Origin of the sequence: Streptomyces sp. NBC_01320, from assembly GCF_035974375.1 — a bacterium.
Lineage (GTDB): Bacteria > Actinomycetota > Actinomycetes > Streptomycetales > Streptomycetaceae > Streptomyces > Streptomyces yanii.
In genome coordinates this window covers 4,232,501-4,463,186 of record NZ_CP108390.1, presented here as the reverse complement: position 1 = coordinate 4,463,186, position 230,686 = coordinate 4,232,501, and the positions used below count along the sequence as shown (strand labels likewise).

191 protein-coding genes, 5 tRNA genes and 8 pseudogenes (2 of these 204 cut by a window edge) are annotated in these 230,686 nt (G+C 69.6%); 141 read left to right on the top strand and 63 right to left on the bottom strand.

Annotated elements, in window-relative coordinates; translation table 11 throughout:
* The 6 genes from OG395_RS20105 to cimA all read left to right on the top strand — a co-directional run.
* A protein-coding gene (locus OG395_RS20105) for an urease subunit alpha (protein ID WP_327244193.1) crosses the window boundary here: on the top strand, window positions 1-1,519 show its 3' portion. The gene continues 164 nt to the left of window position 1, outside the view; the window shows 1,519 of its 1,683 coding nt (coding positions 165-1,683); the start codon falls outside the window, past its left edge; it ends in the stop codon at window positions 1,517-1,519.
* Window positions 1,520-1,611: 92 nt separating this feature from the next.
* Window positions 1,612-2,631 carry an agmatine deiminase family protein gene (locus OG395_RS20100; RefSeq protein ID WP_327244192.1) on the top strand — a complete coding sequence of 340 codons (1,020 nt, stop codon included), beginning with the start codon at window positions 1,612-1,614 and terminating at the stop codon, window positions 2,629-2,631.
* Between the two features lie 3 nt (window positions 2,632-2,634).
* Window positions 2,635-3,177, top strand: coding sequence for a hypothetical protein (locus tag OG395_RS20095; protein WP_327244191.1), 543 nt, complete (start codon window positions 2,635-2,637; stop codon window positions 3,175-3,177).
* Window positions 3,174-3,776, top strand: a complete 603-nt coding sequence (locus OG395_RS20090) for a TetR/AcrR family transcriptional regulator (protein WP_327244190.1) — start codon at window positions 3,174-3,176, stop codon at window positions 3,774-3,776. The genes OG395_RS20095 and OG395_RS20090 overlap by 4 nt, the downstream gene beginning before the upstream one ends.
* 201 nt (window positions 3,777-3,977) lie before the next feature.
* Window positions 3,978-5,312 (top strand): MFS transporter, encoded by a 1,335-nt coding sequence (locus OG395_RS20085; RefSeq protein ID WP_327244189.1) that lies wholly within the window; start codon window positions 3,978-3,980, stop codon window positions 5,310-5,312.
* 279 nt (window positions 5,313-5,591) lie between these two features.
* Window positions 5,592-7,199, top strand: coding sequence for a citramalate synthase (gene cimA / locus OG395_RS20080; RefSeq protein ID WP_327244188.1), 1,608 nt, complete (start codon window positions 5,592-5,594; stop codon window positions 7,197-7,199).
* A 96-nt stretch (window positions 7,200-7,295) separates the two neighbouring features.
* Here cimA and OG395_RS20075 read toward each other — a convergent pair whose 3' ends face one another.
* The gene (locus OG395_RS20075) at window positions 7,296-9,164 is read right to left on the bottom strand and encodes a lectin (protein ID WP_327244187.1); all 1,869 of its coding nucleotides are present in this window, start codon (window positions 9,162-9,164) and stop codon (window positions 7,296-7,298) included.
* Between the two features lie 280 nt (window positions 9,165-9,444).
* On the opposite strand from OG395_RS20075, the gene OG395_RS20070 reads away from it, so the two are divergent.
* The 8 genes from OG395_RS20070 (at window position 9,445) to OG395_RS20035 (ending at window position 20,938) form a co-directional block, all read left to right on the top strand.
* Window positions 9,445-10,419: a LacI family DNA-binding transcriptional regulator gene (locus tag OG395_RS20070; protein ID WP_327244186.1), complete on the top strand. Its 975-nt coding sequence runs from the start codon at window positions 9,445-9,447 to the stop codon at window positions 10,417-10,419.
* 220 nt (window positions 10,420-10,639) lie between these two features.
* Complete coding sequence (locus tag OG395_RS20065; RefSeq protein WP_327244185.1) at window positions 10,640-12,319, top strand: ABC transporter substrate-binding protein; 1,680 nt, start codon at window positions 10,640-10,642, stop codon at window positions 12,317-12,319.
* A 21-nt stretch (window positions 12,320-12,340) separates the two neighbouring features.
* Window positions 12,341-13,387 (top strand): ABC transporter ATP-binding protein, encoded by a 1,047-nt coding sequence (locus OG395_RS20060; protein ID WP_327244184.1) that lies wholly within the window; start codon window positions 12,341-12,343, stop codon window positions 13,385-13,387.
* On the top strand, window positions 13,384-14,364 hold the full coding sequence (locus OG395_RS20055; protein ID WP_327244183.1) for an ABC transporter permease: 981 nt from the start codon (window positions 13,384-13,386) through the stop codon (window positions 14,362-14,364). Before OG395_RS20060 ends, OG395_RS20055 begins: the two co-directional genes overlap by 4 nt.
* A 3-nt stretch (window positions 14,365-14,367) precedes the next feature.
* Window positions 14,368-15,345: an ABC transporter permease gene (locus OG395_RS20050; RefSeq protein WP_327244182.1), complete on the top strand. Its 978-nt coding sequence runs from the start codon at window positions 14,368-14,370 to the stop codon at window positions 15,343-15,345.
* Window positions 15,342-16,355 (top strand): ABC transporter ATP-binding protein, encoded by a 1,014-nt coding sequence (locus OG395_RS20045; RefSeq protein ID WP_327244181.1) that lies wholly within the window; start codon window positions 15,342-15,344, stop codon window positions 16,353-16,355. Before OG395_RS20050 ends, OG395_RS20045 begins: the two co-directional genes overlap by 4 nt.
* Before the next feature lie 27 nt (window positions 16,356-16,382).
* Entirely contained in the window at window positions 16,383-17,801 is a 1,419-nt protein-coding gene (locus OG395_RS20040) for a GH1 family beta-glucosidase (protein ID WP_327244180.1), read from the top strand.
* Window positions 17,802-17,848: 47 nt separating this feature from the next.
* Complete coding sequence (locus tag OG395_RS20035; RefSeq protein ID WP_327244179.1) at window positions 17,849-20,938, top strand: glycoside hydrolase family 3 protein; 3,090 nt, start codon at window positions 17,849-17,851, stop codon at window positions 20,936-20,938.
* A 110-nt stretch (window positions 20,939-21,048) separates the two neighbouring features.
* Here the strand turns inward: OG395_RS20035 and OG395_RS20030 are convergent, their stop codons facing one another.
* Together OG395_RS20030 and OG395_RS20025 are read right to left on the bottom strand one after the other, a co-directional pair.
* A complete protein-coding gene (locus OG395_RS20030) occupies window positions 21,049-21,570 on the bottom strand; it encodes an SRPBCC family protein (protein ID WP_327244178.1) in 522 nt (173 codons plus the stop codon).
* A gap of 53 nt (window positions 21,571-21,623) precedes the next feature.
* Window positions 21,624-22,658 (bottom strand): medium chain dehydrogenase/reductase family protein, encoded by a 1,035-nt coding sequence (locus tag OG395_RS20025; RefSeq protein WP_376339850.1) that lies wholly within the window; start codon window positions 22,656-22,658, stop codon window positions 21,624-21,626.
* Between the two features lie 177 nt (window positions 22,659-22,835).
* On the opposite strand from OG395_RS20025, the gene OG395_RS20020 reads away from it, so the two are divergent.
* On the top strand, window positions 22,836-23,489 hold the full coding sequence (locus OG395_RS20020) for a TetR/AcrR family transcriptional regulator (RefSeq protein WP_327244176.1): 654 nt from the start codon (window positions 22,836-22,838) through the stop codon (window positions 23,487-23,489).
* A gap of 176 nt (window positions 23,490-23,665) precedes the next feature.
* On the top strand, window positions 23,666-25,018 hold the full coding sequence (locus tag OG395_RS20015; RefSeq protein WP_327244175.1) for a hypothetical protein: 1,353 nt from the start codon (window positions 23,666-23,668) through the stop codon (window positions 25,016-25,018).
* A 167-nt stretch (window positions 25,019-25,185) separates the two neighbouring features.
* Here OG395_RS20015 and OG395_RS20010 read toward each other — a convergent pair whose 3' ends face one another.
* The 4 genes from OG395_RS20010 to OG395_RS19995 form a co-directional block, all read right to left on the bottom strand.
* Window positions 25,186-25,359 carry a hypothetical protein gene (locus OG395_RS20010; protein WP_327244174.1) on the bottom strand — a complete coding sequence of 58 codons (174 nt, stop codon included), beginning with the start codon at window positions 25,357-25,359 and terminating at the stop codon, window positions 25,186-25,188.
* 261 nt (window positions 25,360-25,620) lie between these two features.
* Window positions 25,621-26,982, bottom strand: coding sequence for an SGNH/GDSL hydrolase family protein (locus OG395_RS20005; protein ID WP_327244173.1), 1,362 nt, complete (start codon window positions 26,980-26,982; stop codon window positions 25,621-25,623).
* A gap of 411 nt (window positions 26,983-27,393) precedes the next feature.
* Window positions 27,394-28,047, bottom strand: a complete 654-nt coding sequence (locus OG395_RS20000; protein WP_327244172.1) for a class I SAM-dependent DNA methyltransferase — start codon at window positions 28,045-28,047, stop codon at window positions 27,394-27,396.
* Window positions 28,048-28,176: 129 nt separating this feature from the next.
* Entirely contained in the window at window positions 28,177-28,788 is a 612-nt protein-coding gene (locus OG395_RS19995; RefSeq protein ID WP_327244171.1) for a YceI family protein, read from the bottom strand.
* Window positions 28,789-29,013: 225 nt separating this feature from the next.
* Between OG395_RS19995 and OG395_RS19990 the strand changes: the two genes are divergently transcribed.
* Entirely contained in the window at window positions 29,014-29,538 is a 525-nt protein-coding gene (locus tag OG395_RS19990; RefSeq protein WP_327244170.1) for a hypothetical protein, read from the top strand.
* Window positions 29,539-29,606: 68 nt separating this feature from the next.
* On the opposite strand, the gene OG395_RS19985 is transcribed toward OG395_RS19990, so the two are convergent.
* On the bottom strand, window positions 29,607-30,833 hold the full coding sequence (locus OG395_RS19985) for a glycoside hydrolase family 64 protein (protein ID WP_327244169.1): 1,227 nt from the start codon (window positions 30,831-30,833) through the stop codon (window positions 29,607-29,609).
* A gap of 349 nt (window positions 30,834-31,182) precedes the next feature.
* On the opposite strand from OG395_RS19985, the gene OG395_RS19980 reads away from it, so the two are divergent.
* The 4 genes from OG395_RS19980 (at window position 31,183) to OG395_RS19965 (ending at window position 39,712) form a co-directional block, all read left to right on the top strand.
* Entirely contained in the window at window positions 31,183-35,055 is a 3,873-nt protein-coding gene (locus tag OG395_RS19980; protein WP_327244168.1) for an endo-alpha-N-acetylgalactosaminidase family protein, read from the top strand.
* Between the two features lie 148 nt (window positions 35,056-35,203).
* Window positions 35,204-37,576 (top strand): polysaccharide lyase 8 family protein, encoded by a 2,373-nt coding sequence (locus OG395_RS19975; protein WP_442818577.1) that lies wholly within the window; start codon window positions 35,204-35,206, stop codon window positions 37,574-37,576.
* 285 nt (window positions 37,577-37,861) lie between these two features.
* Window positions 37,862-39,445, top strand: a complete 1,584-nt coding sequence (locus tag OG395_RS19970) for an acyl-CoA carboxylase subunit beta (RefSeq protein ID WP_327244167.1) — start codon at window positions 37,862-37,864, stop codon at window positions 39,443-39,445.
* A gap of 63 nt (window positions 39,446-39,508) precedes the next feature.
* On the top strand, window positions 39,509-39,712 hold the full coding sequence (locus OG395_RS19965; protein ID WP_266981129.1) for an acyl-CoA carboxylase subunit epsilon: 204 nt from the start codon (window positions 39,509-39,511) through the stop codon (window positions 39,710-39,712).
* A 162-nt stretch (window positions 39,713-39,874) separates the two neighbouring features.
* Here the strand turns inward: OG395_RS19965 and OG395_RS19960 are convergent, their stop codons facing one another.
* The 8 genes from OG395_RS19960 to OG395_RS19925 all read right to left on the bottom strand — a co-directional run bounded on the left by OG395_RS19960 (window position 39,875) and on the right by OG395_RS19925 (window position 50,418).
* Window positions 39,875-40,456 carry a GTP-binding protein gene (locus tag OG395_RS19960; protein ID WP_014048542.1) on the bottom strand — a complete coding sequence of 194 codons (582 nt, stop codon included), beginning with the start codon at window positions 40,454-40,456 and terminating at the stop codon, window positions 39,875-39,877.
* On the bottom strand, window positions 40,437-41,084 hold the full coding sequence (locus OG395_RS19955) for a DUF742 domain-containing protein (RefSeq protein WP_266981127.1): 648 nt from the start codon (window positions 41,082-41,084) through the stop codon (window positions 40,437-40,439). The genes OG395_RS19960 and OG395_RS19955 overlap by 20 nt, the downstream gene beginning before the upstream one ends.
* A gap of 89 nt (window positions 41,085-41,173) precedes the next feature.
* On the bottom strand, window positions 41,174-41,587 hold the full coding sequence (locus tag OG395_RS19950) for a roadblock/LC7 domain-containing protein (RefSeq protein WP_030980891.1): 414 nt from the start codon (window positions 41,585-41,587) through the stop codon (window positions 41,174-41,176).
* Window positions 41,588-41,597: 10 nt separating this feature from the next.
* Window positions 41,598-44,795: a sensor histidine kinase gene (locus tag OG395_RS19945; RefSeq protein WP_327244166.1), complete on the bottom strand. Its 3,198-nt coding sequence runs from the start codon at window positions 44,793-44,795 to the stop codon at window positions 41,598-41,600.
* Window positions 44,796-45,154: 359 nt separating this feature from the next.
* A complete protein-coding gene (locus tag OG395_RS19940; protein WP_073738725.1) occupies window positions 45,155-45,736 on the bottom strand; it encodes a GTP-binding protein in 582 nt (193 codons plus the stop codon).
* The gene (locus OG395_RS19935) at window positions 45,717-46,124 is read right to left on the bottom strand and encodes a DUF742 domain-containing protein (RefSeq protein ID WP_266981123.1); all 408 of its coding nucleotides are present in this window, start codon (window positions 46,122-46,124) and stop codon (window positions 45,717-45,719) included. Before OG395_RS19935 ends, OG395_RS19940 begins: the two co-directional genes overlap by 20 nt.
* Before the next feature lie 133 nt (window positions 46,125-46,257).
* Window positions 46,258-46,671, bottom strand: coding sequence for a roadblock/LC7 domain-containing protein (locus tag OG395_RS19930; RefSeq protein ID WP_006127850.1), 414 nt, complete (start codon window positions 46,669-46,671; stop codon window positions 46,258-46,260).
* A gap of 9 nt (window positions 46,672-46,680) precedes the next feature.
* Window positions 46,681-50,418 (bottom strand): sensor histidine kinase, encoded by a 3,738-nt coding sequence (locus OG395_RS19925; RefSeq protein ID WP_327244165.1) that lies wholly within the window; start codon window positions 50,416-50,418, stop codon window positions 46,681-46,683.
* Between the two features lie 579 nt (window positions 50,419-50,997).
* Here OG395_RS19925 and OG395_RS19920 point away from each other — a divergent pair.
* The 3 genes from OG395_RS19920 to gltX all read left to right on the top strand — a co-directional run bounded on the left by OG395_RS19920 (window position 50,998) and on the right by gltX (window position 53,564).
* Window positions 50,998-51,192: a hypothetical protein gene (locus OG395_RS19920; protein ID WP_327244164.1), complete on the top strand. Its 195-nt coding sequence runs from the start codon at window positions 50,998-51,000 to the stop codon at window positions 51,190-51,192.
* An 82-nt stretch (window positions 51,193-51,274) separates the two neighbouring features.
* Window positions 51,275-52,060: a fumarylacetoacetate hydrolase family protein gene (locus OG395_RS19915; protein WP_266981119.1), complete on the top strand. Its 786-nt coding sequence runs from the start codon at window positions 51,275-51,277 to the stop codon at window positions 52,058-52,060.
* Window positions 52,053-53,564 (top strand): glutamate--tRNA ligase, encoded by a 1,512-nt coding sequence (gene gltX / locus OG395_RS19910; RefSeq protein ID WP_327244163.1) that lies wholly within the window; start codon window positions 52,053-52,055, stop codon window positions 53,562-53,564. Before OG395_RS19915 ends, gltX begins: the two co-directional genes overlap by 8 nt.
* Window positions 53,565-53,630: 66 nt before the next feature.
* Here the strand turns inward: gltX and OG395_RS19905 are convergent, their stop codons facing one another.
* Window positions 53,631-54,131, bottom strand: a complete 501-nt coding sequence (locus tag OG395_RS19905; RefSeq protein ID WP_327244162.1) for a tetratricopeptide repeat protein — start codon at window positions 54,129-54,131, stop codon at window positions 53,631-53,633.
* A 71-nt stretch (window positions 54,132-54,202) separates the two neighbouring features.
* Between OG395_RS19905 and OG395_RS19900 the strand changes: the two genes are divergently transcribed.
* From OG395_RS19900 to OG395_RS19875, 6 genes are all read left to right on the top strand, one after another.
* Window positions 54,203-54,922 (top strand): HAD family hydrolase, encoded by a 720-nt coding sequence (locus OG395_RS19900; protein WP_327244161.1) that lies wholly within the window; start codon window positions 54,203-54,205, stop codon window positions 54,920-54,922.
* Window positions 54,923-55,009: 87 nt separating this feature from the next.
* Window positions 55,010-55,081, top strand: a tRNA-Gln gene (locus OG395_RS19895).
* A gap of 24 nt (window positions 55,082-55,105) precedes the next feature.
* Window positions 55,106-55,178 (top strand) — tRNA-Glu (locus tag OG395_RS19890).
* A 60-nt stretch (window positions 55,179-55,238) separates the two neighbouring features.
* A tRNA-Glu gene (locus OG395_RS19885) sits at window positions 55,239-55,311 on the top strand.
* Between the two features lie 12 nt (window positions 55,312-55,323).
* Window positions 55,324-55,395: transfer RNA gene (locus tag OG395_RS19880), tRNA-Gln, on the top strand.
* Window positions 55,396-55,415: 20 nt separating this feature from the next.
* A tRNA-Glu gene (locus tag OG395_RS19875) sits at window positions 55,416-55,488 on the top strand.
* A gap of 88 nt (window positions 55,489-55,576) precedes the next feature.
* Here the strand turns inward: OG395_RS19875 and OG395_RS19870 are convergent.
* Window positions 55,577-56,218, bottom strand: coding sequence for a MerR family transcriptional regulator (locus tag OG395_RS19870; RefSeq protein WP_327244160.1), 642 nt, complete (start codon window positions 56,216-56,218; stop codon window positions 55,577-55,579).
* 91 nt (window positions 56,219-56,309) lie between these two features.
* On the opposite strand from OG395_RS19870, the gene OG395_RS19865 reads away from it, so the two are divergent.
* Entirely contained in the window at window positions 56,310-56,816 is a 507-nt protein-coding gene (locus OG395_RS19865) for a DUF4188 domain-containing protein (RefSeq protein WP_327244159.1), read from the top strand.
* A 118-nt stretch (window positions 56,817-56,934) separates the two neighbouring features.
* Here OG395_RS19865 and ndgR read toward each other — a convergent pair whose 3' ends face one another.
* Complete coding sequence (gene ndgR, locus OG395_RS19860; RefSeq protein ID WP_030928691.1) at window positions 56,935-57,651, bottom strand: IclR family transcriptional regulator NdgR; 717 nt, start codon at window positions 57,649-57,651, stop codon at window positions 56,935-56,937.
* 175 nt (window positions 57,652-57,826) lie between these two features.
* Here ndgR and leuC point away from each other — a divergent pair, with 175 nt between their 5' ends.
* From leuC to OG395_RS19840, 4 genes are all read left to right on the top strand, one after another.
* Entirely contained in the window at window positions 57,827-59,251 is a 1,425-nt protein-coding gene (leuC, locus tag OG395_RS19855) for a 3-isopropylmalate dehydratase large subunit (RefSeq protein ID WP_327244158.1), read from the top strand.
* A 5-nt stretch (window positions 59,252-59,256) separates the two neighbouring features.
* The gene (gene leuD / locus OG395_RS19850; protein ID WP_327244157.1) at window positions 59,257-59,850 is read left to right on the top strand and encodes a 3-isopropylmalate dehydratase small subunit; all 594 of its coding nucleotides are present in this window, start codon (window positions 59,257-59,259) and stop codon (window positions 59,848-59,850) included.
* A gap of 104 nt (window positions 59,851-59,954) precedes the next feature.
* Complete coding sequence (locus tag OG395_RS19845; protein WP_072487271.1) at window positions 59,955-60,182, top strand: hypothetical protein; 228 nt, start codon at window positions 59,955-59,957, stop codon at window positions 60,180-60,182.
* A 143-nt stretch (window positions 60,183-60,325) separates the two neighbouring features.
* Complete coding sequence (locus tag OG395_RS19840; protein WP_327244156.1) at window positions 60,326-60,988, top strand: HU family DNA-binding protein; 663 nt, start codon at window positions 60,326-60,328, stop codon at window positions 60,986-60,988.
* 110 nt (window positions 60,989-61,098) lie between these two features.
* On the opposite strand, the gene OG395_RS19835 is transcribed toward OG395_RS19840, so the two are convergent.
* Together OG395_RS19835 and cofC are read right to left on the bottom strand one after the other, a co-directional pair.
* On the bottom strand, window positions 61,099-61,302 hold the full coding sequence (locus OG395_RS19835; RefSeq protein ID WP_037689929.1) for a hypothetical protein: 204 nt from the start codon (window positions 61,300-61,302) through the stop codon (window positions 61,099-61,101).
* A 10-nt stretch (window positions 61,303-61,312) separates the two neighbouring features.
* Window positions 61,313-61,996: a 2-phospho-L-lactate guanylyltransferase gene (gene cofC / locus OG395_RS19830; RefSeq protein WP_327244155.1), complete on the bottom strand. Its 684-nt coding sequence runs from the start codon at window positions 61,994-61,996 to the stop codon at window positions 61,313-61,315.
* Between the two features lie 163 nt (window positions 61,997-62,159).
* On the opposite strand from cofC, the gene OG395_RS19825 reads away from it, so the two are divergent.
* The 3 genes from OG395_RS19825 to OG395_RS19815 are packed head-to-tail and all read left to right on the top strand — an operon-like array spanning window position 62,160 to window position 65,137.
* On the top strand, window positions 62,160-62,912 hold the full coding sequence (locus tag OG395_RS19825; protein ID WP_327244154.1) for a lysophospholipid acyltransferase family protein: 753 nt from the start codon (window positions 62,160-62,162) through the stop codon (window positions 62,910-62,912).
* On the top strand, window positions 62,909-63,919 hold the full coding sequence (locus tag OG395_RS19820; RefSeq protein WP_266981094.1) for an NAD(P)H-dependent glycerol-3-phosphate dehydrogenase: 1,011 nt from the start codon (window positions 62,909-62,911) through the stop codon (window positions 63,917-63,919). The genes OG395_RS19825 and OG395_RS19820 overlap by 4 nt, the downstream gene beginning before the upstream one ends.
* A gap of 60 nt (window positions 63,920-63,979) precedes the next feature.
* The gene (locus OG395_RS19815; RefSeq protein ID WP_327244153.1) at window positions 63,980-65,137 is read left to right on the top strand and encodes a D-alanine--D-alanine ligase family protein; all 1,158 of its coding nucleotides are present in this window, start codon (window positions 63,980-63,982) and stop codon (window positions 65,135-65,137) included.
* A gap of 7 nt (window positions 65,138-65,144) precedes the next feature.
* On the opposite strand, the gene OG395_RS19810 is transcribed toward OG395_RS19815, so the two are convergent.
* Together OG395_RS19810 and OG395_RS19805 are read right to left on the bottom strand one after the other, a co-directional pair.
* The gene (locus tag OG395_RS19810; RefSeq protein WP_327244152.1) at window positions 65,145-65,633 is read right to left on the bottom strand and encodes a DUF3515 domain-containing protein; all 489 of its coding nucleotides are present in this window, start codon (window positions 65,631-65,633) and stop codon (window positions 65,145-65,147) included.
* 20 nt (window positions 65,634-65,653) lie between these two features.
* On the bottom strand, window positions 65,654-65,887 hold the full coding sequence (locus OG395_RS19805) for an Lrp/AsnC family transcriptional regulator (RefSeq protein ID WP_064070330.1): 234 nt from the start codon (window positions 65,885-65,887) through the stop codon (window positions 65,654-65,656).
* 320 nt (window positions 65,888-66,207) lie between these two features.
* On the opposite strand from OG395_RS19805, the gene OG395_RS19800 reads away from it, so the two are divergent.
* On the top strand, window positions 66,208-67,179 hold the full coding sequence (locus OG395_RS19800; RefSeq protein ID WP_327244151.1) for a thiamine-phosphate kinase: 972 nt from the start codon (window positions 66,208-66,210) through the stop codon (window positions 67,177-67,179).
* A gap of 13 nt (window positions 67,180-67,192) precedes the next feature.
* Here OG395_RS19800 and OG395_RS19795 read toward each other — a convergent pair whose 3' ends face one another.
* Window positions 67,193-68,332, bottom strand: coding sequence for an IS630 family transposase (locus OG395_RS19795; protein ID WP_327244150.1), 1,140 nt, complete (start codon window positions 68,330-68,332; stop codon window positions 67,193-67,195).
* Window positions 68,333-68,434: 102 nt separating this feature from the next.
* Between OG395_RS19795 and thiD the strand changes: the two genes are divergently transcribed.
* The gene (gene thiD, locus OG395_RS19790) at window positions 68,435-69,250 is read left to right on the top strand and encodes a bifunctional hydroxymethylpyrimidine kinase/phosphomethylpyrimidine kinase (protein WP_327244149.1); all 816 of its coding nucleotides are present in this window, start codon (window positions 68,435-68,437) and stop codon (window positions 69,248-69,250) included.
* 106 nt (window positions 69,251-69,356) lie between these two features.
* On the opposite strand, the gene rpmB is transcribed toward thiD, so the two are convergent.
* Window positions 69,357-69,542 carry a 50S ribosomal protein L28 gene (gene rpmB, locus OG395_RS19785; protein WP_030928661.1) on the bottom strand — a complete coding sequence of 62 codons (186 nt, stop codon included), beginning with the start codon at window positions 69,540-69,542 and terminating at the stop codon, window positions 69,357-69,359.
* A gap of 257 nt (window positions 69,543-69,799) precedes the next feature.
* On the opposite strand from rpmB, the gene OG395_RS19780 reads away from it, so the two are divergent.
* Entirely contained in the window at window positions 69,800-71,431 is a 1,632-nt protein-coding gene (locus OG395_RS19780; protein WP_327244148.1) for a DAK2 domain-containing protein, read from the top strand.
* A 902-nt stretch (window positions 71,432-72,333) separates the two neighbouring features.
* Here the strand turns inward: OG395_RS19780 and OG395_RS19775 are convergent.
* Window positions 72,334-72,951 (bottom strand): annotated as a pseudogene (locus OG395_RS19775) (HSP90 family protein); the annotation flags it as partial.
* 100 nt (window positions 72,952-73,051) lie between these two features.
* On the opposite strand from OG395_RS19775, the gene recG reads away from it, so the two are divergent.
* The 8 genes from recG to mutM all read left to right on the top strand — a co-directional run bounded on the left by recG (window position 73,052) and on the right by mutM (window position 80,525).
* Window positions 73,052-75,271 (top strand): ATP-dependent DNA helicase RecG, encoded by a 2,220-nt coding sequence (recG, locus tag OG395_RS19770; protein WP_327244147.1) that lies wholly within the window; start codon window positions 73,052-73,054, stop codon window positions 75,269-75,271.
* Between the two features lie 115 nt (window positions 75,272-75,386).
* Window positions 75,387-75,971, top strand: coding sequence for a 16S rRNA (guanine(966)-N(2))-methyltransferase RsmD (gene rsmD / locus OG395_RS19765; RefSeq protein WP_327244146.1), 585 nt, complete (start codon window positions 75,387-75,389; stop codon window positions 75,969-75,971).
* Window positions 75,972-75,997: 26 nt separating this feature from the next.
* Window positions 75,998-76,477 carry a pantetheine-phosphate adenylyltransferase gene (gene coaD, locus OG395_RS19760; RefSeq protein WP_327249390.1) on the top strand — a complete coding sequence of 160 codons (480 nt, stop codon included), beginning with the start codon at window positions 75,998-76,000 and terminating at the stop codon, window positions 76,475-76,477.
* Between the two features lie 98 nt (window positions 76,478-76,575).
* On the top strand, window positions 76,576-77,637 hold the full coding sequence (locus tag OG395_RS19755; protein WP_327244145.1) for a cell division initiation protein: 1,062 nt from the start codon (window positions 76,576-76,578) through the stop codon (window positions 77,635-77,637).
* A gap of 186 nt (window positions 77,638-77,823) precedes the next feature.
* Complete coding sequence (locus OG395_RS19750; protein WP_327244144.1) at window positions 77,824-78,492, top strand: YceD family protein; 669 nt, start codon at window positions 77,824-77,826, stop codon at window positions 78,490-78,492.
* A 2-nt stretch (window positions 78,493-78,494) separates the two neighbouring features.
* On the top strand, window positions 78,495-78,668 hold the full coding sequence (rpmF, locus tag OG395_RS19745; RefSeq protein ID WP_003965982.1) for a 50S ribosomal protein L32: 174 nt from the start codon (window positions 78,495-78,497) through the stop codon (window positions 78,666-78,668).
* Window positions 78,669-78,687: 19 nt separating this feature from the next.
* Complete coding sequence (rnc, locus tag OG395_RS19740) at window positions 78,688-79,512, top strand: ribonuclease III (RefSeq protein WP_266981073.1); 825 nt, start codon at window positions 78,688-78,690, stop codon at window positions 79,510-79,512.
* A 143-nt stretch (window positions 79,513-79,655) separates the two neighbouring features.
* Window positions 79,656-80,525, top strand: coding sequence for a bifunctional DNA-formamidopyrimidine glycosylase/DNA-(apurinic or apyrimidinic site) lyase (gene mutM, locus OG395_RS19735; RefSeq protein ID WP_327244143.1), 870 nt, complete (start codon window positions 79,656-79,658; stop codon window positions 80,523-80,525).
* Here the strand turns inward: mutM and OG395_RS19730 are convergent.
* Both OG395_RS19730 and OG395_RS19725 read right to left on the bottom strand, forming a co-directional pair.
* Window positions 80,515-80,919, bottom strand: coding sequence for a winged helix-turn-helix transcriptional regulator (locus tag OG395_RS19730; protein ID WP_327244142.1), 405 nt, complete (start codon window positions 80,917-80,919; stop codon window positions 80,515-80,517). The two genes, mutM and OG395_RS19730, sit on opposite strands and share 11 nt — an antisense overlap.
* 114 nt (window positions 80,920-81,033) lie before the next feature.
* Entirely contained in the window at window positions 81,034-81,969 is a 936-nt protein-coding gene (locus OG395_RS19725) for a CAP domain-containing protein (protein WP_327244141.1), read from the bottom strand.
* Window positions 81,970-82,117: 148 nt separating this feature from the next.
* On the opposite strand from OG395_RS19725, the gene OG395_RS19720 reads away from it, so the two are divergent.
* The 4 genes from OG395_RS19720 (at window position 82,118) to OG395_RS19705 (ending at window position 88,827) form a co-directional block, all read left to right on the top strand.
* The gene (locus OG395_RS19720; protein ID WP_327244140.1) at window positions 82,118-82,399 is read left to right on the top strand and encodes an acylphosphatase; all 282 of its coding nucleotides are present in this window, start codon (window positions 82,118-82,120) and stop codon (window positions 82,397-82,399) included.
* Between the two features lie 439 nt (window positions 82,400-82,838).
* Window positions 82,839-83,051, top strand: coding sequence for a hypothetical protein (locus OG395_RS19715; RefSeq protein WP_018551753.1), 213 nt, complete (start codon window positions 82,839-82,841; stop codon window positions 83,049-83,051).
* 294 nt (window positions 83,052-83,345) lie between these two features.
* The gene (locus OG395_RS19710; protein WP_327244139.1) at window positions 83,346-87,191 is read left to right on the top strand and encodes an AAA family ATPase; all 3,846 of its coding nucleotides are present in this window, start codon (window positions 83,346-83,348) and stop codon (window positions 87,189-87,191) included.
* A 217-nt stretch (window positions 87,192-87,408) separates the two neighbouring features.
* Window positions 87,409-88,827, top strand: a complete 1,419-nt coding sequence (locus OG395_RS19705) for a sugar porter family MFS transporter (protein ID WP_327244138.1) — start codon at window positions 87,409-87,411, stop codon at window positions 88,825-88,827.
* Window positions 88,828-88,906: 79 nt separating this feature from the next.
* Here OG395_RS19705 and OG395_RS19700 read toward each other — a convergent pair whose 3' ends face one another.
* Window positions 88,907-89,866, bottom strand: a complete 960-nt coding sequence (locus OG395_RS19700; RefSeq protein WP_327244137.1) for an LLM class flavin-dependent oxidoreductase — start codon at window positions 89,864-89,866, stop codon at window positions 88,907-88,909.
* Between the two features lie 58 nt (window positions 89,867-89,924).
* On the bottom strand, window positions 89,925-91,316 hold the full coding sequence (locus OG395_RS19695) for a purine-cytosine permease family protein (protein WP_327244136.1): 1,392 nt from the start codon (window positions 91,314-91,316) through the stop codon (window positions 89,925-89,927).
* Window positions 91,317-91,425: 109 nt separating this feature from the next.
* Here OG395_RS19695 and ftsY point away from each other — a divergent pair, with 109 nt between their 5' ends.
* Window positions 91,426-92,637 (top strand): signal recognition particle-docking protein FtsY, encoded by a 1,212-nt coding sequence (ftsY, locus tag OG395_RS19690; RefSeq protein WP_327244135.1) that lies wholly within the window; start codon window positions 91,426-91,428, stop codon window positions 92,635-92,637.
* Window positions 92,638-92,716: 79 nt separating this feature from the next.
* On the opposite strand, the gene OG395_RS19685 is transcribed toward ftsY, so the two are convergent.
* The gene (locus OG395_RS19685) at window positions 92,717-93,364 is read right to left on the bottom strand and encodes a bifunctional DNA primase/polymerase (RefSeq protein ID WP_327244134.1); all 648 of its coding nucleotides are present in this window, start codon (window positions 93,362-93,364) and stop codon (window positions 92,717-92,719) included.
* Between the two features lie 420 nt (window positions 93,365-93,784).
* Between OG395_RS19685 and nsdA the strand changes: the two genes are divergently transcribed.
* The 6 genes from nsdA to ftsH all read left to right on the top strand — a co-directional run bounded on the left by nsdA (window position 93,785) and on the right by ftsH (window position 103,586).
* The gene (gene nsdA / locus OG395_RS19680; protein WP_327244133.1) at window positions 93,785-95,260 is read left to right on the top strand and encodes a transcriptional repressor NsdA; all 1,476 of its coding nucleotides are present in this window, start codon (window positions 93,785-93,787) and stop codon (window positions 95,258-95,260) included.
* 356 nt (window positions 95,261-95,616) lie between these two features.
* The gene (locus OG395_RS19675; RefSeq protein ID WP_266981048.1) at window positions 95,617-96,972 is read left to right on the top strand and encodes an ammonium transporter; all 1,356 of its coding nucleotides are present in this window, start codon (window positions 95,617-95,619) and stop codon (window positions 96,970-96,972) included.
* Window positions 96,969-97,307: a P-II family nitrogen regulator gene (locus tag OG395_RS19670; RefSeq protein ID WP_069170469.1), complete on the top strand. Its 339-nt coding sequence runs from the start codon at window positions 96,969-96,971 to the stop codon at window positions 97,305-97,307. The genes OG395_RS19675 and OG395_RS19670 overlap by 4 nt, the downstream gene beginning before the upstream one ends.
* A 31-nt stretch (window positions 97,308-97,338) precedes the next feature.
* Entirely contained in the window at window positions 97,339-99,795 is a 2,457-nt protein-coding gene (locus tag OG395_RS19665) for a [protein-PII] uridylyltransferase (RefSeq protein ID WP_327244132.1), read from the top strand.
* Window positions 99,796-99,927: 132 nt separating this feature from the next.
* Window positions 99,928-101,481 carry a signal recognition particle protein gene (ffh, locus tag OG395_RS19660; protein WP_327244131.1) on the top strand — a complete coding sequence of 518 codons (1,554 nt, stop codon included), beginning with the start codon at window positions 99,928-99,930 and terminating at the stop codon, window positions 101,479-101,481.
* Between the two features lie 191 nt (window positions 101,482-101,672).
* On the top strand, window positions 101,673-103,586 hold the full coding sequence (ftsH, locus tag OG395_RS19655; protein ID WP_327244130.1) for an ATP-dependent zinc metalloprotease FtsH: 1,914 nt from the start codon (window positions 101,673-101,675) through the stop codon (window positions 103,584-103,586).
* A gap of 27 nt (window positions 103,587-103,613) precedes the next feature.
* Here ftsH and OG395_RS19650 read toward each other — a convergent pair whose 3' ends face one another.
* Complete coding sequence (locus tag OG395_RS19650; RefSeq protein ID WP_327244129.1) at window positions 103,614-104,483, bottom strand: methyltransferase domain-containing protein; 870 nt, start codon at window positions 104,481-104,483, stop codon at window positions 103,614-103,616.
* Between the two features lie 228 nt (window positions 104,484-104,711).
* On the opposite strand from OG395_RS19650, the gene proS reads away from it, so the two are divergent.
* From proS to OG395_RS19560, 18 genes are all read left to right on the top strand, one after another.
* The gene (gene proS / locus OG395_RS19645; protein ID WP_327244128.1) at window positions 104,712-106,127 is read left to right on the top strand and encodes a proline--tRNA ligase; all 1,416 of its coding nucleotides are present in this window, start codon (window positions 104,712-104,714) and stop codon (window positions 106,125-106,127) included.
* A gap of 227 nt (window positions 106,128-106,354) precedes the next feature.
* The gene (locus OG395_RS19640; protein ID WP_030928573.1) at window positions 106,355-106,948 is read left to right on the top strand and encodes a hypothetical protein; all 594 of its coding nucleotides are present in this window, start codon (window positions 106,355-106,357) and stop codon (window positions 106,946-106,948) included.
* A 157-nt stretch (window positions 106,949-107,105) separates the two neighbouring features.
* Window positions 107,106-107,549, top strand: a complete 444-nt coding sequence (rpsP, locus tag OG395_RS19635; protein ID WP_037689851.1) for a 30S ribosomal protein S16 — start codon at window positions 107,106-107,108, stop codon at window positions 107,547-107,549.
* Window positions 107,550-107,551: 2 nt separating this feature from the next.
* Window positions 107,552-107,791, top strand: coding sequence for an RNA-binding protein (locus OG395_RS19630; protein WP_005311361.1), 240 nt, complete (start codon window positions 107,552-107,554; stop codon window positions 107,789-107,791).
* Window positions 107,792-107,870: 79 nt separating this feature from the next.
* A complete protein-coding gene (gene rimM / locus OG395_RS19625) occupies window positions 107,871-108,440 on the top strand; it encodes a ribosome maturation factor RimM (RefSeq protein ID WP_327244127.1) in 570 nt (189 codons plus the stop codon).
* Entirely contained in the window at window positions 108,440-109,261 is an 822-nt protein-coding gene (gene trmD, locus OG395_RS19620; protein WP_327244126.1) for a tRNA (guanosine(37)-N1)-methyltransferase TrmD, read from the top strand. The genes rimM and trmD overlap by 1 nt, the downstream gene beginning before the upstream one ends.
* Before the next feature lie 128 nt (window positions 109,262-109,389).
* Window positions 109,390-109,740 carry a 50S ribosomal protein L19 gene (gene rplS, locus OG395_RS19615; protein ID WP_093899094.1) on the top strand — a complete coding sequence of 117 codons (351 nt, stop codon included), beginning with the start codon at window positions 109,390-109,392 and terminating at the stop codon, window positions 109,738-109,740.
* Window positions 109,741-109,785: 45 nt separating this feature from the next.
* Entirely contained in the window at window positions 109,786-110,553 is a 768-nt protein-coding gene (gene lepB / locus OG395_RS19610) for a signal peptidase I (protein ID WP_327244125.1), read from the top strand.
* Entirely contained in the window at window positions 110,546-111,616 is a 1,071-nt protein-coding gene (gene lepB / locus OG395_RS19605; RefSeq protein ID WP_327244124.1) for a signal peptidase I, read from the top strand. The genes lepB (OG395_RS19610) and lepB (OG395_RS19605) overlap by 8 nt, the downstream gene beginning before the upstream one ends.
* Entirely contained in the window at window positions 111,522-112,415 is an 894-nt protein-coding gene (lepB, locus tag OG395_RS19600) for a signal peptidase I (RefSeq protein ID WP_327249389.1), read from the top strand. Before lepB (OG395_RS19605) ends, lepB (OG395_RS19600) begins: the two co-directional genes overlap by 95 nt.
* Window positions 112,416-112,466: 51 nt before the next feature.
* Window positions 112,467-113,216 (top strand): signal peptidase I, encoded by a 750-nt coding sequence (gene lepB / locus OG395_RS19595; RefSeq protein WP_327244123.1) that lies wholly within the window; start codon window positions 112,467-112,469, stop codon window positions 113,214-113,216.
* Entirely contained in the window at window positions 113,206-113,694 is a 489-nt protein-coding gene (locus OG395_RS19590; protein ID WP_327244122.1) for an NUDIX hydrolase, read from the top strand. Before lepB (OG395_RS19595) ends, OG395_RS19590 begins: the two co-directional genes overlap by 11 nt.
* Before the next feature lie 64 nt (window positions 113,695-113,758).
* Window positions 113,759-114,067 carry a DUF2469 domain-containing protein gene (locus OG395_RS19585; protein WP_003965949.1) on the top strand — a complete coding sequence of 103 codons (309 nt, stop codon included), beginning with the start codon at window positions 113,759-113,761 and terminating at the stop codon, window positions 114,065-114,067.
* 120 nt (window positions 114,068-114,187) lie between these two features.
* Complete coding sequence (locus OG395_RS19580; RefSeq protein WP_327244121.1) at window positions 114,188-114,547, top strand: YraN family protein; 360 nt, start codon at window positions 114,188-114,190, stop codon at window positions 114,545-114,547.
* A complete protein-coding gene (locus tag OG395_RS19575; RefSeq protein WP_327244120.1) occupies window positions 114,547-116,172 on the top strand; it encodes a YifB family Mg chelatase-like AAA ATPase in 1,626 nt (541 codons plus the stop codon). Before OG395_RS19580 ends, OG395_RS19575 begins: the two co-directional genes overlap by 1 nt.
* Before the next feature lie 31 nt (window positions 116,173-116,203).
* Window positions 116,204-117,445 (top strand): DNA-processing protein DprA, encoded by a 1,242-nt coding sequence (gene dprA, locus OG395_RS19570; RefSeq protein WP_327244119.1) that lies wholly within the window; start codon window positions 116,204-116,206, stop codon window positions 117,443-117,445.
* A 241-nt stretch (window positions 117,446-117,686) separates the two neighbouring features.
* A complete protein-coding gene (gene whiG / locus OG395_RS19565) occupies window positions 117,687-118,523 on the top strand; it encodes an RNA polymerase sigma factor WhiG (RefSeq protein ID WP_266981018.1) in 837 nt (278 codons plus the stop codon).
* 95 nt (window positions 118,524-118,618) lie between these two features.
* A complete protein-coding gene (locus OG395_RS19560) occupies window positions 118,619-119,176 on the top strand; it encodes a TetR/AcrR family transcriptional regulator (RefSeq protein WP_327249388.1) in 558 nt (185 codons plus the stop codon).
* 206 nt (window positions 119,177-119,382) lie between these two features.
* On the opposite strand, the pseudogene OG395_RS19555 reads toward OG395_RS19560, so the two are convergent.
* Window positions 119,383-119,745: pseudogene (locus tag OG395_RS19555) on the bottom strand (murein hydrolase activator EnvC family protein); the annotation flags it as partial.
* 365 nt (window positions 119,746-120,110) lie between these two features.
* Here OG395_RS19555 and rpsB point away from each other — a divergent pair.
* The 6 genes from rpsB to OG395_RS19525 all read left to right on the top strand — a co-directional run bounded on the left by rpsB (window position 120,111) and on the right by OG395_RS19525 (window position 126,549).
* Window positions 120,111-121,052: a 30S ribosomal protein S2 gene (rpsB, locus tag OG395_RS19550; protein WP_327244118.1), complete on the top strand. Its 942-nt coding sequence runs from the start codon at window positions 120,111-120,113 to the stop codon at window positions 121,050-121,052.
* 102 nt (window positions 121,053-121,154) lie between these two features.
* Window positions 121,155-121,991: a translation elongation factor Ts gene (gene tsf, locus OG395_RS19545; RefSeq protein ID WP_327244117.1), complete on the top strand. Its 837-nt coding sequence runs from the start codon at window positions 121,155-121,157 to the stop codon at window positions 121,989-121,991.
* A 160-nt stretch (window positions 121,992-122,151) separates the two neighbouring features.
* On the top strand, window positions 122,152-122,928 hold the full coding sequence (pyrH, locus tag OG395_RS19540; protein WP_266981013.1) for a UMP kinase: 777 nt from the start codon (window positions 122,152-122,154) through the stop codon (window positions 122,926-122,928).
* Window positions 122,929-123,111: 183 nt separating this feature from the next.
* Window positions 123,112-123,669, top strand: a complete 558-nt coding sequence (frr, locus tag OG395_RS19535) for a ribosome recycling factor (RefSeq protein WP_266783436.1) — start codon at window positions 123,112-123,114, stop codon at window positions 123,667-123,669.
* On the top strand, window positions 123,669-124,754 hold the full coding sequence (locus OG395_RS19530) for a phosphatidate cytidylyltransferase (protein ID WP_327244116.1): 1,086 nt from the start codon (window positions 123,669-123,671) through the stop codon (window positions 124,752-124,754). The genes frr and OG395_RS19530 overlap by 1 nt, the downstream gene beginning before the upstream one ends.
* Window positions 124,755-125,271: 517 nt before the next feature.
* Complete coding sequence (locus OG395_RS19525) at window positions 125,272-126,549, top strand: cation:proton antiporter (RefSeq protein WP_327244115.1); 1,278 nt, start codon at window positions 125,272-125,274, stop codon at window positions 126,547-126,549.
* A 217-nt stretch (window positions 126,550-126,766) separates the two neighbouring features.
* Here the strand turns inward: OG395_RS19525 and OG395_RS19520 are convergent, their stop codons facing one another.
* Window positions 126,767-127,009, bottom strand: a complete 243-nt coding sequence (locus tag OG395_RS19520) for a hypothetical protein (RefSeq protein ID WP_327244114.1) — start codon at window positions 127,007-127,009, stop codon at window positions 126,767-126,769.
* 314 nt (window positions 127,010-127,323) lie between these two features.
* Between OG395_RS19520 and rlmN the strand changes: the two genes are divergently transcribed.
* The 6 genes from rlmN (at window position 127,324) to OG395_RS19490 (ending at window position 133,703) form a co-directional block, all read left to right on the top strand.
* Window positions 127,324-128,430, top strand: a complete 1,107-nt coding sequence (gene rlmN, locus OG395_RS19515) for a 23S rRNA (adenine(2503)-C(2))-methyltransferase RlmN (protein ID WP_266981004.1) — start codon at window positions 127,324-127,326, stop codon at window positions 128,428-128,430.
* A gap of 231 nt (window positions 128,431-128,661) precedes the next feature.
* A complete protein-coding gene (locus tag OG395_RS19510) occupies window positions 128,662-129,783 on the top strand; it encodes a thiamine ABC transporter substrate-binding protein (protein WP_327244113.1) in 1,122 nt (373 codons plus the stop codon).
* A 116-nt stretch (window positions 129,784-129,899) separates the two neighbouring features.
* On the top strand, window positions 129,900-131,549 hold the full coding sequence (locus tag OG395_RS19505) for an ABC transporter permease (RefSeq protein ID WP_327249387.1): 1,650 nt from the start codon (window positions 129,900-129,902) through the stop codon (window positions 131,547-131,549).
* A gap of 22 nt (window positions 131,550-131,571) precedes the next feature.
* Complete coding sequence (locus tag OG395_RS19500) at window positions 131,572-132,597, top strand: ABC transporter ATP-binding protein (protein WP_327244112.1); 1,026 nt, start codon at window positions 131,572-131,574, stop codon at window positions 132,595-132,597.
* A gap of 298 nt (window positions 132,598-132,895) precedes the next feature.
* Window positions 132,896-133,258, top strand: a complete 363-nt coding sequence (locus OG395_RS19495; protein WP_327244111.1) for an ArsR/SmtB family transcription factor — start codon at window positions 132,896-132,898, stop codon at window positions 133,256-133,258.
* A complete protein-coding gene (locus OG395_RS19490) occupies window positions 133,251-133,703 on the top strand; it encodes an SRPBCC family protein (protein ID WP_327244110.1) in 453 nt (150 codons plus the stop codon). The genes OG395_RS19495 and OG395_RS19490 overlap by 8 nt, the downstream gene beginning before the upstream one ends.
* A 22-nt stretch (window positions 133,704-133,725) precedes the next feature.
* Here the strand turns inward: OG395_RS19490 and OG395_RS19485 are convergent.
* Window positions 133,726-134,843 (bottom strand): annotated as a pseudogene (locus OG395_RS19485) (LOG family protein).
* A gap of 274 nt (window positions 134,844-135,117) precedes the next feature.
* On the opposite strand from OG395_RS19485, the pseudogene OG395_RS19480 reads away from it, so the two are divergent.
* Window positions 135,118-136,236 (top strand): annotated as a pseudogene (locus tag OG395_RS19480) (IS701 family transposase); the annotation flags it as partial.
* A complete protein-coding gene (locus OG395_RS19475) occupies window positions 136,210-137,853 on the top strand; it encodes a glycosyltransferase family 39 protein (RefSeq protein WP_442818761.1) in 1,644 nt (547 codons plus the stop codon). The pseudogene OG395_RS19480 and the gene OG395_RS19475, both read left to right, overlap by 27 nt.
* A gap of 34 nt (window positions 137,854-137,887) precedes the next feature.
* Here the strand turns inward: OG395_RS19475 and OG395_RS19470 are convergent, their stop codons facing one another.
* The 4 genes from OG395_RS19470 to OG395_RS19455 all read right to left on the bottom strand — a co-directional run bounded on the left by OG395_RS19470 (window position 137,888) and on the right by OG395_RS19455 (window position 141,926).
* Window positions 137,888-139,072: a hypothetical protein gene (locus OG395_RS19470; RefSeq protein WP_327244109.1), complete on the bottom strand. Its 1,185-nt coding sequence runs from the start codon at window positions 139,070-139,072 to the stop codon at window positions 137,888-137,890.
* The gene (locus tag OG395_RS19465) at window positions 139,054-139,791 is read right to left on the bottom strand and encodes an ABC transporter ATP-binding protein (protein WP_327244108.1); all 738 of its coding nucleotides are present in this window, start codon (window positions 139,789-139,791) and stop codon (window positions 139,054-139,056) included. Before OG395_RS19465 ends, OG395_RS19470 begins: the two co-directional genes overlap by 19 nt.
* Window positions 139,792-140,070: 279 nt before the next feature.
* A complete protein-coding gene (locus OG395_RS19460) occupies window positions 140,071-141,450 on the bottom strand; it encodes an aspartate aminotransferase family protein (protein WP_327244107.1) in 1,380 nt (459 codons plus the stop codon).
* Window positions 141,435-141,926, bottom strand: a complete 492-nt coding sequence (locus tag OG395_RS19455) for an Lrp/AsnC family transcriptional regulator (RefSeq protein ID WP_327244106.1) — start codon at window positions 141,924-141,926, stop codon at window positions 141,435-141,437. Before OG395_RS19455 ends, OG395_RS19460 begins: the two co-directional genes overlap by 16 nt.
* A gap of 178 nt (window positions 141,927-142,104) precedes the next feature.
* On the opposite strand from OG395_RS19455, the gene OG395_RS19450 reads away from it, so the two are divergent.
* From OG395_RS19450 to OG395_RS19440, 3 genes are all read left to right on the top strand, one after another.
* A complete protein-coding gene (locus OG395_RS19450) occupies window positions 142,105-143,544 on the top strand; it encodes a gamma-aminobutyraldehyde dehydrogenase (RefSeq protein WP_327244105.1) in 1,440 nt (479 codons plus the stop codon).
* A gap of 387 nt (window positions 143,545-143,931) precedes the next feature.
* Window positions 143,932-145,095, top strand: a complete 1,164-nt coding sequence (locus OG395_RS19445) for an ABC transporter substrate-binding protein (RefSeq protein WP_327249385.1) — start codon at window positions 143,932-143,934, stop codon at window positions 145,093-145,095.
* Between the two features lie 53 nt (window positions 145,096-145,148).
* Entirely contained in the window at window positions 145,149-145,694 is a 546-nt protein-coding gene (locus tag OG395_RS19440) for a hypothetical protein (RefSeq protein ID WP_327244104.1), read from the top strand.
* 1 nt (window position 145,695) lies between these two features.
* On the opposite strand, the pseudogene OG395_RS58385 reads toward OG395_RS19440, so the two are convergent.
* The 4 genes and pseudogenes from OG395_RS58385 to OG395_RS19425 all read right to left on the bottom strand — a co-directional run.
* Window positions 145,696-145,824 (bottom strand): annotated as a pseudogene (locus OG395_RS58385) (peptidase); the annotation flags it as partial.
* Between the two features lie 64 nt (window positions 145,825-145,888).
* Window positions 145,889-146,737 (bottom strand): SAM-dependent methyltransferase, encoded by an 849-nt coding sequence (locus OG395_RS19435; protein ID WP_442818576.1) that lies wholly within the window; start codon window positions 146,735-146,737, stop codon window positions 145,889-145,891.
* 13 nt (window positions 146,738-146,750) lie between these two features.
* Entirely contained in the window at window positions 146,751-147,455 is a 705-nt protein-coding gene (locus OG395_RS19430; RefSeq protein WP_327244102.1) for a glycerophosphodiester phosphodiesterase, read from the bottom strand.
* Window positions 147,456-147,478: 23 nt separating this feature from the next.
* A complete protein-coding gene (locus OG395_RS19425; protein WP_327244101.1) occupies window positions 147,479-148,531 on the bottom strand; it encodes an adenosine deaminase in 1,053 nt (350 codons plus the stop codon).
* 115 nt (window positions 148,532-148,646) lie between these two features.
* On the opposite strand from OG395_RS19425, the gene OG395_RS19420 reads away from it, so the two are divergent.
* Window positions 148,647-149,357 carry a DUF4190 domain-containing protein gene (locus tag OG395_RS19420; protein ID WP_327244100.1) on the top strand — a complete coding sequence of 237 codons (711 nt, stop codon included), beginning with the start codon at window positions 148,647-148,649 and terminating at the stop codon, window positions 149,355-149,357.
* A 73-nt stretch (window positions 149,358-149,430) separates the two neighbouring features.
* Here OG395_RS19420 and OG395_RS19415 read toward each other — a convergent pair whose 3' ends face one another.
* Window positions 149,431-149,991: an NADAR family protein gene (locus tag OG395_RS19415; RefSeq protein ID WP_327244099.1), complete on the bottom strand. Its 561-nt coding sequence runs from the start codon at window positions 149,989-149,991 to the stop codon at window positions 149,431-149,433.
* Window positions 149,992-150,197: 206 nt separating this feature from the next.
* On the opposite strand from OG395_RS19415, the gene OG395_RS19410 reads away from it, so the two are divergent.
* The 8 genes and pseudogenes from OG395_RS19410 to OG395_RS19375 all read left to right on the top strand — a co-directional run bounded on the left by OG395_RS19410 (window position 150,198) and on the right by OG395_RS19375 (window position 159,838).
* Window positions 150,198-151,712, top strand: coding sequence for a gamma-aminobutyraldehyde dehydrogenase (locus OG395_RS19410; protein ID WP_327244098.1), 1,515 nt, complete (start codon window positions 150,198-150,200; stop codon window positions 151,710-151,712).
* A gap of 43 nt (window positions 151,713-151,755) precedes the next feature.
* Complete coding sequence (locus OG395_RS19405) at window positions 151,756-153,006, top strand: ABC transporter substrate-binding protein (protein ID WP_327244097.1); 1,251 nt, start codon at window positions 151,756-151,758, stop codon at window positions 153,004-153,006.
* A 55-nt stretch (window positions 153,007-153,061) separates the two neighbouring features.
* Window positions 153,062-154,213, top strand: a complete 1,152-nt coding sequence (locus OG395_RS19400; protein WP_327244096.1) for an ABC transporter ATP-binding protein — start codon at window positions 153,062-153,064, stop codon at window positions 154,211-154,213.
* Window positions 154,210-155,142, top strand: coding sequence for an ABC transporter permease (locus OG395_RS19395; RefSeq protein ID WP_327244095.1), 933 nt, complete (start codon window positions 154,210-154,212; stop codon window positions 155,140-155,142). Before OG395_RS19400 ends, OG395_RS19395 begins: the two co-directional genes overlap by 4 nt.
* Complete coding sequence (locus tag OG395_RS19390) at window positions 155,142-155,945, top strand: ABC transporter permease (RefSeq protein ID WP_327244094.1); 804 nt, start codon at window positions 155,142-155,144, stop codon at window positions 155,943-155,945. Before OG395_RS19395 ends, OG395_RS19390 begins: the two co-directional genes overlap by 1 nt.
* A gap of 22 nt (window positions 155,946-155,967) precedes the next feature.
* Window positions 155,968-157,383, top strand: coding sequence for an NAD(P)/FAD-dependent oxidoreductase (locus OG395_RS19385; RefSeq protein ID WP_327244093.1), 1,416 nt, complete (start codon window positions 155,968-155,970; stop codon window positions 157,381-157,383).
* A gap of 96 nt (window positions 157,384-157,479) precedes the next feature.
* Window positions 157,480-157,947: pseudogene (locus OG395_RS19380) on the top strand (hypothetical protein); the annotation flags it as partial.
* A gap of 79 nt (window positions 157,948-158,026) precedes the next feature.
* Window positions 158,027-159,838: a chitinase gene (locus OG395_RS19375; protein ID WP_327244092.1), complete on the top strand. Its 1,812-nt coding sequence runs from the start codon at window positions 158,027-158,029 to the stop codon at window positions 159,836-159,838.
* On the opposite strand, the gene OG395_RS19370 is transcribed toward OG395_RS19375, so the two are convergent.
* Together OG395_RS19370 and gabT are read right to left on the bottom strand one after the other, a co-directional pair.
* On the bottom strand, window positions 159,823-160,413 hold the full coding sequence (locus OG395_RS19370; RefSeq protein ID WP_327244091.1) for a phosphatase PAP2 family protein: 591 nt from the start codon (window positions 160,411-160,413) through the stop codon (window positions 159,823-159,825). The genes OG395_RS19375 and OG395_RS19370 overlap by 16 nt on opposite strands.
* 358 nt (window positions 160,414-160,771) lie before the next feature.
* Window positions 160,772-162,112 (bottom strand): 4-aminobutyrate--2-oxoglutarate transaminase, encoded by a 1,341-nt coding sequence (gene gabT, locus OG395_RS19365; protein ID WP_327244090.1) that lies wholly within the window; start codon window positions 162,110-162,112, stop codon window positions 160,772-160,774.
* 268 nt (window positions 162,113-162,380) lie between these two features.
* Between gabT and OG395_RS19360 the strand changes: the two genes are divergently transcribed.
* From OG395_RS19360 to OG395_RS19350, 3 genes are all read left to right on the top strand, one after another.
* The gene (locus OG395_RS19360) at window positions 162,381-164,810 is read left to right on the top strand and encodes an ATP/GTP-binding protein (protein WP_327244089.1); all 2,430 of its coding nucleotides are present in this window, start codon (window positions 162,381-162,383) and stop codon (window positions 164,808-164,810) included.
* A gap of 174 nt (window positions 164,811-164,984) precedes the next feature.
* Window positions 164,985-166,556, top strand: coding sequence for a PucR family transcriptional regulator (locus OG395_RS19355; RefSeq protein ID WP_327244088.1), 1,572 nt, complete (start codon window positions 164,985-164,987; stop codon window positions 166,554-166,556).
* Window positions 166,557-166,749: 193 nt separating this feature from the next.
* Window positions 166,750-168,195, top strand: a complete 1,446-nt coding sequence (locus tag OG395_RS19350; protein ID WP_327244087.1) for an aldehyde dehydrogenase family protein — start codon at window positions 166,750-166,752, stop codon at window positions 168,193-168,195.
* A gap of 283 nt (window positions 168,196-168,478) precedes the next feature.
* On the opposite strand, the gene OG395_RS19345 is transcribed toward OG395_RS19350, so the two are convergent.
* Both OG395_RS19345 and OG395_RS19340 read right to left on the bottom strand, forming a co-directional pair.
* On the bottom strand, window positions 168,479-168,688 hold the full coding sequence (locus OG395_RS19345) for a hypothetical protein (RefSeq protein ID WP_327244086.1): 210 nt from the start codon (window positions 168,686-168,688) through the stop codon (window positions 168,479-168,481).
* 46 nt (window positions 168,689-168,734) lie between these two features.
* Entirely contained in the window at window positions 168,735-168,959 is a 225-nt protein-coding gene (locus OG395_RS19340) for a hypothetical protein (RefSeq protein ID WP_266980942.1), read from the bottom strand.
* 686 nt (window positions 168,960-169,645) lie between these two features.
* Between OG395_RS19340 and OG395_RS19335 the strand changes: the two genes are divergently transcribed.
* From OG395_RS19335 to OG395_RS19285, 11 genes are all read left to right on the top strand, one after another.
* Window positions 169,646-170,494: a class I SAM-dependent methyltransferase gene (locus tag OG395_RS19335; protein WP_327244085.1), complete on the top strand. Its 849-nt coding sequence runs from the start codon at window positions 169,646-169,648 to the stop codon at window positions 170,492-170,494.
* Between the two features lie 229 nt (window positions 170,495-170,723).
* Entirely contained in the window at window positions 170,724-171,011 is a 288-nt protein-coding gene (locus OG395_RS19330; RefSeq protein ID WP_327244084.1) for a hypothetical protein, read from the top strand.
* A gap of 393 nt (window positions 171,012-171,404) precedes the next feature.
* Complete coding sequence (locus tag OG395_RS19325) at window positions 171,405-173,351, top strand: acyl-CoA dehydrogenase family protein (RefSeq protein WP_327244083.1); 1,947 nt, start codon at window positions 171,405-171,407, stop codon at window positions 173,349-173,351.
* Between the two features lie 99 nt (window positions 173,352-173,450).
* Window positions 173,451-174,698 carry a 3-phosphoshikimate 1-carboxyvinyltransferase gene (gene aroA, locus OG395_RS19320; RefSeq protein WP_327244082.1) on the top strand — a complete coding sequence of 416 codons (1,248 nt, stop codon included), beginning with the start codon at window positions 173,451-173,453 and terminating at the stop codon, window positions 174,696-174,698.
* Window positions 174,699-175,265: 567 nt separating this feature from the next.
* Complete coding sequence (locus tag OG395_RS19315; protein ID WP_327244081.1) at window positions 175,266-175,970, top strand: hypothetical protein; 705 nt, start codon at window positions 175,266-175,268, stop codon at window positions 175,968-175,970.
* A 1,169-nt stretch (window positions 175,971-177,139) separates the two neighbouring features.
* On the top strand, window positions 177,140-178,402 hold the full coding sequence (dxr, locus tag OG395_RS19310) for a 1-deoxy-D-xylulose-5-phosphate reductoisomerase (RefSeq protein ID WP_327249384.1): 1,263 nt from the start codon (window positions 177,140-177,142) through the stop codon (window positions 178,400-178,402).
* Entirely contained in the window at window positions 178,399-179,709 is a 1,311-nt protein-coding gene (locus OG395_RS19305) for a M50 family metallopeptidase (RefSeq protein ID WP_327244080.1), read from the top strand. Before dxr ends, OG395_RS19305 begins: the two co-directional genes overlap by 4 nt.
* A gap of 287 nt (window positions 179,710-179,996) precedes the next feature.
* Window positions 179,997-181,151 (top strand): flavodoxin-dependent (E)-4-hydroxy-3-methylbut-2-enyl-diphosphate synthase, encoded by a 1,155-nt coding sequence (gene ispG, locus OG395_RS19300; protein ID WP_327249383.1) that lies wholly within the window; start codon window positions 179,997-179,999, stop codon window positions 181,149-181,151.
* Between the two features lie 174 nt (window positions 181,152-181,325).
* A complete protein-coding gene (locus OG395_RS19295) occupies window positions 181,326-182,171 on the top strand; it encodes a GNAT family N-acetyltransferase (RefSeq protein WP_327244079.1) in 846 nt (281 codons plus the stop codon).
* A 133-nt stretch (window positions 182,172-182,304) separates the two neighbouring features.
* Entirely contained in the window at window positions 182,305-182,880 is a 576-nt protein-coding gene (locus OG395_RS19290) for a GNAT family N-acetyltransferase (protein ID WP_327244078.1), read from the top strand.
* Window positions 182,881-182,953: 73 nt separating this feature from the next.
* Entirely contained in the window at window positions 182,954-184,654 is a 1,701-nt protein-coding gene (locus tag OG395_RS19285) for a proline--tRNA ligase (protein WP_327244077.1), read from the top strand.
* Window positions 184,655-184,733: 79 nt separating this feature from the next.
* Here OG395_RS19285 and OG395_RS19280 read toward each other — a convergent pair whose 3' ends face one another.
* The 3 genes from OG395_RS19280 to OG395_RS19270 form a co-directional block, all read right to left on the bottom strand.
* Window positions 184,734-185,639, bottom strand: coding sequence for an aminoglycoside phosphotransferase family protein (locus OG395_RS19280; protein WP_327244076.1), 906 nt, complete (start codon window positions 185,637-185,639; stop codon window positions 184,734-184,736).
* 118 nt (window positions 185,640-185,757) lie between these two features.
* Entirely contained in the window at window positions 185,758-186,195 is a 438-nt protein-coding gene (locus OG395_RS19275; protein WP_266980917.1) for a ferritin-like domain-containing protein, read from the bottom strand.
* Window positions 186,192-186,806 carry a hypothetical protein gene (locus OG395_RS19270; protein WP_327244075.1) on the bottom strand — a complete coding sequence of 205 codons (615 nt, stop codon included), beginning with the start codon at window positions 186,804-186,806 and terminating at the stop codon, window positions 186,192-186,194. The genes OG395_RS19275 and OG395_RS19270 overlap by 4 nt, the downstream gene beginning before the upstream one ends.
* A gap of 177 nt (window positions 186,807-186,983) precedes the next feature.
* Between OG395_RS19270 and rimP the strand changes: the two genes are divergently transcribed.
* The 9 genes and pseudogenes from rimP to OG395_RS19225 all read left to right on the top strand — a co-directional run bounded on the left by rimP (window position 186,984) and on the right by OG395_RS19225 (window position 199,123).
* Window positions 186,984-187,481: a ribosome maturation factor RimP gene (gene rimP, locus OG395_RS19265; protein ID WP_266980914.1), complete on the top strand. Its 498-nt coding sequence runs from the start codon at window positions 186,984-186,986 to the stop codon at window positions 187,479-187,481.
* A gap of 2 nt (window positions 187,482-187,483) precedes the next feature.
* Window positions 187,484-188,524, top strand: coding sequence for a transcription termination factor NusA (gene nusA, locus OG395_RS19260; protein ID WP_327244074.1), 1,041 nt, complete (start codon window positions 187,484-187,486; stop codon window positions 188,522-188,524).
* A gap of 215 nt (window positions 188,525-188,739) precedes the next feature.
* On the top strand, window positions 188,740-189,018 hold the full coding sequence (locus OG395_RS19255) for a YlxR family protein (RefSeq protein WP_327244073.1): 279 nt from the start codon (window positions 188,740-188,742) through the stop codon (window positions 189,016-189,018).
* A gap of 150 nt (window positions 189,019-189,168) precedes the next feature.
* A complete protein-coding gene (gene infB / locus OG395_RS19250; protein ID WP_327244072.1) occupies window positions 189,169-192,270 on the top strand; it encodes a translation initiation factor IF-2 in 3,102 nt (1,033 codons plus the stop codon).
* Window positions 192,271-192,407: 137 nt separating this feature from the next.
* Window positions 192,408-192,701, top strand: coding sequence for a DUF503 domain-containing protein (locus OG395_RS19245; protein WP_030933278.1), 294 nt, complete (start codon window positions 192,408-192,410; stop codon window positions 192,699-192,701).
* A 102-nt stretch (window positions 192,702-192,803) separates the two neighbouring features.
* Window positions 192,804-193,268 carry a 30S ribosome-binding factor RbfA gene (gene rbfA, locus OG395_RS19240; protein ID WP_266980906.1) on the top strand — a complete coding sequence of 155 codons (465 nt, stop codon included), beginning with the start codon at window positions 192,804-192,806 and terminating at the stop codon, window positions 193,266-193,268.
* On the top strand, window positions 193,265-194,221 hold the full coding sequence (gene truB / locus OG395_RS19235) for a tRNA pseudouridine(55) synthase TruB (RefSeq protein ID WP_327244071.1): 957 nt from the start codon (window positions 193,265-193,267) through the stop codon (window positions 194,219-194,221). Before rbfA ends, truB begins: the two co-directional genes overlap by 4 nt.
* A 211-nt stretch (window positions 194,222-194,432) precedes the next feature.
* Window positions 194,433-198,126, top strand: a pseudogene (locus tag OG395_RS19230) (trypsin-like peptidase domain-containing protein).
* A gap of 43 nt (window positions 198,127-198,169) precedes the next feature.
* Complete coding sequence (locus tag OG395_RS19225; RefSeq protein ID WP_327244070.1) at window positions 198,170-199,123, top strand: bifunctional riboflavin kinase/FAD synthetase; 954 nt, start codon at window positions 198,170-198,172, stop codon at window positions 199,121-199,123.
* 74 nt (window positions 199,124-199,197) lie between these two features.
* Here OG395_RS19225 and OG395_RS19220 read toward each other — a convergent pair whose 3' ends face one another.
* The 8 genes from OG395_RS19220 to eccE form a co-directional block, all read right to left on the bottom strand.
* Window positions 199,198-200,193, bottom strand: a complete 996-nt coding sequence (locus tag OG395_RS19220; RefSeq protein ID WP_327244069.1) for an ABC transporter ATP-binding protein — start codon at window positions 200,191-200,193, stop codon at window positions 199,198-199,200.
* Window positions 200,190-201,218, bottom strand: coding sequence for an ABC transporter ATP-binding protein (locus tag OG395_RS19215; RefSeq protein ID WP_327244068.1), 1,029 nt, complete (start codon window positions 201,216-201,218; stop codon window positions 200,190-200,192). Before OG395_RS19215 ends, OG395_RS19220 begins: the two co-directional genes overlap by 4 nt.
* On the bottom strand, window positions 201,215-202,150 hold the full coding sequence (locus OG395_RS19210) for an ABC transporter permease (RefSeq protein ID WP_327244067.1): 936 nt from the start codon (window positions 202,148-202,150) through the stop codon (window positions 201,215-201,217). Before OG395_RS19210 ends, OG395_RS19215 begins: the two co-directional genes overlap by 4 nt.
* The gene (locus OG395_RS19205; RefSeq protein WP_327244066.1) at window positions 202,147-203,229 is read right to left on the bottom strand and encodes an ABC transporter permease; all 1,083 of its coding nucleotides are present in this window, start codon (window positions 203,227-203,229) and stop codon (window positions 202,147-202,149) included. Before OG395_RS19205 ends, OG395_RS19210 begins: the two co-directional genes overlap by 4 nt.
* Before the next feature lie 94 nt (window positions 203,230-203,323).
* Entirely contained in the window at window positions 203,324-205,201 is a 1,878-nt protein-coding gene (locus OG395_RS19200; protein WP_327244065.1) for an ABC transporter substrate-binding protein, read from the bottom strand.
* 197 nt (window positions 205,202-205,398) lie between these two features.
* A complete protein-coding gene (locus OG395_RS19195) occupies window positions 205,399-207,969 on the bottom strand; it encodes an SCO5717 family growth-regulating ATPase (protein WP_327244064.1) in 2,571 nt (856 codons plus the stop codon).
* Window positions 207,970-208,265: 296 nt separating this feature from the next.
* Window positions 208,266-208,988: a hypothetical protein gene (locus tag OG395_RS19190; RefSeq protein ID WP_327244063.1), complete on the bottom strand. Its 723-nt coding sequence runs from the start codon at window positions 208,986-208,988 to the stop codon at window positions 208,266-208,268.
* On the bottom strand, window positions 208,988-210,352 hold the full coding sequence (gene eccE, locus OG395_RS19185; protein ID WP_327244062.1) for a type VII secretion protein EccE: 1,365 nt from the start codon (window positions 210,350-210,352) through the stop codon (window positions 208,988-208,990). Before eccE ends, OG395_RS19190 begins: the two co-directional genes overlap by 1 nt.
* Window positions 210,353-210,577: 225 nt before the next feature.
* Here eccE and eccB point away from each other — a divergent pair, with 225 nt between their 5' ends.
* The 4 genes from eccB to OG395_RS19165 all read left to right on the top strand — a co-directional run bounded on the left by eccB (window position 210,578) and on the right by OG395_RS19165 (window position 214,388).
* Window positions 210,578-212,128: a type VII secretion protein EccB gene (gene eccB, locus OG395_RS19180; protein ID WP_327244061.1), complete on the top strand. Its 1,551-nt coding sequence runs from the start codon at window positions 210,578-210,580 to the stop codon at window positions 212,126-212,128.
* A gap of 46 nt (window positions 212,129-212,174) precedes the next feature.
* Window positions 212,175-213,398 (top strand): type VII secretion-associated serine protease mycosin, encoded by a 1,224-nt coding sequence (mycP, locus tag OG395_RS19175; protein ID WP_327244060.1) that lies wholly within the window; start codon window positions 212,175-212,177, stop codon window positions 213,396-213,398.
* A 267-nt stretch (window positions 213,399-213,665) separates the two neighbouring features.
* Window positions 213,666-214,016: a WXG100 family type VII secretion target gene (locus tag OG395_RS19170; protein WP_327244059.1), complete on the top strand. Its 351-nt coding sequence runs from the start codon at window positions 213,666-213,668 to the stop codon at window positions 214,014-214,016.
* A gap of 63 nt (window positions 214,017-214,079) precedes the next feature.
* Window positions 214,080-214,388 carry a WXG100 family type VII secretion target gene (locus tag OG395_RS19165; protein WP_327244058.1) on the top strand — a complete coding sequence of 103 codons (309 nt, stop codon included), beginning with the start codon at window positions 214,080-214,082 and terminating at the stop codon, window positions 214,386-214,388.
* Window positions 214,389-214,550: 162 nt separating this feature from the next.
* Here OG395_RS19165 and OG395_RS19160 read toward each other — a convergent pair whose 3' ends face one another.
* Together OG395_RS19160 and eccCa are read right to left on the bottom strand one after the other, a co-directional pair.
* The gene (locus tag OG395_RS19160; protein ID WP_266980877.1) at window positions 214,551-214,784 is read right to left on the bottom strand and encodes a DUF397 domain-containing protein; all 234 of its coding nucleotides are present in this window, start codon (window positions 214,782-214,784) and stop codon (window positions 214,551-214,553) included.
* Window positions 214,785-214,976: 192 nt separating this feature from the next.
* Window positions 214,977-218,936, bottom strand: a complete 3,960-nt coding sequence (eccCa, locus tag OG395_RS19155) for a type VII secretion protein EccCa (RefSeq protein ID WP_327244057.1) — start codon at window positions 218,934-218,936, stop codon at window positions 214,977-214,979.
* 187 nt (window positions 218,937-219,123) lie between these two features.
* Between eccCa and eccD the strand changes: the two genes are divergently transcribed.
* The 7 genes and pseudogenes from eccD to OG395_RS19120 all read left to right on the top strand — a co-directional run.
* On the top strand, window positions 219,124-220,599 hold the full coding sequence (gene eccD, locus OG395_RS19150; protein ID WP_327244056.1) for a type VII secretion integral membrane protein EccD: 1,476 nt from the start codon (window positions 219,124-219,126) through the stop codon (window positions 220,597-220,599).
* 441 nt (window positions 220,600-221,040) lie between these two features.
* Window positions 221,041-221,331, top strand: coding sequence for a 30S ribosomal protein S15 (gene rpsO, locus OG395_RS19145; protein ID WP_266980871.1), 291 nt, complete (start codon window positions 221,041-221,043; stop codon window positions 221,329-221,331).
* A gap of 308 nt (window positions 221,332-221,639) precedes the next feature.
* Window positions 221,640-223,853 carry a polyribonucleotide nucleotidyltransferase gene (locus OG395_RS19140; protein ID WP_030933195.1) on the top strand — a complete coding sequence of 738 codons (2,214 nt, stop codon included), beginning with the start codon at window positions 221,640-221,642 and terminating at the stop codon, window positions 223,851-223,853.
* Window positions 223,850-225,229 carry a M16 family metallopeptidase gene (locus tag OG395_RS19135; protein ID WP_327244055.1) on the top strand — a complete coding sequence of 460 codons (1,380 nt, stop codon included), beginning with the start codon at window positions 223,850-223,852 and terminating at the stop codon, window positions 225,227-225,229. Before OG395_RS19140 ends, OG395_RS19135 begins: the two co-directional genes overlap by 4 nt.
* A gap of 24 nt (window positions 225,230-225,253) precedes the next feature.
* Window positions 225,254-226,006, top strand: coding sequence for a 4-hydroxy-tetrahydrodipicolinate reductase (gene dapB, locus OG395_RS19130; RefSeq protein WP_327244054.1), 753 nt, complete (start codon window positions 225,254-225,256; stop codon window positions 226,004-226,006).
* 14 nt (window positions 226,007-226,020) lie between these two features.
* The gene (locus tag OG395_RS19125; RefSeq protein WP_327244053.1) at window positions 226,021-226,512 is read left to right on the top strand and encodes a tetratricopeptide repeat protein; all 492 of its coding nucleotides are present in this window, start codon (window positions 226,021-226,023) and stop codon (window positions 226,510-226,512) included.
* Window positions 226,513-226,591: 79 nt separating this feature from the next.
* Window positions 226,592-226,702, top strand: a pseudogene (locus OG395_RS19120) (IS481 family transposase); the annotation flags it as partial.
* 159 nt (window positions 226,703-226,861) lie between these two features.
* Here the strand turns inward: OG395_RS19120 and OG395_RS19115 are convergent.
* Together OG395_RS19115 and OG395_RS19110 are read right to left on the bottom strand one after the other, a co-directional pair.
* Window positions 226,862-227,413 carry a hypothetical protein gene (locus tag OG395_RS19115; protein ID WP_327244052.1) on the bottom strand — a complete coding sequence of 184 codons (552 nt, stop codon included), beginning with the start codon at window positions 227,411-227,413 and terminating at the stop codon, window positions 226,862-226,864.
* Between the two features lie 93 nt (window positions 227,414-227,506).
* A complete protein-coding gene (locus OG395_RS19110) occupies window positions 227,507-227,743 on the bottom strand; it encodes a hypothetical protein (RefSeq protein WP_327244051.1) in 237 nt (78 codons plus the stop codon).
* A 186-nt stretch (window positions 227,744-227,929) separates the two neighbouring features.
* Between OG395_RS19110 and thyX the strand changes: the two genes are divergently transcribed.
* The 3 genes from thyX to OG395_RS19095 form a co-directional block, all read left to right on the top strand.
* A complete protein-coding gene (thyX, locus tag OG395_RS19105) occupies window positions 227,930-228,667 on the top strand; it encodes an FAD-dependent thymidylate synthase (RefSeq protein ID WP_266980857.1) in 738 nt (245 codons plus the stop codon).
* A 152-nt stretch (window positions 228,668-228,819) separates the two neighbouring features.
* Entirely contained in the window at window positions 228,820-229,719 is a 900-nt protein-coding gene (gene dapA, locus OG395_RS19100; RefSeq protein WP_327244050.1) for a 4-hydroxy-tetrahydrodipicolinate synthase, read from the top strand.
* Between the two features lie 127 nt (window positions 229,720-229,846).
* Window positions 229,847-230,686: the start of a ribonuclease J gene (locus OG395_RS19095; protein WP_327244049.1), read on the top strand. Its footprint extends 846 nt past the window's final position; 840 of the gene's 1,686 nt are visible here — the first part of the coding sequence; the start codon lies at window positions 229,847-229,849; its stop codon lies off the right edge, out of view.

Genomic DNA, 230,686 nt, shown 5'->3' with positions numbered 1-230,686 from the left:
GGCCGCGGCCGTACGCGACACCTGCGACGTCGTCATCAGCAACGTGCTGGTCATCGACGCTGTTCAAGGCATCCGCAAGGTCTCCATCGGCATCCGCGAAGGCCGGATCCACTCCATCGGACGGGCCGGCAACCCGGACACGCTCGACGGCGTGGACGTCGTCGTCGGCACGGGCACCACGATCGTGTCCGGCGAGGGCTTGATCGCGACGGCCGGTGCCGTGGACACCCACGTCCATCTGCTCTCGCCGCGCATCATGGAGGCCTCGCTCGCCTCCGGCGTCACCACCGTCATCGGCCAGGAGTTCGGCCCGGTGTGGGGCGTCGGCGTCAACTCGCCGTGGGCGTTGCGCCACGCCTTCAACGCCTTCGACGCCTGGCCGGTCAACATCGGCTTCCTGGCCCGCGGCTCGTCCTCCGACGACGCGCCCCTGGTGGAGGCGCTCGCCGAGGGCGGTGCATCCGGCTTCAAGGTGCACGAGGACATGGGCGCGCACACCCGTGCGCTCGACACCGCGCTGCGCGTCGCCGAGGAACACGACGTGCAGGTCGCCCTGCACAGCGACGGGCTGAACGAGTGTCTGTCCGTCGAGGACACCCTGCGTGTCCTCGACGGCCGGACGATCCACGCCTTCCACATCGAGGGCTGCGGCGGTGGACACGTACCGAACGTCCTGAAGATGGCGGGTGTGCCGAACGTCATCGGCTCGTCCACCAATCCGACCCTGCCGTTCGGCCGGGACGCGGTGGCCGAGCACTACGGGATGATCGTCTCGGTACACGACCTCAAGACCGACCTGCCCGGGGACGCCGCCATGGCGCGGGACCGGATCAGGGCCGGGACGATGGGCGCCGAGGACGTGCTGCACGACCTCGGCGCGATCGGCATCACCTCGTCGGACGCGCAGGGGATGGGGCGCGCGGGCGAGACCGTACGCCGCACCTTCGCCATGGCCGGGAAGATGAAGGCCGAGCTGGGCCCGATGGAGGGCGACGGCGCGCACGACGACAACGCCCGGGTGCTGCGCTATATGGCGAAGCTGACGATCAACCCGGCCATCGCGCACGGTCTCGCGCACGAGATCGGTTCGATCGAGGTGGGCAAGCTCGCCGACATCGTGCTGTGGAAGCCGCAGTACTTCGGGGCGAAGCCGCAGATGGTCCTGAAGGCGGGCTTCCCGGCGTGGGGCGTGACGGGCGACCCCAACGCGGCGACCGACACCTGTGAACCGCTGGTCCTGGGACCGCTGTTCGGGGGGCACGGCGCGACCCCCGCCGATATCTCGGTGGCCTTCGTGGCGAAGGCTGCGGCCGAGCTGGGCTCCGACCTGATGCCGACGCGACGGCGCAGGGTGGCCGTGCGCGGCACCCGCGGGATCGGCCCGGCGGATCTCCGCCTCAACTCCCGCATCGGGGAAGTGGCGGTGGACGGGCGCAGTGGGCTGGTCACGCTGGACGGTGCCCCGATGCGCTCGGAACCCGCCGAATCGGTGTCCCTCAACCGCCTCTATTTCCTGTAGGAGTGCCCGGCCGTAGGCGACGCCGCGAAGCCTGCTGCCGGGCACTCCAAGAACACAACCTTCCAGCACACAGCCTTGAGGAGTCCAACGACATGACCTTCCGTATGCCGCCCGAGTGGGCCCCGCACGAGCGCACCTGGATGGCGTGGCCGGGCCCCAACGTCACGTTCACCGGTGACGACCTTGCCGAGTCCCGCGAGGCGTGGGCCTCGGTGGCCCGGGCCGTACGCCGTTTCGAGCCGGTGACCATGGTCGTCGGGCCGGGCCAGTCGGAGGGCGCCCGTGCCCTCCTCGGCCCGGACATCGACCTGGTCGAGCGCGAGCTGGACGACGCCTGGATGCGCGACATCGGTCCGACCTTCGTCACGGACGGCACCCGATTGGCCGCCGTGGACTGGGTGTTCAACGGCTGGGGCGCACAGGACTGGGCGACCTGGGAACACGACGCGAAGATCGCCCGCCATGTCGCGGATCTCGCGGGGGTCCCCGTGCACAGCTCGTCTCTCGTCAACGAGGGCGGCGGCATCCACGTGGACGGCGAAGGCACCGTCCTCCTCACCGAGACCGTCCAGCTCGGTTCCGAGCGCAACCCGGGCTGGACCAAGGAGGAGGTCGAGGCCGAGATCCACGCCAAGCTCGGCACCACGAAAGCGATCTGGCTGAAGCGCGGCCTGACCGGTGACTACCCGCCCCACGGCTTCGGCACGCTCGGCCATGTCGACATCGTCGCCGCGTTCGCCGGCCCCGGAGTCGTCGTCGTCCACACCCAGCCGGACCCGTCCCACCCCGACCACGAGCTCTGCAAGGAGAATGTGGCCATGCTCAGGGCCCAGACCGACGCTCAGGGGCGTCCCCTGGAGGTCGTCGAGGTCCCTGCCCCGACCGTGGTGCAGGGCGAGGACGGTCACTGGGTCGACTACTCGTACATCAACCACTACGTCTGCAACGGTGGCGTGGTGCTGTGTGGCTTCGACGACCCCCGTGACGAGATCGCGGCAGGCATTTTCCGCCGTCTCCACCCCGAACGGACCGTGACCCTGGTCGACGCCCGTACGATCTTTGCCGGTGGTGGAGGCATCCACTGCATCACACAGCAGCAACCTAAGGTCTGATCCATGCCGAGCACCTTCCAGCACGCCGGACAGGGTTATGCGATCGAGCGCTTCTACTCGGTGCCGGACGACGCGTGGTATCTGGAGCTCGCCGAGACGGACCCTCCCGGCCGCACCTTCCTCACCGCGATCGTCCCGGACGAGGACCCGGACCGCACGCCCACGGTCTGCTTCGACGAGCAGACCGGGCACCGGGACATTCCGTACGCTGTCATGACCTGGTTCATGGAAGAGGCGGCCGAAGAGGTGCGCAGCAGCCGGGGCTGGATGGAGATCGCGCCCGAACTTCTGGGCATGACCAGGCAGTTGCGTCTGCTTCTGCCTGGTCTGACGGCCGAGGACGAGCAGTACCTCCCGCTGCTGGCGATCCTCGCGGAGCTGCTTACCGACGACGATCTCGGCACGGTGCTGTCCGCGGCCTACGACATGGACCCGCGGACGGTCCGGAGCGACGTGGCCGCGGCCCGCACACCTCCGCCTGGCGCCGTCGCCGAGTTGCGGGCGCTGCTCGCGTCGGACGGATGGACCCAGGGAGCCGCCCGATGACCCCCACCCCGCGCCGCCGCCGCAGCACCGCCCCGCCCCGCGAGGAGGTGCTGGCCGCCGCCATGGCCACCATCGCGGAGCGTGGGCTCGACGGGCTCACCATGGCCGGGCTCGGCCGTGACGTCTCCATGAGCAGCGGTCATCTCCTCTACTACTTCCGCACCAAGGACGAGCTGCTCCTGCAGACCCTGGAGTGGAGCGAGGGTCGGCTCGGCGCCGAGCGGCGGGAGTTGCTGGCCCGGCAGACACCCGTCCGCGAGCGGCTCGACGCGTACGTCGATCTCTACATCCCCGACGGCCACCGCGACCCGCACTGGACGCTCTGGCTGGAGGTCTGGAACCGCTCGCAGAACGCCGACGCCGACGCGCGCACCCGGCAGGTCGCGATCGAGGGGGCCTGGCACCGGGACCTCGTGGCGCTGCTGGCGGAGGGCGTATCGCGCGGGGAGTTCCGGGCCGTGGACGCGGATCGGTTCGCGACCCGGCTGCGCGCCCTGCTCGACGGGTTCAGCATCCATGTGGCGATCGGCCTGCCCGGCACCGACCGGGGCGGGATCCTCACTCACGTACGGGAGTTCCTGGACGAGGCGCTCGGCTGAGACCACCGATCGCCACCCCGGCGGCAGCCGGTTCCGCATCGGCGCGAGCCCGGCCGCACGCCGCCGCCGATCGGGTGCGGCGGACTGCCCGTACCGAAGCCTCCGTTCCCCCGGCCGTGAACGAAACGCACGTAAGTACGCGCGATCGTTGCCCCCTGCACGGTTGTTACGTTCCCGGCCGGTGCGGCACGGTGACGGACCATGGGACGAGAGCAATGGAAGAAAATCTGGGTCGGCTCCGCCGGCAACATGGTCGAGTGGTTCGACTGGTTCGTGTACGCGACCTTCGCGGTGTATTTCGCGGACTCGTTCTTCCCCGAAGGCAATGAGACCGCCAATCTCATGAACACCATGGGCATCTTCGCCGTCGGCTTCTTCATGCGGCCGGTCGGCGGCTGGATGCTCGGCCGGATCGGTGACCGCAGAGGGCGCAAGGCCGCGCTGACGCTCACCGTCACCCTCATGTCGGCCTCGGCGATCCTCATCGCCGTCGCACCGACGTACGCCGTGGCGGGCTACGGCGGCGTCGCCGTCCTGCTCGTGGCCCGGCTGCTCCAGGGCCTCTCCGTCGGCGGCGAGTACGCCGCCAGCGCCACGTACCTCACCGAGGCGTCCGCACCCCGCCGGCGCGGCTTCGCCTCCAGCTTCCAGTACGTGTCCATGACCGCCGGGCAGCTCGTCGGCCTCGGTCTCCAGATCGTCCTGCAGCGCACGATGTCCGACGCCGCCCTGCACAGTTGGGGCTGGCGCATCCCGTTCATCGTCGGGGCGTTCGGCGCGGCCGTCGTCTTCTATCTGCGCCGCTCCATGCTGGAGACCGAGGTGTACGCGGAGTCGGGCGCCGCCGACCAGGAGGACCGCGGCACGCTCAAGGCGCTGTGGCAGCACAAGCGCGAGGCGTTCCTGGTGATGGCGCTGACCATGGGCGGGACCGTCGCGTACTACACGTACACGACCTACCTCACCAAGTTCCTCTCGAAGAGCGCGGGCATGGAGAAGTCCACGGCCTCGCTCGTCAGCTTCTGCGCCCTGTTCGTCTTCATGTGCATCCAGCCGCTCGCGGGCATGCTGTCCGACCGGATCGGCCGCCGCCCGCTGCTGATCACATTCGCGGTCGGCTCGACCTTCCTGACCGTGCCGATCATGACCATGCTGAAGGACGCGGGCACCTTCTGGCCCGCGTTCGGCCTGGCGCTGCTCGCCCTGGTCGTGGTCACGGGCTACACCTCGATCAACGCCTGCGTGAAGGCCGAGCTCTTCCCGACCGGCATCCGCGCGCTGGGCGTCGCCCTCCCGTACGCCCTCGCCAACGCCCTCTTCGGCGGCACCGCCGAATACGTGGCGCTCTGGTTCAAGAAGGCCGGCATGGAGTCCGGCTTCTACTGGTACGTGGCGGGCTGCGCCGCGGTCTCCCTGGTCGTCTACCTGACGATGCGCGAGACCCGCGACATCGACCTGGGCCGGGTCGGCACGGTGGCTCCCCGGGACGGGCGGACGGAGCCGGCCGGAGCGACGAGCGTCACGCCCGCATCCTGAGACGGCCGACGGCACGGGGGCAGTGCTGTGCGAGACTGCCTCCGTGTCCTCGTTCGTCATGATTATTGGCAACAGGCGCGCCGGTCCGCAGTGACCGTTTCGTACCACCACGTACGGAGCGGCACCGTGCCCCAGACCCGCGCGCAGACCTCTCGCACCCGCGAGGGGTTTTTTCGTTTTCCGGCCCTCACCTCGGCCGGGGCGATGCGCGCGCGGGATGATGGGGGCAAGTGGAGCCCATTCGTCCGGATCCACTCATCCGACAGGAGTCAGACCAGCATGACCACCAAGGCCAAGCCCACCGACGACAGCTTCCATGTCTTCGACACCACACTGCGCGACGGTGCACAGCGTGAAGGCATCAACCTGACGGTCGCGGACAAGCTGACCATTGCCCGGCACCTGGACGACTTCGGCGTGGGCTTCATCGAGGGCGGCTGGCCCGGCGCCAACCCCCGCGACACGGAGTTCTTCGCCCGGGCCCAGCAGGAGATCGAGTTCAAGAACGCCGAGCTGGTCGCCTTCGGCGCGACCCGCAGGGCCGGAGCCAAGGCGTCGGAGGACCCCCAGGTCAAGGCGCTGCTGGAGTCCGGAGCCCCGGTGATCACACTGGTCGCCAAGTCGCACGACCGGCATGTGGAACTCGCCCTGCGCACCACCCTCGAAGAGAACCTGGAGATGGTCCGCGACACCGTCTCCTACCTGCGCGAACAGGGCCGCCGGGTCTTCGTCGACTGTGAGCACTTCTTCGACGGCTACCGCGCCGACCCCGAGTACGCCAAGGATGTCGTCCGGGCCGCCCACGGGGCCGGCGCCGACGTCGTCATCCTCTGCGACACCAACGGCGGGATGCTCCCCGCCCAGGTCCAGGCCGTCGTCTCCACCGTCCTCGCGGACACCGGCGCCCGGCTCGGCATCCACGCCCAGGACGACACCGGCTGCGCCGTCGCCAACACCCTGGCCGCCGTCGACGCCGGCGCCACGCACGTCCAGTGCACCGCCAACGGGTACGGCGAGCGCGTCGGCAACGCCAACCTCTTCCCCGTCGTCGCCGCCCTGGAACTCAAGTACGGCAAGAGCGTCCTCCCCGAGGGCGCACTCGCCGAGATGACCCGTATCTCGCACGCCATCGCCGAGGTCGTCAACCTCACACCCTCCACCCACCAGCCCTATGTGGGTGTTTCCGCCTTCGCCCACAAGGCCGGACTGCACGCCTCCGCCATCAAGGTCGACCCCGACCTCTACCAGCACATCGATCCGGCGCTCGTCGGCAACACCATGCGGATGCTCGTCTCCGACATGGCGGGCCGCGCCTCCATCGAGCTCAAGGGCAAGGAGCTCGGCATCGACCTCGGGGGCGACCGCGAGCTCGTCGGCCGGGTCGTGGAGCGGGTCAAGGAGCGTGAGCTCAGGGGCTACACGTACGAAGCCGCGGACGCCTCCTTCGAGCTGCTGCTGCGCGCCGAGGCCGAGGGCCGGGTACGCCGCTACTTCCGTACGGAGTCCTGGCGAGCGATCGTCGAGGACCGACCCGACGGCACGCACGCCAACGAGGCGACCGTGAAGCTCTGGGCGAAGGGCGAGCGGATCGTCGCCACCGCCGAGGGCAACGGCCCGGTCAACGCCCTCGACCGGGCGCTGCGCGTCGGCCTGGAGCGGATCTACCCACAGCTCGCCAAGCTGGAGCTGGTCGACTACAAGGTCCGCATCCTGGAAGGCCGCACGGGCACCGAGTCCACCACCCGCGTGCTGATCACCACGGGCGACGGCACCGGTGACTGGGCGACCGTCGGCGTCGCGGAGAACGTCATCGCCGCGTCCTGGCAGGCGCTGGAGGACGCGTACACCTACGGTCTGCTGCGGGCCGGGGTCGAGCCCACGGAGTAGTTCCCGGGCCCGGGGCGGTCCCACCGGGCTGCACGGCGGTCCGGGGCGGGCCCACGGCGTGGTCGCCGTGGGCCCGCCCCGGACCGGTTCGTTCACTTACTGGAGATGCCACTTCTGATTGGCCGCTCCGGTGCACGTCCAGATCTGGGCGCGCGCCCCGTTCGCCGTCGACTGGTCGGTGATGTCCAGGCACTTGTCCGCCGCCGTGTTGACGACGTCACCCGTCGAGGAGTTGTACGTCCAGCGCTGCGCCGACGAACCGTTGCAGGTGTACAGCTGGACCTTCGCTCCATTGGCCGTCGACGCAGACGTCACATCCAGGCAGGAACCCAACGCCTGGATGGAACCGTCCGCTGCGACCGTCCAGCGCTGGGCCGCCGAGCCATTGCAGTCATAGAGCTGGACGGCCGTCCCGTCGGTGCTGCTGCCGCCCGCGACGTCCAGGCACTTGCCCGCGGGGCCCGAGAAGACGCCGGAGGTACCGGTGGAGCCGGACGGGTTGCCGGACCAGGTGAACGTCGCCGAGGTGCGGCCCGGCAGCGAGTAGGTGAACTTCTGGCCGCCCCAGTTGACGGTCACCTGCTGCGCCGACGTGCCGCCGTTGTAGGCGATCAGCGCCTTCGAACCGTCCGGGTTGCGCCAGGCCACATTCGGCACCGTGGAGCTGGCGGTCGAGGCGACCCGCTGGGCGCCGGGCCGGACGAACTTCGTCAGATGACCCATCGTGTAGTACTCGATGGTGTAGTCGACCTGCCCGCTCCTGCTGTCCCCGTTGTGCACGGTGATCAGCCCGTCGCAGGTGCCGCAGCCGCCGTTGTGCGGGCCGCGGTTCTGGTCCACGGCCAGGGACCACTTGGTCACCGACTTCGCCCAGTTGCGGGTGTAGTCGACGATGTTGAGCATGTCCTCGCGCTGCTGGTCGGCGATCGAGGTGCCGCCCGAATGCTCGGTCTGGAAGGCGTCCATCGTCGGGTACCGGTTGTGCACGGTGGTCTGCTTGGTGACGTCACCGCCGTAGCCGTGCCACGCGACCCCGCCGAAGTTCGGGTGGTTGCGCACCGTCGGGTCGTCCACCGTGGCCGCCGCGTAGGCGTCGTAGGTGTCCCAGTTCCAATCGTGGGCGAGGGCCTTGGTGGCGAGCCCCGCGGACTGAAGTTTGGGCAGCAGCTCGCTCTTGGTGAAGTAGGCGAGCCCCGAGCCGTTCCAGCTCATCGACGGATAGCCGGAACAGCAGGTCGGTTCGTTCTGCACGGTGACGTAGTCGACCGGAATGCCCTGGTCCCTGTACGCCTGGAGGTACTTCACGAAGTAGTTGGCGTAGGCGCCGTAGTTCTCCGCCTTCAGCCAGCCGCCGTTCAGCTGGCCGCTGTCCTTCATCCAGGCCGGCGCGGTCCACGGCGACGCGACCGTCGTCAGCGCCGGGTTGAGCTGTTTGGCCTGCTTGGTCAGCGGGAGCACGTCCTCCAGATCGTGTGCGATCGAGAATTTCGCCAGCGAGGGGTCGGTCTGGCCGGACGGTACGTCGTCGTACGTGTAGCCGGTTCTGGCGAGGTCCGATCCGCCCATCGGATTGCGTACGAACGAGAGCCCGATGCCCTCGGTGGGGGAGAAGAGCTTCCTCATCGTCGCGTCGCGGGTCGCCTGGCTGAGCGCCCCGCTGCTCTTCATCAAGTACGCGGCCGTGTCGGTGAACGAGGCGCCGCCGCCCGTGAACGTCTGGTAGCGGGTGTTCTCGTCGACCGTGATGTTCGTACCGCTGCCACCGTTACCGGAGCCGAAGGCGACCGGGGTCTGTGCCTCCAGTCCGCGGGTGACATGCCGGCCACCGGCGTCGTCCGTCGTGGTCAGCGCGATGTTCACGGTCTCACCGGCGGCCTGCGCCGTACCGGACGAGAGCCCGCTGAGACCCGCGGTCGCGAGCACTGCGGCGACCAGCGCCCGAGCCGCTCTGCTTGATCTGATCATGGGCTGCTGCCTTTCTCGGCAGGGACTGTGGGGGAGTTGCCGTCGATCGAGGCGTGAGTGAACTGCTGTTATCGACTTGCGTCAAGGGGGCGTGCGTTCACAACTTGAACGCACAACACGTCCTGCCTGCTGGGGAGATGGGTACGGACCAATGTCGACGTGAAGTATTGACGGCACTGTTCCAGCGGGGTTAACTCACGCCGCAACGCCGGTACCGGTTCCGGAACCGGTTGCGGTACCGGTTTCAGTTCCCTGTCATGCCTTGCCCTGGAGGCCCCCGATGCGAGTCACCATCGCCGATGTCGCCCGCGAGGCCGGCGTCAGCAAGACGACCGTGTCCCGGGTCATCAACACCAAGGGCGAAGTGGACGGTTCCACGGCCGCCCGCGTTCGTGAAGTGATCGCACAGCTGGGTTACGTACCCAGCTCGGGCGCCGTCGGACTGGCCCGCGGAAGCAGCCGTACGGTCGGCATGCTGGTGCCCTCGCTCACCTGGCCGTGGATGGGCGAAGTGCTCCAGGGTGTCGTCGACACCGTCGAAGCGGCCGACTACGGGCTGCTGCTCTTCACCTGCAACCGGGGTGCGGAATCGGTGGAGCGCTTCACCAGTCAGGTGTCGGCGCGCGCCTTCGACGGACTCGTCGTCGTCGAACCCGAGAACACCCTCGATCACCTCACCGCACTGCACCGCGGTGGTCTGCCGATCGTGCTGATCGACGACCGCGGCCACCACCCCGAGTTCGCCTCCGTCGTGACCACCAACCGCGAAGGAGGCGCGTCCGCTGCCCGCCATCTGCTGGCCGCGGGACGCACCAGGCCCCTGGTCCTCACAGGCCCCCAGCACTTCGGCTGCGTGCGCGACCGGCTGGACGGATTCCGTACGGTTCTGCCCACCGATCTCGTCGTCCAGGGGGACTTCACCGAACGGTGCGGCCGCCAGGCCGTGGAGCAACTCCTGGCAGACGGCGTGGAGTTCGACTCGGTCTTCGCGCACAACGACATCAGTGCGGCAGGCGTGCTGCGGGCGTTGCGCGCGGCCGGACGGTCCGTGCCCGACGACATCGCGGTGGTCGGCTTCGACGACATCCCGATGGCCGAGCACACCGAACCGCCGCTGACCACCGTGCGCCAGCCCACTCGGCAGATGGGTGAGACGGCGGCGCGGTTGCTCCTCTCCCATCTGGGTGGCACCGCCGTTCCGGACGAACCGGTCGTGCTGCCCACCGAACTGGTCGTGCGCCACTCGGCGCCGTAGCGGTCCGGCCGGGATCCCTTTCCGGCCGCCCGCACCCCCGTATCGCCTCCGCGCCTCCCCGCGCGCCTCCGCACCACCGAGCACCGCACCGCGTCACCAGCACCACCGCGCGCCGCACAGCACCGCACCACTCCGCACTGCCCGTACCCGCGGCGTGCCGAGCGCTGCCCACCCGCCGTATCCCGGATCTCCCAGACCCGCAGTCCCTTCTGGAGTCGCCATGTCCGTACGCCGTCGTCACACACTGAGAGCGCTCTCACTCGCCACCGTCGTGGTCGCTCTCGCCGCCGGTTGTTCGTCCGCCAACTCGGGTGCCAACAAAGGGGGTGGCGCCGCCTCCGGCGTGCTGACCCTGGGCAAGCCGGACGGACCGCAGACGAACAACAGCAACCCGTTCCTCAACACCTCGGCGGGTGCCACGCTCGGCTACCGCTACATGATCTACGAGCCGCTGGCGATGACGAACCAGATCAAGCCTGCGGACAAGGCGGAGCCGTGGCTGGCGACCGACTGGACGTGGGAGAACAACTTCACCAAGGTCACCTTCAGCCTCGACCCCAAGGCGAAGTGGGCCGACGGCAAGCCGCTGACCGCCGATGACGTCGCCTACACCTTCAACCTGCTGAAGACGCACTCGGCGCTCAACTGGAACGGCATCCCCTTCGACGGGGTGGCCGTCGAGGGCAAGAAGGTCGTCCTGACCTTCAAGAACTCCCAGTACGTCAACCAGAACAAGATCATCCAGACCTTCATCGTTCCCAAGCACATCTGGGAAGGCGTCAAGGACCCGGAGACCTGGCCCAACCGGAACCCGATCGGCTCCGGCCCGTACAAGCTCAAGACGTTCACCCCGCAGACCACCACGCTGACCGCCACGCCCACGTACTGGAAGGGCGCGACGAAGGTCAAGGAGCTGCGGTACAGCGCGTACAACGACAACAGCGCGGCGACCACGGCGCTGGCGAGCGGCAAGCTCGAGTGGTCGTTCGTCTTCATGCCGAACTACAAGCAGCTGTTCATCAACAAGGACCCCAAGAACCACAAGCTGTGGTTCCCCTCCGGGCTCGGCATCCACGGACTGTGGTTCAACACCGCCCGCAAGCCGTTCGACAACCCGGCCCTGCGCAAGGCCATGGCGATGGTCGTCGACCGCAAGGCGATCTACACCCAGGCCGAGGCGACGCTCTACCCGGAGATCACCAACCCGACCGGCATCCCGCTGCCCGCCGGTGACTCGTTCCTGGCGCCCGAGTACAAGAGCGCCACGACCGCGCCCGATGTGGCCGGTGCCAAGAAGGTCCTCGACGACGCCGGGTTCAAGCTCGCCGGCGGCGTGCTGAAGGACCCGAGCGGCAAGCCGGTGAAGCTCACGCTCACCGACCCGGCCGGCTGGAACGACTACATCACCGGGCTCTCCATCATCAAGGACAACATCAAGGAGCTCGGCATCGAGGCGAAGGTCAAGACGCAGACCGCCGAGGCCTGGGGCGCGGACGTCGCCAACGGCAACTTCGACGCCACCCTGCACTGGACCAACAGCGGTGCGACCCCGTACGACATGTACCAGAACATCATGGACGGCGCGATTCTCCAGCCCATCGGCAAGGCCTCCCAGACGGGCAACTTCGGCCGCTTCAAGAGCCCCGAGGCGACCCAGGCGCTCAAGGACTTCGCCAACGCGACCGATGAGGCCACCCGTACCGAGGCCATGAACAAGCTCCAGAAGATCATGGTCGAACAGGCGCCGATGATTCCGACGGCCGCCGCCCCCATCGGAGCCGAGTACTCCACGAAGAACTGGGTGGGCTGGCCCACCGAGGCCGACCCGTACGCCCCGCCGCAGCACACCCAGCCCTCCGTGCTGCAGATCGTGCTGAAGCTCAAGCCCGCCAAGAAGTAAGTACGGGGAAACGGACCGGCCATGACCACCACCACCGATCAGACCGACGACATCGTGCTCGAAGCACGCGGAGTCACCAAGCACTTCCCCGTCCGCCGCACCGGCCGCGATCTCGTCGCACGCCATCGCCGCACCGTTCACGCCGTCGACGATGTCTCGCTGCAACTGCGGCGCTCCACCGTCACGGCGCTGGTGGGGGAGTCGGGCTCCGGTAAATCCACCGTCGCCCGGCTGCTCTCCCAGCTGTATCCGCTCACCGACGGTGAGATCCAGCTGGAGGGCAAGGCGGTGAAGGCAGGCCGTGGCCGGTCCTTCCGCAGTTACGTTCGCCAGGTCCAGCTGATCTTCCAGGACCCGTTCGCCTCGCTCAACCCGGTGCACACCGTGCGCTACCACCTCACCCGGTCACTGAAGATCCACGGGCGGGAGGCGACCGGGACCGAACTCGCCGCGCTGCTGGAGCGGGTGCAGCTGACACCTGCCGCGCAGTATCTGGACAAGTTCCCGCACGAGCTCTCCGGCGGCCAGCGCCAGCGCGTCGCCATCGCCCGTGCGCTCGGTGCCGACCCGAAGGTCCTCCTCGCCGACGAGCCCGTCTCGATGCTCGACGTCTCCATCCGGCTCGGCGTCCTCAATCTCCTGCGCGACCTCAAGGAACGCCTCCATCTGGCGATCCTCTACATCACCCACGACATCGCGTCCGCCCGGTACTTCGCGGACACCACGCTCGTGATGTACGCGGGCCGGATTGTCGAGGGCGGCGACAGCGAGACCGTCACCCAACGCCCCGCCCACCCCTATACGCAGCTGCTCATCGCTTCGGCGCCCGACCCGGACCGGGTGGTCGCCGAGGAGGAGCAGGAAGAGGCAGGCAGCGGCGAACCGCCTTCGCTGATCGCCCCGTCGGCCGGCTGCCGCTTCCACCCGCGCTGCCCCAAGGCGCTGGAGCGCTGCCGCACCGAACTGCCGCCGCGTTTCGACCTGGCGGACGGCCAGTGGGCGGCCTGCTGGCTGTACGCCGACGCCGCGGAAGCCGCCGACGACCACCAGAAGGAGGCTGCGAAGTGAAATACCTGCTGCAACGGCTCGCCTTCTACCTGGTCACCGCGTGGGCTGCGATCACCATCAACTTTCTGATCCCGCGCCTGATGCCGGGCGACCCGGTCCAGGCCCTCCTCTCCCGCTTCCAGGGCCAGCTCGACACCAGCGCCATCAACTCGCTCACGGCGCTCTTCGGCCTGAACAAGCACCAGTCGCTCTGGGAGCAGTACACCGATTACTGGTCGCATCTGCTCGACGGCGACCTCGGGCTCTCCTTCACCTTCTTCCCGACGCCGGTCAGCGAGGTGATCGGCCAGTCGCTGCCGTGGACGCTCGCGCTCGTCGGTGTCACCACCCTGATCAGCTTCGCGCTCGGTACCGGCATCGGCGTCTTCACTGGCTGGCGGCGCGGTTCCTGGATGGACAGCCTGCTGCCCGTCACCACGTTCATCTCCGCCATTCCGTACTTCTGGCTGGGGCTGATCGCCATCGCGCTGTTCGCCAACAAGTGGTCGCTCTTCCCGGAAGCGTTCGGGTACGACAACGCCCTGGTGCCGGCCTTCGACTGGCCGTTCATCTCCAGCGCGCTCTACCACGCCGTGCTGCCCGGCCTGACGATCGTGCTCAGCGCGGTGGCCGGCTGGATCCTCGGCATGCGGAACATGATGGTGACGGTGTCCAGCGAGGACTACGTCATGGTCGCCCAGGCCAAGGGGCTCTCCGAGCGCCGGGTGATGTTCGGTTACGCGGCACGCAACGCGATCCTGCCCAACATCTCCGGCTTCGCCCTCTCCCTCGGCTTCATCGTCAGTGGCACGCTGCTGGTGGAGATGGTCTTTACCTACCCGGGCATCGGCTACCAGCTCTTCCAGGGCGTGGCTGCCAAGGACTACCCCTTGATGCAGGGCATCTTCCTGATCATCACTCTCTCCGTCCTCGCGGCGAATCTCCTCGCCGACGTGATCTACATGGTCCTCGACCCCCGTACCCGAAGGGAGGCCTAGGACATGGCTGTCACCGCTGCCGAGGTCGCCGTACTCGACGCGACCGAGCCCCCGACGCCCAGCAAGCGCAGCTTCCGCTTCCTGCGCGGCCGCAAGACTGTCATCGGCCTCGGGATCCTGCTGTTCTTCGTCGTGATCGCCGTCATCGGGCCGTGGATCGCCCCCTACGACCCCGACACCATGAGCAACGAACTGCTCCAACCGCCGTCCGGCGAACACTGGTTCGGCACCACGCAGACCGGTCAGGACGTGCTCTCGCAGATCCTCGTCGGCACCCGCGGCGTCCTGGTCGTCGGCTTCGTCGCCGGTATCTTCGCGACGATCCTGTCCGTACTGATCGGCGTCAGCGCCGGCTTCCTCGGCGGCACCGCCGACGAGCTGCTCTCGGTGCTCTCCAACGTCTTCCTGGTCATCCCGGGACTACCGCTGATCATCATCATCGCCAGTCTCGTCTCCGACGCCGGTGACCTCCTGATCGCCAGCGTCATCGCGCTCACCTCGTGGGCCTGGGGCGCACGTGTCCTGCGCGCCCAGACGCTGTCGCTGCGGCGCCGGGACTACGTCGAAGCGGCCCGCGCCACCGGCGAGTCCACCTGGCGGATCATCCTCTTCGAGGTCCTGCCGAACCTGACGGCCGTCATCGCCTCCGGCTTCGTGGGCACGGTGATCTTCGCGATCCTTTCCGAGATCACCCTCGCCTTCATCGGCGTTGCCGACATCTCCGACTGGAACTGGGGGACCGTCCTGTTCTGGGCGCAGTCCAACCAGGCGCTGGCGCAGGGCGCGTGGTGGTGGTTCGTCCCGGCGGGGCTCTGCATCGCCCTGCTCGGCATGTCGCTGGGCCTGATCAACTTCGGCATCGACGAGTTCGTCAACCCCCGCCTGCGTACGGAGACCGGCGCGTCCAGGAAGGTCCGGATGCGGGTCGGTTTCACCCCCGTGGCACGCACCGGCACCACGGAGAAGGAGACCCGCTCATGAGCGAGCCCGTCCTCACCATCAGCGGCCTGAACGTGGACTACGGGACCGGGGACGCCGCCGTGCACGCGCTGCGCGACATCGACCTCACCCTGCACCGCGGCGAAGTCCTCGGCCTGGCGGGCGAGTCGGGCTCCGGCAAGTCCACCCTGGCGTACGCCGTCACCCGGCTGCTCTCCCCGCCCGGTGTGATCACCGGCGGCGAGGTCCACTACCACCGGCGCGACGGCGAAGCGCTCGACCTGCTGACCCTGTCGGCGCCCGAACTCCGTGCCTTCCGCTGGCAGGAACTGTCGATCGTCTTCCAGGGCGCGATGAACTCGCTCAACCCGGTGCACACGGTCCACAGCCAGCTCACCGACGTACTCAAGGCGCACCGCCCGGAGATGAAGCGGCCCGAACGCACCGCCCGCGCCAAGGAGTTGCTGGCCCTCGTCGGCATCTCCGCGGACCGGCTAGCCGCCTACCCGCACCAGCTCTCCGGTGGCATGCGCCAGCGCGTGATGATCGCGATGGCGCTTGCCCTGGAGCCCGAGATCGTCATCATGGACGAGCCCACGACGGCCCTGGACGTCGTCATGCAGCGCCAGATCCTGCGCCAACTGGTCAAGCTCCGCGAGGAGCTGGGCTTCTCCGTCGTCTTCATCACCCACGACATCTCGCTGCTGATCGAGTTCTCGGACCGGATCGCCATCATGTACGGCGGCCGGATCGTCGAGGCGGCCGGTGCCTCCGACATCTACCGCGACCCCCGCCACCCCTACAGCGACGGACTGCTGCACTCCTTCCCGGCGCTGCACGGCCCCCGCCGCGAACTCACCGGCATCCCCGGCTCGCCCCCGCATCTGTCCGCGATGCCGGAGGGCTGCGCCTTCCACCCCCGCTGCGGCAAGGCGCTCGACCCGTGCGCCACCCAGGTGCCGGTCCTGGCCCGACCGGACGGGGACGGCTCCCGCACGGTGGCCTGCTGGCTCCATCAGCCCACGCCGGCCACCGCCGCCCCCCGCTCGTAGCGACCCCACGCACACCACAGGAGAACCATGAACCTCGTCATCCCCCAGGGATACGCTCGCGAGATTGCAGCCGAGCCCGTTACCGGTCTGCCCGCCGACTTCCGCTGGGGCGTTGCCACCGCCGCGTACCAGATCGAGGGAGGGGCCGCCGAGGACGGCAGAACCCCGTCGATCTGGGACACGTACTGCAGGGTGCCGGGCATGGTCGTCCGCGGTGAGAACGGCGATGTGGCCTGCGACCACTACCACCGGATGCCCGAGGACGTGCAGCTGATCGCGGACCTGGGCGTCGACACGTACCGCTTCTCGCTCGCCTGGCCGCGCATCCAGCCCGGCGGCCGCGGCCCGGCCAACGCAAAGGGACTCGACTTCTACAAGCGCCTGGTCGACGAGCTGGAGTCGAAGGGCATCACTCCCTGGATCACGCTCTACCACTGGGACCTGCCGCAGGAGCTGGAGGACGCGGGCGGCTGGCCGGCCCGGGACACCGCCTACCGCTTCGCCGAGTATTCCGCCCTCGCCTACGACGCGCTCGGCGACCGGGTCAGGCACTGGACCACGCTGAACGAGCCCTGGTGCTCCGCGATGCTCGGATACGCGTACGGAAGCCAGGCCCCCGGCCGTACGAACTTCGGCGAGGCGATCCACGCCGTCCACCACCTCCTCCTCGGCCACGGGCTCGCCTCCCAGTACATCCGCGAGACCGCCGCCGCCCGGGGCAACGAGCTCGAACTGGGCATCACACTCAACCTCGGCACCGCCACACCCGAGACCGACAGCCACGAGGACGCCGAGGCCTGCCGCCGCGCCGACGGGCTCGGCCGTCGCCTCTACCTGGACCCGCTGGTCAAGGGCGCCTACCCCGAGGACGTCGTCGCCGACCTCGCCCTGCGCGGCGTCGAACTCCCTGCCCAGGGCGGCGACCTGGAGGTCATCTCCACCCCGATCGACATCCTCGGCGTCAACTTCTACCGCGGCACGCTCTTCTCCGGCGTCACCGAGGACGGCTCCCCGCTGGACGCCGACGGCCTGCCCGTCACCCGCGGCGTGGAGCGCGATCTGCCGCGTACGGCCATGGACTGGGAGATCACCCCCACTGCCCTCACCGACCTGCTGGTGGGGCTGGAGAAGGACTACGGCATCCCGACCGTCATCACCGAGAACGGCGCCGCCTTCGACGACACCGTCTCCGAGGACGGCCGGATCCACGACGCCGACCGCACCACCTACCTCGCCGACCACATCGCCGCCGTGGCCGCCGCCCGCGCCGAAGGAGCCGATGTCCGGGGCTACTTCGCCTGGTCGCTGCTGGACAACTTCGAGTGGTCCTACGGCTACGACAAGCGGTTCGGCATCGTCCGCGTCGACTACGACACGCAGGAGCGGACGCTCAAGGACAGCGCCGAGTGGTACCGCGACACCATCCGTCTCACCCGGGACGCATAAGCCCCCCGCACCGCTGCGACAGAAGATTCGTGTCCGAAGGAGCCGCAATGCCATCACGCACCCGCCGGCACAGCCGGTACCGGGCCAGACCGACGACAGCGGCGCTCGCCGCCGTCACCGTCCTGGCCGGCCTGCTCGCCGGAGCCGTCCCGAGCGCCACCGCGGCGACGGCGGACGACCCGGCACCTGTCCTCGTCGACCGCTTCGAGGGCGAGGTCCCGTTCGCCAACCAGCCCGCCGACGGCATCTTCACCTGGGGCGGCGACTCCGACGACCCGCCCACCCTGGCCCTCAAGGACCGCGCCGACGCCCCCGAGGGCGCCAAGGTCCTCGAAGGCACCTACGACATCAGCGGTTACGGCGGACTCAGCCACGACTTCGCCGCCGACCAGCCCGCCCACGACTGGTCGGCCCACAAGGGCATCCGCTTCTGGTGGTACGGGCAGAACACCGCGCCGCTGCCGCCCGGTTCGGGCAAGAGGATCAACTTCGAGATCAAGGACGGCGGCGCCAACGGCGAGGCCTCCGAGCTGTGGACCACGTCGTTCACCGACGACTGGGAGGGCTGGCACCAGGTCGAGATCCCGTTCACCGACTTCGTGTACCGCACCGACTACCAGCCCGTCGGCGGCATCGACCAGGTCCTCGGCCTGGACCAGATGTGGGGCTACGCCGTCACACTGCCGACCGGCGCCCCCGGCTCGTTCGCCATGGACGGCGTGGAGCTGTACGGGAAGGCGGACGCCGCACTGAAGGCGAGCGTCGTCACGGACGCGGCCGTCCACACGGTGAAGGAGGGCGGCACCGCTGACATCGATGTCTCGGTCGCCACCACCGGCTCCGTACCGATCGAGGAACCCGTCACCGTCGCGTACGAGACGAAGGGCGGCAGCGCCGAGGCCGGCACGGACTACACGCCGGTCAGCGGCACGTACACCTTCCCGGCCGGCACCGCGTCCGGGACCTCGCACCGGATCTCGGTCGCCACCAAGAAGGACGGCCTCGCCGAGTCCGCCGAGACGATCCCGCTCGAACTCACCGTGACCGGAGCCAAGCCGCCGAAGGAGAACCCGCAGGTCGTCATCGACGCCCACGGCCTCCCGTACCTCGACCCGAAGCTCCCGGTGAAGAAGCGCGTCGCCGACCTCCTGTCCCGGATGTCGCCCGCCGAGAAGGCCGGCCAGATGACCCAGGCCGAGCGCAACGCGCTGAAGTCGCAGGGGGACATCGCCACGTACGACCTCGGCTCGCTGCTCTCCGGCGGCGGCTCCGTCCCCACGCCGAACACGTCCGAGGCCTGGGCGAAGATGGTCGACTCCTACCAACTCCGGGCGCAGGCGACCCGCTTCCAGATCCCGCTGATCTACGGCGTGGACGCGGTGCACGGGCACAACAACGTCATCGGCTCGACGATCATGCCGCACAACATCGGCATCGGCGCCGGCCGCGACCCGAAGCTCGCCGAGGCGACCGGCGCGGTCACCGCGAGCGAGGTCCGCGCGACCGGCATCCCGTGGGACTTCGCGCCCTGTCTCTGTGTGACCCGCGACGAGCGCTGGGGCCGTTCCTACGAGTCGTACGGTGAGGACCCGGCACTCGTCGAGTCCATGGAGACGGTCATCCAGGGCATGCAGGGCAGCGCGTCCGGCAAGGACCTGAAGCGCAACGACAAGGTCCTGGCCACCGCCAAGCACTACGTCGGCGACGGCGGTACGGAATTCGGGTCGTCCACCACCGGTTCGTACACCATCGACCAGGGCGTCACGAAGGTCACCCGGAAGGAGCTCGAAGCGGTCCACCTCGCCCCGTTCGACGAGGCGGTCAAGCGCGGTGTCGGCACGGTCATGCCGTCGTACTCCTCGCTGGACATCCTCGGCGACGACGAGGGCCCGGTGAAGATGCACGCCAACGCCGAGATGATCAACGGCGTGCTCAAGGACCGGATGGGCTTCAAGGGCTTCGTCATCAGCGACTGGCAGGCCATCGACCAGATCCCCGGCGACTACGCGAGCGACGTCCGTACGTCGATCAACGCCGGACTCGACATGATCATGGTCCCTACGGCGTACCGGGACTTCACCAAGACGCTTCAGGACGAGGTCACCGCGGGCCGGATCAGCCGGGCCCGGATCGACGACGCGGTGACCCGCATCCTGACCCAGAAGTTCCAGCTCGGTCTCTTCGAGAAGCCGTACGCGGACACCACGAACATCGGCCGGGTCGGCTCGGCCGCCCATCGTGCGGTGGCCCGTGAGGCGGTGGCCAAGTCGCAGGTCCTGCTGAAGAACGACGGTGCGGTGCTGCCGCTCAAGGCCTCCCAGAAGGTGTACGTCGCCGGATCCAACGCCGACGACATCGGCAACCAGGCCGGCGGCTGGACCGTCAGCTGGCAGGGCTCGTCCGGAAAGATCACCACGGGCACGACGATTCTGGACGGCATCAAGAAGGACGCAGCCTCGGCCACGTACTCCAAGGACGCCTCCGCCTCCACGGACGGCTACGACGTCGGAGTCGTGGTCGTCGGCGAGACCCCGTACGCCGAAGGCATCGGCGACGTCGGCAACGGCAACGACCTGGAGCTCACCGCCGCCGACAAGGCCGCGATCGACAAGGTCTGCGCCGCGATGAAGTGCGCGGTCCTGGTCGTGTCCGGCCGCCCGCAGCTCATCGGCGACCGGCTCGGCGACATCGACGCACTCGTCGCGTCGTGGCTGCCCGGCACCGAGGGCGACGGGGTGGCGGACGTGCTGTACGGGAAGCGCGCCTTCACCGGACAGCTGCCGGTCACCTGGCCGAAGTCCGAGTCGCAGCTGCCGATCAACGTCGGCGACGCGACGTACGACCCGCAGTTCCCCTACGGCTGGGGACTGACCACGCTGAAGAAGGCTCCGACCGGCGGCGAACTGACTCTCACCGCGCTCACGGTCGCCGCGCAGGTCGCGGAGAAGGCCGGGCTGGGCAGGACCGCGGCGGGGAAGGCGATCGTCGACCAGGCCAGGCTGCTGGTGCAGCAGAGGACCGGCGGGAAGCCGACCGCGGCGATGTCCAAGCCGTTCGCCGACGCGGACCATCTGCTGCTCACCGGAGATCTGACCGGGGCGCTGGCCAAGCTGAAGGCGGCGTACCGGGCCGCCTGAGGCGCACAGGAGTTGGGCGGGCCTTTCAGGGTCACAGAGACCCTGAAAGGCCCGCCCTTGCCCGTGGACTCACGCCGGTGCCCGGGCGGTCGGGACCCCGCTCCGCGCGGTCAGTTCTCGGCCTCTGCCTTCAGGTTGTGGAGCCAGGCGTCCAGTGAGGCATCCAATGCCGCCTGGAGTGCGGGGACATCGGCCTCGACCGGCGCTCCGGCCCAGGACTCCTCGGTGTGGACGTGCACGCCGTCCGGGCGCGGGGTGAAGGTCCACACGTGGACCGCGGTGATGCCCTGTGCCGGCCCGCCCCACGCGATACGGCGTTGCGGTGAGACCTGCTTGACGGTCGAGTCGATGTCGCTCAGGCCGTGCACCGACCAGCGGAAGACGGAGCCGGCCCGCAGCGGGCCGGGGGTCAGCTCGACCGCCTCGGTGACATCGGGCTGCCAGGTCGGCCAGGCCTCGACGTCGGTCTGGATCTTCCAGATCCTGTTCAGCGGCGCGTGGATGACGATGTCGTCACGGGTGATGACGGGGGCCCGGTGGTCGATCTCCACGGGGAGGTGGGAGCCGCCCGACATGCCGATCGTGAATGCGACGGGCAGGGCAACGGCCTTGGCGAGAAGGGGGACGAGCATGGTGGTACTCCTTGTGCGCGGTGAGGGGGTGGTCGGGTGGTGGCGGACAGGGGTTACGGGACGAGGACGACCTTCCCGGCGACCGTGCCCGACTCGGCCAGGCGCAGCGCTTCGCCGGCGCGGGCCAGGGGGAGTTCGGCGGCGACCCGGGCGGTGATCTCGCCGCGCTGCAGAGCCGTGAACACCTGGGTGAGGTCGGTGCGCAGCCGGGACCGGAAGCGGTTCTTGGAGAAGGCGCGGCCGGCCCAGACGTTGAAGAAATATGCGCGGCGGCCGTTGGGCAGCCAGTTCCACAGCCACACCCGGCCCAGGAGCTTGAGTACGGGCCATTGCCCCGATCCCTCGTCGTCGCGGGTGGCGGCGCTGCCGTAGGAGACGAGGGTGCCGCCGGGGGCGAGCAGCTGCCAGGAGTCGATGACGCTGCGGCCGCCGACGTGGTCGAACACGGCGTCCACTCCTTCGGGGGCGAGCTCCCGGACACGAGCAGGGACGTCGCCGCCCCGGTAGTCGACGGGGGACACACCGAGAGCGCGCAGCGCGGGGTGGTGGCGGGCGGAGGCGGTGCCGATGACCCGGACGCCGGCGCCGAGCGCCAGCTGGATGAGTATCGACCCGACTCCGCCGTTGGCCCCGTGGACGAGGACGGTCTGTCCGGCGCGTACGCGCGCCTTGCGGTGGAGCATCTGCCAGGCGGTGATGCCGTTGACGACCGCGGTCTCGGCCTCCGCGGCGCCCAGACCGGCAGGCACCTCGACCACGTCGGCGGCGTCGAGCACCACGTGGCTGGCCCAGCTGCCGGTCTTGGTCAGGGCGGCCACCTGCTTGCCGAGCAGGTCCGGGCCGACGCCTTCGCCGACGGCGAGCACGCTGCCTACCAGGTCGTATCCGGGGACGAAGGGGAACGGCGGCTGGTCGTAGTACCGGCCGCGGCGCATCTGCTGCTCGGCGAAGGACACTCCGGTCGCCTGCATGCGGATCAGGACCTGTCCCGCGGCCGGGGTGGGTACCGGCTGCCCGTAGCGGATCTCCAGCCCCTCCGGCTCGACCTTGCCCGGCAGGACGACCTCGACGCGCTCGACGGTGCTCATCACGACCTCCATTGTGTTTTAACTTCTCGCTTCTGTTAGGACCTATAACTAGAGTGAGTTCTTCTCTGGTCCGTGTCAAGCGTGTGGTTCGTTCGATCGTGATGAGGTGTGCCGTAAGTGATAACTTCTAACCATCTGGGTGATGCGGTGACGAGAAGGAAGTGAGAGGTGGCGCTCATGACCGGGAGTACGGCGACCCCCCGAGAGCGGTATCGGCAGCAGGTACGCGCGGAGGTCAAGGAGCGGGCCTGGGAGCAGATCGCCGGCGTGGGCGCGTCAGCGCTCTCCCTGAACGCGATCGCCAAGCAGATGGGCATGAGCGGACCGGCTCTGTACCGGTACTTCGCCGGCCGGGACGAGCTGATCACCGAACTCATCAAGGACGCGTACCGCAGCCTCGCCGACACGTTCCGAGGCGCTGCCGGCCTCGACCTCTCCGGCCTGGCGCAGGTACTGCGCCGCTGGGCCCTGGAGGACCCACACCGCTACTTCCTCATCTACGGCACCCCGGCGCCCGGTTACGAGGCACCGCAGGACGTCACCGCGATCGCGTCGGAGATCATGTCGACGCTGCTCGACGCCTGCATCGCTGCCGGTCCGGAGGAATCCCCGACAGGCGAGCAAGCCGCCTTGGACGCGTATTTGGAGGGCCACCGCGCCTGGGCCGCCGGCCACCCGACCGCTCAACCCGCGACCCTGCGCCGCGCCCTGGCCTTCTGGAGTCGCCTCCATGGCCTGCTCTCCCTGGAGCTGGCCGGCCACTTCGCCGGAATGGACCTGGACCCGGAGTTGCTCTTCGAGGCCGAGGTGGGCACTCTGTTGCCCCGCTGAACGGTCCTGGGCCCTGTCGGTACGAGGTGGCGGACGACCGCACGATCGCTGCGGCGGGGGGATTCGCGAGGGCCGCGGCCGACGCTCGCGCCCATGCGCCCTTGGGGAGTTCAGCGGAAACCGGGCCCACCCGGGCGGGCGGAGCAATTGTCGCCCACCTGGGTTAGCTTCGATATATGCGGAACAGGATGTTCCTCACCCTGCTGGCCGGCCTGCTGCTGATTCTGTCGGCAGCCGTGCCGGCCATGGCCCTGAGCGCGCAGAACGCCACGACGATCAACGACGTGGCCCAGGCCCTCCGTCAGGGACCGGTGTACGTCGATCCGGCAGCTGCGGACCAGCTGTCCGCCGGCCAGGCCGACGCCCTGGCCAAGAAGATCAAGGACGCCGACAAGCCGGTCTTCGTGGCGGTGCTGCCGCGGACCTCAGCGTTCCCCGAGGCCACGGTGTTGCGGACACTGCGCAACGACACCGGGATCACCGGCGTCTACGGAATCCGCCTCGGCGACACGTTCAAGCTGGGCGCGGACCGGTCGGTCATGTCCGTCGCGGCCCGCCAGAATCTCTCCGCGGCGCTGCAGGCCCCCGGCACGAATGCCGACGCCGCGACCCAGCTCACCGCCTTCGTCGACCAGGCCGTCGCCCAGGCGCGCGGCCACGCCCCCGCCTCCTGGAGCGGTGGTTCGACCGGGACGGGCTCCGGCGTGACGGCACTGATCGCCGTCGGCGCGATCGCCGTGATCGGCGGCGGGGCCGCGTACACGATGGTCCGCCGCAACCGCCGCCGCAAGGCGGAGGAGGAACGGGCGGCGCTCGACAAGCTCCGGATCGTCGTGGACGAGGACATCACCGCATACGGCGAGACCCTCGACCGCCTCGACTTCCACCCGGCGGAGGCGGGCGCCGACGACGCGATGCGCGCGGACTACGAGCGGGCACTCGACTCGTACGAGAGCGCCAAGTCGGCCATGGAGAAAGCCCAGCACCCCTCCGACGTGCGCGGGGTCACCCGGGCTCTGGAGGACGGCCGCTTCTCCCTGGCCGTCCTGGAGGCCCGACGCACCGGCCGCCCTCTCCCGGACCGCCGCCCCCCGTGCTTCTTCGACCCCCGCCACGGCCCTTCGGTGGCCGACGCGATGTGGACCCCGTCCGGCGGCGCGCCCCGTGAGGTCCCGGTCTGCGGCGCGGACGAGATCCGGCTGCGCGACGGCGAGGACCCGCTGAGCCGCACGGTCGACACCGGCGACGGCCGCCGCCGCCCGTACTGGGAGGCGGGCCCGGCATACGGCCCCTGGGCAGGCGGCTACTTCGGCGGCGGCATCCTTCCCGGCCTGCTGGTCGGCACCCTGCTCGGCTCGATGCTCTCGTCCCCGGCCTACGCGGCGGACTACGGCGGCGGCGACTTCGGCGGTGGCGACTATGCGGGCGGCGACTACTCCGGCTCCGACTTCGACGCGTCCGATTTCGGCGGCGGGGGAGACGGCGGAGGGTTCGGTGGGGGTGGTGATTTCGGCGGTGGCGGCTTCTGAGAGTCACTGCCGCCCACCGGCCGGCTCCGTCGGCCACCGCGCAGCAGAGGGCGCCCGCACTGCCGCTTTGCCGCGGTTGCGGGCGCCCTTGCATTCGCTGGAGTCAGCGTCCTGCCCGAGCCCGGCCTTCGGGGCTCAGGGACAGCGCATCAGCGTGGGAGCCGTTGCTACAGGTTCTGGTCGATCTGCATCTCCCGGACCCTGTCGTCACGGTGCGTCTTGTCATTCTTGATGGTGTACGTCGTCGCCGGGCCGGTGCCGCTGACCTTGGTGATCTCGCCCTGGCACTTCTTGTTGTCCTCGTCCCGGTACTCCACGCGCTGACCCTCGTTGTGCTGCATTGACTTCTCCACTTCTCGGTGTCGATCGGCAAGGGCCGCCCGGCTCTTCAGCCCGGGGCCTGCCCGTCCGGCGCCCGCCTCTCGTTGCGGTGCGCTATGCCAGATCACACCGAGTGCGGGCAGCCAGCGACTCCAGAGAGCCCAATGGGGTCATCTTCCGGGCGAATCCTGTGTCGTCCCCCGTGTCCCCTTGCGAGAGGGACGGCAGACGGTTCGGCGGGCGGTGGTGACTCGGGTGGCGGCTTCGAGGGAACCTCACCTTCAGTTGAAGCCGAAGTCCCGCGGCAGCGGCTCCTGCCGGAACAGCCAGGACGGGACGGCGTCCGCCAGTGCCTGGTAACCGGACGGATTCAGGTGCAGATGGTCGCCGTCGTCGTAGGCCGCCAAAATCTGTCCCGGCTTCTGCGGGTCACACGCCACCCGGTCGAAGTCGATCACGCTGACGAACCGGCCGCTGGTGCGGATCCACTCGTTGACCGTCTGCCGGGCCTTTTCGCGGTACCCCGCCGGATCGTCGTACGCGGTGTTGCCGCCGAAGGGGGTCAGCGTCGCCCCGTACACCCGGATGCCCTGGGTGTGCGCCCGGACGACGATCTGGTCGTAAGCCGCGATCAGATCGTCCGCCACCTGCTTCTGGGCGGCTTCCGAGGCATCGGCCGTGCCGATGTCGTTGACGCCCTCGAAGACGAGCAGCCACTCGACGCCGCTCTGCGCCAGCACGTCACGGTCCACCCGTGACAGGGCGTTGGGGCCCAGACCGTCGTTCAGCACCCGGTTGCCGCCGGCCGCCTGATTGAGGACCGCGGTGCCGGCCGTATCCGGGTGCGAGCGCAGTCTCTCCTGCAGCAGGTCGGGCCAGCGGTTGTTCAAGTTGGTGGTGGAGCCCCGGCCGTCGGTCAGCGAGTCGCCCAGCATGACAGCCGCCGCAGTGGTGGTCCCGGACCATACTTCGACGCCGCTCAGGAAGTACCAGTGGGCGGTCGAGGCCGCCCCGGCCAGGTCCTCCTCCCCGACATGGTTACCGGTCCGCAGGTACGACGTGGTCCGCGAACCGGGGTGCGAGGTGATGTTGTCGGACGCCTGGCCCTCGGCCAGGTACATCGTCACGGAAAGGTTGGAACCGGGCTCCAGCTCGAAGTCCAACGGGTCGGAGACGATCTCCGACCCGACCGGAACGACCGCTGACGGCCGGCCGTGGAAGGTGACCGTCCTGGAGGTCCCCGGCTGGATGGCACTGTCGCCCGCTCGCCCGCCGGCCGGAAGCGCAACCGAGACCGCGGTGATGGGCAGTGCCGCACCTCCGAAGGCGTTGGAAAAGCGCAGTCGCATCTGCCTTCCGCCGACCGACATATGAACGGTCTGCCGCAGAGTGCTGTCGGCGAGGACCAGATTGTCCTGTGTGAACGGCGCAGGCGGCATATTGCCGGGCTCGGTCAACTGCGGCATCGACGTCCAGGTATTCACCCAATGCTTTTTCAGCTGCCGCGCATGTGCGTCAACGGTCGATGCGGGCGCCTTGCGGGCGCCCTCCGCGTCCACGGCTCCCACCGCAGAGGCCGTCGCCACGGTGGCTGCGAGAGCCACTGTCACAGCCAGACCGACGATCGAAAACTTTCGAGCCATGGACTCTGTTCCCTCCATCGAAATGATCCACGAACGCTGTGGCGGTGACGGTAAGCGGGCTGATTATTGGGTGTCAAGAAGCCATACGCGATCCGACTTGAGTCGATGGGGAGGCGAAACTTTCGAAGGGTGGGAAAGAGGGTGATAGGGCACAAGGCGACTGCGCCTCGAACTGAGCAGCCATCAGGAGGCCTGCGGCGGGTGCGTTTTGGGCGTGCGGTGCCGGGGGTGTCCGCACGGCGAGCGGCGCGGCGATGGCCGCGCATTTCCCATGGCTCCCCGGGGTGTCTCAGAACAATGCTGGAACACCATGGAATGGATGCCGTGACGCGCGACTCGTCCGGTTTTTACGAACTGTCACGGCCGATGTGCCGCAGGCCTGGAAAATCCGATGCCGCTGCCGTTCGACGGTTACGAATTCCTCGGCTTGCGCACCAGGAGGCAGGCCCCAGGAGCCCGCCCGCTTTCCAGGTCACGAACCAGTGTGGCGTGCACCACGAGCCCGGCGCGGGTCGCCAACTCGGCGATGCGGTCGGGCGGCAACAGGTAGACGTCGAGGGTCATGGCGTGGCCGCCGTACCCCTCCTCCTTGCGCCGTCGTTCGTCGCCGACATGGAAGCCGAGCAGCAGGTGGCCTCCGGGGGCCAGCACCCGGTGGAACTCCTCGAACACCGTCGGCAGCACCTCCGGTGGCGTGTGGATGATCGAGTACCAGGCGACGACGCCGTCGAGTTCGCCGTCCGCCAGCTCCAGGGCCGTCATCGTCCCGACGTCGAACCGCAGGCCCGGGTGGTCCCGCCGGGCCACGTCGACCATCCCCGGCGACAGCTCCACGCCGAATGCCGGCAGGCCGAGGGAGTGAAGATGTGCTGTCACGTGGCCGGGTCCGCATCCCACATCGGCGACCGGGCCGCCGCCGGCGGCCCGCACGAGTTCGGCGAATGCGCCCAGCATCGCGCGCCCGAGCAGATCGCCCTCGAACGCGGGGCGTACGAGCTCGGCATAGTCGACAGCAACGGTGTCGTACGACGCCCGGGTTTCGCGCAGATGGGACGGCTCGGTCACGCCGCAGATGCTATTGCACCCGGCCCGGACGGCGTCAGAGCCGCGGAGGAAGGAAATGCCGAGCGCCCGCCTTCCTCCCCGGCGGGGGAATGGAGGGCGGGCGCGCTCGGGCCGGAGGACTTCCGGGGATCAGGCCTGCGGAGCGGCCTTGATCGCGGAGATGTCGAAGTTCAGCTTGACCTTGTCGCTGACCATCACGCCGCCGGTCTCCAGCGCCGCGTTCCAGGTCAGGCCCCAGTCGGAGCGGAGGATGTCCGCGCTGCCCTCGAAGCCGACGCGCTCGTTGCCGTAGACATCGGTGGCCGAGCCGTTGAACTCCAGGTCGATGGCGAGCGGACGCGTGACGTCCTTGATGGTGAGGTCGCCGGTGATCCGGTACTTGTCGCCGCCGAGCTGCTCGGCCTGCGTGGAGCGGAACGTCATGAGGGGGAACTTCTCGGCGTCGAAGAAGTCGCCGCTGACCAGGTGGCCGTCACGGTCGGCGATGCCGGTGTCGACGCTGGCGATCTTGACGTCGATGGAGGCGGCCGAGTTCTTCGGGTCCGCGCCGTCCAGCGTCAGGCTGCCCTCGTGCTCCCCGAAGGAGCCACGCACGTTGGTGACCATGGCGTGACGCACGGTGAAGCCGATGCTGCTGTGGGCCGGGTCGATGGCGTACTCGCCGGTCAGGGCAGTCAGGGCCGGGTCCACGGCGACGGGGGCGGACGGGGTGGCGGTGGACTTGCGGTTGAACAGAGCCATGGCTCCTCCTCGGGGGACGTGATCGAGCGGCAGTCGAAGTGGATGTTTAACCTTCAACGAGATTGACTGTAGACGCATCTTGTTCAAAGTTCAACATCAAGGAGCCGATTCGTTTCCGGAAGGGCGACGTTCACCTCACGGTCACGCGAGGCCCTCTGGCGGACGCGCGTAGAACTCGGGCACTATCTCCCTGCCCCCAGTTGTCATGAGCAGGAGGAGTTCCTCATGGTGTCCCGTATGACCCTGCGCCCCGTCCTGACCGCCCTCGCCCTCGTCCTCGGCGCCCTCTTCGCCCCCGGAGTCGGGGCCCTCGGCAGCGGCGCCACCGAGGCGCACGCCGTCACCAAGCTCACGCACGCGCAGGCGACGTCGATGTTCCGCGCGTCGGGCATCACCTGGTCGTCCTCGGGCGGCTGCTCCGACCGGAACAACTCCACCTGCACCTCGTTCGACCAGTTGAACCAGGCCACCGCCCAGGGCGCCCAGACCCTCAAGGGCGCCACGGGCTGCGCCCTCAACATCACCGGTGGCACCGAGACCGGGCACGCCAGCGGTACGTATTCGCACTGGAACGGCTACAAGCTCGACTTCGGCAAGTCCACCTGTCTCACCAACTACGTCCACAATGCCTTCAGCTACATAGGGCTTCGCGGTGACGGGGCCCCCCAGTACAAGTCCGGCTCCGGGAACATCTACGCGGACGAGGGCAACCACTGGGACGTGACGTACTACAACTGCGGCGGCTGCTGAGCCCGTACGCGAGGGTGCCCCCTGTCCGGCGACCGGACGGGGGGCACCCGCAGTTCTCCGCCGGGACCTCAGGACCCCACGCTCACCGTGAACCGCCGCGGGTTGCCGTCGTTCGCCGCGCCCGAGACGTCCGGCTGCCCGTCGGGACGGACATCGTCGTACGGGAAGGCGTACCCGATCGGGGTATTCGCGTGCACCACGCGCGACCAGTGGTTCGTCACCGCACCCCGGTAGTAGTCCGCCACCGTCGTGCCGTTCGGCTGGTCCGGGTGGGAGAGCATGATCGACCGGTTGAAGCCCGCGGCCAGCCGCGCCAGCAGCGCCTTCTTGTCGTCCGAGTCGCCCGGGTTGTTGGTGAACGGCCCGTGGTTGCAGGTGAAGATGTCCCTCGACGCCGGCTTGGTGAACGTGTGGCCGCCGTCGAAGGTCAGGGTGTCGCCGCTGACCCGGCCGGTCCGCACGCCCCGCCCGCCCTGGAGATCGATCCGCAGATCCGTACTCCGGTACTTCTCCCAGACCTGGTCGATCTGCGCGGTGAACAGGTCCCGGAAGGGCATCTGGTCCGGCCGGTCGAAGTAGGGCGCCATCAGGTTCTGCGGCGAGATCACCCGCAGCACGCTTCCGTCCGTGCCGCGGGTCACCAGCTTGTCCCATGGCTGCCCGTCGGCCGCCGCCCGCAGGATCAGACCGTCGGCGATCCGCTGCACGGCGCCGTTCGGCAGCGGTGCGACCGTGTGCGTCGAGTCGCCTTCCAGCGTCAGGCCGATCGGGAGCGCGGTGACCAGGTCGACATAACTGATGTTCGCGTACAGCTGCTGCGGATTGAAGGTGAACTCGCAGAACGACCAGGTGCGCCCGTAGTTCGCGTCGGTGGATGTCGCGAACGCCGGCTCGACCAGGGCGGGACCGGGGTTCAGGAAGAAATCCAGCGTGTCGTCGCGTACGAAATAGACACGGGCGCCGTACATCTGAGGAAGTGTCAGTGCGACGGGTCCGGTGCCCGCCGCCTTCAGTGGGATGGCGCAATCGACCGGGAGCGGCGTCTGCGGGGCGGCGGGGGAGTCGGGGCGGTAGACGCTGCCGTCGGCCCGCAGCAGTATCCAGCGGTCGGTGCCCTGCTCGTGTCCGGTGACATAGGCATGGACCGTGCCCGGCAACGATCGGTTCTCCAGGGCCAGTTCGCAGGTCGCGGCCGCGGTCGACGCGTGGGGGCCGAGGGTGCTTCCCCAGGTGGGGCAGGTGAGCGCGGTCGCGGTGGTGGCAGCGCCCGTCAGGAACAGTCTGCGCGAGATCACGGGGGGACTCCTGAGGTGTGGGGGGCCGCGGACGGGGCGATCGTGCGGTCAGGTGGTGCCGGGGGCGTCCGCGGTGCGCACCACTCTTGCGACGGCCGCGACAAGCGTCAAGACTTGTGACTGAGAGCGCTCTCAGAAAGGAGAAGTCTTCACAACTCGGCGTAACGGAGGGGTGGTTGGCGGATCGCTCCGGTGCAGATGCCGGTGTGGCGGTCAGGAAGTGAACGCCGCACCCGCCCCCGCCCGCGCACTGCCCACTTGGACTTACGCATCGCGGTTGTTGGACTGGAGGGCCCCGCGGGGCCGTACGTCGTTGACGGTGCGCCGACACGGGGACTACTCAGAGCACATGTCGCGAAGATTCACTTCGGCGGGCGCTGCAGCCGCCGCCTCAGCCGCAGTCCTGGCGCTCGTGGGGACCGCACTCCCCGCCGCAGCCGCCCCCCTGTCACCCGCCGCAGTCGGCACGGCCGTCCCCGCGGACGCCGCCGTCATCGGATCGCCGCAGCTCTCGGTCGCTGTCGCCGACGACTTCCCGCGCGTCCTGTCGTACACCGACCGGGCCAGCGGCAACCAGCTGTCCGGATCCACGAAGCCGGTCACCGAGGTCACCCTCAACGGCACCGCGCACGCCGTGCAGCTCAAGACCGCGCCCGAGGTCACCGACACGACCGCCCGGTACACGCTGACCTTCCCCGATCTGCCCGGCATCGAGATCGACGCCTCGCTCTCGGTCTCCGGGCGCGCCACCACCTTCAAGGTGACGGCCGTCCGCGACACCGAGGCGTTCCGGGTCGGCACCATCGACATCCCCGGCCACGACCTGGTCTCCGTCGGCTCCACCGACACCGGCGGCGCCACCGCCTTCACCCGGCTCGACCCGGATTCCACGCGGACCGCCGACGTCTTCGCCAAGGTCACCGCGGACACCGCCGCGGACAAGGCGCCGGTCGGTGCCTCGTACGCGATCGTCAACACCGGCTCGCTCGCGGCGGCCATCGAGTCCAACTCTTCGTACGACAAGCCGTCCGGTGCCACCGGCGGCGACGACGCCCGGTTCTGGCACCAGGCGCGCAAGGCCGACGACGGCAGCGTCCGGGTCGGCGTCTGGTCCGGGCAGTGGACCTACCGCGGCGCCGGAGCACCGGAGCCGGAGAGCGGCGCGGACCTCCCCTGGGCGAAGGTCGTCGTCACACCCGACGCCAACGGTGACAAGACCGTCGACTGGCAGGACGGCGCCGTCGCGTTCCGCACCATCGGCGTGATCGCACCCGGCAGCGACGACACCGCGGACCGGGTCGTCACCCACATCCCGTTCAACTTCGCCAGCCAGGCCACCCACCCCTTCCTGCGGACCCTCGACGACGTCAAGCGGGTCTCGCTGTCCACGGACGGCCTCGGGCAGATGGCGATCCTCAAGGGCTACGCCTCCGAGGGGCACGACTCCGCCCACCCCGACTACGGCGGCAACTACAACAAGCGCGCCGGCGGGCTGAAGGACCTCAACACCCTGCTGAAGGACGGCAAGAAGTGGGGCGCCGCCTTCGGCGTCCACGTCAACGCCACCGAGGCGTACGCGGAGGCCAACGCCTTCGACGAGAAGCTCGTCGACAAGACGAGGCCCGGCTGGAACTGGCTCGGCCAGAGCTACTACATCGACCAGCGGAGCGACATCAACAGCGGCAACCTGGCCCGCCGCTTCCAGCAACTGCGCAACGAGACCGATCCCAACCTCAGCATGCTCTACATCGACGTCTACTACTCGCACGGCTGGGTCGCCGACAAGACCCTCCAGTCCGTGCAGAAGCAGGGCTGGAACGTCGCCACCGAGTGGGCCGACAAGTTCGAGCGCGGCTCGCTCTGGTCGCACTGGGCCAATGACCTCGACTACGGCGGCGCCACCAACAAGGGGCTCAACTCGCAGATCATCCGGTTCATCCGGAACAGCGAGAAGGACGTCTGGAACAACAACCCGGTCCTCGGTCAGACCGCCATCGACGAATTCGAGGGCTGGACCGGCGAGACCGACTGGAACGCCTTCTACGACAACATCTGGCAGCGCAACCTGCCCGCCAAATACCTCCAGCACCAGAAGATCACCCGCTGGGACGGCAACGACATCACCTTCACCGGCGGTGTCCGTGGCACCGTCGAGGACGGCAGGCGGACCTTCTACGACCACGGCCGCAAGGTGCTGAGCGGCACCGACTATCTGCTGCCGTGGGACGGCGGGAAGAAGCTCTACCACTACAGCAAGTCCGGTGGTACGAGCAGTTGGGCCGTGCCCTCCGCAGGGAAGTACACCGTCTACAAGCTCACCGACAACGGCCGGGTCAGGACCGGAACGGTCAAGCCCGTCGACGGGCGGATCACGCTGACGGCCACCGCCGGACAGCCGTACGTCCTCTACCCGGACCACGCACCCGTCGCCGCCGACCCGAAGTGGGGCGAGGGCACCCCGGTCGACGACCCCGGCTTCAACGACAACGGGCTCGACGCCTGGTCGAAGACCGGCATCGCCGCCCGCGACACCGACGGCCGGGGACGCAACAGCGCCAAGCTCTCCGGCACCGGCACGGCGGCTCTCTCGCAGAGCATAACCGGCCTCGAGCCCGGCAAGCGCTACACCGCCTCCGCACTGATCGAGGTCGAGCCCGGCAAGACCCGGCACACGACGCTCACGGCCGGCGGGAAGTCCGTCGCCGTGGACCGCTCGACCATCGAGGACAACGTCGCCGCGTCGGACTGGCACGGCACGTACTTCCAGCGGGCCAAGGTGAATTTCACCGCCCCCGCGAGCGGCCGCACCACCTTCCGCATCGAAGCGGCCGAGGGAAGCGCCGCCACCGTGCGTGCCGATGACGTACGCATCGTCGCGGACGCCCCGGCGACGAAGAAGAACACCGTCGTGTACGAGGACTTCGAGGACGTCGACCAGGGCTGGGGCCCCTTCCTCAAGGGCGACGCGGGCGGTTCCACCGACCCCCGCACCGTCATCTCCCAACTGCACGCCCCGTACACCCAGGCCGGCTGGAACGGGAAGCTCGTCGACGACGTGATCGGCGGTAAGGAGTCCCTCAAGGCCCACGAGGAGAACGGCGGGCTCGTCTACCGGACCGCGCCCTGGACCGTACCGATGGCCGACGGCCACCGCTACAAGGTGGAGTACGACTACCAGTCCAGCCACGCCGGCGCCTACGAGTGGGTCGACGGATACGACCGGATCACGGCCGACGGCACCCCCGACTCGGTCGAGACCCGCACCACGGCGATCGGTCAGCAGCGCACCACGGGACACTTCTCCGAGACCGTCACGGCGGGCTGCGGTGACACCTGGGCCGGACTGCGCAAGCGTGACGACGCACCCGACGGTGCCGACTTCGTCCTCGACGGGTTCACCGTGACCGACCTCGGCGCCGCCCCGGCCGGTGAGATGGCCGCCTGCGGGACGCTCAGCGTCGACCCGGCCGCGGAGACCCTGGAGCCGGGCGTCGCAGGTGTCGTCGAGGCGAGTTTCACCAACTACGAGGCGACGCCGGTCACCGGCGTCTCGGTGAGCCTCACCGTCCCGGACGGCTGGAAGGCGGAGCCCGTGGGTGCGGTCGCCTTCGACTCGGTCGCGGCGGGCGCCAAGGTCACCGCCGGCTGGCGGGTCACCCCGCCGGTGGACGCCACGTACCGGACGTACCAGCTGAGTTCCGAGGTGTCGTACACGGTCGGCGGCGCGAAGCGGACTCTCGGCGCGCAGACGTCCGTGCGGACGCTGCCGCCGCCGCCCACCACGGACAGCTGGGCCAGCGACCTGGACTGGACCGCCGCCAGCAACGGCTGGGGACCGGTCGAGCGTGACCTCTCCAACGGTGAGACGGGTGCCGGCGACGGCTCCCCGCTGACGATCGGCGGCACCGTCTACGCCAAGGGCCTGGGCAGCCACGCCCCCGCGAAGATCCGCTACTACCTGGGCGGCAAGTGCACCTCGTTCACCGCCGAGGTCGGCGTGGACGATGTCCAGAAGAGCGCGGGCAGCGTGCAGTTCGGCGTCACGGCCGACGGCGCGGAAAAGGTGAAGTCACCGGTGCTGAGGGCGGCCGACACCGCCTGGTCGCTCACGGCGGACGTCACCGGCGCGAAGTACGTCGAGCTGGTCGTCGGGGACGGCGGCGACGGCAACGGCAACGACCACGCGGACTGGGGCAACGCGCGGTTCCACTGCGGGAGCTGACCGAGCGATCGGTGAGCAATGAGCAATGAGCAATGAGCGGTGAAAGGGGGTGGGGCCGGTCTCGGCCCCACCCCCTTCCCGTTCCCACGGGCGCGTGCTGAACCGGCGGGCGCCCGGTCCACACCACTGAGGTTCCGGAGGTCTTGTTGTGTCACTCCTGCCCGCCTGGTCCCGCCGTGTCTTTCTGGCCACCAGTACCGCCACCGCACTCGGCCTGGCCCTCCCCGGACAGGCCCACGCCGCCGCACCCGCCGGCGAGTTCGACACCCTCCGGCTGCGCTGGGTCGACCTCGCGCTCGGCACCGGATACGACGCCGCCGCCGAGCCCTACGCCTCTCGGCTCGCCGAGACCGGTGGACTCGCCGCGGGGTTCCGCGCCACCATGGCCCCCGCCGCAGCCTCCCTCTGGGCCGACCGTCCCTTCGACCCGCCGTCCGGCATCACCGCGAGCTACAGCCGCTTGTGGACGATGACCCAGGCGTACGCCCAGCAGGGCACCGGCCACACCGGTGACACCGCACTCCTCGCCGATATCGTCCGAGGCCTCGACCACCTCGCCGCGACGATCTACAACCCCGCCACCACCCGGTACGGCAACTGGTGGGAATGGCAGATCGGCAGCCCACGCCTCCTCATGGACATCGTCGCCGTCCTCCACGACCACCTCACCGAGGAACAGCGGCAGGCCGCCTGCGCCGCGGTGGACCACTTCATCCCCGACGCCATGCTCGGCGACTACAGCGGCACGTCCACCGGCGCCAACCGCGTCGACCTCTGCCGTTCCGTCGCCCTGCGCGGCATCCTCGGCCGCGACTCCGTGAAGACCGCCCTGGCCCGCGACGCCCTCTCGCCCGTCTTCCCGTACGTGACGAAGGGGGACGGCCTCTACGCCGACGGGTCGTTCGTCCAGCACACCTGGGTCGCCTACTCGGGAACGTACGGGCAGGTCATGCTCGACGGCCTCGGCCGGCTCTTCGCGCTGCTCGCCGGGTCCAGCTGGGCCGTCACCGACCCCAACCGGCAGATCATCCTCGACAGTGTCGAGCACGCCTACGCGCCGCTCATCCACGACGGTCTGATGATGGACAGCGTCAACGGCCGGGCCATCAGCCGGGGGCTGCTCAAGAGCGACGAGCGCAAGGTCATGCGGAGCGACCATTTCCACGGGCAGGGGCTGATCGCCGCCATCGCGCTCCTCGCCGGTGGCGCCTCGGCTGCCGAGCGCGACCGGTGGAACGCCATGGTGAAGGGGTGGATCGAACGGGACACCGTCACCCCGATCCTCACCGCGCCGCAGTTCGGCGTCGCCGATCTGTCCCGGCTGGCAGCCGTCGCCGCCGACACCGTCCCCGCCGCCCCCGAACCCGTCGGGCACACGCTCTTCACCGCCATGGACCGGGCCGTGCACCGCCGTCCGGGCTGGGTCGCCAACCTCTCCATGGCGTCGGAGCGGATCAGCTCGTACGAATGCGGCAACGGGGAGAACCCGCGCGGCTGGCACACCGGGGCCGGGATGCTCTACTGGTGGCAGGGGCGTTCGGGAGGCGACCAGTACACCGACTGGTTCTGGCCGACCGTCGACTGGTACCGCCTGCCCGGTACCACCGTCTCGACCAAGCGCCTCGCCGACCGCGCGGGCGGCGAATGGGGCGAACCACGGCCCGCCGTCCAGTGGGTCGGCGGCACGCACGACGGTGAGTTCGCCGCCGTCGGACAGCACGTCAAGGGCCTGGGATCCACCCTGCAGGCCCGCAAGTCCTGGTTCTGCGCCGCCGATACGGTCATCTGTCTCGGCGCGGGCATCAGCGCCGCCGACGGGGTCCCAGTCGAGACGATCGTCGACAACCGCAACCTCGGTCCGGAACCCTCCGCCGCGTTCACCCTCGAAGGCGGGGACCGTCCGCGCTGGGCGCACCTCGACGGCCACGGCGGATGGGTGCTGCCCGGCGGCGCCGCCCTGCGGACGCTGCGGGAGGCCAGGACCGGAGCCTGGTCCGACATCAACACCACCAGTTCCACCGAGCAGCGGACCCGCCACTGGCAGACCCTCTGGCTCGACCACGGCACCGACCCCACCGACGCCACGTACCTCTATCTGCTGATGCCGGGCGCCTCCCGCCGCACGCTCGCCGCCCGTGCGGCGGACCGGCAGTGGCTGACCGTCCTGGCCAACACCGCGGACCGGCAGGGTGTCGCCGTCCGTTCACTGGGGCTGACCGCGGCCAACTTCTGGCAGCCGGGCACGGCGGGCCCGCTCTCCGTCACGGCCCCGGCGAGCGTGCTCGTACGGGAGCGGCGTCACTCGACGACGGTGTGCGTGAGCGGACCCGACCGGAGTGGGACGCCCGTGGACGTGGTGTGGGAGCGTCCGGTGCGCGAGGTCGTCTTCGCCGACCCGGGGATCGAGGTGCGCGCCACCGGCCGCCGCCTGGTCCTGCGGGTCACACCGGGTACGGCAGGCGCCAGCCTGCGCTGTGAGGTCAGCCAGGGCCTTTCCTCCGGATCCCTCCGGGCTCCCTGATCCGGCCCGATCCGAAGGAGGAACGGCCCGAAAGGCCCTGGGCCGACGGGTCCGGACCACCGCTCCTGCGTGCGGTACGCACAAACGGCCCACACGCCCGGGGTGACGGGCTTGTGCCGTGCACCACAGTCCCGCTTTGTGGAGCTCCCACAAAGCGGGACCGCATTCCCCTGGTGGTTCGCCTGCATGGGGCAGGGGTTCTGTCCAGCTCCACCAGGAAACGGGTCAGGAGACTGTACGGAGTCGACGGCAGGATTTTCTTGGTCGGGTTCGTAGGGTCGATACATGACCGTTGTGGACGAAACCCCGGGCGAGCCGAGTGACACCCGTGGCCGGGTGGCCGAACTGCTGGCGCTGCGCGAGCAGGCCCGGCGCGGACCGAGCGACCGGGCGACCGAGGCCCAGCACGCCAAGGGCAAGCTGACGGCGCGTGAGCGCATCGAGCTGCTCCTGGACCCGGATTCGTTCAAGGAGGTCGAGCAGCTGCGCCGGCACCGGGCGACGGGGTTCGGCCTGGAGGAGAAGAAGCCGTACACCGACGGTGTCATCACCGGCTGGGGCACGGTCGAGGGCCGCACGGTCTTCGTCTACGCACACGACTTCCGGATCTTCGGCGGCGCACTGGGCGAGGCCCACGCCACCAAGATCCACAAGATCATGGACATGGCGATCTCGGCGGGCGCCCCGCTGGTCTCGCTGAACGACGGCGCCGGCGCCCGCATCCAGGAGGGCGTCAGCGCGCTCGCCGGATACGGCGGCATCTTCCAGCGCAACACGCGCGCCTCCGGCGTCATCCCGCAGATCTCCGTGATGCTCGGCCCGTGCGCGGGCGGCGCGGCCTACAGCCCCGCCCTCACCGACTTCGTCTTCATGGTCCGCGAGACCTCCCAGATGTTCATCACCGGACCGGACGTCGTGAAGGCGGTCACCGGTGAGGAGATCTCGCAGAACGGCCTCGGCGGCGCCGATGTGCACGCCGAGACCTCGGGCGTCGCGCACTTCGCGTACGACGACGAGGAGACCTGCATCGCCGAGGTGCGGTACCTGCTGTCGATGCTCCCGTCCAACAACCGGGAGAACCCGCCCATCGTGGCGAGCGACGACCCGGCCGACCGGCGCGGCGACGTCCTGCTCGACCTCGTGCCGGCCGACGGCAACCGCCCGTACGACATGCACAAGGTCATCGAGGAGCTCGTCGACGACGGCGACTACCTGGAGATCCACGAGCGCTGGGCCCGCAACATCATCTGCGCCCTGGCCCGGCTCGACGGCCAGGTCGTCGGCATCGTGGCCAACCAGCCGCAGTCCCTCGCCGGTGTCCTGGACATCGAGGCGTCGGAGAAGGCGGCCCGCTTCGTTCAGATGTGTGATGCATTCAACATTCCCATCGTCACTCTTTTGGACGTACCCGGCTTCCTGCCCGGCGTCGATCAGGAGCACGGTGGAATCATTCGGCACGGTGCGAAGCTGCTCTACGCGTACTGCAACGCCACGGTGCCGAGGATCTCGCTGATCCTGCGCAAGGCCTACGGCGGTGCGTACATCGTGATGGACAGCCAGTCCATCGGGGCGGACCTGACCTACGCCTGGCCCACCAACGAGATCGCCGTGATGGGCGCCGAAGGTGCCGCCAACGTCATCTTCCGTCGGCAGATCGCCGACGCCGAGGACCCGGAGGCCATGCGGATCCGCATGGTCAAGGAATACAAGTCCGAACTGATGCATCCGTACTACGCCGCCGAGCGCGGCCTGGTCGACGACGTCATCGACCCTGCCGAGACCCGCGAGGTACTGATCGCCTCGCTCGCGATGCTCCGGTCCAAGCACGCCGATCTGCCGTCCCGCAAGCACGGGAACCCCCCGCAGTAACCGCGGCTGCCGCACCATCCCGCACAGTCCGCCAGATACTGCCGAAAAGACGGAGACACATCCATGAGCGCTGTTCCTGCCGAGTCCGTGCTGCGCGTCGAGAAGGGTCTTGCCGACCCCGAGGAGCTGGCCGCCATAACCGCGGTCCTGCTCGCCCGCGCCGCAGCCACGTCCGCCGCCCCGGCCCACAGGGGCCGTACCTCCGCGGGCTGGCGCCGTCTGGAGCGCACCCCGGGCTTCCGCGCCCCGCACTCCTGGCAGGGCTGAGACCCCCTGTCCTCGATCGCCGGACGGGCTTGGAATCAAGCCCGTCCGGCGATTCGTTTCAGCCCGTCCGGCGATCGAGGACACGGCGCGGTCGAACCCCCGCAACGCGGAAGGCCCCGCACTCCCGAAGGAGTGCGGGGCCTTCCGCATGGCTGCCGGAGACTACCGCAGGCGGGCCATCAGCGCATGCTCGACCAGAGTGATGAGCGCGCTCTTGGCATCCGCGCGGTGGCGGGCGTCCGTGGTCAGGATCGGGGTGTCGGGGCCGATCTGCAGGGCCTCGCGCACCTCGTCCGGTGTGTACGGCTGGTGTCCGTCGAAGCCGTTGAGGGCGATGACGAAGGGCAGGCCGCTGTTCTCGAAGTAGTCGACGGCCGGGAAGCAGTCGGCGAGACGCCGGGTGTCCACCAGGACGACGGCGCCGATCGCGCCGCGGACCAGGTCGTCCCACATGAACCAGAACCGGTCCTGACCGGGGGTACCGAAGAGGTACAGGATCAGGTCCTGGTCCAGGGTGATACGGCCGAAGTCCATGGCCACCGTCGTGGTGGTCTTGTCCCCGGTGTGTGTCAGATCGTCGATGCCCGCGGACGCGGACGTCATCACGGCTTCGGTGCGCAGCGGGTTGATCTCCGAAACGGCACCGACGAACGTGGTCTTACCCACGCCGAAGCCCCCTGCCACCACGATCTTCGCGGAGGTAGTGGAGCGGGCTGCTCCGCCGCTAGAGCTTGCGAAGTCCACTGAGCACCCTTTCGAGCAGTGTCACATCTGGCTGGCCGCCGGCGGACTCGTCGCCGCCGGGCTGATGGATAGCGACGAGTCCGGCCTCGGCCAGGTCGGCTACGAGGATCCGGGCAACGCCGAGGGGGATCGAGAGAAGCGCCGAGATCTCGGCGACCGACTTGATCTCGAAGCACAGCCGGCAGATCCGCTGGTGCTCGGGCAACTGCCCTTGCAGCCGGGACGGATCGGCCGTGGTACTGACCAACGCCTCAATGGCGAGCTGGTAGCGCGGTCGGGTCCGGCCGCCGGTCATGGCGTACGGACGGACCAGCGGGTTGTGCGCCTCCGGCGCGGCGGGCTCGGCGGCCCGCCGCGGCTGCACCGGCTGAATCCGGGGCTGCTGGGGCGCGCCCAACCGGTGCGGCCGCTGAGGGTGCTGCGGCTGCTGGGGCCACCCACCGTCCTGGGCCTGCGGCCACCCGCCGCCCTGTGCCTGTCGGGGCGGATACGGCTGCTGAGGCGGCTGATAGGGCTGCTGCGAGCCCTGTCTGCTGGGCGTGGAGGGGAAGTTGAAACGATTGTCCCCGTGCTCACCCGGTACCTGCTGACCACCGTCGTACTGGTGTCCGCTTGGGGGTGTTGCCACGTTTCCTCCTCCGACTGCCGGTCCCGGTCCCAGTGGGGCCGCGCCAACGCACCCTATGGCGCGGTGGCGCGAAACGCACCGTCTGTCTATTAGTTAAGAAGACTTCCCTGCAGTTCGGCACGGAGGTCGGGTGTGAGGACAGTGCCCGCACGGTCGACGAGAAGTGCCATTTCGTACCCAACCAGACCGATATCGGCGTCCGGATGTGCAAGAACTGCCAGCGAAGATCCGTCAGAGATGGACATGATGAAGAGGAATCCGCGCTCCATCTCCACAACGGTCTGGTTCACGGCGCCGCCCTCGAAGATCCGCGAGGCGCCCGCGGTCAGCGAGGTCAGACCGGAAGCAACGGCCGCCAGCTGGTCGGCACGGTCGCGTGGGAATCCCTCGGACATGGCCAGCAGGAGTCCGTCGGCGGAGACCACCACCGTGTGCGACACCCCGGGGGTGTTGTCCACGAAGTTGGTGATCAACCAGTTGAGATTCTGCGCCGCCTGGCTCATCGGGCTCACACTAACGCTCCTGGTTGTAGGTATTACTTGCGTCCGAACCAGCGTTACGTCCCCGCTGAATGCCCCGGCGCAGGTTGCTCAACCTGCCCCGGACGTCCTCAGGGGCGCGGGAGACCTGAGGGCCACCCTGCTGGGTCTGCTCCGCCGTGCCCTCGACCAGATTGGCCTTGGGCACCCGCCGGGGAAGTCCGGACGGGGTGACCCCGCCCGCCTTCGGCTCCCGGAGCTTCTCGGCCCGCTCCCAGCGCTCGTCGTTCTTCGAGCGCCAGTCGTCGGAGCCGTTCCCGTCCTGCTGCGCGGGCGACGGCCGCTGCGGCAACTCCTGCTGCTGCGGCGGCTGCTGCTCGGCTGAGACGGGCTGCTCGTTTCCGCGGCCGGTGGGCTGCCAGTGCTGCTGACCGCCCCGGCGCGGCAGACCGGCATCGGTCAGCTCGTGGCCGGCGTTCGGGGTGGGACCCGGACGGTCGAAGCCTACGCGCTCCTGCGGCTCCGCGGGAGCGCTGGGGACAGATTCCGGTTCAGCCTGCGGTGTGGGCTCGTACGCGTCTTGGTACGTACCCTGATCTGCCCACTCTTCCTGGTGGGGCTGGGCTGCGAACTTTTCGTCGTAACCCTGCTGAGCGCTCTCCGGGGTGGCATATGTCGCCTCCGGATAGCCGTTCTGCGGTGCGTAGTCGGAGTGCTCCGGATAGCCGGTGTCGCCGCGGTACGGGTCGTAGGAACTGTCGTACGCGGCCTGCGCGTACTGCTCCTGCTCCTGACCCTGTTGCGGCTCCTGTGCGTACGGCTCCTGTGCGTACGCGTCCTCGGTGTATGCGGTGTCCGAGAAGGAGGCGTCCGCGAACTGCGGGTGCTCATCGCCCGTCTGGGCCTCCAGCGCCGCCCGGCGCTCCTCACGCATGAGCGAGCGGCCCACCGGGTCCAGCTGCGCGGCGTCGCCCGGCTGGTCGTACCGGGAGTCGTCGAAGCCGAGCTCGGCCGCCGTGCGCAGCCGGGGCTGCTGCGGCTCCGGCTCGAACGAGGGCTGCTGCGGGATGATCGAGGAGACGGTGAAGTCGTCCTGAGGGCCGACGGAGCCGAGGCCCTCGCCCCCGCCGCCGTGGGTGATCGCGTCCGGCAGCATGACCAGCGAGGTGGTTCCGGCCTGTTCGCCCGAGGGGCGCAGCTGGACCCGGATACCGTGCCGGTCGGCGAGCCGGCCGACCACGAAGAGCCCCATCCGCTGGGAGACCGCGGCGTCCACGGTCGGCGGGTTGGCCAGCTTGTGGTTGATGTCCGCGAAGTCCTCGGCGGTGAGGCCGATGCCCTTGTCGTGGATCTCGACCATCACGCGGCTGTCCGGCAACCGGGTCGCGGTGACGCGGACCTTGGTCTGCGGCGAGGAGAACGTGGTGGCGTTCTCCAGCAGCTCGGCAAGCAGGTGCACGAGGTCGGTGACGGCTTGACCGTGGATCTCGGTCTCCGGGACACCGGAGAGCTCGATGCGCTCGTACGACTCCACCTCGGAGGAGGCGGCCCGCAGGACGTCGACCAGCGGAACCGGCTGGTTCCAGCGGCGGCCCGGCTCCTCGCCGGCGAGAACGAGGAGGTTCTCACCGTTGCGGCGCATACGGGTGGCCAGGTGGTCGAGCCGGAAGAGGCTCTCCAGCTGGTCCGGGTCGGCCTCGTTGTTCTCCAGGTCGGTGATGAGGGTCAACTGGCCCTCGATCAGCGACTGGTTGCGGCGCGACAGGTTGGTGAAGATCGCGTTGACGTTGCCCCGCAGCATGGCCTGCTCGGCCGCGAGCCGCACCGCCTCGCGGTGCACCTGGTCGAAGGCGCGGGCGACCTCGCCGATCTCGTCCTGGCTGGTGATCGGAATCGGCTGGACCCGGGTGTCGACCCGGCCCGGCTCGGTCCGCGACAGCTGGTCGACCAGCATCGGCAGCCGCTGCTCGGCGATCGCGAAGGCGGCGGTACGCAGCTGGCGCATCGAGCGGCTCATCTGGCGGGCCATGAGCCCGGCCAGGACGAACGCGGCCAGCAGGGCGACCAGCACGATCGCGGCGTTGACGATGGCGTCGGTCTTGGCGCTGGAAGAAATGTCCGCGGCCTCGGTCACCGCCTTGCCGACGAGCTCTTCCTCGACCGTGGTGTAGCCGTCGAACTTGGCGGTCGCGGCGGCCATCCAGGTCTCGGGCGTGATGCCCTTGGCGGCCAGCTTCTCGGGCGACTTGCCCTGGCCGATCTGCTGGGCCATCCCGTCGAAGACCGAGCCGTCGATGCTGGGCGGCGCGACGAACGGCACACCGGCCGCGTCGGCCTGCTCCTTGGCGGTCTTCAGCTTCTTCGCACCCTCGGCCGCCTTGGCGGCCATGACCTGCTTCAGTCGCGCGGAGTCGGCCTCCGTACCACCGGAGACGAACTCGCCGAGGGCGATCTGCTCCAGGTAGTTGTACGAGCCGAACGCCTTGACCTGGGCGTCGAACTTGGGGCCCTCCTGGCTCGGGCGTACCAGCAGGTGCATACCGATGGAGCGCTGAAGCGATTCTGCTGCCTTGGCCAGCTCGAGCGCGTAGACCGTACGGCCGTAGCTGGTGATGTTGCCGGTGCCGAGGCCGAGCTCGTTGCAGAACTCCATCAGGGAGTGCTGAACCTTGACGTAGCCCTCTTCCGTCTTCACCGGGTCCATGGCCTCGGCGTAGGCGGCCTTGCGCAGATCGGGGAGCTTGGGCTCCTCCTGCTTGAACAGCTGGAGACGGCGCTCCAAGCCCTGCTTCTTCGGCATGTCCTGCACGGCGTCGTCGAACTTGGCGGCGGCGGCGTCGGTGGTGGCACGCACCTGGGAGACGACCGCGGCGTCACGCTTGTTCGACAACAGGGGCTGCGCGGAGAGGTCACGCTCGTTGAGTAGTGCCTGCCCGTACTCCGAGGCCGCGCGGACGATCAGCGCGGTCTTCTCGGCGTCCTGGGCCTCATTCCACGTGTCGATCGACCCCTTCACCTGGAAGCCGCCCATGACGAGGCCGACCAGTACAGGGATCAGAAGGATCGCGTTCAGCCGGGTGGGCACCCGCCAGTTGCGGGGGGACAGCCGGCTGGTGCTGCCACCGGCCGGTGCCTGTTCGGACACATCGGCGGGTGACGCCGCGGTGCGCGGTGGCGGGGTGAAATTGCCCCGCTCCGACTGAACTGCGGAGCCCTCGTTGCTACGCCTCACTCGACCAACAACCTCTCGGCGTCGGCACCTACGCTGTGCCGTTTTTCGTTCAGGGCCGTACTACTCGGGAGTTTCGTCGAATTGCAGCACGGGGACCGGCCGCGTTCCAAACACTCGGAATGAGCCATTCCGAGTGGTCCAAGCCGCAGATAAAACGGGCATAAAGAGCGAGCCCCGTCAAAAGGCGGGGCTCATGTGAGCACAGTGATACCGGCCGAACGCATCGGGTGTCGAAGCCGGGTCAATTCTCTGTCGAAACGTTATGAACACGGGGGTGGATCGTGTCAAAGGACACAGTCCACCCCCGTGTGACTACGGCAACTGCCGTATGCCCATACCGACTTGCGGCGAGCTTTCGGCTACTTCAGCCGGGCCATCAGCGCGTGCTCCACGAGCGTGATCAGACCGCTCTTCGCGTCGCCGCGGTGGCGGGCATCCGTCGTGATGATCGGGGTGTCGGGGCCGATCTGCAGGGCCTCGCGCACCTCGTCCGGTGTGTACGGCTGGTGTCCGTCGAAGCCGTTGAGGGCGATGACGAAGGGCAGGCCGCTGTTCTCGAAGTAGTCGACGGCCGGGAAGCAGTCGGCGAGTCGCCGGGTGTCCACCAGGACGACGGCGCCGATCGCGCCGCGGACCAGGTCGTCCCACATGAACCAGAACCGGTCCTGACCGGGGGTACCGAAGAGGTACAGGATCAGGTCCTGGTCCAGGGTGATACGGCCGAAGTCCATGGCCACCGTCGTGGTGGTCTTGCCGCCGGTGTGCGTCAGATCGTCGATGCCCGCGGACGCGGACGTCATCACGGCTTCCGTACGCAGCGGGTTGATCTCCGAAACGGCACCGACGAACGTGGTCTTACCCACGCCGAAACCGCCCGCCACCACGATCTTCGCCGAGGTGGTGGCCCGGGCCGCACCGCCGCTAGAGCTTGCGAAGTCCACTGAGCACCCTTTCGAGCAGTGTCACATCCGGCGCGCCGCCGGCCTCTCCGTTGCCCGGCTGGTGGATGGCCACCATGCCGGCTTCCGCCAGGTCCGCGACGAGAATCCGGGCCACACCGAGCGGCATCGACAGCAGCGCCGATACCTCGGCCACCGACTTGACCTCACGGCAGAGGTGGCAGATCCGCTGGTGCTCCGGGAGCAGCGTCGCCAGATGCGCCGGGTCGGCCGTGGTGGATACCAGGGCCTCTATGGCGAGCTGGTAGCGCGGCCGGGTCCGGCCGCCGGTCATGGCATACGGACGGACCAGCGGCTGGTCGCCTTCACCTTCGTACGACGCGTGGTGCAGTGCGCCGTACGGATCGGGTGAGGCGGGTGGCGGGGTCATGAATCCTCCGGGCGTGACAGCAAGGGGTCGGCTTGCCGTCTGAAGGGGCCGGTGGGGGGCTGAAACGGCCGGACGGGCGAGGGTGGGAGTGCGGTACCTGGGTCAATCGTGTCGGTCACCGGTTCATCGCCGCCTAGTGGAGCAGGCTGCCCTGGAGTTCGGCGCGGAGGTCCGGGGTGAGGACCGTTCCCGCGCGGTCGACCAGTAGGGCCATCTCGTACCCGACCAGACCGATGTCGGCGTCCGGGTGGGCGAGCACGGCCAGTGAGGAGCCGTCCGAGATGGACATCAGGAAGAGGAACCCGCGTTCCATCTCGACCACGGTCTGGCTGACAGCGCCGCCCTCGAAGATCCGGGAGGCGCCCGCGGTCAGCGAGGTGAGCCCGGAGGCGACCGCCGCCAGTTGGTCGGCGCGGTCGCGCGGGAATCCTTCGGACATCGCCAGCAGCAGGCCGTCTGCGGAGACCACCACCGTGTGGGACACCCCAGGGGTGTTGTCCACGAAGTTGGTGATCAACCAGTTCAGATTCTGCGCGGCCTGACTCATCGGGCTCAACTAACGCTCCTGCTGGTGAGTGGGGCCGAGTGGGAAACTGCCGGTCGACGGGCCGTTGTTGGCCTGCCGACCCTGCTGGACACCCCGGCGGAGATTGGTCAGGCGCCCGCGCACGTCATCGGGCGCACGCGAAACCTGAGGACCGGACTGGTGGTTCTGCTGCTGGGCAGTGCCCGGCACCAGATTGGCACGCGGCACCCGGCGAGGCAGTCCGGAAGTGGTGATTCCGCCTGCTGCGGGCTTCTTGGCCCGCTCCGCCTGCCGTACGAGTTCGTCGTTCGGCGAGGCACGCCAGGAGCTGGTGGTGCCGGTGTCGCTCGCGCCGCGGCGCGGCATGGGGGGAGCGGAACGCTCAGGGGAGGACTGCTGAGGGGCGCCCGGCGCCTGCGGCTCGGCGGGCGGCTGGTGGCCGCCCTGGTGCGGGCCGTGGAACCAGTTCGTCTCCAGCGTGTCGTACAGCGGCGTACGACCGTCCCCGGGACCAGCCGGAGGCAGAGCCTCGGGCTGGGGCTGGGGCGGCAGCACCGGGCGGTACTGCGCCTCGGGGGCGGGAGCGGCGGCCGGACGCGGCGCGCCGAAGTCCTCGGCGTCCCGGCCGCGCTGACGCGGCCCGGGGATCCCCTGGTCCTGGAAGGACTGCGGGACACCGAAATCCGGGCGGTCGAACTGCGCCGTGCTCGCGGGGTCCTGGTGCTGCGGGGCCGGGGCCGAGAAGTCCGGCCGGGCGAACTCGGCGGTGGAGCCGGGCCCCTGCCGGGCGTCCATCGGCGGGCGTCGGTCCATGGACGGATTCATCGGCCGCTGGAACTGGCCGGTGGACTCGGGCTCCTCGTGACCGCGCGGGGCGTCGAGCGGAGTACGCCGCGGGACCGACGGGTCCTCGGTGCCCCAACTGGTGGTCTGCGGGCGCTGCGGCTGCGGGTTGCCACCGGGCAGCTCGGCACGCGGACCGCCGACCGGCGGCAGCTGACGGCCGGGGTTGCCCGGACTGCCGGGCCGCTGGAAGCCGTCCTGGCCGTCGGGAGCGTCGTACCGCGGCTGCTGCGGGGCCTGCCGGGCACCCGGACCGTTCTGCTGACCGGGCTGCCCCGGCCGGTTCTGACCGAACAGGTTGGCCTGACCCGACTCCGTACGACCGGAATCGCCCTGGTCGCCGCGGGCGCCGAGCCGGGCACCGCCGCCGAAGGCGCCGGACAGTCCGCCGCCCTGACGCGGCGGCTCCTGCCGCGAAGCGTCCTGCGGGCCGGTGTTCGCCAGCCCGGTGTTCTGGAAACCGGTGTTCTGGAAACCGGCGTTGTGCTGGCCCTGTTGGTTCGGCTGGCCTTGCTGAGGCTGCTGGTTCGACTGGCGGGGACCGTTGTCGCGCGCCGGCAGCGCGGCCCGCGGACCCGAGCCCGCACCGACCTGCCCGCGCTGCCCACCGGGAGCCGCGCCGAGACCGCGCGCCGGGGCGCCCGGAGCGCCGCCGAGACCCGGACGGTTGCCGTTGCCATTGCCCGCGCCCGCACCGTTGCCGCCGGCGAGCAGACCGCCCTGGGCGGACGGCTGCTGGCCCGGTACCTGCTTCGGGCCCGGCTGCTTGCCGCCGTGCGCGACATCGACGGGGAGCATGACCAGTGCGGTCGTGCCACCGGAGTCGGACGGCCGCAGCTGGATCCGGATGCCGTGACGCAGGGACAGCCGGCCGACCACGAACAGACCCATGCGGCGGGAGACGGAGACGTCCACGGTGGGCGGCGACGCGAGCCGCTCGTTGATCGCCGCGAGGTCCTCGGGGGAGAGGCCGATACCGGTGTCGTGGATCTCCACGAGCACCCGGCCGTCGGGCAGTGCGTGACCGGTGACCCGGACCTTCGTCTGCGGCGAGGAGAACGACGTGGCGTTCTCCAGCAGCTCGGCGAGCAGGTGCACGAGGTCGTTGACCACGCGGCCGGCCACCTCGGTGGCGGGCACCGCGGCCAGTTCGATGCGCTCGTACTGCTCCACCTCGGAGGCGGCGGCACGGAGCACGTCGACCAGTGGGACGGGGCGGGTCCACCGACGGCCCGGCTCCTCGCCCGCGAGGACGAGGAGGTTCTCGCCGTTACGGCGCATACGGGTCGCGAGGTGGTCGAGCTTGAAGAGCGAGGACAGCTGGTCCGGGTCGGCCTCGCGCGACTCCAGCTCGGAGATGAGCGAGAGCTGACGCTGGATGAGGCCCTGCGAACGCCGCGAGAGGTTGGTGAACATCGCGTTGACGTTGCCCCGCAGGAGGGCCTGCTCGGCGGCGAGGCGGACCGCCTCGCGGTGCACGTCGTCGAAGGCCGCGGCCACCTGGCCGATCTCGTCCCGGGAGTGCACACCGACGGACTCGACCGAGGTGTCGACGTCCTGCGGGTCCGACTCGGAGAGCTGCTTGACGAGTTCCGGCAGCCGGTCCTGGGCGACCCGGGTCGCGGTGTCCTGCAGCCGTCGCAGCGAGCGGATCATGGACCGGGCGACGACGAAGGCGCCGACCAGGGAGACACCGAGCACGAGGAGGATGAGCGCACCGCTGATGATGGCTTCGCGCTTGGACGCGTCGCGGAGATCGCGGGCCTTGCCCTCCATCTGGCTGAGGAGGGTCGCCTCGATGGTCTTCATCGCCTGGATCTTGGTGGAGCTCTGTTCGTACCAGTCCAGGTACGAACGCGCAGGCTGCCCCGTCGTGCCGTTTTGGGTGTTAAGCACCTTCTCGGCGTAGGTGTCGGCGGCCTTGATCTCCGGGTTGCCGTTCTCCAGCGACGCCGTCAGCTGTTCGGCGTTCTGACCGGTGGCCGCGTAGGTCGACTTGAACGACTCCATGGCCGAGTTCTCCTTGCGGAGGGCGGCCCTGCCGAACTGCTGGTCGTTCTCGTCGAGATGCGATCCCTTGAGGCTGCCGCCCCCGCCCGGCAGCGCCGCGGCGATGATCGCCCGCTGGACCGACGCGTACTCCTTGGCGGAGGAGAAGGCCGCCAGGGCACGGGTCCGCTTGATCATCTCCGGGTTGCTGGTGGCCTGCGCCATGTCCTGCGAGAGGCTCAGCAGCGAGGTGATCAGCTGGCTGTACTGGTCGACGGTCTGGAGGCTCGGGCTGCCGTCCGCGTACGCCTCGTTGCGGATGTCGCGGATATGGCCGATCTGGTTGGCGATCTGGTTCACGCTCGCGTGGATGGACTCCAGGGCGTCGTCACCCGTGGTGTCGCCGATCGCGTTCGTCGCCTGCAGGAAGGCGGTCTTCGCTCGGTCGGTCCTCTTGCGTGGCTCGGTGACCTTGAAGTCGTCGGCCTTCACGCCGTTGGACAGCGGACCCGCCGACCGGTCGCGCTCGTCCTGGAGCGCAATGGCGAGCGCGGTCGCCTGCTTGGTCATCTGGGTGAGCAGCTGCATATGGTCCAGCTGCTGCATGTCGTTCATGGAGTCGTTGATGCGCAGACCACCCAGGGTGGTCGCGGCGACTACCGGAAGAGCGAGCAGAGAGACCAGACGCGTACTGATGCGCCAGTTGCGAAGAGCTACTCGCGAACCCGTGTTGACGGGGCCCCGGGGCTGGAGTGGAGCGACCGGGTCGGCGCCGCTGTTGGCTGTGGCACCTGAGCGCGGTGCGTGGTCGCTGCTGTCGCCGGCCGCGGCCGGTCCGGGGTTCTGGGCGTGCTGGGGCGAGGAACCGCGGTCGTTCCCGCCGTGCGGCTCCTGTTCCGCCGCAGCGCTGCCATCCCTCTTGAAACGTCCCTGCACTAGCGTCGCAACCTCTGGACCAGGCGTCCCTCCGCCTGGACGGGCGGGACGGTGTCGGCGTCGTGGGGCGTTGTACCCGCCCCATGGTGGTCGTGAGTGACCGGCGCTCTTCCCCTTCCCGCCGCCACTCGGCGCTGCGTTGCGCCCCCTGCGCGCCGGCCTGAAACCCGCGGCGGTGCGTGGAATTCCAGCACAGTGCCGGATCTCCAACAAGGCCCGCGTACCGGGCTGTGACCTGGGTGACGCGTTGTGATGGATGCGTCACGAACCGTGGAGAGTGTTCAGGGTCAAAGCGGGCGTTAGGGGGCGAAACAGGTGGGAGTAGGGAGTGTCCCAGTCGAGATGATCGGGAGCGGAATGATTCATTCAGTGGTGCAATGTCCGTTTCGCTGGCCCCGGTCGACCGCCCGAAATGAGGTAATTGTCAACGCGTTCGTGAGCAAACTCACATGATGATCGCCATCTCTTCCGGGGGTCCGGAGGGAATTGGATGTTTAGCCTGACGCTTTACAGGGATGGCAAATCCGACAACCGGCGCCCCTCCGGGCGGCGCCCGTACCGACAGGGTCCGAACGGCAGATGAAGACGACGATGATGTTCCGCAACATTGCCAACCCCCGGCGCACCACGCTGGCGCACCTCAAGGACGCCGAAGCGCTGCAGACGCCGGAGCAGCCGGAGCACGCCGTCGACCTGCCGACACAGACGGCCAACCCGCGTCGCACCGTCCTCATGGTGGCCCCGGCGGCAGCAGCCGCCTCGACCGCCGGGTAATGGGCGCGGTTGTCCCCCTCACCCGCGTTAGCCTGGAGCGTCAGTCTTCAGCCAGCCAGCAAGTGAGGGGCGACAGCATCCCGTGCGCATCGCCAGGTTCTCCATCGACGGCAATGTCGCCTTCGGCGCGGTCGAGGGCGACGGCACCGTCGGCTCCGGTGACCTCGTCCTCGACATCATCAAGGGCATTCCGTACGCCGACTTCGAGCTCTCCGGCACCAAGGTCCCGCTGAGCAAGGTCCGGCTGCTGCCGCCCGTGCTCCCCAACAAGGTCGTGGCCATCGGCCGCAACTACGCGGAGCACGCCGCCGAGCTCGGCAACGAGGTCCCGGACGTACCGGTCGCCTTCTTCAAGCCCACCACCTCGGTGATCGGCTCCGGGGACGCCATCGAGTACCCTTCCTTCTCCAACGAAGTGCACTACGAGGCCGAGCTGGCCGTCGTCATCGGCCGTATGTGCCGCGAAGTGCCGCGTGAGCGAGTCAAGGACGTCATCTTCGGCTACACCTGTGCCAACGACGTCACCGCCCGCGATGCCCAGAAGCGTGAGAAGCAGTGGGCCCGGGCCAAGGGCTTCGACACGTCCTGCCCGCTCGGCCCCTGGGTGGAGACCGACCTCGACCCCAGCGACCTCGCCATCCAGACCACGGTCAACGGCGAGCAACGCCAACTGGGCCGTACGAGCGAAATGATCCGCTCCATCGAGGACCTGGTCGTCCACATCACGGAGGCGATGACGCTGCTCCCGGGCGACGTGATCCTCACCGGCACCCCGGCAGGGGTCGGGCCCCTGCACGTCGGCGACGAGGTCGCCGTCACCATCGAAGGCATCGGCACTCTCACCAACAAGGTGATCAAGCGTGGCTAACACGAACTCCCCCAAGCCCTCGGCTTCGTTCGAGCAGGGGGTACCCCCCCGCGTACGTTTCTGTCCCTCCCCGACCGGCAACCCCCACGTGGGCCTGGTCCGCACCGCCCTGTTCAACTGGGCGTTCGCCCGGCACCACGGCGGCACCCTGGTCTTCCGCATCGAGGACACGGATGCGGCGCGCGACTCCGAGGAGTCGTACAACCAGCTGCTCGACTCCATGCGCTGGCTCGGCTTCGACTGGGACGAGGGTCCCGAGGTCGGCGGCCCGCACGCCCCGTACCGGCAGTCGCAGCGCATGGACATCTACAAGGATGTCGCCCAGAAGCTCCTGGCCGGCGGTTACGCGTACCACTGCTACTGCACCACCGAGGAGCTCGACGCCCGCCGCGACGCCGCCCGCGCCGCCGGCAGGCCGTCCGGCTACGACGGTCACTGCCGCGACCTGAGCGCCGAGCAGATCGCCGCGTACGAGGCCGAGGGCCGGACGTCCATCGTCCGCTTCCGGATGCCCGACGAGGCGCTCACCTTCACGGACCTGGTCCGCGGCGAGCTGACCTTCCAGCCGGAGAACGTGCCGGACTACGGCATCGTCCGGGCCAACGGCGCGCCGCTCTACACGCTCGTCAACCCGGTCGACGACGCGCTGATGGAGATCACCCACGTCCTGCGCGGCGAGGACCTGCTCTCCTCCACTCCGCGCCAGCTCGCGCTCTACAAGGCGCTGATCGAGCTCGGCATCGCCAAGGGCACCCCCGCGTTCGGCCACCTCCCGTACGTCATGGGCGAGGGCAACAAGAAGCTCTCCAAGCGTGACCCGCAGGCCTCGCTCAACCTCTACCGTGAGCGCGGCTTCCTCCCCGAGGGGCTGCTCAACTACCTCTCGCTGCTCGGCTGGTCGATCGCCGAGGACCGCGACATCTTCTCCATCGAGGAGATGGTGGCCGCGTTCGACATCAAGGACGTGAACGCCAACCCGGCGCGCTTCGACCTGAAGAAGTGCGAGCACATCAACGCCGAGCACATCCGCATGCTCGACGTGAAGACGTTCACCGAGGCGTGCGGCCCCTGGCTGAAGGCGCCGTTCGCCCCGTGGGCCCCGGAGGCCTTCGACGCCGCGCAGTTCGAGGCCATCGCCCCGTATGCCCAGACCCGCGTCACCGTCCTCGCGGACATCACGGCCAACGTCGACTTCCTCTTCCTCGACGAGCCGGTCGAGGACGAGGCGTCCTGGAGCAAGGCGATGAAGGAGGGCTCCGACGCCCTCCTCACCACCGCCCGCGCCAAGCTGGCCGACGCCGAGTGGAACGCCGAGGCCCTGAAGAACGCGATTCTCGCCGCGGGCGAGGAGCACGGCCTGAAGCTCGGCAAGGCCCAGGCCCCGGTCCGCGTCGCCGTCACCGGCCGCACGATCGGTCTGCCGCTCTTCGAGTCCCTGGAGATCCTGGGCCGCGAGAAGACCCTGGCCCGGATCGACGCGGCAAGGGTGAAGCTGGCCGCGTAAGCGTCTCCTGTGCGCCCGGAGGGGCGGTCCACCGGTCCGTGCCGGTGACCGCCCCTTCTGCATGCCTCAGACGGTCTCGTCGAGGTCCTGCGCGTAATGCTCGATGGCCCGCCGGTACCGCTGTACATACGCGTCCTGGCTGGTCGTGGCCAGGAGCCTCAGCAGGATCTGCATGGCCTCGTGATGCTGCTCGGTGTTGAACAGGGCCATCGCGAGGAAGGACTGCAGGGCGCCGTCCCCGGGGAACTCCGCGACGCCAAGTCGCAGCGTCTCGACGGCCTTTGCGTACTGCCCCAGTACCCGATAGGTGCTGCCGAGCCCGAGCAGCGCACCGTGGCGGTCCTCCTCCGACAGCCCGGCGCCCCGCAAGCTGCGTTCGTAGAAGGGGACGGCTTCGGCCTCCAGCCCCAGCACGTCGTGGACCCAGGCGGTCTGGTAGGCCACTTCCGCGTCCTCGGGATGCCCGGCGGCAAGCATCAGCAACCGCTCCCTGGCCTCTTCCGCCTGCCCCTGCTCGCGCAGCCCGACGGCCTCGGCCAGCAGACTGTCCCTGTCATGCTCACTCATGCACGCATTGTCACAGGTCAAGCGTCGCGGACGGGGTTCAGGGCACACCGGGTGCGCGGTAGCGTGGCCGTATGCCGATCCGAGCCGTGCTCTGGGACATCGACGACACGATCTTCGACTACACGGGCGCCGACCGCGTCGGCCTGCAGAGACATCTGGAGAGCGAGGGCGTGCCCGGCGGATACGGTTCCGCCACGCAGGCCCTCGATGCCTGGCGGACGATCACCGACGTCCACTGGGCGCGTTTCGCCGCCGGGGAGACCGACTTCCAGGGGCAGCGCCGGGACCGGGTCCGTTCGTTCCTCGGACGGCCGCTCACGGACGCGGAGGCCGACGACTGGTTTGCTCGGCACCTCGCCCACTACGAGGCCGCCTGGTCGCTCTTTCCGGACGCCCTGCCGGTCCTGGACGTGCTGGCCGGCAGCTACCGGCAGGCCGTCCTGTCGAACTCCAGCATCGCCAATCAGGACCGCAAGCTGCGCACCCTCGGGGTGCGGGACCGTTTCGAGGCCGTGGTGTGTGCCGTGGAGCTCGGCATCTCCAAGCCCGAGGCCGCCGCGTTCCATGCCGCCTGTGAAGCGCTCGGGCTGGAGCCGCAGGACGTCGTGTACGTCGGAGATCACCCGGACATCGACGCGGCCGGGGCGGTGGCGGCAGGGTTGAAGGGGATCTGGCTGGACCGGGGCGGGCGCGGCGGACGGCCCGAACTGGAGCGCATCACCGGTCTCGATCAGCTCCCCGGACTGCTGGCGGGCGATACCCGTTTTGGAGCGCCGGACACCTTCGGGTAATGTTCTTCCTGCGCCGCCCGAGCGGGCCGGAAGATCCGGTCGGGAAGCGCAAGCCGAACAAAACCCCCTCTGGGGGTTGAGTTTTGGTGGGCTATGGTGTAATTGGCAACACTACGGTTTCTGGTACCGTCATTCTAGGTTCGAGTCCTGGTAGCCCAGCGCAGAGCTTCATCTGTAAAACACGCCCCCGTTGTGTAGCGGCCTAGCACGCTGCCCTCTCACGGCAGTAGCGCCGGTTCGAATCCGGTCGGGGGTACAGATCCTTCCCGCGAGATCATCTGGGTCGCACCCACGATTTCGATGCAGGATCGCTAGGGCCCCCGTTGTGTAGCGGCCTAGCACGCTGCCCTCTCACGGCAGTAGCGCCGGTTCGAATCCGGTCGGGGGTACGGGTTTCACCATGGGCTATGGTGTAATTGGCAACACTACGGTTTCTGGTACCGTCATTCTAGGTTCGAGTCCTGGTAGCCCAGCGCAAGATGCAGTACAATACGCCCCCGTTGTGTAGCGGCCTAGCACGCTGCCCTCTCACGGCAGTAGCGCCGGTTCGAATCCGGTCGGGGGTACAACAGAGCAAGTATTCAAGGGTCCTTCACTTCGGTGAGGGGCCCTTGCTCGTGTGCCCGGGGCCCGTCGCGCACGGGCCCGTCGCACTCAGAGTCCGTACCGCCGGTTCGACTCCTCCTCCTGGGCCAGCCGGCGCAGCGACAGCAACAGCGGTTCGTGGAGCACGACCGAGGCCACCGCCATCTCCACCTGCTCCGCTCCTGCCGGATAGGACTCCATCATGTCCAGGTCGCGGACCGCGACTTGCTCCATGAGGTGGGCCTGCTCGGTCAAGTACTCGATGTCGCAGGCGTAGCCGAGCCGGATGAGTGTGGCCATCGAGGCGACCAACGAGCGGTACGTGGGGTCCAGGAAGCCGAGTTCCTGCACGAACGCCCAGCCGAGCCGGTCGAGAAGCCGGTCGACCTCGCGGCGCGCCGATTCCGTCTCCGGGGCGTCCTCGTCCGGCTCGGGGCCGTGCGGCAGCGACCAGAGGGCGGCGCCCAGCCGGATCGTGCGGCCGAGGGATTCGTCGTCGACATGGGCCAGTACCTCGCGGGCCGTTGCCACCGGGAGGCGGCCCACCTGAATCAGCGCCCGCACCAGACGCAGTCGGCGCAGATGGCTCTCGTCGTACTCGGCCTGGGTCGCGCTGATGCGTTCACCGGGCGGCAACAGCCCCTCGCGCAGGTAGTACTTGATCGTCGCCGTCGAGACGCCGCTCTGCTTGCTCAGTTCCGCGAGTCGCATGTTCTGTGCCTTCCCTTGCGCCACCCCTTGGGCAGTGCCACTATCCAACCATTGGATAGCTGCACTCTCCAACGTGATCAGGGGGCAAGGCATGCGTGCGAAGCCGATACCGGGGCGGACGACCGCGGCAGCCGAGGGGGACGTGGTCGTCCTGCTCATCGGGATGCGCATCAATCACTTCTGGGGCGTGCACCACTGGCTGCCGGTCTTCGTGGCAATGCCGCGCATGCTGCGGGAGTTGAGCCGGGACAGGAGCCGCGGGCTGCTCGGCTACACCCTGCTGTCCGGATCGCCGAGGACGTACTACGTCGTCCAGTACTGGGAGTCCAGGGAGAAGCTCTACGCGTACGCCGCCGCGCCCGACATGTTCCACCGCAAGGCCTGGGCCATGATGAACCGCAAGGAGAAGAAGTCCCGGCAGCACGTGGGGCTGTGGCACGAGACATACGTCGCGCCCGAGGGGTCGTACGAATCGATCTACGCCGACATGCCGCCGTACGGACTGGCTGCGGCGACGGGCGTGCTGCCGATCGAGGAGCGGGGACGGAGGGCGGCGGACCGTTTCGCGCACCGTTCGTCCACGGATCGGAAGGGCTGAGAGGGGGCCGCCACGACGCTGGGACGGCCGGGAAACGATTTCTTGCTGTGCCGGGCCTGCGTGCCGGGCCTGTGCGGCAGGCGGCTCCGAGGCCGCGCCTGTGTACGTGATCCGGACGTCAGCCGTTACGGCGCAGGGCCTCGCTCAGCCGGGCCGCCGAGTCGATGACCGCCTGGGCGTGCATCCGGCCCGGGTGGCGGGTCAGCCGCTCGATCGGTCCGGAGACCGAGACCGCGGCGACCACCCGGTTCGACGGCCCGCGCACCGGCGCCGAGACCGAGGCGACGCCCGGCTCCCGCTCGCCGATCGACTGGGCCCAGCCCCGGCGGCGCACGCCCGAGAGCGCCGTCGCCGTGAAGCGGGCGCCCTGGAGACCGCGGTGCAGGCGCTCCGGCTCCTCCCAGGCCATCAGGATCTGGGCCGATGAGCCCGCCTTCATGGTCAGGGTGGAGCCCACCGGCACGGTGTCCCGCAGTCCGGACAGCCGCTCCGCCGCGGCCACGCAGATCCGCATGTCGCCCTGCCGGCGGTAGAGCTGTGCGCTCTCGCCGGTGATGTCCCGCAGATGTGTGAGTACCGGGCCCGCCGTCGCCAGCAGGCGGTCCTCGCCTGCTGCGGCCGCGAGCTCCGCCAGTCGGGGGCCGAGGATGAATCGGCCCTGCATGTCCCTCGCCACCATCCGGTGGTGTTCCAGTGCCACAGCCAGTCGATGAGCCGTGGGTCGTGCAAGCCCGGTCGCCGCGACCAGCCCGGCGAGGGTGGCCGGGCCGGACTCCAGGGCGCTCAATACCAGAGCCGCCTTGTCGAGCACGCCGACGCCGCTAGAGTTGTCCATACGACGATACTCGCGTCTCACTCTGTGAAACGCAAGTTCAATTTCCGGCGGAAGTTGCGAACCTGTAGGGGCGGCCGCACAACGGCCAGTAGCCACCGCCCCGCACGGGGATCCGGACGGCGGCGCACCGAAATCTCTAGTTGGGCCGGCGAAGACGCCGGCCGGAGGGAAAGCGATGGGTAGGACACTCGCGGAGAAGGTCTGGGACGACCACGTCGTCCGGCGCGCGGACGGCGAGCCCGATCTTCTCTTCATCGATCTGCACCTGCTGCACGAGGTGACCAGCCCCCAGGCCTTCGACGGCCTCCGGCAGGCCGGACGCCGGGTGCGGCGCCTCGACCTCACCATCGCCACCGAGGATCACAACACCCCGACCCTCGACATCGACAAGCCGATCGCCGACCCGGTCTCCCGCGCCCAGTTGGAGACCCTGCGCAAGAACTGCGCGGAGTTCGGCGTACGGCTGCACCCGCTGGGCGACGTCGAGCAGGGCGTCGTGCACGTGGTCGGCCCGCAGCTGGGTCTGACCCAGCCCGGCACCACCGTCGTCTGCGGCGACTCCCACACCTCCACGCACGGCGCTTTCGGCGCGCTGGCGTTCGGTATCGGCACCAGCCAGGTCGAGCACGTCCTGGCCACGCAGACGCTGCCGCTGGCCCGCCCGAAGACCATGGCGATCACCATCGACGGCGAACTGCCCGACGGTGTCACCGCCAAGGACCTGATCCTCGCGATCATCGCCCGGATCGGCACCGGCGGCGGCCAGGGCTACATCCTCGAATACCGCGGCGCCGCCATCGAGAAGCTCTCGATGGAAGCCCGGATGACCATCTGCAACATGTCGATCGAGGCGGGCGCCCGGGCCGGCATGATCGCCCCGGACGAGACCACGTTCGACTACCTGAAGGGCCGCGACCACGCCCCGCAGGGCGAGGACTGGGACGCCGCCGTCGCGTACTGGAAGACGCTGCGCACGGACGACGACGCGGTCTTCGACGCCGAGGTCGTCATCGACGCCGCCGAACTGGCGCCGTTCGTCACCTGGGGCACCAACCCCGGCCAGGGCGCGCCCCTGTCGGCCAACGTCCCCGACCCGGCTTCGTACGAGGACGCCTCGGAGCGGAACGCCGCCGAAAAGGCCCTGGAATACATGGGGTTGACCGCCGGACAGCCGCTGCGCGAGATCAACGTCGACACCGTTTTCGTAGGCTCCTGCACCAACGGCCGGATCGAGGACCTGCGCAACGCGGCCGCGATCCTGGACGGCCGCAAAGTCGCCGACGGTGTACGGATGCTGGTTGTCCCGGGCTCGGTCCGGGTCGCCCTGCAGGCCGTCGAGGAGGGCCTGGACAAGGTCTTCACCGCGGCCGGTGCGGAATGGCGGCACGCGGGCTGCTCGATGTGTCTCGGCATGAACCCCGACCAGCTGGCCCCCGGCGAGCGCTCCGCGTCGACCTCGAACCGGAACTTCGAGGGCCGGCAGGGCAAGGGCGGCCGTACCCACCTGGTCTCCCCGCAGGTCGCCGCCGCCACCGCCGTGCTGGGCCATCTGGCCTCGCCGGCCGACCTGTCCGACGCCCTTACGTCCGCCGGAGTCTGAGAACCATGGAAGCTTTCACCGCACACACCGGCCGGGCCGTCCCGCTGCGCCGCAGCAACGTCGACACCGACCAGATCATCCCCGCCCACTGGCTGAAGAAGGTCACCCGCGACGGCTTCGAGGACGGGCTCTTCGAGGCATGGCGCAAGGACCCCGAGTTCGTCCTCAACCGGCCCGAGCGGGACGGCGCAACGGTCCTGGTGGCCGGTCCCGACTTCGGTACCGGGTCCTCCCGTGAACACGCCGTCTGGGCCCTGCAGAACTACGGCTTCAAGGCCGTCATCTCCTCCCGGTTCGCCGACATCTTCCGCGGCAACTCGCTGAAGAACGGGCTGCTGACCGTGGTCCTCGACCAGAAGGTCGTCGACGCGCTGTGGGAGCTGACCGAGGCCGACCCGGCTGCCGAGGTCACCGTCGACCTGGAGGCGCGCCAGGTCCGGGCCGAGGGCATCACCGCCGACTTCGAGCTCGACGAGAACGCCCGCTGGCGACTGCTGAACGGGCTGGACGACATCAGCCTCACCCTTCAGAACGAAGCGGACATCGCGACTTATGAGGCGGCAAGGCCGACCTTCAAGCCGCGTACAATTAACGCCTGAGCAGCGCGTTTCCAGTACTGCGCCCCCTGCCTTCTGGTAGGGGGCGCAGTCGCTTGTTGAGACCCCGTCGGGCGACAACTCGCCCCAGATGGCACAATCGGTGCATGGAACGCGACAGCCAACTCAAGCTTTACGGCCAAGTCGCCGACCGATTGAAGGAAGCGCACACAAGAGTGCGCGCACTGCAAGTCCCGGAGGGCGTACGGATGGCGCTGTCCCGGAAGCTGTTGGTCATCACGGCTGCGGCGAAGCACGATCTCCCGGATGCGGCAAGGCGTCTGGACCGGTTGATGAAGGACCTCGATGAGGGCCGATTCCCCGAAGGTGACTGACTCTGCGGAACTGCGCGGCGGTCGACTTCGTTGCGGCACTAGGGTGATTAGCCCGTTTCGTGTTTGATTTGCGGTATATATCTGCCTAACGTGCGAAAACGCTTGAACACTTACGTTCTGGCAATGTCTCCGAAGGGGAAGACGTGAACAAGGCACAGCTCGTAGAAGCGATTGCCGACAAGGTCGGCGGCCGTCAGCAGGCCGCGGACGCTGTCGACGCGGTACTCGACGCGATCGTCCGTGCAGTTGTCGCGGGGGACCGGGTCTCGGTCACCGGTTTCGGCTCGTTCGAGAAGGTCGACCGCCCGGCCCGCTACGCCCGCAACCCGCAGACGGGTGAGCGCGTACGGGTCAAGAAGACCTCGGTGCCCCGTTTCCGTGCGGGACAGGGCTTCAAGGACCTGGTCAGCGGCTCGAAGAAGCTCCCCAAGCACGATGTGGCCGTGAAGAAGGCGCCCAAGGGCAGCCTCTCGGGCGGTGTTTCCGCCCGTGCGATCACCAAGGCCGCCGCCAAGAAGGCCACCGCCAAGAAGGCCGCGGCGAAGAAGGTCGCCGCCAAGAAGACCGTGACGGCAGCGAAGACCGCCGCGGCCAAGAAGACCGCCGCGAAGAAGACCACCGCGGCGGCCAAGAAGACCACGGCAGCCGCGAAGACCACCGCAGCGGCGAAGAAGACGACGGCTGCCAAGAAGACCGTCGCCGCCAAGACCGCGCCCGCCAAGAAGGCCGCGGCGAAGAAGGCGCCCGCGAAGAAGGCCACGGCGCGCAAGACCACGGCCAAGAAGGCCGTCGCACGGAAGAAGTGAGACCGAGCAGCGCAGGGCTCCTCACACGCGCCGGGCCGGGCTCCCCTCGGGGAGCCCGGCCCGCGGGCTGTCCGGGGTCGTTCAGCGGCCCCGTGGGCCGGACGCGCCCTTCAGAACGTCTGCAGCGTCACCAGGGTGATCCGCAGGGTCGCTCCCTCGCCCTCCACCTCGATCCGCACCCGCTGCCCCGGGCGCAGCAGCCGCAGGCCGCCCGCGTCGAAGGCCGGGGCGTCGAATTCCACCGGGGTGCCGTCGTCGAGCAGCACACTGCCGGTGCGGGTCTCGGGGTCGTACGTGTACGAGGTCGCCTGCATGAACGGCAGCCTATCGGTCCCTCGAGGGCACTTCCGCGGCCAAGCTGCCCGCCGTGTGCGGACCCACCCCGAGGGCCAGCGCGGCCCGCAGATCGGCCCCGGTGTCCACGTCCTGGCGGACCGAGTCGATGCCGGACGGGACTATTTCCACCGCGCCGGAGGCAAGATGCCGGGCCCGGGACGGACCCCCGAAAGCCGGACGCAATTCCACCCCCACCGAAGCCGACAGAAAAGTCGTGCCGATTCCCGCCGCATCCGTGACAAATGCGCGCGGAAATTCAGCGGCGAATTCGAGCACCCGGGACAATTCCGCGGGACGCAGCGCGGGCAGATCCGCGTTGAGCGCGGCGACTGCGGCCGCGGGCCTTCGGTCGCGTATCGCCCGCTCGCCATGGGCCAGCGCGGCGTTGAGTCCGGCGGCCGGTCGGTCGGGAACGATGCGCGCGCCGAGCGCCGAGAGCGCGGCCCCGGCCATCGGGTCGTCCGTGACGACCACCACATCCCGTACGGCCCGGCAGGCCAGCGCGGCGGCCACGGTGTCCTGGGCGAAGGCCAGAGCGAGCCGGGGGCGCAGCAGCGGGCCCGTTGCCTGCGTCAGCCTGCTCTTGGCCCGTGCCAGCGGCTTCAACGGGACGACCAGGGACCACACCCCGGTCCGGTCGGTGTTCGTGGCGATCTCCCCCTCGGTGCGCATCGCCGCTTATTCTCGCCTGCCGGTACGACAACCCGGTGCGAGAACCCGGAGGGGCGGCCCCGGGGGTGGGGCGTACGGTGTTCTCGACAGAGCAGGGGCCTGGGGCGAGACTTGACCGCCACAGGCAGGCAAACATGTCAGGTCCGTAGAGGAAGGTGTCCGAGTGTCCGGCCGCAGAATCGGCTTCTGGTACCGCCTGGCGGCGGTCATCGCAAAACCGCCGCTGGTGGTTCTGTTCAAGCGTGACTGGCGGGGAATGGAGCACATTCCGGCCGAAGGCGGATTCATCACTGCGGTCAATCACAACTCGTATCTGGACCCGCTCTCCTACGGTCATTTCCAGTACAACACCGGCCGGGTGCCGCGGCTCCTCGCCAAGGCGGGGCTCTTCAAGACCCCCTTCGTCGGAATGATGCTGCGTGGCACCGGACAGATCCCCGTGTACCGCGAGACGACCAACGCGCTGGACGCCTTCCGGGCCGCCGTCGACGCCATCGAGCGCGGCGAATGCGTCGCCTTCTATCCGGAGGGCACCCTCACCCGCGACCCCGACATGTGGCCCATGGCCGGCAAGACCGGCGCCGCCCGCGTCGCGTTGATGACGAAGGCCCCGGTCATCCCCGTTGCCCAGTGGGGCGCGAACCTGGTGATGCCGCCGTACGCCAAGGAGAACAAGCTCCAACTCTTCCCGCGCAAGACCCTCCAGGTGCAGGCCGGTCCGCCCGTCGACCTCTCCCGGTTCTACGACATGGAGCCGACGCCCGACGTCCTGCGCGAGGCGACCGAGGTCATCATGGCCGCGGTCACCGCCCAGCTCGAAGTCGTACGCGGCGAGAAGGCCCCCGCCGAGCTCTACGACCACCGCAAGGCACGTGCCGAACAGCGGCGCAAGGCCGAAGGAGAGGCACCCAAGTGACGCACCCCGTAAAAGCAGCCGTCTTCGGAACCGGCTCATGGGGTACGGCCTTCGGCATGATTCTCGCCGACGCCGGCTGCGAGGTCACCCTCTGGGGCCGTCGCGCCGAGCTCGCCGAGGCGGTCAACACGACCCGTACCAACCCCGACTACCTGCCGGGAATTGAGCTCCCCGAATCCATCAGGGCCACCACCGACGCCGCCGAGGCGCTGCGCGGCGCCGACTTCGCCGTGCTCGTCGTGCCGTCGCAGACGCTGCGCGCCAACCTCGCCGACTGGGCCCCGCACCTCGAACCGGACACCGTCCTCGTCTCGCTGATGAAGGGCGTCGAACTCGGCACCGCGAAGCGGATGAGTGAGGTCATCGAGGACGTCACCAAGGTCCCCGCGGACCGCATCGCCGTCATCAGCGGCCCCAATCTGGCCAAGGAGATCGCCGAACGCCGCCCCGCCGCGGCCGTCGTCGCCTGCCAGGACGAGTCGGTGGCCCGCCGCCTCCAGGCCGCCTGCCACACCCCGTACTTCCGCCCCTACACCATCACCGATGTGGTCGGCTGCGAACTCGGCGGCGCGGTGAAGAACGTCATCGGTCTCGCCGTCGGCATCGCCGACGGGATGGGCCTCGGTGACAACGCCAAGGGCTCGCTCATCACCCGCGGCCTCGCCGAGACCACCCGGCTCGGCCTCGCCATGGGCGCCGACCCGCTGACGTTCTCCGGACTCGCGGGCCTCGGCGACCTCGTGGCGACGTGCTCCTCGCCGCTGTCGCGCAACCACACCTTCGGCACCAACCTCGGCCGCGGCATGACGCTGGAAGAGACCATCGCCGTCACCAAGCAGACCGCCGAGGGCGTCAAGTCCTGTGAATCGGTGCTCGATCTGGCGCGCCGGCACGGCGTCGACATGCCCATCACGGAGACGGTCGTCTCCATCGTCCACGAGGGCAAGCCGCCGATGGTCGCTCTGGGCGAGCTGATGTCGCGCAGCGCGAAGGCCGAGCGGCACTGACGTCCGACCGGCCCCGGTGACGCTGACGCGACCCGTACCAGCAGGTACGCTCATCGCGATATGAGCAGCGAGAACCTCCCCCAGAGCCCGAAGCAGCAGCTCCGCAAGCCGCGTGTGGCCGTCGTGTTCGGCGGCCGCAGCTCCGAACACGGTATTTCGGTCGTCACGGCAGGTGCCGTCCTGAACGCCATCGACCGGACGAAGTACGACGTCCTGCCGATCGGCATCACGACGGACGGCCGCTGGGCGCTCACCGCCGACGAGCCCGAACGCATGGCCATCACGGACCGGAAGATGCCGGACGTGGCCCAACTGGCCGAGTCCTCCGAGGGCGGCGTGGTGCTCTCCGTCGACCCCGGCAGCCGCGAAGTGGTCTACAGCGAGCCCGGCTCGGTGCCCAAGGCGCTCGGCGAGGTCGACGTCGTCTTCCCCGTCCTGCACGGCCCGTACGGCGAGGACGGCACCCTTCAGGGGCTCCTGGAGCTGTCCGGCGTGCCGTACGTGGGTGCCGGTGTGCTCGCCTCGGCGGTCGGCCAGGACAAGGAATACATGAAGCGGGTTTTCACCTCGTTCGGGCTGCCCGTCGGCCCGTACGTCGTCGTCCGCCCCCGCGAATGGGACAACGACCGCCTCGCCGCCCGCAAGCGCATCGTGGACTTCGCCGGGGAACACGGCTGGCCGCTCTTCGTGAAGCCCGCGCGGGCCGGCTCGTCCATCGGCATCACCAAGGTCGACGACCTCTCCGGACTCGACGAGGCGATCGAGGAAGCCCGCCGCCACGACCCCAAGTTCCTCGTCGAGTCGCTGCTGCGCGGCCGCGAGATCGAGTGCGGGGTGCTGGAGTTCGAGGACGGACCGCGTGCCAGCGTGCCCGCCGAGATCCCGCCGGTCACCTCGCACGACTTCTACGACTTCGAGGCCAAGTACATCGACTCGGCGTCCGGGATCGTGCCCGCCCCGCTCACCGAGGAGCAGACCGCCGAGGTCCAGCGGCTCGCGATCGACGCGTTCGAGGCCGCGTCCTGCGAAGGCCTGGTGCGCGCCGACTTCTTCCTCACCGAGGACGGCACTTTCGTCATCAACGAGATCAACACGCTGCCGGGCTTCACCCCGATCTCCATGTACCCGCGGATGTGGCAGGAGAGCGGTGTGAGCTACCAGGAGCTGGTCGACCGACTGATCCAGGCGGCGTTGACCCGGCCCACCGGCCTGCGCTGACCCAGCACTACACGCTGCTGGGGACCGTCTTCCTGACGGCCGGGGCGAACGCCGCCAGCGGGCTGGCGTCATGGGCGTACGCCGTCGAGAGCGTCACCTCGACATACGCCTTGCGATAGGTCGTGGTGAAGCGCGGACCGGCGTCCTCCGGCTGCTCCAGCAGCCAGTTGACGCCGTCCGCGTCGGTCCCCTTGGCCATGGGATCGTCCATCTTCGCGGGCCGGTCGACACCGCAGCGCAGTACGATCGCCCCGTCCCCCCATGAGGCGGTCAGCACGGACCTCGGCCCGGAGTCGTCACGGTTCTGTCCGGCAACGGTCTCCGGCAGCTCCTTGTGCAGGGCACCGCAGTAGGCTGCGACTTCCGGCACCGGGGTGGGGACCGCGATCGACGCCGGGGAGCCCGTTGTGGAGCAGCCCGCCGCGGCCAGCACCAGAACGGCAGCGGACGGACCGAGAAACACGGGGCGGCGGAGCCGGCGGCGGAAGGACGTCACCGGCCCAGCGTAGACGGGGGCTACAGGTGGACGACCGGGCAGGTCAGGGTTCTGGTGATGCCGTCCACCTGCTGGACCTTGGCGACCACCATGCGGCCGAGTTCATCGACTGTGTCGGCCTGCGCGCGCACGATCACGTCGTAGGGGCCGGTGACGTCCTCTGCCTGGATCACTCCCGGGATTTTCGCGATGGTCTCGGCGACGGTCGACGCCTTGCCCACCTCGGTCTGAATAAGGATGTACGCCTGTACCACGGAACCTCCAGGGCGGCCACGAGGATCATGTGGGGGAAAGAGACGCCACGGTATCGCGTTGCCGAGGGCGGCGGGGAGACCTGTGGAACGGATGACGTCCACAGCGTGGCGCACGGATGCCATCGGTTGACGTATGCCTTGACAGTACCGACAGCACTGAAGGCCCGCGACCGCAAGCGCAGCGGTGCGGACGGGGGACGGGCATGCCGGTGACAACGGGGGCAGACTGCTCCCGGCGGCGGCCGGGCCACGGCCCGGACCACCGGCCGCCGACCCAGACCGGACGTCCGTCCGGCGCGACAGATGAGAGGTGGGACTAGGTGAAGGGAACCGTGGGCGAGTTGGGGGAGTTCGGGCTCATCAAGGAGCTCACGTCCCGGCTCACCAGCACTCCGGCGGTACGGCTCGGACCTGGCGACGACGCCGCGGTCGTGGCCGCTCCCGACCGCAGGGTCGTGGCCAGTACGGACATCCTGTTGGAGGGACGGCACTTCCGCCGCGACTGGTCGACGGCGTACGACGTCGGACGCAAGGCCGCCGCACAGAACCTCGCCGACATCGCGGCCATGGGCGCCGTCCCCACCGCGCTGCTGCTCGGCCTGGTCGTCCCGGCCGAACTCCCGGTCACGTGGGCGGGCGAGTTGATGGACGGCATCCGTGACGAGTGCCAGGTCGCGGGGGCGGCCGTGGTCGGCGGTGACGTCGTCGGCGGGGAGACCATCACCGTCGCGATCACCGCCCTCGGCGATCTGCGCAACCACGAACCCGTCACCCGGGCCGGCGCCCGACCCGGCGATGTCGTCGCCGTCACCGGCTGGCTCGGCTGGTCCGCCGCCGGGTACGCGGTCCTCTCCCGCGGCTTCCGCTCGCCGCGCGCCTTCGTCGAGGCACACCGGCGCCCCGAACCGCCGTACCACGCGGGCCCCGCGGCCGCCGGACTCGGCGCCACCGCCATGACCGACGTCAGTGACGGACTCGTCGCCGACCTCGGACACATCGCCGAGGCCAGCCAGGTCCGGATCGATCTGCGGTCCGGGCTGATCGACATCCCCTCGCAGATGTCCGACATCGGCCAGGCGGTCGGCGTGGACCCGCTCCAGTGGGTGCTCACCGGGGGAGAGGACCACGCGATCGTCGCGACCTTCCCCCCGGACGTGAAGCTGCCCGCCCGCTGGAAGGTGATCGGCGAGGTCCTCAACCCGTCCGCACTGCCCCAGGTGACGGTCGACGGGGCCCCTTGGACCAGCAAGGGTGGCTGGGACCACTTCGGCGGCATCGAGGACGCCCACTAGTAGACCGTCGCGGCTAATTTTTGGGATAGAGGTGGCGCAGTTTGATGCGTGCGTCGTGGGTGGTGAACTGCCAGTCGACCTGACGTTGGTCGGTGTTGGTGGCGTTCTGCCAGGCTGAGAGTTCGGTGTTGAGGTTGTCGAGGTTGCTGATCCGGCGGTCGAGGCATTGCCGGGTCAGCGCGGAGAGTTCGATCTCGGCGATGTTGAGCCATGACCCGTGTTTGGGCGTGTGGTGGATCTCGAGGCGTTGGGCCAGTGCGAAGGCCTCTTCTGGTTCGAATGCCTCGTACAGTGAGGCGATGCCGTGGGTGTTGAGGTTGTCCATCACCAGCACCACGGCCTTGGCGTCGGGGTAGTCCACGCTCAGTAACTGTTTGACCTGGCCGGCCCAGTCGATCCGGGTCCGCTGGGACAGTGCCTGGACTCGACGCCATCCGCGCAGGGGTTCGGCCCACACGAAGATTGAGCACGTGCCGCGGCGGATGTACTCGCTGTCCTGGCAGGCGTCGTGACCAGGGCGGGCCGGGAGCGGGTCGCGGGCATGGTCGAGGAGTTGGTAGGGCTTCTCGTCCATGCACACCACCGGACGTGCCGGATCGTAGGGCCGGGCATAGACGGCCAGCACGTCTTCCATCCGGGCCGCGAACTCCGCGTTCGCTCGTGGCGGGATGGTCCAGCACTTTCTCAGGTGAGGACGCAGTTCCGTTTTTAAGACCCGCCCGATGGTGGAGTGGTCCAGGTCGGGGATGTCCTCGACCAGCGCGACGTGCTTCTCCAGCAGCCGCAGGGACCACCGGGTATAGCCCTGGGGTGGCTGTGAGCACGCCATCGCGATCAGCCGGGCTTCGACCTCACCGGTCACCGGCGAGGGCACCGGCGGGAGGTCGCGCCTCTTCCGCGCGATCGTGGCGTGCACATCGCCACCGGTCTCGGTGAAACGCTTGGCGACCAGCCGCAACGTCTCACCGGAGACGCCGAGCCGGGCCGCGATCACCTCCTTGGTGTCCACCTCACCCACCGAGCTGTCCAGCGCAAGCAGCACCCGCGCACGCATGATCATCGAGGCTCCACGAACACCTGTCGTGGTCACCCGGACCAGATCCTCACGATCCTGCGCGGTCAAACTGACCGGCCGCTTCTTCTGCGAACCCATGACAACAGTCCTATCTGGCAAAGGGGAAGGAACCTGCCAGACACCAACCTCCCAGTCAGGTGCACCATAACTAAGCGGCGACACACTACTAGATTGAGGCGTATGCCCATATCTTCTGCCGCACCGCAGGTCCCGCTCGCTCCACCCCGTGTGCTCACCGTCGCCGGATCCGATTCCGGCGGCGGTGCGGGCATTCAGGCCGACCTCAAGACGATGTTGGCGCTCGGCGTGCACGGCATGAGCGTGATCACGGCGGTGACCGCGCAGAACTCGCTGGGCGTCCAGGGCGCATGGGAGCTGCCCGTGGAGGCGGTACGCGCCCAGTACCGCAGCGTCGTCGACGACATCGGCGTCCAGGCGGTGAAGACCGGCATGCTTGCGTCGGCCGCCCTCGTCGAGACCGTCGCCGCACTTCTCGCGGGAACGGACGCCCCGGTGGTCGTCGACCCGGTGGGGGTCTCCAAACACGGTGATCCACTGCTCGCCGTCGAAGCACTCGATTCCGTACGGACGAAGCTGCTGCCGGTCGCCACGGTGGCAACCCCCAACCTGGACGAGGTGGCGCAGCTCACCGGCGTGACGGTCACGGACGAGACGGAAATGCGGCAGGCCGCCGCGGAGATCCTGGGATACGGGCCGCGCTGGGTCGTCATCAAGGGCGGGCACCTGCCGGGCGAACCGGTCGACCTCCTCACGGACGGCACCGAGGAGCACTGGCTGCGCGCCCCCCGCCACGACAACCGGCACACTCACGGCACGGGCTGCACCCTCGCCTCCGCGATCGCCTGCGGGCTGGCCGCGGGCGACGACGTACCGACGGCCGTACGGGCCGCGAAGGCCTATGTCACCGGGGCGATCGCGGCGGGCTTCCCGCTGGGCACCGGGATCGGCCCGGTCCGGCACGGCTGGCAGCTGTAACGGCCCCACGATGGGGAGACGGGGAGTGGGGAGCACAGCAAAAAGCCGGTCCACCGAGGTGGACCGGCTTTTTGGGCAACCGGAAGGCTGCGCTACGACGGGAACGTCAGCGCGCGACCTTGCCGGCCTTGATGCACGAGGTGCAGACGTTGAGCCGCTTCGGCGTCCGACCGACCACGGCACGCACGCGCTGGATGTTGGGATTCCAGCGACGGGACGTACGGCGGTGCGAGTGCGAAATGTTGTTGCCGAAGCCCGGCCCCTTGCCGCAGACGTCGCAGTTGGCAGCCACGGGTCACTCCAAAGACTTCAGGTGCACTTACAGTGAATTCCGGCGCGCCGGAATCATTTGACTGAAGTGGCGGTACCGGAGGAAAGGCCCGACTCTCATCGGGCAACCGAAGCAGCATACAACGGCCGCGTCGGTAGAACGAAACTACCATGGGTTTCCCCGCCGTCTGCCCCGCCCCTGTCCCCGCCGGACGCACCGGGCGGGACTAGTCTGCGGTTCAGTCAGCCCGCACGGCCGCTCTCCAGGAGGAACACCAGGTGCCGCAGACCGCCGACGACATGGACGCCGTCGCGGTGCGTGCCTGGTGCTCACTGGCGCTGGAGGCGTTGGGCCGGGAGCGTGAGGCGATCGACGCGATCAACGTCTACCCCGTCGCGGACGGGGACACCGGCACCAACCTCTATCTGACGGTGGAATCGGCAGCGGCCGCCGTCGAGGCGGTCTTCGCCGCCCACGAGACCGGCACGTCCGTGCCCGCACTCGCCGATGTCGTACGGGCCATGGCACACGGGGCGCTGATCGGCGCCCGCGGCAACTCCGGCACGATCCTTGCGCAGCTGTTGCGCGGCATGGCGGGGGTGCTGGCCGACGGGCACGACGCGGACCATCTGCGCCGCGCCCTGACCCGGGCTGCCGAGGCCGCCCGGCAGGCCGTCGCGCACCCCGTCGAGGGCACGGTGCTGACCGTGGCCACCGCTGCCGCCGAGGCCGCCGGGCGCACGGCGGGCGACCCGAGACCGGAAGCGGTCGCGCAGGCGGCGTACGAAGGGGCGCGTACGGCACTGGACGCGACTCCCGGGCAGCTCGCCGTCCTCGGGCGGGCGGGCGTCGTCGACGCCGGAGGCCGTGGCCTGGTGACCGTCCTGGGGGCGCTTGTCGAGGCGGTCTCCGGTGAACCGCCCGCACGCGGGACCTGGGTGACGCCCGACATCGCCCCCGTCGCCGCCGCCGACGACTGCGCGGCAGGCGGACCGGCGGACGGACCCGCCTTCGAGGTGATCTATCTCCTGGAGGCCCGGGACGACGCCGTCGACCGGCTGCGGGCCCGGCTCGACGGGCTCGGCGACTCGCTCGTCGTGGTCGGCGGCGACGGGCTGTGGAACGTCCACGTCCATGTCGACGACGCCGGTGCGGCGGTGGAGGCCGGAGTCGAGGCCGGCAGGCCGTACCGGATCCGGATCACCCACTTCGGCGCCGACCGGGTCCACCCCCACCTCAACGAGCCCGCGCAGCGCGGTGTCGTCGTGGTGGTCCCGGGCGACGGGCTCTCGGGGCTGTGCACGGAGGCCGGCGCGACCACGGTGCTCGCCCGCCCCGGGGAGCCGCCCGCCAGCGGTGAACTGGTCGATGCGATCCGTCGCGCCCACGCCCACGAGGTGGTCCTGCTGCCCAACGACGCGGAGCTGCGCCACACGGCCGCGGCGGCCGCGGAGCAGGCCCGTACGGAAGGCATCCGGGTCGCGCTGATCCCGACCCGCGCCGCCGTCCAGGGCATCGCGGCGCTCGCCGTCCACGAACCGGAACGCAGCTTCGACGAGGACGTGGTGGCGATGACCGCCGCGGCCGGCGCCACCCGCTACGCCGAACTGGCCGTCGCCGAGCGGCAGTCGTGGACCATGGCGGGCATCTGCCAGGCCGGCGACATCCTGGGGCTGATCGACGGCGATGTGGCGGTCATCGGCGAGGACGTGCCCGGCACGGCCCGGGCCGTCCTCGACCGGATGCTGTCGGCGGGCGGTGAACTCGTGACGCTGGTCCTGGGCGAGGACGTGCCGGACAGCCTGGCGGAGGCACTGCAGGAGCATGTGCGCGAGGGGTACCTAGCGGTGGACACGGTGGTGTACCGGGGCGGCCGCCAGTGCGCTCCGCTGCTGATCGGGGTGGAGTAGGACAACGCGCCCCGGGGCGTGTTGTGCTCGATCGCGGGCCGGGCGGTGACATCGAGTCCGTCCGGCGATCGGGGGCGCAACGGTCACCGGGGCGGGCCCGGCCCCCTTCCCCGGCGCCCCGTCCACGTACCCGAGTACCGCATACGCCGGCGCGCGCCGCGCGACCACCGTGTCGTCCGCCTCCGCACCCTCGTACGCCGCGAGGACCCCACGGGCCCGGGTCCGCGTCCGGCCAGGCAGCCATCAGGTCCGCCGCCGTCCGCCTGCCGAAGAGGACCGGGCCGCCGGCGGTGAAATCGGTGGCGGCGCGGCGACGGCAGCCGCCTGCGCCGCACGCCCCAGCCGGCCGCCGAGCCGATGCCGGGCGTATACCCCTCGGACTCCCGCTCTCGCCTCTCGCCCGCCTCGTCCGCCCAGTGTGAGGCGTCCAGCGCATGCTCGGCGGCCTCGGTGAACTGCCTGGCGCCACCGAGGATTTCGGCGAACTGCAGAGGGCGCCGGGCGCGGCGGGCGCCGGGACGAACGCCGCACCGTGCTCCAGGGCGGTGCGGGCGGCGCGCGGTGCGTTCCACCATGGCGTGTTCCTGCACCTGCGCGGCGATCCGGGCGGCCTTCGTCTCGTACTCGGCGGCGTAGCAGGGGAGTCCGGCGGCGTCGGTCTCGGGGGTCGCCCGCGCATACAGCCCGACGGCTTCCGGACCGTCGCCCCGGTATGCGGCGATGTCGCCGAGGGGCCCCGGCGCCTGGGCGATCCGGGTGGCCATCTCGCCCTCCGCGTACCGCGGTTCGGTGAAGGCGAGCAGTTCCCGTACGTCCTCTTCGAGAGCGGCGACCGCGGTTTCCGTGGACGGGTCGTCCGGGGCGCCGACCACCCGCTGACCGAGGATCCGCGCGCGGCAGGTCAGCACGATCGCGGCGAGCGGCGAGAAGCCGAACTGCTGTGACTGCGGCGGGCGGGCGCCACCCGCCGACTTGCCGGGCTCGGATACGGGCGGTCCCACGCCGCCGGAAGGTCGGTGACACCGGCCTCGCCGACCCGCATGTCCTACGGCAGGAGCGACCCGACGTCGCGGGCGGGCGAGAGGACCCGCCCCTCGGCGAGCCAGTCCGCGCTGCCGGGACGGGCGACCAGGTGCCCGGTGGTGCCGGGTTCGGAGCGTGCGCTGTCGAGGAGCGCGCGGACGGTGTACGAACCGTCGTCGCGGGCGCACCACTCGACGGGCGGCGCCCCGGGCGTACGCGCCGACCGGCTGACGACCCGCATCTCGGCCGCGACGACGAAGCACGCCGGCGGCCCGATGCCGAACCGGCCGAGGAAGTCGGCGCGCCGAGGCCGGCCCCTTCGCCCCGTCACGTCGGGAGCTGCGGCCGATCGTCGCCGGCAGGCTGTGCACATCGGTCCCGGTCGGACCGATCCCGCTGTCCTCGACCCGGAGCCGCCCCTCGGCGGCGTACCGCCGTCGCAGCGCCGGTGGGGGGACGGGCGACGGGGCGGGTCGGACGATCCCGCGAGGAGCGATCGCGAGCGAGGAGCCGGGGACCGATCCGAGAGGCGCGCAGACGTTTCCCACCAGGGGATTCCGGTGGTGCGGGCGACTTCTGTCAGTGGCGTGGTGTGCAATGGATCGCGTGTCCGCGTTCGATGAACCCCTGAAGAAGCTGCTCGGCGGTGCCACCGCGAAAGTGATGGCCGAGCACCTCGGCCTGCACACGGTCGGTGATCTGCTGCACCACTACCCGCGGCGGTACGAGGAGCGCGGCCAGCTCACCGCGCTGGCCGACCTCCCGCTGGACGAGCACGTGACCGTCGTCGCCCAGGTCGCCGACGCACGGATCATGATGTTCAACAACGGCAGGGGCAAGCGCCTGGAGGTGACCCTCACCGACGGCAGCGGCCGGCTGCAGCTGGTCTTCTTCGGCCACGGCGTGCACAAGCCCCACAAGGAGCTGCTGCCGGGCCGCCGGGCGATGTTCGCGGGCAAGGTCTCCGTCTTCAACCGGAAGATGCAGCTCGCGCACCCCACGTACCAACTGCTCGACACCGCGGACGCCGACGAGGCCACGGAGGCGGTGGACGCCTTCGCCGGGCGGCTGCTGCCCATCTATCCCGCCTGCAAGCAACTCGACTCCTGGCGGATCGCCAAGGCCGTCGACACCGTGCTGCCCAGCGCCCGGGACGCCGTCGACCCGCTGCCGCTCCCGCTGCGCGAGGGGCGCGGTTTCACCCCGCTGCCCGAGGCGCTGCTCAAGATTCACCGCCCGCAGACCAAGGCGGACATCGCCGACGCCAGGGACCGGCTGAAGTGGGACGAGGCCTTCGTCCTGCAGGTCGCACTCGCCCGCCGCCGGTACGCCGACACCCAGCTCCCGGCGGTGGCACGCAGACCCAGGCACGACGGGCTGCTCGACGCCTTCGACGCCAAACTGCCGTTCACCCTCACCGAGGGCCAGGAGAAGGTCTCCAAGGAGATCTTCGACGACCTGGCGACCGAGCACCCGATGCACCGGCTGCTGCAGGGCGAAGTCGGGTCCGGGAAGACCATGGTCGCGCTGCGCGCCATGCTCGCCGTCGTCGACGCGGGCGGACAGGCCGCGATGCTCGCCCCCACCGAGGTGCTCGCCCAGCAGCACCACCGCTCCATCACCGAAATGATGGGCGAGCTCGCCGAAGGCGGCATGCTGGGCGGCTCGGACCTCGGTACGAAGGTGGTGCTGCTGACCGGGTCCATGGGGATGGCGGCCCGCCGTCAGGCGCTGCTGGACCTGGTCACCGGCGAGGCGGGGATCGTGATCGGCACACATGCGCTGATCGAGGACAAGGTGCAGTTCCACGACTTGGGGCTGGTTGTCGTCGACGAGCAGCACCGCTTCGGGGTGGAACAGCGCGACGCGCTGCGGTCCAAGGGGAAGCAGCCGCCGCACCTGCTGGTGATGACCGCCACCCCCATTCCCCGTACGGTCGCGATGACGGTCTTCGGCGACCTGGAGACGTCCGTCCTGGACCAGCTGCCGGCGGGCCGCTCGCCGATCGCCAGTCACGTCGTCCCCGCCAAGGACAAGCCGCACTTCCTCAGCCGTGCCTGGGAGCGGGTACGCGAGGAGGTCGGGAACGGGCATCAGGCATACGTCGTCTGCCCCCGGATCGGTGACGACGCCGACGACGAGGCCGACAAGAAGAACAGGAAGAAGGCCGCGGAGAAAGCGGCCGAGGAGGACGGGGAGAAGCGCCCGCCGCTCGCGGTCCTGGAGATCGCCGAACAGCTCGCCAAGGGTGCCCTCGCCGGTCTGCGCATCGAGGTGCTGCACGGCAGGATGAACCCCGACGACAAGGACGACGTGATGCGGCGTTTCGCCGCGGGCCAGGTCGACGTCCTGGTCGCGACGACCGTCATCGAGGTCGGGGTCAACGTCCCCAACGCCACCGCGATGGTGATCATGGACGCCGACCGGTTCGGCGTCTCCCAGCTCCACCAGCTCCGCGGCCGGGTCGGCCGGGGCTCCGCCGCCGGCCTCTGCCTGCTCGTCAGCGAGGCGCACGAAGCGAGCCCCGCCCGCGCCCGGCTCTCCGCCGTCGCCGCCACCCTCGACGGCTTCGAACTGTCCCGGATCGACCTCGAACAGCGCCGCGAGGGCGATGTCCTCGGCCAGGCCCAGTCCGGGGTCCGCACTTCCCTGAGGATGCTCTCCGTCATCGACGACGAGGAGGTCATCGCCGCAGCCCGCGAGGAGGCCGCGACGATCGTCGCCGCGGACCCGGACCTGGCCCGCCTGCCGGACCTGCGCACCGCGCTGGCCGCCCTGCTCGACAAGGAGCGCGAGGAGTACCTCGACAAGGGCTGAGGGACGGGGCACGCACGGGGCCCCCGGGCCTCAGCGGGCCAGACGCCATATCGTGGGACGCACGGCGCCCGCCCCACCACGGCGGGCCACCCCCCGACCCGAGGATCAGACACCCATGACCCGCGTGATCGCCGGCTCGGCCGGCGGACGCCGCCTGGCCGTCCCGCCAGGCACCGGCACCCGCCCCACATCGGACCGCGCACGCGAGGGCCTGTTCTCCACCTGGGAAGCGCTCCTGGGCACCCTGGAGGGCATCCGAATCGCGGACCTGTACGCGGGCTCCGGCGCCGTCGGCCTCGAAGCGCTCTCCCGCGGCGCGGTACACGCCCTGCTCGTCGAGGCCGACACCAAGGCCGCCCGCACGGTCCGGGACAACGTCCGTACGCTCGGTCTGCCCGGCGCCGAAGTCCGTACCGGCAAAGCCGAACAGATAGTGACAGGACCGGCGCCCGCGGACCCGTACGACGTGGTCTTCCTGGATCCGCCGTACGCCGTCACTGATGGCGATCTTGACGAGATACTGCTCACACTCCGTGCTCAGGGCTGGCTCACGGACGATGCCCTCGTCACCGTGGAACGGAGCACCAGAGGCGGAGAATTCAACTGGCCCAAGGGATTCGAGCCACTGCGGGCCCGTCGCTACGGTGAGGGAACGCTTTGGTACGGTCGCGCCGCCTCTACGTGCGAAGACGCACGATGACCGCACCGGAGAGCGAGGGACTCAAGTTGCGCCGCGCCGTCTGTCCGGGGTCGTTCGACCCCATCACCAATGGACACCTCGACATCATTGGCCGCGCCTCGAAGCTGTACGACGTCGTACATGTCGCGGTGATGATCAACCAGTCCAAGAAGGGTCTGTTCACGATCGACGAGCGGATCGAGCTGATCCGTCAGGTCACCGCGGACTTCGGCAACGTCGAGGTCGAGTCCTTCCACGGCCTCCTGGTCGACTTCTGCAAGCAGCGCGACATCCCGGCGATCGTGAAGGGCCTGCGGGCCGTCAGCGACTTCGACTACGAGCTGCAGATGGCCCAGATGAACAACGGCCTCTCCGGGGTCGAGACGCTCTTCGTGCCGACCAATCCCACGTACAGCTTCCTGTCGTCCTCCCTGGTCAAGGAGGTCGCGACCTGGGGTGGCGACGTCTCGCACCTGCTGCCGCCGCCGGTCCACGACGCACTCGTCGAACGTCTCGCCCAGCAGTGATGCACTGACAGTCCGTCACCCGGTGTCGGACGGGCGCCGACTGGCCGTACAGTCGTTCCGTCCGTCTCCAATCAGCAGTAGAGAGTGGCGAGCACACGGTGGACGTGCAGAAGAAGCTCGACGAGATCGTCGAAGCGGTCGGGAACGCCCGGTCCATGCCCATGTCGGCGTCGTGCGTGGTCAACCGCGCCGATCTGCTCGCCATGCTCGAAGAGGTGCGTGAAGCCCTCCCCGGCTCACTCGCCCACGCCCAGGAGCTCATCGGCGGCCGGGAGCAGATGGTCGAGCAGGCCCGACAGGAGGCCGAGCGGATCATCGAGACCGCCCACACCCAGCGCGGCTCGCTGATCTCCGACACCGAGATCGCCCGGCAGTCCCGGACCGAGGCCGACCGCATCCTCGGCGAGGCCCGCCGGGAGGCCGACGAGGTACGCGCCGAGGCCGACGAGTACGTCGACAGCAAGCTCGCCAACTTCGAGGTCGTCCTCACCAAGACCATCGGCTCCGTCGACCGGGGCCGCGAGAAGCTCCTCGGCCGTGGCCAGGGCTTCGACGAGCAGGGGTACGAGGACCCCGACTTCGCCGAGGCCCCCGAGCGCAGCACCGACCCGGAGACGCTCCGGCGCCGCGCCGACGAGTATGTGGACACCAAGCTCGGCGCGTTCGAGGCCGTGCTCGCCACGACCCTGGAAGCGGTCGGCCGCGGCCGGCAGAAGCTGCACGGCCGGGTCGCCACCGACGAGCTCGGTGCGCACATGGCCGCCCAGGACGCCGCGGGCAGCCAGGGCCACACCAGCGACGAGGACCACTGGGCCGGTCTCGCCGAGCTCGCCACCCCGGAGCCGCAGCCGGTGCCCCAGCCGCACTTCCCGGCACAGGCGCAGCCGGGCTATGCGGAGACGTACGCGTACCAGGAGCCGCCGCAGCAGGACATGTACGGGTACCAGCAGCAGCCGGACCCGTACGCGACCTATCAGCAGCAGGGCTACGACGAGGGCCAGGCGCAGCTGCAGCCGCAGGGGTACGACGGGTGGCAGCAGCCGATGCCGACGCACCAGCCCCTTCAGCCGCAGGGCGAGAGTGCCCTCGACGAGACCAGCCTCTTCGACACCAGCATGATCGACATCGATCAGCTCCGCCGGTACGAGCAGGAGCGCTGACCGGGGCGCCCGGGACACGGACCGAACGCGACCGGTTCCGGCCGGTTCGGGACCGGAATCGGACCCGGTTGGGAGCAGGGTAACGCGTCCAGTATCCTGGTTCTTCGGTCGCGCGTACGTCTGCGATCCCGGCTGCCCGCTTCGACTCCGATCCGGTCGGCCCCTCCCCACGGTGCGCTTTGCACCATGCATACGATTTCGAAAGCAGGAAAAGCCCTGAACGGCCACCTCGACCACCGAAACCCTCTCGTGTTCGATACGCACGAGCTGGGTCGGCGTCCCGGTGCCCTCCTGCGGCTGACCCGCTCGGTGGACGCGCCCCACGACCTCGGTATCGACGGGGTTATCGGTGTGCCGGAAGGCGCACCCGTGGAGCTGGAGCTCCGCCTCGAATCGGTCATGGAAGGGGCGCTTGTCACAGGCACCGCCCGTGCGTCGGCCGAGGGGGAGTGCGTAAGGTGTCTGGAGCCGCTGCGCCAAGAGGTTGCGGCGGACTTCCAGGAGATGTTCTCGTACCCTGACGCCGATGACCGGGGCCGCATCAAAGCGGAACCGGCCGACGACGCCGAGGACGACGAGGACAGGCTCTTCATCGAGGACGGCTTGTTCGACCTCGAATCAGTGCTGCGTGATGCGGTGGTGCTCGCACTGCCGATGCAGCCGGTGTGCCGGGAGACCTGTGCCGGCCTGTGTTCCGAATGCGGGATCAGGCTGGACGAGAACCCCGGTCACCACCACGATGCCGTCGACATCCGTTGGGCGGCATTGCAAGGACTCGCCGAGACCGTTCAGGACGGCGAGAAGGACAACATGGGCGGCGCCGAAGCGGGCGTCGACGAGAAGCAGGAGAAGTAGCCGTGGCTGTTCCGAAGCGGAAGATGTCGCGCAGCAACACGCGCCACCGCCGGTCGCAGTGGAAGGCTGCGGTCCCCACCCTGGTTTCGTGCGAGCGTTGCCAGGAGCCGAAGCTGCAGCACATCGCGTGCCCCAGCTGCGGCACGTACAACAAGCGCCAGGTCCTCGAAGTCTGAGCGGCTGGTGAGAGGCCCGATGTCTGAGTTGTCCCACGCCAAGAAGCAGGCAGACAACGTCAACACAGCCTCGTCCCACACGCTTCTGGAAGGGCGGCTCGGGTATCACCTTGAGTCCGCCCTTCTGGTGCGTGCGCTGACCCACCGTTCGTACGCATACGAGAACGGCGGCCTGCCCACCAACGAGCGGCTCGAATTCCTCGGGGACTCGGTACTCGGCCTGGTGGTCACGGACACGCTGTACCGCACCCACCCCGACCTGCCCGAAGGCCAGCTGGCCAAGCTGCGGGCCGCGGTGGTCAACTCGCGCGCACTTGCGGAGGTGGGCCGCGGACTCGACCTCGGCTCCTTCATCCGGCTCGGCCGGGGCGAAGAGGGCACGGGCGGCAGGGACAAGGCATCCATCCTCGCCGACACGCTAGAAGCGGTGATCGGCGCGGTCTATCTCGATCAGGGCCTCAGTGCGGCCTCGGAGCTGGTCCACCGGCTCTTCGACCCGCTGATCGACAGGTCCTCCAATCTCGGCGCCGGCCTGGACTGGAAGACCAGCCTCCAGGAGCTCACCGCGAGCGAGAGCCTCGGAGTCCCCGAGTACCTCGTCACGGAGACCGGCCCGGACCACGAGAAGACCTTTACTGCTGCTGCTCGCGTCGGTGGTGTCTCGTACGGCACCGGCACCGGCCGTAGCAAGAAGGAAGCGGAGCAGCAGGCGGCGGAGTCCGCCTGGCGCGAGATCAGCGCCGCTGCGGAGCAGCGGGAGGCCGCGGCGAAGGCCGCAGCCGACGGAGGGGCTGCCGACACCCCTGCCGACCCGGTGCCGTCCACGGACGTCACTCCGGCCTGACCCGGGAACCCCTCGGTGCCTCGTGCACCGGGGGGTTCTTCCTGTCCGGACCAGGGACGTGACCGCACAGTCACGCCCCGGGGTGTCCGGTGGACCAGGGCCGTACACCCCCTAAACTGTTCAGTCTCTTGAGGAGCCACTCCGTGCCCGAGCTGCCTGAGGTCGAAGTCGTACGGCGCGGTCTCGACCGCTGGGTCACCGGCCGCACGGTCGGTGAGGTCGAGGTCCTGCACCCGCGCGCGGTCCGCCGCCATCTCGCGGGTTCCACGGACTTCGTGGCCCGGCTCAGCGGCAGCCGCTTCGGTACGGCCATGCGCCGCGGCAAGTACCTATGGGTTCCGCTGGACGACGACTCCTCCTCGCTCCTCGGCCACCTCGGCATGAGCGGTCAGCTGCTCGTGCAGCCGCAGGACACCCCCGACGAGAAGCATCTCCGGATACGGATCCGCTTCGACGACGCCCTCGGCACCGAGCTGCGTTTCGTCGACCAGCGGACCTTCGGCGGGCTCTCCGTCCACGAGAACACCCCGGACGGGCTGCCCGACACCATCGCGCACATCGCCCGCGACCCCCTGGACCCCGCCTTCGACGACGCTGCGTTCCACGGCGCTCTGCGTCTGCGCCGTACGACGGTCAAGCGCGCCCTGCTCGACCAGTCGCTGATCAGCGGCGTCGGCAACATCTACGCGGACGAGGCGCTCTGGCGCACCAGGCTGCACTACGACCGGCCCACCGCGACCCTGACCCGGCCCAAGTCGGCCGAGCTGCTCGGCCATGTCCGCGACGTGATGAACGCGGCGCTCGCCCAGGGCGGCACCAGCTTCGACAGCCTCTACGTCAATGTGAACGGCGAGTCCGGCTACTTCGACCGGTCGCTCGACGCGTACGGGCGTGAGGACGAGCCCTGCCACCGGTGCGGCACGGCGATGCGCCGTCGCCCGTGGATGAACCGCTCCAGCTACTACTGCCCGAGCTGTCAGCGGCCGCCGCGCGCCAACACGCCTAGAGCGTGACCTCGCGCGCCTCGTCGTAACGGCTGCGGGCGTCGAGGACCTCGGACATCCGGCCCTCGACGAGCCGGATCAGCTCGAGCAGCCGGCCGGCGACCTCGCGTCCCAGCGGGGTCAGCTCGTAGTCGACGCGCGGCGGATTGGTGGGCTGCGCCTCCCGGAGGACGAGGCCGTCCCGCTCCAGTGCGTGAAGCGTCTGGGAGAGCATCTTCTCGCTCACCCCGTCGATCCTGCGGCGCAGCTCGTTGAAGCGGGCGCCCGTCTCGTACAGCGCGGTCAGCGTCAGGCTGCCCCAGCGCCCGGTGACGTGCTCCAGCGTGCCGCGCGAGGGGCACTGCCGGGAGAACACGTCGAAGGGCAGGCTGTCGGCGCCGTCCCGCGGGGTGGTCTCGTCCATGAAAAACAGCTTACGCCCGCACAGTGCTCTCTTTTGGAGTGCGCTGTGCGGGCGTAAGCAGGCAGTACTGCGGCCCATGCGGTCCGGAAGGAATCCCGGAGGGCCCCGGAAGGATCAGAAGCCGAAGTCCTGGGTCCACCAGGGGCCGCCGGAGCCGAAGTGCACTCCCACGCCGAGGGTCTTGTAGTCACAGTTGAGAATGTTTGCGCGGTGGCCTTCGCTGTTCATCCAGGAGTCCATCACCGCCTGTGCGTCCGCCTGGCCGCGGGCGATGTTCTCGCCGCCGAGCCCCTTCACGCCGGCCTTCGACGCGCGGTCCCAGGGAGTCCGGCCGTCGGGGTCGGTGTGGTCGAAGAAGCCGCGGGCCGCCATGTCGTCACTGAAGTTCTGGGCGAGCGAGGTGAGCGGGGCACTGGCCGTGACCGGGCTGCAGCCGACCTTCGCGCGCTCCTGGTTGACCAGCGCGAGCACGGCAGCCTGGGCGGAGGTGTCGCCGGCCGGGGTCGTGGCCCTGAGCGCCGGAGCTGCCGCCGATGTCGTCGGCGCCGCCGAGGCCGTGGCGGAGGGCGCGGATCTGGTAGCCGCGGGCGCCTTCGTCCTCTCCGTCCGCTCGGCCGTCTTCGAAGGGGAGGCGGACGGCGTGGCCGAGGTGCTGGAGGAGCCCGACCGCTCGGACTTCCGGGGCCCCGGGGAACGCTCGGTGCTGCGGCTGGCCTCGGCCGACGCGATACCGCGGTCGGCCGGAGCGGTGGTGGAGCCGCCCTGCGTCAGCAGGTCCGGCGCTCCCTGGGAGCGGATCTGGTCGGTGGCCGCGCCACCGGTCACGTGGTACGTGCCGCCGCCGGGCAGCAGGCCCGAAGCCACGGCCACGGCTCCGACGGCCATCGCAGCGGAGACGCCGATCAGTCCCGTACGCAAGGGCATGCCCGACCGCTTCCTGCGGCGCGCGCCGCGGCGCGCGCCGCGGCGCGCGCGGGCCTTCGCGGCCGCGGACGTGTCAGCGGCCGAACCTGCCACGGGACCTGCGGCGGAGCGTCGATGGCGTCCCATCTGCTGTCCCCTTCTGACGGTCTGGACACCAGGATCGGCGTCAATACGCCTCACCCGATCGAGTGAGGCTCTGGTTTCGACGGGACTGTACGCCATGGCTCAACGGGACGAAGTGACCCTTGAGCAATTGGCCGGATAGCGTTCGGCCATGAACGAAGATGTACGACTCACCGCCTGGGTACGCGGCCGAGTACAGCAAGTAGGGTTCCGCTGGTTCACCAGGGCAAATGCTTTGGAGATCGGTGGCCTCACCGGATTCGCCCTCAATCTCGACGACGGTCGAGTGCAGATTGTCGCCGAGGGGCAACGTGAGAATTGCCACCGGCTGCTGGAGTGGCTGCGCTCCGACGACACACCCGGAAGCGTGGATGGAGTCACTGAGATCTGGGACACCCCGCGCGGCGGTTACGAGGGGTTTGCGATCCGCTGATCCCGTTCTGAATGAGGTCCCAATTCGGGGTCGTGTTCGGACCGTGTTCGACAGGCGGCGAGGGGTGACGATATGGGTCGCTCATCTGCGTACACATGAAATGACCTGCGGAAGGACCGGATGGTTGCCAAGATTCGGTTGCCGTGCCAGGCTGCGGCAGTAAGGATGATCTCCACGCCCCCCAGGGCCCCGCAGGAGAGTCGCGCCGCGTGATCGTCAAGCCGCGCGCCCCCGGGTCACCCGCGTCTACGGGGTGTGATCGTGTTGACCGTCAAACTTTTTGGTGAGACGCTGAAATCCCCGCGCACCGCAGCTGTTTGGCAGAGCTCTTTGGCAGCAGAACCGCAGTGATGACAGAGCACTGCCGAGCACCGCGGGTGCGAATCCCTCACGACCCACACCGCATCGGTCGGTCACTCAGTGTGGAGGACCATCCATCATGGCAAAGGCGCTTCTCGGTTACGTCGGCGGTTCCGACCCGCGACTCCTCGCCGAGATGCGACGGCTCCAGCAGCGCGTCCAGGACCTGGAATCCGAGCTCGTACGGATCCAGGACGAGAACGACGCGCTCAACGCCGCCGCCCAGCACCAAGAGTCGCTGCTCGACAGCATCGACATCGACGTACCCCAGGCGGAGCCGGCGCTGACCTGACCGAGGGCCCACAGGGGCCGGTCGGGCTGTTCGCGTCAGCCGTCTGAGTTCATCACCGGATCGTCACCGGATCATTGAAGATCATCACTGTGATCTGTCGCCTTCTTGATCCGCCGCGTTCTTTGATCCGTCACGCAGCACTGCACAAGATTTGCAAGGGGCGCTTCGGCGTCCCTTCTTTCTTTTCCCCCGACCGCGACAGACCCGCCCCGGACGTACACGCCTTCCCTTACCGTCTGATGTGCCCTGCACCTTCATCAGCGAAACCGAGAGCGAAAGGTAGAGTCCGGCGGCGTGCATCTCAAGGCCCTGACCCTGCGTGGTTTCAAATCGTTCGCCTCCGCCACGACCCTGCGGTTCGAACCGGGGATCACCTGCGTCGTCGGTCCCAACGGTTCGGGCAAATCCAATGTGGTGGATGCGCTCTCCTGGGTCATGGGTGAGCAGGGAGCCAAATCCCTGCGCGGCGGCAAGATGGAGGACGTGATCTTCGCCGGCACCACCGGGCGGCCGCCGCTCGGACGGGCCGAGGTGTCGCTGACCATCGACAATTCCGACGGTGCGCTGCCCATCGAGTACGCCGAAGTGACGATCACGCGGATCATGTTCCGCAACGGCGGCAGCGAATACCAGCTCAATGGCGACACCTGCCGGCTCCTCGACATCCAGGAACTTCTCTCCGACTCCGGTATCGGCCGGGAGATGCACGTCATCGTCGGACAGGGCCAGCTGGACTCCGTACTCCATGCCGATCCGATGGGGCGCCGCGCATTCATCGAAGAAGCCGCCGGTGTGCTCAAGCACCGCAAGCGGAAAGAGAAGGCGCTGCGGAAGCTGGACGCGATGGGAGCCAATCTGGCCCGTGTCCAGGACCTCACGGACGAACTGCGGCGGCAGCTGAAGCCCTTGGGCCGGCAGGCGGCCGTCGCCCGGCGGGCCGCTGTCATCCAGGCCGATCTGCGCGACGCGAGGCTGCGGCTGCTCGCCGACGACCTGGTGCGGCTGCACAACGCGCTGCGCAGCGAGATCGCCGACGAAGCGGCGCTGAAGCAGCGTCGGGAGGCGGCGGAGGCGGAGCTGAAGGCGGCCCAGACGCGTGAGGCGGAGCTGGAGGACGAGGTACGACGGCTGGCGCCGCGCCTGCAGCGGGCCCAGCAGACCTGGTACGAGCTGTCGCAGCTCGCCGAGCGGGTACGCGGCACGATCTCGTTGGCCGACGCCCGGGTGAAGAGCGCCACCGCCGCGCCCGAGGAGGAGCGGCGCGGTACGGGATTCAGGGACCCGGAGAGCATGGAGCGCGAGGCCGCCCGGATCCGGGAGCAGGAGGCGGAACTGGAGGCCGCGCTGGAGGCGGCGGAACACGCGCTGGAGGACACCGCTGCCCACCGGGCCGAGCTGGAACGGGAGTTGGCGGCCGAGGAGCGCAGACTCAAGGACGCGGCCCGCGCCATCGCCGACCGGCGCGAAGGGCTCGCGCGGCTGACCGGGCAGGTCAACGCGGCGCGCAGCCGGGCCGGTTCGGCGCAGGCGGAGATCGACCGGCTGGCCGCCTCGCGTGACGAGGCGCAGGAGCGGGCGGTCAGGGCGCAGGAGGAGTACGAGCAGCTCAAGGCCGAGGTGGAGGGGCTGGACGCCGGTGACGCGGAGCTGGGCGAGCGCCACGACGCCGCCAAGCGGGGGCTCGTCGAGGCGGAGTCGGCCCTCTCGGCCGCCCGGGAGGCCGCCACCGGCGCGGAACGGAAGCGGGCGGCGGTCTCGGCCCGGCACGACGCCCTGGCCCTGGGCCTGCGCCGCAAGGACGGCACGGGCGCGCTGCTCGCCTCGCGCGACAGCCTCTCGGGCCTGCTCGGCCCGGCCGCGGAACTGCTGACGGTGGCCCCGGGCCACGAGGTCGCGGTCGCGGCGGCACTGGGCGCGGCGGCGGACGCGGTGGCGGTGACGGACCCGGCTACGGCAGCGAACGCCATCCGGCTGCTACGCAAGCAGGACGCGGGGCGGGCGGCGTTGTTGTTGGGGGGTGCGGGTGCGCCCGAGGCGGATACGGGGCAGGTGACCGTCCAGGGCGGGGCCGCGACGGCGGACGTACCCGGGCAGGGCTCGGCGCCCGCCGGGGCTGGGGACGTCCCGGGCCGGACCGCCGAGTCCGGTGTGCGGCACGTACAGGGGCAGGCTGCCGGGCAGGAGCGGGCGGCCCACACCGGCGCGGCGCATGCGCCCGGCCACCACACCGGCCACGTACCCGCGCCGGGTCCGGCTCCCGCCCCCGACGTCCCGTCCCGCGGCCCCGCCGGTTACCCCGAGACAGTCGGTCACGTGCTCCGCGCCGCTGCCCCGGATGCCCCGCCCGCAGTCGCCGATCTCGTCCGGGGGCCCGCTGAGCTGATGGCTGCCGTGCGCCGGCTCGTGCGTGGCATGGTCGTCGTTCCCACCCTGGAGGACGCCGAGGATCTTGTTGCCGCGCATCCCGAGCTGACCGCCGTGACCGGTGAAGGAGACGTCCTCGGGGTGCACTTCGCGCACGGCGGTTCCGCCGGGGCGCCCAGCCTGCTCGAAGTGCAGGCCTCCGTCGACGAGGCCGCCGCCGAACTGGCGGACCTCGCTGTCCGGTGCATCGAGCTGGCCGAGGCCCAGCGGCTCGCAGGGGAGCGGCGCAGTGCCTGCGCCGTGCTCGTCGAGGAGCTGGGCGAGCGGCGCAGGGCCGCCGAACGGGAGAAGTCAGGGGTGGCCCAGCAGCTTGGCCGGCTCGCCGGGCAGGCCCGCGGCGCCGCGGGCGAGGCCGAGCGGTCGGCCGCCTCCGCGGCCCGCGCCCAGGACGCCCTGGAGCGGGCGACCGAGGAGGCGGAGGAACTGGCCGAACGGCTGCTTGTCGCAGAGGAGATGCCGGTCGAGGAGGAGCCCGACAACTCCGTGCGCGACCGGCTCGCCGCCGACGGTGCGAATGCCCGCCAGACCGAGATGGAGGCCCGGCTCCAGGTCCGTACCCACGAGGAACGGGTCAAGGGACTCGCCGGGCGTGCGGACGCCCTCGACCGCGGTGCCCGCGCCGAACGCGAGGCCCGTGCCCGTGCCGAGCAGCGCCGCGCCCGGCTGCGCCACGAGGCCGCGGTGGCCTCGGCCGTCGCCTCCGGTGCCCGTCAGCTCCTCGCCCACGTCGAGGTGTCCGTCGAACGGGCCGCGCAGGAGCGGGTCGCCGCCGAGGCGGCGAAGGCGGAGCGCGAGCAGGAACTGATCGTCGAGCGTGGCCACGGACGTGAGCTGGGGGGCGAGCTGGACAAGTTGACCGACTCCGTCCACCGCGGTGAGGTGCTCGGCGCCGAGAAGCGGCTGCGGATAGAGCAGCTGGAGGCGAAGGCCCTTGAGGAGCTGGGTGTGGAGCCGGCCGGGCTGGCCGCCGAGTACGGCCCCGACCAGCTGGTGCCGCCGTCGCCCGCCGCGGAGGGTGAGGAGCTGCCGGAGGACCCGGAGCACCCGCGCAACCAGCCGAAGCCGTTCGTCAGGGCGGAGCAGGAGAAGCGGCTGAAGTCCGCCGAACGGGCGTATCAGCAACTCGGGAAGGTGAATCCTCTCGCCCTTGAGGAGTTCTCGGCGCTGGAGGAGCGGCACAAGTTCCTCTCCGAGCAGCTCGAAGACCTGAAGAAGACCCGGGCCGATCTGATGCAGGTCATCAAGGAGGTCGACGAGCGGGTCGAGCAGGTGTTCACGGAGGCGTACCGGGACACGGCCCGTGAGTTCGAGGGCGTCTTCTCACGGCTCTTCCCGGGCGGTGAAGGGCGGCTCATCCTGACCGACCCCGACAACATGCTGGCGACCGGGGTCGATGTCGAGGCGCGCCCGCCCGGCAAGAAGGTCAAGCGGCTCTCCTTGCTTTCGGGCGGTGAGAGGTCCCTGACAGCTGTGGCGTTGCTGGTCTCGATCTTCAAGGCCCGGCCGAGTCCGTTCTATGTGATGGACGAGGTCGAGGCGGCGCTCGACGACACCAATCTGCAGCGGCTGATCCGGATCATGGAGGAGCTCCAGGAGAGCTCGCAGCTCATCGTGATCACGCATCAGAAGCGGACTATGGAGGTCGCGGACGCGCTGTACGGCGTCTCGATGCAGGGTGACGGGGTCTCCAAGGTCATCAGCCAGCGGCTCCGCTGAGGCTTTACTAAATCTTCAAGTCTTCAACACGTCTTTTGGGTGGTCCTGGGTAGATGTCTGCCCGTGTCAGCTCACACCTGAAAGTTGACTTCGAAACTTGAACGCATACTCTCTGAGGCGTCGTTTTTAACTTCAAGTGGTGGCGCCTGTGGAGTTATGCGCCACTTGGAAGAGTTCCCCCCACGCCTGACGACGCGGCCAGGCACCAGGAGTTCATGTGACCAGCACATCGCAGACACCGGGATCCGGAGCCCGCGCGGCCCATCCGGAGCACCTCGGCCACGTCATCTTCATCACGGCAGCCGCTGCGATGGGCGGCTTCCTCTTCGGCTACGACAGCGCCGTGATCAACGGCGCCGTCGAGGCGATCCGGGACCGCTACGACATCGGCTCCGGAACGCTGGCCCAGGTGATCGCCATCGCCCTGATCGGCTGCGCCATCGGCGCCGCCACGGCGGGCCGTATCGCCGACCGGATCGGCCGCATCCGCTGCATGCGGATCGCCTCGGTGCTCTTCACGATCAGCGCCATCGGCTCCGCGCTCCCGTTCGCCCTCTGGGACCTGGCCTTCTGGCGGATCATCGGTGGTTTCGCCATCGGCATGGCCTCGGTCATCGGCCCGGCCTATATCGCCGAGGTCTCGCCCGCCGCCTACCGCGGCCGGCTCGGCTCCTTCCAGCAGGCCGCGATCGTCATCGGCATCGCCATCTCGCAGCTGGTGAACTTCGGCATCCTCCAGCTCGCCGACGGCAAGCAGCGCGGAACGATCGGCGGCATCGAGGCCTGGCAGTGGATGCTCGGCGTCATGGTCGTCCCGGCGCTTCTCTACGGCCTGCTGTCCTTCGCGATCCCCGAGTCGCCGCGCTACCTGATCTCCGTCGGCAAGAACGAGCGGGCCAAGGAGATCCTCGCCGAGGTCGAGGGCAAGGAAGTCGACCTCGACGCCCGCGTGGCCGAGATCCAGACAGCCATGCACCGCGAGCACAAGTCCACCTTCAAGGACCTGCTCGGCAGCCGCTTCGGCTTCCTGCCGATCGTCTGGGTCGGTATCGGTCTCTCGGTGTTCCAGCAACTCGTCGGCATCAACGTGGCGTTCTACTACTCGGCGACGCTGTGGCAGTCGGTCGGTATCGACCCGACCGCCTCGTTCTTCTGGTCGTTCACCACATCGATCGTCAACATCATCGGTACGGTGATCGCGATGGTCCTGGTCGACCGAGTGGGCCGCAAACCGCTCGCGCTCGCCGGCTCCACCGGAATGGCGATCGCACTGGCCTGCGAGGCCTGGGCCTTCTCCGCCGAGCTGGTCAACGGCAAACTCCCCACCACTCAGGGTGTCGTCGCCCTCGTCGCGGCCCACGTCTTCGTGCTCTTCTTCGCCCTGTCATGGGGTGTGGTGGTCTGGGTCTTCCTCGGCGAGATGTTCCCGAACAAGATCCGCGCCGCCGCGCTCGGTGTCGCCGCGTCCGCTCAGTGGATCGCCAACTGGGCGATCACCGCGAGCTTCCCGAGCCTGGCCGACTGGAACCTGTCCGGCACCTACATCATCTACACATGCTTCGCCGTGCTCTCGATCCCCTTCGTGCTCAAGTTCGTGAAGGAGACCAAGGGCAAGGCGTTGGAGGAGATGGGCTGATCCCCGCTGCCCCTCTCCTCGACCACGCGTCCCCGGCCCGCGCCCGCGGGCCGGGGACGCGCGTCCGTCCCTGCGTACGTCAGCCGGCGATCGCCTCGCAGAACAGTCGAAGGCTGCGCCACCCCTCCTCGACCGGCATCCCGCCGCACAGCGGATGCAGCACCAGGCTGTCGGCGTCCAGCGCGGCCAGCTGCTCCGGAGTGACGATCCGGTAGACCCCTTCGTCCCGCAGCTCCATCACCGTCGTGGCCGCCGAGCGCACGGCCGACCGGATGTCCTTCGACTGCCAGGAGGCGTAGGTCCGCGCCTCGTGCAGGAAGTGCTCGCCGTACCGGTCCCACGTCCGCTCCGGATCCTCCGACACATGCAGCAACGGCGTCTTCGCCGCCGGCATCATGCAGAATCCCTCCGTCCCGTGCTCCGCGCGCTGCCCGTGGTAGTACGCCTCGAGTTCCGGCAAATGTGCGCTCGGGAAGAACGGCAGCCCCAGCCGGGCCGCCCGCCGCGCCGCCGCCCGCGAGCTGCCACCGACCAGCAGCAGCGGATGCGGCCGGGTGTACGGGCGCGGGGTGACCCTGACGGTACGGCCGCGGTACGGGAACGGCTCACCGGTCCACGCCTGCAACAGGGTCTCCAGCAGCTCGTCCTGGAGCCGGCCGCGCCTGCCCCATTCGACGCCCGCCTGTTCGTACTCCTCGGGCCGGTAGCCGATGCCCGCGACTGTGACGAGCCGGCCCGCGCTCAGCAGGTCGAGGACCGCGATGTCCTCGGCCAGCCGCAGCGGATCGTGCAACGGCCCGATGATCGCCGAGACCGTGACCGCGATCCGGCGGGTGGCGCCGAAGACCGACCCGGCGAAGACGAAGGGGGAGGGCAGCCAGGAATTGGCGGTGCCGTGGTGCTCCTCGGTCTGCACGGTGTCCACGCCGTGCGCGTCTGCGTACGCGGCCATCTCGAGCGCCGCACGGTAGCGGTCCGACAGGGACGCGGGGGTGGCATCGGGATCGACGAGATTGAACCGGACCACTGTGAAGGCCATGACGCGTGTCCCCTTCGCCGGGCGGGCTTGGCGAGGCGGGACAGTAGCTGACGCAGCGTCATAAGTGTAGGGGCGTGTCGTCCTTGTGCCCGGCGGGCCGCGGCAGCAGTGCGTACAGCCCCCCGGAGACGGCGATCGTGACCGCCCAGCCCAGACCGTCCCGTCCGATCCAGGTGGCGGCGAGCGGGCCGGAGAACCACTTCACGCCCGTGAACAGCAGCCCCACCGTCAGCCCCGCACCCCACGCCGCGACGGCGGGCACGGCGAAGCCGCCGGTGTACCAGTAGGCGCCTGCGGGACCGGTGTCCAGCAGTGCCGCCGCGTCGTACGTACGTCCCCGCAGCTGATCCACTCCGAATACGCCGATCCACGCCGAGAACGTCACGGCGAGCAAGGTCAGAAAGGAGATGAACGAATCCAGGAAACTCGTCGCCACCATCATCAGCAGACTCCCCAGAAGGAGACTGATCGCGGCATTCACGCCGACCGCCCAGGCGCGAGGGAGGATGAATCCCAGTGTCTGTGCGGCAAAACCGGCCGAATACATCGACATCGCATTGATCAGCACCATTCCGACCACGGCAGTCAGCAGATACGGCACCGAGATCCAGACCGGCAGCAAGGCGCCGATGAAGGTGACCGGATCATTGCTGACCGCCAGGTCCGGGGTGGCGACCGCCATCACCGCACCCATCACCACCAACGGCAGAACGACGAGCACCGCACCACCCACCGTCGCCCCGACCACCGACCGGCCGGACGCGGTCCGTGGCAGATAACGCGTGAAGTCCGGACCGGTCGGCGCCCAGCTGATGCCCCCGGCCGCCAGCGTGCCGACGCCGGCGACCATCAGTGCCGTCGGACCCGCGGGCCGGTCCAGGAGGGCTCGCCACTGCGTTCCGATACCCAGATGGATCAGTACGAGGACACTGAATCCGCCGAAGAGGTACGCCGACCAGGTGCAGCACAGTCGCAGCGCGCCCACACCGAGTCCCGACACCAGGAAGCTGCTTGCGACGAAGGCCACGAGCGCCGCCATGATCAGCGCGGTGTCGGCCCTGACGGAGAGGAGCAGATCGCACACGGCCAGCAGGCCGTATGCGCCGGTGACCGTGTTCACCGTCTCCCAGCCCCAGCGGGCGACCCAGATCAGCGCACCGGGCAGCAGGTTGCCACGTTGTCCGAAGACGGCCCGGGAGAGGGCAAGGCCGGGTGCCCCGCCGCGCGTCCCCGCGATCGAGACCGCGCCGACCAGTCCGTACCCGATGACGGGCGCCGTGACCGCGACGAACGCCACCTGCCAGAGATTGAGGCCGCCGAAGACGATCAGTCCTGCGCCCATGATGAGCAACAGCACGGTCATATTGGCGGTGGCCCAGGTGGGGAAGAGGGTGCGGACCTGGCCGGTGCGCTCACTGTCGGGGACGGGTTCCAGGCCGCGGGTCTCCACGAGCGGGATCGTACCTTTACCGCCAAAAGGGCCATAACGGCCTGCCGGATACTGGAGCGGTCCTCCGGGGCCGCCACCCGGCGGGCCTGTGACTGATACTGGGTGGGTTATGGAATTCGTCATCCTTGCTGTAGTCATCGCCGCCCTGGTCGTGGCCGGCCTGATCAGCGGGCTCGTGGTCAGCGGCCGTAAGAAGAGGCAGCTGCCCCCGGCACCGTCGAGCACGCCGACCATCACTCCCGCCGAACCGCATGTCGGCGAGGAAGCCGAGCCACCGCGCGAGGAACCGCGCCGCACCATCGAGGAGGCCGGTCTTCCCGGCGTCGAGGCTCCCGCCGAGGAAGCCCCGGCAGTCGCTGAGCCGGTGGCGCCCGCAGTCCCCGCGCTGGAGATCCCGGAGCCCACCGCCGGCCGTCTCGTACGGCTGCGCGCCCGGCTCGCCCGCTCGCAGAGCACCCTCGGCAAGGGACTGCTCACGCTCCTGTCCCGCGACAACCTCGACGAGGACACCTGGGAGGAGATCGAGGACACCCTCCTCACCGCCGATGTCGGCGTCGCCCCCACCCAGGAGCTGGTGGAGCGGCTCCGCGAGCGCGTCCGTGTCCTCGGGACCCGTACCCCCGAGGGGCTGCGGACCCTGCTGCGCGAGGAGCTCCTCACCTTGCTCGGCACCGACTTCGACCGTGCGGTCAAGACGGAGAGCGGCGTCGACACGCCCGGTGTCGTGATGGTCGTCGGCGTCAACGGCACCGGCAAGACCACCACCACGGGCAAGCTGGCCCGAGTCCTCGTCGCCGACGGCCGCAGCGTCGTGCTCGGCGCGGCCGACACCTTCCGTGCCGCCGCCACCGAACAGCTCCAGACCTGGGGCGAGCGCGTCGGCGCCCGCACCGTGCGCGGACCCGAGGGCGGCGACCCGGCGTCGGTCGCCTTCGAGGCGGTGAAGGAAGGCATCGCCGAAGGCGCCGATGTCGTCCTCATCGACACCGCCGGCCGGCTGCACACCAAGACCGGGCTCATGGACGAGCTCGGCAAGGTCAAGCGCGTCGTCGAGAAGCACGGCCCGCTCGACGAGATCCTGCTCGTCCTCGACGCCACGACCGGGCAGAACGGCCTGGTTCAGGCACGGGTGTTCGCCGAGGTCGTCGACGTCACCGGCATCGTCCTCACCAAGCTGGACGGTACCGCCAAGGGCGGCATCGTCATCGCCGTCCAGCGCGAACTGGGTGTACCGGTGAAGCTCGTGGGTCTCGGCGAGGGACCGGACGACCTGGCTCCGTTCGAGCCGGAGGCGTTCGTCGACGCACTGATCGGCGACTGACGGGCCGACCGCGGCTCCTTCGCCCCCGAACGCCGGGCGGGCTCGACAGCGAGCCCGCCCGGCGCCGTCGTTCCCGCCGCTACGAGCGGTGGCAGATGTATGCCAGGGTGCCCAGCAGCAGCCGCGCCTGCGGTGGCGTGGCTGCCGTGTCCAGGACCGGCGGACGCAGCCAGCGGGCCGGACCGAGACCGCCCTCGTCCGACGGGGGTGCGGTGATGTGGCAGCCGTGCCCCAGCGCCCGCAGATCCAGATCCGCGTCGTCCCAGCCCATCCGGTACAGCAGCTGCGGAAGTTCGGCGGCGGCGCCCGGTGCGACGAAGAACTGCGCCCTCCCGGACGGCGTCACGGCCACCGGTCCCAGCGGCAGCCCCATCCGCTCCAGCCGCACCAGCGCCCGCCGCCCGGCCTGCTCGGCGACGTCGAGCACGTCGAACGTCCGCCCCACCGGCAGCAGCATCGAAGCGCCCGGCACCTCCGCCCATGCGCGTGCCGCCGTGTCCAGCGTGGCGCCCGCCGGCACCTCATCGGTGAACTCCAGCGGATGAGCGCCGGGGGAGAGGCAGGCGGTGTCCCCGCAGGAGCACCTCCCGGCCGCGGCCCGCGCCCCCGGCGCGACGGCCCAGCCCCACAGCCCTGTGTACTCGGCCACCGCGGTGCACTCGGCCGCACGGCCTCGACGCCGTGAGCCGGATCGCATCTCCCGGATGCCGCCGATCGTGAAGCCCATGCCCCCTCCAACGGGTCCGGCTCGCCGGTGGTTACGACGCGGAGCGCCGTTGTGACACTCCGTCGCCCGGACGATCCGGCAGCGTCCGGGGTCGTGCGACACGAACCACGCGCCCCTGTGTGCACCACTGCTTCCACTGCTGATCGTCGTCTGTCAAGTGAATCGCGCCGGACGGCAGGCGCGTTCCCCCAAAGGGGTGGCGAATGGTGGCGTTTCTGTCAACGCCCTCGCCGAGGCGGTGATCGTGGGATTACCGTCGGTACACGAACCATGGAAGTATGTGCGCCTGTGGGTATGCCGGAGGCAATCCGATTTCCTGTTCGATGGCGCCCCACCCCCATAGGGACGGCTTTGGCTCACGGCAATCTGATAGTGGTTCGCGCGACAGTATTCGGAATTCAGAGGGATGGGGGCGTTCCAGTGAGTGGCAGCGGCGCAGGCGATACGAATGCCGGTAAGCGCCCCAACGGGCAATTGGGATCATGGTTCGTGCGCAGCGGCTGGTCGAAGGGCGAGCTGGCGCGGCAGGTGAACCGCAGGGCACGCCAGATGGGCGCCCACCACATCAGCACCGACACCTCCCGGGTGCGGCGCTGGCTCGACGGCGAGCAGCCGCGCGAACCGATCCCGCGCATCCTCTCCGAGCTCTTCTCCGAGCGCTTCGGCACCGTCGTCGCCGTCGAGGACATCGGGCTGCGCTCCGCCCATCAGTCACCGTCGGTGTCCGGCGTCGACCTGCCCTGGGCGGGTCCCCAGACCGTCGCCCTGCTCAGCGAGTTCTCCCGCAGTGACCTGATGCTCGCCCGCCGCGGCTTCCTCGGCACCTCCCTCGCCCTCGCCGCGGGTCCGGCCCTCATCGAACCCATGCAGCGCTGGCTGGTGCCGGTCCCCGTCGCGGCATCCGCAGAGGCCGAGCCGGCGGCTGCCGCCCGGCGTCCCTCCCGGCTCTCCGGCCCCGAGCTCGACCTGCTGGAATCCACCACCGTGATGTTCCGCCAGTGGGACGCGCAGTGCGGCGGCGGACTGCGACGCAAGGCCGTCGTGGGTCAGCTTCACGAGGTCACCGATCTGTTGCAGGAACCGCAGCCCGCCGCCACCGCCAAGCGGCTCTTCCGGTGTGCGGCCGAACTCGCCGAACTGGCGGGCTGGATGAGTTACGACGTCGGTCTCCAGCCCACGGCCCAGAAGTACTTCGTCCTCGGGCTGCACGCCGCGAAGGAGGCCGGCGACAAACCGCTGGGCAGTTACGTCCTGTCGAGCATGAGCCGCCAGATGATCCATCTCGGACGGCCCGACGACGCCCTCGAACTCATCCATCTCGCCCAGTACGGCAGCCGGGACTGCGCCACCCCGCGCACCCAGGCCATGCTGTATGCGATGGAGGCCCGCGCGTACGCCAACATGGGCCAGCCGAGCAAGTGCAAGCGAGCCGTCCGCATGGCCGAGGACACCTTCCTCGACGCCGGGAGCGACGGCGAGCCGGAGCCCGACTGGATCCGCTTCTTCTCCGAGGCCGAACTCAACGGCGAGAACTCCCACTCGTACCGTGACCTCGCCTATGTGGCCGGCCGCAGCCCCACGTACGCCTCGCTCGCCGAGCCGATCATGGAGAAGGCCGTCGAGCTCTTCGGTGAGGACGACGAGCACCAGCGGTCGTACGCGCTGAATCTGGTCGGCCTCGCCACCGTCCATCTCCTCAAGCGCGAACCCGAACAGTCCACGGTGCTCGCCGAGCGGGCCCTGCGGGTCGCCAAGAAGGTCCGCTCCGAGCGCGCCAACACCCGGCTGCGTAAGACCGTCGACACCGCTGCCAGGGACTTCGGCGACATTCCCGCGGTTGCAGAACTCACCGATCTCCTCACCGAGCAGTTGCCCGAGACCGCCGAAGCGGTCTGACCGGGCACCCCTCACTCCGGCCACGACGATCACCCCGCACAGACCGACTTCGGCTCCCCCTTGCCAGGTCAGCGGGTGATCGGCGTGGCCGGTTCGCGTTCCCGTTCCCGTACTCCAGAGTTGTAACCGCACCGTATGCGGCCACGGCCGCAGGGTAGGCCCGGCCGCGGATACGCCACTCGCGGTTCATGGGGACGTAACACGCCACACCTCTTCGTCACTGCGGCGAAACACCGTGCGGCATCGGCGGAAACCGCGCTGGGCGAATCTCATGGCGCATAACCGGCCCGCACCTTTTCCACAGTGGTCCCGCACGTTTCGCCCCACGCGGCCGCACCGACGACGAGGAGACGCCGATGCCCCCAGGCATCACGACGCTTGCCGCAGACGCCCCGACGCTGTCTGCCGCCAACACCGGGTTCATGCTCATCTGCTCGGCCCTGGTGATGATCATGACCCCGGGTCTGGCCTTCTTCTACGGAGGCATGGTCCGCGTCAAGAGCACCCTCAACATGCTGATGATGAGCTTCATCAGCCTCGGGATCGTCACGATCCTGTGGGTGCTGTACGGATTCAGTCTCGCCTTCGGCACCGACATCGGCTCTCTCATCGGCTGGAGCTCGGACTTCGCAGGCCTGAGCGGGATCGGCATCACCCAGCTCTGGGACGGCTACACGATCCCGATCTACGTCTTCGCCGTCTTCCAGCTGATGTTCGCGATCATCACTCCGGCGCTGATCAGCGGCGCCCTCGCCGACCGCGTCAAGTTCACGTCCTGGGCGCTGTTCGTCGTCCTGTGGGTGACCGTCGTCTACTTCCCGGTCGCCCACTGGGTCTGGGGCGCCGGCGGCTGGCTCTTCGAACTCGGTGTCATCGACTTCGCCGGTGGTACGGCGGTCCACATCAACGCCGGTGCGGCAGCCCTCGGGGTGATCCTCGTCATCGGCAAGCGGGTCGGCTTCAAGAAGGACCCGATGCGGCCGCACAGCCTGCCGCTCGTCATGCTCGGCGCCGGTCTCCTGTGGTTCGGCTGGTTCGGCTTCAACGCCGGCTCGTGGCTCGGCAACGACGACGGCGTCGGCGCGGTCATGTTCGTCAACACGCAGGTCGCCACCGCCGCCGCGATGCTCGCCTGGCTCGGTTACGAGAAGCTCCGCCACGGCTCCTTCACCACTCTCGGCGCCGCTTCCGGCGCGGTTGCCGGCCTCGTCGCCATCACCCCGTCCGGCGGCGCGATCAGCCCGCTCGGAGCCATCGCCGTCGGTGCCATCGCCGGTGTGCTCTGCGCCATGGCGGTCGGCCTCAAGTACAAGTTCGGCTACGACGACTCCCTGGACGTCGTCGGCGTCCACCTCGTCGGCGGTGTCGCGGGCTCGCTCCTCATCGGCTTCTTCGCCACCGGCGGTGTCCAGTCCGACGCCAAGGGCCTCTTCTACGGCGGTGGCCTCGACCAGCTCGGCAAGCAGGCCGTCGGAGTCTTCGCGGTCCTCGCGTACTCTCTCGTCGTCTCCGCGGTGCTCGCCTTCCTCCTCGACAGGACGATCGGCATGCGGGTCGACGAGGACGACGAGATCTCCGGTATCGACCAGGTCGAACACGCCGAGACCGCGTACGACTTCAGCGGCGCCGGCGGCGGTGCGGCCCCGCGTACGGCCTCGGCACCGGCATCGGAGACCACGGCAGCAGCGCAGACCAAGAAGGTGGACGCATGAAGCTCATCACGGCAGTCGTGAAGCCGCACCGGCTCGACGAGATCAAGGAGGCCCTCCAGGCCTTCGGCGTCCAGGGCCTCACGGTCACGGAGGCCAGCGGATACGGGCGCCAGCGCGGCCACACCGAGGTCTACCGGGGAGCCGAGTACACCGTCGACCTCGTCCCCAAGATCCGTATCGAGGTCCTCGTCGAGGACGAGGACGCCGAACAGCTCATCGATGTCGTGGTCAAGGCCGCCCGAACCGGCAAGATCGGAGACGGCAAGGTCTGGAGCGTTCCCGTCGAGACAGCCGTACGGGTCCGCACCGGCGAACGCGGCCCGGACGCACTCTGACCGACGGCCTCGCAAACTGAAAGGCAGCTGGGTGACGAGCACCGAAGTGACCACCGAATCCGAAGACTCGGGACCCAGCGGCTACGCGGCGGCCCGGCTGCGCCTCCTCCAGGAGAAGGCGCAGCCCGGGCCGCCGCGCCGTGCGGCCCTCGCCTCACTCACCGACGACTGGCTGACCGCCCTGTTCGCCACCGCCACCGAACAGACCGGCGTCCGTGGCGCCGCCCTCGTCGCCGTCGGCGGCTACGGCCGCGGCGAACTCTCCCCGCGCAGCGACCTCGACCTCGTGCTCCTGCACGACGGCAGCGCCGACGCCGGAGCCATCGCCTCCCTCGCCGACCGCATCTGGTACCCCGTCTGGGACCTCGGCCTCGCCCTCGACCACTCCGTACGGACCCCCGGCGAGGCCCGGAAGACGGCCGCCGAGGACCTCAAGGTGCAGCTCGGACTGCTCGACGCCCGGTCCGTCGCGGGAGACCGCGGTCTGGTCGCCGCGATGCGCACCACGATCCTCGCCGACTGGCGGAACCAGGCTCCCAAACGGCTTCCCGCCCTCGACGAACTCTGCCGCGAACGCGCCGAACGCCAGGGCGAGCTCCAGTTCCTGCTCGAACCCGACCTGAAAGAGGCCCGCGGCGGCCTGCGCGACGCGACCGCCCTGCGCGCCGTCGCCGCCTCCTGGGTCGCCGACGCCCCCCGTGAAGGCCTCTCCGAGGCCCGCCGCATCCTCCTCGACGCCCGCGACGCCCTGCACCTGACCACGGGCCGCGCCACCGACCGCCTCGCTCTCCAGGAGCAGGACCAGGTCGCCGCCGCCCTCGGCCTCCTCGACGCCGACGCACTGCTGCGCCAGGTGTACGAGGCCGCGCGCACGGTCTCGTACGCCACCGACGTCACCTGGCGCGAGGTCAACCGCGTCCTGCGCGCCCGGTCCGTACGTCCCCGGCTGCGCGCCATGCTGGGCGTCGGCAAGACCGCCGCCACCGAACGCACCCCACTCGCCGAAGGCGTCGTCGAGGCCGACGGCGAGGTAGTCCTCGCCCGCACGGCCCGCCCCGAACGCGACGCCGTGCTCGTCCTGCGAGCCGCCGCCGCGGCCGCCCAGTCCGAACTGCCGATCTCCCGCCATGTCGTGCGCCACCTCGCCGCCGCCGCCGCCAGCCCGCTGCCCGTGCCCTGGCCCGCCGAGGCCCGTGAGGAACTCGTCACCCTGCTCGGCGCGGGCGAGGCCACCATCCCCGTCTGGGAGGCCCTCGAAGCGGAAGGGCTGATCACCCGGCTGCTGCCCGACTGGGAACGCGTCCACTGCCGCCCGCAGCGCAACCCCGTCCACACCTGGACCGTCGACCGTCATCTCGTCGAAGCGGCCGTCCGCGCCTCCTCACTCACCCGCCGCGTCGGCCGCCCCGACCTCCTGCTTGTCGCGGCCCTGCTCCACGACATCGGCAAGGGCTGGCCCGGCGACCACTCCGTCGCCGGGGAGGTCATCGCCCGCGACGTCGCCGCCCGGATCGGCTTCGACCAGCACGACGTGGGCGTCATCGCCACCCTCGTACGCCACCATCTGCTGCTCGTCGAGACCGCCACCCGCCGTGACCTCGACGACCCGGCCACCGTCCGCTCCGTCGCCACCGCCGTCGGCAGCGCGTCCACGCTGGAGCTCCTGCACGCCCTCACCGAGGCCGACGCGCTCGCCACCGGGCCCGCCGCCTGGTCCACCTGGCGCGCCTCCCTCGTCGCCGACCTCGTCACACGTGTCGCCGCGGTCCTCGCCGGCGAGGCAACCGCCGATCCGGAACCCGTCGAACCCAGTGCCGAACAGGAACGGCTGGCCATCGAGGCGCTGCGCACCGGCGAACCCGTCCTCGCCCTGCACGCCCAGGCCGAGACCCCGAACGAGGACGGTGAACCGGAACCCATCGGTGTCGAACTCCTCATCGCCCTCCCCGACCGCCCGGGCGTCCTGCCCGCCGCCGCCGGAGTCCTCGCCCTGCACCGTCTGACCGTCCGCGCGGCCGACCTGCGCGCCGTCGAGCTCCCCACCGAGCTCGGCGAGTGCGTCGACGTGCTGCTGCTCAGCTGGCGGGTGGCGGCGGAGTACGGCTCCCTGCCGCAGGCAGCCCGGCTCCGCGCCGATCTCGTCCGCGCCCTGGACGGTTCCCTCGACATCCCGGCCCGTCTCGCCGAACGCGAAGCCGCCTACCCGCGGCGCCGCGGGGTGAAGGCGCCGCCACCTCGGGTGACGGTCGCGGCGGCGGGCTCGCGGCTCGCGACCGTGATCGAGGTGCGCGCCCAGGACGCCCCGGGGCTGTTGCACCGGATCGGGCGGGCGCTGGAACAGAGCGCGGTACGGGTGCGCAGCGCACACGTGTCGACGCTCGGCGCCAACGCGGTGGATGCCTTCTACGTCACAGGGGCGGAGGGGGAGCCGCTGTCCGACGCACGCGCAACAGAGCTGGCCCGAGAGGTCGAGCGGGCTCTGGGCTGACTCCCGCGACCACGCGGAAGGGCCCTCGTCCGTCACGAGAAACGGGCGAGGGCTTTGCGTTTCCCGGCGTCCGGATACCCTTGGGGACGACTGACCTGCACCCGACCCCGACCCTGAGGACCGACGAGCGCCGTGTTCGATACTCTCTCCGACCGCCTTAGCGCGACTTTCAAGAACCTCAGGGGCAAGGGCCGCTTGTCCGAGGCGGACATCGACGCCACGGCCCGCGAGATCCGTATCGCCCTGCTCGAGGCCGATGTCGCGCTTCCCGTCGTGCGCGCTTTCATCGCCAACGTCAAGGACCGGGCGCGCGGCGTCGAGGTCTCCCAGGCGCTGAACCCCGCCCAGCAGGTCGTCAAGATCGTCAACGAGGAGCTTGTCGGCATCCTCGGTGGCGAGACCCGGCGGCTGCGGTTCGCCAAGAACCCGCCCTCCGTGATCATGCTCGCGGGTCTGCAGGGTGCCGGTAAGACCACCCTCGCCGGAAAGCTCGGCCTCTGGCTCAAGGGCCAGGGCCACTCCCCGCTGCTCGTCGCCTGTGACCTCCAGCGCCCCAACGCCGTCAACCAGCTGAGCGTCGTCGCCGACCGCGCCGGTGTGGCGGTCTACGCCCCGCAGCCGGGCAACGGCGTCGGTGACCCGGTCCAGGTCGCCAAGGACTCCATCGAGCACGCCCGCGCGAAGCAGTACGACGTGGTCATCGTCGACACCGCCGGCCGCCTCGGTATCGACGAGGAGCTGATGCAGCAGGCCGCGGACATCCGCGACGCCGTCAGCCCCGACGAGATCCTCTTCGTCGTCGACGCGATGATCGGCCAGGACGCGGTCAACACCGCCGAGGCCTTCCGCGACGGCGTCGGCTTCGACGGTGTGGTGCTCTCCAAGCTCGACGGCGACGCCCGCGGTGGTGCGGCCCTGTCGATCGCCCACGTCACGGGCAAGCAGATCATGTTCGCGTCGAACGGTGAGAAGCTCGAGGACTTCGACGCCTTCCACCCCGACCGCATGGCGTCCCGCATCCTCGACATGGGTGACCTGCTCACCCTGATCGAGCAGGCGGAGAAGACCTTCAGCCAGGAAGAGGCCGCCAAAATGGCCTCCAAGCTGGCGTCCAGCAAGGGCAAGGACTTCACCCTCGACGACTTCCTGGCCCAGATGGAGCAGGTCAGGAAGATGGGCTCCATCTCCAAGCTGCTCGGCATGCTGCCCGGAATGGGGCAGATCAAGGACCAGATCAACAACATCGACGAGCGCGACGTGGACCGTACCGCCGCGATCATCAAGTCGATGACGCCGCACGAGCGCCAGGAACCGACGATCATCAACGGCTCGCGCCGGGCCCGTATCGCCAAGGGCTCCGGTGTCGAGGTGTCCGCCGTGAAGAACCTGGTGGAGCGGTTCTTCGAGGCACGCAAGATGATGTCGAAGATGGCGCAGGGCGGCGGCATGCCGGGCATGCCGGGGATGCCCGGCATGGGTGGCGGCGCGGGCCGGCAGAAGAAGCAGGTCAAGCAGGCCAAGGGCAAGCGCAAGAGCGGCAACCCGATGAAGAGGAAGGCCGAGGAGCAGGCCGCGGCCGCCCGTCGCGAGCAGGCGGCGGCGCAGGGTGGCGCGTTCGGTCTTCCGGCGGCGCAGGAGGACCAGAGCTTCGAGCTTCCCGACGCGTTCAAGAAGTTCACGGGCTGACACCCGACGCCCGCAGGGGCACACAGGCAAGGGGCATTCGCCATGGGCGGGTGCCCCTTACCCGTGCCACCCGGTTGCGCGCCCGTATCGGGTCGGTGTCCCTCCACGGGCCCAGCGGACGGCTCCACCGAGGGCTTTGATCGTATTTCTCCCTTAATGTCGGCTCAACGGCTGTCGGCAGAGGAGCGCGTGTGACCAATTCCGTACCGCCACGCGATCGGACCGACCAGCCGTGGCGCTCCGAAGGCGCCCCACCGCCCAAGCCGCAGGGCCGGAAGATGCCGGGCGGCTGGGGCCGACTGCTGCTGACCGCGCTGGCCGTCTATCTGATCGCCAACCTGGTGCTGTCCTTCTTCAACGGCAGGAACGAGCCGACCATCGCGTACACGGAGTTCAGCAAGCAGGTCACGGCGGGCAACGTCTCCAAGATCTACTCCAAGGGCGATTCCATCCAGGGGCAGCTCAAGAAGGAGGCGAAGATCCCGGGCACCGACAACACGTACACGAAGTTCGTCACCCAGCGGCCCGCGTTCGCCGACGACAACCTCTGGGCCGAGCTGGTCAAGGAAGACGTCACCGTCACCGCCCAGCCGGTCGTCAAGGAACGCAGTTTCCTCGCCAACCTCCTGATCTCGCTGGCGCCGATGCTGCTGCTCGTCCTGCTCTGGGTGTTCATCGCCCGGCGGATGTCCCGGGGCATGGGCGGCGGGATGGGCGGCTTCGGCCGCAAGGCCCCGCCCAAACCGGTCGAACTGGAGGCGGGCAAGCGCACCACCTTCGAGGATGTGGCCGGCATCGACGAGGTCGAGGGCGAACTCAACGACGTCGTCGACTTCCTGAAGAACCCGCAGCAGTACCGGAGGATGGGCGCCCGGATGCCCGGGGGAGTGCTGCTCGCGGGTCCGCCCGGCACCGGCAAGACACTCCTGGCGCGGGCCGTCGCCGGCGAGGCGGGCGTGCCGTTCTTCTCCGCCTCCGCCTCCGAGTTCATCGAGATGATCGTCGGCGTCGGTGCCGGCCGGGTACGGGAACTGTTCGCCGAGGCCCGAAAGGTCGCCCCCGCCATCGTCTTCATCGACGAGATCGACACCATCGGCCGGGCCCGCGGCGGCGGCTCCGGCATGGGCGGCCATGACGAGCGCGAACAGACGCTGAACCAGATTCTCACCGAGATGGACGGCTTCTCCGGATCGGAAGGCGTCGTCGTCCTCGCCGCGACCAACCGCGCCGACGTCCTCGACCCCGCCCTCACCCGGCCCGGCCGCTTCGATCGGATCGTCCAGGTGAGCCCTCCCGACCGGACCGGCCGGGAGGCCATCCTGAAGATCCACACCCGGCAGATCCCGCTCTCCGACGACGTGAGTCTCGGCCAGGTGGCGCGGACGACCCCCGGCATGACCGGTGCCGACCTCGCCAACCTCGCCAACGAAGCCGCGCTTCTCGCCGTCAAGCGCAAGCAGTCCGAGGTCAGCCAGACCGACCTGTCGGACGCCCTGGAGAAGGTCCAGCTCGGAGCCGAACGACCGCTCGTCATGCCGGAGGAGGAGCGGCGCAGGACCGCGTACCACGAGAGCGGCCACGCCCTGCTCGGCATGGTCCAGCCGGGCGCCGACCCCGTGCGCAAGGTGACCATCGTGCCGCGCGGCCGGGCCCTCGGCGTCACTCTCTCGACGCCGGACGCCGACAAGTACGCGTACACGGAGCAGTATCTGCGCGGCCGCATCATCGGCGCCCTCGGCGGCATGGCCGCGGAACAGCTGGTCTACGAAGTGGTCACCACGGGCTCGGAGAGTGACCTGGAACAGGTCACCAATCTGGCGCGCGGAATGGTCGGACGCTGGGGCATGAGCAGCAGGATCGGCAGGCTGACGGCGATCCCGGGCGACATCCAGCAGGCGTACGGGCTCTCGGCGGCGCCGGCCACGCTGGACGCCGTGGACGACGAGATGCGGCGCATCGTCGACGAGTGCTACATCGAGGCGCAGCGGCTGCTGCGCGAGCACCGGGAGAAGCTGGACGCGCTGGCGTCGGCGCTGCTGCAGAACGAGACGCTGGACGAAGAGGCGGCCTACCGTGCGGCCGGCATCCCGCGCCTGGCCAAGTAGGACCGCCCCACCGCGTTCGCACCGGCTTCAGGAGGTGCAGACGAGATAGCGGAAGACATTCGGCATCCACACCGTGCCGTCCTGGCGCCGGTGCGGGTGCAGAGCCTCCGCGACCTCCTTCTCCACCTGGGAGCGGTCCGTCGCCCGCACCGCCGCATCGAACAGCCGCGTCGACAGCAGCCCGCGTACCGCACTGTCCAGGTCCGCGTAGCCGAACGGGCACGCCACCCGCCCCGAGCCGTTCGGATTCAGTCCGGCCCGGAACGCCACGTCCTCCAGATCGTCCCTGCGCGCCGGGCGCCACCCGCCCGCGCGGGGCGCCCGGGCCCCGTCGGTGAGCCGGGCCGCCACCCGGAGCACCGCCGCAGTCGCGCACCGCTCAGGGGGACCCCAGCCGGTCAGCACCACCGAGCTGCCCCGGGCGAGCAGCGGCAGGGCGGACTCCAGGGCGGGCAGCAGCCCTTCGGAGTCGCCCGCCGAACAGCCGATCGGGGAGAACACGGTGAGCAGGTTGTACGGGACACCGTCGGCCGGCGCGACGGCGGACGGATCACCGGCGAACAGTTGGGGCGGCCCGGCCGGGGCCGGATCGGGGCCGCCGTCCCACGCCGCTTCCGGCAGCAGCCGTTCGCGGGCCAGATCAAGGCGTTCACGGTCGGTGTCGACGCCGGTGACGCGCGCCCCGCGGGCGGCCGCGATCAGCAGCGCGAGCCCGGAGCCGCAGCCGAGGGAGAGCATCCGAGTACCGGCTCCGATTTCGAGCCGGTCGTACACCGCTTCGTACAGCGGCGCGAGCATCCGCTCCTGGATCTCGGCCCAGTCACGTGCACGGGTTCCGGGGTCCATCGGGGCGGACGGATCCGTCTGCCCCGGGTGCCGGACGAGCGTTGGTGTCATGGAAAGCGCCCCAATCCGCCGAGAGGTAGGTCGTTCCCGAGTGATGGACGGCCCCCGTGTGTGCGTGCCCGCACTCCCCCCGTATGTCAGAGAACTGCGCATCCGCGGCCGCGTCCAGAGGGCGGAGGGCATTGGTTGTGCGCCTCGGTCGTGCGCCCCCGCAGACAGTCGGCCGTGACCGGTCCTGTCACTCCGTGGGAAAGGCGATGTCGCCGTACGATGCGCGCCATGGCAAAGGCACCCGTTCTCACACCCCAGGCCGAGGACTTTCCCCGCTGGTACCAGGATCTGATCAACAAGGCCGAACTTGCGGACAACGGCCCGGTGCGCGGCACCATGGTCATCCGACCGTACGGATACAGCCTGTGGGAGCGGATGCAGCAGGAGATGGATACCCGCATCAAGAACGCGGGCGCCCAGAACGCCTACTTCCCGCTCTTCATCCCCCAGTCTTACCTGACACGCGAGGCACAGCACGTCGAGGGCTTCGCACCCGAGCTGGCCATCGTCACCCACGGCGGCGGGAAGGACCTCGAAGAGCCCGTGGTGGTGCGGCCGACGTCCGAAACGATCATCAATGAGTACTTCTCGAAATGGGTGCAGAGCTACCGGGATCTGCCCCTGCTGATCAACCAGTGGGCGAACGTCGTCCGCTGGGAGATGCGCCCGCGGGTCTTTCTCCGTACGACCGAATTCCTCTGGCAGGAGGGGCACACGGCCCACGCGACCTACGAGGACGCCCACGACTACGCCGCGTACATCCACCGGGACGTCTACGCGGACTTCATGACCCAGGTCCTGGGCATCGATGTGGTGCTCGGCCGCAAGACCCCGAGCGAACGGTTCGCGGGCGCCATCAACACCCTCACGCTCGAATCGATGATGGGCGACGGCAAGGCCCTGCAGATGGGTACGAGCCATGAGCTCGGCACCAATTTCGCCAAGGCGTTCCACACCGAGTACCTGTCCCGGGAGGGCAGGCAGGAGCTGGTCTGGCAGACCTCCTGGGGCTCCTCGACCCGGATGGTCGGCGGCCTGATCATGTCCCACGGTGACGACCGGGGGCTCCGCGTCCCGCCGCGGCTCGCCGCCGTGCAGGTGGTCGTCCTCGCGATCAAGGGGGACGAGGCGGTGCTGACCGCGGTCCGTGAGATCGGCGACCGGCTGCGCGAGGCCGGGATCAGGGTCCGGATCGACGACCGCACCGACACCCCGTTCGGCCGCCGCGCGGTCGACTGGGAGCTGAAGGGCGTGCCCGTACGGATCGAGATCGGTCCGCGCGACCTGGAGAACGGCACCGCGATGCTGGCCCGCCGCATCCCGGGCGGGAAGGAGCCGGTCGCGATCGAGGCATTGCCGACGCTGCTCCCGGCGGTCCTGGAGGAGGACCAGGCGACGCTGCTGCGCGAGTCCCGGGCCCGCCGCGAGTCCCGTACCAGCGAGGTGTCCACCGTCGACGAGGCCGCGGAGGCGGCGGCAGCGGGCGGCTGGGCGCGTATTGCGTGGGACGTCCTCGGGCCGGCGGGGGAGGCCCGGCTCGCGGAGCACGGGGCGTCGGTGCGGTGTCTGGTGGCCGAGGACGGGTCGGTGCCGGAGTCGGACGACGCCCCGGGTACTGTCGCCGTCGTGGCCCGCGCCTACTGAGGCCCCGGGCGCTCCCGGAGCCGTCGGAACCCCGGCGCGGAGGCATTGTCTACGCACCGGGGCGTACCCGGCACTACGTACCACCTTGGTGTGAGCTGTGAGAGTTCTCCACAGATCGGCGCACCCGCCCTCGTCAGGGCGCATCAACGGCAACTGACTGGTACGTGCAAATTATTTGGGATGCCCCGGAATAGGAACACCGGGGCACTCGCGCTCGTTGTCACGACGTGAGCACGACACCACCTGTACTTGCCGCAGAGCTGGCACAGGCGTGGGCCGACATTCAGCGGTACCACCCCGAGCTGCCCGATCTTGCCGCGCCAGAGTCCCTGATCGGAGAGTCCTCGTCCGCCTGTGGCGCCGAGCTCTCCTTCGAGCGACTGCTGCATGAGGCAGTCCATGGAATCGCCGCCGCACGAGGTGTCCGCGACACCTCCCGCGCCGGCCGCTACCACAACCGCAGATTCCTCGCGATCGCCGAGGAGTTGGGCCTCGACCATGCCGAGGAACCCCACCCCAGCAGTGGCTTCTCGCTGGTCACGCTCAATCCCGAGGCGAAGCGCAGGTACCGCCCGACGATCGAGCGGCTGCAGCGCGCCCTCAAGGCGCACACGGTCGCCACCGCCGCCGACACCAAGCGCTCCTTCCGCGGGCCCGCCGCCCGGCACGGCTCCTCCGGTGGAGGCGTGCGGGTCAAGGCCGTCTGCGACTGCGGACGCAATGTCCGGGTCGTTCCCTCGGTCCTCGCCCAGGCGCCGATCGTCTGCGGTGGCTGCGGGAAGCCGTTCCGTATCCCGGAAGCAGCGGTCGCGGTGGGGTGACCCGACGTGGTGTGGCACAATGGCAAGCTGTACTCGACAGTCGCACAGGACCCCTCTCTCCTCCGGCTGACGCGTCCATCGGGCACCCGAGTACCGCAACCCCACGTGGCATCTTCGTTGTGCCCAACCACGTCATAGACCAGGAGACACCACTTCCGTGGCAGTCAAGATCAAGCTGAAGCGTCTGGGCAAGATCCGTTCGCCTCACTACCGCATCGTCGTCGCCGACTCCCGTACCCGCCGTGACGGCCGGGCCATCGAGGAGATCGGTCTGTACCACCCGGTGCAGAACCCCTCGCGCATCGAGGTCAACTCGGAGCGTGCGCAGTACTGGCTGTCTGTCGGCGCCCAGCCGACCGAGCCGGTTCTCGCGATCCTGAAGCTCACCGGTGACTGGCAGGCCCACAAGGGTCTCCCGGCCCCCGCGCCGCTGCTGCAGCCGGAGCCCAAGGCTGACAAGCGCGCCCTGTTCGAGGCCCTGGCCAAGGACACCGGCGAGGAGTCCAAGGGCGAGGCCATCACGCAGAAGGCAAAGAAGTCCGACAAGAAGGCTGACGAGGCGGCTGACGCTGCCGCGCCCGCCGAGTCGACCGAGGCCTGAGCATGCTCGAGGAGGCTCTCGAGCACCTCGTGAAGGGCATCGTCGACAACCCCGACGATGTGCAGGTCGCCTCGCGCAACCTGCGCCGTGGTCGTGTGCTGGAGGTCCGGGTTCACCCCGATGACCTCGGCAAGGTGATCGGCCGCAACGGCCGCACCGCACGCGCGCTGCGAACCGTCGTGGGCGCCATCGGCGGCCGTGGTATCCGCGTCGACCTCGTCGACGTGGACCAGGTTCGCTGACAGAGTTGAACACCGGCACGGGCCGGGGAGGGCCATGCGCCCGCCCCGGCCCGTCGTCGTATGACAGGAGAGACACAAGGTGCAGCTGGTAGTTGCGCGGATCGGCCGCGCCCACGGCATCAAGGGCGAGGTCACCGTCGAGGTACGCACGGACGAGCCGGAGCTCAGGCTCGGCCCCGGGGCCGTACTCACCACCGACCCGGCCGCGAACGGACCGCTGACGATCGAGGCCGGCCGGGTGCACAGTGGCAGGTTGCTGCTGCGGTTCGAGGGCGTACGGGACCGTACGGCGGCCGAGGCCCTCCGGAACACCCTGCTGATCGCCGACGTCGACCCGGCGGAACTTCCGGAGGACCCCGAGGAGTTCTACGACCACCAGCTCATCGACCTCGATGTGGTCCTCGCCGACGGCACCGAGATCGGCCGGATCACCGAGATCTCGCACCTGCCGTCCCAGGACCTCTTCATCGTGGAGCGCCCGGACGGCAGCGAGGTGATGATTCCGTTCGTCGAGGAGATCGTCACCGAGATCGATCTGGAGGAGCAGCGCGCGGTCGTCGCCCCGCCGCCCGGCCTGATCGACGACAGCCAGGCCGTGGTCGCCTCCGCGCGGGACGACGAGGCCGCCGAGCAGGAGAACGAAGCCTGATGCGGCTGGACGTCATCACGATCTTTCCCGAGTACCTGGAACCGCTGAACGTCTCGCTCGTCGGCAAGGCCCGCGCCCGCGGCCGCCTCGATGTGCATGTGCGCGATCTGCGGGACTGGACGTACGACCGGCACAACACGGTCGACGACACCCCGTACGGCGGCGGTCCCGGCATGGTCATGAAGACCGGGCCGTGGGGCGACGCCCTGGACGAGGCGCTGGTGGACGGGTACGAGGCGGGGGCGCACTCCCCGTTGCTCGTGGTGCCGACGCCCAGCGGCCGCCCGTTCACCCAGGAGCTCGCCGTGGAGCTCTCCGAGCGCCCGTGGCTGATCTTCACCCCGGCCCGCTACGAGGGCATCGACCGTCGGGTGATGGACGAGTACGCCACCCGGATGCCGGTCGTCGAGGTGTCCATCGGCGACTATGTGCTGGCCGGCGGGGAAGCCGCCGTACTGGTGATCACGGAGGCGGTGGCCCGGCTGCTGCCCGGCGTGCTCGGCAACGCCGAGTCGCACCGCGACGACTCCTTCGCGCCCGGCGCCATGGCCGATCTGCTGGAGGGGCCGGTCTTCACCAAGCCCCCCGAGTGGCGCAGCCGGGGCATTCCGGACGTCCTGCTCAGCGGTCATCACGGGAAGATCGCGCGCTGGCGGCGGGACGAGGCGTTCCGCCGCACCGCGCTCAACCGGCCCGACCTGATCGAGCGCTGCGAGGCGAGCGCCTTCGACAAGAAGGACCGTGAGATCCTCTCCATCCTCGGCTGGTCCCCGGAGCCCGGTGGCCGATTTTGGCGCAGGCCCGAAGCCGTGGAAGAATGAGCCGCTGCTGTACGTCCGGTGTGCGCCCCTGCCACAGGGGGAACGACGCCCGCCCGACGCGATCAGCACCCCATCTCCTTACGATCTCCCGTCGATGACCTGTGGCATCGGCGAAGAAAGCAGACAACATGGCTTCCCTGCTCGATGGCGTCAACGCCGCTTCCCTGCGTACGGACGTTCCGGCGTTCCGTCCCGGTGACACCGTCAACGTCCACGTGCGAGTGATCGAGGGCAACCGCTCCCGTATCCAGCAGTTCAAGGGCGTAGTCATCCGCCGCCAGGGCTCTGGCGTCAGCGAGACCTTCACGGTCCGCAAGGTCTCCTTCAGCGTCGGCGTCGAGCGCACCTTCCCGGTGCACAGCCCGATCTTCGAGAAGATCGAGCTCGTCACCCGCGGTGACGTCCGTCGCGCCAAGCTGTACTACCTCCGTGAGCTGCGCGGCAAGGCCGCGAAGATCAAGGAGAAGCGCGACAACTGAGCTAACTCCCAGCTCCGCGGCTCGGCCGGATAAGCTCTGGCTCCGATGGACACGGAAGCAAAGCACACGGAGCGCGACCGCTCCTCCGCACCCGAAGCAGGGGCGGAGGAGAGGTCGCGCTCTTCGCGTATCCCGGACCGGTTCGCCTCGTTGTCGTGGCGGCGTGCGGCCTTCCTCGGCGCTGTCTGCTCGGCCTTCCTGCTGCTCTTCAGTACCTATGTGCTGCAGCCGTTCCTGATCCCCAGTGGCTCGATGGAGTCCACCCTGCGGGTGGGGGACCGGGTGCTCGTCAACAAACTGGCGTACCGTTTCGGCTCCGTACCGCACCGCGGTGACGTGGTGGTCTTCGACGGCACCGGCTCCTTCGTCCAGGTGGCACCCGCCGAGAACCCCGTCACCGGGCTGCTGCACGGCGCGGCAGCGTCCCTGGGGCTGGCGGAACCTGCCGAGACCGACTTCGTGAAGCGGGTGGTGGGCGTGGGGGGCGACCGGGTGGTCTGCTGCGACAAGCGGGGCAGGATCGAGGTGAACGGGCAGCCGGTGGACGAGGAGTATCTCCATTCCGGCGACGACCCGTCCCGGGTGGCCTTCGACATCGTCGTCCCCGACGGCACGCTGTGGATGATGGGCGATCACCGGAGCAACTCCCGCGATTCACGTGACCATCTCGGAGAGCCCGGCGGCGGCATGGTGCCGGTCGACATGGTCATCGGCCGGGTGGACTGGATCGGCTGGCCGCTGGGCCGGCTGGGCTCGATCCCGAAGACCGGCGCCTTCGACTCCGTACGGATACAGGGCGGGACGCATGGGTAACCGCGGACGGGCGAGCGGCGGGTCGGACGCCGACGTTCCGCTGCCGACCGGCACCAGGCCGACGGCCGTGCGCTCGCTGCCGACCCGGGCGGAGCGGCGCAAGCTGGCGCGCCGGGTCAAACGGCGGCGGCGCAGGTCCGCCGTGAAGGAGATACCCCTCCTCATCACCGTGGCGCTGCTCATCGCGCTCGTCCTCAAGACGTTCCTGGTGCAGGCCTTCGTGATCCCGTCCGGGTCGATGGAGCAGACGATCCGGATCGGCGACCGGGTGCTGGTGGACAAGTTGACGCCCTGGTTCGGATCCAAGCCCCACCGCGGCGACGTGGTCGTCTTCAAGGATCCGGGAAACTGGCTGCGGCAGGAGAACGTCGCGAAGCAGGATCCGCCCGTTGTCGTCAAACAGGTGAAGGAAGTGCTGACCTTCATCGGGCTGCTGCCGTCCGACGACGAACAGGATCTGATCAAGCGGGTGATCGCCGTCGGCGGTGACACCGTGAAGTGCTGCGACAAGGACGGCAGGGTCACCGTCAACGGCGTACCGCTCGACGAGCCCTATCTGCATCCGGGCAATCCGCCCTCCACGCTCAAATTCGAGGTAAAGGTTCCGGCCGGCCGAATCTTCGTCATGGGCGACCATCGCTCCAATTCCGCCGACTCGCGCTTCCACCTGGACGAGCCGGATCACGGCACGGTCCCCGAGGACGCGGTCGTGGGACGGGCTGTCATCATCGCCTGGCCTTTCGGGCACTGGCGGAGACTGGAAGAGCCCGAGACGTTCGCTTCGGTCCCGGACGCGCGCGCCGGGACGTCGGTGGCGTACGCACCGTCGAATAGTGTGTCGTCCCAGGACCTCAATGGAATGGTCCGGCTCCCGACCCCTGCGGAACTCCCGCTCGTTATGGGAGTGGTGGGCCTGCACCGGCTAGGGGGCAGGCGGTGGCACGGAGTGAGGAGTGGATGTGGGGGATTTGGCGGTCGGCGCACGATCCGGACACGACGAACCCGAGGACCGGCCCGAGAGCGAAAGGTCTGCCGAGGCGACGCCGGACCGGGCGGAGAGTGACGGCGACTCCCCGGACGGTGGTGGTAGGGCTCCGGGGAAGCCACGCTCCTTCTGGAAGGAGTTGCCCCTGCTCATCGGCATCGCACTGATTCTGGCGTTGCTGATCAAGACGTTTCTGGTGCAGGCGTTCTCGATTCCCTCGGACTCGATGCAGAACACGCTCCAGCGGGGCGACCGGGTGCTGGTCGACAAGCTGACCCCCTGGTTCGGCTCCGAGCCGCAGCGCGGCGAGGTCGTGGTCTTCCACGACCCGGGCGGCTGGCTGGTGGACGGCGAGTCGACGCCCCAACCGAACCTTGCGCAGAAGTTCCTCAGCTTCATCGGACTGATGCCGTCCGCCGAGGAGAAGGACCTGATCAAGCGGGTCATCGCGGTCGGCGGCGACACGGTGGAGTGCAGGAAGAACGGGCCGGTCGTAGTCAACGGCAAGGCGCTGGACGAGCAGTCGTTCATCTACCCGGGGAACACCCCGTGCAACGACGAGCCGTTCGGTCCGATCACGGTGCCCGAGGGCCGTATCTGGGTGATGGGCGACCATCGCCAGAACTCCCTGGACTCCCGCTACCACCAGGAGCTGCCGGGTCAGGGCACGGTCTCCACGGACGAGGTGGTGGGCCGGGCCATCGTGGTGGCATGGCCGATCAACCGCTGGGCGACCCTGCCGGTTCCGAGCACCTTCGACCAGCCGGGGCTGAACGCCGCGATGGGGCTGGCGCCGGGAGCACTGGGTGTAGCCGGAGCGCTGCCGGTCGTGTTGTGGCGTCGCAAGAGGCTGACCGCCGGGCGTACTGCCGGGTAGGGTGCCGACTCGGATCAGCGATTGTCGATCTCCGAGGTGGGGGACGCTGGGATGAGTGGAACAGGACGTACGAGTGACGGCCACGGTCGGCTCGGCAGCATGCTGTCGGGGCTGGCCGTGGCCGTCGGCTGTGTGCTCTTCCTCGGCGGGTTCGCCTGGGCAGCGGTGGTGTACAAGCCGTACACCGTGCCGACCGAGTCGATGACGCCGACGGTGCACGCGGGTGACAGGGTGCTGGCGGAGCGGGTGGACGGTGCCGAGGTGCGCCGCGGTGACGTGGTGGTCTTCAAGGACCCCGCGTGGGGCGACATGCCCATGGTGAAGCGGGTGGTGGGCATCGGCGGCGACCTGATCGCCTGCTGCGAGAAGAACGGTCGGCTCACCGTCAACGGCAAGCCCATTGAGGAACCGTATCTGCAGACGAAGAGCCTCGCCTCGGTGAAGAACTTCTCGGCGGAGGTGCCCAAGGGCCAGCTCTTCCTCCTCGGTGACGAGCGCAGCGGCTCCCTGGACTCCCGGGTCCACCTCGACGACCCGGGGCAGGGCTCGGTACCGCGCAGTGCCGTGCGGGCCCGGGTGGACGCCATCGCCTGGCCGATGAACGGGATGATCGAGCGACCGCAGGCGTTCGCGGTTCTTCCCGGCGGGGTGTCGAAGCCCGGACCGCTGGAGCTGCAGGTCGGGGCCGTGGTGGTGGGTGTGGTGCTCATCGTCGGCGGCGCGGCGTACGGGCCGATCGCGGCGCGGTCCGCACGGAGCAGGCGTGAACAGCGCGGGAAGGTGCCCGCGGGTGCCCGCTGAGATCCGGAAGGTCGCCCGGGTGATCCTGCTCGACCCCGACGACCGCATTCTGCTGATGCACGGCTACGAACCGGACAACCCCGACATCACCTGGTGGTTCACGCCCGGAGGCGGCCTGGAGGGCGACGAGACCCGCGAGGAGGCCGCACTGCGCGAGCTCGCCGAGGAGACCGGGATCACGGGCGTCGAACTCGGCCCCGTGCTCTGGCAGCGCATCTGCTCCTTCCCGTTCGACGGGCGGCGCTGGGACCAGGACGAGTGGTACTACCTGGCACGTACCACGCAGACCGACACGGATCTGAGCGGGCTCACCGGGCTGGAGCAGCGCAGTGTCTCGGGCCTGAGGTGGTGGACCTACAGCGAACTGTCCGTGGCGCGTGAGACGGTGTACCCGACCAGGCTCGCCGGGCTGCTGCGCACGCTGCTCGACGAGGGTCCACCGCGTACGCCAGTGGTCCTGGCCCCCGAAATCGCCTAAGCCTTCGGGGGCGCGGGAGCCTGGCGCACAATAGGTGGACGCACGGCTGAAGGGGAACATGCCAATGAGCGCCGAGGACCTCGAAAAGTACGAGACCGAGATGGAGCTGAAGCTCTACCGGGAGTACCGAGACGTCGTCGGTCTGTTCAAATATGTGATCGAGACCGAACGGCGCTTCTACCTCACCAACGACTACGAGATGCAGGTGCACTCGGTTCAGGGTGAGGTCTTCTTCGAGGTGTCCATGGCGGACGCGTGGGTCTGGGACATGTACCGGCCCGCCCGGTTCGTCAAACAGGTACGCGTCCTGACCTTCAAGGACGTCAACATCGAAGAACTCAACAAGAGCGATCTCGAACTCCCGGGCGGCTGAGCCGCCGCGGCGGTCGCCGGTCCGTCCGGGTGGCCGGGTTGTCCACAACCGCTGAGTTGTCCACCAAGATCCACCAGCGGGGCTCGGACGCGTCATCGTCGGTGCCGGAGGTGGTGCCGAATGAACGCACGGGGGGCACTCGGGCGGTACGGCGAGGATCTGGCGGCGCGGCTGCTGACCGACGCCGGCATGGCCGTACTGGAACGGAACTGGCGCTGTCGCGCCGGTGAGATCGACATCGTGGCGATGGACGGGGACGCGCTGGTCGTCTGCGAGGTCAAGACCCGCAGGGCGGGGGCGTTCCAGCATCCGATGGCGGCCGTCGGCCCGGTGAAGGCGGACCGGTTGCGGCGGCTCGCCGAGATCTGGCTCGACCGGAACGGCGGCCCGCCGCCGGGCGGGGTGCGGATCGATCTGATCGGCGTGATGCTGCCCGGACGGGGCGCGCCGGTCGTCGAGCACGCGCGAGGGGTGGCCTGATGGGGTTCGCGCGGGCGTGCTCGGTGGCGCTGGTCGGCGTCGAAGGCGTGGTGGTGGAGGTCCAGGCGGACCTGGAGCCGGGGGTGGCGGCGTTCACCCTGGTCGGTCTGCCGGACAAGAGCCTGGTGGAGAGCCGGGACCGGGTCAGGGCCGCCGTGGTCAACTCCGGGGCGGAGTGGCCGCAGAAGAAACTCACGGTCGGGCTCTCGCCGGCTTCCGTGCCCAAAGGAGGCAGCGGCTTCGATCTCGCTGTCGCGTGTGCCGTACTCGGTGCGGCCGAGCGGATCGATGCCTCGGCCATCTCCGATGTGGTGATGATCGGGGAGCTCGGCCTCGACGGCTGGGTGCGGCCGGTCCGCGGTGTGCTGCCAGCCGTGCTTGCCGCTGCGGAGGCGGGGTACCGGAAGGTCGTCGTGCCCGAACAGACCGCGGGCGAGGCGGCGCTGGTGCCCGGCGTCTCGGTCCTCGGTGTGCGGAGCCTGCGGCAGTTGATCGCGGTGCTCAGCGACGAGCCGGTACCCGACGAGCGGGAGGGTGACGAGGAAGGACGCCCCTCCACGATGCTGGCGGGGCTGATGGTGCCGGGCGCGGGCATCGGCAGCGGACTGGCACGGATCGCCGCGCAGGGCGAGGGGCGTCACCCGGACCTGGCGGACGTCGCCGGCCAGGAGACGCCGCGTCTGGCCCTCGCGGTCGCAGCGGCGGGCGGGCACCATCTGCTGCTCTCCGGACCGCCGGGCGCGGGCAAGACCATGCTGGCCGAGCGACTGCCCGCGATTCTGCCGACGCTGAGCCGGCAGGAATCCCTGGAGGTGACCGCGGTGCACTCGGTGGCGGGCATCCTGCCGCCGGGTGAGCCGCTGGTCACCCGGGCGCCCTACTGTGCGCCGCACCACTCGGCGACGATGCAGTCGCTTGTCGGCGGGGGGAACGGGCTGCCGAAGCCCGGGGCGGTCTCGCTGGCCCACAGGGGTGTGCTGTTCCTGGACGAGGCGCCGGAGTTCTCCGTCCGGGCGCTCGACGCGCTGCGCCAGCCGCTTGAGTCGGGGCATGTGGTGGTGGCGCGCAGCGCCGGAGTGGTGCGGCTGCCCGCCAGATTCCTGATGGTGCTGGCGGCCAATCCCTGCCCCTGCGGGCGCCACACCCTCACCGGCGCCGGTTGCGAATGCCCGCCCTCTTCGGTCCGCCGCTACCAGGCGAGACTCTCCGGGCCGCTGCTCGACCGGGTGGATCTGCGGGTGGTCGTCGCACCGGTCACGCGCGAGGACCTCATGGGCCCGAGCGGCCGGGGCGAGCCCACGGCCGTCGTCGCGGCGCGGGTACGGGAAGCCAGGGCCCGGGCGGCAGAACGGCTTGCGGGCACGGGATGGACCACCAACAGCGAGGTACCCGGCCATGAGCTGCGAACCCGGCTGCTCGCGGCGCCGGGGGCGCTCATGGAGGCCGAACGGGACATGGAGCGGGGGCTGCTCACCGCGCGGGGACTCGATCGGGTGCTGCGGGTGGCGTGGACCGTCGCCGATCTGCGCGGCGCGGATCGCCCGGAGGCGTCCGATATCGCGGTGGCCCTGGAACTACGGACCGGGATCGCCCGGGGAGCCCTGGCCCGGGGCGGGACGTCATGACGCCGGGGGCTACGGCGAGGGGCGGGGCGTGATGACGCCGGAGTCGGTGGGAGACCACGCACCACGGCGTGGGCAGGAGGCGGTGGGCGGCCACCAACCGGTGCGCGCGCCGGGGACGGTGGGGGAGCGGGACCGGCTGGCACGGGCTGCGCTGACCCGCGTGCTGGAGCCGGGGGACGAGCACGGTGGCCGCTGGCTGCGCCAAGTCGGCGCCGTCGAGCTGATGCGGCGGCTCACGTCCCGCGACGGGACCGCGGAAGAGCTGAGCGGCATGACACCGAAGCGGCTCGCCGGATACCGGTTGCGGGTCGGGTCGGCCGAGCCCGAGCGTGACCTCGCGGCGGTCGCCGCGGTGGGCGGCCGCCTGGTCTGTCCCGGTGACCGGGAGTGGCCCAGCCAGCTCGACGACCTGGGCGACTCCAGGCCGACCGCGCTCTGGGTGCGGGGCCGGGCCGATCTGCGGCTCTGGGCGCTGCGTTCCGTCGCCGTGGTCGGCGCACGCGCCTGCACTCCGTACGGGGCGCATATGGCGGCGAGCCTCGCTTCCGGGCTGGCGGAGCTGGGATGGGTGGTCGTGTCGGGCGCCGCGTACGGAGTGGACGGGGCGGCACACCGTGGCGCACTCGCGGCCGGCGGGGCGACGATGGCGGTCCTGGCCTGCGGCGTCGACGTCGCCTATCCCCGAGGCCATGCCGAGCTGATCGGACGCGTGGCGGAACAGGGTCTGATCATCGGAGAGTTGCCGCCGTCCGATCATCCGACACGCAGCAGATTTGTCCTTCGGAACAGGGTGATTGCCGCGTTGACGCGGGGAACGGTCGTGGTGGAGGCGCAATACCGCAGCGGTTCGCTCGTCACGGCGCGCAGGGCTCAGCAGCTCGGCCGCTTCACCATGGGGGTTCCGGGACCCGCCACCAGCGGGCTGTCTGCCGGTGTCCACGAACTGCTCCGGGGCGAAGGCGTCCTGGTCACGGATGCCTCGGAGGTGGCCGAACTGGTGGGGGACATCGGTGATCTCGCTCCCGCCCGACGCGGTCCTCTGCTTCCCAGGGACCTGCTGGACGCCGTCTGCGCCCGGATCCTCGACGCCCTGCCCTCCCGAGGTTCCGTCAACGCGAGGGACATCGCCCGCACCGCGGGCACCGGCACCGACGAAGCGCTCGGCAGGTTGTACGAACTCCACTCACTGGGGTTCGTCGAACGTAATGGCGATGGATGGCAGTTGACGCGGCAGTCGGCACGCAATGGGGGCCTGCGGCGAGGCGGTCCTTGACCTGGAGCATTCGGGTGAAAAGGTGATGCCGGTGACCTCGGCGGATCCTTCGGCGACCCCTCCGGGACCGCTGCACAAGCGACGGGCCCGGAGCGTAGTCGTGTCTGTTCCCCCAGAAGTACCCGGCGCTGATGCTTTATCCTGCGCGCACCGCGACGCTTCAGTCACGCTACGCTCACAAGGAATCCGACTCAGACACAAGTCCCCCAGCACTTCACAGCAGAACGGCTCAAGGCACCACATGCCCCAGCACACCTCCGGGTCTGACCGCGCAGCAGTGCCACCCGCTGCGCGTGGCACTGTGCGCCCCCCTGCCCCCTCCTCGCTCGACGAGTTGTGGCGTTCGTACAAGTCCACGGGCGACGGCCGGCTGCGGGAGCAGCTGATCCTTCACTACTCGCCGCTGGTGAAGTACGTCGCGGGCCGGGTGAGCGTGGGACTGCCGTCCAATGTCGAGCAGGCGGACTTCGTCTCCTCGGGGGTCTTCGGACTGATTGACGCGATCGAGAAGTTCGACATCGAACGGGCCATCAAGTTCGAGACGTACGCGATCACGCGTATCCGCGGCGCGATGATCGACGAGCTCCGGGCGCTCGACTGGATCCCGCGCTCCGTACGGCAGAAGGCGCGGGCCGTGGAGCGCGCCTACGCGACACTGGAGGCGCAGTTGCGGCGTACCCCGTCCGAGGCGGAGGTCGCGGCGGAGATGGGCATCGCCCTGGAAGAACTGCATGCGGTTTTCAGCCAGTTGTCGCTGGCGAACGTGGTCGCGCTGGAGGAGCTGCTGCATGTCGGCGGCGAGGGCGGCGACCGGCTGAGCCTGATGGACACCCTTGAGGACACCGCCGCCGACAATCCGGTGGAGGTAGCCGAGGACCGTGAGCTCCGACGGCTGCTCGCCCGGGCGATCAACACGCTCCCGGACCGCGAGAAGACTGTCGTCACCCTCTACTACTACGAGGGGCTCACCCTCGCCGAGATCGGCAACGTGCTCGGGGTGACCGAGAGCCGGGTCAGCCAGATCCACACCAAATCGGTGCTGCAGCTCCGCGCGAAACTGGCCGACGCGGGACGTTGAGCAGCGGTCCGGCCGGGCGATGTTGGCTGCCCGCGCCCTCTCTCGAACGCCTGCCGCCGTAGAGTGGATCCGTGCCCAGGATTCGAGCGGCCTCCGTGGCCGAGCACCGGACCATGCAGCGCGGCGCCCTCCTGGACGCTGCCCGCTCCCTGCTGTCCGAGGGCGGTACGGAGGCGTTGACCTTCCCCGCTCTCGCCGAGCGCACGGGCCTTGCGCGGTCCTCCGTCTACGAGTACTTCCGTTCCCGCGCGGCCGTCGTCGAGGAGCTGTGCGCCGTCGACTTTCCCGTCTGGGCGGCCGAGGTCGAGAACGCGATGGAGCGGGCGCAGACGCCCGAGGGGAAGATCGAGGCGTATGTACGCCGCCAGCTCGATCTGGTCGGGGACCGGAGGCACCGCGCTGTTGTCGCCATCTCGGCGAGCGAGCTGGACGCAGGCGCACGGGAGAAGATCCGGGCAGCCCACGGCGGGCTGATCGCCATGATTGTCGAGGCGCTCGGTGACCTCGGCCATGAACAGCCGAGGCTGGCGGCGATGCTGCTGCAGGGCTCGGTGGACGCCGCCGTGCGCCGTATCGAACTGGGCGTGGCGGAGGCGCCCGGGGTGATCGCTGACACCGCCGTCGCCATGGTCCTGCGGGGCGTACGGGGCTGACGCCCGCACCTGGTCGCCGCCGCGACGAGGAGGACGGCAGGGTCTGCGTACCCGACGGCGCCCGGCGCCCGCGGCTCCGGTACGCCGAACACCGGCAGCAGCCGCGAAGGACCCCGCCGCAGCAGCGCAGGAGGCAGCAGCGACAGCGGATCCAGATATGCGTCACCACGCCGCAGTCCCCAGTGCAGACACCCGGACTCGCAGTGGAACGGCCCGGCCTCCATGACCGCGACCGGCTGGCCGGCGCGGACCTCGTCACCTTCCGAGACCAGCGCCCGCACCGGCTCGTACGTCGTGCGCAGCGGCGGATCACCGGTCCCCGCCACCTCGATCGACAGCACCCCCCGTCCCGCGACGCGCCCCGCGAACGAGACCCGGCCGTCGGCTGCGGCTCGCACCTGGACACCCGGAGCGGCGGCGAGGTCGACGCCACGGTGCCCCCGCCCGTAGGCCCCGGCCGGCGGCTCCCACCCCCGTACGACCACGGGCCGCCCCGCGAGCGGCCACGCGCGCCCGCCGTCCTGCGTGGGGTTGTCCGCGGCGGCGGCGCGGCCCGCACCGCACAACATCGTGAGCGCGGTCATGAACGCCGCCACGAGTGCTGCCACGAGCGCCGCCCGGGCCCGGCGAGCCGTCGGTTCAGGTCTGTATCGCATGACCCGAACCGTTCCGCACCCGGCGGATCCACGGGGATCATGGACCGGATCTGTGGACTACTCGCCGGTTGTGGACAGCGCCGTCACCCGGCACCCGACGGGTCCCGTACACTTCTTGTGGCGATCCGGGTCACCGGGTCGACTTCGCACGCCCCGCCACCTCCCTCTCTGCGGACGGTGGCCGCGCTCCTCGGTCCCTCGTGGCATGGCGCGTCGGGGCGTCAGGCGCGACCGCAATCCTGCGGTTGCGACAACCGAGTACCTCAAGGAGTACGGCCATGGCCGTCGTCACGATGCGGGAGCTGCTGGAGAGCGGCGTCCACTTCGGTCACCAGACCCGTCGCTGGAACCCGAAGATGAAGCGCTTCATCTTCACCGAGCGCAACGGCATCTACATCATCGACCTGCTCCAGTCGCTGTCGTACATCGACCGCGCCTACGAGTTCGTCAAGGAGACCGTCGCGCACGGCGGCTCCATCATGTTCGTGGGTACGAAGAAGCAGGCCCAGGAGGCCATCGCCGAGCAGGCGACGCGCGTCGGCATGCCGTACGTCAACCAGCGTTGGCTCGGTGGCATGCTCACCAACTTCTCCACCGTCTACAAGCGCCTTCAGCGTCTGAAGGAGCTTGAGCAGATCGACTTCGAGGACGTGGCCGCCTCCGGCCTCACCAAGAAGGAGCTCCTGGTCCTCTCCCGTGAGAAGGCCAAGCTGGAGAAGACCCTCGGTGGTATCCGCGAGATGCAGAAGGTGCCCAGCGCCGTCTGGATCGTCGACACCAAGAAGGAGCACATCGCCGTCGGTGAGGCGCGCAAGCTCCACATCCCGGTCGTCGCGATCCTCGACACCAACTGCGACCCCGACGAGGTCGACTACAAGATCCCGGGCAACGACGACGCGATCCGCTCCGTCACCCTGCTCACCCGCGTGATCGCCGACGCCGTCGCCGAGGGCCTCATCGCCCGTTCCGGCGCTGCGACCGGCGACTCGAAGCCGGGCGACAAGGCTGCCGGTGAGCCGCTCGCCGAGTGGGAGCGCGACCTGCTCGAGGGCGACAAGAAGGCGGACGCCGAGGTTCAGACGTCTGCTGAGACCGAGAAGGTCGCGGACGCCGCCGAGGCACCGGCCGAGGTTGCTGCCGAGGCGCCGGCCGAGGTTGCTGCCGAGGCGCCGGCCGAGGCCGCTGCCGAGGCTCCGGCCGCGGACGCCGAGCAGGCCTGACGACTCCGTCACGGCTGAATGACGGCGGGGGCTGGTGCCACAGGCACCGCCCCCGCCGTTCACCCGTAGATCTTTCAGACTTCGAGAGAGAAACACAGACTCATGGCGAACTACACCGCCGCTGACGTCAAGAAGCTCCGTGAGCTCACCGGCGCCGGCATGATGGACTGCAAGAAGGCGCTCGACGAGGCCGACGGCATCGTCGACAAGGCCGTCGAGGCGCTCCGTATCAAGGGTCAGAAGGGCGTCGCCAAGCGCGAGGGCCGTTCTGCCGAGAACGGTGCTGTCGTCTCCCTCATCTCCGAGGACAAGACCTCCGGCGTCCTGCTGGAGCTGAAGTGCGAGACGGACTTCGTCGCCAAGGGCGAGAAGTTCCTGGCCGTCGCCGACGCTCTCGCCGCCCACGTCGCCGCGACCTCGCCGGCCGACCTGGCCTCGCTGCTCGCCTCCGAGATCGAGGCCGGCAAGACTGTTCAGGCCTACGTCGACGAGGCCAACGCCAACCTCGGCGAGAAGATCGTCCTGGACCGCTTCGCGCAGTTCACCGGCGGTTACGTGGCTGCGTACATGCACCGCACCATGCCCGACCTCCCGCCGCAGGTCGGCGTCCTGGTCGAGTTGGACAAGGAGAACGCCGAGGTCGCCAAGGACGTCGCGCAGCACATTGCCGCCTTCGCCCCGAAGTACCTCAACCGCGACGAGGTTCCGGCCGAGACGGTCGAGAACGAGCGTCGTGTCGCCGAGGCCACCTCTCGCGAGGAGGGCAAGCCCGAGGCCGCCCTTCCGAAGATCGTTGAGGGTCGCGTCAACGGCTTCTTCAAGGACGTCGTCGTCCTGGAGCAGGCCTTCGCCAAGGACAACAAGAAGTCCGTCCAGAAGGTCCTGGACGAGGCCGGTGTCACCCTGAAGCGCTTCTCGCGCATCAAGGTCGGCATCTGAGTCCGTCCGCGAAAAACGGTGGACCCCGATAGGGTCTGGTGCAGTCGTACGGCCGCACACCCGCCGTACGACCGCAGATCTGACGAGGAGGCCATTGCCGCTGAGGGACACCAGACCCACCGGCAATGGCCTTCTTCGTATGTGCACGAGGAGAATCTCCATGAACAAGGGCGCGGACGCCGCCAAAGGTGACCATAAGCGCGAGGACGGCAAGGTGGCCGGACGCTTCATGCTGAAGCTGTCCGGAGAGGCATTCGCCGGCGGCGGGGGCCTCGGCGTCGACCCCGACGTCGTACACGCCATCGCCCGGGAAATCGCGGCTGTCGTCCGGGGCGGTGCGGAAATCGCGGTTGTCATCGGCGGCGGCAACTTCTTCCGCGGCGCCGAGCTCCAGCAGCGCGGCATGGACCGGGCCCGGTCCGACTACATGGGCATGCTTGGCACCGTCATGAACTGTCTGGCGCTCCAGGACTTCCTGGAGAAGGAGGGCATCGACTCCCGCGTCCAGACCGCCATCACCATGGGGCAGGTCGCGGAGCCGTATATCCCGCTGCGCGCCGTGCGGCACCTGGAGAAGGGACGCGTCGTCATCTTCGGCGCCGGTATGGGCATGCCGTACTTCTCCACCGACACCACCGCCGCCCAGCGCGCCCTGGAGATCGACGCCGAGGGCCTGCTCATGGGTAAGAACGGGGTGGACGGGGTCTACGACTCCGACCCGAAGACCAACCCCGACGCGGTGAAGTTCGACGCGCTGGAGTACAGCGAGGTGCTCGCCCGCGATCTCAAGATTGCCGACGCCACCGCCATCACGCTCTGCCGTGACAACCAGCTGCCGATCCTCGTCTTCGAGCTGACCGCGGCCGGCAATATCGCCCGCGCCGTCAAGGGTGAGAAGATCGGCACGCTCGTGAGCGACCAGGGCACCCGGGCCTGACAACCGGGGGGGCCGCCCGGGGGAATCCCCCCGATGGCCCCGGGGCCGACCGGGGACACCCGGGGGACGGTCCCGAAGGATGGACAACGGCCTGCCGGTCGGACACCGTGCAGGTGAGGACGCGACGCAGGACCCGCCGGGCCCGAGCATGCCGGGCCCACTCAAGACACGCAGGAGCACGTGGTGATCGAAGAAACCCTCCTCGAGGCCGAGGAGAAGATGGAGAAGGCCGTCGTGGTCGCGAAGGAAGACTTCGCCGCGATCCGCACCGGCCGTGCGCACCCGGCGATGTTCAACAAGATCGTCGCCGACTACTACGGCGCCCTGACCCCGATCAACCAGCTGGCCTCTTTCTCGGTTCCCGAGCCGCGCATGGCTGTCGTGACGCCGTTCGACAAGAGCGCGCTGCGCAACATCGAGCAGGCCATCCGCGACTCCGACCTCGGCGTCAACCCGAGCAACGACGGCAATATCATCCGAGTGACCTTCCCCGACCTCACCGAGGAGCGTCGTCGCGACTACATCAAGGTCGCGAAGACGAAGGCCGAGGACTCCAAGATCTCGATCCGGGCCGTCCGCCGCAAGGCGAAGGAGATCCTGGACAAGCTGGTCAAGGACAAGGAGTCCGGCGAGGACGAGGTGCGCCGCGCCGAGAAGGAGCTCGACGACACCACTGCGAAGTACGTCGCGCAGGTCGACGAGCTGCTCAAGCACAAGGAAGCCGAGCTGCTCGAAGTCTGATGAACGACTCTTCCTGGGGCGCCCCGCAGGGAGCCGGCTACGGGGGTACGCCCGAGATGAGGGCTGCCCCCGCGGGTCCTGCATACGATGTGCATGACGCCCAGCACACTCGGCCCATGCCCATCGTGCCGGACGTTCCCGACGCAGGTAGAGACGCTGACGACCGTGACGACCGGAACGGGGGAGCCTCCGGCCGGCGCGGCGTTCCCCCGTACCGTGACGAGAAGCCGCAGGAGCCCATGTCCACCGCGCCGCCGCCCCCGCAGAAGAAACGTGCGGGTCGTGACCTGCGAGCCGCCATAGGGGTCGGTGTGGGGCTCGGGGCCGTCATCGTCGCCTCGCTCTTCATCGTGAAGGCCGTCTTCATCGGCGTGATAGCGATCGCCGTCGTCGTCGGCCTCTGGGAACTCACCTCCCGGCTGCAGGAGCGCAAGGGCATCAAGGCACCGCTCGTACCGCTCGCGATCGGCGGCGCGGCGATGGTCGTGGCCGGCTACATGCGCGGAGCCGAGGGCGCCTGGGTCGCCATGGCGCTGACCGCCCTGGCAGTGCTGGTCTGGCGGATGACCGAGCCGCCCGAGGGATACCTCAGGGACGTCACGGCCGGTGTTTTCGCCGCGTTCTACGTACCCTTCCTGGCCACGTTCGTCGCGATGCTGCTGAGCGCGCACGACGGGCCGCAGCGGGTGCTCACCTTCCTCCTGCTGACCGTGGTCAGCGACACGGGCGCGTACGCCGTCGGCTGGCGCTTCGGCAAGCACAAGCTCGCGCCGCGGATCAGCCCCGGGAAGACCCGCGAGGGACTGTTCGGAGCCGTCGCCTTCGCGATGGTCGCCGGCGCGCTGTGCATGCAGTTCCTGATCGACGACGGCACGTGGTGGCAGGGACTGCTGCTCGGCCTGGCCGTCGCTGCCAGCGCCACCCTCGGCGACCTGGGCGAGTCCATGATCAAGCGGGATCTCGGGATCAAGGACATGGGCACGCTGCTGCCCGGTCACGGCGGGATCATGGACCGACTGGACTCGCTGCTGCCGACCGCTCCGGTGGTCTGGCTCCTACTGGTGCTCTTCGTCGGCTCCGGCTGAGAAGTCGGGCCGCCACCATCCCGACCTGCGTTTCTTCATGTGAGGGTCCGTTGTCCACAGGACGGCGGGCCCTCACTCGTCTGTCTGCGACACGGGACGAACCGTGCCTCGGCCCGGAGAGTTCGGCCAGGAACGGGACACGGGCGCCGTGTGACCTGCATCTCAGGCAACAACATCACTGATCGCCTTTCCGGTTCAGGCTCCCGTGTGCAGCGGGTCGGTGAGCATGCGGTGGATCGACTCCGCAGTCGAACCGTCGAACCGTCCCTGTGGCCACCCCGTGACGGCGACCGCACGGTCACACAGCCCGGGTAACCGCGCCGGTGTCCAGGCCGCCCGGGTGAGCCCGAGGCCCGCCACGGGCCGGGGTATGTCCGAGAAGGGACCATCCGGCGGTGCTTGGGCGGGGCCGCGGAGTGCCGCGTCGACTCAGCCGGAGTGGCTGTCCCACGCTTGTCGTGCAACGCATCGGTGAAGTGGACGAAGCAGCGTCGCGCTCTGCTCTGAGGAGAACCGGGTGAATCCATGGGCCGCGATCGCGGCGTCCGCAGTGATCTCCTCGTATGCGGTGGTGTCGCGTCGGTTGTCCACGACGATGCTCTCCGGGCCCATGATGTTCGTTTCCTTCGGCCTGGTGCTTGGGCCGCTGGGCCTGGATCTGTTGGACCGCCGTACGAACCCCGAGCTCATCCGAGTGCTGTTGGAAAGCGCGTTGGCGCTCGTACTGTTCACGGGAGCCGCCTCGATCCGAACGCGGGAACTGCGCCGGGAACACTTCCTGCCGGTACGGCTACTGGCTGTCGGGTTGCCGTTGACCATGGCTTTCGGGTGGCTCGTGGCATGGCTCCTCCTGCCTGGCCTCACCGTGTGGGAGCTCGCGCTCGTTGCCGTCATCCTGGCTCCCACCGACGCGGCGCTGGGACAGCAGGCGGTCTCGGACCGCAGTATCCCGGCTCTCGTGCGGCACGGCTTGAGCGTCGAGTCGGGACTCAACGACGGTATGGCGGTGCCTTTCTTCTTGCTGGCCCTCGCGGCGGCCGGTGGGGGGCACGATGGACACCAGGGTCCGACGGCGGTCTTCTTCCTCGCCCTCGTGGCCAGCAGCGCCATCGGACTGGTGGTCGGGTGGCTGGGCGCGCGGGTGCTGCGATGGTCGTCAGCCCGGGGGTGGAGCGCGCCCGACTGGCGGCCCATCCTGGTTCTCGCGGTGCTGGTGATCGCCTACGCGTTGTGCATCGTGGTCGACGGGAGTGGTTTCATCGGGGCATGGACCGCCGGACTGGCCTTTGGCGCGGTGCTGCGTACGGGACGGGTCGCCGGGTCTTCGGGTGCCGCTGATGAAGGCAGCGGCGGGGACGTCGGGTTTCTTGAGCGTCTCGGCGAGTTGCTGGCCGCGCTGAGTTTCCTGATCTTCGGCGGGGCCATCCTGGGCCCCTCCCTCGAGCACGTGAACTGGCGGATGCCGGTGTATGCCGTGCTCAGCCTCAGCATCATCCGCATGCTTCCCGTAGCCGTCTCACTGATCGGCACCGGACTGCGTCTTCCCTCGATCGCGTACACCGGCTGGTTCGGCCCGCGCGGGCTGGCATCCGTGGTGCTCGGACTGATCGCTTTCGAAGAGCATCTGCCGGGGACGGATCTGCTCACCGGTGTCGTCGCCGTAACCGTGGCTCTCAGCGTCTGCCTGCACGGCGCATCAGCGGCATTTCTGGGCTCCCGCTACGGCAGGTGGTACGCCCGAGCTCGCCGCCGGAGCCCGGAACTGCGGGAAGGGTCCGCCGAATCCTCAGCCTGATCCCGTCGGCACCATCGGCATGACGAGCGGCGCGGCCGGTCAGGCTCAGGCTCTGCTCCGGGCCAGGGCAAAGAAGCGCCGGTTCCGCAAGAAGCGGTAGGCGCCGCCCGAGCACCTCGCGCGGCCCCGACCCCACCGGCTCACAGTCTCATTCGCGGCCCCAGCCGTTCAGCTCCCCGGCGAGCACAGTCGCGCCACCAACCTGTCCGGACAGCTCTCAGGCCGCGCCGTACTCGTGTGGTCGGCCGCCCTGCCACTCCACCCACCGGGGGTCGTCCAGCACGTCATCGGCGTCCGGCAGGCCGGCGCGGCGGAGGAACTCGACCACGTCGGCGTCGCTGCGGGCGAGGCCCGCGGTCTGAGCGCGGATCGTCACTCGACGGCCACCCGCTCCTGCTGCTCGGTGCACGACGATCGGTGCGTCACGCGTGTCCTCGGGGTCCGGCAGCTCGCGGCTCAAAGCACTCCTCGCTCTCTTGGCTCTGTCGGGTCGGCAGTACGGGCACGTCGCGATGCCGTCCTCCGTCGGGCGATCCGAGAGCAGTTTTCGGACACATATTCGATTCTAGGGCGTGGTGGGCCGTTGTGCGCACCACCTGCCTGTCGTGCGATCGGTCACTGTCCCTGCGCGCGGCCGGGCCGTCCGTGGGCCGTCAAAGGGCCGCCGACGTCGACTGATGACGGCCGACGTCGACCGGGCCCGTGTGCCCCTCACCCCTCCTGAGCTGGTGAAGGCCTCTACCGCCACGGCGTGTCTGCCACACTGGACGGACCATGCCTAAGCCCGGAGAACTCACTTTCGTCGCGCCCCGCGGAGCCAAGAAGCCGCCGCGGCACCTCGCCGACCTCACGCCCGCCGAGCGCAAGGAAGCCGTCGCCGCGATCGGCGAGAAGCCGTTCCGCGCGCAGCAGCTGTCGCAGCACTACTTCGCGCGGTACGCGCACGACCCGGCCGAGTGGACCAACATCCCGGCCGGTTCGCGGGACAAGCTCGCCGAGGCGATGTTCCCCGACCTGATGTCCGTGGTCCGGCACATCAGCTGCGACGACGACACCACCCGTAAGACGCTGTGGAAGCTGCACGACGGGACGCTGGTCGAGTCCGTCCTGATGCGCTACCCGGAGCGGGTGACGATGTGCATCTCGTCGCAGGCCGGATGCGGGATGAACTGTCCGTTCTGCGCGACGGGGCAAGCCGGTCTGGACCGCAACCTGTCGACCGCCGAGATCGTCCACCAGATCGTGGACGGTATGCGGGCGTTGCGTGACGGGGAGGTTCCGGGCGGGCCCGCGCGGCTCTCCAACATCGTCTTCATGGGCATGGGTGAGCCGCTCGCCAACTACAAGAGGGTGGTCGGCGCGATTCGCCGGCTGACCGACCCGGAGCCGGACGGTCTCGGTCTCTCGCAGCGCGGCATCACCGTCTCCACCGTGGGCCTGGTGCCGGCCATGCTGCGCTTTGCCGACGAGGGCTTCAAGTGCCGTCTCGCCGTCTCGCTGCACGCGCCGGACGACGAGTTGCGGGACACGCTCGTGCCGGTGAACACGCGCTGGAAGGTACGCGAGGTGCTGGACGCGGCGTGGGAGTACGCGGAGAAGTCCGGCCGCCGGATCTCCATCGAGTACGCGCTGATCCGCGACATCAACGACCAGGCCTGGCGCGGTGACCTGCTCGGCCGGCTCCTCAAGGGCAAGCGCGTCCATGTCAACCTGATCCCGCTCAACCCGACGCCCGGCTCGAAGTGGACCGCCTCCCGGCCCGAGGACGAGAAGGCGTTCGTCGACGCGATCGCGTCCCACGGAGTGCCCGTGACCGTGCGGGACACCCGCGGCCAGGAGATCGACGGGGCCTGCGGGCAGCTGGCGGCATCCGAGCGCTGAGGCCGAAAGGGCCCGTGTAACCTGGGCCCGAAATCAACTTCATATTCCGACAGGGGAGCGCCACAGCGCTGAGAGTGCGGCACCGAGGACAGGTTGGCCGCAGACCCTCTGAACCTCGCCCGGGTCATTCCGGGTAGGAAGTTCGGTCATCAACTCATGCTGTTGCGCCCTGCCCGTTTCTCCAAGGGCAGGGCCGCGTCTCTTCCTGGTCAAACCCAGGAGGAATTCATAATGAGCACCACCCGCACCACGCGTGGGACCAAGCAGCTCGCGGCGACGGCCGTCGCCGCCGCGCTCGGCGTGACGGCACTTGCCGGCTGCGGCAGTTCCGACGACTCGGCCTCGGGGCCCGGCGACACCAAGGGCTCCGGTTCGAAGACCGTGACCCTTGTCAGCCACGACTCGTTCAACGCCTCCAAGGACGTGCTGAAGGCGTTCACGCAGGAGACCGGCTACACGGTCAAGGTGCTGAAGAGCGGTGACGCAGGCGCCGCCCTCAACCAGGAGATCCTGACCAAGGGCTCCCCGCGCGGTGATGTGTTCTTCGGCGTCGACAACACCCTGCTCTCCCGCGCCCTCGATAACGGACTGTTCACTCCGTACGAGGCGAAGGGCATCGACCGGGTCGCGGCCGACTCCCAGCTGGACGCGGCCAAGCACCGGGTCACCCCGATCGACACCGGCGACATCTGCATCAACTACGACAAGAAGTACTTCGCCGACAAGAAGCTCGCGCCACCGAAGACCTTCGACGACCTGGCGAAGCCCGCGTACAAGAACCTTCTCGTCACGGAGAATGCCGCGACCTCGTCGCCCGGTCTCGGCTTCCTCCTCGGCACCGTGGCCACCTACGGCGAGAGCGGATACCAGGACTACTGGAAGAAGCTGAAGAGCAACGGCGTGAAGGTGGTCGACGGCTGGGAGCAGGCGTACAACGAGGAGTTCTCCGGGTCCGCGGGCGGCAAGAAGGCCAAGGCGGACCGGCCGCTCGTCGTCTCGTACGCCTCCAGCCCGCCGGTCGAGGTGCTCTATGCGAAGCCGCAGCCGAGCGAGGCTCCGACCGGCGTCGCGACCGGGACGTGCTTCCGTCAGATCGAGTTCGCCGGTCTGCTGAACGGCGCGAAGAACGAGGCGGGAGGCAAGGCGCTGCTGGACTTCCTGATCAGCAAGAAGTTCCAGGAGGACATGCCGCTCAACATGTTCGTGAACCCCGTCACCAAGGACGCAAAGCTGCCGGAGCTCTTCACGGAGTTCGGCGCTACGGTCGACAGGCCCGCGACCGTGGCCCCGGACGCCATCGCCAAGAACCGTGAGCAGTGGGTCCAGTCGTGGTCCTCGCTCGTAGTGAAGTAGCGAGGACTCCCGTACGCGGTCCGGGCGCGGGCGGGAAGGGGTCGCGGACCCGGACCGGGCTCGCGGACCCCCGGCGCGCAGGGGCATGGCGGGGGAGCGTGGTGCGGCTCGGTCTGATGGCCGTGCCCGTCGCGTTCTTCGCGCTGTTCTTCGCCCACCCCGTCGTCGCGATCGTCGGCCGCGGTCTGAAGGCCGACGGCGCCTGGCAGTTCGGCCGGATCGGCGAGGTCCTGACCAGGCCGGACATCCTCGACGTCCTCTGGTTCACTACCTGGCAGGCCCTCGCGTCGACCGCGCTGACCCTGTTGATCGCGCTGCCCGGCGCGTATGTCTTCGCCCGCTTCGACTTCCCCGGCAAGCAGGTGCTGAGGGCGGTCGTCACCGTGCCGTTCGTCCTGCCGACCGTCGTTGTGGGGACGGCCTTTCTGGCGTTGCTGGGGCGCGGCGGTTTCCTCGACGAACTGGCGGGCGTGAGTCTCGACACCACGGTGTGGGCGATCCTGCTCGCCCATGTCTTCTTCAACTACGCGGTCGTCGTGCGGACCGTCGGCGGGCTGTGGTCGCAACTCGACCCACGGCAGGAGGAGGCCGCCCGGGTACTGGGCGCCGGGCGGTTCGCGGCGTGGCGGCGGGTCACTCTGCCGGCCCTCGCGCCCGCGGTGGCCGCCGCCGGGCTGATGGTCTTCCTCTTCACGTTCACCTCCTTCGGGGTCGTACAGATCCTCGGCGGTCCGGCCTACTCCACGCTGGAGGTCGAGATCTACCGGCAGACCGCCCAGCTCCTCGACCTTCCGACGGCCGCCGTGCTGACGCTGGTTCAGTTCGCCGCGGTCGGCGCGATCCTGGCCGTGCACGCGTGGACCGTGCGGCGCAGGGAAACGGCGCTGAAGCTGGTCGATCCGGCGCAGACCTCCCGCAGGCCGCGCGGCACCGGGCAGTGGGCGCTGCTCGGTGGGGTCCTGCTGACGGTGCTGGTGCTGATCCTGCTGCCGCTCGGTGTGCTCGTGGAGCGTTCGCTGGACGCCCCCGGCGGCTACGGCTTCGGCTACTACCGCGCCCTGCAGTCCGTGGAGGCGAGCGGCAGCACGTTCCTGGTCGCACCTCTCGAAGCGATCGGGAACTCACTGCGGTACGCGCTGGTCGCGACTGCGATCGCGCTGCTCGTCGGCGGCCTTGCGGCGGCCGCGCTGACGCTCCCGCAGGCTCGAACGGACTCGGCCGGGGGGACCTCCCTGGCCGGGCGGCTGGTCCGCGGTTTCGACGCGCTGCTGATGCTGCCTCTCGGGGTGTCCGCCGTCACCGTCGGCTTCGGCTTTCTGATCACCCTGGACAAGCCCCCGCTGGATCTGAGGACTTCGTGGATCCTGGTGCCGCTTGCTCAGGCGCTGGTCGGCGTTCCCTTTGTCGTACGGACGATGCTGCCGGTCCTGCGGGCGGTGGACGGGCGGCTCCGGGAGGCGGCGGCGGTGCTCGGGGCATCGCCGCTGCGGGCCTGGCGCGAGGTCGATCTGCCGCTGGTGCGAAGAGCGGTGCTGGTCGCGGCGGGCTTCGCGTTCGCCGTGTCGCTCGGTGAGTTCGGGGCGACGGTGTTCATCGCGCGGCCCGACAACCCGACTTTGCCGGTGGCCGTGGCGCGGCTGCTGGGACGGTCCGGGGAGCTCAACTACGGGCAGGCGATGGCGCTCAGCACGATTCTGATGCTGGTGTGCGCGGTGTCGCTGCTGCTGCTCGAACGTATCCGCCCGGACCGGTCCGGGGAGTTCTGACGATGCTCGGGGTGTTCTGGACATGCTGACACTGGAATCCGCCACGGTCCTCTTCGGGAAGCGGGCGGCGCTCGACGCGGTGGATCTGAAGGTTGCGGACCACGAGACCGTCTGTGTCCTGGGGCCCAGTGGCAGCGGCAAGTCGACCCTGCTGCGCGTGATCGCCGGACTGCACCCGCCGGACGGCGGCAGGGTGCTCCTCGACGGCGTCGACCAGACCGGGGTGCCGGTGCACCGGCGCGGTCTCGGCCTGATGTTCCAGGACCATCAGCTCTTTCCGCACCGGGATGTCGGCGCCAACGTCGCCTTCGGGCTGCGCATGCGCGGCGTCACACGCGACGACCAGGACCGCAGGGTCGCCGAACTTCTCGAACTGGTGGGCCTGCCCGGCGCCGAACGGCGGGCCGTCGCCGCACTGTCCGGCGGAGAACAGCAGCGCGTCGCCCTCGCGCGGGCGCTCGCCCCGCGGCCGAAGCTGCTGATGCTGGACGAGCCGCTCGGCCAGCTGGACCGCAGTCTGCGCGAACGCCTCGTCGTCGAACTGCGCACCCTGTTCGCCCGGTTGGGGACGACGGTACTTGCCGTCACCCACGACCAGAGCGAGGCCTTCGCCCTCGCCGACCGGGTCGTCGTGATGCGCGACGGGCGGATCGCCCAGACGGGCACTCCGTTGGAGGTCTGGCAGCGCCCCGCCTCCGCATTCGTCGCCCGGTTCCTCGGCTTCGACAACGTGGTGGACGCGACGGTGACCGGCGCGGCGGCCGGTACGGCGTGGGGGAAGGTGCCGGTGCCGGACGGCTCGCCGCAGGGTCCGTGCGCTCTGCTGGTGCGTCCGGCGGGCGTACGGCTCGGATCCCCGGAGTCCGGGCTGCGCTGCACGGTGGGCGCGCGCACCTTCCGGGGCAACCATGTCGCCGTGACCCTCCACCCCGAGAGCGGTCCGGTCCTGGAGTCGGAGTGCCTGCTGCGGGACACCCCTCAGGAGGGCGCGCCGGTGGGCGTGACCTTCGACGCGTCGGAGACAGTGGTGCTGCCCGAGCGCCTCTAAGAGCCTGTCGGGTGACCTCTGATCGGGCGGCCACGCCCTGGCACGCACGCTTCCCGCGTTGCCGAAATGTCCTAGTAGCTCCTTCCCCAGGCTCTCGGCTTCGTTCGAGCAGGGGAGACCCCATCCGAGGACATCCCGCCGCCTTGGAATCGCACGCACCAGACCGCGTCCGCTATCCGATCGAAGGTCACCCGACAGGCTCTAAGGGCTGTCCCGTAGGCATGGCGCGCCGTGCCTGCGGGACAGTTCCGCGCGCTACATTAAACACATCGGTTAATTAACGAGGTGGTTAAGGGGCATGGCTGAAGCGGACCGGCTCAGCACCGTCTTCGCGGCTCTGGCCGACCCGACCCGTCGCGCGATCCTTGCGCGGCTGGCCGTGGGCGAGGCCACGGTCACCGAACTTGCCGAGCCGTTCGACATGAGCCTCCCCGCGGTTTCCCGGCATCTGAAGGTGCTGGAGCGCGCCGGGCTGATCACGCGCGGCCGGTCGGCGCAATGGCGGCCGTGCAGGCTGGAGGCGGCGCAGCTGGCGGACGCCACGGAGTGGCTGGACCATTACAGGGCGTTCTGGGAGAGCGGTTTCGACCGCCTCGGGGAACACCTCAAGCAGCTACAGAAGATCCGGAACGACTCCGAAAAGGACAGGGACCATGACTGAATCGGCACGCGAGGGCATCGACATCACCCGTATTCTCGACGCCCCGCGGGAACTCGTCTTCGAGGCCTGGACGACCCCCGAGCACTTCGCGGCCTGGTACGGCGGGGATGCCGAGGTGCCGCTCGACCGGGTGTCGATGGACGTCCGGCCGGGCGGCACGTGGAGCCTGGTCATCGTGGTGCCGGGCACCGAGATGCCGTTCCACGGTGTCTACCGGGAGGTGGTCGCACCCGAGCGGCTCGTCTTCACACTGAAGGACGCGACCGCGCCCGACGACATCGAGGGCGAGGTCGTCACCGTCACGTTCGCCGATCGCGGCGACAAGACCACCGAGATGGTCTTCCAGCAGCGCGGCGGCAACCTCACGGCCGAGCAGTACGCGGCGGCGGAGGACGGCTGGGAGGCGTTCTTCGATGCGCTGGTCAACCGGCTCGCAACGACCTGAACCGCTCGGCCGGACGGGACGGTCAGCCGGACAGCCGGGCGAGTGCCTCGGGGGCCTCGTCCACGGTGTCGACCAGGGCGATACGGGACTCCATCGGCCGGCCCGCGGCCAGCGTCCGCAGCAGTGGCCAGACGGGCAGTTCCTCCGTCCAGTGGGCGTGGCCGACCAGCACCATCGGGGTCGGTGTGCCGCGTGAGCCGTAGTAGTTCGGCGTCGTGTTGTCGAAGACCTCCTGCACGGTTCCGGCGGCGCCCGGCAGGAAGACGACGCCCGCCGTGGAGCGGGCGAGCAGCCCGTCCTCGCGCAGCGCGTTGGCGAAGTACTTGGCGATGTGGTCCGCGAACGGGTTCGGCGGCTCATGACCGTAGAACCAGGTGGGGATCGAGACCGAGCCTCCGCCGTCCGGCCAGCGTTCCCGCACGGAGAAGGCGGCCAGCGCCCATTCGGTGACCGAGGGGGTGAACGACGGGGCGGCGGCAAGGAGTTCGCATGCCTTGTCCAGCATCGGATCGGGATGCGGCGCCGCGTACGCACCGAGATTCACCGCCTCCATCGCGCCCGGGCCGCCGCCGGTGGCCACCGTCAGCCCGCCGCGCGCCAGGGTCCGGCCCAGCCGGGCCGCGGCCGCGTACGCCGCGCTGCCGCGCGCGGTCGTGTGGCCGCCCATCACCCCGACCACCCGCGCCCCGGTGAGGACTTCGTCCAACGCGTCGGAGACCGCGTCGTCATGGAGCGCGCGCAGCATCGAGGCGAAGGTGTCGCCGTTCGCGCGGGTCCGCTGGAACCAGCGGTACGCGCGGGCGTCGGGCGTCGCCTCGTAACCCCCTCCGCCAGCCCTTCGTAGAGCCCGTCGGGGGAGTAGAGCAGGCCGCGGTACGGATCGAAGGGCAGCCCTGGCACGGGCGGGAAGACGAACGCCCCGTCGGCCCGCACCTTCGCCGCCGCGTCCGGCTCCATCCGGCAGCCGAGGAAGACCGCGCCGGACGTGTCCGCGGCGAACAGCGCGGCGCTGCGATCCGTCAGATCGACGGACTGGACGCGATGTCCGGCCAGTGACCCGCCGGCGATCACCGCGTCGAATTCGGCGAGCGACTCGATCTCGATGCCGGGTGCGGGAATGCTGTCGTCCGGGTTCTCCACGCTGTCATGCTACGTACCGGCCGGGGCGTACCGCTCCATCCGTACGGTCATATGCCCGGAGTGGGAGGTGGCACCGTGACGGACGTTGCGCCTGGGGCGGAGGGGGGCGGAGTGGCGCGAACGCCCGTACCGTCGGGCCCGCCTCCCCTCGCACTGCGTGGCATCGTCGCCGTCGGCGCCGGGACCGGAGCCCTCCTTCTCGCCCTAGTACTGCAACCGCATCTGCCGTGACAGGTGGCGGAGTGGCTCGTTGTTCCGTCTGTGCGATGAATCGTTGACGGTTGAGCAGGTCGAGTCGTGGTCCGAGGGGATAGCCGGGTTCCATGCCCGGTTCGCCCATCGTTTCGGCAGGTCGGAGCCCCGCGAGCGGGCGTCGGACTACCTGAACGGGTTGCTCGCGCCGCTTGAGAAGAAGAACGGGTGGACGCTGTCGGAGCAGGTCGGGCAGTTGCGCCCCGACGGCGTCCAGCGGCTGCTCAACCACTCCGACTGGGACGAGAACGCGGTCCGCGACGATGTGCGGGACTTCGTCGTGGAGACCATCGGTGCCAAGGACGCGGTGCTGATCGGTGACGACACCGGCTTCCTGAAGAAGGGCACCAAGTCCGCCGGCGTCCAGCGTCAGTACACCGGCACGGCCGGCCGCACGGAGAACAGCCAGGTCGGAACATTCCTGGCCTACGCCTCCGCCAGGGGGCGGGCGTTGATCGACCGCGAGCTCTACATCCCTGTCTCCTGGACGGATGACCGTGACCGCTGCCGCGCGGCCGGGATCGACGACGGAGTTCCCTTCGCGACCAAGAACGAGCACTTCAAGTGGATGCTGCAACGCGCCATCGATGCGGGTGTCCCGTTCGCGTGGGTCACCGCTGACGAGGCATACGGGCAGGTCAAGCACCTGCGCGTGTGGCTGGAGGAACGTCGGGTCGCGCACGTGCTGGCTACGAAGGTCAACGACACCGTGATCGCCGCGCGCGGGGCGGACGCGCGGGTGGACCAGCTGGTCGCCGTGCTGCCCCGCCAGCGGTGGAAACGGATCTCCGGCGGGGCCGGCGCGCACGGTGAGCGGATCTACGACTGGGCGCGTGTCGCGATCCGCCCGTACTGGGAGAACGGCTTCGGGCACTGGGTGCTGGCCCGACGCAGCGTCAGCGACCCGAGCGAGATCGCCTACTACGTCTGCTACGGCCCGGTCGCCTCCCGACTGAAAGACCTGGTCAAAGTGGCTGCCGCGAGGTGGGCCGTGGAGGAGTGCTTCCAGACCGCGAAGGGAGAGTGCGGTCTGGACCACTACCAGGTGCGGCTCTACCGGGCCTGGTACCGCCACATCACCCTGGCCATGGCCGCCCTCGCCTACCTGACCGCCATCCGCGCCGCAGAAGCCACAAAGGGGCACTCTCGACGACGAGCAAGACCTCATACCCCTCAGCGTCCCGGAGATCCGCCGGTTGATGGGCCACGTCGTCGTCACGCGCCACTGTCACAGCAACGAGCACCATCTGCACTGGTCACGCTTCCGACGACGCAGCCAGGCCCGAGCCCGCCGCTCCCACTACAAACGCCGAGGCCACATTCTCCAGATGCGGTTGCAGTACTAGGCGCCCGCTACGGCTACCACCGCGACGAGCTCTACTACCGGGCCGCAGGCGAGCACCTGGCCTGGGGGTACGACGACCAGCCGCCGCTCGTCGTCCTTCTGGCCCGCGCCGAGACCGCGCTCTTCGGGGACTCGCCGACCGCGCTGCGCACCGCCTCCGCCGCCGCGGTCGCCGCGACCGTGCTGCTCGTCGGGCTGATCGCCCGGGAGTTGGGCGGCGGCACCCGCGCACAGGTGCTCGCCGCCCTCGCCTGGGCGGTCGCCCCGCTCACCGTCATCTCCGGGCACCTTCTGTCCACGACCACCCTCGACCTGCTGGCCTGGACGCTCATCAGCTGGCTTGTGGTCCGCCTGGTGCGCACCCGGGCGCACCGGCTGTGGCTGGTGATCGGGCTGGTCACCGGGGTCGGTCTGCTCAACAAGTACCTGGTGGCCTTCCTCGTCGTCGCCCTGCTCGCCGGGTTGCTGTCGGCAGGTCCGCGCACGGTCCTGCGCACTCCCTGGCTGCCGGCCGGCGCCGCGCTCGCGCTTCTGATCTCTCTGCCCGTTCTGCTGTGGCAGGCGACGCACGGCTGGCCGCAGTTCGAGCTGGCTCACGCGATCGCGGAGGACGGCGACCAGGGTGGCAGGGTCGGCTTCCTGCCGTTCCAGCTCCTGCTGACCGGGCCGCTGACGGCGCCCCTGTGGGCGGTCGGGCTGTGGCAGCTGGGCCGGGCGGAACGGCTGCGCCCGTACCGGCTGTTCGTCTGGTCGTACGGGGCTCTCGCCCTCGTGTTCCTGGTCACCGGAGGCAAGGCCTACTACCAGGGAGGCGCCTATCCGGTGCTGCTGGCCGCAGGCGCGCTCACCGTCGAGGAGTGGCTCGCACGAGCGGGCCGCGGAGCCTGGCGCCGGGTGCGTACCGGGACCGTGGCAGTCAGTGGTGCCGTCACCGTGCTGATCGGACTGCCCGTCGTGCCGCTCGCCGCGTTCGCCGACAGCCCGCAGCCGGCCGTCAACGGCGACAGCGCCGAGACGGTCGGCTGGCCACAACTCGCCGCGACCGTGGGCCGGGTGTACCGGACGCTGCCGCCCGCGGAGCGTGCCGCCACGACGATCGTGACCCGCAACTACGGCGAGGCGGGGGCACTCGCGCGGTACGGCGACGCGTACGGGCTGCCGACCGCGTACAGCGGCCACAATGCCTACCACCGGTGGGGGCCGCCGCCCCCGGACCGCCGCGCCGTGACGCTCTACGTCGGGGCCCGGAGCGCGGGCGAACTGCTCCGCTACTGGCGCGAGGTGGAACCGGCTGCCCGGATCGACAACGGGTACGGCGTCGACAACGAGGAGCAGGGCGCGGGGGTCTGGATCTGCCGGGGGCTGCGCGAGCCCTGGCCGGAGATCTGGCCGGCCTTCCGGCACCTCGGCTGACCGCCGGTCGGCTCCACGGCCGGCGGGCGGCCCCTCAGCTGGTCAGCGGCAGCGCGGCCAATTCGGCGATCGCCCAGGTGACCGGGGCGAACACGACCAGCAGAACGCCGACCCGCAGGGCCGTCGCTGCCCGCAGCGCCGAGGCCGGCGCACCGAGCCGCAGCAGCGTCTGAGCCAGGTGGGCGCGGGCCTGTTTCGCCTCCAGGGCGGAGGTCAGCAGCGTCGCCGTCGTGCAGCCCAGTACGAGTACGGCGCCGAGCGCGGTGAGCGGGCCGAAGTGACGCGGACCCGTCCCGTACAGCGCGATCGCCGCGATCGCCGCGGAGAGCACCGCGCAGACCACACCCAGCGGCCGGCCGATCCGGCGCGCCTCGTCCATCAGCACCCTTCCGGCCAGCAGGCGTACGGCTCCGGGACGCACCGCCTGCAGCAGCTGTCCGCAGAGGTGCGTCAGTCCGGGACCCGCCATGGCCAGACCGATCGCCGTCAGCGACCACCCGGCCAGCACCCACGTCGGGGTGGCGTCGGGAATTCCCGGCAGGGGGAACGCTCTGCCCGCGCCATCACGGCTCGCGTACGCCTCGACCGCGAGACCGGCTGCCGTCAGCGCCACGCCCCACGGCAGCCCGGTCGGCGGAGCCGCCGGAGCCGGAATCTGCTCGTCCGGCACGATCTCCTGCGTCCCGTCCTCCGGCACCGCCGCCTGCAGTGGCCGGGTGCGCAGCGCCATCGCGCTCGCCGCCGCCGCGGCCACCGGCACCACCGTCAGCAGAACAAGGGTTGCGGCCACCGGCAACGGGGCCCCTGCGCCCAGCAGTCCGGCCGCCGCACCGTCGAACGGCAGCCCGGTCAGATCGCCGCGCAGATACAGGAAGACGAGCAGCGCCGCCATCGACCCGAGGGTGCAGGACACGGCGGTGGAGACCGCGGCCAGCACGCCGAGCCGGATCGGCCCCAGACCGACGGCGGACAGCCCCGGACGCGGGCGGGTGCTCGGGTCCGTACGGGCCACCGCGACCGCGAACTGCACGGTGGCGGCCAGCGGCACGAAGCACCACAGCAGCCGCAGTACCGAGGCGGTCGAGTACGCCGGATGCGTCGACGCGTATGCCAGGGTGCACAGGAGCAGGAAGCCGACCCCGGCCGAGGCGGCCGCGACCAGCAGCCGCCGCACCAGGACCAGCGGATGGGTACCGCGGGCTAGACGGAGAGCGAGCACGCCGCGCGGCCTTCCGTATCGGACACGGCGGGCAGGGCGACGGTGGCGACCCGGCGGCCGTCCAGCAGCGGGACCGTACGGTCTGCCAGCGAGGCGACCTCCACGTCATGGGTGGCGAGCACGACCGTGATGCCGTGCGAGCGGGCCGCACTCGTCAGGGTCCGCAGCACATGGTTGCGGTCCGTGCGCTGCAGCGTCGCGGTCGGCTCGTCGGCGAAGATCACCGTGGGTGAGCCGGCCAGTGCGCGGGCGACGGCGATCCGCTGACGCTGCCCCTGGAGCAGCGTGTGCGGTCGCTTCTTGGCACACATGCCGATGTCGAGCCGCTCCAGCCACTCCATGGCGACCTTCTTCGCGACCCGGTGCGAGGTGCCGCGCAGCAGCAGGGGAAGCGCTGCGTTCTCCCAGGTGTTCAGCTCCGGTACGAGCTGGGGATCGGGTGCGATCCAGCCGAACCGGTCACGGCGCAGCCGCTCGCGCAGCCGCGGACCCATGGTGTGGACCGGGACGCTGTTGAACCACACCTCGCCCTGCTGGGGCACCAGTTGGCCGGTGAGGCAGTGCAGCAGAGTCGTCTTGCCACTGCCTCGCGGGCCGGTCACGGCGAGGATCTCGCCGTCGCGGACCTCCAGGGAGATCCCGCCGAGCGCGGGTGAGCCGTTGTGGGAGTGGTGCAGGGAACGCGCCCAGATCACGTCGTTGTCCGGCGGGGCCACCATGGCGTACACCTCGGTTCAGATCAGATTTCCCGTCCCCCGTACGGGGGAACGAAGAGGGGGCCGATCGGTCACTCGGCACCGTAAGGATTCGGACCGCGGTGTGCGCACAGCACGCGGCCCGGGTGCGCTTCTTCCCACTCGAATGGGCGCATCCGGGCCGTGTGGACCGTATGAAATGACCGCTGGAATGCGGTCGGCTGGTGATCGGGCCGGGGTCAATCGGTCAATCGATCCGTGGTCGATCAGCCGATCGACCCGAGGCCCGGATCACCGTCCCTCTCAGAGCTTCGTCCAGGCCTCCGTCAGGACGCTCCGGAGGATGCCCTCGATCTCGTCGAACGTCGACTGGTCGGAGATCAGCGGCGGCGCGAGCTGGACGACCGGGTCGCCGCGGTCGTCGGCCCGGCAGTACAGACCGTTGTCGTACAGCGCCTTGGAGAGGAAGCCGTAGAGAACGCGCTCGGTCTCCTCGTCGGTGAACGTCTCCTTGGTGACCTTGTCCTTCACCAGCTCGATGCCGTAGAAGAAGCCGTTGCCGCGGACGTCGCCGACGATCGGCAGGTCGTGCAGCTTCTGCAGCGTCGTGAAGAACGCGTTCTCGTTGTCCAGGACGTGCTGGTTGAGACCCTCGCGCTCGAAGATGTCGAGGTTGGCGAGGCCGACCGCCGCGGAGACCGGGTGGCCGCCGAAGGTGTAGCCGTGCAGGAAGGTGTTGCCGCCCTCGTAGAACGGCTCGGCGATGCGGTCCGAGACGATGCAGGCGCCGATCGGGGAGTAGCCCGACGTCATGCCCTTGGCGCAGGTGATCATGTCCGGCACGTAGCCGAACTTGTCGCAGGCGAACATCGTGCCGAGGCGGCCGAAGGCGCAGATGACCTCGTCGGAGACGAGCAGTACGTCGTACTTGTCGCAGATCTCGCGGACCCGCTGGAAGTACCCGGGCGGCGGCGGGAAGCAGCCACCGGCGTTCTGCACCGGCTCCAGGAAGACCGCGGCGACCGTCTCCGGTCCCTCGAAGAGGATCTCCTGCTCGATCTGGTCGGCGGCCCAGCGGCCGAAGGCCTCCGGGTCGTCGCCGTGGATCGGGGCGCGGTAGATGTTGGTGTTCGGCACCTTGTGCGCGCCGGGGACCAGCGGCTCGAAGGGGGCCTTCAGAGCCGGCAGGCCGGTGATGGACAGGGCGCCCTGCGGGGTGCCGTGGTAGGCGACCGCACGCGAGATGACCTTGTACTTGGTCGGCTTGCCCTTGAGCTTGAAGTACTGCTTGGCAAGCTTCCAGGCGGTCTCGACGGCCTCGCCGCCGCCGGTGGTGAAGAAGACCTTGTTGAGGTCGCCCGGCGCGTAGTCGGCGAGCCGCTCGGCCAGCTCTACGGCCTTCGGGTGGGCGTATGACCACACCGGGAAGAAGGCCAGCTCCTGGCCCTGCTTGTAGGCCGCTTCGGCGAGCTCGTGACGGCCGTGACCGGCGTTGACCACGAACAGGCCGGACAGGCCGTCGAGGTAGCGCTTGCCCTGGTCGTCGTAGATGTAGGTGCCCTCGCCACGCACGATGGTGGGAACGGGCGCGTTCTCGTAGTCCGACATGCGGGTGAAGTGCATCCACAGGTGGTCGTACGCGGTTCGGCTGAGGTCCTTGCTCACGGCTATCGGGTTCCCCACATATAGGTCTGCTTCTTGAGCTTCAGGTAGACGAAACTCTCGGTGGAGCGCACGCCGGGGAGGGCCCGGATGCGTTTGTTGATCGTTTCCAGCAGGTGGTCGTCGTCCTCGCAGACGATCTCCACCATCAGGTCGAAGGAGCCCGCGGTCATCACCACGTACTCGCACTCGGCCATGGCCGACAGCGCCTCCGCGACGGGATCGAGGTCGCCTTCGACATTGATGCCGACCATCGCCTGCCGCCGGAACCCCACGGTGAGCGGGTCCGTGACGGCGACGATCTGCATCACGCCCTGATCGAGCAGCTTCTGGACGCGCTGCCGCACGGCCGCCTCGGAGAGGCCGACGGCCTTGCCGATCGCGGCGTACGGACGACGCCCGTCCTCCTGGAGCTGCTCGATGATTGCGAGGGAGACGGCATCGACCGTTGGTGACGATCCGTTCCCGGTCCTGGAGTCTGCGCTGCGACTGGCCACGCATCCACTGTGCACCGGGACTCGTCTGTCTCGCAACCCTCAATCGATGAAATTCGTTGTCTGAGGGTCCAGATCTCACTGAATCCGAAGTTCCCGGCGGGTGGGTATGTCGAAAGCGTTACCTCTGCGACTAGGCTGGACGTCTCACCCATTGGACGTGTCGACAGGAGGGGTGGTTGTGACCACCGAGGTGCGCCGTCTGCGCAACTACATCAACGGAGAGTTCCGGGACGCCGCGGACGGGCGGACCATCGATGTGGTCAACCCGGCGACGGAAGAGGTCTACGCGACCTCCCCGCTCTCCGGCCAGGCCGATGTCGATGCCGCCATGGACGCCGCCGCGGCGGCCTTTCCCGCCTGGCGCGACACCACGCCCGCCGAGCGTCAGAAGGCCCTGCTGAAGATCGCGGACGCCTTCGAGGCGCGGGCGGAGGAGCTGATCGCCGCCGAGTCCGAGAACACCGGCAAGCCGATCGAGCTCACCCGCACCGAAGAGATCCCGCCGATGGTGGACCAGATCCGCTTCTTCGCGGGCGCGGCACGGATGCTCGAAGGCCGCTCGGCCGGCGAGTACATGGAGGGTCTGACCTCCATCGTCCGCCGCGAGCCGGTGGGCGTCTGTGCCCAGGTCGCGCCGTGGAACTACCCGATGATGATGGCCGTGTGGAAGTTCGCCCCGGCGCTCGCCGCGGGCAACACCGTCGTCATCAAGCCGTCCGACACCACCCCGGCGTCGACCGTGCTGATCGCCGAGATCATCGGCGACATCCTGCCCAAGGGCGTCTTCAACGTCATCTGCGGCGACGGGGACACCGGCCGCGCGATGGTCGAGCACCGGACCCCGGCGATGGCCTCGATCACCGGTTCGGTACGGGCCGGCATGCAGGTCGCCGAGTCCGCCGCCAAGGATGTCAAGCGCGTCCACCTGGAGCTCGGCGGCAAGGCGCCCGTCGTCGTCTTCGAGGACTCCGACATCGCCAAGGCCGTCGAGGGCATCTCCGTCGCGGGCTTCTTCAACGCGGGTCAGGACTGTACGGCCGCGACCCGCGTCCTCGTCCACGAGTCGATCCACGACGAGTTCGTCACCGCGCTCGCCAAGGCCGCCGCCGACACGAAGACCGGGCAGCCGGACGACGAGGACGTGCTCTACGGCCCGCTCAACAACGCCAACCAGCTGAAGCAGGTCAGCGGGTTCATCGACCGGCTGCCCACGCACGCCAAGGTCGAGGCGGGCGGCCACCGTGTCGGCGAGAAGGGCTACTTCTACGCCCCGACCGTCGTCTCCGGTCTGCGGCAGGACGACGAGATCATCCAGAACGAGGTCTTCGGGCCGGTGATCACGGTCCAGTCGTTCACCGACGAGGACCAGGCCGTGGAGTACGCGAACGGCGTCGAGTACGCCCTCGCCTCCTCGGTGTGGACCAAGGACCACGCCCGCGCGATGCGGATGTCCAAGAACCTCGACTTCGGCTGCGTGTGGATCAACACCCACATCCCGCTGGTCGCCGAGATGCCGCACGGCGGATTCAAGAAGTCCGGCTACGGCAAGGACCTCTCCGCGTACGGCTTCGAGGACTACACGCGCATCAAGCACGTCATGACCTCGCTCGACGGCTGAGAGCCTGTCGGGTGACCTTCGATCGGATAGCGGACGCGGTCTGGTGCGTGCGATTCCAAGGCGGCGGGATGTCCTCGGATGGGGTCTCCCCTGCTCGAACGAAGCTGAGAGCCTGGGGAAGGAGCTACTAGGACATTTCGGCAACGCGGGAAGCGTGCGTGCCAGGGCGTGGCCGCCCGATCAGAGGTCACCCGACAGGCTCTGACACCCCCGCAGTGGTGACGGCCCCTCGAATGCATCGCTTCGAGGGGCCGTTTCCGTGTCCGCCCCTGACGGGGCATCGACAGGGTGTGCGGGAGGGGCCCGCTCCGCTGGACGGTTGGTCCATTGTCCGCCGCGTCCCCGGCCGGGCATCCTGCGCAGGTGCGAGCGATCCCGAACAACCCCATGTCCCGCCGGTCCCTGCTGCGCGCCTTCGGGGCGGGAGCGGCCGGTGTCACGCTGGCCGGCTGCGGAGTGCCCGCAGCCTACGTGCAGCCCGGCGACCGCGCCGGACGCGACTACTCCGGCAGCGATCACACGCTGCACTTCGCCAACTGGCCCCTCTACATCGACGCCGACGACAAGAACGCGTCGAAGCGGCCCACCCTCGACGCGTTCAGCAAGCGGACCGGGATCTCCGTCACGTACACCGAGGAGATCAACGACAACGACGAGTTCTTCGGGAAGATCAGTCCGGCGCTGATGAACCACCAGGAGACCGGCCGGGACCTGATCGTCGTCAGCGACTGGATGGCCGCCCGGTTCGTACGGCTCGGCTGGGTGCAGGAGATGGACCGGGCCAAGCAGTCCAACGTAGCCAAGTACCTCGATCCGCAGCTGCGTTCGCCCGCCTTCGACAAGGGCCGGACGCACAGCGTCCCCTGGCAGTCCGGGATCACCGGCATCGCGTACAACCGCAAGAAGCTCGGTCGCGAGATGAGGAGCCTGAGCGATCTGTGGGCGGACGACCTGAGCGGCAAGGTGACACTGCTGTCCGGGCTCGACGAGTCCTTGGCCCTTCTGATGCAGGGCAACGGCGTCGACATCACCCGCTGGAAGCGCGACGACTTCTACGAGGTGTGCGACCAGGTGGAGAAGCTGGTGAAGAAGAAGCACATCCGCCGCTTCACCGGCAACGACTACATCAAGGACCTGTCGACCGGCGATGTACTCGCCTGCCAGGCCTACTCCGGCGATGTCATCCAGCTCCAGGCCGACAACCCGGAGATCGAGTTCGTGGTGCCCGAAGAGGGTGGCGAACTCTGGGCGGAGTCCCTCATGATCCCCAACCTCGCCCGTCACAAGCGCAACGCCGAGAAGCTGATCGACTACTACTACGAGCCCGAGGTCGCCGCGGAGCTGGCGACCTGGGTCAACTACGTCTGCCCCGTCCCCGCCGCCCGCGAGGTGCTGGCCTCCTCCAAGGACGAGGAGACCGCCGCGCTCGCCGAGGAACCGCTGATCTTCCCCGACGAGGCGATGCGCAAGCGGCTGGCGATCGCCCGCGACATCACGTCCGAGGAGCGCACCGAGTTCGCGAAGAAGTGGAACTCCATCGTCGGGTTGTGAACCCGGCCCCGGGTGGCGTAAAAGGCGCGTAAACACGGGCGTACGCTGCGGACATGAGCGAGCGAAGAGCCCTGCTGAGGCGCATACGCGTGTGGTTGGTCGTCTTTATCGTCTGTCTGGTGTTGAGCGGGCTGACCGCCTTCCCGCTCGTCCACGAACTCCACTGGGCCGAGGATCTGCTGAGGTCCTCGGCCTCTCCCGTGCCCGAGCACTTCCCGGCCCTCATGGAGTGGGTCACCCGGGTCCGGACCGGCCTCGACGAGGCCGACGCGAGGTACCCGTTCGTGCTGTACGGCACCGACTGGCTGGCTTTCGCGCATCTCGTCATCGCGGTCGCGTTCTACGGTCCGTACCGCGACCCGGTCCGCAACATCTGGGTCGTCGAGTTCGGCATGATCGCCTGCGCCGGGATCATCCCGCTCGCGCTGATCTGCGGACCGATCCGGGGCATTCCGTTCTGGTGGTCGGTCATCGACATGTCGTTCGGTGTCCTCGGAGTGATCCCGCTGCTGGTTGTGCACCGCAAGATCAAGCGGCTGGAGGCCATGGAGCGGACACCGCAGCCGGTGCCCGCCCCGACGGCCGCACCGGCGATCTGAGTCAGCCGGACGACGGGGCGCCGAAGGCGGCCACCACGATGTTCATCGCTGTGGGATTCATACCCTCACCCTTCGCGTCCGTGGCGTTGACGCTGTGGACGAGGGTCCGGGAGAGATCACGGGTGGTCGACGGTGCGGGGACCGGCTCCGAGCTTCCTCGTCCCGATGTCCGGTATCCGCATCGGGCGGCGCTGTCACTGCTTCCGCGCGACCGCGCCGAACTGGGCGACCTGCTTCGCACCGGGCCCGGCGCGCCAGAGGGCGCACGACACGATGCCCGGCTCGACAAGCTCCAGACCCTCCAGGAACGTGGCGAACTCGGCGCGGCTGCGGGCGGTGATCGGCGGGGTGGCGTTCTCGTTCCAGAACCGCATCGCCGCCTCGTTGCCCTCGCCGCCCAGCTCCAGGGTGGGGTGCGTGAGTACCAGATGGCTGCCGGACGGCAACGCGTCCATCAGCGTCCGTACGATCTTCCGTGCCTCGTCCGCGTCGAGGACAAAGTTCAGGATGCCGAGCATCATGACCGCGACCGGCTTCTTCAGATCGAGTGTCGGTTCGACGCCTCGCAGGATCTGTTCCGGGTGGCGGGCGTCCGCATCGATGTACTCGGTCGCACCTTCCGGTGAGCCGACGAGCAGCGCGCGGGCGTGCGCCAGCACGATCGGGTCGTTGTCGACATAGACGATGCGGGCGGCGGGTGCGGTGCGCTGGGCGACCTCATGGGTGTTGTCGGCCGTCGGCAGACCGGTGCCTATGTCCAGGAACTGCCCGATCCCCACGTCACCCGCCAGATACCGGACCACCCGCCCCAGGAACGCCCGGTCGGCACGGGCCACTTCACCGATGCTCGGATACATGGAGGTGACATGGTCGCCGACCGCGCGGTCGACGGGGTAATTGTCCTTGCCGCCCAGCCAGTGGTTCCAGACCCGGGCGTTGTGCGCGATGTCGGAACGGACTCGGGCGGGACGGGGGCTGCTGTGCGGATCGGTCACATCTGCTCCTCGGGCAGTTTCGCTCACCGACGATGAGGCACCGCCCATGATGCCGGATGGTTCAAGAATGCTCAGCGGTCCGGGAGTTGGCGAGCAGGCCGTGCAGGGTGTCGACCCGGTTGGTGGTGATCGAGTCGACGCCCTGTCCGATCAGACGGCGCATGGTGCGCTTGGTGTCGGCCGTCCAGGCGGAGACCAGCAGCCCGTCCCGGTGGATACGGTCCGTCAGTTCCCGGCTCACCAGCCCGAACCGGTAGTTCAGCCAGCGCGGCCTCACCACGTCCAACAGGGCGGAGCGCGGCGGGGCGAGTGTCGTCCAGGTGAGGGCGATCTCGGCGGACGGATCCGCGGCGCGCACCCGCAGCATGGCCTCGGGGCCCGCGCAGTAGTACGTACGCTCCCCGGCTCCGCACTCGCGGACCAGGCCGATGATCTTCCGTACCGACTCGTCGGTGGAGCCGGGCAGATCGAGCATGAGGCGGTGCGCCCCGGCGGCGAGCAGCGCCTCGCGCAGGGTGGGCACACCGCCCGCGGTCAGTTCGGTGAGCTCCTGGTGGGTGAGCCGGTCCAGTCTGCGCTCGTGACCCCACAGCCGCTCCAGCGTGGCGTCGTGCAGCAGGACCGGCACCCCGTCGCGGGTGACCCGGACGTCGAGCTCGACCACGTCCGCCCCCCGTTCGACGGCGGAGCGGATCGAGGGGAGGGTGTTCTCGCGGACACGGTACGGATCGCCGCGGTGAGCTACGGCGGTGACAGGGGTGGCCATGGGGCCATTGTCACCACCGGTGGTCACCGGCCGGTGCGCTGCAGCCAGTCCGTCGTGTACGTGTCGATCTCGGCGGCCAGCGTCCGCTTGCCGGCCGGGTCGAGGTAGGAGGCCTCCACCGCGTTCTTCGCGAGCGCGGCAAGACCTTGCTCGTCCAGACCGAGGAGGCGGGCCGCCACCGCGTACTCGTTGTTGAGGTCGGTGCCGAACATCGGCGGGTCGTCGCTGTTGATCGTGACCAGGACTCCGGCGTCCACCATCTCCTTGACCGGGTGCAGGTCGAGATCGGTCACGGCGCGGGTTGCGATGTTCGAGGTCGGGCAGACCTCCAGCGCGATCCGGTGCTCGGCGAGGTGGTCGAGGAGCCTGCGGTCCCGGGTGGCGCTGGTGCCGTGGCCGATGCGCTCGGCGCGCAGTTCGGTGAGGGCGTCCCAGATCGTCTGCGGGCCCGTGGTCTCCCCGGCGTGCGGGACGGAGTGCAGCCCCTCGGCGATCGCCCGGTCGAAGTAGGGCTTGAACTGCGGGCGGGGCACGCCGATCTCCGGACCGCCGAGCCCGAAGCCGACGAGGCCCTCCGGCCGCAGGTCCACCGCGAGCCGGGTGGTCTCCGCGGCGGCTTCAAGACCGGCCTCGCCGGGAATGTCGAAGGTCCAGCGCAGGACGACGCCGAGCTCGGCCTCGGCGGCCTTGCGGGCGTCCTCTATGGCCTCCATGAAGCCCTGCTCCGGGATGCCGCGCCGGGTCGAGCTGAACGGGGTGACGGTCAGTTCCGCGTACCGGATGTTCTGGCGGGCCATGTCCCGGGCGATCTCGAAGGTCAGCAGCCGGACGTCCTCCGGGGTGCGGACCAGGTCCACGACGGAGAGATAGACGTCGATGAAGTGGCCGAAGTCGGTGAAGGAGAAGTAGTCGGCCAGCGCCTCCGGGTCGGTGGGGACCTTGGAGTCCGGGTGGTGGGCGGCCAGTTCGGCGACGATGCGGGGCGAGGCGGATCCGACATGGTGGACATGCAGTTCGGCCTTGGGCAGCCCCGCGATGAAGGGGTGCAGATCGGTCATCGGATCCTCCGGGGGCATGGCGTGGAGAGGTCCGGGCGCGGGATGGCCCGGTGTGGGACGGGGATCATCGTAGGCCGGAGCGGCAGTTGTCGGGGCGGGCCGTAGCATGACGGGACCACGATGGGGGAGGCCCATGTCAGAGAACACAGAGCGGCCCGCGGACGGGGCTGCGCCACGCGATCCGTGGGCTCCGCCGGACAACAGGGTGCCGCTGGAGAAGCAGACCGGTGACCCGCGCCCGCCCGCTGTGCACGACCAGCAGACGGTCACCTCGATGCCGGCCACAGGAACGGGACCGGTGCCCACGGCGGGGTTCGGCGCCGCACCGGGGACCGGCCCCTTTGCCGCACCGGGGACGGGCCCCCTGCCCGGGGACGTACCGCCGCCACCGATCGCGCCGAACGGTCCCGGGCAGCAGGTCCCTGCGGCAGGACAGTACGGATACCCGGCCGCATCCGTTCCGCAGTACGGCGGTTATCCGGGATACCCAGGCTACGGCCAGGCGCCCTGGGGCGGACCGGCCCCCGCGAACGGGCTCGGTATCGCGTCGATGGTGCTCGGCATCATCGCCGTGGCCGGCTTCTGCATGTGGGGGCTCGGGGTCATCCTCGGCGTCCTCGCGCTGATCTTCGGTCTCATAGGCCGTGGCCGGGTCAACCGGGGTGAGGCGAACAACGGCGGCGTCGCGCTGGCCGGCATCATCCTGGGCTCGCTCGGCATCGTGATCAGCGGAGCGTTCCTGGGCTTCCTGATCTGGGGCCTGGCCCACGACTTCAACAACGACGACAGCTACCCGTACGACGACACGTACGGAACGTCCCTGGTCATGGACGGCACGCGATAGAGGCGGGAAAGCCGCTGCACAGAGTACGGCCCGCGGGGCGGTGGGGAGAATCCCGACCGCCCCGCGGGCCTTTTCACATCGCGTCGGGCACGGCGCGCAGCCGTGTTCGCGCCTCCATCAGGGCGAACCCCAGCAGATTCAGCCCCCGCCAGCGCGCCGGATCCTCCGCTCGCGGGTCGTCCGCCGCCATTCCGATGCCCCAGATCCTGTCCAGGGGGCTCGCCTCGACCAGCACCCGGTCCCCAGTGTTCAGCAGGAACGCGCGCAGCCCGGCGTCCTTGCCGAACTTGTGGACACTGCCCGCCACCACCAGGGCGAACCGCTCCCGCTCCCACACCGTGTCGTCGAAGGCGCGGACCAGTCGGCCCGCCTTCTTCGCCGCCGCGGGGCTGCTCGCGGACAGCGCACGGCGCTCCGCCTCCACGTCGCCGAAGAGCCGCGCCTTGCCGGCCATCATCCAGTGCTCGGCCGACGCGTACGTCACCCCGTCGACCGTGAACGGCGAAGGCCACCACTGGCTGAGACAGCTCGCGCCGATCCGCCCGTCCGGTCGAGGGCGGTGTCCCCAGAAGGGCAGGTACTTCACTTTCTCCCCGCGACGGGTCCGCGCCACCAGCTCGTTCAGGTGTTCCATGACATGCGAGTGTGGCATCCGCCACTGACACTCCGTACGTGGATTTCCGCGGTGACGCGACACATGGTCGACAGATTCCGTTGCGTAACCAAAAGGCAACAACGGAATCACTTGTTGGGCTCAGTCTCCTCTGTCAGGATCGGCACTCAAATCGAGTAGAAGCTACGCCGCCCCGGTTCACGGAGACAGCGGCGGAGGAGAGCGTCATGGGCAACGGCTTCCACGTGCAGGACCGCTTCGCGGCCGGCGCGCAGTACATCGGCGGAAAGCTGCGCTCCGGCACATCGGGACGCAGCCACGACGTCGTGAATCCGGCTACGGGCGAGACCGTCTACACCTACGAACTGGCGGGCCCCGCCGATGTCGACGCGGCCGTCGCGGCCGCCCGCGAGGCGTTCCCCGGCTGGTCGGGTGCCACCCCGGCCGAGCGGTCCGAGGCGATGCACCGGTTCGCCGCCGTCCTCGCGGAGCAGGCCGCCGACTTCGCGTACGCCGAGTCGCTCCAGTGTGGCAAGCCCATCAAGCTCTCCACCGAGTTCGACGTGCCCGGCACCGTCGACAACACCTCCTTCTTCGCCGGCGCCGCCCGCCACCTGGAGGGCAAGGCCGCCGGGGAGTACGACGGCGACCACACCTCGTACGTACGCCGCGAGGCCATCGGCGTCGTCGGCTCGATCGCCCCCTGGAACTACCCGCTCCAGATGGCCGCCTGGAAGATCCTTCCGGCGGTCGCGGCGGGCAACACGATCGTGCTGAAGCCCGCGGAGATCACCCCGCTGACCTCGCTGATGTTCGCCCAGGCGGCCACCGAGGCAGGCATCCCGGACGGTGTGATCAACATCGTCACCGGCGCGGGCAAGGACGCCGGCGAACATCTCGTCGGCCACCCGGACGTCGTGATGACCTCCTTCACCGGCTCCACCGCCGTCGGCAAGCGGGTCGCGGAGATCGCCACCGCCACCGTCAAGCGCCTCCACCTCGAACTCGGCGGCAAGGCCCCCTTCCTGGTCTTCGACGACGCCGACCTGGAGGCCGCGGTCAACGGCGCCGTCGCCGGAGCGCTCATCAACACCGGCCAGGACTGCACCGCCGCCACCCGCGCCTACGTCCAGCGGCCGCTCTACGACGCCTTCGTCCAGGGCGTCGCCTCGCTGATGGAGACCGTCCGGCTCGGCGACCCCTTCGACCCGTCGACCGACCTCGGCCCGCTGATCAGCCACGCCCAGCGGGACCGGGTCGCCGGCTTCATCGAGCGCGCCCGTGCGTACGCCACCGTCGTCACCGGCGGTGAGGCCCCCGGCGGGGAACTCGCGGACGGTGCCTACTACCGGCCGACGCTCGTCGCGGGCGCCGCCCAGGACAGCGAGATCGTCCAGTCGGAGATCTTCGGCCCGGTCCTGGTCGTGCTGCCCTTCGACACCGACGACGAGGGCATCGCCCTCGCCAACGACACCCCGTACGGACTCGCCGCCTCGGCCTGGAGCCGCGACCTGTACCGGGCGGGCCGTGCGACCCGCGAGATCAAGGCGGGCTGCGTCTGGGTCAACGACCACATCCCGATCATCAGCGAGATGCCACACGGCGGATACAAGGCCAGCGGCTTCGGCAAGGACATGTCGGTGTACTCATTCGAGGAGTACACACAGGTCAAGCACGTGATGTACGACAACACCGCGGTTGCCCGGAAGGATTGGCACCGCACGATCTTCGGGGACCGATAGCCAGGCCGGACAACGGCCACACCCACCCGAAAGGGCAACGCGCATGGAGCAGTACGAGCCAGAGCACCTCTCCGCGGTCCAACTGGCCGCGATGCGGCGCAGTCTCACCAGTGGCAGGGGCGCTCTCACCCGCCGTTCGTTGCTGCGCGCCTCCGGCGTGGGCGCGCTCGCACTCGGCGGCCTGGGCACGCTGAGCGCCTGCGGCATCCCGCCCGCGAAGCGGGAAGGGGACGCAGCGGCGGCCTCCGACGACCACTCGGCCAAGGAGAAGCAGGTCAACTTCTCCAACTGGACCGAGTACATGGACGTCACCGACGACGGCAAGCACCGGCCCACCCTGGAGGCGTTCACGAAACGCACCGGGATCCAGGTCAAGTACACCGAGGACATCAACGACAACGTCGAGTTCTTCGGCAAGATCAAGCCGCAGCTCGCGGCCGGCCAGGACACCGGCCGCGACATCATCAACGTCACCGACTGGCTGGCCGCCCGCATCGTCCGCCTCGGCTGGGCGCAGAAGCTCGACGCGTCGAACCTGCCGCACGCCTATGCCAACCTCTCGGCCCAGTTCCGCTCCCCGGACTGGGACCCCGGTCGCGCGTACTCGTACCCGTGGGCGGGCATTCCCACCGTCATCGCGTACAACTCCAAGGCGACCGGAGGCCGCAAGGTCGATTCGGTCAGCCAGCTGCTCGACGACCCGAAGCTCAAGGGACGTGTCAGCTTCCTCTCGGAGATGCGCGACTCCATCGGTATGACCCTGCTCGACATGGGCAAGGACCCCGGCACCTTCACCGACGCCGACTACGACGCCGCGATCGGCCGGCTCCAGAAGGGCGTCGACAAGAACCAGATCCGGCGCTTCACCGGCAACGACTACACGGCCGACCTCGACAAGGGCGACATCGCCGCCTGCGTCGCCTGGGCGGGCGACATCATCCAGCTCCAGGCCGGAAACCCGGACATCAAGTACGCCATCCCGGCCGCCGGTTACATCATATCCAGCGACAACCTGCTCGTCCCGGTGAAGGCCCGGCACAAGACCAACGCCGAGAAGCTCATCGACTACTACTACGAACCGTCGGTCGCCGCCAAGCTCGCCGCGTACATCAACTTCGTCTGTCCGGTCGACGGAGTCCGCGACGAGCTGGCGAAGATCGACCAGGCGATGGCCGACAACGTCCTGATCCTTCCCGACAAGCAGATGGCGGCCAGATCGCATGCCTTCCGCTCGCTGACCTCCAAGGAAGAGACGGCGTACGAAGAGAAGTTCGCCAAGCTCATCGGCGCCTGACCGGCCCGCCTTTCCTTCCCCCGATCTCCCCCTGACACCACTGGGACTGCGACCCATGACACAGCAGCAGACAGAAGGCGGCGACGTCCGCCTCACCGGGATCAGCAAGACGTACGGTTCCTTCAAAGCCGTCCAGCCGCTCGATCTGACCGTTCCGCAGGGCTCCTTCTTCGCCCTGCTCGGGGCGTCCGGCTGCGGCAAGACCACCACCCTGCGGATGATCGCCGGGCTGGAGGAGGCCACGACCGGCACCATCTCGCTGGGCGGCCGGGACATCACCGACCTCCCTCCGTACAAGCGGCCCGTCAACACCGTCTTCCAGAGCTACGCGCTCTTCCCGCATCTCGACATCACCGAGAACGTCGCCTTCGGTCTGCGTCGGCGAGGCATCAAGTCGGTCAAGAAGCAGGTCGACGACATGCTGGACCTCGTCCAGCTCGGCGACTTCGCGAAGCGCAAGCCGCACCAGCTCTCCGGCGGCCAGCAGCAGCGCGTCGCTGTCGCCCGCGCCCTGATCAACCACCCGCAGGTGCTCCTGCTCGACGAGCCGCTCGGTGCCCTCGACCTCAAGCTGCGCCGCCAGATGCAGCTTGAGCTCAAGCGCATCCAGACCGAGGTCGGCATCACGTTCATCCATGTCACCCACGACCAGGAGGAGGCCATGACCATGGCCGACACCGTCGCGGTGATGAATGCGGGCCGCGTGGAACAGCTCGGTGCTCCGGCCGATCTGTACGAGAATCCGAAGACGACGTTCGTCGCCAACTTCCTCGGCACCTCCAACCTCATCGAGGGCGAGATCACCGAGGCCGGCGAGGACATCCTGGTCGGTGCGGGCGGCATGACGCTCCGGCTGCCCGCCGGGCGCTGTCAGGCCCCCGCCGGCCGTGGTGGCAGGCTGCTGCTCGGCGTCCGTCCGGAGAAGATCTCCCTCGCCCACGCCGACGACGCGGACTCCATAGTCGCCGGACGCAACCGGGTCACCGGCCGGATCATCGACTCCAGCTTCATCGGTGTCTCCACGCAGTACGTGGTGGAGAGCCCGGCCGGCAAGTCCCTTCAGGTGTACGAGCAGAACATCGAGCGCGACACCCGGCTCACCCCGGGAGCCGAGGTCGTCCTGCACTGGAACCCCGCGCACACCTTCGGCCTCGACGCGGCCCAGGACATCGACGCCGGCGTGGAGACGGTGGAGGACGCGACGTGACCGTCACCGAAGCGCCGCCCGCGCCGCCCGCCGACCCCGCCGAACTCCCCGTACGCAAGGCCTCCACCCGCAAGCGGCTCGTCCCGTACTGGCTGCTGCTCCCCGGCATCCTGTGGCTCGTCGTCTTCTTTGCGCTGCCGATGGTCTACCAGGCGTCGACCTCCGTACAGACCGGATCCCTGGAGAAGGGGTTCGAGGTCAGCTGGCACTTCCAGACCTACTGGGAAGCGCTGTCCGAGTACTACCCGCAGTTCATCCGGTCCCTGCTGTACGCGGGCACGGCGACGATCCTGTGCCTGCTGCTCGGCTACCCGCTCGCGTATCTCATCGCGTTCAAGGCGGGCCGCTGGCGCAACGTGGTGCTGGTGCTGGTCATCGCACCGTTCTTCACCAGCTTCCTGATCCGTACGCTCGCCTGGAAGACGATCCTTGCCGACGGCGGTGCGGTCGTCGACGTGCTGAACACCCTGCACGTCCTGGATGTCACCAGCTGGCTCGGCTGGACCGAGAGCAACCGGGTGCTGGCCACGCCGATGGCGGTGGTCTGCGGTCTGACGTACAACTTCCTGCCGTTCATGATCCTGCCGCTCTACACCTCGCTGGAGCGGATCGACGGCAGGCTGCACGAGGCGGCCGGCGACCTGTACGCCACGCCCGCCACCACGTTCCGCAAGGTGACGTTCCCGCTCTCCATGCCGGGCGTCGTCTCCGGCACGCTGCTGACCTTCATCCCGGCCAGCGGTGACTACGTCAACGCGGAACTGCTGGGCTCCACCGACACCAAGATGGTCGGCAGCGTCATCCAGACCCAGTTCCTGCGCGTCCTCGACTACCCGATGGCGGCCGCGCTCTCCTTCATCCTCATGGCGGTCGTCCTGCTCATGGTCACCGTCTACATCCGCCGCTCCGGGACGGAGGACCTGGTCTGATGTCCGTACTGCGCTGGCTCCGCCGCCATCTGATCGTCATCGCGGGTCTGCTGACCCTCGCGTACATGATCCTGCCGAACATCGTCGTCATGGTGTTCTCCTTCAACAAGCCGAACGGGCGCTTCAACTACGCCTGGCAGCGCTTCTCACTGGACGCCTGGCAGGATCCCTGCGGCGTCGCCGACATGTGCGGCTCACTCTCGCTCTCCCTGCAGATCGCCACCTGGGCGACGATCGGCGCGACCGCGCTCGGCACGATGATCGCCTTCGCGCTGGTCCGCTACCGGTTCCGGGCACGCGGCGCGATCAACTCGCTGATCTTCCTGCCGATGGCGATGCCCGAGGTCGTCATGGCCGCCTCGCTGCTCACGCTCTTCCTCAACATGGGTGCGCAGCTCGGCTTCTGGACGATCCTCATCGCCCACATCATGTTCTGCCTGAGCTTCGTCGTGACAGCGGTCAAGGCGCGCGTGATGTCGATGGACCCGAGGCTGGAGGAGGCGGCCCGCGATCTGTACGCGGGTCCCGTGCAGACGTTCCTGCGGGTGACCCTGCCGATCGCCGCCCCCGGAATCGCGGCGGGAGCGCTGCTCGCCTTCGCGCTCTCCTTCGACGATTTCATCATCACCAATTTCAACGCGGGCTCGACCGTGACCTTCCCCATGTTCGTCTGGGGTTCGGCACAGCGCGGCACGCCCGTGCAGATCAACGTCATCGGCACGGCGATGTTCATCATTGCCGTTCTGGTGGTTGTCGCCGGCCAGCTGATCGCGAACCGGCGAAAGAACAGCGCACGACCCTGAAGTCCTGAAGGAGTTGGAAACCATGGCCCCAGCTGCCATGCGTAATGCTGCACAATCACTCTCCGACGCCCGGCCGGTCTCGTTCTGGCTGGACGACCCCGGCAGGCCCGACGCGCTTCCCGCGCTCACCGGCGACGAACACTGCGATCTGCTCGTCATCGGCGGCGGATACAGCGGACTGTGGACCGCGCTGATCGCCAAGGAACGCGACCCGGAAAGGGACGTCGTGCTGATCGAGGGGCACGAGGTGGGCTGGGCCGCCTCGGGCCGCAACGGCGGATTCTGCGCCGCCTCCCTCACCCACGGCCTCCCCAACGGCCTGGAACGCTGGCCCGACGAGATCAAGAAGCTGGAGGAGCTGGGCGAGCAGAACCTCGACGCCATCGAGGCGGCCGTCGCCCGCTACTCCATCGACTGCGAATTCGAGCGGACCGGCGAAATCGATGTCGCCACGGAACCCCACCAGCTCGAAGAACTCCGGGAATGGCATCGGGAAGCGGAGGAACTCGGCTTCACCGGAGTGGAATTCCTCGATCAGGACGCACTGCGTGCGGAAATCGACTCACCGACATTCCTGGGTGGTCTCTGGGACCGGCGCGGGGTCGCCATGCTGCACCCCGCCAAGCTCGCCTGGGGCCTGAAGCGGGCCTGCCTCGATCTGGGCGTACGGGTGTACGAGCACACTCGGGGCCTCGAACTGGCCAGGACCGCCACCGGGATGGCGGTCCGCACGCCGTACGGGAAGGTCCTCGCCCGGCGGGTCGCGCTGGGCACGAACATCTTCCCGTCACTGGTGAAGCGGGTCCGTCCGTACACCGTCCCGGTCTACGACTACGCGTTGATGACCGAACCGCTCAGCGCCGAACAGCTCGCCTCCATCGGCTGGAAGAACCGGCAGGGGCTGGGCGACAGCGCCAACCAGTTCCACTACTTCCGGCTCTCCGCGGACAACCGGATCCTGTGGGGCGGCTATGACGCGATCTATCCGTACGGTGGCAGGCTGAGCGCGGAACTCGACCAGCGGCCGGAGACGTTCCTCAAGCTCGCGGGCCAGTTCTTCGACTGCTTCCCGCAGTTGGCCGGGGTGCGTTTCAGCCACGCCTGGGGCGGCGCGATCGACACCTGTTCCCGCTTCTCCGCCTTCTTCGGTACGGCGCATCAGGGGCGGGTCGCCTACGCCGCCGGATTCACCGGGCTCGGTGTCGGAGCAACCCGGTTCGGCGCCGATGTGATGCTCGACCTGCTGTCCGGCGAAAGGACCGAGCGGACCGGTCTGGAAATGGTGCGCACCAAGCCGATGCCGTTCCCCCCGGAGCCGTTCGCCTGGGCCGGGATCGAACTCACGAAGAGGTCCCTGGCCAGGGCGGACAACAATGGCGGGCACCGCAATCTGTGGCTGCGGACGATGGATCGCCTGGGGCTCGGCTTCGACAGCTGACCGGGACGCTCGCGGTGTGACCCACGTCACTGCCAACTGATGGCCCGATCTGCGTCATGATCCGGGCGCCTCTCTCGCCGTGTGAACGCGCTGTCGCTGCACGCGGAAAGGGAGGCCGGCCATGACTGGCCCGGGGTGGAGGCGGCAGTCGAGTGGCTTGCGTCGGTGGCACCGGATCCGGACGCCTGCCGGTGGGGAGGGGAGCGCAATCCCGATGGGATTGCGCTCCTTCCTGCTTGCGGGCGCTGGGACGTACTGAGTCTTCCGGGGGAGTTCGGCTGCCGACGCTCGACCTGCTCACCGGCCTCATCGACCGGTCGGGGCCGGTCCTCTCCGATTTTCGGCGACGCCCGGATGGGCTCCCTCGTGCCGCCGGGCACGGTTGCCCGCTGGATCGGAACGGAGGTATGGGGAGCGGGGCTCGGGGCCTGGATCGTCGCGCCGTACCCGGGGCGGGCCACCGGCAGGGTGCGCCGGCTGATTCCGTCGGACGGCTCGGTAACGCTCACCGGCGCGACACCGCTGGAGCCGGCGATGAATGCGGAGCGGCGGGGGCGGGGTGGTGCCAGAGGTCTTGACAACCTGATTGGTCTGGACCATGTTGTGCGCGCCACACTCAATTCCCCCCTGCACGGAGGCCGTTGTGGAACGCACGGGACCCCCCGCCCGATTTTCCGGACTTCTGGCCGCCTTCTCGGCGGCCCTTCTCGTCGCCGGTGGCCTCGCGGCTCCGGCCGCCGCTGCCGCCGACGCCGATCTGGCGGGCAACGGCGGCTTCGAGGCCGGCCTGGACGGCTGGAGCTGTACGGGCGGCAGCGGAGCCGTCGTCAGCACGCCCGCCCACGGCGGAACTTCCGCGCTGAAGGCGACCCCGGCCGGCAGCGACAACGCCCAGTGCTCCCAGACCGTGACGGTCAAGCCGGACTCCACGTACACCCTCAGTGCCTGGGTGCTGGGCAGCTACGTGTACCTCGGCGCGTCCGGGACCGGCACCACCGACGTGTCGACGTGGACACCGTCCGCGACCGGCTGGCAGCAGCTCACCACCACGTTCAGGACCGGCGCCGCCACGACCTCGGTGACGATCTACACCCACGGGTGGTACGGGACTCCCGCCTACTACGCCGACGACCTCTCCCTCACCGGACCCGGTGGCGATCCGGTCGCACTCCCGGCCGCCCCCACCGGACTGAAGGCCGCAGCCACCACCTCCTCGTCCGTCGCCCTCTCCTGGACCGGCTCCACGGGAGCGACCGGCTACAACGTCTACCAGGGCGGCACGAAGGTCCTCTCCGTCACCGGAACCTCCGCCACCGTGTCGGGCCTGGCCGCCTCGACCGCGTACAGCTTCCAGGTCGCCGCGACCAACTCCGCAGGTGAGTCCGCCAAGACCGCTGCCGTCACCGCCACCACTGCGGCGGGCGGCGGAGGCGCGGGGCTCCCCGCCCACGCCCTCGTCGGCTATCTGCATTCCAGCTTCGCCAACGGCTCCGGATATACGCGGATGGCGGACGTACCCGACTCCTGGGACGTCATCGACCTGGCCTTCGGCGAGCCGACCTCCGTCACCTCCGGCGACATCCGGTTCTCGCTCTGCCCCGTCACCGAGTGCCCGAACGTCGAGTCCGCGGCCGAGTTCAAGGCAGCCATCAAGGCCAAGCAGGCCGCGGGCAAGAAGGTGCTGATCTCCATCGGCGGTCAGAACGGCCAGGTGCAGCTCTCGACCGTCGCCGCCCGTGACACCTTCGTCTCCTCCGTCAGCAAGATCATCGACGAGTACGGTCTGGACGGCCTGGACATCGACTTCGAGGGCCACTCGCTCTCGCTGAACACCGGCGACACCGACTTCCGCAATCCGACCACGCCGGTCATCGTCAACCTGATCTCCGCGGTGAAGACCCTCAAGGCCGAGTACGGCGACAAGTTCGTCCTGACCATGGCGCCCGAGACCTTCTTCGTGCAACTCGGCTACCAGTACTACGGCTCCGGCCCCTGGGGCGGCCAGGACCCGCGCGCCGGTGCCTACCTCCCGGTCATCCACGCCCTGCGTGACGACCTCACCCTGCTGCACGTCCAGGACTACAACTCGGGTTCCATCATGGGTCTGGACAACCAGTACCACTCGATGGGCGGCGCCGACTTCCACATCGCCATGACCGACATGCTGCTCACCGGCTTCCCGGTGGCCGGCGACACCACCAAGGTCTTCCCCGCGCTCCGCCCCGACCAGGTGTCCATCGGCCTGCCGGCCTCCACCCAGGCAGGCAACGGGTACACCTCGCCCACCGAGGTCACCAAGGCGCTGAACTGCCTGACGAAGAAGACCGAATGCGGTTCGTACGCCACGCACGGGACCTGGCCCGGACTGCGCGGACTGATGACGTGGTCGATCAACTGGGACCGCTTCAACAACGGTGAGTTCTCGAAGAACTTCGACGCCTACTTCGGCGGCTGACGCCGCCGTGAGGAACGGCCCGGCCGGCTGAGCCCCAGGAGCAGCAGCCCGCTCAGGCACCAGCTGCCGAGCACATCCAGCGGCCAGTGATAGCCGCGCAGCACCAGACCGATGCCCGTCGCCACTGTCAGCAGGACAGCGGCGACGGGCATCATCCATGACCACTTCGACCGCCCTGCCCGACCTGTGCGCGGTGCGAGCAACAGCGCCGCGGCCCCGTACGCCACCGCGGCTGTCGCCGCATGGCCCGACGGGTAGTAGCCCGTCGCCTCGGTCAGCGGTCCCGGGCGGGCGATCCAGTCCTTGAGCGGGACGATCACCGCGGGTACCACCGCCATGGCCGACGCCGCGGACAGCGGTTCACGGCGTGCGCCGCGCAGCAGCGCGTATACGACCGCGCAGCCCAGGACCGGGAGCGCGATCTGCATATTGCCGAGATCGGCGAGGAATTCGGTGAGCCGGGCGGGACCGTGTCCGACGACGGCCCGGCCGATCCGCTCGTCCAGCCCGCGCAGCGGGCCGTCGGTCGCGACCTGCCAGGTGAGGAGCGCAAAGACCGCGAGCAGTGACCACACCAGCGAAAGGAGAAAAGCCGGCCGCCCCGGAACAGGGGGGGTGGTTCCGGGGCGGCCGCCTGGATCGGTTTGCCGCGCGCCCCGGGGGGTTTGGGGCGAGCGGCCATCCGATCGGTGAGGAGTTCCGGAGCCAGAGGCTCCAGTGGTGTGCGCGAAGGCACGACCAGGACGGCGCCGGGGAAGCTCCGACCCGGTCTCGCTCGCAGTGCCCTGCGAGCGGGGTGTTTCTCTCATCTGCAGAAACCGTACGGCAGCCGATGGGGGACCGACAGCCGGAATCGGATCCCGCCATCGCCCCCCCACACCTTCTTCACAGACCCTCACGTGGGCCCGGTCAGGATCCGGCGCCAGGACCGGATCAGATCTGGGTGAAAGCCTGCTCGATGACGTCGAGGCCCTCGTTCAGCAGGTCCTCGCCGATCACCAGCGGCGGCAGGAAGCGCAGCACATTGCCGTACGTGCCACAGGTGAGGACGAGCACGCCCTCGGCGTGGCAGGCCTTCGCGAGCTTCGCGGCGGCCTCCGGGTTCGGGTCCTTCGTGCCGGACTTCACCAGCTCGATCGCGATCATCGCGCCGCGGCCGCGGATGTCACCGATGACGTCGCCGTTCGGCAGCTTCGCCTGCATCTCGGCGAGGCGGCCCTTCATGACCTCCTCGATGCGCTTCGCCTTCCCGTTCAGGTCCAGCTCACGCATGGTCTCGATGGCACCGAGCGCACCCGCGCAGGCCACCGGGTTACCGCCGTACGTGCCGCCGAGGCCGCCCGCGTGCGCGGCGTCCATGATCTCGGCGCGGCCGGTCACTGCGGAGAGCGGCAGACCGCCCGCGATGCCCTTGGCGGTGGTGATCAGGTCGGGGACGATGCCCTCGTCCTCGCAGGCGAACCACTGGCCGGTGCGGCAGAAGCCGGACTGGATCTCGTCCGCGACAAAGACGATGCCGTTGTCCTTGGCGAACTGCGCGATGGCGGGGAGGAAGCCCTTCGCCGGCTCGATGAAGCCGCCCTCGCCGAGCACCGGCTCGATGATGATCGCGGCGACGTTGTCGGCACCGATCTGCTTGGTGATCTGGTCGATGGCCTGGGCGGACGCCTCGGCACCGGCATTCTCCGCACCGGTCGGCCAGCGGTAGCCGTACGCCACCGGGACGCGGTAGACCTCGGGCGCGAACGGACCGAAGCCCTGCTTGTACGGCATGTTCTTGGCGGTCAGCGCCATCGTGAGGTTCGTCCGGCCGTGGTAGCCGTGGTCGAAGACGACGACGGCGGTGCGCTTGGTGTAGGCGCGGGCGATCTTCACGGCGTTCTCAACGGCCTCGGCGCCCGAGTTGAACAGCGCGGACTTCTTGGCGTGGTCGCCCGGCGTCAGCTCGGCGAGCTGCTCACAGACCTCGACGTACCCCTCGTACGGCGTGACCATGAAACAGGTGTGGGTGAAGTCGGCCAGCTGCGCGGACGCGCGGCGCACGACGGCCTCCGCGGAGGCGCCGACCGAGGTCACGGCGATGCCGGAGCCGAAGTCGATCAGGCGGTTGCCGTCCACGTCCTCGATGATCCCGCCACCGGCACGGGCGGTGAACACCGGCAGGGTGGAGCCCACACCTGCGGCGACCGTCGCGAGACGGCGGGCCTGCAGCTCCACCGACTTCGGGCCGGGAATGGCAGTGACGACGCGGCGCTCCTGCGGAATTGCGGTCATGCGGGGCTCCTGGGGGTGTTTCGGACGCTTCTCTCTCTGCAGGCTAGGGGCGAGGGCGGGGGTCCGGCATGTTCCGTTCGGGAGAAGTGGCGGGTCGCGGTTGTCCGTCACGGACATAGCGACCGGCATGGCCCCGGCCCGGCAACAGGTGCGGGACATACCGCTCGACAGCGTCTGACGGGGTGGCACGGGGCACTAGATTGAGGGGATCGGGCGCCCGCGCCCGGAGTTAGCCGGTCGGCGCTGGTCAGGGGACGAGGGACAGCACATGGACACCGAGGGCACGTACGACTCACGCGGCACCCGCTCCGGTCATTCGGTGCCGCGCCCGGCCGGCCCACCACCGCCCGTGCTGCCGCCCATGCCGGGCCACGCACCGTCCTCCGGGCCCTCCCTCGGCGACTGGCTGCGCATCCCCAGGCCCGTTGCGGAACCGGGCGTCTGGCGGTTCGGTCACACTTCCCGGCCCGCCCAGGAAGAGAAGCGCACGCCCGACCGCACCCTGCTCAGCGGAGCCGTGATCTCGCTGCTGGCCTCGATCCTCATCTGGTCGCTCTGGCGCAACGGATACATCCCGTACTGGCGGGTCCCGCTGAAACTCTTCACCCCCGACGGCTGGTGGGGACCGTTCGGAGATCAGCCGCTGACCCACGGGGCCGTACGGGCGCTCGACATATACCGCCTGCTGATCATCGGAGCCATCTTCTACGGGTTCGGCCGCTTGGGTAACTGGCCCGCCGCGTTCGAACGATGGGTCGGGGGCCGGGGACCTGCCGCGCGAGCCGGCGGCGCCGCGGTCGGCGCCCTGCTGGTCTGGATCCTCGTATGGAACGGGACCGTGCCGGGCATGGAGCTGACCTTCAGCTTCGCCGCACCGTGGCTGGGCACCGACCGCACGGTGACCACCGCGGTCACGTACACGCTGTACGCCCTGATCACCCTGGTGATCGTGTGGCCGTTCGCGAAGCTGGGGCGGTGGACGGAACTGCTGCGCCGGACCTCCGGCGGCACCGGACCCCAGCACCCGCAGACGGACCGCGCCGCCACGACCGAACACGCGAGCGGCAACGTGCACGGCGGCCCGGCCCGGGACGCGGGCCGCGGCACCGAAGGCCGTACGGACGACGGCGCGGACGACCCGGCCGAGTGGCCCGACGTGCGCGCCGCCGGACAGAACCAGGTCGCTGCCAAGCTCTCCCAGGAGACGCGGTCGGGCCGGATGAACGACGTCGACTACGCCCGTATCCGACGTGCCTGGACGTCCGTACGCGCCGACAGCAACCGGCTCCCCGCCTTCACCGACACCGTGCTGCGCAACGGCGCCGCCGCCTGCACCCACCCCTCCGGCGCACGTGATCTACCCGTCCGTGCCGCCCGGCACGACCTGCTGGTCGATCAGGTCAGACTCGGCACCGTCGACGACAGCGAGCGCAACCCCTACGCGCGCCGCGGCAGCGGCATCGCCCTCGACCCCGGGCTGCTCGGCACCTCGCTGCTGGCGGTCGGGCCGCCGGGAGCGGGCAAGAGCCGCGCATTGATCCGGCCGGTCGTCGAATCCCTCGCCCTCCAGGCGCTCGCCGGGCGCGCCGCCGTCGTCGCGGTGTGCGCCGCCGGAACCCAGATCGGCGCCGACGAGGGCTTCGACATCGTGGTCAAGCTCGGCGCCCCGTCCTCCGTCCACGATCTCGACCTGTACGGAGGCACCACCGACCCCGACGAAGCCGCTGCCGTCCTGGCCGAAGGGCTCGTCGGTGATCTCCAGGAGGTGGACAGCCGACGCGCCGCCACCACCCTCGCCCAGCTCCTCGGTCCCTACCGCGCCGCCCACGGTCGCTTCCCCTCCGTCCCGGAGCTGCGGGAACTGCTCGACGGCGTACCGGAGACGCTCTCCAGCCTGCGCGCGGCCCTCGACGAGACGGGCAGGCAGGACATGCACCGCGAACTGGACGCGCGCGCCCGCCAGTCCGGCGCCCCCGGCGACGCCGCACCCGCGCTCGCCGACCGGGTCGCTCTCCTCGACCGGCCCGCGTTCGCCGACTTCTTCGACACGACCGGCAGGACCCGCCCCTTTTCCCTGCGGGCCCTGGAACACCCACTGAGGGTCCGCATCGACCTGCCCGAACGCGGCCACGCCGAGGCGTCGCGGATGCTGGCCCGCCTCGTCCTCGCCCAGTTCACGGCGAACGCCGCCACCCGCACGGACCGCTCGCTCTTCGCCTGCCTCGTCCTCGACGACGCGACCCGTGCACTGACCCCCGAAACCGTCCGCGGAATCCAGCGGCTGCGCTCCGCGCACGCCGGAGCCGTGGTCACGCTGCGCACCCTCGACGACGTCCCGGAGAACCTCCACACGGCGCTGCTCGGAGCCGTGGGCTGCCGGATGGCGTTCTCCGGGATCACCACCTGGGACGGTAAGAAGTTCGCCGAGGCGTGGGGCACGGAATGGGTCGAGACGAGGGACGTCACCCAGCGCACGGTCTTCGCCGACCAGCCGATGACCCGGGCCATCCACGCCTTCCGGAAACTGGTCACCGGGAAGGCCGTGACCACGGACGCGGTGACCGTACGCCAGGTCGAACGCGAACGCTGGTCCGCCTCCGAACTGGCCCATCGCGTTCCGGCCGGACACGCGGTGCTGTCCCTCACGACCGTACGGGGGGACCACGCGCCGCCCCTGCTGGTGAACCTGAACGGCTGAACCGTGTCCGTGCGGCTCGGACGTGCGGACCGGGTCCTCCCTGGCGGATCCGACGGGCGGGAACGGTGCTTTATCTCTGGGAGCAGTGACGGAGGACCCTGCCGCCCTGGCAGAATCGGGAGGAGCCGTTCGTACGGGACGGCGAAATCGACTCCTGAAGGTCCCGCGGTCTCCATGCCCCCCACACTCGCCTCGCTCGTCCAGCACTCGGCGCTCAAACTCACGGTGCGTGCGGGGGCGGACCGGCTCGACCAGCCCGTGCGCTGGGCGCATGCCAGCGAGCTCGCCGACCCCGTCCCTTACATGGAGGGTGGAGAACTCCTTCTCGTCACCGCCACCAACCTCGACGCGGAGAACCCCGAAGCGATGCGGCGGTACGTGCGACGGCTGGCCGACGCCGGAGTCGTCGGGCTGGGCTTCGCCGTGGGCGTCAACTACGACGACGTGCCCCAGCCGCTCATCGACGCCGGGGAGGAGGCCGGGCTGCCGATCCTGGAAGTGCCGCGCCGCACCCCGTTCCTCGCCATCGCCAAGGCCGTTTCGTCGGAGATCGCCGCCGACCAGTACCGGGCGGTGACAGCGGGGTTCGAGGCCCAGCGGGATCTGACCAGGGCCGCACTCGCAGGGGACGGACCCGCCGAACTCCTCACCCGGCTCGCCGCACAGGTCGACGGCTGGGCCGCGCTGTACGACGCCTCCGGAGCTGTCGTGGCCGCCGCCCCCGACTGGGCCGCCCGGCGTGCCGCCCGGCTCACCCCCGATGTGGAGCGCCTGCGAGAGCGCCCTGCTCCGGCGAGCGTGGTCGTCGGCGGCACCGACGACCGGGTCGAGCTCCAGACCTTGGGCACCGGCCGCAGGGCCCGGGGCGCCCTGGCCGTGGGCACCGGTTCGGCTCTCGGTACCGCCGAGCGGTACGCCGTGCACTCGGCCGTCGCCCTGCTGACCCTCACCATCGCCCGCTCGCGCTCCCTCCAGGGCGCTGAGCAGCGGCTCGGCGCGGCGGTGCTGCGGATGCTCCTGGCCGGCCAGCCGGACCACGCGCGGGCCGTTGCCGGGGACCTGTACGGAGGGCTGCTCGACGCTCCTTTCCGGCTGCTGATCGCGGAGGCGACCGAGCCGTCGACACCGGCGCTGCTCGGTGAGGCGATGGAGGCGGCGGCCTCCCGGGCCGGCGAGGCGCTGTTGACGGTTCCCGAGGGCGAGCGGCTCGTCGTCCTCGCCGCGGACGGTGGTGCGGCTGTCGCCGCGTGCATGGCATATGCGGAGGCGCAGGACGAGCGGACCCCACGTGACCAGAAGACGCCCGAGGAGGGGGAAGTGGTGGTCGGGCTGTCCGCACCGGCGGGTCCGATCGCCGTCTCCGCCGCATACAAACAGGCCGAACAGGCACTCTCGGTCGCCCGCCGCCGGGGCAGGGCCCTCGTCGAGCACGAAGAGCTGGCGGCCGGCTCGGTTCTGCCGCTGCTCGCGGACGACGCGGTACGGGCCTTCGCGGACGGCATGCTCCGCGCCCTGTACGAGCACGACGCGAAGGGGCGCGGAGACCTGGTCGCCTCGCTGCGGGCCTGGCTCTCCCACCATGGACAGTGGGACGCGGCCGCAGCCGACCTGGGCGTGCACCGCCACACCCTGCGCTACCGAATGCGGCGCGTGGAGGAGATTCTCGGCCGTTCCCTGGACGATCCGGATGTCCGGATGGAACTGTGGCTGGCGCTGAAGGCCACCAGCTCCCCGTCGATGCCGTGACACGGAGCCCGGCCGCCGCCTGAGGACGCCCGCGCGCCGGACGGTTGCGGCAAACTGTTCTGACGGGCGCGGTCATCCGACAAACCGGCGCATGCCTGCCGCCCTTCGCTCCATGGCGGACAAGCGTCAGGTCGACGGCCCGGCTCTACGGTGGGGGCAAGACACCCCACGACTCCGAAGGGCCGGAACCTCCATGACTTCCACCCACGCCTTCTGGCTCGCCGGCCGCCAGGCCACCGGCGAGGACAGCTTCGACGTCACCAACCCCTGGGACGGCCGTCTCGTCGGTACGGTCAGCGTGCCGACCGACGCGCAGATCGAGGAGGCCGTCGCCGCCGCGCACGCCGTGCGCGAGGAGTTCGCCGCGACGCCCGCCCACGTCCGCGCCGCTGCCCTCGACCACGTCGTACGGCGTCTCGTGGAGCGCACCGAGGAGATCGCCCAGCTGATCTCCGCCGAGAACGGCAAGCCCATCAAGTGGGCGCGCGGCGAGGTCGGCCGCGCCGTCTCCGTGTTCCGGTTCGCCTCCGAGGAGGCCCGTCGCTTCAACGGCGGCGACGCCCAGCGCCTCGACACCGACGCCGGTGGCACCGGCCGTCTCGGGCTGACCCGGCGCTTCCCGCGCGGCACCGTCCTCGGTATCGCGCCCTTCAACTTCCCGCTGAACCTGAGCGCGCACAAGGTCGCCCCGGCCATTGCCGTCGGCGCCCCGATCATTCTGAAGCCTGCCCCGGCCACCCCGATCTCGTCGCTGATCCTCGGCGAGCTGCTGGCCGAGACCGACCTCCCGGCCGGTTCGTGGTCCGTGCTCACGGTGCCCAACGACCGGATGCCCGCCCTCGTCCAGGACGAGCGCCTGCCCGTGATCTCCTTCACGGGTTCCGGCCCGGTCGGCTACTCCATCCTGGAGTCGGTGCCGCGCAAGCACTGCACCCTGGAGCTGGGCGGCAACGGTGCGGCGGTCGTCCTCGGCGACTACGCCTCCGACGAGGACCTGGACTGGGCCGCGAGCCGGATCGCGACCTTCTCCAACTACCAGGGCGGCCAGTCCTGCATCTCGGTGCAGCGCGTCATCGCGGACGCCTCGGTCTACGACCGGCTCGTCCCGAAGATCGTCGCGGCCGTCGAGGCCCAGGTCACCGGCGACCCGTCCGACGCTGCCACCGACGTCGGCCCGCTCGTCAGCGAGGACGCCGCCAAGCGCGTCGAGTCCTGGGTGGACGAGGCTGTGCAGGCAGGCGCCCAGCTGCTCACCGGCGGCAAGCGGGACGGTGCCACCTACGCGCCGACCGTCCTTGCGGAACTCCCGGACGGTGTCAAGCTCTCCTGCGAGGAGGTCTTCGGACCGGTCCTGTCCGTACAGAAGGTGGACGGCGAGGCCGAGGCCTTCGCCTCCGTCAACTCCTCGAAGTACGGCCTGCAGGCAGGTGTGTTCACCCACAACCTGCAGACCGCGTTCCGTGCGCACCGGGCCCTTGAGGTCGGCGGCGTGATCATCGGCGACGTCCCCTCCTACCGCGCGGACCAGATGCCGTACGGCGGAGCCAAGCAGTCCGGCGTCGGCCGTGAGGGTGTCCGCTACGCGATGGACGACTACACCTACGAGCGCGTGCTGGTCCTCACCGGCCTCGCCCTCTAGCCCGCAGACCGGATCGAACCGATCCGACAGAGCCGCCTGTAATCCGCCTGGACAGCACGACAGCAGGCGGCAGACGAACGGCCGGAGCCCACTGTGCGGGGGCTCCGGGCGTTTCTGCGAATCTGCACCCCTGACCTGCAAAGCCGGACCTCGGCTGGTTCCTGTGGCGTAGTGGGAACACCGTGGAACACACGGCGTGACCTCGGCTCACGGCGAGCGGTCCGAGGACCGGCAGATCCCGAGCCTTTCCACGGGAGACGGGAGGGACGGGGTGTGCCCGGTCCTATGCCGCTTCGTACCGATGGGCCCGGCCGCCGCGCCATTCGACCCAGTGCGGGTCGTCGAGGCAATGCTCGGCGTCATAGATCCCGGCCCGCCGGAGGAATTCGACGAGGTCGCGGTCGTCGTGGGCGAGTCCGGCGATCTCTCCGTTGATGGTGACCGCCCGGCCGCCGGACGGTGCGGAGCGATGCACGACTATCGGGACGCTCATCGTGCATCCAGGGTGTGCCCGCTCGGCTGCTCGTGCGCGCCGCGCATCACGCAGTTTCGTATCTGTGCGCTGCGGCTCCCTGCCACCGGACCACGGCTGGGTTGTCGAGGATCCGTTTCGGGTCCTTCAGTCCGGCGTCGGCGAGGAACACGATGAGGTCGTGATCGCTGTGAGCGAGTCCGAGCCGTTCGTCACGATTGTTGATGTGCACGATCACGGGGCGGGCACCGGACGGGGTGGGTGGCTGGATGGTGATCGGTGGTGTTGCCATAACTCCAAGGGTGGCCCGTGGCGGCGGCGGGCGCATCCTGCCGGTCCAGGTGCGAAGGGCCTGGTCCGGCGTGAGGGTCGGGGTCAGGGCGATGGCCCGGCCGCCCCGGCCCTGCCGGTACTCCCCGGCCGGCCGTCGGACCGCCACCGACAGCCTGGGAGTCTTGGGAGGTACGCATGCCCGCCACCGTCTGGTCCGGTGCGATCTCGTGTGGCCCGGCCATGAGTGGTGCGACCTGCCGGAACGGTTTGACTCTTGGGAGACCCTTGATGACCGTGTCGAGGCGCCTGTGTGACGGGTGTGGCACGTGCGGTGAGCTGGTTGTGCAGGACTGCCGTGCTGCGCGAGTACGGCGTTCGCCACGCGGCCACTCGAAGCCGAGATCGGCCGCGCTCCGATGCAGAAGAGGAACGTCGGCCCAACACCGTTCATCCGGAGTGTGACGGTCGGGGAAATCCTCGAATCCATCGCCGGTTTTCGCCGACGGGTCTCCGGCGCACGACGTTACTATCGCGCCCCGTCCATCCGACTGAGACCGCGAGGTACCCGTGGCGCCCCTCAGCAAGCTCTTCCTTCAGCTCGACGACGTTGAACTCCCGGACGCAATCCCTTACTCACAGGTGAGCGCATGGGAATTGCGCTTTCTCTACCTGTTGGGACGCCATCGGCTGACTGGAGAGGGAAAGGTGATCGAACTCGGGTCGGGCGGCGGTGGATCGACGTACGCGCTCGCACTCGGTCTCAAGGAGAACCCGGACTTCGACAAGAAGACCAACAAGCTGCACGCGTACGACTTCTTCCGGGTCGGAAAGGGCACTTTCGCCTCCGAGAAATTCTTCTCGGCCGGGGCCGCGCCCGAGGACACCAACTCCTTTCTCGACGACTTCAAGGACAAGCTGAAGCCGTTCATCGACTTCATCGAGCTGCACCCCGGCGACATCTGGCAGACCTCCGATCCCGAAGACCACAGCCCCATCGAGTTCCTGCATGTCGACATCGCCAAGACGGCGCGGGTCTTCCGCTGTGTGGCCGAGCGCTTCCTGCCCCGCCTGGAGCCAGGCTCCGTTGTGCTGCACCAGGACTTCGCCAGCCCCCGGCTGCCGTGGCTGCACTACAGCACCGGTCTGCTGCTGCCGTATATCGAGATCGCCGGGCCGCCCATCCGCTCCACACTGGCCTTCGAGGTGATCAAGCCGATCCCGCAGGACGTGCTGCGGGCCATAGCCGAGGACGCCTTCGACACCGACGAGAAGCTGAAGCTGATGTCGGCCGTCCAGGATGTCGTCGACCGGGACTACACCGACGGGATCCCGTTCAAGGCGGTGGTCGAACTCGCCAAGGCCTATGTCGCCCACTACGAGGGTGACCACCGCCGCGCCTGGAAGATAGCCAAGCCGCTGACCTCGAACGAATACCTGAGCCGGACCCGCAAGGACCACTTCGCCCAGCTGGAGAAGGCACTGAACGGGGCCGAGGCCGGCGGCGGATCCTCCGGTCTGGCCCGGCTGGTCAAGAAGGTGACGCGCAGGGCGTAGCCGCCGGGTGGTCCCGGAGGCGACCGAAATCCTGAACCGGATCCGAGTCACCCGACCCGGCGGCCTGGAGCCGCTTGAGGTTCCGGTCCAGGATCGCCCGGAGCCGGTCGACGTCCGCGGGATCCTGGGCCCCCGCTTGGGCAGCACCGTGACTCCGGCCGCGCGCTCGCCGCCCAGCAGCACGAAAAGTCCGGGCGTCTCCACATACGCCCGGAACACCGTCCATTCGATGGAGAAGGACACCCGCTCACCGGTGCTGACCGCGCCGCGGTCGTCGGCCACCATGCGGCACTGCCCGTACGGCTCCACGATGCTGAACATCCGGCGGGCCATGGTGCGCAGCCCACGTACGGTGCCCCAGGACGCGATTCCCACGGAAAGCACCAGCGAGATGATCCACACGGGCAGCGCAGCATCGCGGAGCGCCGGGAAGACGACCACGGTGGCCGCCGCCGCCAGCAGCGCCTGGGTCCGGCCCGCCGGTGTCCGGCGGGCTCGCGCGCGGAGCTCCTGTTAATGGCCTGAGTCGGATCAATGGCCTGAGTCGGAGATTCTTCGGCAGTAGGCGGCAACTCTGTCCAGGACTTTCGTCGGCTGTCCCGTGGACGAGGCCCTGTACTCGATCTTCGGGGCGGCCTGGTTCGCGCCCCGACAAAAGCTGTTCCTCCTCTGTGAGGAGGCTCTGCCCGTTCCTGCTTCTCCTTCGACCCGGCCCGACCGCAGTTCGCCAGCTGAACGTGCCACTGGAGTGGCTCTCGACCCGATCGGCGTCCGAGGGCTGGTGAGGCAGGCAGGAATCGGGTACATACGGACGAGTAGCACCGGTTGGTATGCCTCGGCAGGCGCGCATGCGCGCCCCGCGCGGACCGGCCGGGTCCGCCCACCGACAACGCGGCGAGGTGAGCTCCTCATGTCCGCACCATCCGCTCCGAAGAACACGCCCAAGGTCACAGAGCGTGAAGCCCGTCAAGTGGCCGAAGCCGCACGCGAGCAGGACTGGCGCAAGCCCAGTTTCGCCAAGGAACTCTTCCTCGGCCGCTTCCGGCTGGACCTGATCCATCCGCATCCAATGCCGCCCGGCGACGACGTCCGGCGCGGCGAGGCGTTCCTCGCCCGGTTGCGCGACTTCTGCGAAACCGAGATCGACGGCGCTCTGATCGAGCGTGAGGCGAAGATCCCCGACGAGGTCATCAACGGCCTCAAGGAGCTCGGCGCCCTCGGGATGAAGATCGACCCGAAGTACGGGGGCCTGGGACTGACCCAGGTCTACTACAACAGGGCGCTCGCCCTGGTCGGCTCCGCCAACCCGGCGATCGGCGCGCTTCTCTCCGCCCACCAGTCCATCGGCGTACCGCAGCCGCTGAAGCTCTTCGGCAGTCAGGAGCAGAAGGACACGTTCCTTCCCCGGCTCGCCCGCACCGACATCTCGGCGTTTCTTCTCACCGAACCGGATGTCGGCTCCGACCCTGCCCGGCTCGCCACCTCGGCCGTGCCGGACGGTCCCGACTACATCCTCGACGGTGTGAAGCTGTGGACGACCAATGGTGTCGTCGCCGACCTGCTGGTCGTCATGGCCCGCGTCCCGAAGTCGGTCGGCCACAAGGGCGGCATCACCGCGTTCGTCGTCGAGGCGGACGCCCCGGGCATCACCGTGGAGAACCGCAATGCCTTCATGGGGCTGCGAGGGCTCGAGAACGGTGTGACCCGCTTCCACCGCGTCCGGGTCCCGGCCGCCAACCGCATCGGCCCCGAGGGAGCCGGTCTCAAGATCGCCCTCACCACGCTCAACACGGGCCGGCTGTCGCTCCCCGCCATGTGCGTCGGAGCGGGAAAGTGGTGCCTGAAGATCGCCCGCGAATGGTCGGCGGTCCGCGAACAATGGGGCAGGCCGGTTGCCCGGCACGAAGCCGTCGGCGCCAAGATCTCTTTCATCGCGGCCACCACATTCGCCCTGGAAGCAGTTGTCGACCTCGCCTCGCAGATGGCGGACGAGGATCGCAACGACATCCGGATCGAGGCAGCCCTGGCCAAGCTGTACGGCTCCGAGATGGGCTGTCTCATGGCCGACGAACTGGTCCAGATCCGGGGCGGCCGGGGCTTCGAGACCGCCGACTCCCTCGCCGCCAGGGGCGAACGGGCCGTCCCCGCAGAACAGCTCCTCCGCGACCTGCGGATCAACCGGATCTTCGAGGGCTCGACAGAGATCATGCATCTGCTGATCGCCCGCGAGGCCGTCGACGCCCACCTGAAGGTCGCCGGAGACCTTATCGACCCCGACAAGCCCCTCTCGGCCAAGGCGAAGGCGGGAGCGAACGCCGCCGGCTTCTACGCCCGCTGGTTGCCCAAGCTTGTCACCGGACCAGGGCAACTGCCGCGCACCTACAACGAGTTCCATCCGCCCGGGCACCCAGACCTGTCCACCCATCTGCGCTACGTCGAACGCTCTGCCCGCAAACTGGCCCGCTCCACCTTCTACGCGATGTCGCGCTGGCAGGGGCGCATGGAGACCAAGCAGGGCTTTCTCGGCAGGATCGTCGACATCGGTGCCGAACTCTTCGCGATGAGCGCCGCCTGCGTCCGTGCCGAACTTCTGCGCACCACCGACGAGCACGGCCGGGAGGCCTACCAACTGGCCGACGCCTTCTGCCACCAGTCCCGCATTCGCGTCGAGGAACTCTTCACCCGCCTGTGGTCCAACACCGATCAGCTCGACCGGCGCGTGGTCGACGGCGTTCTGTCCGGGGCGTACCTCTGGTTGGAACAGGGTGTCGTCGACCCGAGCGGTGAGGGCCCCTGGATCGCCGACGCCGCCCCCGGCCCGGCAACCAAGGACAACGTTCACCGTCCCATCCGCTGACCGCCGGTCCATCGAGCCGACCGGTCGGGCCGGGCAGGGGGCGTCCAGCGAGTGGACGCCCCCTGCCCGGCCGTGTGCCACACGGCAGGATGGGGTCCCGTGACCGTCATCGACATCCCCGGTTCCAAGTCCGTCACCGCACGCGCCCTGTTCCTGGCTGCTGCCGCGGACGGCATCACCACCCTTGTGCGCCCACTGCGCTCGGATGACACCGAGGGCTTCGCCGAGGGCCTTTCGTCCCTCGGTTACGAGGTTGCGCAGGAAGCGGACCGCTGGCACATCGGGGGCCGCCCGGCCGGACCCGCCACCACCGAGGCCGACATCTACTGTCGTGACGGCGCCACCACGGCCCGCTTCCTGCCGACCCTTGCCGCAGCCGCAGCCTCCGGCACGTACCGCTTCGACGCCTCCGCGCAGATGCGCCGCCGCCCACTTGCCCCGCTCACCGAGGCCCTGCGCACGCTCGGTGTCGAGCTGCATCATGAGGCTGCCGAAGGCCACCATCCGCTGCGGATCGTCGCCGCCGGGATCAAGGGAGGCGCACTCACCCTGGACGCGGGGCAGTCCTCCCAGTACCTCACCGCACTCCTGATGCTCGGGCCGCTGACCGCGGAAGGACTCCGGATCACCGTCACCGACCTGGTCTCCGCCCCGTACATCGAGATCACCCTCGCGATGATGCGCAGCTTCGGCGTCGAGGTGGCCCGCAGCGGCCACGACAACAATGCCTTCACCGTGCCGCCCGGCGGTTACCGGGCCACTACGTACACCGTCGAACCCGACGCCTCCACGGCCAGCTACTTCTTCGCCGCCGCAGCCCTCACCGGGCACGAGGTCACCGTTCGCGGCCTCGGGACGGACGCACTCCAGGGCGACCTGCGGTTCGTCGACGTGCTGGGCCGTATGGGCGCCGATGTGCGCACCACTGCCGATTCCACCACCGTCCGCTCCGGTGGCGAGCTCTCCGGCATCACGGTAAATATGCGCGACATCTCCGACACCATGCCGACGCTGGCGGCGCTCGCCCCCTTCGCCTCGGGGCCCGTGCGCATCGAGGATGTCGGCAATACCCGGGTGAAGGAGTGCGACCGTCTGGAAGCCTGCGCGGAGAACCTCCGACGCATGGGCATCATCGTCGAGACGGGAGCCGACTGGATCGAGATCCACCCCGGCACACCCCGGCCCACCGAGATCGTCACCCACGGCGACCACCGCATCGTCATGTCGTTCGCCGTTGCCGGTCTGCGCGTTCCCGGCATCACCTACGACGACCCTTGCTGTGTCCGGAAGACGTTTCCGCAGTTTCATGAGGTGTTCACGGATTTCACGGATCTTACGAACCGTTAGGATTCCTGGGCCCACGTCGCCCGTGGGAGATTTCATGTTCACGCCGCCCACCACCCTCTGCCGTCAGCTCACCCGAAGCCGAATTCCGAAGTTCGGACGGGCAAAGACGCCGACGCATGGAGCGGCTGCCTCACCTGAAGCAGGGCTGAGAGCCTGTGTGCTCACCCCATGACGACGTGGCCGCGCCGGGAGTCCTCGACGCCTGTGCATGGGGGCGCCGCCACCCGAATTGCCTGAACTGCCGACGTCGACCCGGCGAGCGGAGCGCGATTGCGTGCGTACGTGAGTGATCGCATGACCACAGCGTCATCGATCACGGCCGCCGACGCCCCTGACGAGCAAGGAAGGCCCTGACGAAAAATCACTGTCCGTGGCCGCAAAGGTCCGTGATGCTTCTGTGGTCGACGGAGTGAGCCCGGACCACGGGCGTGCAGCACAATCGGGCGTCGAGCGAGAACTGATCCAGAACTGCAGAACCAAAGGGATATGAGGACCGGCAGCGAAATGGGGGCAGCGATGTTCGGTGTGTGGGATCAACGTGGGCGGCGGCGTCGGGCGGTGGCCGTGATGATTGCGGTCGTTATGGCCCTGGGGGCGGGCGCGTGCAGTAACGAGGAGGCGTCGGGTGGGTCCGACGACTCGAAGAAGGGCACGTCCTCTGCGGCAGCGCACGCGCCGAAGACGCTCACCGAGGCGCAACTGAAGGCGGTCGCGTTCACCGAAGGCCAGGCCGTCGGTGAGTACACAGCTTCCCCCTACACACTCGACGGTCCGCTCAGCGATGCGTACACCGCAGATCCAGCCAGGTGTCAGCCGCTCGTCAGCCTCGCGGGTGAGGTCAGTGACTACGACCCGGCCGCACAGGTCCAGCGCAGAGTCGACATCCCCGAAGAAATGCTCGGCATCACCATCGACGTCACCCTCCGGTCGTACACGAACGGCGACGCGGCCGACGTCATGAAGGCGCTCGGCAGGGCGGGCAAGGGCTGCGCCGGAGGATTCACCGAAGAGCGGGCCATTGCACGCGCGAAGTATCTGAAGGTCGAACCCGCCAAGGCTCCCGACTTCGCAGCCGAAGCCGACGGCGTGAAGGCGTACCGCTTCACCGTCCGCGATGTGAAGGAGAAGTCGGAACTGTACGAGTACCTCACCGTCGTCCGTTCCGGCTCCACCACCCTCGCCTTCCGCGGCGAGACCACCAGCACCGAGGACATAGGCGGCATCCCGCAGGACGTCATGGCCGAGCAGTGGCGGAAGTTCCGCGCATCATGATCTCCGCACTCGCCCAGTTGATCCGGCACGCCCCCACTGCCGTCGTCCCGGCACTGCTGGACCGTCTCGAAACACAGCAGCGCGAGGAGCTCCTCGCCGGCCACACCACGACACCGGCCGTCGTCGAGTACGTACTCGAGGACGGAAGCACCGGCGACCGAGTCGCTCTGGCGCGCAACAAACAGACCGAACGAGGCTTACTGCTCAGGCTGTTGGAACACCAGGAGTACGAGGTGGACCGAGCGGTGTATGCCCACCGGCGCACCACCGGCAACATGCGTCGCGCCATCGCTCCCGCCGCGCATGTACCCGAGCTGGGCACCCGGGAGCTCATCGCACTCTTGCGAGGCCATCAGCGCGTACGCCATGCCCTGCGGATCCTGGACGCTCCGCACCGCCTCGACCTCGGTCTGCTGGTGGCCGAGCACCGGCGTGAGCCACTGCCCCCGGGCGCCGTCGAAGCGCTGATCCTGAGCGATGAGTGCCCGCGCGAGGTGGTGCTCGCGCTTCTCGACACCCGGGGGACTCGCTCGTACAGCCGCTGGTGGTACCGCCCGGCCGTGCGAGCGGTCAGGACCGGCGCGATCACCCCCGCCGAACTGGTCCGACACCATGCCCCGCTCGACCGCACCCTGCTGCTGCCTGCCGTCGAGGTACGAGGAGGGCTGCGGTGGAACGACGCCGAGCGGGCTGCGGTGCAACGCGAGATCGACCGCGTCCTGTCCGTGCCCGACAGGGGACGCCGAGGCGCCGCCCGGACCCGTGGTCGCGACCCGGTGCGCCTTGGAGGCCAAGCCCACCGGGTCAGGGACGCCGTAGTCGCGGACCTCGCACACATCGAGGGGTGGTCGCAAAGGGCCCGGCGCAAGCAGGCTCTGGTCGCCGGCCTGCTCACCGGCGACGATGTGATCCTCCACGGCGCCCCGGCGCTCCGGGCCCTGGACGAGAGCTGGTGGCTCGGTCACCTGGAACGCTTCGACCTGCCCGGAGCCGTCACAGCCGCCCATGCTCGCGCCACGGCGCTCACCCGCGCCGCCCTCGGCGAGGACGTCGACGCCTGGTGGGCCGCCGCCCAGAGGCTGCCGGAATTCACAGGAACACTTCCTGAGCTGCTCCTACCGGAGTTCTCCGGGGACGCGCTGTCCGCCTGCCGGGCCGATGCGGCAACAATGGGGGGCATGAGCGACAGCCCAGCCCCCCTCGCCGACCCGCACCTCGTCTTCGACGCAGTGGAAGGACGCCGGGATCTCGTCATCCTCGGCTCCACCGGGTCCATCGGCACCCAGGCCATCGACCTGGTGTTGCGTAACCCCGACCGCTTCCGCGTCACCGCGCTCTCCGCCGCGGGCGGCCGGGTTGCCCTCCTGGCCGAGCAGGCCCGGCAGCTGAGGGTGCGCACCGTGGCCGTTGCCGCACCGGACGCGGTGCCGGCCCTGCGCGAGGCGCTGCGTGAGCAGTACGGGGCCGGGGAGCCGCTGCCCGAGATCCTGGCGGGGCCCGACGCCGCCACGCAGCTCGCCGGGAGCGACTGCCACACCGTGCTCAACGGAATCACCGGCTCGATCGGTCTGGCCCCCACGCTCGCCGCGCTGGAGGCGGGCCGCACCCTCGCCCTCGCCAACAAGGAATCGCTGATCGTGGGCGGGCCGCTGGTGAAGGCCCTGGCCAAGCCGGGCCAGATCATCCCGGTCGACTCCGAGCACGCCGCGCTCTTCCAGGCGCTCGCCGCCGGCACCCGGGCCGATGTCCGGAAGCTTGTCGTCACCGCATCCGGCGGCCCGTTCCGGGGACGGACGAAGAGCGAGCTGGCGAGCGTCACGCGTGAGCAGGCGCTCGCGCACCCCACCTGGGCCATGGGCCCGGTGATCACGATCAACTCCGCCACTCTGGTCAACAAGGGACTGGAGGTCATCGAGGCGCATCTCCTCTACGACATCCCGTTCGACAAGATCGAGGTCGTCGTCCACCCCCAGTCGTACGTTCACTCCATGGTGGAGTTCACCGACGGCTCCACCCTTGCCCAGGCCACCCCGCCGGACATGCGCGGACCGATCGCCATCGGCCTGGGCTGGCCGGAGCGCATCCCGGACGCGGCACCGGCTTTCGACTGGTCGAAGGCGTCCAGCTGGGAGTTCTTCCCGCTCGACAACGACGCCTTCCCGTCCGTGGGCCTGGCCCGACACGTAGGAGGGCTCGGCGGCACCGCGCCCGCGGTGTTCAACGCCGCCAACGAGGAGTGCGTGGACGCTTTCCTGTCAGGACAGCTGCCGTTCAACGGAATCATGGATACGGTCACGGCGGTGGTGGCCGAACACGGCACCCCTCCCACGGGAACTTCACTCACGGTCGCAGACGTCCTGGAAGCGGAGAGCTGGGCACGGGCCCGGGCTCGGGAACTCTCGGCGAAAGCGACAGCGGAGGCGCACGCATGAGTATTACGACGGTCCTGTTGACGATTCTGGGCATCGTCGTCTTCGCCATCGGCCTGCTGTTCTCGATCGCCTGGCACGAGCTGGGACACCTGTCGACCGCGAAGCTCTTCGGGATCCGCGTCCCGCAGTACATGGTCGGCTTCGGTCCGACCATCTGGTCGCGGAAGAAGGGCGACACGGAGTACGGGATCAAGGCGATCCCGGCCGGTGGCTACATCCGCATGATCGGCATGTTCCCGCCCGGTCCGGACGGACGGATCGAGGCGCGCTCCACCTCGCCGTGGCGAGGAATGATCGAGGACGCCCGAGAAGCTGCTTTCGAGGAACTCGAACCGGGTGACGAGAAGCGCCTCTTCTACACGCGCAAGCCATGGAAGCGCGTGATCGTCATGTTCGCCGGACCGTTCATGAACCTGGTCCTGGCCGTCGCGATCTTCCTCGGTGTGGCGATGACCTTCGGCTTCCAGACGCAGACCACCGAGGTCGCGGGCGTCCAGAAATGCGTGATCGCGCAGAGCGAGAAGCGGGACAGCTGCAAGAAGAGCGACCCGGTCTCGCCCGCGCAGGCTGCCGGACTGAAGAAGGGCGACAAGATCGTCGCCTTCGACGGTCAGAAGGTGGACGACTGGGCCACGCTCTCCGACCGCATCCGCGAAACCGTCGGCCCCGCCACCCTCACCGTCCAGCGCGATGGCCAGGAGAAGACCCTCCACGCCGTGCTGCAGAAGAACTCGGTGGCCAAGAAGGACTCCAAGGGTGAGGTGATCCCCGGCAAGTACGTCCCGGCCGGGTATCTCGGCTTCGCAGCCCGGACCGAGATCGTTCCGCTCTCCTTCAACGACTCGGTCGTCCGCATGGGCGACATGATCGAGAACGGCGTCGACTCGATCATCGCCCTCCCGTCCAAGATCCCGGACCTGTGGAGCGCAGCCTTCGGTGACGGCGAGCGAGCGGCCGACTCCCCGGTCGGCGTCGTGGGCGCGGCCAGGATCGGCGGCGAGGTGATGACGCTGGACGTCCCGGCGACGAACCAGATCGCGATGATGCTGTTCCTGCTGGCCGGCTTCAACCTCTCGCTGTTCCTCTTCAACATGCTGCCCCTGCTGCCGCTCGACGGGGGGCACATCGCGGGAGCGCTCTGGGAGTCCCTGCGCCGCAATGTGGCGCGGGTCTTCAAGCGCCCCGACCCCGGCCCCTTCGACGTGGCCAAGCTGATGCCGGTCGCCTATGTCGTCGCCGGTGTCTTCATCTGCTTCACCCTGCTCGTCCTGGTGGCCGACATCGTCAATCCGGTCAAGATCTCCTGACGGGCCCGGAGCGTCGACCGGTCCGGCGCGCCCTTGGGCCTGGCGTCTGCCCGGCCTGGCGCGTCGGCCTGCCACGCGTCGCGCCGGACGACCCCGGCGCGACAATCGGCCAGATCGAGCCCGGCGAACCACAGGCGGTGACCAGGCATACATCTGATGTCCGGGCGCCTCTGTTTGTACGGACTTCGGGATGCGGTGTGCTCGGGGTTCCCCCCGGTGCCGTAACCTCGAAGGTCGGAGCCCGCCGATCTCGGGACCTTGATCCACACCTTGGGGATGCTCAGCGCATGACTGCGATTTCTCTCGGAATGCCGTCCGTTCCGACCAAGCTCGCCGACCGGAGGGTCAGCCGCAAGATCCAGGTCGGGTCGGTGGCGGTCGGTGGGGATGCGCCGGTGTCGGTGCAGTCGATGACCACGACCCGTACGTCGGACGTGGGTGCGACGTTGCAGCAGATCGCGGAGTTGACGGCGTCGGGCTGTCAGATCGTGCGGGTGGCGTGTCCGACGCAGGATGATGCGGATGCGTTGGCGACGATTGCCAGGAAGTCGCAGATTCCGGTGATTGCGGATATTCACTTTCAGCCGAAGTATGTGTTCGCGGCGATTGATGCGGGCTGTGCGGCGGTGCGGGTGAATCCGGGGAACATCAAGCAGTTCGACGACAAGGTCAAGGAGATCGCGCGGGCCGCGAGTGATGCGGGGACGCCGATCCGGATCGGTGTGAATGCGGGTTCGCTGGATGCGCGGCTGCTGAAGAAGTACGGGAAGGCGACTCCTGAGGCGTTGGTGGAGTCGGCGTTGTGGGAGGCGTCGCTCTTCGAGGAGCATGGTTTCCGGGACATCAAGATCTCGGTGAAGCACAACGATCCGGTGGTGATGGTCAATGCGTACCGTCAGTTGGCGGCTCAGTGTGATTACCCGTTGCACTTGGGGGTGACGGAGGCGGGGCCGGCGTTCCAGGGGACGATCAAGTCGGCGGTGGCGTTCGGTGCGTTGCTGAGTGAGGGGATCGGGGACACGATCCGGGTGTCGTTGTCGGCGCCGCCGGTCGAGGAGGTCAAGGTCGGGCTGCAGATTCTGGAGTCGTTGAATCTGAAGCAGCGGCGGCTGGAGATCGTGTCGTGTCCGTCGTGCGGTCGGGCGCAGGTGGATGTGTACAAGCTGGCGGATCAGGTGTCGGCGGGTCTTGAGGGCATGCAGGTGCCGTTGCGGGTTGCCGTGATGGGCTGTGTCGTCAATGGTCCGGGTGAGGCCCGTGAGGCGGATCTGGGTGTGGCGTCCGGGAACGGCAAGGGGCAGATCTTCGTCAAGGGCGAGGTCATCAAGACGGTTCCCGAGTCGAAGATCGTCGAGACGCTCATCGAGGAAGCCCTGAAGATCGCCGAGCAGATGGAGAAGGACGGCATCGCCTCCGGCGAGCCCGAGGTCTCCATCAGCTGAGGCCGAATTCTTGTCCTGTGACCGTGCCCCGTCCGACGAACAAGCCGTCGGGCGGGGCACGGTCGTGAGAGACCTCACGGTGGCCGTGGATGCTGTTGACGGGCATGGGGCGGCGCCTGCCAGCCTCTTTCGGTACAGTGCGGAAATCAGCAGACCGCATGGTGAGGCCCCCTTGTGTTGACGCAGACCACCACCCGGGTCCTCGAACCCAGCGACCTCGGCGCCGCGCTCGCCATCCTCGAGAGCGACCCCGTCGCCAATGCCTTCGTGACGTCCCGGGTCCAGATCGCAGGGCTCGATCCCTGGCGCCTCGGCGGCGAGATGTGGGGCTGGTACGCGGACGGCAGACTGCGTTCGCTCTGCTACTCCGGTGCCAATCTCGTACCCATCTGTGCCACCCCGGAGGCCATCAGGGCGTTCGCCGACCGGGCCCGTCGGGCCGGCCGCCGCTGTTCCTCGATCGTGGGCCCCGCCGAGCCCACCGCCCAGCTCTGGCGGCTGCTCGAGCCGGGCTGGGGTCCCGCCCGCGAGGTCAGGGCCAACCAGCCGCTCATGGTCGCCGAGCGCCCTGCCGCCGGTGTGACGCCCGACCCACTGGTACGCCGCATCCGCAAGGACGAGATAGAGATCCTGATGCCGGCCTGCGTGGCGATGTTCACCGAGGAGGTGGGCATTTCGCCGCTGGCCAGTGACGGCGGACTTCTCTACCAGGCACGCGTCGCCGAACTCATCGGCACCGGCCGCTCCTTCGCCCGGATCGAGGACGGCAAGGTCGTCTTCAAGGCGGAGATCGGCGCTGCCACCCCGCAGGCCTGCCAGATCCAGGGCGTCTGGGTCGCCCCCGAACACCGCGGCCGCGGCCTCTCCGAGACCGGGATGGCAGCGGTCCTGCGCTATGCACTGGCCGATGTCGCACCGGTCGTCAGCCTGTATGTGAACGACTACAACACCGCGGCCCGCAGGGCATACACCCGGGTCGGCTTCCGTGAGGTCGGCGCGTTCATGAGCGTGCTCTTCTGACCGAGACGAAATGGCCGGGAGCGGCACGGCCTCGTCGACGTGCGCGCCCGACGCCGTCGGCAACGCTCCCCCCGTAGCCGCGGGCACTCCTGCCACGTATCCCCAGTCCGGCGCGGACAGTAGGGTTCGGCGCATGGCAGCTGATTCAGGGGGCGGCGCCCGCACTCCCAGTGTTCTGGTCGGGCCGATCGATCTCGCCGCGCGGGTGGACGAGGCGCTTGCCGTGCAGGCCGTCGCCTTCGGTCTCGGTCACGACGAGGTCCAGGTACGTCGCCATATCGTCCTCAGACACCTCGAGCACCCCTGCGCCCGCGCCCTCGGCGCCACCACCGCGACCGGCCGCCTCGTCGGGTTCGTCTACGGCATGCCCAACGAACGCGGCCACTGGTGGTCCACCGTCGTCGAGCCCTACCTGCGGGCCACCGGTTCCGAGGACTGGCTCGACGACTCCTTCGTGATCACCGAACTGCATGTCCATCCGGAGTTCCAGAACCGGGGCATCGGCCGCACCCTGATCACCACCATCACGGACGCCGTCGATCAGCCGCGCTCCATCCTCTCCGCCATCGACACGGAGAGCCCGGCACGTGGTCTGTATCGCACCCTCGGCTACCGGGACCTGGCCCGGCAGGTGCTGTTTCCCAGCGCTCCCAAGCCGTACGTGGTGATGGGAGCGCCTCTTCCGCTGCGCCGCCGGGACCGGGGCTGAGCCAATCGATTTCCGCCCGCCCCCGCCACCCGGCTAACCTCCTGCACATCACCCTTCCGAGCAGGAGTTCATCATGGCCCAGGTCCAGCGCATGTCCCGATTGATGATCAAGACACTGCGCGACGACCCGGCGGACGCCGAGACGCTCAACCACAAGCTGCTCGTCCGGGCCGGTTACGTACGCCGCACCGCGGCCGGCATCTGGACCTGGCTGCCCCTGGGCAAGAAGGTCCTGGAGAACATCACCCGCGTCGTGCGGGAGGAGATGGACGCCATCGGCGGCCAGGAAGTCCTGCTGCCCGCGCTGCTGCCCAAGGAGTCGTACGACGCGAGCGGCCGCTACGACGAGTACGGCGACCTGCTGTTCCGGCTCAAGGACCGCAAGGGCGCCGAGTACCTCCTCGGCCCCACCCACGAAGAGATCTTCACCCAGGTCGTCAAGGATCAGATCACGTCCTACAAGGACCTGCCCGTGATCCTGTACCAGATCCAGACGAAGTACCGCGACGAAGCCCGCCCCCGCGCTGGTGTGCTGCGCGGCCGCGAGTTCCAGATGAAGGACTCCTACTCCTTCGACACCACCGACGAGGGTCTCATCGAGGCCTACCAGCTGCACCGCGCCGCCTACATCCGCATCTTCGAGCGGCTCGGTCTCGACCACCGCATCGTCTCCGCGGTCTCCGGTGCGATGGGCGGCTCGGCGTCCGAGGAGTTCCTGGCACCCGCCCCGGCCGGTGAGGACACCTTCGTCGACTGCCCCGCCTGCGACTACGCGGCCAACACGGAGGCCGTGACCTTCAAGGCCACGCCCGCGGACGGCTCGGCACACGGCCCCGTCGAGGAACTGGACACCCCCGACACCCCGACCATCGAGACGCTCGCGGCGCACCTCGGTGTCCCGGCCTCCGCGACCCTGAAGAACCTCCTGGTCAAGGTCGACGGCGAGATCGTCGCCGTGGGCGTGCCCGGCGACCGCGAGGTCGACCTCGGCAAGCTCGGCGAGCACCTCGCCCCCGCCGTGGTCGAGCTGGTCACCGCGGAGGACTTCGAGGGCCGTCCCGACCTGGTACGTGGCTACGTCGGCCCGCAGGGTCTGGAGAAGGTCCGCTACATCGCCGACCCGCGCATCGCCCCCGGCACCGCCTGGATCACCGGCGCCAACAAGCCCGGCACCCACGCGAAGAACGTCGTCTGCGGCCGCGACTTCGAGGTCGACGACTACCTCGATGTCGTCGTGGTCGAGGCGGGCGACCCGTGCCCCAGGTGCGGCACCGGCCTCAAGCTGGACCGTGCCATCGAGATCGGCCACATCTTCCAGCTGGGCCGCAAGTTCGCCGACGCGTTCCAGCTCGATGTGCTCGGCCAGAACGGCAAGCCCGTGCGGGTCACCATGGGCTCGTACGGCATCGGCGTCTCCCGCGCCGTTGCCGCCCTCGCCGAGCAGACCGCCGACGCGCAGGGTCTCTGCTGGCCCCGCGAGATCGCCCCGGCCGATGTCCATCTCGTCGCCGCGGGCAAGGCGCTCCAGACCGAGCTGGCCCTCGACGTCGCCGAGAAGCTCGGCGCCGCGGGCGTGCGGGTCCTGGTCGACGACCGTGCGGGCGTCTCGCCCGGTGTGAAGTTCACCGACGCCGAGCTGATCGGCGTCCCGAAGATCCTGGTCGCGGGCCGCCGCTCGGCCGAGGGCGTCCTGGAGCTCAAGGACCGCCGTACGGGCGAGCGCGAGGAGCTCACGGTCGACGAGGCGATCGCTCGTCTCGTCGCCCAGGGCTGACACCCGGAATTGCCGAAGGCCCCCGTGCTGTCCGACAGCACGGGGGCCTTCGGCCGTTCTGCGAGGGCGGGGCCGGCGCCTACAGCCAGCCCGCGAACTCCAGCGACAGTTCGCCTTCCTGACGACGGCCGACGGTCAGCGCGCGGGTGCCCGACTCCACCGCACGGAACAACGTCCAGCCGTGGAGCCGTTCCCGGTCCACGTCCAGTGAATCCGCGAGCTTGTTGATCCGGCGACGGGCCGTCACGGGGCCCCCCGGGGAGGCGATGAGGTCCTCCACCCGATCCCGTACCAGCCGCGCCAGGTCGTAGGCACGCTCGCCGACCAGCGGCTCGGGGCCGACTGTCAGCCAGGGCGCCCGTTCCCCCGCCAGCACCTTGCTCTGGCGGAAGTTGCCGTGCAGCAGCAGGACTTCGGGGGAGTGGGCGACGAGCTCCTCCCGCACGGCCAGGGCCGCGGAGACCAGAGGTTCGAGCGCCGGGTCGGCCGCGGCGGCGGCCCGCATCGGATCCGTGCACCGGCCGGTCCGCTCGGCGACCGTCTCGAAGGAGTGCCCGTCGGGCGGCTCGACCCACAGCCGTCGTACCGTACCCGCCGCCTCCAGGAGTGCCTTCGCCTCCGGCAACGAGCGCAGCGACACCTCGGGATGCAGCCGTTCCAGCAGCAGTGCCTCGCCGCCGGAGCCGAGAAGCCGGACCGCTCCCCAGCCGTTCCAGTGCGCCAGCGCCGCCTGCTCCAGGTCGGGCGCCGCCCCGGCCGGAGCGATCTTGAGCGCGGCCGGGGTGCCGTCGGCGCGGCGCACCAGCAGAACGAGGCTGCTGCGCCCACCGGGGGCAGCCACACGCTCGAGAGCCAGCTCCGGCCCGTTGGCGGACAGCGACTCGTTGATCAGCTCGGGGAGCCGCGCCAGCCAGTCGGCGGCGGCCCTCTCCCCGTGCACTTCGCCGAGCGCTCGCACCAGACGCTGCGGCGGTTCGAAACCCATACGTGCTGTGTTCCCTTTCAGAGCCTTCATGAGTGCGTCGGACCGGTCCCGGTCTTCGCATCGGTCACGTCCGTCGGACCGGTCCCGGGCTTCGCATCAGCCCTGCAGGCCCGCCCGCTCAGGCGGTGCCGTCGGCGGACCGCTCGGTGAGTCCGGGAAAGGTTACGCCGCTGCCCCGCCAGCGGACCGCACGCACCGCGGCCTCCCGCAGTGCGTCTGCGGCCTCTCGCCTGAGCGGCCCCCCGGCAGCCCGTACGAGGTCGGAGTAGACGCCCGCGATCCGGTCCTCCAGCACGGCGGCGAGCTTCACCGCTGCTGCCGAATCCGGCACCGCGAACGGCAGAGCGTACGCGGACTCCGCCGCCACCGGCTCACCGCCCAGGTCACGCACGGTCCGCAGCAGTGCGTCGCGCCGGGCCCGGTGCTGGTGGTAGGCGGCCGTCGCCTCAGCCCGGCGGCCGTCGGCGACCCGGCCGCCGACCACCCCGTACCCGTACACCGCCGCATGCTCGGCGGCGAGCGATGCCTGCGCCGCCTGCAGCGTCTGCGCACTCATGAAGAGGTCTCCTTGGCCAGTTCGGTCAACAGATAGGCGTGGGCCGCGCCGGCGGCCGCGATCGACGCGAGCAGCCGGGCCAGCTCGGGTGGCGCTGTGAGGAGCGTCGCCGTATGGGTGTCAGCGGTGCGGCGCTCCGCCGCGGCCAGTTCCTTGACGGCGGTCCTGGCGTCGGCGGCGGGGGAACCCGAAACGGTGGGCGAACCCGAGGGGGTGGGTGAACCCGAAACGGCCGGTGCCCGGTCCGCGCCGCGCATCGCAGTCGTGCCCGCGGTTTCGCCGGCACCCGGCCGCGCCGGCCCGTCCGCCCCGGGCGACAGTGCCTCCGTATGGGCCCGTACGGCATCACGCAGCGGTACGAGCCCGGCCGCGGTCGCCGGATGGGCCGTGACGACCTGCTCGTACTGGGCGAGCAGGGTGCCGCTCGTACGCGCGGCCCTCAATCGCAGCGCGCTCTCTGCCTTCGCCGCCGCCTCCCGCGCACCGGCCGGCGCAGAACCCTTTCGGCCCTCGCCGCTGTCGTCGTCCCCACAGCCGGCCAGCGCCGCCCCCAGGGCGATCGCCCCCGTTACGGTGAGCGCACCCCTGCGCGTCGTCCCCGTGCGCCGCACCTGTTCTCCTTCGGGCGTTGATCTGTCCTGACTGGATCTGTCCTGAAGTGATCACCGCAGGCGAGCGTACCCGCGACCGACCGGTCGGCGGACGGCAACACCCCTCGGGACCGGATACCCTTTGACCTGACACGCGACGAACCACACAACAGCACACGCGGCCGAGGAGTCACCCGGATGAGCACCACCCAGAGCGAGAGGCTGCGCGGGCTGCTCGAACCGCTCGTCAGCGCCAAGCAGCTGGATCTTGAAGAGATCGAGGTGTCCCGGGCCGGCCGCCGACGTGTGCTGCGCATCGTCGTGGATTCCGACGAGGGCGTGGAGCTCGACGCCTGTGCGGAGCTGAGCCGCGCGATCTCGGAGAAGCTCGACGAGACCGACGCGATGGGTGAGGACGAGTACGTCCTCGAAGTGAGCTCTCCCGGTGCCGACCGTCCGCTGACGGAGCACCGCCACTACGTACGCGCCACCGGCCGCCTGGCCAAGCTGCAGCTGCATGAGGGCGGCGAGCTGGTCGCCCGCATCATCGCTGTCGACGACGAGGGGCTCGACCTCGAAGTGCCGGGCGTCAAGGGTCGCAAGCCCACGTCCCGCCGGGTCTCCTTCGACGGGATCGCCAAGGCGCGCGTGGAGATCGAATTCAACCGCAAGGACAAGAAGGAAGAGGAGGCGTAGCCGTGGACATCGATGTGAAGCTCTTGAGGGGCTTGGCACAGGACAAGGAGATCCCCTTCGACGTGCTCGTCGAGGCGATCGAGTCGGCCCTCCTCATCGCCTACCACCGCACCGACGGGAGCTACCGCCGTGCGCGCGTGGAGCTCAACGAGCGCGGCCATGTGACGGTGTGGGCGAAGGAGGACCCGGCCGACCTCGAAGAGGGCCAGGAGCCGAAGGAGTTCGACGACACCCCGTCCGGCTTCGGCCGGATCGCCGCGACCACCGCCAAGCAGGTCATCCTGCAGCGGCTGCGCGACGCCGAGGACGACAGGACGTTCGGCGAGTACGCGGGCCACGAGGGCGATGTCGTCACCGGTGTCGTCCAGCAGGGCAAGGACCCGAAGAACGTCCTGGTCGACATCGGCAAGCTCGAAGCGATCCTGCCGGTGCAGGAGCAGGTTCCGGGCGAGGACTACACCCACGGGCTGCGGCTGCGCACGTATGTCGTGCGCGTCGCCAAGGGCGTCCGCGGCCCGTCCGTGACCCTCTCCCGGACGCACCCCAATCTGGTCAAGAAGCTCTTCGCGCTGGAGGTCCCGGAGATCGCCGACGGTTCCGTCGAGATCTGCGCGATCGCCCGCGAGGCCGGCCACCGCACCAAGATCGCGGTCCGTTCGACCCGCTCGGGTCTGAACGCCAAGGGCGCCTGCATCGGCCCGATGGGCGGACGCGTACGTAACGTCATGGCCGAACTGCACGGCGAGAAGATCGACATCGTGGACTGGTCGGACGACCCGGCCGAGATGGTTGCCAACGCGCTGTCGCCCGCCCGGGTGAGCAAGGTCGAGGTCGTGGACCTCGGAGTGCGGTCCGCCCGGGTCACGGTCCCCGACTACCAGCTCTCGCTCGCCATCGGCAAGGAGGGGCAGAACGCCCGCCTCGCCGCCCGCCTCACCGGCTGGCGCATCGACATCCGCCCGGACACCGAGACCGACGCCGAGCGGGACATCGCCGACCGTGAGCGGGCCGAGCGGGCCCGGGAACGGTCCGAGCGGGGCTGAACCGTACGGAACCGGCGCCGGTCCGAGCAGTGGACCGGCGCCCGTCCGGAGGATGGACCGAACCGGTCCGGAGACCGGCCGGGCCCGGGTCCGGAGTACGGGATCGATGCGGTCCCAGGGAATAAATCCACGCGGCATGCCGCTGAGATCACGACAACGTCCGTTCGATTTTTGCCCCAAAGGGGTGAGGTCGGTGCGGGGAGGTAGACTTAATCGTGTCTGGCCGGACGCACGCCCGCGCTTGCCCTGAGCGAACCTGTGTGGGATGCCGGGAGCGAGCGGCCAAGAGCGAGCTGCTGCGCATCGTGATGGATGAGGACGCATGCGTCCCCGATCCTCGCGGTACGCTGCCCGGCCGGGGTGCATATGTGCACCCCGTCACTGTCTGTCTCGATCTGGCGGTTCGCCGTCGGGCATTCCCCCGGGCCTTCAAGGCCAAGGGGCCGTTCGATTCCGCGGCGCTGCAGCGGTATGTCGAGCGGGTGACACCGTAAGAAACTAGAACGGCACGGGGACCCCGTGCGGTCAGGTACCTCGCGAGTTGGAAGTAGGTCGAGATTGCGATGAGCACTCGATGAGTACGCGATGAGTACGCCCATGAAGTAGCGACGGTCCGGCGGTAACCCGGACCTAAAAGGAGCGAAGTGGCTAAGGTCCGGGTATACGAACTCGCCAAGGAGTTCGGCGTCGAGAGCAAGGTCGTCATGGCCAAGCTCCAAGAACTCGGTGAATTCGTCCGTTCGGCGTCCTCGACGATCGAGGCGCCGGTTGTACGCAAGTTGACTGACGCACTGCAGGGGCCCGGCGGCAACGCCGGCAAGTCCGCTGCTAAGCCTGGCGCGCCCCGCAAGGCCGCGCCCGTAAAGCCCGCAGCGCCCTCCCCGGCCGCTGCGGCACGTCCCGCTGCCCCGAAGCCCGGCGCCCCGGCCCCCAAGCCGGCCGCAGCCGAGGCCCCCAGCAGCACCCCTTCCGCTGCCGCGCCTTCCGCGCCGTCGGCGGGCCCGCGTCCGGGTCCCAAGCCCGCGCCGAAGCCCGCTCCGGTCACCCCGGTGCCCGCGGCGGAGTTCTCCGCTCCGGCCCCGGCCCAGCCGGCCGCGCCGCAGCAGGCCCCGCGTCCCGCGGGTGCCACCCCCGGTCCTCGCCCCGCCCGTCCGGCCCCGGCCGGCGGTCAGCGTGACGGTGGCCGTGGTGGCGAGCGCGACGGTGGCCGTGGTGGCGACCGTCCGGCCCGTCCCGCAGGCCAGGGCGCCCCGCGCCCCGGCGGCGCCCGTCCGGCCGGTCCCCGTCCGGGCAACAACCCCTTCACCTCCGGTGGCTCGACGGGTATGGCCCGTCCGCAGGCACCCCGCCCCGGTGGCGCCCCGCGTCCCGGTGGCGGCCAGGAGCGTCCCGGCGCCCCGCGTCCGCAGGGCGGCCCCGGTGGCGCCCCGCGTCCGCAGGGTCAGGGCGGTGCCCGTCCGACTCCGGGCGGCATGCCCCGTCCGCAGGCTCCGCGTCCGGGCGGTGCGCCCGGTGGTAACCGTCCGAACCCGGGCATGATGCCGCAGCGTCCCGCTGCCGGCCCGCGTCCCGGTGGTGGCCCCGGCGGTGGCCGTGGTCCCGGTGGCGGCGCGGGTCGTCCCGGCGGCGGTGCAGGTCGTCCCGGCGGCGGCTTCGCCGGTCGTCCGGCCGGTCCCGGTGGCGGTGGCGGCGGTTTCGCCGGTCGTCCCGGTGGCGGCGGTGGCGGTGGCGGCGCAGGCCGTCCCGGTGGTGGTGGCGGCGGCTTCGGCGGTCGTCCCGGCTTCGGTGGACGTCCCGGCGGCCCCGGTGGTCGTGGTGGCACACAGGGTGCGTTCGGCCGTCCCGGCGGTCCGGCGCGTCGTGGTCGCAAGTCGAAGCGGCAGAGGCGCCAGGAGTACGAGGCCATGCAGGCCCCGTCGGTGGGCGGCGTCATGCTGCCCCGCGGCAACGGGCAGGCCGTCCGTCTGTCGCGCGGTGCCTCCCTCACCGACTTCGCGGAGAAGATCAACGCCAACCCGGCGTCGCTCGTCGCCGTGATGATGAACCTCGGCGAGATGGTCACCGCCACGCAGTCGGTCTCGGACGAGACGCTGAAGCTGCTGGCCGAGGAGATGAACTACGTCCTCGAGATCGTCAGCCCCGAGGAGGAGGACCGCGAGCTGCTCGAGTCCTTCGACATCGAGTTCGGCGAGGACGAGGGCGGCGAAGAGGCTCTGGTCTCGCGTCCGCCGGTCGTGACCGTCATGGGTCACGTCGACCACGGTAAGACCCGACTGCTGGACGCGATCCGCAAGACGAACGTCGTTGCGGGCGAGGCCGGCGGCATCACGCAGCACATCGGTGCGTACCAGGTCTCCTCCGAGGTCAACGGTGAGGACCGCAGGATCACCTTCATCGACACCCCGGGTCACGAGGCGTTCACCGCCATGCGTGCCCGTGGTGCGAAGTCCACCGACATCGCGATCCTCGTGGTGGCGGCGAACGACGGTGTGATGCCCCAGACGATCGAGGCGCTGAACCACGCCAAGGCGGCCGACGTGCCGATCGTGGTCGCGGTCAACAAGATCGACGTCGAGGGTGCCGACCCGACCAAGGTGCGCGGTCAGCTCACCGAGTTCGGTCTGGTGGCCGAGGAGTACGGCGGCGACACGATGTTCGTCGACATCTCCGCCAAGCAGGGCCTCAACATCGAGGCTCTTCTGGAGGCCGTCGTTCTCACCGCCGATGCCTCGCTCGACCTGCGGGCCAACCCGGAGCAGGACGCGCAGGGTATTGCGATCGAGTCCCACCTCGACCGCGGCCGCGGTGCCGTTGCGACCGTCCTGGTCCAGCGAGGCACGCTGCGGGTCGGCGACACGATGGTGGTCGGCGACGCGTACGGACGAGTCCGCGCGATGCTCGACGACAAGGGCGAGAACGTCGAGGAAGCGGGTCCGTCGACCCCCGTCCTCGTCCTCGGTCTCACCAATGTCCCGGGCGCCGGCGACAACTTCCTGGTCGTCGACGAGGACCGTACGGCCCGTCAGATCGCCGAGAAGCGTGCCGCCCGTGAGCGCAACGCCAACTTCGCCCGCAAGGGTGTCCGGTTCTCCCTGGAGAACCTCGACGAGGCGCTCAAGGCCGGTCTGGTCCAGGAACTCAACCTCATCATCAAGGGCGACGCGTCCGGTTCGGTGGAGGCTCTCGAGTCCTCGCTGCTCCAGCTCGACGTCGGCGACGAGGTCGACATCCGGGTCCTGCACCGCGGTGTGGGTGCGGTCACCGAGTCGGACATCGACCTGGCGACCGGCTCCGACGCCATCGTGATCGGCTTCAACGTGCGCGCCGCAGGGCGTGCGCAGCAGATGGCCGAGCGCGAAGGTGTGGACGTCCGGTACTACTCGGTCATCTACCAGGCGATCGAAGAGATCGAAGCGGCCCTCAAGGGCATGCTCAAGCCGGAGTACGAAGAGGTCGAGCTCGGTACGGCGGAGATCCGCGAGATCTTCCGCTCGTCCAAGCTGGGCAACATCGCCGGTGTGCTGGTCCGGTCCGGCGAGGTCAAGCGCAACACCAAGGCGCGCCTGCTGCGCGATGGCAAGGTCATCGCGGAGAACCTCAACATCTCCGGTCTGCGCCGCTTCAAGGACGACGTCACCGAGATCCGCGAAGGCTTCGAGGGCGGTATCAACCTCGGAAACTTCAACGACATCAAGATCGACGACGTCATCGCGACGTACGAGATGCGCGAGAAGCCGCGAGGCTGACCCGTACCTCAACAGTCGGGGCCGGTCGACGGGTCGTATTTCCGTCGATCGGCCCCGGCCGTTCCGTGTACGGTTCTTGTGTCCCTGCCAAGTGCTGGCAGGGCGCGAACCCGAACCGGCGGGACATCCGGACATCCATGTATGTGGGGACACTGTCCTTCGATCTGCTCCTCGGCGACGTACGGTCGTTGAAGGAGAAACGCTCCATCGTCCGTCCCATCGTCGCCGAGCTCCAGCGCAAGTACGCGGTGAGTGCGGCGGAGACGGGCGGACAGGATCTCCATCGCAGGGCCGAGATCGGTCTTGCCGTGGTCTCCGGGGACACCGGACACCTCACGGACGTACTGGACCGGTGCGAGCGGCTGGTGGCCGCCCGGCCCGAGGTGGAGCTGCTGTCGGTTCGACGGCGGCTGCACAGCGACGAAGACTGAACAACGTCAGAACTGTCAGACGTGAAATCGTCCGACGCGGAAGCGCAGGACGCCGGAAGCGTCGGACCGTAAGCAACCCCCAGAAGGAAGAGTGACGGACCGGTGAGCGACAACGCGCGGGCCCGAAAGCTGGCCGATCGCATCCAGGTCGTGGTCGCGGAGACCCTGGACCGGCGTATCAAGGATCCGCGGCTCGGATTCGTGACGATCACGGACGCCCGGGTCACCGGCGACCTGCGGGAGGCCACGGTCTTCTACACGGTCTACGGCGACGACGAGGAGCGGGCGGCCTCCGCCGCGGCGCTGGAGAGCGCCAAGGGCGTGCTCCGGTCCGAGGTCGGCCGGCAGACCGGGGTCCGGTTCACGCCGACCCTGGCCTTCGTCCCCGACGCACTGCCGGACAACGCTCGCACCATCGAGGACCTCCTCGACAAGGCGCGGGCCAAGGACGCGCAGGTGCGCGAGGTGTCGACCGGTGCGAAGTACGCGGGCGACGCGGACCCGTACCGCAAGCCGGAGGATGCCGCCGACGAGTCCGACGAGAACGAGGGCTCAGCCTCCGAATGACACAGCAGAACAAAGCGCCCGGTCAGAGGAGCGGGAGCGAAGCGACCTCGGGCAAGGGTGGCGACGGGCGACGGGAGGGCGGCCTTGTCATCGTCGACAAGCCGTCCGGCTTCACTTCGCACGACGTCGTCGCCAAGATGCGCGGCATCGCCCGCACCCGCCGCGTCGGCCACGCCGGCACGCTGGACCCGATGGCGACGGGCGTTCTCGTGCTCGGCGTCGAGAAGGCCACCAAGCTGCTCGGTCACCTCGCGCTGACCGAGAAGGAGTACCTCGGCACGATCCGCCTCGGCCAGGACACCGTCACGGATGACGCGGAGGGCGAGATCACGTCGTCCACCGACGCGTCGGGCGTCACGCGTGAGGGCATCGACGCGGGTGTCGCCGCACTGACCGGCGCGATCATGCAGGTGCCGTCCAAGGTCAGTGCCATCAAGATCGACGGAAAGCGCTCGTACGCCCGGGTGCGCGGTGGCGAGGAGTTCGAGATCCCGGCCCGGCCGGTGACCATCTCGTCCTTCAACGTCTACGACGTCCGTGAGGCGGTCGCGGAGGACGGGACCCCGGTCGTCGACCTGGTCGTCTCCGTCGTCTGCTCCTCCGGTACGTACATCCGTGCCCTCGCCCGCGATCTCGGCGCCGGGCTCGGCGTCGGCGGGCATCTGACCGCGCTGCGGCGCACCCGCGTCGGTCCGTACGGTCTCGATGCGGCGCGGACGCTCGATCAGCATCAGGAGAAGCTGACCGTGATGCCGATCGCGGAGGCCGCCGCCGCGGCGTTCCCGCGCTGGGACGTGGACGAGAAGCGGGCCAAGCTGCTGCTGAACGGCGTGCGGCTGGACATGCCCTCGTACCCGCCGGGGCCGGTCGCGGTCTTCGGGCCCGACGGGACCTTCCTGGTGCTCGTCGAGGAACAGAAGGGCAAGGCCAGGAGCCTTGCCGTCTTCGCCTGACGGGACGGGTTCCGCCGGTCGCTGATCCGGATCCCCATCGTGGAGCGGGCAGCCCCCCGCGCCCGCTCCACGATCCCCTTCTGGTGTCTGTCCACCGGAACCCACTGATTCACCTGAATGGGCAGGCGCTCGGAGTGATTCAGGGTGCACTCGGGGGCGCTTTTGCTCCGAGCGTTTCTCGCGCCGATCATCGCCGACCTAACGTCGGACCATGGGAAGCGGGGACCGGTCGACGCTGGTACGTATCTGCGATCCGGCCGGCCGACTGCGGGGGACAGGGTTCGTCGCGGACGACCGCGGCACGGTCGTGACCAGTCATGAAGCGGTCGACGGACTTGCCCGGCTTGTCCTGTACGGCACAGGTGGCCGGAGCCGCTCGGTCGGGGCCGAGGCGATCACCGCGCTCCCGGAGCTGGACCTCGCGCTCGTGCGCACCGGGGGGCTCGACGTGCTCGGCGTGGAGCCGCTGCCGATCGTCCAGCGGGACCGGATCGAGCCGGGTACGTACGTACGCATCGCCGCCCATGGGTGGCGGGAGGCGCGGGTGCTGGGCGCGGTGCCCGTGACGTACGGCGTGGCCGGCCGTTCCCACCGGGTCGGCGCCGCCCTGGAGCTGGCGCTCGGCACGGACGGCAGCGACGCCCTGCGCGGCGCGGCGATCGGCGGGCCCGTGCTCGATCCGCAGACCGGCGCTGTCATCGCGGTGCTCGGCACCGCCCTGCGCGCCGCACACGCTGCCGCCGGCTTGGCGGTGCCGCTCACGGGCGGGGAAGCCGAAGGGCCGCTGGGCGCGCTGCTGCGGCGCAACGCGACAAGCGTCGCCGGGTACGGGCGTGACCTCAACCTTGCGGGCGCCCTTCAGCTCACCGCGATGTCGATCGGTTCGGCAGGAGGTCCCAGCACCTGGCCCGACCCCGTCGAACGCCCGGACACCACGGCGGAGTTCACGGCGTTCACGGCCGCCGGGGAACGTCCCGAGGTCGTCCTCGGCCTCGTGGGAGTGCCGGGTACCGGCCGCACCACCGAACTCGCGGCGCTCGCCGCCCGCCGCGCCCGCGGCTCCGACCCCGCCCTCACCGTCTGGCTGCGTGGCGCGGACCTGCTGGCCGACGACACCTCGGTGGCCGACGCGATCGCCCGTACGCTCGGCCAGGCCGGTCGGATCGTCACCGCAGCCGGGGCCGGGGGCGACATGGCGACGGCCACTCCCGAGCGGGTGGCACGGCTCGCCGCGGATTCGGGAGCCCCGCTGCTCGTCCTGCTGGACGGCCCCGAGGAGATGCCGCCCCTCCTCGCCCACCGGCTGGACCGGTGGACCGCCGGAACGGTCGGATGGCTGCGGGACAACGAGGTGCGCCTCGTGGTCGCCTGCAGGCCCGAGCACTGGGAGACCGCCGGTGCGTTCTGCCCGCCCGACGCGCTGCACCGCCCCGCCGGTCCGGCCCGCGGACTTCCGTCCGCCGTGCGCCTGGGCGATCTCACCGCGAGCCAGGCCGAAGAGGCCAGGGGGCGGTACGCCCTCCCGTCCGATGCCCTCGCCCCCGGCCACGACCGGCACCCGCTCACCCTGCGGCTGCTCGCCGAGGTACGCAAAGCGCTCCCCGCGGACGTGCCCGGGCAGCCGGACTCGGAGGACGTCTTCGGCGCCCATCTGGACCTGATGTGCCTGCGCATCGCGGTCCGCATCGCCGCGGTGTCCCGCCCGGCCCTCAGGGGCACGGCGGTGCGCCGGCTGGCCGCGCAGGTTGCCGGACGGGTCCACGAGGCTGCACGGCGCTGTCTGGGACCGGGACACGGGGAAGAACTGGACCGGGCGGTGTTCGAGGAGGTCTTCCCCTGGCGCACGGGCTGGGCCCCGGCGGTCCTCGCCGAGGGGCTGCTCGTCCCGGCGGGTGCGGGCTACCGCTTCGCCCACGAGGAGCTGGGGGACTGGGTGCAGGGCGCGCATCTGGACCTGGACGCGGCACTCCAGGCCCTGGGCCCTGGTCCACCGGTGGCACGCGGACGAGCCGGGTCAGCAGGTGAGGGCGGCGCAGGAGCGTGTCCCGGCACCCCGGAGCCCGCAGCCGGGCAGTCGCCGGGCACTGCCCGGTGCGGAACCGCCGGCGCCGGCCCAGTCGCGGGAGCCCCGCACTCTCCCCGTACCGCGCCATCGGATCGGCCCGGTGATCCAGGCACTCCTGCTCCTGGGCCGCCGTCAGGGCTCCGCCGCGCTCGCCCACAGGCTGGCCGATCTGATCGAGGCGATGGACCGGCTGTCGACACGGACGGACGGGGGAGCCGGGGGCCGGGCACCGGCCGACGGCGCCGAGAGGGCCGGGCAGCTGCGCGATGCCTCCTGGTGGGCCGCCCACCTGCTCGCGGAGACGTTGCTCCGGGTGCCCGACGCCAGGCCGTACCTCGGGGTGGCCCGGCTGCTCACGGGGCGCATCGTCCAACGCGCCGGTGCGCACGGGTCGTACGGCGAGTTCAGCCCGTGGTTCTGGCGGCGGCTGCGGCTGCCCGAGGCGGACCGGATCGATCTGCTGAGGCGGCTCGTGCCCGCGGACGGTCCGCCGCGCGGGGACGGGGGCCGCGACGGTGACGACGACGCCCGTGACGGCGGCGGCGACGGGGAGGAGCGGTTTCTGGACGTGGTGGCCCGGCGGCTCGTCGCCCAGCCCCGGACCGTGCAGCCGCTCCTCTGCCTCTGGTTCACCGATGAGCGCCCGCTGCCCGCCGAGGACGGTGCGGCGACGCGGCCGACCGTGGCCGCCGCCGCGCAGGCGTTGCTGTACGCCCGCCGTGACCTCGCCGTCGACGATCTGACCGACGCTCTCGTCGCGACCGTGCATCCCCGCGCCGACGAGCTGCTCGCCACGCTCGCCGAGGACGAGCCGGCCGTGCTCTGCCGGGCCGTCGATCGCTGGGCGCGCGACGACGTCCGGCGGGCCCGGCGCGTCGCCGCCGCCTCGTACGGACTCGTCACCGCACCGCACGCCACCCGCGACACCGACCGTGAGCTCCTGCGTCGCACCGCGCTCTCCCTGCTGGCCCACCCCGGCGACGTCGATCTGCACGGGGCCGCGCTCGTCCTCCTGGTGCGTGATCCGCACACCAGGGACCGCTATCTGCCCCGGGCCCTGCGGGTCTTCGTGCGGGGCGATCCCCATCTGTCCGCGGCAGAGCTCGCCGTCGCCCTGCCGACGCATCGCGAGCCGGTGATCGGCGCGTCCCCGGACCGGCTCACCCGGTCCGGGGACGGTGCGGGTGAGGCGCTGCGCTCCCTCGCCGGGATCGACGCCCCGGCGCTGGCCCTGCACGCGGCGGGGCTGGTGCGGGCGTACGCCGACAACCATCCGGACGGCGGCGCGCACGTGGCCGCGTACCTCGACCGCAGGCTGGAGCACGGGCCCGCCGCCCGTGCGCTGCTGCTGCCCCTGGTGACCGGCCTGCTGCGGGACCGGCCCGCTTCCGCACCCGTGCGCGGTGCGCTCGCCCGGGTGCTCGCCGCGCCGGGGACGCCCGCCTCCGGGGCGGTGCGGGCCGAGCTGCTGGAAGCCCTGCTGGAGTTCGAGCAGGGCGCCCACCGGGACCCGGTCGTCCTCGACGCGCTGCTCTGCGCGGCGGCCCACGGATCCGACCGGCGTGCGCCGGTCCGTACCCGGGCGCTCGTCCACCGCACCGGGATGCTGCTGGTCCGCACCCCTGAGGGCGCCGCCCGTTTCGACCGCAGGCTGGTCGAATTGGCCCGGGACGTGCCCGGATTTGCGGAACTGGTCACCGGGTGGCTGGCCGACGCCCCGCAGGAGTGGACGGCGGTCATCGGCCCCGGTGCGCGGCGGACCGTGGAGGCGGTGTCCACCGCGATGCCGATGCCGATGCAGGCCGCGGGTCGTGGGCATGGCAGTCTTAGACCTGCATAAGAGATACACCCACGTACACAGGTTCGGGCGAGGAGCGGTCAGAGTGCAGCGCTGGCGTGGCTTGGAGGACATCCCCCAGGACTGGGGACGCAGCGTCGTCACCATCGGCTCCTACGACGGGGTGCACCGCGGGCACCAGCTGATCATCGGCAGAGCCGTCGACCGGGCGCGCGAGCTCGGCGTGCCGTCGGTCGTCGTGACCTTCGACCCGCACCCCAGCGAGGTCGTACGGCCCGGCAGCCACCCGCCGCTGCTCGCCCCGCACCACCGGCGCGCGGAGCTGATGGCCGAGCTGGGCGTGGACGCGCTGCTGATCCTGCCGTTCACCACCGAGTTCTCGAAGCTGGCGCCCGCCGACTTCATCGTGAAGGTGCTGGTCGACAAGTTGCATGCGCAACTCGTGATCGAGGGCCCCAACTTCCGGTTCGGTCACAGGGCCGCGGGGAACGTGCAGCTGCTCACCGAGTTCGGCGCGACGTACGACTACGGCGTCGAGGTCATCGATCTGGTTCTGAGCGGCGAGGCGGGCGGCGGCGACCCGTTCTCCTCCACCCTCACCCGCAGGCTCGTTGCCGAGGGCGATGTGGCGGGCGCAGCCGAGGTTCTGGGCCGCCCGCACCGGGTCGAGGGCATCGTCGTCCGCGGCGCGCAGCGCGGCCGCGCACTGGGCTTCCCGACGGCGAACGTGGAGACCCTGCCGCACACCGCGATCCCTGCCGACGGCGTGTACGCGGGCTGGCTGAACGTGGACGACGAGGCGATGCCCGCCGCGATCTCGGTCGGCACCAACCCGCAGTTCGACGGTACGGAGCGGACGGTCGAGGCGTACGCGATCGACCGCGTCGGCCTTGATCTGTACGGGCTCCATGTGTCCGTCGACTTCCTCGCGTACGTCCGCGGGATGCAGAAGTTCGACTCGATAGACGACCTGCTGGTGGCGATGGCCGCCGATGTGAAGCGGGCCGATGAACTGATCGCGGCGTACGACCGCGGCTGACCTTCCTCGCGTACGCCTCCGGCCGGGACCGCGGGCAGCGGTCCCGGCCGGAGGCGTCCATGGCGGGGACGGCGTCAGATTTCCACGCCCGCCATCGCGTGCGCCCAGTGGCACGCCACCTGCGTCTCCCCGCTGCCCGCGAGCACCGGAAGATCCTTCGTACGGCAGGCATCCGCCACCCCCGCCCGCTCGGCCTCGCCGGAAGCGAGGACCTGGCAGCGGGCATGGAACCGGCAGCCGGACGGCACCTTGGTCGGGTCCGGCGGCTCGCCCGTGAGGATCACCGGATCGCCCTCGGCCTCAGGCAGCACGGACAGCAGTGCCCGGGTGTACGGATGCTGCGGAGCTGTGAGGATCTGCTCGACCTCGCCCGTCTCCACGATCCGGCCGAGATACATCACCGCGACCCGGTCGGCGATGTTCCACGCCAGCCCCAGGTCGTGCGTGACCACCAGTGCGGACAGTCCCAGTTCGTCCCTCAGTCGCAGCAGCAGGGCCAGGATCTCACCGCGCACCGAGGCGTCGAGTGAGGCCACGGGTTCGTCGGCAACGATGAGTTCCGGTTCCAGGACGAGGGCGCCCGCGATCACGACGCGCTGGCGCTGACCGCCCGACAGCTCGTGCGGATAGCGCAGGAAGAACCGCTCAGGAGGCCGCAGCCCCGCCCGTGACAGCGCCTCCGCGACCGCCGCCCGCTCATCACCCCCGTACCCGTGGATCCGCAGCCCCTCCGCGACCGCGTCGTACACCGTGTGCCGCGGGTTGAGCGAGCCGCTGGGGTCCTGCAGTACGAGCTGGACGCGCTTGCGGTACGCCTTCAGGGCACGGCCCGAGTAGGCGAGCGGCTTGCCGCCGAACGTGACCCGGCCGGACGTCGGGGGGACGAGCCCCAGCAGGGAACGCGCCAGCGTCGTCTTGCCGCACCCGGACTCGCCGACCAGCGCGACGATCTCGCCCGGCCGGATGTCCAGGTCGACACCGTCCACCGCGCGCGCCGTCGCGGCTCCGCGCCGGCCGGGGAAGGCGACCTTCAGTTCCTCCGCGCTCAGCAGGGGAGTGGGGGTGGTCATGTTGTGCTCCTTGCTTCCTCGGCACCCTGCCGGGGTGCGGCGCCGGCCGCCCCCGGCTCCACCAGCACACAGGCGGCCCGCCGCAGGGCATCCGACTCCCGCAGCTCCTGGTCCTGCGTGGTGCAGGAGTCCAGCGCCACCGGGCAGCGCGGATGGAACGTGCAGCCGGCGGGCAGGGCCGACGGGTCAGGCGGATCGCCGGGCAGCCCTCGGGGCGCGAACCGGGACGCCGGGTCCCCGATGCGCGGGAACGCGCCCGACAGTGCCTTGCTGTACGGATGGTGCGCGTCCTCGTAGACCTGGGACGCCGGGCCCTCCTCCACGACCCGGCCCGCGTACATCACCGCGAGCCGGTCACAGGTGTCCGAGAGCACGGCCAGGTCATGACTGATCATGATCAGACCCAGGTCCTGTTCGGACACCAGCTGCTCGATCAGGCGCAGGATCTGGGCCTGGATCATCACATCGAGGGCGGTCGTCGGCTCGTCGGCGATGATCAGGCCCGGATCGCAGGCGAGCGCCATCGCGATCATCACGCGCTGTCGCTGGCCCCCGGAGAGCTCGTGCGGATAGGAGTCGGCGCGGGATGCCGGCAGTCCCACCTGCTCCAGGAGTTCGCCGACCTTCTTCTTCGCCCCGGACGGGGTGGCCTTCCTGTGCAGCAGGATCGGCTCGGCGATCTGGTCCCCGATGCGGTGCACGGCGTTCAGCGAATGCATCGCGCCCTGGAACACGATCGAGGCACCTGCCCAGCGCACCGCCCTGACCTGGCCCCACTTCATGGTGAGGACGTCCTCGCCGTTCAGCAGGATCCGGCCGGAGACCTTCGTCCCGGCGGGCAGCAGCCGCAGCAGTGCCAGTGCCAGGGTGGACTTGCCGCAGCCCGACTCTCCGGCGATGCCGAGCTTCTGGCCCGCGTCGACGGTGAGGTTCACGCCGCGGACCGCGCGGGCACCGCCGGCGTACGTGACCGAGAGGTCGCGGACGTCCAGCAGGGGTGCTTTCTGTGTGCTCGGTGTATTCAACGGGCCACCCCCAGCCTGGGGTTGAGGACGGACTCGATCGCGCGGCCGCACAGAGTGAACGACAGGGCCACCAGGGCGATGGCGACGCCGGGCGGTGCCAGGTACCACCAGTCGCCCGCGCTCACCGCGCCCGCCTCACGCGCGTCCTGGAGCATGCCGCCCCAGGAGGTGATGGTCGGGTCGCCGAGGCCGAGGAACGCGAGCGTGGCCTCGGTGAGGATTGCGCTGGAGATCACGAGCGTGGTCTGCGCGAGCACCAGCGGCATCACGTTCGGCAGCACATGACGGGCCATGATGTGCCCGTGCCCGCCGCCCAGCGCGCGGGCGCGCTCGATGTACGGGCGTGACTCCACGGCGAGCGTCTGGGCACGGACGAGCCGGGCCGTGGTCGGCCAGGTTGTGACGCCGATCGCGATGATGATCGTCCAGATGGAGCGGTCCATCACGGTGGCGAGCGCGATCGCGAGAACCAGGGTCGGCATCACCAGGAACCAGTCGGTGACCCGCATCAGCACTGTCGAGTACCAGCCGTGGAAGTGGCCCGCGACGATACCGACGACCGTGCCGATCGCCACGCACAGGAACGCGGCGAGCAGTCCCACGGTGAGCGAGACGCGCGCACCCCACACCAGGAGTGCCAGGACGCTGCGTCCGAACTGGTCGGTACCGAGCGGGAATTCTCCGCTGGGCGATTCGAGGGCGCCGCCCGGTGCGGCGGTGACGCTCTGCGAGTCGGCGCCGGCCAGCGTGGGCGCGAACACGGCGATCAGCGCGATCAGGATGAGCCCGGCCAGCCCCCACAGGCCTCCCCGGTGCGTGCGGTACTCCCGCCAGAAACGGGCCAGGGACCGGCGCTTACGGGCCCGGGCCAGGGCGCGCGGGTTCGTGGTCACGCCCGCTTCGTTCTGCACCTGCAATGGTTCGGTCGTCATCGGCCCACCCGGGGATCGAGCAGCGGATACAGCACGTCGGCGAGGGTGTTCGCCAGGATCACCGCAGTGGCGAAGACGAAGAACAGTCCTTGGACGAGGGGGAGGTCGGGAACGCTGAGCCCCTGGTAGAAGAGACCGCCGAGACCAGGCCAGGAGAACACCGTCTCGACCAGGATCTGGCCCGCCACGACATGGCCCAGGTTCACGAACATCAGTGTGAATGTCGGCAGCATCGCGTTCGGGACGGCGTGCTTGCGCCGTACGACATCGTCACGGAGCCCCTTTGCGCGGGCCGTCGTCAGATAGTCGCTGCCCATCTCGTCCAGGAGCGAGGAACGCATCACGAGGAGCGTCTGCGCATAGCCGACCGCGACCAGTGTGATCACGGGAAGCACCAGGTGATGGGCGACATCGATGACGTACGCGAAGCCGGTCTCCCCGCCCGACTCCAGGCCCCCCGTCGGGAACATGCCGGGGATCGGGCCGATGCCCACCGAGAAGACGATGATGAGCAGCAGGCCGAGCCAGAACGACGGCACCGAGTAGAGCGTGAGCGCGAACGCGGTGTTGAAGCGGTCGCTGCGGGACCCGTTGCGCCAGGCCGTACGGGTGCCCAGCCAGATGCCGAGCGCCGTGTAGAGGACGTACGCCGTGCCGGTGAGCAGCAACGTTGCCGGGAGCGCCTCGGTGATCTTGTCGATGACGGGGGCGTGGAACTGGAACGAGGTACCGAAGTCCCCGGTCAGCGCGTCACCCACGTAACTCGTGAACTGCTTCCAGAGCGGCTGGTCGAGGCCGAACTGGTGTCTGAGCGAATCCAGCTGCTCGGCGGAGACGCGGCGGCCGCCGGTCATCTGCTTCACAGGGTCGCTGGGGATGAGGCGGAAGAGGAAGAAGCTGGTGACCAGAACGGCGAACAGTGAGACGACCGCTCCCGCGATCTTGGCTGCCACGTACTGGAGATAGGCCTTGGTGTTGCGCGCCCGTGGGCCGCGGGCGGCCGCCGGCCCGGCCGCAGCCGGGCCGGCGGTGTCCGCATCCGCGTTCTGCACGAGCGCCGGAGTGCTGTCAGCTGTCATGGGGAACTCTCGTTACTCGTGCTGCACTTGGAGGGACCGGCAGGGAGGGTGTCGCTACCCCGTGCTGCCGGTCCCTCTCATCCCGTTCGCGTGATTATTCGCGGTCCTCCGCCGTGGTGCGGCGGCGACGCGTGATGAGGAACCCGCCACCGGCGAGCACCACCACGGCGACGACGATGCCGATGACGACACCGGTGGAGTTGCCACCGCTGTCACTGCCCGAACCGCTCTTGCCGTCGGCCGTCGGAACGGCCGACCACCAACTCCAGTACCCATCCTGGCCGTAGATGTTGCCGGCCGCCTCGGGCATCGTGGTGATGGACTTGATCTGGTCCGTCCGGTACGCCTCGACCGCGTTCGGGTACGCGATGATGTTCATGTACCCGGAGTCGTACAACCACGACTCCATCTGCTTGACGGTGTCCGCCCGCTTGGCCGGGTCGTACTCGGCGAGCTGCTTCTTGTACAGCTCGTCGTACGTCTTGTCGCAGATGAAGTTGTCCGTGGCGGCGCTCTCCTTGGCCTTGGCGGGCAGGGCGGAGCAGGTGTGGATGCCGAGGACGAAGTCCGGGTCCGGGTTGACGGACCAGCCGTCGAACGCGAGGTCGTACTCACCGGCATACCAGGGCACGGAGACGTCGTCGAGGCAGTCCACCTTCAGCCCGATGCCGAGCTTGCCCCACCACTCCTTGAGGTACTTGCCGATCGCCTTGTCGTTGGGGTCCGTGGCATGGCACAGGATGCGCAGGTCGAGCGGCTTGCCGTCCTTGCCGACACGCTGGTCGCCCTTGAGCTTGTAGCCCGCCTGGTCGAGCAGCTTGGCCGCCCGGGCCGGGTCGTACGTCAGTGTCCGGCTGTCGGACGGCTGCCAGAAGTAGTCCCCGTAGCGCGGCGGGATGTACCCCTGGCCCTCGACGGCGTGCCCCTGGAAGACCTTGTCGATGATGGTCTTGCGGTCGACCGAGAGGAAGAGCGCCTGACGCACCTTCTGGTCGAGCAGGGCCTTGTTGCCGTTGCCGAACTTCTTGCCGTCCTTGGTCTGCGCGCCCGGGTTGGTCGCCAGTGCGAAGAAGCGGCGGCCCGGCCCCTCGTTGACCTTGATGTTCTTGTCGCCCTTGAGGGACGCGGCCTGGGCGGGCGTCAGCGCGGGGGCGCCCGCGACGAAGGACACCTCACCCTTGCGCAGCGCGGCGACCGCGGCGTCCTGGTCCTTGTACGTCTTGAAGACCAACTCGTCGAACTTGGGCGCACCGCGCCAGAAGTTCTTGTTGGCCTTGAGCTTCACATACTGGTCGACCTTGTAGTCGGTCAGGATGAACGGCCCGTTCCCCACGATGGGGAACTTCGTGTCGTTGTTGAACTTCGAGAAGTCCCCGACCTTCTCCCAGACGTGCTTGGGAACGATCGGTACATCGAGCGCGGCCATGGTGGCCTGCGGTTCCTTGAGCTCGATGACCAGCTTGTCCGGGCTGGGCGCGGTCACCTTCTTGAAGTTGGCGACGAAGCTGCCGTTCGCGGTGGCAGCGCCCTCGTCGGTCATCATCTTGTTGAAGGTCCACGCCGCGTCCTCGGCGGTGGCCTGCTGTCCGTCCGACCACTTGGAGTTGGACCGAATGGTGTACGTCCAGGTCAACTTGTCCGCGGACGGCTCCCACTTGGTGGCGAGGCCGGGGATCGTGTGGTTGTCCTTGGCGTCGTAGTTGGTCAGGAAGTCGTACATGAGCCGGTGGACGCTGGTGCTCATGAGCCGCTGAGCGAGGAACGGGCTCAGCGAGTCGACGCTCTGCGCGACCGCGACGGTCAGCGTCGTCTTGCCGTTGTCGGCGGCCTGTGCCTGCTGGGGCGCGGCGCCGAGGGGCATCCCCGGGACGATCGACCCCGCGGCCAGGGCAAGGGCCGCGGCACCGGAAGCCAGGAGGGTACGCAGACGTGAGCGTGGCTGAGCGGAGGGTGGTGGGACTCTTGTGACCATGGACAGGGACCTCGCGTCATGACTCGCACGGAGAAGGCGGGTTGATCTCTGGTTCGCCAGCTGGTGAAGCGAAGGTTTATCAGCGGTGGTCGAGCCGCGTCAACGGTGTGCCAAATGGCGTGTGGGCTGCAGGAATGCGCAGAGGGCCCGCACCGTGGGAACGGTGCGGGCCCTCATTGGTTCAGACCTCTGATGCCTTACTGCTGAGGCGCTGGCGGCAGCTGCGGAGGCTGCTGCTGCCAGCCGTTCTGCTGTCCGCCGGGACCCGGCTGCGGCGGGTAGGGCTGCTGGGGCGGGTACGGCTGTCCCGGACCCTGGGGCTGCTGCGGCGGATACGACTGACCCGGCTGCTGCGGTCCGTACGGCTGCTGACCGGGCATCTGGTGTCCGGGCATCGGTGGGGCGTACTGCGGCGGCGGGTTGCTGCCGTCCGAGGTCCACAGCCCCTGCTGCTGCTGGGCGCGCGCGAAGTCCTCGGCCACCATCGCGGAGAGATTGAAGTACGCCTCACGTGTCTTCGGACGCATCATGTCGAGATCGACCTCGGCACCGGCCGACAGATGCTCGTCGAACGGGACGACGACCACGCCCCGGCAGCGCGTCTCGAAGTGCTGCACGATGTCATCGACCTTGATCATCTTGCCGGTCTCGCGGACCCCGGAGATGACAGTGATGGACCGCTGCACCAGATTCGCGTACCCGTGCGCCGAGAGCCAGTCCAGTGTGGTGGAGGCGCTGGACGCGCCGTCGACCGACGGGGTCGAGATGATGATCAACTGATCGGCGAGGTCCAGCACCCCACGCATCGCGCTGTAGAGCAGACCGGTGCCCGAGTCGGTGAGGATGATCGGGTACTGCCGGCCGAGGACGTCGATCGCGCGCCGGTAATCCTCGTCGTTGAAGGTCGTCGAGACCGCCGGGTCCACGTCGTTGGCGATGATCTCCAGGCCGGACGGCGCCTGCGAGGTGAAGCGGCGGATGTCCATGTACGAGTTGAGGTACGGGATCGCCTGGACCAGGTCACGGATGGTCGCCCCGGTCTCGCGGCGCACCCGGCGGCCGAGCGTACCGGCATCCGGGTTGGCGTCGATGGCGAGGATCTTGTCCTGCCGCTCGGTGGCCAGCGTCGCGCCGAGCGCGGTGGTCGTCGTGGTCTTCCCGACACCGCCCTTCAGGCTGATGACCGCGATCCGGTAGCAGGACAGCACGGGTGTACGGATCAGGTCGAGCTTGCGCTGCCGCTCGATCTCCTCCTTCTTGCTGCCCAGCTTGAAGCGGGACGCAGCGGACGGTGCGCGGCTGCTCTTCGCCTTCTGCTTACCCCGGACCAGACGGTCGGAGGAGAGCTCAACGGCCGCCGTGTAGCCGAGCGGAGCACCTGGTACGGACCGCTCGCGCTGGTCATGCGTGACCGCCGTCGGCCAGGCCGTCCCGGTCCGCGGATCCACGGGCGGTCCCTGCGGCGGCTGTTGTTGCTGCTGCGGCGGCAGCTGCTGGTGGGCGGGCGGCTGCGGGGGGATCGGCGCGGGCAGGTGCGGAGCGCCCTGAACCGGCGGCTGGGGTCCCTGGGGCGGCTGGAGCGCCTGGTGGGGCTGGGACGCCTGGGGGAATCCGTAACCGCCCTGTGCTGCTTCCTGCTGTGCGGGCCACTGCGGTGTCTGCGGTGTCTGCGGTGCCTGGGGCGGCTGGGGGAATCCGTAACTGCCCTGCTGTGCTGGTGTTCCCTGAGCGGGCGGCTGCGGTGCGGGCTGCGGGAACTGCGGTGCCTGAGGCGGCTGCGGTGTCCGTGCAGCGTTCGGGAATCCGTAACCACCGGGCGCCTCGCTCGCCGGAGCGGGAGCCGGAGCCGTCGCGGGCCACTGCGGCGCCGGCTGGGGCGCGTTGGGCTGCGGAGTGGCGGGTTGGAAGGAGGGCGGCAGCGGCGGCAGGCCGCCTTGCGCGGGCGGCGCCGGGGCCCACGGCGTCGGGGCGGCGGGCGGCGTGGCGTCCTGAGGTGCCGGAGCCGGAGCGGCAGCCGCGGGCACGGAGTCGGCGGGTGCGTCGGACGGATCGTCGGCGCCGTCACCCGCCACATCGCCCTCGGCCACGGAGTCCGTACCGTTGTCGGCCTCCGCGTCCGAAGGCTGCGCGGCATCGGCCCGGCTGGGCTGCTCGGGCTGCTCGGACCGGACGGAATCCGACGGGGCGGAATCGGCTCCGGCCGTCACACCCGTGGCCGTACCGACCGGGCCGTCGCCAGGGGCTTCGGAGCCGGCACCGGAACCGACCCGCACCCCGTCCGCAGCCGCCAGCGCAGCCGCCTCCCGCTCCGCGATCTCGCGCTTCAGCGCGGCAGGTGAGAACCGCATGGTCGCGCCGCTCTCCACATCACCACCCCCGAACGGATCCGGCGCACCGTTCCCCACGCCCTCCGCAGAGGCGGGCGAAGGAGCTGCGGCGGAAGCGACCGGAGGTGTCTGACCCACAGGGGCCACAGGCGCCACAGGCGGAGCGGGCGCAGGCGCGGGCGGCGCCGGGGTCCAGTCGGGTTCGAAGCCGCCCCCGGTCGGCAGCCCGGGCGCGGACACAGGCGCCCCATTGGGCGTCGGAGGCGGCGCCATGTGCGTTCCGGCCCCGCCCGACGAGTCCCCCGACGCGTTCTGCGTGTACCAGGCGGGCGGGGTGTAGTCGATGGTGAACTCACCCGTCATCTCGGCGGGTTCCGCGTCGGACGACTCGTCGACGGGCCTGTTCCAGCCCCCTCGGATTTCGTCCCGATCGCCGTTCACTTTGCCTCCTGGTGTGGTCGAGCACCCTTGTGCCGTGGTGGGTGGGGGCGGCCGTTCCCGTATTCCGAACCGCCCGGCTCTCCCCCTCGGGGCGCGCATTGCCTGCCCGCAGGTCTTCTGCCGCGCCCGGACCCACCCTAATCGTCATCGGGCCCGCTCCGGCAGGCCGTAGGGCACCGTAAGAGCTGTCCCGTGCATCACTCACTGTCCTCAAGTGAACCGAGTGCGGCGGATGGTGAACGGCGAAGCGGTCAAACTTGTACATCTGCGTACGGAATTCCGAACGCTCCGTACGCTCAGTCCATCCGGCGCGCACTGCCCAGCAGTCCGCTCTCGGCATCGGTTGCCTGAGTCATCACGAACTGCCGGTCCCCCTTCCCGCACCAGAGGGTGACCCCGTCCGCCAGAGTCGACAGCGCCTGCGTCTCGGTCGCCGACAGGTGCGCGATTCGCCCGATCTGCGTTGCTTCATCGGGAGACACCCGCTGAATCCCCACCAGGGACGACTTCTCGATCAGCCGGGGCGCCACGGGACTCAGATACGGAAGCAACGTCAGCACCGACTGCCAGGGACCGGACACCACGCGCCCGCGCGGCGGCCGCATGCCGCAGTCCCGCACCACGACCACCGGACTGCCTGCCGAGGCGCCCTGCGGCGGCACCCGCCCCACGTCGTGCAGCGAGATGCACGGCCGGCCGCCGCCGGCCGCCTGCGCGAGAGTCGCCCAGGCGTGGGCGCGGCCGGTCTCCACCACGATCCGGGCACCGGTCGCCGCCGCCCGCAGCGCCAGCACCTGTGCCGTCCACAGCCCGCCGATCAGCGCGACGTCGTACGGGGTCGGCCGGTTGAGGCCCAGCACGGCGGGCCGCCCTTCGGCGTCCACGCCGATCACGGTGCCGTCGTCACCCACCGGAAGTGCCAGTGCTGCCAGTTGGTCGACGGAGACCGTGTGCCGCTCCCGTCGCGGTCCGATCAGCCCGATGCCCAGCCGGGTGCGAGCACGGGTGGAGGATGACATCAGCGGGTACCCCCGAGCGGCAGTGTGGCGAGCATGCCGGGCAGTTGCTCGCGGTCGAGCCGAACCAGTGACGTCTTCACGCCACGCGCGGTGCGCTCCAACTCGTGTCGCGCGGCCACCAGTTCCTCGTCGCTGCGCCCGGTGATCCGGACGTGCCCCGCGATCGAGATCTCCTGCCGTGCGGTGTGACTCATCGCCAAACTGAAGGTCGTGGCCAGCGCCGGGATCGAGGTGAGCAGGGCGACCAGCTGCGGCATGGACGCCCCGCCGTTCCCCGCACCGCTACCGTCGCCGGTGCCGAACTGCGGCCAGCGGCCCACCCAGTAGGTGGTGTGACGCCGGTCGTCGCAGCGCCAGGTCCGGGAGGTCTCCGCGGTGCGCCGTACCGGCGACCCGGTCCGGCCCGCCTGCGCCATCGCCATCTGGCTGACGCAGGCCGAGGTCGCGATCGCCGAAGTCAACTCCTGCTCGGTCAGTACTGTCGCGCGGAATCCCGCCCCGGCCAGCCGGCTGGCCAGCTGGTCGGCGGCGCGCACCACGCACTTCTGCGCCCCTACGATGCCGCCGCCGCGCGCCTGCACGGCCTCCGGGCAGAGTTCGGGGTCGAGCTTGAGTGCGATCCAGGTGATCCGGAGCGCGGGCGACCCCGTCTGCGCCTGCAGCGGCGCGTAGTTGCGCGCCGCGACGGACTGTGCGGGCAGATGCGGGGCGGGTGCGGGCTGGGTGTGCTGCACGATCTGCGCCGACTCCAGACGGATACCGTCGACGTGGAGCACATCCCTCACGAGCGCCAGGGGCAGCGGCCGCGCGGACCGGTCGGGCCGCAGCGCCGTGGCGTCCGACTCGATCTGCAGGACGGCTGTGACGAACGTACCGTCGCCGATCATGCCGACCGGCCGCCGGTCGCGGTCGCTGAACGCGTAGGTACGCAGAGCCGGGTCGCACTCGACGACGGGCGCGATCCCCGGCTCGGTACCCGCGGGCAGCACCAGCGAGGCGGCCCTGCGGGTGCGTGCGCGCAGGGCGAGCGCGGTGGCCAGCCACTCCGGCAGCGAACGGCGGTGCCTGCGGACTACGGCGAGCATCACCAGCAGCGCGGCGAACACTGTGGCCGGGACCAGCAGCAGGGGTTCGACCACCCACGCGGCGAAGAGCAGCGCGGCCGCGATCTCGATCAACACGAGTTGTTGCAATCGGAACGAACCAACGCGCCCGGGACGTCCGTCCAGTCGCGGCGAGGCCTGTCCGCCGGGGCCGTGGGCGCCCCGGTCCGGGACGCCGGAGGCTGCTGCTCCGGTGGTCCGGGGAGGACCGGAGAGCCGTGTGTTACCGGCCGGACGTGTCCGCGTCGCGGAACCCACCATTCCGGCATTCCCCCGTTCATTAGGCCCCCATTCGACCCGATCACCCCCAGTCCCGCCGGGGGCTTTGGCGGCTGGATCACCTTACCCGCCCCGCGGCCACCCGCCATCGACAGGCATAGTAGGGGCCGGTCCGGCAGCGAGGTCCGGCAACCGGGGTCCGGCACAGAGGTCGGGGGACACGAACTCCTGGAGCCGCGCGGGGAGACACGGGAGACAGACGAACTCATGGCATCACGGCGGGATGAGCTCAACGCGTACACCTTTGCGAAGAAACGCACGGTGGCGGCATTCCTCCAACCCTCGCCCACCGGCTCCGAGGAGGGCGCCCCGCGCCCGCTGCGCGCCGTCCTGCCGAGCATGGTGGTAGGGGCGTTGATCCTCGCGGGCTTCGGCGCCTACGGCATGTTCAAGCCCACGGCACCCAAGGACTGGGACAAGCCCTTCGCCAAGGTGATCGTCGGCAAGAAGTCCACCACCCGTTACGTGGTGCTCACCACCGGCAAGGGCAAGAAGAAAAAGACCCTGCTGCATCCCGTACTGAACCTCGCCTCGGCCCGGCTGCTCCTCACCCCGCAGCAGTACGAGGTCATCCAGGTCCCCGACGACATCCTCGACGCGGGCAAACCGCCGCGCGGACCGATCCTCGGCATCCCGTACGCCCCCGACCGGCTGCCCGAGGCGAAGGACGCGGGCACGGCGAAGCGGTGGGCGGTCTGCGTTCAGCCCGGCGGCAAGGGCAACACCGTGCAGAAGGCCGCCTTCGTCTTCGCCGAACGCGACAACAAGCTGACCGAGGGCCGAAAGCAGCTCAGTGGCGGCCAGGTGCTCTACGTCAAGGGCCAGACCGGCGCCCGCTACCTCGTCGACGCGCGCGGCACCAAGTACCGCATTGACGAGACCGCCGCCGACAACGGCCATCTGACCAGCGCCCTGGTCGGCAGCCGGCTTCCGCAGTCCGTCACCGACGACTGGCTGGCCACGCTGCACGACGGCAGCCCGATCGTCTTCCCGCGGATCCCCGGCACGGTCGGCGTGCCCGCACACGTCCAGGGCCGGCTCTCCGCCGAGGAGAACCGGGTCGGCATGGTCCTCAGAACCAGGAACGGCGAAGGCATCAGCCATTACGTCGTGCTCGACGGCAGGATTCAGCCGATCTCCGCGTTCACCGCCTGGCTGCTGATCAACTCCCCGCAGACCGCGGGGCTGAACCTGGACAGCGAGGCACGCGCCGTCGGTCTGCAGAACTTCGTCCCCAACCGTGTGACCTTCGCCGGCCAGGCCGCGAACTGGCCGGCCCGCAAGACCGACCAGGTGAACTCCGTGGAGGGCGGCAGCGGCGGCCGGGACACCATCTGCAGCGTGCTGCGCGCGGTGGACGACACGGGCCGTACGACCCTGAGCACCTGGGCGGGCACCTCGTACCCCGCCACTGTCGGCACCGGTGGCACCAGCACGTACGTCACCCCCGGCAGCGGTCTCCTCTATACCCAGGTCCGGGGGACGCAGACGCGCCCCGACGGATCACTCTTCCTGGTGACCGACACCGGATTGCGGTACGCGGTACAGGCGAACGGCGACAGCGACGCCGCACGCTCCGACATCGGAGCCGGCGACCAGCAGAACCGGACGGACGGCCGCCCCGAGCCCAGCCAGGCGCAGATCAGGCTCGGATACGAAAAGGTGGCGCCCGCCCTCGTACCGATCGCCTGGTCCGAGTTCCTGTCCAAGGGACCCCGGCTCGACACCAACAGCGCCCGTCAGCCCCAGGGCTCGTGACCGGGACACCCGCTCGGAGCTCGTGGAACCCGGGGGAGAGGAACGAATGTTGTACCGGAAGACGGCCCTCCTGACGGCGGCCGGCGCCGCACTGGCCGCACTCGCGGCGCCGCACGCCGCATACGCCGCCGAAGACGCCCCGGGAACCGACCGGCCGGCCCTGGACGGCAGCGGCGAATGCACGTTCCCGATGAAGAAGCAGTTCGCCGGCCGCCCCTGGTCGTTGCAGCGGGTCCTCCTCGACGAACTGTGGCAGGACACCAAGGGCAAGGGCGTCCGCGTCGCCGTCATCGACACCGGCGTCGACAACACCAACCCCCAGCTCCAGGACGCCGTCGACGCCTCCGCGGGCGCCGACTACCTGCAGGGCGGCAAGAGCGACGGCACGGTCGACGAGGTCGGCCACGGCACGAAGGTCGCCGGCATCATCGCCGCCCGCCCCCGCAAGGGCACCGGCTTCGTCGGACTCGCCCCCGAGTCCACGATCGTCCCGATCCGCCAGAACGACGAGAAGAACAGTGGCAAGGACACCACGATGGCCACCGCGATCGACCATGCGATCGCCGAAGGGGTCCAGGTCATCAACATCTCCCAGGACACCACGAAGCCGCTGACACCCACATCCGCGCTGGGCAGGGCGGTGGCCAGGGCGCTCCACGAGAACATCGTCGTGGTCGCTTCCGCGGGCAACGACGGCATGGACGGCAAGCTGCGGAGCACGTATCCGGCGGCCTTCGAGGGTGTCCTCGCCGTCGCCTCGTCCGACCGCAACAACGAACGCGCCCCCTTCTCCCAGGCCGGTGCGTTCGTCGGCGTCGCCGCACCGGGTGTCGACATCGTCTCCACCGTCCCCGGCTACGGCCAGTGCACCGACAACGGCACCAGCTTCTCCGCTCCGTACGTGGCCGGGGTCGCCGCCCTGATGCGCGCCAAGTACCCGAAATGGACGGCCGCCCAGATCGTCGCCCGGATCGAACAGACCGCTGAACGCTCCGTCAACGGCCATGACGACTTCGTCGGCTGGGGCGTCGTCGACCCGGTCCGTGCACTCTCCGGCGACGACACTCCGCAGGACGCCGCCCACCCGGACGCGGGACCGCCGAAGGCCCAGGCCCCCGACCCGGCACGGCTGTCGATGTCCGAGACCTCGCAGGAGCGCAGCGAGCGGTATGCGACGTACGCACTGGTCCTGGCGGCCGTGCTGATCTCCGTGGTCGCCGGTACCGCGACCGTCGTCCGGGATCTCCGGCGACGGCGGGGTGTGCAGTGAGCGGTGAGCACACGCCCCGGTGAAGTAACTCCTCTCTCATAAAGTGCAGTTGGGGAGAGGCGGCGAAGTGGCTAGGGTAGGAGCCGACTTCACGAATGTGACGGGGGAACGAGACGTGGTCGCATCCGGTTCAGGGCCGCGGGGACACCGTCGCACCCCTCCCCGTCCCCGTACTTCCCCGACTCCGTACCAGGAGTACTCGGGGCTGGAAGAAAGCCTGGCCGCACGATGCGGTCAGGACCGGGAACTGAGAGATAGGACCTCCGGATGACCAACCCTTCAGGCGGTTTCGGACTCGCCGACGATCCGATCACCCAGGCGAAGAACAAGATCATCGAAACCGCGGGAGCGGTGTCCCGGCAGTCCAGGGAGCTGGCCAACATCCTTGAGACGGCTGCCGCCGGATGGACCGGTGTCGGGGCCTCGGGATTCACTTCCGCACAGGCCATGATCAACGAGGATCACGACCAGATCCGCCGGATGCTCGACGTCCTTCTGAACGCAGTGGGCGAGACCAAGAACCTCAGCAACGCCAACGACGAAGAGGTCCGTGCGGCCTTCGGCGCGGTCAAGGGGCAGGCGTCGCCCGTCAACACCTCCGCGCTGAACGGCGTCTGAACGCGGCCGAACCACGCCGCAGCCCGCCTTTCGCGCACCAGTCGAGCACCGAGGAGCAGACAGATGACCGGACAGGACCCGAACACCAAGGTCAGGTACGAGAGCGTCCAGGAGATGGCGAACCGCATCCGCGCGGTCTCGAAGAACATCATCAAGGACCTGCAGGAGATGAACGCCGCGCTGAAGGTCGTCACCGACACCTGGGACGGCGAGGCCCACCGGGAGTATGTGGTACTCCAGCACAAGTACAGGGACAGGGCCGATGACATGAAGGACCGGCTGGAGGAGGTCGCGAAGATCATCGAGAACGGCAAGGACCACTACCGTGCGACGGACCTCAAGTCCTCGCGCGCGTTCACCGAGGCGTACTGACCGCGGACCGCACACGGAGAAGGGGCGCACTCACCGGAGCATGCCCCTTCCTCTGTCCGTACGGAGTCCTGGTGTCCCTCCCGGCAGGCTTTTGCCCCGTCGCGCCGTGCGATCGCACGAGCCGGACGACGCTCCTCATGGGGCAGACATCGCCGGTCGCCGCTAGGTCAGGTCGAACTCGCCGTCCCGCGCGCCCAGGACGAAGGCCCGCCACTCGGCCTCCGTGTACCGCAGCACCGTCTCCGGATCCAGCGAGGACCGCATCGCCACTGCCCCGCCCGGCAGATGGGCGATCTCGACGCGCTCCTCGGCGTCTTCCGTACCGGGGGCACTCAGCCACTCCACCCCCGAGATGTCGAGTGCGTACAGCTCGTCCTTCTCCGCTTGTGTGCCCATCAGGTGCCTTTCCTCTCCCACGGCGGTACGTGTGCGTCGCCCGCGTGCAGACTATCGCCGCTCCCACGCTCCACCGGCCCGGTATGGACAGCCTTTGCACCGCAGTGGTAGAGACCGCCCGGCCCGCACGCGGCCTCACCGGAGCATGCGTGCGACCCGGGTGCGGTTGCCCGCGGAGTGGCCCCCGTAGCTTCAGCGCAGCTCCGGCAGCCGCCCGATCTGCACCAGCGGGTTCCCCCGCCGCCGCGAGGCGAAGTAACCGCGTCCCGGTGGCATCGCATGCCCGCGCACCGAACCGATCAGATCGCCCTCGGACGGATCGCCGGACAGCACCACGCCCTGCGCCCCCAGCTCCTTGATGCGCTGCATGAACGACTCGTACATCGCCCGCGACGCCCCGGCCGAGTTGCGCGCGATGATGAACCGGACACCTGTGTCCCGTGCGAACGGCAGATATTCCGCCAGCGGGGCCAGCGGATTGCCCGCGTTCGTCGCCACCAGGTCGTAGTCGTCGACGATGATGAAGATCTGCGGCCCGGTCCACCAGCTGCGGTCGCGCAACTGCTGCGGCGTGACATCCGTCGGCGGCTGCCGCCGCGCGAACACGCCGGCCAGCGCCTCCATATGCATCTGCATCGAGCTCGCCATCGGCGCGTACTCCAGCAGATGGCTTTCCGGCAGCGCGCCCAGCAGGGCCCGCCGGTAGTCGCCGACGACGAGCTTCGCCTCGTCCGGGGAGTAGCGCTCCGAGATCTGCTTTGCGATCAGCCGCAGCAGGTTCGTCTTCCCCGATTCGCTCTCGCCGAAGACCAGGAAGAAGGGATCCGTCTCGAAATCGACGAACACCGGCTCCAGATCGGTCTCGTCGATCCCGATCGCGATGCCCCGCTGCGGGAACTCGAAGCCCTTCGGCAGCTGGTCGGCAGGCAGCTTGCGCGGCAGCAGGCGCACGGCAGGGGCCGCCGACCCCGCCCAGTTCGTCTTCACCGCCTCGACGAACGCCGCCGCGCCGTCGGCGAGATCGGCAGCGCTGCCGCTGGAGTCGATACGCGGTAGCGCCCCCATGAAGTGCAGCTTCTCCGGCACCTGACCACGGCCCGGGACACCCTGCGGCACGTTCACCGCGACCTTGCGGTCGAACTCGGAGTCCATGACATCGCCGAGCCGCAGTTCGAGCCGCCCGAGGATCTGGTCCTTGAGCGCGGCCCGCACCTCCATGTACCGGGCAGCCGTGATGACGACGTGGATGCCGTACCCGAGACCGCGCGCGGCGATGTCCGTGACGACCTGCTCCAGCATCTCGTACTCGGCCCGGAAGCCGCCCCAGCCGTCGACGACCAGGAAGACGTCGCCCCAGGCCTCACTGGGGAGTTCGCCGAGGGCCCGTTTGCGCCGGTAGGTGGCGATGGAGTCGATGGAGTGCGCACGGAAGAACTCCTCGCGCCTGTTCAGTACGCCGGCGACCTCCGCGACCGTACGCCGTACCCGCTCCGGGTCCAGCCGCGAGGCCATTCCACCGACATGTGGCAGCTCCGCCAGCGACACCAGGCCGCCGCCACCGAAGTCGAGCCCGTAGAACTGCACTTCCTGCGGGGTGTGGGTGAGCGCGAACGACGAGATCAGCGTGCGCACCAGCGTCGACTTGCCGGACTGCGGACCGCCGACGACCATCATGTGGCCCGCCGCTCCCGAGAAGTCCCGGTACAGCACCTCGCGCCGCTGCTCGAAGGGCTTGTCGATCAGCCCGAGCGGGACGGTCAGCCCGCCAGGACGCGTGTACTCCGTCGAGGTGAATCCTCGCTCCGCGGTCGGTGCGAGCCCCGGCAGCAGCTGATCCAGCGTCGGCGCCCGGTCCAGCGGCGGCAGCCACACCTGATGGGCGGGCACCCCCTGACCCTCAAGACGCCGCACGATCACATCGAGCACCGTGTCCGCGAGCGCGTCGTCCTCCGCTCTCGTCCGCGCAGCCACCACATGCGTCGGATCCGGCGCCGCGTACACCACGGGCACCGGCAGCGCGCTGAACACCGCGGGCCGCCGCTCGATCGGCAGCGTCCCCACCGACAGGTCGGGACCACCTGTGCGGTACGTCCCCGACACGTATGCCGCCTTGAACCGGGTCATCTCGTCCGTACCGAACTTGAGATAGCCGGAGCCCGGCACCGACGGCAGGTGATACGCGTCGGGTACCCCCAGCGCCGTACGGGACTCGGCGGCCGAGAAGGTCCGCAGACCGATCCGGTAGGAGAGGTAGGTGTCGAGCCCGCGCAGCTTGCCCTCCTCCAGACGCTGCGAGGCGAGCAGCAGATGCACACCCAGCGACCGGCCGATGCGGCCGATCTGGATGAACATGTCGATGAAGTCCGGCTTGGCGGTCAGCAGTTCGCTGAACTCGTCGATGACCAGGACCAGAGAGGCCAGCGGCTCCAGAGCCGCTCCCGCCGCGCGCGCCTTCTCGTAGTCATGGATGTTGGCGTAGTTGCCGGCCGAGCGCAGCAGTTCCTGCCGGCGCTGCAGCTCACCGCGGATCGCGTCACCCATGCGGTCCACGAGTGTCAGATCGTCCGCCAGGTTGGTGATGACCGCCGCCACGTGCGGCATGTGCGACATCCCGGCGAACGTCGCACCGCCCTTGAAGTCCGCCAGCACGAAGTTGAGTGTCTCCGAGGAGTGCGTGACCGCGAGCCCCAGCACCAGTGTCCGCAGCAGTTCCGACTTGCCGGACCCCGTCGCCCCGACGCACAGCCCGTGCGGACCCATGCCCTCCTGCGCGGCCTCCTTCAGGTCCAGCATCACCGGCTGACCGTCCTCGCCGACCCCGATCGGTACCCGCAGCCGCTCCGAGACCGACCGAGGCCGCCAGGTGCGTGCCACGTCGACCGACCCCGCGTCGCCGAGGTTCAGCAGATCCGTGAAGTCCAGGTTGGCGAGCAGCGGTTCGTCGTCGTCGCCCCCGCCCATCCGCAGGGGTGCCAGCTGCCGGGCCAGCGCCTCCGCCGCCGGGAGCGACATCCCGTCCGGCACACCCTCGTACGCCATACCCGCCCCCGACTCCAGGCGCAGCAGCCCGGGCCGCACCACCACGGAAAGACCGCCGCGCGGCTCGTCGAGCTCGGCGGACACCAGCTCGACGATCGTGACGCCCTGCAGCCCCTCGGCCGCAGCGAACAGCGAGTCCGGTGGCACCATCCCACCGTCGAGCACCACCACGACGTGTGGCTGGTCCAGAAGCGGCTGGCTCTCCCGGCCGAACCGCGGCCGCCCCTCCAGCCTGCTCGCCAACAGCTGTTCCAACTCGTTGAGATCATCGCTGAACAGCCGCTTCGTGCCGGCCCCGTCGATCTGCCCCGGCACCTGGACATGCGGAAGCCACTTCGTCCAGTCCCAGCGCGTCACCGCACCCGGCGCCGCCACCACGGCGACCAGCAGATCCTCCGGGGAGTGCAGGGTCACCAGCTGCGCGACCATCGCGCGCGCCGCCGACTGCGCCGCCTCGGGTTGACCTGAGACCGTCACGTGGTAGAACGCCCGCATCGACACGGCCATCGGAAGCCCGTCCAACGATCCGTGCACCGCGAGGAACTGCTGCATCGCCCCGGCGCACATCGGTTCCAGCTCATCCACCGGAGCCGTGTCCGGAGCGACCAGCGGAGTCGACAGCTGCTGCGCCCCGAGGCCGACCCGCACCTGCCCGAAGTCCTTGTCCCCGACCCTTCGTTCCCACACCCGGCTGCCCTCGGCGACCACCGACCACAACTGCTCGGGGGCGGGCTGCAGATACAGCTGTACGTCACGCTGGGCGCGCGCGGTCCGACGCACCGTACGCCGCGTCTGCGCCAAGTATTTGAGGTAGTCGCGCCGCACATCGGCCATTTGCCCCTGCGTACCGCGGCGGTATCGGACCAGCTGCGCGACCACCATTCCGACGGTCGAGACAAGCATCAGAACGCCCATGATCCGCATGAACGGAGGGGCCTGCGGAGAGAAGAAGAAGACCACCGACGACCCCATGCCGAGCACCGGCAGGATCTGCATCAGCATGCCCTCCTGCTGACCGCGCGGCAGCTCGGGAGGGGCCTCCAACGTCAATTCGTCCATGGGCAGTTCCGGCGGCAGTGACCGCGGAGCTCGCTTCACGACGATCTGGCTCACCGGAACACCAATCCCTCGGAACGGACGGGCGGAAGGCCGATCGGACCGGCACCGGACCCCCCGTGGCTGGCTCTGTGCGCGGACGTCCCTCCGCGCGACGGCGATCCTACTTGCCGATGACCTTCCTTCCTCCCGGTAGGGTGGCGCGCGCACTGTGCGCAACCGCGAATCAGGGGGGACCAGACACGTGAGTACGACTGCAGCGACGGGCTTCTGCCGCGTCACTGTCATGGCGCCCGACAGCCGTATCGATGTCGCTCTTCCGGTGGACATCGCCGTCGCCGACGTCTACCCGGAGATCCTCCGGCTCACCGGTCAGACCCAGCCCGTCGGTACCCCGGCCGGTTACCACCTCGTACGCCGCGACGGGACCGTCCTCGACGGCGCGCGCACCCTCACCGATCAGCAGGTCCTCGACGGTGAACTCCTCAGCCTTCGCCCGTTCGCACAGTCGCTGCCCCCCGCCGTCTTCGACGACGTCTCGGACGCCGTCGCCTCGGCCGTCACCCGCGACCGGCACCTGTGGAGCGACGAACTGCTGCGCGGCGCCGGTCTGGTGGGCGGCGTCCTGCTCCTCGTGCTGATGGGTTTCGTCCTCTGGTTCGCCGACCCCCTCCGGCACGACATGCACAGCCTGCCCGGCATCATCGCGGGCTGCGCCGGACTGCTGCTGACCGCGTACGCGGGGGTACGCGCCCGGGTCTACGCGGACCGCGCCACCGCCGTCGCCCTCGGCCTCGGCGCCCTGCCCCTCGTGCTCATCGCGGGCTCCGGCATCATCGGCCCGGACGCCGGCCAGGGCCCCGGCCGTCTCCAGTTCCTGCTCGGCTGCGTCGCCGTGCTCATCGCCTCGGTCGTCCTCGTCGCCCTCACTCCCAGCGGCGACGCCCCGTTCGTCGCGACGACCTTCCTCGCCGCCGTCGGCACCCTCGCCACCTTCGTCGCGATCCTCACCGAGTCCTCCGCCACCGGGACCGCCGCGGTCTGCGCCCCGGTCGCCCTCGGATTCGTCGCCTTCCTGCCCGGTCTCTCCGCCCGCTTCGCCCGGCTGCCCATCGGCTACGCGTCGCCGCGCACCGCCCCCGCCGGATACGACGACACCTTCGCCGACCCGAACACCGTCCCCGAGGGCGCCCCCGTCGACGCCGACCGCATCGCGGCCCAGGCCCGCCGGGGTCACGAGATGCTGCTCGGCCTGGTCGGCGGCTGCGCCGCGGTCGTCGTCGGGTCCGCTGCCGTCCTCGGATTCTCCGACAACATCTGGGGGCAGTTCCTCGCTCTCGCCACCGGCCTCGCGATGCTGCTGCGCGCCCGCCTCTTCCGCTACACGTCACAGGTGGCCTGCGTTCTGGTGGCGGGCATCGGCGCGATCACCCTGCTGATCCTCGGCCTCTGCCTGAACCCGCCGGCCGACCTGCTGTACGAGCTGGCCCGCTACGGCGACCGCGGCTCCCTGGACATCCGGACGATCTGGCTCTCCGCCGCTGTGGCCGCAGGCGCCACCTTGTTCACCGCGATCGGCCTGATCATTCCGCGCAGGGGACTCTCCCCGTTCTGGGGTCGCCTCCTCGACCTCACGGAGGGCGCCCTTCTCCTCTCCCTGGTCCCGCTCTGCCTGGCCGTACTGGACATCTTCGCCAGAGCCAGGGCCCTGACCAGCTAATGCCGTGACCGGCCATCTTTGTTTCATGAGGAGCGTCGTCCGGTGTGTGCGATCGCAAGGCGGCCGGACGTCCTTGGACGGGGTCTCCCCTGCTCGAACGGAGTGGAGAGCTTGGGGAAGGGGCTACCAGGGCTTTTGGCCAACGGGGCGAGCAGGCGTGCTGGGCGGTGCGACGGGGCAAGGCTTGCCAGGAGGGGCACTGGATCAAGCCCGTCCCGCGACCGAGGACACCGTGCGCGGGGGCGCCTCCAGGGGCATCGAACCCCCAGGCAACCCGGCTCCGCCGGCCTGGTACGCTGTGTGACGGCCGTTTGTGTACGCGCCCCCGGATCATCCTGAGGGCTGCGCTCATCGGACCTTCGCCCCCGAGTAACGGAAGACCCCCTGAGATCAAGACCAGGGGCACTCGCGGGCGCATCGAACATCAAAGAGGAGTACCGCGTGTCGCTCGACGCCGCTACGAAGAAGCAGATCATGTCCGAGTTCGCCACCAAGGAGGGTGACACCGGTTCCCCCGAGGTCCAGGTGGCCATGCTCTCCCGCAGGATCTCGGACCTGACGGAGCACCTCAAGGTCCACAAGCACGACCACCACTCCCGTCGTGGTCTGCTGATCCTGGTCGGTCAGCGTCGCCGCCTCCTGCAGTACCTGGCCAAGAAGGACATCCAGCGTTTCCGTGCCCTGGTCGACCGCCTCGGCATCCGCCGCGGTGCGGCCGGCGGCGCCAAGTAAGACGCCGTGAAGGGAGCGGTTCCCACGACTGAGGGAGCCGCTCCCTTTGCTGTATGCACGGGACGTGTCCGGCTCGCCCGGACGACCGGAATGCCAAGCTGAGCCGATTCTCAGTAACCTGGTCCCAGAACGTCCTACAGACGAGTGAGAAGCAGCCTCCCCGCCGCCGGTCCTCGGTAGTGGCTCCCGGACACTGCAACCCGGGTGCTTCGATCGAAGACCGGCCCGCCGATGGAGCGCTTCTCCGCACCGTCCCCCGCCACACGGGCGTGGGGGCGAGAAGACGATATGTATCGGAGAAAACGCTAGTGGAGAACGAGACCCACTACGCCGAGGCCGTTATCGACAACGGAACCTTCGGCACCCGCACCATCCGCTTCGAGACGGGCCGCCTGGCCAAGCAGGCCGCCGGCTCCGCCGTTGCGTACCTGGACGACGACACCATGGTGCTGTCGGCCACCACGGCTTCCAAGAAGCCGAAGGACCAGCTCGACTTCTTCCCCCTCACGGTGGACGTCGAGGAGCGGCAGTACGCGGCGGGCAAGATCCCCGGCTCCTTCTTCCGCCGCGAGGGCCGCCCCTCCGAGGACGCGATCCTCACCTGCCGTCTGATCGACCGGCCGCTGCGCCCCTCCTTCAAGAAGGGCCTGCGCAACGAGATCCAGATCGTCGAGACGATCATGGCGCTCAACCCCGATCACCTGTACGACGTGATCGCGATCAACGCCGCCTCCTGCTCCACGCAGCTGGCCGGCCTGCCCTTCTCCGGCCCGATCGGTGGCACCCGTGTCGCTCTGATCAAGGGCCAGTGGGTCGCCTTCCCGACGCACACCGAGCTCGAGGACGCCGTCTTCGACATGGTCGTCGCCGGTCGCGTCCTGGAGGACGGCGACGTCGCGATCATGATGGTCGAGGCCGAGGCCACCGAGAAGACCATCCAGCTGGTCAAGGACGGCGCCGAGGCCCCGACCGAAGAGGTCGTCGCCGCCGGTCTCGAGGCCGCGAAGCCGTTCATCAAGGCCCTCTGCAAGGCCCAGTCGGAGCTCGCCGCCAAGGCTGCCAAGCCCACCGGCGAGTTCCCGGTCTTCCTCGACTACCAGGACGACGTCCTGGAGGCGCTCACCGCCGCCGTCAGCACCGAGCTCGCCAAGGCGCTCACCATCGCCGGCAAGCAGGAGCGCGAGGCCGAGCTGGACCGCATCAAGGAGATCGCCGGCGAGAAGCTGCTCCCGCAGTTCGAGGGCCGCGAGAAGGAGATCTCCGGTGCCTACCGCGCGCTGACCAAGAAGCTGGTCCGCGAGCGCGTCATCAAGGACAAGGTCCGCATCGACGGCCGTGGCGTCACGGACATCCGTACGCTCGCCGCCGAGGTCGAGGCCATCCCGCGCGTGCACGGCTCGGCGCTGTTCGAGCGTGGCGAGACCCAGATCCTGGGCGTCACCACCCTGAACATGCTCCGCATGGAGCAGCAGCTGGACACCCTCTCCCCGGTGACCCGCAAGCGCTACATGCACAACTACAACTTCCCGCCGTACTCCGTCGGTGAGACCGGCCGCGTGGGCTCGCCCAAGCGCCGCGAGATCGGCCACGGTGCGCTCGCCGAGCGCGCCATCGTGCCGGTGCTGCCGTCGCGCGAGGAGTTCCCCTACGCGATCCGCCAGGTCTCCGAGGCGCTGGGCTCCAACGGCTCGACGTCCATGGGCTCGGTCTGCGCCTCCACCATGTCGCTGCTGAACGCCGGTGTGCCGCTCAAGGCCGCCGTCGCCGGTATCGCCATGGGTCTGATCTCCCAGGAGATCGACGGCAAGACCCACTACGTCGCCCTGACCGACATCCTCGGTGCCGAGGACGCGTTCGGTGACATGGACTTCAAGGTCGCCGGTACGAAGCAGTTCGTCACCGCGCTCCAGCTCGACACCAAGCTCGACGGCATCCCCGCCTCGGTCCTGGCCGCCGCGCTGAAGCAGGCCCGCGACGCCCGCCTCCACATCCTCGATGTGATGAACGAGGCCATCGACGTCCCGGACGAGATGTCCCCGAACGCCCCGCGGATCATCACCGTCAAGATCCCGGTGGACAAGATCGGTGAGGTCATCGGCCCCAAGGGCAAGATGATCAACCAGATCCAGGAGGACACCGGCGCCGACATCACGATCGAGGACGACGGCACCATCTACATCGGTGCCCAGCAGGGCTCGCAGGCCGAGGCCGCGCGCGCCACGATCAACGCGATCGCCAACCCGACCATGCCGGAGGTCGGCGAGCGTTACCTGGGTACGGTCGTCAAGACCACCACCTTCGGTGCGTTCGTCTCGCTCATGCCGGGCAAGGACGGCCTGCTGCACATCTCGCAGATCCGCAAGCTCGCCGGTGGCAAGCGCGTGGAGAACGTCGAGGACGTGGTCGCGGTCGGAGCCAAGGTCCAGGTCGAGATCGCCGAGATCGACTCCCGCGGCAAGCTCTCCCTCATCCCCGTGATCGAGGGCGAAGAGGACGAGAAGAAGGACGACGCCGCCAAGTGACGTCCCGTAGTTCCGTGGCGACGGCCCGCACCTCCTCGGAGGCGCGGGCCGTCGCCCGTACCCAAACGCTTCTCAAGGGCACCAACGGCATCGGCACCGTTCGCCGCACGGTCCTCCCCGGCGGCCTCCGGATCGTCACCGAGACCCTGCCCTCCGTACGCTCCGCCACCTTCGGTATCTGGGCCAACGTCGGATCACGCGACGAAACGCCCAGCCTGAACGGCGCGACGCACTACCTCGAACACCTCCTCTTCAAGGGCACGGCCAAGCGCAGCGCCCTCGACATCTCGTCCGCGATCGACGCGGTCGGCGGCGAGATGAACGCCTTCACGGCGAAGGAGTACACCTGCTACTACGCGCGGGTCCTCGACACCGACCTGCCGCTGGCCATCGATGTCGTCTGCGACATGCTGACCGGCTCGCTGATCGCCCCCGAGGATGTCGACGCCGAGCGCGGCGTCATCCTCGAAGAGATCGCGATGACCGAGGACGACCCGGGCGACTGCGTGCACGACCTGTTCGCGCACACGATGCTCGGCGACACGCCCCTGGGCCGCCCGGTCCTCGGCACCGTCGACACGATCAACGCGCTGAACCGCGGCCAGATCGCCCGCTTCTACAAGAAGCACTACGACCCCACGCACCTGGTCGTCGCCGCGGCCGGCAACGTCGACCACGCCACGGTCGTACGCCAGGTCCGCAAGGCCTTCGAGCGCGCCGGCGCCCTGTCCCGCACGGATGCCGTCCCGGTCGCACCTCGCGAAGGCTCCCGCACCCTGCGCACCGCGGGCCGGGTCGAGCTGCTGAACCGCAAGACCGAGCAGGCCCATGTCGTCCTCGGCGTCCCGGGCCTCGCCCGTACCGACGACCGCCGCTGGGCCCTCGGCGTACTCAACACCGCCCTGGGCGGTGGAATGAGCTCCCGCCTCTTCCAGGAGGTACGGGAGAAGCGCGGCCTCGCCTACAGCGTGTACTCGTACACCTCGGGCTTCGCCGACTGCGGGCTCTTCGGCGTGTACGCGGGGTGCCGGCCCAGCCAGGTCCACGACGTCCTGAAGATCTGCCGCGACGAACTCGACCGGGTAGCGTCCGACGGACTGAGCGACGAAGAGATAGGCCGCGCCATCGGCCAGCTCTCCGGCTCCACCGTCCTCGGCCTGGAGGACACCGGTGCGCTGATGAACCGTATCGGCAAGAGCGAGCTGTGCTGGGGCGAGCAGCTGTCGGTCGACGACCTGCTGTCCCGGATGGCGCAGGTCACCCCCGATGACGTCCGGGCGGTGGCGGGCGAAGTCCTCGGACAGCGACCATCGCTCTCCGTCATCGGTCCGCTGAAGGACAAGCAGGCCGGCCGCCTCGACGAAGCGGTCTCCTAACCCCACCCGTAAGGAAGCAGAGCAATGAGCAAGCTGCGCGTGGCCGTTCTCGGCGCCAAGGGCCGCATCGGATCGGCAGCCGTACGAGCCGTCGAGGCCGCCGACGACATGGAACTGGTGGCCGCTCTCGGCCGAGGAGACAAGCTGGAGACCCTCACCGAGAACGACGCCCAGGTCGTGGTCGAACTCACCACGCCCAAATCGGTGATGGGGAACCTCGACTTCTGCATCCGGCACGGCATCCACGCGGTCGTCGGCACCACCGGCTGGACCGACGAGCGGCTCGCGCAGCTGAACACCTGGCTCTCCGCCTCCCCGGAGACCGGTGTGCTCATCGCGCCGAACTTCTCCATCGGCGCTGTCCTCACCATGAAGTTCGCCGAGCAGGCAGCCCGCTACTTCGAGTCCGTCGAGGTCATCGAACTGCATCACCCCAACAAGGTCGACGCTCCGTCCGGCACCGCCACCCGCACCGCCCAGCTGATCGCCGAGGCCCGGCGCAAGGCCGGTTGCGCCCCGCAGCCGGACGCCACGGCCACGGCGCTCGACGGCGCCCGCGGCGCGGACGTGGACGGGGTCCCGGTCCACGCGATCCGGCTCCGCGGGCTCCTGGCTCACCAGGAGGTGCTGCTCGGCGGCGAGGGGGAGACCCTCACCATCCGCCACGACTCCCTGCACCACAGCAGCTTCATGCCGGGCATCCTGCTCGGCGCGCGCCGCGTGGCGACCACTCCGGGCCTCACCTTCGGCCTGGAACACTTCCTCGACCTGAACTGACTGAGCCCACCGCCATGCGCGCAAAGATCACTTATCTCGTCACCGCTGCCGTCCTGGTCTTCTACTTCGTCCTGGTCGGCAGCCGTGGCCTGCTGCTCATCGAGCACGGCACGCTGATCACGGTCACCTTCGGGGTCGCGGTACTGATCCTGCCGGTGATCGGTATCTGGTTCCTCTGGAAGAACACCCAGTTCGTCCGCAGGGCCAACGCCCTTGCCGCCGAACTGGAATCCGAGGGCGGCCTGCCGGTCGACGAACTGGTCCGCACCCCGGGAGGCCGTATCGACCGCGACTCGGCCGACGCAGTGTTCGCACGGCGCCGCGAGGAGACCGAGGACTCCCCGGACGACTGGCGCTGCTGGTTCCGCCTCGCCGTCGCCTATCAGGACGCCCGGGACACCCCGCGCGCCCGCAAGGCCATGCAGCGCGCCATCGCCCTGCACATGAGCCCGACGCCGACGGGCGCACCGGGCTCGTCCGCCGCCTCGGTCCCGTCCGGCGACTGAGGAGACGTTCGAGTCCGTACGGCGTCCGAGGACAGAACCGGACGCCGTACACCATGTCCATGTCGCGGCCGAGGCGGGTGTCTCGCGCACGGCGGCTCACATGTGGATACGCAGGTTCGTCGCCGAGGGTGAAGCGGGTCGGGCCGACCGGTCCAGCCGGCCTCGTTCGGCCCGCACCGCCCTCCCGCCGCGGTCGAGGCACGTGTGTGCGAACTGCGGGCCGGCCGCAAGATCGGCCCGGTCCGCATCGGCATGCCGGTGCACACCGCGTCCTCGTCGGCACGGACCGCACCGGCTCGCCCGCATGGACCGGCGCACCGGCACCGTGATCTGCCGCTACTTCAAACTCTTAGCCGCGCCGGTACTCGTCACCCCATGCCTCGATCGTGTCGGCGGCCCGGTCGAACGCCTCGCCACGCCCGAGGAAGTCCGCATTGCAGTCGGTGAGGAGCGGCGGTACGGCCTCGCCACCCTTCCGTACGACGATCAGGGCCTGACCCTGCACAGTGCGGGGGAAGCCGAGCCACCTCACCGGCTGCTGCACCGTACGGACGTTGGCGACCCGGTCCCACGGCACGGTCGTCGTCACGAAGAAGCCCACCCGCCGCACCCCGTGCCGGCTCACCCAGGCACCCACCCGCAGCAGTCGCAGGGCGCAGAAGATCATCACAAGGGCGAGCCCGACACATAGGGAAGCCCCGGGCAACGCCCCGGCAAACGCGATGATCATGCCCGCGATGAGCACGAACGAGGCGAGCAACAACAAGGTGGCCGCCGCCGCGACCCGCCACGGCCCGGGGCGGTAGGGGCGCCGCCAGCTGTCGTGGTCGTCGAACGGCAGCGCAATGTCTTCAGCGCTCGCGTCAAACGCGCGGTCGGCCGTCAGAAAGGGCAGGGGCACGACTGATCCTCACTCACAAGCACGCTCGATTGCTGTGCCCGGTGAGGCTACCGAGCGGGCCCCCGCCCCTACCACCCCAGGGGTCCGTACGAGTCAGCGGTGGGCGGCCTCGGTCTGCTGGCTGTGCGACGGAGTCTGCTCCGGGGCGAGGGCCGGAAGGCCGAGGAGCAGCGATCCGGCGAGACCGGCGACCACGGTCAGCCCCACGAGGGAGCGGGCCGCCAGCTGGGAGACGGTGGCACGCTCCCGGGGCGGCGGGACGACATTGCTGCGGAATCGGTCGGCCTCGGCCACGAAAGCGAACGGGACGGCTTCACGCCGGCGGAACATGAGGAAACTCTCCTTGAACTCTGATAGAGACGGTGCTACTGAGTCAGACGCACGGTGGGCCCGTTCGGTGCCCCGAATCGCCGAATTCGCCGAAGAAATCCTCGGACGGACCTTCTGAGGCTCGTTGTCAGTGGCGGCCCGTAGAGTGGGCGCCGCCCGAGCGACGCAATTGGAAGGACCCCGCCGGTGACCGAGACCCCCGAGCCCGCAAAGCCCAGCTTCCGCAGCGATGTGACCGTCGAGCTGGTGAAGCACTCCGCGGCCGACTCCGACGTCCTGTTCGCCGCGCGTGTCTCCACGGCCGGAGAACAGTCCCTCGAAGAGGTCACGAAGGACCCGGAGCGCTCGAAAGGGCTCATCAATTTCCTGATGCGGGACCGTCACGGATCCCCGTTCGAGCACAACTCGATGACGTTCTTCATCAGCGCACCGATCTTCGTGTTCCGCGAGTTCATGCGCCACCGCGTCGGCTGGTCGTACAACGAGGAATCGGGCCGCTACAGGGAGCTGGAGCCGGTCTTCTACGTTCCCGGTGAGGCCCGCAAACTCGTCCAGCAGGGCCGCCCCGGTAAGTACGAGTTCGTCGAGGGCACAGCGGCCCAGCAGGAGCTCACCGGCCGCGTGATGGAGGACTCGTACCGCCAGGCGTACGAGGCGTACCAGGAGATGCTCGCCGCCGGCGTCGCGCGCGAGGTAGCCCGGGCCGTGCTCCCGGTCGGCCTGTTCTCGTCGATGTATGCCACGTGCAACGCGCGCTCGCTGATGCACTTCCTCGGTCTGCGCACCCAGCACGAGCTGGCGAAGGTCCCGTCCTTCCCGCAGCGTGAGATCGAAATGGTCGGCGAACAGATGGAGGAGCACTGGGCTCGGCTCATGCCGCTCACCCATGCAGCCTTCAACAAGAATGGACGCGTAGCCCCGTAGGCGGTGTCCGTATTGCGACGTTTCGTGAAGTTCATCTAGGCTGATCAAACGGACCCGGCACTGCTTGAACCCCCGAGCAGGCAGTGCCGGGCTCCTCTCTCTCGTCCCCCCGAGGGACCACCGGGCGCTGAGCAGCGAGTAGCGTGTTACCCATGGCTCCGATCTCCACTCCGCAGACTCCCTTCGGGCGGGTCCTCACCGCCATGGTCACGCCCTTCACGGCGGACGGCGCACTCGACCTCGACGGCGCCCAGCGGCTCGCCGTCCACCTGGTGGACGCAGGCAATGACGGCCTGATCATCAACGGCACCACCGGCGAGTCCCCGACCACCAGTGACGCGGAGAAAGACCAGCTCGTACGGGCGGTCCTGGAAGCTGTAGGGGACCGGGCCCATGTCGTCGCCGGCATCGGTACCAACGACACCCGCCACAGCATCGAGCTCGCCCGCACGGCCGAGCGCTCCGGCGCGCACGGTCTTCTCGCGGTCACGCCGTACTACAACAAGCCGCCGCAGGAAGGCATCTTCCGCCACTTCACGGCGATCGCGGACGCCACCGGTCTCCCGGTGATGCTCTACGACATTCCCGGTCGCAGCGGTGTGCCGATCGACACCGAGACACTGGTACGGCTTGCCGAGCACCCGCGAGTCGTCGCCAACAAGGACGCCAAGGGCGACCTCGGCCGCGCAAGCTGGGCCATCGCCCGGTCCGGCCTCGCCTGGTACTCGGGCGACGACATGCTGAACCTCCCGCTGCTCTCGGTCGGCGCAGTCGGCTTCGTCTCGGTCGTCGGCCATGTCGTCACCCCCGACCTGCGCGCCCTCATCGATGCGTACCTCGGCGGCGACGTCCAGAAGGCCACGGAGATCCACCAGAAGCTCCTGCCGGTCTTCACCGGCATGTTCCGCACCCAGGGCGTGATCACCACCAAGGCCGCGCTGGCGTTCCAGGGCCTGCCCGCAGGCCCGCTGCGCCTCCCTCTGGTGGAACTCACCGCACAGGAAGCGGCCCAGCTCAAGATCGACCTCGCCGCCGGTGGGGTACAGCTGTAACCACAGACTTCACAACTGAATAAGCGAAGAACACTCACAAGAGCGACGTCAGAGAACAGCAAGTGCACGAATGACATGCACGCCACGTGCCTCAGCGGTACGTGGCGTGCGTGGTAAGGAGAGTCTTTTGAGTCATCCGCATCCCGAACTCGGCACCCCGCCGAAGCTCCCGAAGGGTGGCCTCCGCGTCACCCCGCTCGGCGGCCTCGGTGAAATCGGCCGCAACATGACGGTTTTCGAGTACGGCGGCCGCCTGCTCATCGTCGACTGCGGAGTGCTCTTCCCCGAGGAGGAGCAGCCCGGAATCGACCTGATCCTGCCCGACTTCTCCACGATCCGGGACCGCCTCGACGACGTCGAGGGCATCGTCCTCACGCACGGCCACGAGGACCACATCGGTGGCGTCCCGTATCTGCTGCGCCTGAAGCCGGACATCCCGCTCATCGGTTCCAAGCTGACCCTCGCACTGATCGAGGCGAAGCTTCAGGAGCACCGGATCCGTCCGTACACCCTTGAGGTGGCAGAAGGCCAGCGCGAGCGCATCGGCGTCTTCGACTGCGAGTTCATCGCGGTCAACCACTCCATCCCGGATGCCCTCGCGGTCGCCATCCGCACCCCCGCGGGCATGGCCGTCGCTACCGGTGACTTCAAAATGGACCAGCTCCCGCTGGACGGCCGGCTCACCGACCTGCATGCCTTCGCCCGGCTGAGCGAGGAAGGCATCGACCTCCTTCTCTCCGACTCGACGAATGCAGAGGTGCCCGGCTTCGTACCGCCCGAGCGGGACATCTCCAACGTCCTGCGCACGGTTTTCGCGAACGCCCAGAAGCGCATCATCGTGGCGAGCTTCGCCAGCCACGTGCACCGCATTCAGCAGATCCTGGACGCGGCACACGAGTACGGCCGCCGGGTCGCCTTCGTCGGCCGCTCGATGGTCCGCAACATGGGTATCGCCCGCGACCTCGGT

Coding starts and splice junctions, on each gene's coding strand:
- OG395_RS19730 (WP_327244142.1), bottom strand. CDS start 80,919: ATGGACGAGACCACCCCGCGGGACGGCGCCGACAGCCTGCCCTTCGAC.
- whiG (WP_266981018.1), top strand. CDS start 117,687: ATGCCCCAGCACACCTCCGGGTCTGACCGCGCAGCAGTGCCACCCGCT.
- OG395_RS19720 (WP_327244140.1), top strand. CDS start 82,118: ATGAACGAAGATGTACGACTCACCGCCTGGGTACGCGGCCGAGTACAG.
- OG395_RS20075 (WP_327244187.1), bottom strand. CDS start 9,164: ATGATCAGATCAAGCAGAGCGGCTCGGGCGCTGGTCGCCGCAGTGCTC.
- OG395_RS19750 (WP_327244144.1), top strand. CDS start 77,824: ATGCATACGATTTCGAAAGCAGGAAAAGCCCTGAACGGCCACCTCGAC.
- tsf (WP_327244117.1), top strand. CDS start 121,155: ATGGCGAACTACACCGCCGCTGACGTCAAGAAGCTCCGTGAGCTCACC.
- OG395_RS19280 (WP_327244076.1), bottom strand. CDS start 185,639: ATGGGTTTCGAACCGCCGCAGCGTCTGGTGCGAGCGCTCGGCGAAGTG.
- OG395_RS19330 (WP_327244084.1), top strand. CDS start 170,724: ATGGAGAAGGACACCCGCTCACCGGTGCTGACCGCGCCGCGGTCGTCG.
- OG395_RS19415 (WP_327244099.1), bottom strand. CDS start 149,991: ATGGAACACCTGAACGAGCTGGTGGCGCGGACCCGTCGCGGGGAGAAA.
- OG395_RS19465 (WP_327244108.1), bottom strand. CDS start 139,791: ATGGTGGCCCCGCCGGACAACGACGTGATCTGGGCGCGTTCCCTGCAC.
- OG395_RS19900 (WP_327244161.1), top strand. CDS start 54,203: ATGCCGATCCGAGCCGTGCTCTGGGACATCGACGACACGATCTTCGAC.
- OG395_RS19670 (WP_069170469.1), top strand. CDS start 96,969: ATGAAGCTCATCACGGCAGTCGTGAAGCCGCACCGGCTCGACGAGATC.
- eccB (WP_327244061.1), top strand. CDS start 210,578: ATGGCATCACGGCGGGATGAGCTCAACGCGTACACCTTTGCGAAGAAA.
- OG395_RS19950 (WP_030980891.1), bottom strand. CDS start 41,587: ATGAGCCAGGCGGCGCAGAATCTCAACTGGTTGATCACCAACTTCGTG.
- OG395_RS19290 (WP_327244078.1), top strand. CDS start 182,305: ATGGCAGCTGATTCAGGGGGCGGCGCCCGCACTCCCAGTGTTCTGGTC.
- pyrH (WP_266981013.1), top strand. CDS start 122,152: ATGAACAAGGGCGCGGACGCCGCCAAAGGTGACCATAAGCGCGAGGAC.
- OG395_RS20090 (WP_327244190.1), top strand. CDS start 3,174: ATGACCCCCACCCCGCGCCGCCGCCGCAGCACCGCCCCGCCCCGCGAG.
- OG395_RS19500 (WP_327244112.1), top strand. CDS start 131,572: ATGCTGACACTGGAATCCGCCACGGTCCTCTTCGGGAAGCGGGCGGCG.
- OG395_RS19795 (WP_327244150.1), bottom strand. CDS start 68,332: ATGGGTTCGCAGAAGAAGCGGCCGGTCAGTTTGACCGCGCAGGATCGT.
- OG395_RS19170 (WP_327244059.1), top strand. CDS start 213,666: ATGACCAACCCTTCAGGCGGTTTCGGACTCGCCGACGATCCGATCACC.
- OG395_RS19305 (WP_327244080.1), top strand. CDS start 178,399: ATGAGTATTACGACGGTCCTGTTGACGATTCTGGGCATCGTCGTCTTC.
- ndgR (WP_030928691.1), bottom strand. CDS start 57,651: ATGGACAACTCTAGCGGCGTCGGCGTGCTCGACAAGGCGGCTCTGGTA.
- rnc (WP_266981073.1), top strand. CDS start 78,688: ATGTCTGAGTTGTCCCACGCCAAGAAGCAGGCAGACAACGTCAACACA.
- OG395_RS19935 (WP_266981123.1), bottom strand. CDS start 46,124: ATGACCCCGCCACCCGCCTCACCCGATCCGTACGGCGCACTGCACCAC.
- OG395_RS19980 (WP_327244168.1), top strand. CDS start 31,183: ATGTCGCGAAGATTCACTTCGGCGGGCGCTGCAGCCGCCGCCTCAGCC.
- OG395_RS20030 (WP_327244178.1), bottom strand. CDS start 21,570: ATGCTCGTCCCCCTTCTCGCCAAGGCCGTTGCCCTGCCCGTCGCATTC.
- OG395_RS19530 (WP_327244116.1), top strand. CDS start 123,669: ATGAACGACTCTTCCTGGGGCGCCCCGCAGGGAGCCGGCTACGGGGGT.
- OG395_RS20060 (WP_327244184.1), top strand. CDS start 12,341: ATGACCACCACCACCGATCAGACCGACGACATCGTGCTCGAAGCACGC.
- OG395_RS19650 (WP_327244129.1), bottom strand. CDS start 104,483: ATGACACCAACGCTCGTCCGGCACCCGGGGCAGACGGATCCGTCCGCC.
- OG395_RS19970 (WP_327244167.1), top strand. CDS start 37,862: ATGACCGTTGTGGACGAAACCCCGGGCGAGCCGAGTGACACCCGTGGC.
- OG395_RS19325 (WP_327244083.1), top strand. CDS start 171,405: ATGTCCGCACCATCCGCTCCGAAGAACACGCCCAAGGTCACAGAGCGT.
- OG395_RS20100 (WP_327244192.1), top strand. CDS start 1,612: ATGACCTTCCGTATGCCGCCCGAGTGGGCCCCGCACGAGCGCACCTGG.
- OG395_RS19930 (WP_006127850.1), bottom strand. CDS start 46,671: ATGAGTCAGGCCGCGCAGAATCTGAACTGGTTGATCACCAACTTCGTG.
- gabT (WP_327244090.1), bottom strand. CDS start 162,112: ATGACCGCAATTCCGCAGGAGCGCCGCGTCGTCACTGCCATTCCCGGC.
- OG395_RS19245 (WP_030933278.1), top strand. CDS start 192,408: ATGTATGTGGGGACACTGTCCTTCGATCTGCTCCTCGGCGACGTACGG.
- lepB (WP_327244125.1), top strand. CDS start 109,786: ATGGACACGGAAGCAAAGCACACGGAGCGCGACCGCTCCTCCGCACCC.
- OG395_RS20050 (WP_327244182.1), top strand. CDS start 14,368: ATGGCTGTCACCGCTGCCGAGGTCGCCGTACTCGACGCGACCGAGCCC.
- OG395_RS19700 (WP_327244137.1), bottom strand. CDS start 89,866: ATGGCCTTCACAGTGGTCCGGTTCAATCTCGTCGATCCCGATGCCACC.
- OG395_RS19220 (WP_327244069.1), bottom strand. CDS start 200,193: ATGACCACCCCCACTCCCCTGCTGAGCGCGGAGGAACTGAAGGTCGCC.
- OG395_RS19360 (WP_327244089.1), top strand. CDS start 162,381: ATGGACACCGAGGGCACGTACGACTCACGCGGCACCCGCTCCGGTCAT.
- rlmN (WP_266981004.1), top strand. CDS start 127,324: ATGCCTAAGCCCGGAGAACTCACTTTCGTCGCGCCCCGCGGAGCCAAG.
- OG395_RS19430 (WP_327244102.1), bottom strand. CDS start 147,455: ATGGCCACCCCTGTCACCGCCGTAGCTCACCGCGGCGATCCGTACCGT.
- OG395_RS20070 (WP_327244186.1), top strand. CDS start 9,445: ATGCGAGTCACCATCGCCGATGTCGCCCGCGAGGCCGGCGTCAGCAAG.
- OG395_RS19995 (WP_327244171.1), bottom strand. CDS start 28,788: ATGGCTCTGTTCAACCGCAAGTCCACCGCCACCCCGTCCGCCCCCGTC.
- OG395_RS19125 (WP_327244053.1), top strand. CDS start 226,021: ATGCGCGCAAAGATCACTTATCTCGTCACCGCTGCCGTCCTGGTCTTC.
- OG395_RS19200 (WP_327244065.1), bottom strand. CDS start 205,201: ATGGTCACAAGAGTCCCACCACCCTCCGCTCAGCCACGCTCACGTCTG.
- rimP (WP_266980914.1), top strand. CDS start 186,984: ATGAGCACCACCCAGAGCGAGAGGCTGCGCGGGCTGCTCGAACCGCTC.
- OG395_RS20010 (WP_327244174.1), bottom strand. CDS start 25,359: ATGCAGCACAACGAGGGTCAGCGCGTGGAGTACCGGGACGAGGACAAC.
- recG (WP_327244147.1), top strand. CDS start 73,052: ATGGATCGCGTGTCCGCGTTCGATGAACCCCTGAAGAAGCTGCTCGGC.
- OG395_RS19355 (WP_327244088.1), top strand. CDS start 164,985: ATGCCCCCCACACTCGCCTCGCTCGTCCAGCACTCGGCGCTCAAACTC.
- OG395_RS20045 (WP_327244181.1), top strand. CDS start 15,342: ATGAGCGAGCCCGTCCTCACCATCAGCGGCCTGAACGTGGACTACGGG.
- OG395_RS19580 (WP_327244121.1), top strand. CDS start 114,188: ATGAACGCACGGGGGGCACTCGGGCGGTACGGCGAGGATCTGGCGGCG.
- OG395_RS19160 (WP_266980877.1), bottom strand. CDS start 214,784: ATGGGCACACAAGCGGAGAAGGACGAGCTGTACGCACTCGACATCTCG.
- OG395_RS20005 (WP_327244173.1), bottom strand. CDS start 26,982: ATGGCTCGAAAGTTTTCGATCGTCGGTCTGGCTGTGACAGTGGCTCTC.
- OG395_RS19725 (WP_327244141.1), bottom strand. CDS start 81,969: ATGGGACGCCATCGACGCTCCGCCGCAGGTCCCGTGGCAGGTTCGGCC.
- trmD (WP_327244126.1), top strand. CDS start 108,440: ATGCGGCTGGACGTCATCACGATCTTTCCCGAGTACCTGGAACCGCTG.
- OG395_RS19425 (WP_327244101.1), bottom strand. CDS start 148,531: ATGCCCCCGGAGGATCCGATGACCGATCTGCACCCCTTCATCGCGGGG.
- OG395_RS19165 (WP_327244058.1), top strand. CDS start 214,080: ATGACCGGACAGGACCCGAACACCAAGGTCAGGTACGAGAGCGTCCAG.
- leuC (WP_327244158.1), top strand. CDS start 57,827: ATGGGTAGGACACTCGCGGAGAAGGTCTGGGACGACCACGTCGTCCGG.
- ftsY (WP_327244135.1), top strand. CDS start 91,426: ATGGAATTCGTCATCCTTGCTGTAGTCATCGCCGCCCTGGTCGTGGCC.
- OG395_RS19190 (WP_327244063.1), bottom strand. CDS start 208,988: ATGTCATCCTCCACCCGTGCTCGCACCCGGCTGGGCATCGGGCTGATC.
- OG395_RS20095 (WP_327244191.1), top strand. CDS start 2,635: ATGCCGAGCACCTTCCAGCACGCCGGACAGGGTTATGCGATCGAGCGC.
- OG395_RS19405 (WP_327244097.1), top strand. CDS start 151,756: ATGGAGCAGTACGAGCCAGAGCACCTCTCCGCGGTCCAACTGGCCGCG.
- OG395_RS20025 (WP_376339850.1), bottom strand. CDS start 22,658: ATGAGCACCGTCGAGCGCGTCGAGGTCGTCCTGCCGGGCAAGGTCGAG.
- OG395_RS19445 (WP_327249385.1), top strand. CDS start 143,932: ATGTCCCGCCGGTCCCTGCTGCGCGCCTTCGGGGCGGGAGCGGCCGGT.
- OG395_RS19870 (WP_327244160.1), bottom strand. CDS start 56,218: ATGCGACTCGCGGAACTGAGCAAGCAGAGCGGCGTCTCGACGGCGACG.
- OG395_RS19440 (WP_327244104.1), top strand. CDS start 145,149: ATGAGCGAGCGAAGAGCCCTGCTGAGGCGCATACGCGTGTGGTTGGTC.
- dprA (WP_327244119.1), top strand. CDS start 116,204: ATGACGCCGGAGTCGGTGGGAGACCACGCACCACGGCGTGGGCAGGAG.
- OG395_RS19285 (WP_327244077.1), top strand. CDS start 182,954: ATGGCCCAGGTCCAGCGCATGTCCCGATTGATGATCAAGACACTGCGC.
- rpsB (WP_327244118.1), top strand. CDS start 120,111: ATGGCCGTCGTCACGATGCGGGAGCTGCTGGAGAGCGGCGTCCACTTC.
- proS (WP_327244128.1), top strand. CDS start 104,712: ATGGCAAAGGCACCCGTTCTCACACCCCAGGCCGAGGACTTTCCCCGC.
- OG395_RS19350 (WP_327244087.1), top strand. CDS start 166,750: ATGACTTCCACCCACGCCTTCTGGCTCGCCGGCCGCCAGGCCACCGGC.
- OG395_RS19505 (WP_327249387.1), top strand. CDS start 129,900: ATGGCCGTGCCCGTCGCGTTCTTCGCGCTGTTCTTCGCCCACCCCGTC.
- OG395_RS19275 (WP_266980917.1), bottom strand. CDS start 186,195: ATGAGTGCGCAGACGCTGCAGGCGGCGCAGGCATCGCTCGCCGCCGAG.
- OG395_RS20085 (WP_327244189.1), top strand. CDS start 3,978: ATGGGACGAGAGCAATGGAAGAAAATCTGGGTCGGCTCCGCCGGCAAC.
- rsmD (WP_327244146.1), top strand. CDS start 75,387: ATGACCCGCGTGATCGCCGGCTCGGCCGGCGGACGCCGCCTGGCCGTC.
- OG395_RS19905 (WP_327244162.1), bottom strand. CDS start 54,131: ATGAGTGAGCATGACAGGGACAGTCTGCTGGCCGAGGCCGTCGGGCTG.
- ispG (WP_327249383.1), top strand. CDS start 179,997: ATGACTGCGATTTCTCTCGGAATGCCGTCCGTTCCGACCAAGCTCGCC.
- thiD (WP_327244149.1), top strand. CDS start 68,435: ATGCCCATATCTTCTGCCGCACCGCAGGTCCCGCTCGCTCCACCCCGT.
- OG395_RS19575 (WP_327244120.1), top strand. CDS start 114,547: ATGGGGTTCGCGCGGGCGTGCTCGGTGGCGCTGGTCGGCGTCGAAGGC.
- leuD (WP_327244157.1), top strand. CDS start 59,257: ATGGAAGCTTTCACCGCACACACCGGCCGGGCCGTCCCGCTGCGCCGC.
- cofC (WP_327244155.1), bottom strand. CDS start 61,996: ATGCGCACCGAGGGGGAGATCGCCACGAACACCGACCGGACCGGGGTG.
- dapA (WP_327244050.1), top strand. CDS start 228,820: ATGGCTCCGATCTCCACTCCGCAGACTCCCTTCGGGCGGGTCCTCACC.
- OG395_RS20015 (WP_327244175.1), top strand. CDS start 23,666: ATGCGGAACAGGATGTTCCTCACCCTGCTGGCCGGCCTGCTGCTGATT.
- OG395_RS19865 (WP_327244159.1), top strand. CDS start 56,310: ATGCGTGCGAAGCCGATACCGGGGCGGACGACCGCGGCAGCCGAGGGG.
- OG395_RS20035 (WP_327244179.1), top strand. CDS start 17,849: ATGCCATCACGCACCCGCCGGCACAGCCGGTACCGGGCCAGACCGACG.
- OG395_RS19675 (WP_266981048.1), top strand. CDS start 95,617: ATGCCCCCAGGCATCACGACGCTTGCCGCAGACGCCCCGACGCTGTCT.
- OG395_RS19205 (WP_327244066.1), bottom strand. CDS start 203,229: ATGACAGCTGACAGCACTCCGGCGCTCGTGCAGAACGCGGATGCGGAC.
- OG395_RS19495 (WP_327244111.1), top strand. CDS start 132,896: ATGGCTGAAGCGGACCGGCTCAGCACCGTCTTCGCGGCTCTGGCCGAC.
- OG395_RS19410 (WP_327244098.1), top strand. CDS start 150,198: ATGGGCAACGGCTTCCACGTGCAGGACCGCTTCGCGGCCGGCGCGCAG.
- OG395_RS19345 (WP_327244086.1), bottom strand. CDS start 168,688: ATGAGCGTCCCGATAGTCGTGCATCGCTCCGCACCGTCCGGCGGCCGG.
- OG395_RS19490 (WP_327244110.1), top strand. CDS start 133,251: ATGACTGAATCGGCACGCGAGGGCATCGACATCACCCGTATTCTCGAC.
- mycP (WP_327244060.1), top strand. CDS start 212,175: ATGTTGTACCGGAAGACGGCCCTCCTGACGGCGGCCGGCGCCGCACTG.
- lepB (WP_327244124.1), top strand. CDS start 110,546: ATGGGTAACCGCGGACGGGCGAGCGGCGGGTCGGACGCCGACGTTCCG.
- OG395_RS19420 (WP_327244100.1), top strand. CDS start 148,647: ATGTCAGAGAACACAGAGCGGCCCGCGGACGGGGCTGCGCCACGCGAT.
- OG395_RS19835 (WP_037689929.1), bottom strand. CDS start 61,302: ATGCAGGCGACCTCGTACACGTACGACCCCGAGACCCGCACCGGCAGT.
- truB (WP_327244071.1), top strand. CDS start 193,265: ATGACACAGCAGAACAAAGCGCCCGGTCAGAGGAGCGGGAGCGAAGCG.
- OG395_RS19920 (WP_327244164.1), top strand. CDS start 50,998: ATGAAGACGACGATGATGTTCCGCAACATTGCCAACCCCCGGCGCACC.
- OG395_RS19510 (WP_327244113.1), top strand. CDS start 128,662: ATGAGCACCACCCGCACCACGCGTGGGACCAAGCAGCTCGCGGCGACG.
- OG395_RS19400 (WP_327244096.1), top strand. CDS start 153,062: ATGACACAGCAGCAGACAGAAGGCGGCGACGTCCGCCTCACCGGGATC.
- OG395_RS19630 (WP_005311361.1), top strand. CDS start 107,552: ATGCTCGAGGAGGCTCTCGAGCACCTCGTGAAGGGCATCGTCGACAAC.
- dxr (WP_327249384.1), top strand. CDS start 177,140: ATGGGGGGCATGAGCGACAGCCCAGCCCCCCTCGCCGACCCGCACCTC.
- OG395_RS19685 (WP_327244134.1), bottom strand. CDS start 93,364: ATGGGCTTCACGATCGGCGGCATCCGGGAGATGCGATCCGGCTCACGG.
- OG395_RS19110 (WP_327244051.1), bottom strand. CDS start 227,743: ATGTTCCGCCGGCGTGAAGCCGTCCCGTTCGCTTTCGTGGCCGAGGCC.
- lepB (WP_327244123.1), top strand. CDS start 112,467: ATGAGTGGAACAGGACGTACGAGTGACGGCCACGGTCGGCTCGGCAGC.
- OG395_RS20065 (WP_327244185.1), top strand. CDS start 10,640: ATGTCCGTACGCCGTCGTCACACACTGAGAGCGCTCTCACTCGCCACC.
- rplS (WP_093899094.1), top strand. CDS start 109,390: ATGGCTTCCCTGCTCGATGGCGTCAACGCCGCTTCCCTGCGTACGGAC.
- OG395_RS19340 (WP_266980942.1), bottom strand. CDS start 168,959: ATGGCAACACCACCGATCACCATCCAGCCACCCACCCCGTCCGGTGCC.
- eccE (WP_327244062.1), bottom strand. CDS start 210,352: ATGGTGGGTTCCGCGACGCGGACACGTCCGGCCGGTAACACACGGCTC.
- OG395_RS19715 (WP_018551753.1), top strand. CDS start 82,839: ATGGCAAAGGCGCTTCTCGGTTACGTCGGCGGTTCCGACCCGCGACTC.
- OG395_RS19815 (WP_327244153.1), top strand. CDS start 63,980: ATGAGCAGCGAGAACCTCCCCCAGAGCCCGAAGCAGCAGCTCCGCAAG.
- OG395_RS19385 (WP_327244093.1), top strand. CDS start 155,968: ATGGCCCCAGCTGCCATGCGTAATGCTGCACAATCACTCTCCGACGCC.
- cimA (WP_327244188.1), top strand. CDS start 5,592: ATGACCACCAAGGCCAAGCCCACCGACGACAGCTTCCATGTCTTCGAC.
- OG395_RS20020 (WP_327244176.1), top strand. CDS start 22,836: ATGACCGGGAGTACGGCGACCCCCCGAGAGCGGTATCGGCAGCAGGTA.
- OG395_RS19390 (WP_327244094.1), top strand. CDS start 155,142: ATGTCCGTACTGCGCTGGCTCCGCCGCCATCTGATCGTCATCGCGGGT.
- OG395_RS19845 (WP_072487271.1), top strand. CDS start 59,955: ATGGAACGCGACAGCCAACTCAAGCTTTACGGCCAAGTCGCCGACCGA.
- OG395_RS19965 (WP_266981129.1), top strand. CDS start 39,509: ATGAGCGCTGTTCCTGCCGAGTCCGTGCTGCGCGTCGAGAAGGGTCTT.
- OG395_RS19990 (WP_327244170.1), top strand. CDS start 29,014: ATGGTGTCCCGTATGACCCTGCGCCCCGTCCTGACCGCCCTCGCCCTC.
- OG395_RS19210 (WP_327244067.1), bottom strand. CDS start 202,150: ATGACGACCGAACCATTGCAGGTGCAGAACGAAGCGGGCGTGACCACG.
- OG395_RS19585 (WP_003965949.1), top strand. CDS start 113,759: ATGAGCGCCGAGGACCTCGAAAAGTACGAGACCGAGATGGAGCTGAAG.
- OG395_RS19435 (WP_442818576.1), bottom strand. CDS start 146,737: ATGGGCGGTGCCTCATCGTCGGTGAGCGAAACTGCCCGAGGAGCAGAT.
- OG395_RS20040 (WP_327244180.1), top strand. CDS start 16,383: ATGAACCTCGTCATCCCCCAGGGATACGCTCGCGAGATTGCAGCCGAG.
- dapB (WP_327244054.1), top strand. CDS start 225,254: ATGAGCAAGCTGCGCGTGGCCGTTCTCGGCGCCAAGGGCCGCATCGGA.
- OG395_RS19315 (WP_327244081.1), top strand. CDS start 175,266: ATGATTGCGGTCGTTATGGCCCTGGGGGCGGGCGCGTGCAGTAACGAG.